Origin of the sequence: Vibrio sp. 779(2023) (genome assembly GCF_033344285.1) — a bacterium.
GTDB lineage: Bacteria > Pseudomonadota > Gammaproteobacteria > Enterobacterales > Vibrionaceae > Vibrio > Vibrio alginolyticus.
In genome coordinates this window covers 115,344-346,029 of record NZ_JAWPOM010000002.1, presented here as the reverse complement: position 1 = coordinate 346,029, position 230,686 = coordinate 115,344, and the positions used below count along the sequence as shown (strand labels likewise).

At 44.7% G+C, this 230,686-nt stretch carries 223 protein-coding genes, 1 tRNA gene, 1 other RNA gene and 1 riboswitch (2 of these 226 only partly in view); of the genes, 143 read left to right on the top strand and 82 right to left on the bottom strand.

Annotated features, from left to right (window positions below; genetic code table 11):
- The 8 genes in view from R8O70_RS04235 to R8O70_RS04200 are tightly spaced (at most 39 nt apart) and all read left to right on the top strand, a layout consistent with a single transcriptional unit that may run on beyond the window.
- Positions 1-471 carry the 3' end of an amino acid adenylation domain-containing protein gene (locus R8O70_RS04235; RefSeq protein ID WP_258625026.1) on the top strand. 1,065 nt of this gene lie to the left of the window's left edge, so 471 of the gene's 1,536 nt are visible here — the last part of the coding sequence; its start codon lies off the left edge, out of view; the stop codon is at positions 469-471.
- 37 nt (positions 472-508) lie between these two features.
- Positions 509-703 (top strand): phosphopantetheine-binding protein, encoded by a 195-nt coding sequence (locus R8O70_RS04230; protein ID WP_258625024.1) that lies wholly within the window; start codon positions 509-511, stop codon positions 701-703.
- Positions 704-706: 3 nt separating this feature from the next.
- The gene (locus R8O70_RS04225; RefSeq protein WP_021452986.1) at positions 707-1,774 is read left to right on the top strand and encodes a ketoacyl-ACP synthase III; all 1,068 of its coding nucleotides are present in this window, start codon (positions 707-709) and stop codon (positions 1,772-1,774) included.
- Positions 1,775-1,990, top strand: coding sequence for a phosphopantetheine-binding protein (locus tag R8O70_RS04220; protein ID WP_021453150.1), 216 nt, complete (start codon positions 1,775-1,777; stop codon positions 1,988-1,990).
- A gap of 5 nt (positions 1,991-1,995) precedes the next feature.
- Positions 1,996-2,736, top strand: a complete 741-nt coding sequence (locus R8O70_RS04215) for an SDR family NAD(P)-dependent oxidoreductase (protein ID WP_151514491.1) — start codon at positions 1,996-1,998, stop codon at positions 2,734-2,736.
- Positions 2,729-3,604, top strand: coding sequence for a formyltransferase family protein (locus tag R8O70_RS04210; protein ID WP_225467971.1), 876 nt, complete (start codon positions 2,729-2,731; stop codon positions 3,602-3,604). Before R8O70_RS04215 ends, R8O70_RS04210 begins: the two co-directional genes overlap by 8 nt.
- Positions 3,605-3,607: 3 nt before the next feature.
- Complete coding sequence (locus tag R8O70_RS04205; RefSeq protein WP_258625020.1) at positions 3,608-4,237, top strand: NeuD/PglB/VioB family sugar acetyltransferase; 630 nt, start codon at positions 3,608-3,610, stop codon at positions 4,235-4,237.
- 39 nt (positions 4,238-4,276) lie between these two features.
- Entirely contained in the window at positions 4,277-5,137 is an 861-nt protein-coding gene (locus R8O70_RS04200; protein WP_104979958.1) for a glycosyltransferase family 2 protein, read from the top strand.
- A gap of 28 nt (positions 5,138-5,165) precedes the next feature.
- On the opposite strand, the gene waaA is transcribed toward R8O70_RS04200, so the two are convergent.
- The 9 genes from waaA to R8O70_RS04155 all read right to left on the bottom strand — a co-directional run bounded on the left by waaA (position 5,166) and on the right by R8O70_RS04155 (position 14,320).
- Positions 5,166-6,434 carry a lipid IV(A) 3-deoxy-D-manno-octulosonic acid transferase gene (waaA, locus tag R8O70_RS04195; RefSeq protein WP_258625018.1) on the bottom strand — a complete coding sequence of 423 codons (1,269 nt, stop codon included), beginning with the start codon at positions 6,432-6,434 and terminating at the stop codon, positions 5,166-5,168.
- Positions 6,428-7,483, bottom strand: coding sequence for a lipopolysaccharide heptosyltransferase II (gene waaF, locus R8O70_RS04190; RefSeq protein ID WP_025768326.1), 1,056 nt, complete (start codon positions 7,481-7,483; stop codon positions 6,428-6,430). The genes waaA and waaF overlap by 7 nt, the downstream gene beginning before the upstream one ends.
- Entirely contained in the window at positions 7,480-8,202 is a 723-nt protein-coding gene (locus tag R8O70_RS04185) for a glycosyltransferase family 25 protein (protein WP_053807624.1), read from the bottom strand. The genes waaF and R8O70_RS04185 overlap by 4 nt, the downstream gene beginning before the upstream one ends.
- Complete coding sequence (gene lpxM, locus R8O70_RS04180; RefSeq protein WP_213964585.1) at positions 8,199-9,185, bottom strand: lauroyl-Kdo(2)-lipid IV(A) myristoyltransferase; 987 nt, start codon at positions 9,183-9,185, stop codon at positions 8,199-8,201. The genes R8O70_RS04185 and lpxM overlap by 4 nt, the downstream gene beginning before the upstream one ends.
- 126 nt (positions 9,186-9,311) lie before the next feature.
- Entirely contained in the window at positions 9,312-10,253 is a 942-nt protein-coding gene (gene rfaD / locus R8O70_RS04175; RefSeq protein ID WP_017634969.1) for an ADP-glyceromanno-heptose 6-epimerase, read from the bottom strand.
- 141 nt (positions 10,254-10,394) lie between these two features.
- Positions 10,395-12,593: a YjbH domain-containing protein gene (locus R8O70_RS04170; RefSeq protein WP_258625014.1), complete on the bottom strand. Its 2,199-nt coding sequence runs from the start codon at positions 12,591-12,593 to the stop codon at positions 10,395-10,397.
- Between the two features lie 2 nt (positions 12,594-12,595).
- Positions 12,596-13,357 (bottom strand): capsule biosynthesis GfcC family protein, encoded by a 762-nt coding sequence (locus R8O70_RS04165; RefSeq protein WP_213964583.1) that lies wholly within the window; start codon positions 13,355-13,357, stop codon positions 12,596-12,598.
- Positions 13,354-14,028, bottom strand: coding sequence for a YjbF family lipoprotein (locus tag R8O70_RS04160; protein WP_033905975.1), 675 nt, complete (start codon positions 14,026-14,028; stop codon positions 13,354-13,356). Before R8O70_RS04160 ends, R8O70_RS04165 begins: the two co-directional genes overlap by 4 nt.
- A gap of 73 nt (positions 14,029-14,101) precedes the next feature.
- The gene (locus R8O70_RS04155; RefSeq protein ID WP_213964582.1) at positions 14,102-14,320 is read right to left on the bottom strand and encodes a hypothetical protein; all 219 of its coding nucleotides are present in this window, start codon (positions 14,318-14,320) and stop codon (positions 14,102-14,104) included.
- A 648-nt stretch (positions 14,321-14,968) separates the two neighbouring features.
- On the opposite strand from R8O70_RS04155, the gene R8O70_RS04150 reads away from it, so the two are divergent.
- The 18 genes from R8O70_RS04150 (at position 14,969) to R8O70_RS04065 (ending at position 34,795) form a co-directional block, all read left to right on the top strand.
- Positions 14,969-15,484: a porin family protein gene (locus tag R8O70_RS04150; protein ID WP_017634964.1), complete on the top strand. Its 516-nt coding sequence runs from the start codon at positions 14,969-14,971 to the stop codon at positions 15,482-15,484.
- A 66-nt stretch (positions 15,485-15,550) separates the two neighbouring features.
- Positions 15,551-18,244, top strand: coding sequence for an SLBB domain-containing protein (locus R8O70_RS04145; RefSeq protein WP_258625010.1), 2,694 nt, complete (start codon positions 15,551-15,553; stop codon positions 18,242-18,244).
- 302 nt (positions 18,245-18,546) lie between these two features.
- Entirely contained in the window at positions 18,547-19,512 is a 966-nt protein-coding gene (locus tag R8O70_RS04140) for a Wzz/FepE/Etk N-terminal domain-containing protein (RefSeq protein WP_213964580.1), read from the top strand.
- A gap of 114 nt (positions 19,513-19,626) precedes the next feature.
- Positions 19,627-20,667 (top strand): Gfo/Idh/MocA family protein, encoded by a 1,041-nt coding sequence (locus R8O70_RS04135; RefSeq protein ID WP_105068311.1) that lies wholly within the window; start codon positions 19,627-19,629, stop codon positions 20,665-20,667.
- Between the two features lie 15 nt (positions 20,668-20,682).
- Positions 20,683-21,957, top strand: a complete 1,275-nt coding sequence (tviB, locus tag R8O70_RS04130; RefSeq protein ID WP_105068312.1) for a Vi polysaccharide biosynthesis UDP-N-acetylglucosamine C-6 dehydrogenase TviB — start codon at positions 20,683-20,685, stop codon at positions 21,955-21,957.
- 46 nt (positions 21,958-22,003) lie between these two features.
- Positions 22,004-22,585: an acyltransferase gene (locus R8O70_RS04125; protein ID WP_105068313.1), complete on the top strand. Its 582-nt coding sequence runs from the start codon at positions 22,004-22,006 to the stop codon at positions 22,583-22,585.
- An 8-nt stretch (positions 22,586-22,593) separates the two neighbouring features.
- A complete protein-coding gene (locus R8O70_RS04120; RefSeq protein WP_105068314.1) occupies positions 22,594-23,676 on the top strand; it encodes a DegT/DnrJ/EryC1/StrS family aminotransferase in 1,083 nt (360 codons plus the stop codon).
- A complete protein-coding gene (locus tag R8O70_RS04115; RefSeq protein ID WP_258625006.1) occupies positions 23,669-24,913 on the top strand; it encodes a lipopolysaccharide biosynthesis protein in 1,245 nt (414 codons plus the stop codon). The genes R8O70_RS04120 and R8O70_RS04115 overlap by 8 nt, the downstream gene beginning before the upstream one ends.
- 21 nt (positions 24,914-24,934) lie before the next feature.
- A complete protein-coding gene (locus R8O70_RS04110; RefSeq protein WP_213964577.1) occupies positions 24,935-26,101 on the top strand; it encodes a hypothetical protein in 1,167 nt (388 codons plus the stop codon).
- Positions 26,086-26,580 (top strand): DapH/DapD/GlmU-related protein, encoded by a 495-nt coding sequence (locus tag R8O70_RS04105; protein ID WP_213964576.1) that lies wholly within the window; start codon positions 26,086-26,088, stop codon positions 26,578-26,580. Before R8O70_RS04110 ends, R8O70_RS04105 begins: the two co-directional genes overlap by 16 nt.
- The gene (locus R8O70_RS04100) at positions 26,577-27,920 is read left to right on the top strand and encodes a polysaccharide deacetylase family protein (RefSeq protein WP_213964575.1); all 1,344 of its coding nucleotides are present in this window, start codon (positions 26,577-26,579) and stop codon (positions 27,918-27,920) included. Before R8O70_RS04105 ends, R8O70_RS04100 begins: the two co-directional genes overlap by 4 nt.
- Positions 27,921-29,003: a hypothetical protein gene (locus R8O70_RS04095; protein WP_213964574.1), complete on the top strand. Its 1,083-nt coding sequence runs from the start codon at positions 27,921-27,923 to the stop codon at positions 29,001-29,003.
- A complete protein-coding gene (locus R8O70_RS04090) occupies positions 29,000-30,340 on the top strand; it encodes a hypothetical protein (protein ID WP_213964573.1) in 1,341 nt (446 codons plus the stop codon). The genes R8O70_RS04095 and R8O70_RS04090 overlap by 4 nt, the downstream gene beginning before the upstream one ends.
- Before the next feature lie 4 nt (positions 30,341-30,344).
- On the top strand, positions 30,345-31,415 hold the full coding sequence (rfbB, locus tag R8O70_RS04085; RefSeq protein WP_213964572.1) for a dTDP-glucose 4,6-dehydratase: 1,071 nt from the start codon (positions 30,345-30,347) through the stop codon (positions 31,413-31,415).
- A gap of 5 nt (positions 31,416-31,420) precedes the next feature.
- A complete protein-coding gene (rfbA, locus tag R8O70_RS04080; protein WP_213964571.1) occupies positions 31,421-32,293 on the top strand; it encodes a glucose-1-phosphate thymidylyltransferase RfbA in 873 nt (290 codons plus the stop codon).
- A gap of 18 nt (positions 32,294-32,311) precedes the next feature.
- Positions 32,312-33,199, top strand: coding sequence for a dTDP-4-dehydrorhamnose reductase (gene rfbD, locus R8O70_RS04075; RefSeq protein ID WP_374041083.1), 888 nt, complete (start codon positions 32,312-32,314; stop codon positions 33,197-33,199).
- Positions 33,186-33,734, top strand: a complete 549-nt coding sequence (gene rfbC / locus R8O70_RS04070; protein WP_213964569.1) for a dTDP-4-dehydrorhamnose 3,5-epimerase — start codon at positions 33,186-33,188, stop codon at positions 33,732-33,734. The genes rfbD and rfbC overlap by 14 nt, the downstream gene beginning before the upstream one ends.
- Positions 33,731-34,795 carry a DUF1972 domain-containing protein gene (locus R8O70_RS04065; protein ID WP_258624996.1) on the top strand — a complete coding sequence of 355 codons (1,065 nt, stop codon included), beginning with the start codon at positions 33,731-33,733 and terminating at the stop codon, positions 34,793-34,795. The genes rfbC and R8O70_RS04065 overlap by 4 nt, the downstream gene beginning before the upstream one ends.
- A gap of 99 nt (positions 34,796-34,894) precedes the next feature.
- Here the strand turns inward: R8O70_RS04065 and wecA are convergent, their stop codons facing one another.
- Positions 34,895-35,983, bottom strand: coding sequence for a UDP-N-acetylglucosamine--undecaprenyl-phosphate N-acetylglucosaminephosphotransferase (gene wecA / locus R8O70_RS04060; protein ID WP_213964567.1), 1,089 nt, complete (start codon positions 35,981-35,983; stop codon positions 34,895-34,897).
- Positions 35,984-36,156: 173 nt separating this feature from the next.
- On the opposite strand from wecA, the gene R8O70_RS04055 reads away from it, so the two are divergent.
- A complete protein-coding gene (locus R8O70_RS04055) occupies positions 36,157-37,323 on the top strand; it encodes a nucleotide sugar dehydrogenase (protein WP_258624994.1) in 1,167 nt (388 codons plus the stop codon).
- A 70-nt stretch (positions 37,324-37,393) separates the two neighbouring features.
- Here R8O70_RS04055 and R8O70_RS04050 read toward each other — a convergent pair whose 3' ends face one another.
- Together R8O70_RS04050 and tpiA are read right to left on the bottom strand one after the other, a co-directional pair.
- The gene (locus tag R8O70_RS04050) at positions 37,394-38,743 is read right to left on the bottom strand and encodes an MBL fold metallo-hydrolase RNA specificity domain-containing protein (protein ID WP_258624990.1); all 1,350 of its coding nucleotides are present in this window, start codon (positions 38,741-38,743) and stop codon (positions 37,394-37,396) included.
- A gap of 390 nt (positions 38,744-39,133) precedes the next feature.
- Positions 39,134-39,904 carry a triose-phosphate isomerase gene (gene tpiA, locus R8O70_RS04045; RefSeq protein WP_033905991.1) on the bottom strand — a complete coding sequence of 257 codons (771 nt, stop codon included), beginning with the start codon at positions 39,902-39,904 and terminating at the stop codon, positions 39,134-39,136.
- Between the two features lie 269 nt (positions 39,905-40,173).
- Here tpiA and R8O70_RS04040 point away from each other — a divergent pair, with 269 nt between their 5' ends.
- From R8O70_RS04040 to R8O70_RS04030, 3 genes are all read left to right on the top strand, one after another.
- Positions 40,174-40,521: a 5-carboxymethyl-2-hydroxymuconate Delta-isomerase gene (locus tag R8O70_RS04040; RefSeq protein ID WP_017820736.1), complete on the top strand. Its 348-nt coding sequence runs from the start codon at positions 40,174-40,176 to the stop codon at positions 40,519-40,521.
- Positions 40,522-40,683: 162 nt separating this feature from the next.
- Positions 40,684-41,106, top strand: a complete 423-nt coding sequence (locus R8O70_RS04035; RefSeq protein ID WP_053303353.1) for a DUF805 domain-containing protein — start codon at positions 40,684-40,686, stop codon at positions 41,104-41,106.
- Positions 41,107-41,665: 559 nt separating this feature from the next.
- Positions 41,666-41,959, top strand: coding sequence for a GIY-YIG nuclease family protein (locus R8O70_RS04030; protein ID WP_025768346.1), 294 nt, complete (start codon positions 41,666-41,668; stop codon positions 41,957-41,959).
- Here R8O70_RS04030 and R8O70_RS04025 read toward each other — a convergent pair.
- From R8O70_RS04025 to glpX, 3 genes are all read right to left on the bottom strand, one after another.
- Positions 41,953-42,303 carry a DUF3135 domain-containing protein gene (locus R8O70_RS04025; RefSeq protein WP_213877138.1) on the bottom strand — a complete coding sequence of 117 codons (351 nt, stop codon included), beginning with the start codon at positions 42,301-42,303 and terminating at the stop codon, positions 41,953-41,955. The two genes, R8O70_RS04030 and R8O70_RS04025, sit on opposite strands and share 7 nt — an antisense overlap.
- 160 nt (positions 42,304-42,463) lie before the next feature.
- Positions 42,464-43,084, bottom strand: a complete 621-nt coding sequence (locus tag R8O70_RS04020) for a helix-turn-helix transcriptional regulator (protein WP_005379532.1) — start codon at positions 43,082-43,084, stop codon at positions 42,464-42,466.
- 385 nt (positions 43,085-43,469) lie between these two features.
- Complete coding sequence (gene glpX, locus R8O70_RS04015) at positions 43,470-44,477, bottom strand: class II fructose-bisphosphatase (RefSeq protein ID WP_047101877.1); 1,008 nt, start codon at positions 44,475-44,477, stop codon at positions 43,470-43,472.
- A 348-nt stretch (positions 44,478-44,825) separates the two neighbouring features.
- On the opposite strand from glpX, the gene zapB reads away from it, so the two are divergent.
- Positions 44,826-45,068 (top strand): cell division protein ZapB, encoded by a 243-nt coding sequence (gene zapB / locus R8O70_RS04010; protein WP_005379536.1) that lies wholly within the window; start codon positions 44,826-44,828, stop codon positions 45,066-45,068.
- A gap of 135 nt (positions 45,069-45,203) precedes the next feature.
- On the opposite strand, the gene rraA is transcribed toward zapB, so the two are convergent.
- The 7 genes from rraA to priA form a co-directional block, all read right to left on the bottom strand.
- Entirely contained in the window at positions 45,204-45,710 is a 507-nt protein-coding gene (gene rraA / locus R8O70_RS04005; RefSeq protein ID WP_005379537.1) for a ribonuclease E activity regulator RraA, read from the bottom strand.
- Between the two features lie 76 nt (positions 45,711-45,786).
- Positions 45,787-46,704 carry a 1,4-dihydroxy-2-naphthoate polyprenyltransferase gene (locus R8O70_RS04000; RefSeq protein ID WP_169644247.1) on the bottom strand — a complete coding sequence of 306 codons (918 nt, stop codon included), beginning with the start codon at positions 46,702-46,704 and terminating at the stop codon, positions 45,787-45,789.
- Positions 46,705-48,135: 1,431 nt separating this feature from the next.
- On the bottom strand, positions 48,136-49,467 hold the full coding sequence (gene hslU / locus R8O70_RS03995) for an HslU--HslV peptidase ATPase subunit (protein WP_238970169.1): 1,332 nt from the start codon (positions 49,465-49,467) through the stop codon (positions 48,136-48,138).
- Positions 49,468-49,490: 23 nt separating this feature from the next.
- A complete protein-coding gene (hslV, locus tag R8O70_RS03990; protein WP_005379541.1) occupies positions 49,491-50,042 on the bottom strand; it encodes an ATP-dependent protease subunit HslV in 552 nt (183 codons plus the stop codon).
- 115 nt (positions 50,043-50,157) lie between these two features.
- A complete protein-coding gene (ftsN, locus tag R8O70_RS03985) occupies positions 50,158-50,706 on the bottom strand; it encodes a cell division protein FtsN (RefSeq protein ID WP_017820300.1) in 549 nt (182 codons plus the stop codon).
- A 225-nt stretch (positions 50,707-50,931) separates the two neighbouring features.
- On the bottom strand, positions 50,932-51,939 hold the full coding sequence (cytR, locus tag R8O70_RS03980; RefSeq protein ID WP_005379543.1) for a DNA-binding transcriptional regulator CytR: 1,008 nt from the start codon (positions 51,937-51,939) through the stop codon (positions 50,932-50,934).
- A 323-nt stretch (positions 51,940-52,262) separates the two neighbouring features.
- The gene (gene priA, locus R8O70_RS03975; protein ID WP_104978730.1) at positions 52,263-54,467 is read right to left on the bottom strand and encodes a primosomal protein N'; all 2,205 of its coding nucleotides are present in this window, start codon (positions 54,465-54,467) and stop codon (positions 52,263-52,265) included.
- A gap of 296 nt (positions 54,468-54,763) precedes the next feature.
- Here priA and rpmE point away from each other — a divergent pair, with 296 nt between their 5' ends.
- The 29 genes from rpmE to rplQ all read left to right on the top strand — a co-directional run bounded on the left by rpmE (position 54,764) and on the right by rplQ (position 69,101).
- Positions 54,764-54,985, top strand: coding sequence for a 50S ribosomal protein L31 (rpmE, locus tag R8O70_RS03970; RefSeq protein ID WP_005379546.1), 222 nt, complete (start codon positions 54,764-54,766; stop codon positions 54,983-54,985).
- Positions 54,986-55,441: 456 nt separating this feature from the next.
- Positions 55,442-55,753 carry a 30S ribosomal protein S10 gene (gene rpsJ, locus R8O70_RS03965; RefSeq protein WP_004410492.1) on the top strand — a complete coding sequence of 104 codons (312 nt, stop codon included), beginning with the start codon at positions 55,442-55,444 and terminating at the stop codon, positions 55,751-55,753.
- Between the two features lie 14 nt (positions 55,754-55,767).
- On the top strand, positions 55,768-56,397 hold the full coding sequence (rplC, locus tag R8O70_RS03960) for a 50S ribosomal protein L3 (RefSeq protein ID WP_005379555.1): 630 nt from the start codon (positions 55,768-55,770) through the stop codon (positions 56,395-56,397).
- Positions 56,398-56,414: 17 nt separating this feature from the next.
- The gene (gene rplD, locus R8O70_RS03955) at positions 56,415-57,017 is read left to right on the top strand and encodes a 50S ribosomal protein L4 (RefSeq protein WP_005379556.1); all 603 of its coding nucleotides are present in this window, start codon (positions 56,415-56,417) and stop codon (positions 57,015-57,017) included.
- Complete coding sequence (gene rplW, locus R8O70_RS03950) at positions 57,014-57,316, top strand: 50S ribosomal protein L23 (RefSeq protein ID WP_004398471.1); 303 nt, start codon at positions 57,014-57,016, stop codon at positions 57,314-57,316. The genes rplD and rplW overlap by 4 nt, the downstream gene beginning before the upstream one ends.
- Positions 57,317-57,331: 15 nt before the next feature.
- Positions 57,332-58,156 (top strand): 50S ribosomal protein L2, encoded by an 825-nt coding sequence (gene rplB / locus R8O70_RS03945; RefSeq protein ID WP_005383168.1) that lies wholly within the window; start codon positions 57,332-57,334, stop codon positions 58,154-58,156.
- A gap of 21 nt (positions 58,157-58,177) precedes the next feature.
- Positions 58,178-58,456, top strand: a complete 279-nt coding sequence (rpsS, locus tag R8O70_RS03940; protein WP_004394525.1) for a 30S ribosomal protein S19 — start codon at positions 58,178-58,180, stop codon at positions 58,454-58,456.
- A gap of 10 nt (positions 58,457-58,466) precedes the next feature.
- A complete protein-coding gene (gene rplV / locus R8O70_RS03935; protein WP_005383164.1) occupies positions 58,467-58,799 on the top strand; it encodes a 50S ribosomal protein L22 in 333 nt (110 codons plus the stop codon).
- 18 nt (positions 58,800-58,817) lie between these two features.
- Positions 58,818-59,516, top strand: a complete 699-nt coding sequence (gene rpsC, locus R8O70_RS03930; protein ID WP_005383161.1) for a 30S ribosomal protein S3 — start codon at positions 58,818-58,820, stop codon at positions 59,514-59,516.
- Positions 59,517-59,527: 11 nt separating this feature from the next.
- The gene (gene rplP / locus R8O70_RS03925) at positions 59,528-59,938 is read left to right on the top strand and encodes a 50S ribosomal protein L16 (RefSeq protein ID WP_005379577.1); all 411 of its coding nucleotides are present in this window, start codon (positions 59,528-59,530) and stop codon (positions 59,936-59,938) included.
- Complete coding sequence (gene rpmC / locus R8O70_RS03920) at positions 59,938-60,129, top strand: 50S ribosomal protein L29 (RefSeq protein ID WP_005379576.1); 192 nt, start codon at positions 59,938-59,940, stop codon at positions 60,127-60,129. The genes rplP and rpmC overlap by 1 nt, the downstream gene beginning before the upstream one ends.
- Positions 60,129-60,383 (top strand): 30S ribosomal protein S17, encoded by a 255-nt coding sequence (gene rpsQ, locus R8O70_RS03915; protein WP_005379575.1) that lies wholly within the window; start codon positions 60,129-60,131, stop codon positions 60,381-60,383. Before rpmC ends, rpsQ begins: the two co-directional genes overlap by 1 nt.
- Before the next feature lie 162 nt (positions 60,384-60,545).
- Positions 60,546-60,917, top strand: a complete 372-nt coding sequence (rplN, locus tag R8O70_RS03910; RefSeq protein WP_004410450.1) for a 50S ribosomal protein L14 — start codon at positions 60,546-60,548, stop codon at positions 60,915-60,917.
- A 13-nt stretch (positions 60,918-60,930) separates the two neighbouring features.
- Positions 60,931-61,248, top strand: a complete 318-nt coding sequence (rplX, locus tag R8O70_RS03905; RefSeq protein WP_005379574.1) for a 50S ribosomal protein L24 — start codon at positions 60,931-60,933, stop codon at positions 61,246-61,248.
- Positions 61,249-61,271: 23 nt separating this feature from the next.
- Positions 61,272-61,811, top strand: coding sequence for a 50S ribosomal protein L5 (gene rplE / locus R8O70_RS03900; protein WP_005379573.1), 540 nt, complete (start codon positions 61,272-61,274; stop codon positions 61,809-61,811).
- A gap of 17 nt (positions 61,812-61,828) precedes the next feature.
- Positions 61,829-62,134 (top strand): 30S ribosomal protein S14, encoded by a 306-nt coding sequence (rpsN, locus tag R8O70_RS03895; protein WP_004410442.1) that lies wholly within the window; start codon positions 61,829-61,831, stop codon positions 62,132-62,134.
- Positions 62,135-62,163: 29 nt separating this feature from the next.
- On the top strand, positions 62,164-62,556 hold the full coding sequence (gene rpsH / locus R8O70_RS03890) for a 30S ribosomal protein S8 (protein ID WP_005379572.1): 393 nt from the start codon (positions 62,164-62,166) through the stop codon (positions 62,554-62,556).
- A 13-nt stretch (positions 62,557-62,569) separates the two neighbouring features.
- On the top strand, positions 62,570-63,103 hold the full coding sequence (rplF, locus tag R8O70_RS03885; RefSeq protein WP_005379570.1) for a 50S ribosomal protein L6: 534 nt from the start codon (positions 62,570-62,572) through the stop codon (positions 63,101-63,103).
- Between the two features lie 9 nt (positions 63,104-63,112).
- Positions 63,113-63,466 (top strand): 50S ribosomal protein L18, encoded by a 354-nt coding sequence (gene rplR / locus R8O70_RS03880; RefSeq protein WP_005379568.1) that lies wholly within the window; start codon positions 63,113-63,115, stop codon positions 63,464-63,466.
- Between the two features lie 14 nt (positions 63,467-63,480).
- Positions 63,481-63,984: a 30S ribosomal protein S5 gene (rpsE, locus tag R8O70_RS03875; protein WP_004745894.1), complete on the top strand. Its 504-nt coding sequence runs from the start codon at positions 63,481-63,483 to the stop codon at positions 63,982-63,984.
- Positions 63,985-63,991: 7 nt separating this feature from the next.
- Complete coding sequence (gene rpmD / locus R8O70_RS03870; protein ID WP_005379565.1) at positions 63,992-64,168, top strand: 50S ribosomal protein L30; 177 nt, start codon at positions 63,992-63,994, stop codon at positions 64,166-64,168.
- Positions 64,169-64,173: 5 nt separating this feature from the next.
- Positions 64,174-64,608: a 50S ribosomal protein L15 gene (rplO, locus tag R8O70_RS03865; protein WP_005383155.1), complete on the top strand. Its 435-nt coding sequence runs from the start codon at positions 64,174-64,176 to the stop codon at positions 64,606-64,608.
- A gap of 20 nt (positions 64,609-64,628) precedes the next feature.
- Positions 64,629-65,963, top strand: coding sequence for a preprotein translocase subunit SecY (gene secY / locus R8O70_RS03860; RefSeq protein ID WP_005379562.1), 1,335 nt, complete (start codon positions 64,629-64,631; stop codon positions 65,961-65,963).
- A 38-nt stretch (positions 65,964-66,001) separates the two neighbouring features.
- Complete coding sequence (gene rpmJ / locus R8O70_RS03855) at positions 66,002-66,115, top strand: 50S ribosomal protein L36 (protein ID WP_000868186.1); 114 nt, start codon at positions 66,002-66,004, stop codon at positions 66,113-66,115.
- A 149-nt stretch (positions 66,116-66,264) separates the two neighbouring features.
- Positions 66,265-66,621, top strand: coding sequence for a 30S ribosomal protein S13 (rpsM, locus tag R8O70_RS03850; RefSeq protein ID WP_005383154.1), 357 nt, complete (start codon positions 66,265-66,267; stop codon positions 66,619-66,621).
- An 18-nt stretch (positions 66,622-66,639) separates the two neighbouring features.
- Complete coding sequence (gene rpsK, locus R8O70_RS03845; protein ID WP_001118870.1) at positions 66,640-67,029, top strand: 30S ribosomal protein S11; 390 nt, start codon at positions 66,640-66,642, stop codon at positions 67,027-67,029.
- A gap of 27 nt (positions 67,030-67,056) precedes the next feature.
- A complete protein-coding gene (gene rpsD / locus R8O70_RS03840) occupies positions 67,057-67,677 on the top strand; it encodes a 30S ribosomal protein S4 (protein ID WP_005383146.1) in 621 nt (206 codons plus the stop codon).
- A gap of 24 nt (positions 67,678-67,701) precedes the next feature.
- A complete protein-coding gene (locus R8O70_RS03835; RefSeq protein ID WP_005383143.1) occupies positions 67,702-68,694 on the top strand; it encodes a DNA-directed RNA polymerase subunit alpha in 993 nt (330 codons plus the stop codon).
- A 26-nt stretch (positions 68,695-68,720) separates the two neighbouring features.
- A complete protein-coding gene (rplQ, locus tag R8O70_RS03830; protein ID WP_005383141.1) occupies positions 68,721-69,101 on the top strand; it encodes a 50S ribosomal protein L17 in 381 nt (126 codons plus the stop codon).
- 135 nt (positions 69,102-69,236) lie between these two features.
- Here the strand turns inward: rplQ and R8O70_RS03825 are convergent, their stop codons facing one another.
- Positions 69,237-69,716, bottom strand: coding sequence for a DUF2780 domain-containing protein (locus R8O70_RS03825; RefSeq protein WP_017820297.1), 480 nt, complete (start codon positions 69,714-69,716; stop codon positions 69,237-69,239).
- 153 nt (positions 69,717-69,869) lie between these two features.
- Entirely contained in the window at positions 69,870-70,490 is a 621-nt protein-coding gene (locus tag R8O70_RS03820; RefSeq protein ID WP_005383137.1) for an FKBP-type peptidyl-prolyl cis-trans isomerase, read from the bottom strand.
- Between the two features lie 232 nt (positions 70,491-70,722).
- Here R8O70_RS03820 and R8O70_RS03815 point away from each other — a divergent pair, with 232 nt between their 5' ends.
- Positions 70,723-71,319, top strand: a complete 597-nt coding sequence (locus tag R8O70_RS03815) for a LysM-like peptidoglycan-binding domain-containing protein (protein ID WP_017820296.1) — start codon at positions 70,723-70,725, stop codon at positions 71,317-71,319.
- A 91-nt stretch (positions 71,320-71,410) separates the two neighbouring features.
- Here R8O70_RS03815 and R8O70_RS03810 read toward each other — a convergent pair whose 3' ends face one another.
- Positions 71,411-71,872, bottom strand: a complete 462-nt coding sequence (locus R8O70_RS03810; protein WP_062730763.1) for a GNAT family N-acetyltransferase — start codon at positions 71,870-71,872, stop codon at positions 71,411-71,413.
- 142 nt (positions 71,873-72,014) lie between these two features.
- On the opposite strand from R8O70_RS03810, the gene dbpA reads away from it, so the two are divergent.
- The gene (gene dbpA, locus R8O70_RS03805) at positions 72,015-73,394 is read left to right on the top strand and encodes an ATP-dependent RNA helicase DbpA (RefSeq protein WP_062730762.1); all 1,380 of its coding nucleotides are present in this window, start codon (positions 72,015-72,017) and stop codon (positions 73,392-73,394) included.
- A gap of 51 nt (positions 73,395-73,445) precedes the next feature.
- Here dbpA and R8O70_RS03800 read toward each other — a convergent pair whose 3' ends face one another.
- Positions 73,446-74,024 (bottom strand): Crp/Fnr family transcriptional regulator, encoded by a 579-nt coding sequence (locus R8O70_RS03800; protein WP_005379584.1) that lies wholly within the window; start codon positions 74,022-74,024, stop codon positions 73,446-73,448.
- A 97-nt stretch (positions 74,025-74,121) separates the two neighbouring features.
- Positions 74,122-76,083, bottom strand: a complete 1,962-nt coding sequence (cpdB, locus tag R8O70_RS03795; RefSeq protein ID WP_258624984.1) for a 2',3'-cyclic-nucleotide 2'-phosphodiesterase — start codon at positions 76,081-76,083, stop codon at positions 74,122-74,124.
- A 275-nt stretch (positions 76,084-76,358) separates the two neighbouring features.
- Between cpdB and cobA the strand changes: the two genes are divergently transcribed.
- The 5 genes from cobA to cysC all read left to right on the top strand — a co-directional run bounded on the left by cobA (position 76,359) and on the right by cysC (position 82,269).
- Entirely contained in the window at positions 76,359-77,234 is an 876-nt protein-coding gene (gene cobA, locus R8O70_RS03790) for a uroporphyrinogen-III C-methyltransferase (RefSeq protein WP_318184056.1), read from the top strand.
- A 59-nt stretch (positions 77,235-77,293) separates the two neighbouring features.
- Entirely contained in the window at positions 77,294-78,202 is a 909-nt protein-coding gene (gene cysD, locus R8O70_RS03785) for a sulfate adenylyltransferase subunit CysD (protein ID WP_005379592.1), read from the top strand.
- A gap of 18 nt (positions 78,203-78,220) precedes the next feature.
- A complete protein-coding gene (cysN, locus tag R8O70_RS03780) occupies positions 78,221-79,651 on the top strand; it encodes a sulfate adenylyltransferase subunit CysN (protein WP_258624982.1) in 1,431 nt (476 codons plus the stop codon).
- 251 nt (positions 79,652-79,902) lie between these two features.
- Complete coding sequence (locus tag R8O70_RS03775; RefSeq protein ID WP_005379596.1) at positions 79,903-81,627, top strand: SLC13 family permease; 1,725 nt, start codon at positions 79,903-79,905, stop codon at positions 81,625-81,627.
- Between the two features lie 24 nt (positions 81,628-81,651).
- Entirely contained in the window at positions 81,652-82,269 is a 618-nt protein-coding gene (gene cysC, locus R8O70_RS03770; RefSeq protein WP_005379598.1) for an adenylyl-sulfate kinase, read from the top strand.
- 43 nt (positions 82,270-82,312) lie between these two features.
- On the opposite strand, the gene R8O70_RS03765 is transcribed toward cysC, so the two are convergent.
- The 7 genes from R8O70_RS03765 to R8O70_RS03735 form a co-directional block, all read right to left on the bottom strand.
- Positions 82,313-83,218, bottom strand: coding sequence for a TIGR03899 family protein (locus R8O70_RS03765; protein ID WP_005379599.1), 906 nt, complete (start codon positions 83,216-83,218; stop codon positions 82,313-82,315).
- A 322-nt stretch (positions 83,219-83,540) separates the two neighbouring features.
- Positions 83,541-84,035, bottom strand: coding sequence for a DUF3299 domain-containing protein (locus tag R8O70_RS03760; RefSeq protein ID WP_005379600.1), 495 nt, complete (start codon positions 84,033-84,035; stop codon positions 83,541-83,543).
- A gap of 4 nt (positions 84,036-84,039) precedes the next feature.
- Positions 84,040-85,299, bottom strand: a complete 1,260-nt coding sequence (locus R8O70_RS03755; protein ID WP_005379602.1) for an ABC transporter permease — start codon at positions 85,297-85,299, stop codon at positions 84,040-84,042.
- The gene (locus R8O70_RS03750; protein ID WP_005379603.1) at positions 85,296-86,024 is read right to left on the bottom strand and encodes an ABC transporter ATP-binding protein; all 729 of its coding nucleotides are present in this window, start codon (positions 86,022-86,024) and stop codon (positions 85,296-85,298) included. The genes R8O70_RS03755 and R8O70_RS03750 overlap by 4 nt, the downstream gene beginning before the upstream one ends.
- 52 nt (positions 86,025-86,076) lie before the next feature.
- The gene (zrgA, locus tag R8O70_RS03745; RefSeq protein WP_017633449.1) at positions 86,077-86,730 is read right to left on the bottom strand and encodes a zinc uptake protein ZrgA; all 654 of its coding nucleotides are present in this window, start codon (positions 86,728-86,730) and stop codon (positions 86,077-86,079) included.
- A 134-nt stretch (positions 86,731-86,864) separates the two neighbouring features.
- Entirely contained in the window at positions 86,865-87,164 is a 300-nt protein-coding gene (locus tag R8O70_RS03740) for a DUF2607 family protein (RefSeq protein ID WP_005379608.1), read from the bottom strand.
- A 227-nt stretch (positions 87,165-87,391) separates the two neighbouring features.
- Positions 87,392-87,943, bottom strand: a complete 552-nt coding sequence (locus tag R8O70_RS03735) for a YtfJ family protein (protein ID WP_258624980.1) — start codon at positions 87,941-87,943, stop codon at positions 87,392-87,394.
- A gap of 215 nt (positions 87,944-88,158) precedes the next feature.
- Here R8O70_RS03735 and R8O70_RS03730 point away from each other — a divergent pair, with 215 nt between their 5' ends.
- The gene (locus R8O70_RS03730) at positions 88,159-88,359 is read left to right on the top strand and encodes a DUF1107 domain-containing protein (RefSeq protein WP_005379612.1); all 201 of its coding nucleotides are present in this window, start codon (positions 88,159-88,161) and stop codon (positions 88,357-88,359) included.
- A 70-nt stretch (positions 88,360-88,429) separates the two neighbouring features.
- Here the strand turns inward: R8O70_RS03730 and msrA are convergent, their stop codons facing one another.
- The gene (msrA, locus tag R8O70_RS03725; protein ID WP_017633451.1) at positions 88,430-89,068 is read right to left on the bottom strand and encodes a peptide-methionine (S)-S-oxide reductase MsrA; all 639 of its coding nucleotides are present in this window, start codon (positions 89,066-89,068) and stop codon (positions 88,430-88,432) included.
- Positions 89,069-89,235: 167 nt separating this feature from the next.
- Between msrA and R8O70_RS03720 the strand changes: the two genes are divergently transcribed.
- From R8O70_RS03720 to R8O70_RS03705, 4 genes are read left to right on the top strand one after another with little or no spacing between them, the layout of a single operon-like run.
- The gene (locus R8O70_RS03720) at positions 89,236-90,948 is read left to right on the top strand and encodes an autotransporter assembly complex protein TamA (protein ID WP_005379622.1); all 1,713 of its coding nucleotides are present in this window, start codon (positions 89,236-89,238) and stop codon (positions 90,946-90,948) included.
- Entirely contained in the window at positions 90,945-94,709 is a 3,765-nt protein-coding gene (locus R8O70_RS03715) for a translocation/assembly module TamB domain-containing protein (protein ID WP_104978740.1), read from the top strand. The genes R8O70_RS03720 and R8O70_RS03715 overlap by 4 nt, the downstream gene beginning before the upstream one ends.
- Positions 94,710-94,753: 44 nt before the next feature.
- Positions 94,754-95,101, top strand: a complete 348-nt coding sequence (locus tag R8O70_RS03710) for a gamma-glutamylcyclotransferase (RefSeq protein ID WP_005379626.1) — start codon at positions 94,754-94,756, stop codon at positions 95,099-95,101.
- A gap of 49 nt (positions 95,102-95,150) precedes the next feature.
- A complete protein-coding gene (locus R8O70_RS03705) occupies positions 95,151-95,513 on the top strand; it encodes a DUF2799 domain-containing protein (protein ID WP_017633454.1) in 363 nt (120 codons plus the stop codon).
- A gap of 73 nt (positions 95,514-95,586) precedes the next feature.
- On the opposite strand, the gene ppa is transcribed toward R8O70_RS03705, so the two are convergent.
- Both ppa and fbp read right to left on the bottom strand, forming a co-directional pair.
- The gene (gene ppa, locus R8O70_RS03700; protein ID WP_005379635.1) at positions 95,587-96,117 is read right to left on the bottom strand and encodes an inorganic diphosphatase; all 531 of its coding nucleotides are present in this window, start codon (positions 96,115-96,117) and stop codon (positions 95,587-95,589) included.
- Positions 96,118-96,244: 127 nt separating this feature from the next.
- Positions 96,245-97,261, bottom strand: coding sequence for a class 1 fructose-bisphosphatase (gene fbp / locus R8O70_RS03695; protein WP_005383114.1), 1,017 nt, complete (start codon positions 97,259-97,261; stop codon positions 96,245-96,247).
- Positions 97,262-97,573: 312 nt separating this feature from the next.
- Here fbp and mpl point away from each other — a divergent pair, with 312 nt between their 5' ends.
- The 5 genes from mpl to thiQ all read left to right on the top strand — a co-directional run bounded on the left by mpl (position 97,574) and on the right by thiQ (position 103,147).
- The gene (gene mpl, locus R8O70_RS03690) at positions 97,574-98,932 is read left to right on the top strand and encodes a UDP-N-acetylmuramate:L-alanyl-gamma-D-glutamyl-meso-diaminopimelate ligase (RefSeq protein WP_213879963.1); all 1,359 of its coding nucleotides are present in this window, start codon (positions 97,574-97,576) and stop codon (positions 98,930-98,932) included.
- A 5-nt stretch (positions 98,933-98,937) separates the two neighbouring features.
- Positions 98,938-99,576, top strand: coding sequence for a flavin prenyltransferase UbiX (locus R8O70_RS03685; protein ID WP_005379640.1), 639 nt, complete (start codon positions 98,938-98,940; stop codon positions 99,574-99,576).
- A gap of 37 nt (positions 99,577-99,613) precedes the next feature.
- Positions 99,614-99,750: riboswitch (TPP riboswitch) on the top strand.
- 72 nt (positions 99,751-99,822) lie between these two features.
- Positions 99,823-100,815: a thiamine ABC transporter substrate binding subunit gene (thiB, locus tag R8O70_RS03680; RefSeq protein ID WP_130544794.1), complete on the top strand. Its 993-nt coding sequence runs from the start codon at positions 99,823-99,825 to the stop codon at positions 100,813-100,815.
- Positions 100,816-100,856: 41 nt separating this feature from the next.
- Positions 100,857-102,443 carry a thiamine/thiamine pyrophosphate ABC transporter permease ThiP gene (gene thiP / locus R8O70_RS03675; protein ID WP_258624978.1) on the top strand — a complete coding sequence of 529 codons (1,587 nt, stop codon included), beginning with the start codon at positions 100,857-100,859 and terminating at the stop codon, positions 102,441-102,443.
- Complete coding sequence (gene thiQ / locus R8O70_RS03670) at positions 102,443-103,147, top strand: thiamine ABC transporter ATP-binding protein (protein WP_258624976.1); 705 nt, start codon at positions 102,443-102,445, stop codon at positions 103,145-103,147. The genes thiP and thiQ overlap by 1 nt, the downstream gene beginning before the upstream one ends.
- A gap of 18 nt (positions 103,148-103,165) precedes the next feature.
- Here the strand turns inward: thiQ and R8O70_RS03665 are convergent, their stop codons facing one another.
- Positions 103,166-104,113 carry a LysR family transcriptional regulator gene (locus R8O70_RS03665; protein WP_005379650.1) on the bottom strand — a complete coding sequence of 316 codons (948 nt, stop codon included), beginning with the start codon at positions 104,111-104,113 and terminating at the stop codon, positions 103,166-103,168.
- A 92-nt stretch (positions 104,114-104,205) separates the two neighbouring features.
- Between R8O70_RS03665 and R8O70_RS03660 the strand changes: the two genes are divergently transcribed.
- Positions 104,206-105,282 carry an alkene reductase gene (locus R8O70_RS03660; RefSeq protein WP_025768366.1) on the top strand — a complete coding sequence of 359 codons (1,077 nt, stop codon included), beginning with the start codon at positions 104,206-104,208 and terminating at the stop codon, positions 105,280-105,282.
- Positions 105,283-105,345: 63 nt separating this feature from the next.
- On the opposite strand, the gene R8O70_RS03655 is transcribed toward R8O70_RS03660, so the two are convergent.
- The 4 genes from R8O70_RS03655 to argR all read right to left on the bottom strand — a co-directional run bounded on the left by R8O70_RS03655 (position 105,346) and on the right by argR (position 110,545).
- Positions 105,346-105,783, bottom strand: a complete 438-nt coding sequence (locus tag R8O70_RS03655) for a universal stress protein (RefSeq protein ID WP_005379654.1) — start codon at positions 105,781-105,783, stop codon at positions 105,346-105,348.
- A 45-nt stretch (positions 105,784-105,828) separates the two neighbouring features.
- Positions 105,829-108,408 (bottom strand): TRAP transporter permease, encoded by a 2,580-nt coding sequence (locus R8O70_RS03650; RefSeq protein ID WP_017820274.1) that lies wholly within the window; start codon positions 108,406-108,408, stop codon positions 105,829-105,831.
- Positions 108,409-108,699: 291 nt separating this feature from the next.
- Positions 108,700-109,668 carry a TAXI family TRAP transporter solute-binding subunit gene (locus R8O70_RS03645; RefSeq protein WP_005379657.1) on the bottom strand — a complete coding sequence of 323 codons (969 nt, stop codon included), beginning with the start codon at positions 109,666-109,668 and terminating at the stop codon, positions 108,700-108,702.
- Between the two features lie 406 nt (positions 109,669-110,074).
- Entirely contained in the window at positions 110,075-110,545 is a 471-nt protein-coding gene (gene argR / locus R8O70_RS03640; RefSeq protein WP_005379659.1) for a transcriptional regulator ArgR, read from the bottom strand.
- Positions 110,546-110,904: 359 nt separating this feature from the next.
- Between argR and mdh the strand changes: the two genes are divergently transcribed.
- Positions 110,905-111,840, top strand: a complete 936-nt coding sequence (gene mdh, locus R8O70_RS03635; RefSeq protein ID WP_005379660.1) for a malate dehydrogenase — start codon at positions 110,905-110,907, stop codon at positions 111,838-111,840.
- Positions 111,841-111,953: 113 nt separating this feature from the next.
- Positions 111,954-112,145, top strand: a complete 192-nt coding sequence (locus R8O70_RS03630; protein ID WP_005379661.1) for a hypothetical protein — start codon at positions 111,954-111,956, stop codon at positions 112,143-112,145.
- A gap of 93 nt (positions 112,146-112,238) precedes the next feature.
- Here R8O70_RS03630 and ispB read toward each other — a convergent pair whose 3' ends face one another.
- Entirely contained in the window at positions 112,239-113,210 is a 972-nt protein-coding gene (gene ispB / locus R8O70_RS03625) for an octaprenyl diphosphate synthase (RefSeq protein ID WP_025768368.1), read from the bottom strand.
- Between the two features lie 256 nt (positions 113,211-113,466).
- On the opposite strand from ispB, the gene rplU reads away from it, so the two are divergent.
- The 6 genes from rplU (at position 113,467) to folA (ending at position 117,402) form a co-directional block, all read left to right on the top strand.
- Complete coding sequence (gene rplU / locus R8O70_RS03620; protein WP_005383096.1) at positions 113,467-113,778, top strand: 50S ribosomal protein L21; 312 nt, start codon at positions 113,467-113,469, stop codon at positions 113,776-113,778.
- A gap of 20 nt (positions 113,779-113,798) precedes the next feature.
- On the top strand, positions 113,799-114,056 hold the full coding sequence (gene rpmA, locus R8O70_RS03615) for a 50S ribosomal protein L27 (protein ID WP_005383095.1): 258 nt from the start codon (positions 113,799-113,801) through the stop codon (positions 114,054-114,056).
- A gap of 212 nt (positions 114,057-114,268) precedes the next feature.
- Positions 114,269-115,444, top strand: a complete 1,176-nt coding sequence (gene cgtA / locus R8O70_RS03610) for an Obg family GTPase CgtA (protein WP_005383091.1) — start codon at positions 114,269-114,271, stop codon at positions 115,442-115,444.
- A gap of 195 nt (positions 115,445-115,639) precedes the next feature.
- The gene (locus R8O70_RS03605; protein ID WP_005383089.1) at positions 115,640-116,440 is read left to right on the top strand and encodes a threonine/serine exporter family protein; all 801 of its coding nucleotides are present in this window, start codon (positions 115,640-115,642) and stop codon (positions 116,438-116,440) included.
- Positions 116,440-116,913 carry a threonine/serine exporter family protein gene (locus R8O70_RS03600; RefSeq protein ID WP_005379665.1) on the top strand — a complete coding sequence of 158 codons (474 nt, stop codon included), beginning with the start codon at positions 116,440-116,442 and terminating at the stop codon, positions 116,911-116,913. Before R8O70_RS03605 ends, R8O70_RS03600 begins: the two co-directional genes overlap by 1 nt.
- 9 nt (positions 116,914-116,922) lie before the next feature.
- Complete coding sequence (gene folA / locus R8O70_RS03595; RefSeq protein WP_017820272.1) at positions 116,923-117,402, top strand: type 3 dihydrofolate reductase; 480 nt, start codon at positions 116,923-116,925, stop codon at positions 117,400-117,402.
- Between the two features lie 269 nt (positions 117,403-117,671).
- Here folA and apaH read toward each other — a convergent pair whose 3' ends face one another.
- The 6 genes from apaH to lptD form a co-directional block, all read right to left on the bottom strand.
- Positions 117,672-118,478: a bis(5'-nucleosyl)-tetraphosphatase (symmetrical) ApaH gene (gene apaH / locus R8O70_RS03590; protein ID WP_042522430.1), complete on the bottom strand. Its 807-nt coding sequence runs from the start codon at positions 118,476-118,478 to the stop codon at positions 117,672-117,674.
- A gap of 15 nt (positions 118,479-118,493) precedes the next feature.
- Positions 118,494-118,874 carry a Co2+/Mg2+ efflux protein ApaG gene (gene apaG, locus R8O70_RS03585; RefSeq protein WP_005379668.1) on the bottom strand — a complete coding sequence of 127 codons (381 nt, stop codon included), beginning with the start codon at positions 118,872-118,874 and terminating at the stop codon, positions 118,494-118,496.
- 75 nt (positions 118,875-118,949) lie between these two features.
- Positions 118,950-119,759 (bottom strand): 16S rRNA (adenine(1518)-N(6)/adenine(1519)-N(6))-dimethyltransferase RsmA, encoded by an 810-nt coding sequence (gene rsmA, locus R8O70_RS03580; protein WP_005379669.1) that lies wholly within the window; start codon positions 119,757-119,759, stop codon positions 118,950-118,952.
- On the bottom strand, positions 119,756-120,754 hold the full coding sequence (pdxA, locus tag R8O70_RS03575) for a 4-hydroxythreonine-4-phosphate dehydrogenase PdxA (RefSeq protein WP_005383085.1): 999 nt from the start codon (positions 120,752-120,754) through the stop codon (positions 119,756-119,758). The genes rsmA and pdxA overlap by 4 nt, the downstream gene beginning before the upstream one ends.
- Positions 120,744-122,027 carry a peptidylprolyl isomerase SurA gene (surA, locus tag R8O70_RS03570; protein WP_258624973.1) on the bottom strand — a complete coding sequence of 428 codons (1,284 nt, stop codon included), beginning with the start codon at positions 122,025-122,027 and terminating at the stop codon, positions 120,744-120,746. Before surA ends, pdxA begins: the two co-directional genes overlap by 11 nt.
- A 59-nt stretch (positions 122,028-122,086) precedes the next feature.
- Positions 122,087-124,432: an LPS assembly protein LptD gene (gene lptD / locus R8O70_RS03565; RefSeq protein WP_033906028.1), complete on the bottom strand. Its 2,346-nt coding sequence runs from the start codon at positions 124,430-124,432 to the stop codon at positions 122,087-122,089.
- Positions 124,433-124,698: 266 nt separating this feature from the next.
- Between lptD and djlA the strand changes: the two genes are divergently transcribed.
- Complete coding sequence (gene djlA, locus R8O70_RS03560; RefSeq protein WP_033906031.1) at positions 124,699-125,553, top strand: co-chaperone DjlA; 855 nt, start codon at positions 124,699-124,701, stop codon at positions 125,551-125,553.
- A gap of 142 nt (positions 125,554-125,695) precedes the next feature.
- Here the strand turns inward: djlA and R8O70_RS03555 are convergent, their stop codons facing one another.
- From R8O70_RS03555 to leuA, 5 genes are all read right to left on the bottom strand, one after another.
- Complete coding sequence (locus R8O70_RS03555; protein ID WP_033906032.1) at positions 125,696-126,478, bottom strand: DUF547 domain-containing protein; 783 nt, start codon at positions 126,476-126,478, stop codon at positions 125,696-125,698.
- 335 nt (positions 126,479-126,813) lie between these two features.
- On the bottom strand, positions 126,814-127,416 hold the full coding sequence (leuD, locus tag R8O70_RS03550) for a 3-isopropylmalate dehydratase small subunit (protein WP_005383071.1): 603 nt from the start codon (positions 127,414-127,416) through the stop codon (positions 126,814-126,816).
- A gap of 11 nt (positions 127,417-127,427) precedes the next feature.
- The gene (leuC, locus tag R8O70_RS03545) at positions 127,428-128,828 is read right to left on the bottom strand and encodes a 3-isopropylmalate dehydratase large subunit (RefSeq protein ID WP_005379681.1); all 1,401 of its coding nucleotides are present in this window, start codon (positions 128,826-128,828) and stop codon (positions 127,428-127,430) included.
- Positions 128,829-129,013: 185 nt separating this feature from the next.
- A complete protein-coding gene (gene leuB, locus R8O70_RS03540; protein ID WP_005383068.1) occupies positions 129,014-130,105 on the bottom strand; it encodes a 3-isopropylmalate dehydrogenase in 1,092 nt (363 codons plus the stop codon).
- Positions 130,106-130,187: 82 nt separating this feature from the next.
- The gene (gene leuA, locus R8O70_RS03535) at positions 130,188-131,735 is read right to left on the bottom strand and encodes a 2-isopropylmalate synthase (protein WP_005379685.1); all 1,548 of its coding nucleotides are present in this window, start codon (positions 131,733-131,735) and stop codon (positions 130,188-130,190) included.
- Positions 131,736-132,254: 519 nt separating this feature from the next.
- Here leuA and R8O70_RS03530 point away from each other — a divergent pair.
- From R8O70_RS03530 to R8O70_RS03495, 8 genes are all read left to right on the top strand, one after another.
- The gene (locus R8O70_RS03530) at positions 132,255-133,052 is read left to right on the top strand and encodes an SH3 domain-containing protein (RefSeq protein ID WP_025768373.1); all 798 of its coding nucleotides are present in this window, start codon (positions 132,255-132,257) and stop codon (positions 133,050-133,052) included.
- A 152-nt stretch (positions 133,053-133,204) separates the two neighbouring features.
- Positions 133,205-133,753, top strand: coding sequence for a phosphatase PAP2 family protein (locus R8O70_RS03525; protein WP_262628071.1), 549 nt, complete (start codon positions 133,205-133,207; stop codon positions 133,751-133,753).
- Positions 133,754-133,756: 3 nt separating this feature from the next.
- A complete protein-coding gene (locus R8O70_RS03520) occupies positions 133,757-134,803 on the top strand; it encodes an MJ1255/VC2487 family glycosyltransferase (protein ID WP_005379691.1) in 1,047 nt (348 codons plus the stop codon).
- A gap of 555 nt (positions 134,804-135,358) precedes the next feature.
- Positions 135,359-136,318 carry a LysR family transcriptional regulator CalR gene (gene calR / locus R8O70_RS03515; RefSeq protein ID WP_005379693.1) on the top strand — a complete coding sequence of 320 codons (960 nt, stop codon included), beginning with the start codon at positions 135,359-135,361 and terminating at the stop codon, positions 136,316-136,318.
- A 293-nt stretch (positions 136,319-136,611) separates the two neighbouring features.
- Entirely contained in the window at positions 136,612-138,420 is a 1,809-nt protein-coding gene (locus R8O70_RS03510) for an AMP-dependent synthetase/ligase (RefSeq protein WP_033906039.1), read from the top strand.
- Between the two features lie 449 nt (positions 138,421-138,869).
- The gene (locus tag R8O70_RS03505; protein ID WP_005379695.1) at positions 138,870-140,594 is read left to right on the top strand and encodes an acetolactate synthase 3 large subunit; all 1,725 of its coding nucleotides are present in this window, start codon (positions 138,870-138,872) and stop codon (positions 140,592-140,594) included.
- A gap of 1 nt (position 140,595) precedes the next feature.
- Entirely contained in the window at positions 140,596-141,090 is a 495-nt protein-coding gene (ilvN, locus tag R8O70_RS03500) for an acetolactate synthase small subunit (protein WP_005379697.1), read from the top strand.
- 110 nt (positions 141,091-141,200) lie between these two features.
- Positions 141,201-143,081 carry a GGDEF domain-containing protein gene (locus R8O70_RS03495; protein WP_005379698.1) on the top strand — a complete coding sequence of 627 codons (1,881 nt, stop codon included), beginning with the start codon at positions 141,201-141,203 and terminating at the stop codon, positions 143,079-143,081.
- A gap of 54 nt (positions 143,082-143,135) precedes the next feature.
- Here the strand turns inward: R8O70_RS03495 and R8O70_RS03490 are convergent, their stop codons facing one another.
- Together R8O70_RS03490 and pykF are read right to left on the bottom strand one after the other, a co-directional pair.
- Positions 143,136-143,822, bottom strand: a complete 687-nt coding sequence (locus R8O70_RS03490) for a GntR family transcriptional regulator (RefSeq protein WP_138938981.1) — start codon at positions 143,820-143,822, stop codon at positions 143,136-143,138.
- Between the two features lie 157 nt (positions 143,823-143,979).
- Positions 143,980-145,392 (bottom strand): pyruvate kinase PykF, encoded by a 1,413-nt coding sequence (pykF, locus tag R8O70_RS03485; protein ID WP_258624968.1) that lies wholly within the window; start codon positions 145,390-145,392, stop codon positions 143,980-143,982.
- A gap of 433 nt (positions 145,393-145,825) precedes the next feature.
- On the opposite strand from pykF, the gene R8O70_RS03480 reads away from it, so the two are divergent.
- Positions 145,826-146,587, top strand: a complete 762-nt coding sequence (locus R8O70_RS03480) for a DeoR/GlpR family DNA-binding transcription regulator (protein ID WP_005379701.1) — start codon at positions 145,826-145,828, stop codon at positions 146,585-146,587.
- 110 nt (positions 146,588-146,697) lie between these two features.
- On the top strand, positions 146,698-148,530 hold the full coding sequence (gene glmS / locus R8O70_RS03475) for a glutamine--fructose-6-phosphate transaminase (isomerizing) (RefSeq protein ID WP_005379702.1): 1,833 nt from the start codon (positions 146,698-146,700) through the stop codon (positions 148,528-148,530).
- Between the two features lie 86 nt (positions 148,531-148,616).
- On the opposite strand, the gene R8O70_RS03470 is transcribed toward glmS, so the two are convergent.
- Complete coding sequence (locus tag R8O70_RS03470) at positions 148,617-149,699, bottom strand: glycerol dehydrogenase (RefSeq protein ID WP_005379703.1); 1,083 nt, start codon at positions 149,697-149,699, stop codon at positions 148,617-148,619.
- A gap of 353 nt (positions 149,700-150,052) precedes the next feature.
- Here R8O70_RS03470 and dhaK point away from each other — a divergent pair, with 353 nt between their 5' ends.
- The 3 genes from dhaK to ptsP are packed head-to-tail and all read left to right on the top strand — an operon-like array spanning position 150,053 to position 154,163.
- The gene (dhaK, locus tag R8O70_RS03465) at positions 150,053-151,111 is read left to right on the top strand and encodes a dihydroxyacetone kinase subunit DhaK (protein WP_005379704.1); all 1,059 of its coding nucleotides are present in this window, start codon (positions 150,053-150,055) and stop codon (positions 151,109-151,111) included.
- A gap of 15 nt (positions 151,112-151,126) precedes the next feature.
- Complete coding sequence (gene dhaL, locus R8O70_RS03460; protein WP_258488302.1) at positions 151,127-151,762, top strand: dihydroxyacetone kinase subunit DhaL; 636 nt, start codon at positions 151,127-151,129, stop codon at positions 151,760-151,762.
- Position 151,763: 1 nt separating this feature from the next.
- Positions 151,764-154,163 (top strand): phosphoenolpyruvate--protein phosphotransferase, encoded by a 2,400-nt coding sequence (ptsP, locus tag R8O70_RS03455; RefSeq protein WP_258624965.1) that lies wholly within the window; start codon positions 151,764-151,766, stop codon positions 154,161-154,163.
- Positions 154,164-154,243: 80 nt separating this feature from the next.
- On the opposite strand, the gene dhaR is transcribed toward ptsP, so the two are convergent.
- The 5 genes from dhaR to R8O70_RS03430 all read right to left on the bottom strand — a co-directional run bounded on the left by dhaR (position 154,244) and on the right by R8O70_RS03430 (position 162,503).
- Complete coding sequence (dhaR, locus tag R8O70_RS03450; RefSeq protein ID WP_158159547.1) at positions 154,244-156,169, bottom strand: dihydroxyacetone kinase operon transcriptional regulator DhaR; 1,926 nt, start codon at positions 156,167-156,169, stop codon at positions 154,244-154,246.
- A gap of 145 nt (positions 156,170-156,314) precedes the next feature.
- Positions 156,315-156,845, bottom strand: a complete 531-nt coding sequence (locus tag R8O70_RS03445) for an MltR family transcriptional regulator (protein WP_005379708.1) — start codon at positions 156,843-156,845, stop codon at positions 156,315-156,317.
- Positions 156,846-156,931: 86 nt separating this feature from the next.
- Entirely contained in the window at positions 156,932-158,080 is a 1,149-nt protein-coding gene (locus R8O70_RS03440) for a mannitol-1-phosphate 5-dehydrogenase (protein ID WP_149192008.1), read from the bottom strand.
- A 111-nt stretch (positions 158,081-158,191) separates the two neighbouring features.
- Positions 158,192-160,144: a PTS mannitol transporter subunit IICBA gene (locus tag R8O70_RS03435; protein ID WP_005379710.1), complete on the bottom strand. Its 1,953-nt coding sequence runs from the start codon at positions 160,142-160,144 to the stop codon at positions 158,192-158,194.
- Between the two features lie 595 nt (positions 160,145-160,739).
- Complete coding sequence (locus R8O70_RS03430; protein WP_213971582.1) at positions 160,740-162,503, bottom strand: lysophospholipid acyltransferase family protein; 1,764 nt, start codon at positions 162,501-162,503, stop codon at positions 160,740-160,742.
- Between the two features lie 233 nt (positions 162,504-162,736).
- Between R8O70_RS03430 and R8O70_RS03425 the strand changes: the two genes are divergently transcribed.
- The gene (locus R8O70_RS03425; protein WP_005379714.1) at positions 162,737-163,456 is read left to right on the top strand and encodes an SIMPL domain-containing protein; all 720 of its coding nucleotides are present in this window, start codon (positions 162,737-162,739) and stop codon (positions 163,454-163,456) included.
- 223 nt (positions 163,457-163,679) lie between these two features.
- The gene (locus tag R8O70_RS03420; protein WP_005379716.1) at positions 163,680-163,955 is read left to right on the top strand and encodes a hypothetical protein; all 276 of its coding nucleotides are present in this window, start codon (positions 163,680-163,682) and stop codon (positions 163,953-163,955) included.
- A gap of 95 nt (positions 163,956-164,050) precedes the next feature.
- On the opposite strand, the gene R8O70_RS03415 is transcribed toward R8O70_RS03420, so the two are convergent.
- The 6 genes from R8O70_RS03415 to rpsU form a co-directional block, all read right to left on the bottom strand.
- Positions 164,051-164,854 (bottom strand): MetQ/NlpA family ABC transporter substrate-binding protein, encoded by an 804-nt coding sequence (locus tag R8O70_RS03415; protein ID WP_017633488.1) that lies wholly within the window; start codon positions 164,852-164,854, stop codon positions 164,051-164,053.
- Positions 164,855-165,109: 255 nt separating this feature from the next.
- A tRNA-Ile gene (locus R8O70_RS03410) sits at positions 165,110-165,185 on the bottom strand.
- Between the two features lie 155 nt (positions 165,186-165,340).
- On the bottom strand, positions 165,341-167,203 hold the full coding sequence (gene rpoD, locus R8O70_RS03405; RefSeq protein ID WP_005395986.1) for an RNA polymerase sigma factor RpoD: 1,863 nt from the start codon (positions 167,201-167,203) through the stop codon (positions 165,341-165,343).
- Between the two features lie 99 nt (positions 167,204-167,302).
- Positions 167,303-169,069, bottom strand: coding sequence for a DNA primase (gene dnaG / locus R8O70_RS03400; RefSeq protein WP_258625278.1), 1,767 nt, complete (start codon positions 169,067-169,069; stop codon positions 167,303-167,305).
- Positions 169,070-169,217: 148 nt separating this feature from the next.
- Positions 169,218-169,661, bottom strand: a complete 444-nt coding sequence (locus tag R8O70_RS03395; RefSeq protein ID WP_005379720.1) for a GatB/YqeY domain-containing protein — start codon at positions 169,659-169,661, stop codon at positions 169,218-169,220.
- Between the two features lie 27 nt (positions 169,662-169,688).
- Positions 169,689-169,904, bottom strand: a complete 216-nt coding sequence (rpsU, locus tag R8O70_RS03390; RefSeq protein ID WP_001145625.1) for a 30S ribosomal protein S21 — start codon at positions 169,902-169,904, stop codon at positions 169,689-169,691.
- 230 nt (positions 169,905-170,134) lie between these two features.
- Here rpsU and tsaD point away from each other — a divergent pair, with 230 nt between their 5' ends.
- Positions 170,135-171,151: a tRNA (adenosine(37)-N6)-threonylcarbamoyltransferase complex transferase subunit TsaD gene (gene tsaD / locus R8O70_RS03385; RefSeq protein ID WP_005379854.1), complete on the top strand. Its 1,017-nt coding sequence runs from the start codon at positions 170,135-170,137 to the stop codon at positions 171,149-171,151.
- Between the two features lie 176 nt (positions 171,152-171,327).
- On the top strand, positions 171,328-172,143 hold the full coding sequence (locus R8O70_RS03380; protein WP_005379855.1) for an alpha/beta fold hydrolase: 816 nt from the start codon (positions 171,328-171,330) through the stop codon (positions 172,141-172,143).
- Positions 172,144-172,177: 34 nt separating this feature from the next.
- Here R8O70_RS03380 and plsY read toward each other — a convergent pair whose 3' ends face one another.
- A complete protein-coding gene (plsY, locus tag R8O70_RS03375) occupies positions 172,178-172,789 on the bottom strand; it encodes a glycerol-3-phosphate 1-O-acyltransferase PlsY (protein WP_005379857.1) in 612 nt (203 codons plus the stop codon).
- A gap of 250 nt (positions 172,790-173,039) precedes the next feature.
- Between plsY and folB the strand changes: the two genes are divergently transcribed.
- Genes folB through R8O70_RS03360 form a run of 3 tightly spaced genes read left to right on the top strand, consistent with a single transcriptional unit; the run spans position 173,040 to position 174,696 of the window.
- Positions 173,040-173,399 carry a bifunctional dihydroneopterin aldolase/7,8-dihydroneopterin epimerase gene (gene folB, locus R8O70_RS03370; RefSeq protein WP_005379859.1) on the top strand — a complete coding sequence of 120 codons (360 nt, stop codon included), beginning with the start codon at positions 173,040-173,042 and terminating at the stop codon, positions 173,397-173,399.
- Positions 173,396-173,878 carry a 2-amino-4-hydroxy-6-hydroxymethyldihydropteridine diphosphokinase gene (folK, locus tag R8O70_RS03365; RefSeq protein WP_005387457.1) on the top strand — a complete coding sequence of 161 codons (483 nt, stop codon included), beginning with the start codon at positions 173,396-173,398 and terminating at the stop codon, positions 173,876-173,878. The genes folB and folK overlap by 4 nt, the downstream gene beginning before the upstream one ends.
- Before the next feature lie 14 nt (positions 173,879-173,892).
- Positions 173,893-174,696 (top strand): undecaprenyl-diphosphate phosphatase, encoded by an 804-nt coding sequence (locus R8O70_RS03360; RefSeq protein ID WP_017820255.1) that lies wholly within the window; start codon positions 173,893-173,895, stop codon positions 174,694-174,696.
- Between the two features lie 52 nt (positions 174,697-174,748).
- Here the strand turns inward: R8O70_RS03360 and R8O70_RS03355 are convergent, their stop codons facing one another.
- Positions 174,749-175,969 (bottom strand): multifunctional CCA addition/repair protein, encoded by a 1,221-nt coding sequence (locus R8O70_RS03355; protein WP_005379907.1) that lies wholly within the window; start codon positions 175,967-175,969, stop codon positions 174,749-174,751.
- A gap of 137 nt (positions 175,970-176,106) precedes the next feature.
- Between R8O70_RS03355 and R8O70_RS03350 the strand changes: the two genes are divergently transcribed.
- From R8O70_RS03350 to ggt, 3 genes are all read left to right on the top strand, one after another.
- A complete protein-coding gene (locus R8O70_RS03350) occupies positions 176,107-177,723 on the top strand; it encodes an ExeA family protein (protein ID WP_017820254.1) in 1,617 nt (538 codons plus the stop codon).
- On the top strand, positions 177,723-178,409 hold the full coding sequence (locus tag R8O70_RS03345) for a general secretion pathway protein GspB (RefSeq protein ID WP_017820253.1): 687 nt from the start codon (positions 177,723-177,725) through the stop codon (positions 178,407-178,409). Before R8O70_RS03350 ends, R8O70_RS03345 begins: the two co-directional genes overlap by 1 nt.
- A 273-nt stretch (positions 178,410-178,682) precedes the next feature.
- Positions 178,683-180,413 (top strand): gamma-glutamyltransferase, encoded by a 1,731-nt coding sequence (gene ggt, locus R8O70_RS03340; RefSeq protein ID WP_086046520.1) that lies wholly within the window; start codon positions 178,683-178,685, stop codon positions 180,411-180,413.
- 88 nt (positions 180,414-180,501) lie between these two features.
- On the opposite strand, the gene R8O70_RS03335 is transcribed toward ggt, so the two are convergent.
- From R8O70_RS03335 to R8O70_RS03325, 3 genes are all read right to left on the bottom strand, one after another.
- Positions 180,502-181,113, bottom strand: coding sequence for a TIGR04211 family SH3 domain-containing protein (locus tag R8O70_RS03335; protein WP_005379900.1), 612 nt, complete (start codon positions 181,111-181,113; stop codon positions 180,502-180,504).
- A 178-nt stretch (positions 181,114-181,291) separates the two neighbouring features.
- The gene (locus R8O70_RS03330) at positions 181,292-182,551 is read right to left on the bottom strand and encodes an inorganic phosphate transporter (protein WP_005379898.1); all 1,260 of its coding nucleotides are present in this window, start codon (positions 182,549-182,551) and stop codon (positions 181,292-181,294) included.
- Between the two features lie 131 nt (positions 182,552-182,682).
- A complete protein-coding gene (locus R8O70_RS03325) occupies positions 182,683-183,363 on the bottom strand; it encodes a TIGR00153 family protein (RefSeq protein ID WP_005379896.1) in 681 nt (226 codons plus the stop codon).
- Positions 183,364-183,575: 212 nt separating this feature from the next.
- Between R8O70_RS03325 and R8O70_RS03320 the strand changes: the two genes are divergently transcribed.
- A complete protein-coding gene (locus R8O70_RS03320) occupies positions 183,576-185,108 on the top strand; it encodes an inorganic triphosphatase (protein ID WP_005379894.1) in 1,533 nt (510 codons plus the stop codon).
- Between the two features lie 41 nt (positions 185,109-185,149).
- Here R8O70_RS03320 and R8O70_RS03315 read toward each other — a convergent pair whose 3' ends face one another.
- Positions 185,150-185,923: a potassium channel family protein gene (locus tag R8O70_RS03315; protein WP_005387432.1), complete on the bottom strand. Its 774-nt coding sequence runs from the start codon at positions 185,921-185,923 to the stop codon at positions 185,150-185,152.
- A gap of 105 nt (positions 185,924-186,028) precedes the next feature.
- On the opposite strand from R8O70_RS03315, the gene R8O70_RS03310 reads away from it, so the two are divergent.
- The 3 genes from R8O70_RS03310 to hldE all read left to right on the top strand — a co-directional run bounded on the left by R8O70_RS03310 (position 186,029) and on the right by hldE (position 191,740).
- The gene (locus R8O70_RS03310; protein WP_005379890.1) at positions 186,029-187,285 is read left to right on the top strand and encodes a methyl-accepting chemotaxis protein; all 1,257 of its coding nucleotides are present in this window, start codon (positions 186,029-186,031) and stop codon (positions 187,283-187,285) included.
- Between the two features lie 113 nt (positions 187,286-187,398).
- Entirely contained in the window at positions 187,399-190,242 is a 2,844-nt protein-coding gene (glnE, locus tag R8O70_RS03305) for a bifunctional [glutamate--ammonia ligase]-adenylyl-L-tyrosine phosphorylase/[glutamate--ammonia-ligase] adenylyltransferase (protein ID WP_258625268.1), read from the top strand.
- Positions 190,243-190,309: 67 nt separating this feature from the next.
- Positions 190,310-191,740 carry a bifunctional D-glycero-beta-D-manno-heptose-7-phosphate kinase/D-glycero-beta-D-manno-heptose 1-phosphate adenylyltransferase HldE gene (hldE, locus tag R8O70_RS03300; protein WP_017633601.1) on the top strand — a complete coding sequence of 477 codons (1,431 nt, stop codon included), beginning with the start codon at positions 190,310-190,312 and terminating at the stop codon, positions 191,738-191,740.
- Between the two features lie 178 nt (positions 191,741-191,918).
- Here the strand turns inward: hldE and tolC are convergent, their stop codons facing one another.
- Positions 191,919-193,247 (bottom strand): outer membrane channel protein TolC, encoded by a 1,329-nt coding sequence (gene tolC, locus R8O70_RS03295; RefSeq protein ID WP_005379884.1) that lies wholly within the window; start codon positions 193,245-193,247, stop codon positions 191,919-191,921.
- Between the two features lie 229 nt (positions 193,248-193,476).
- Here tolC and nudF point away from each other — a divergent pair, with 229 nt between their 5' ends.
- From nudF to parC, 6 genes are all read left to right on the top strand, one after another.
- Complete coding sequence (nudF, locus tag R8O70_RS03290) at positions 193,477-194,127, top strand: ADP-ribose diphosphatase (protein WP_258625265.1); 651 nt, start codon at positions 193,477-193,479, stop codon at positions 194,125-194,127.
- Complete coding sequence (locus R8O70_RS03285) at positions 194,127-194,570, top strand: DUF1249 family protein (protein ID WP_258625263.1); 444 nt, start codon at positions 194,127-194,129, stop codon at positions 194,568-194,570. Before nudF ends, R8O70_RS03285 begins: the two co-directional genes overlap by 1 nt.
- Positions 194,571-194,631: 61 nt before the next feature.
- Complete coding sequence (cpdA, locus tag R8O70_RS03280; protein ID WP_005387419.1) at positions 194,632-195,438, top strand: 3',5'-cyclic-AMP phosphodiesterase; 807 nt, start codon at positions 194,632-194,634, stop codon at positions 195,436-195,438.
- A 47-nt stretch (positions 195,439-195,485) separates the two neighbouring features.
- Positions 195,486-196,070, top strand: coding sequence for an esterase YqiA (yqiA, locus tag R8O70_RS03275; protein WP_005379875.1), 585 nt, complete (start codon positions 195,486-195,488; stop codon positions 196,068-196,070).
- A 249-nt stretch (positions 196,071-196,319) separates the two neighbouring features.
- Entirely contained in the window at positions 196,320-198,200 is a 1,881-nt protein-coding gene (parE, locus tag R8O70_RS03270) for a DNA topoisomerase IV subunit B (RefSeq protein WP_005387417.1), read from the top strand.
- Positions 198,201-198,203: 3 nt separating this feature from the next.
- A complete protein-coding gene (gene parC / locus R8O70_RS03265; RefSeq protein ID WP_206959305.1) occupies positions 198,204-200,489 on the top strand; it encodes a DNA topoisomerase IV subunit A in 2,286 nt (761 codons plus the stop codon).
- Between the two features lie 37 nt (positions 200,490-200,526).
- Here the strand turns inward: parC and degS are convergent, their stop codons facing one another.
- The 3 genes from degS to zapG form a co-directional block, all read right to left on the bottom strand.
- Complete coding sequence (gene degS, locus R8O70_RS03260) at positions 200,527-201,591, bottom strand: outer membrane-stress sensor serine endopeptidase DegS (protein ID WP_017633606.1); 1,065 nt, start codon at positions 201,589-201,591, stop codon at positions 200,527-200,529.
- 190 nt (positions 201,592-201,781) lie between these two features.
- Positions 201,782-203,149 carry a Do family serine endopeptidase gene (locus R8O70_RS03255; protein ID WP_025768400.1) on the bottom strand — a complete coding sequence of 456 codons (1,368 nt, stop codon included), beginning with the start codon at positions 203,147-203,149 and terminating at the stop codon, positions 201,782-201,784.
- Between the two features lie 200 nt (positions 203,150-203,349).
- The gene (gene zapG / locus R8O70_RS03250) at positions 203,350-203,793 is read right to left on the bottom strand and encodes a Z-ring associated protein ZapG (RefSeq protein WP_005379861.1); all 444 of its coding nucleotides are present in this window, start codon (positions 203,791-203,793) and stop codon (positions 203,350-203,352) included.
- A gap of 203 nt (positions 203,794-203,996) precedes the next feature.
- On the opposite strand from zapG, the gene zapE reads away from it, so the two are divergent.
- The 8 genes from zapE (at position 203,997) to sspB (ending at position 210,686) form a co-directional block, all read left to right on the top strand.
- Entirely contained in the window at positions 203,997-205,100 is a 1,104-nt protein-coding gene (gene zapE / locus R8O70_RS03245; RefSeq protein WP_005387411.1) for a cell division protein ZapE, read from the top strand.
- 251 nt (positions 205,101-205,351) lie between these two features.
- The gene (gene rplM / locus R8O70_RS03240) at positions 205,352-205,780 is read left to right on the top strand and encodes a 50S ribosomal protein L13 (protein ID WP_005372872.1); all 429 of its coding nucleotides are present in this window, start codon (positions 205,352-205,354) and stop codon (positions 205,778-205,780) included.
- A gap of 15 nt (positions 205,781-205,795) precedes the next feature.
- Positions 205,796-206,188 (top strand): 30S ribosomal protein S9, encoded by a 393-nt coding sequence (gene rpsI, locus R8O70_RS03235; RefSeq protein WP_005372876.1) that lies wholly within the window; start codon positions 205,796-205,798, stop codon positions 206,186-206,188.
- A gap of 673 nt (positions 206,189-206,861) precedes the next feature.
- Positions 206,862-207,452: a ubiquinol-cytochrome c reductase iron-sulfur subunit gene (petA, locus tag R8O70_RS03230; protein WP_005372877.1), complete on the top strand. Its 591-nt coding sequence runs from the start codon at positions 206,862-206,864 to the stop codon at positions 207,450-207,452.
- Positions 207,452-208,717: a cytochrome b gene (locus R8O70_RS03225; RefSeq protein ID WP_005372880.1), complete on the top strand. Its 1,266-nt coding sequence runs from the start codon at positions 207,452-207,454 to the stop codon at positions 208,715-208,717. Before petA ends, R8O70_RS03225 begins: the two co-directional genes overlap by 1 nt.
- Positions 208,714-209,451 (top strand): cytochrome c1, encoded by a 738-nt coding sequence (locus tag R8O70_RS03220; protein ID WP_005372881.1) that lies wholly within the window; start codon positions 208,714-208,716, stop codon positions 209,449-209,451. The genes R8O70_RS03225 and R8O70_RS03220 overlap by 4 nt, the downstream gene beginning before the upstream one ends.
- A 96-nt stretch (positions 209,452-209,547) precedes the next feature.
- Positions 209,548-210,183, top strand: a complete 636-nt coding sequence (gene sspA / locus R8O70_RS03215) for a stringent starvation protein SspA (RefSeq protein ID WP_005372897.1) — start codon at positions 209,548-209,550, stop codon at positions 210,181-210,183.
- 17 nt (positions 210,184-210,200) lie between these two features.
- Complete coding sequence (sspB, locus tag R8O70_RS03210; RefSeq protein WP_005387408.1) at positions 210,201-210,686, top strand: ClpXP protease specificity-enhancing factor; 486 nt, start codon at positions 210,201-210,203, stop codon at positions 210,684-210,686.
- Between the two features lie 71 nt (positions 210,687-210,757).
- Here sspB and R8O70_RS03205 read toward each other — a convergent pair whose 3' ends face one another.
- The 4 genes from R8O70_RS03205 to R8O70_RS03190 are packed head-to-tail and all read right to left on the bottom strand — an operon-like array spanning position 210,758 to position 214,208.
- Positions 210,758-211,426: a BON domain-containing protein gene (locus tag R8O70_RS03205; protein ID WP_053304335.1), complete on the bottom strand. Its 669-nt coding sequence runs from the start codon at positions 211,424-211,426 to the stop codon at positions 210,758-210,760.
- A gap of 21 nt (positions 211,427-211,447) precedes the next feature.
- A complete protein-coding gene (locus tag R8O70_RS03200) occupies positions 211,448-212,038 on the bottom strand; it encodes a phosphoheptose isomerase (RefSeq protein ID WP_005372901.1) in 591 nt (196 codons plus the stop codon).
- A 3-nt stretch (positions 212,039-212,041) separates the two neighbouring features.
- Positions 212,042-212,410 (bottom strand): YraN family protein, encoded by a 369-nt coding sequence (locus tag R8O70_RS03195; protein ID WP_206949599.1) that lies wholly within the window; start codon positions 212,408-212,410, stop codon positions 212,042-212,044.
- The gene (locus R8O70_RS03190; protein ID WP_005372905.1) at positions 212,397-214,208 is read right to left on the bottom strand and encodes a penicillin-binding protein activator; all 1,812 of its coding nucleotides are present in this window, start codon (positions 214,206-214,208) and stop codon (positions 212,397-212,399) included. The genes R8O70_RS03195 and R8O70_RS03190 overlap by 14 nt, the downstream gene beginning before the upstream one ends.
- Before the next feature lie 68 nt (positions 214,209-214,276).
- Between R8O70_RS03190 and rsmI the strand changes: the two genes are divergently transcribed.
- The 15 genes from rsmI to ftsZ form a co-directional block, all read left to right on the top strand.
- Entirely contained in the window at positions 214,277-215,140 is an 864-nt protein-coding gene (gene rsmI / locus R8O70_RS03185; RefSeq protein WP_005372907.1) for a 16S rRNA (cytidine(1402)-2'-O)-methyltransferase, read from the top strand.
- Between the two features lie 167 nt (positions 215,141-215,307).
- Positions 215,308-215,738, top strand: an RNA gene (gene rnpB, locus R8O70_RS03180) — RNase P RNA component class A.
- A 176-nt stretch (positions 215,739-215,914) separates the two neighbouring features.
- Positions 215,915-216,865 carry a 16S rRNA (cytosine(1402)-N(4))-methyltransferase RsmH gene (gene rsmH, locus R8O70_RS03175; protein ID WP_005372918.1) on the top strand — a complete coding sequence of 317 codons (951 nt, stop codon included), beginning with the start codon at positions 215,915-215,917 and terminating at the stop codon, positions 216,863-216,865.
- A 5-nt stretch (positions 216,866-216,870) separates the two neighbouring features.
- Positions 216,871-217,188 carry a cell division protein FtsL gene (gene ftsL / locus R8O70_RS03170; protein WP_005372920.1) on the top strand — a complete coding sequence of 106 codons (318 nt, stop codon included), beginning with the start codon at positions 216,871-216,873 and terminating at the stop codon, positions 217,186-217,188.
- A complete protein-coding gene (locus tag R8O70_RS03165; RefSeq protein ID WP_086046525.1) occupies positions 217,185-218,978 on the top strand; it encodes a penicillin-binding transpeptidase domain-containing protein in 1,794 nt (597 codons plus the stop codon). The genes ftsL and R8O70_RS03165 overlap by 4 nt, the downstream gene beginning before the upstream one ends.
- A 62-nt stretch (positions 218,979-219,040) precedes the next feature.
- Positions 219,041-220,522 carry a UDP-N-acetylmuramoyl-L-alanyl-D-glutamate--2,6-diaminopimelate ligase gene (gene murE, locus R8O70_RS03160; RefSeq protein WP_318184052.1) on the top strand — a complete coding sequence of 494 codons (1,482 nt, stop codon included), beginning with the start codon at positions 219,041-219,043 and terminating at the stop codon, positions 220,520-220,522.
- Positions 220,519-221,883, top strand: a complete 1,365-nt coding sequence (locus tag R8O70_RS03155) for a UDP-N-acetylmuramoyl-tripeptide--D-alanyl-D-alanine ligase (protein ID WP_005387401.1) — start codon at positions 220,519-220,521, stop codon at positions 221,881-221,883. Before murE ends, R8O70_RS03155 begins: the two co-directional genes overlap by 4 nt.
- A complete protein-coding gene (gene mraY / locus R8O70_RS03150; RefSeq protein WP_005372931.1) occupies positions 221,883-222,965 on the top strand; it encodes a phospho-N-acetylmuramoyl-pentapeptide-transferase in 1,083 nt (360 codons plus the stop codon). The genes R8O70_RS03155 and mraY overlap by 1 nt, the downstream gene beginning before the upstream one ends.
- A 39-nt stretch (positions 222,966-223,004) precedes the next feature.
- Entirely contained in the window at positions 223,005-224,318 is a 1,314-nt protein-coding gene (gene murD, locus R8O70_RS03145; protein WP_213917035.1) for a UDP-N-acetylmuramoyl-L-alanine--D-glutamate ligase, read from the top strand.
- A gap of 18 nt (positions 224,319-224,336) precedes the next feature.
- The gene (gene ftsW / locus R8O70_RS03140) at positions 224,337-225,545 is read left to right on the top strand and encodes a cell division protein FtsW (RefSeq protein WP_193837548.1); all 1,209 of its coding nucleotides are present in this window, start codon (positions 224,337-224,339) and stop codon (positions 225,543-225,545) included.
- Positions 225,532-226,599, top strand: coding sequence for an undecaprenyldiphospho-muramoylpentapeptide beta-N-acetylglucosaminyltransferase (gene murG, locus R8O70_RS03135; RefSeq protein WP_318184051.1), 1,068 nt, complete (start codon positions 225,532-225,534; stop codon positions 226,597-226,599). The genes ftsW and murG overlap by 14 nt, the downstream gene beginning before the upstream one ends.
- A gap of 23 nt (positions 226,600-226,622) precedes the next feature.
- A complete protein-coding gene (gene murC, locus R8O70_RS03130; protein ID WP_064353623.1) occupies positions 226,623-228,080 on the top strand; it encodes a UDP-N-acetylmuramate--L-alanine ligase in 1,458 nt (485 codons plus the stop codon).
- 192 nt (positions 228,081-228,272) lie between these two features.
- Positions 228,273-229,055 carry a cell division protein FtsQ/DivIB gene (locus R8O70_RS03125; RefSeq protein WP_005387393.1) on the top strand — a complete coding sequence of 261 codons (783 nt, stop codon included), beginning with the start codon at positions 228,273-228,275 and terminating at the stop codon, positions 229,053-229,055.
- Positions 229,048-230,310 (top strand): cell division protein FtsA, encoded by a 1,263-nt coding sequence (ftsA, locus tag R8O70_RS03120; protein WP_005372946.1) that lies wholly within the window; start codon positions 229,048-229,050, stop codon positions 230,308-230,310. The genes R8O70_RS03125 and ftsA overlap by 8 nt, the downstream gene beginning before the upstream one ends.
- Positions 230,311-230,340: 30 nt before the next feature.
- Positions 230,341-230,686 carry the 5' portion of a cell division protein FtsZ gene (gene ftsZ, locus R8O70_RS03115; protein WP_017633617.1) on the top strand. Its footprint extends 893 nt past the window's final position, so the window shows 346 of its 1,239 coding nt (coding positions 1-346); it begins with the start codon at positions 230,341-230,343; its stop codon lies off the right edge, out of view.

The window sequence follows — 230,686 nt, the reverse complement described above, 5'->3', positions numbered from 1 at the left end:
CGAGGCTCTAGCTTAGCGCTTGGGTATTGGGCTAACTCAGAAAAAACAGAAGAGGTATTTTGTCAAAACCCACTTCAAGATAAATACATTGATATGATCTATCGTACCGGAGACTTGGTTAGACTTGTTGATGGTTTAATTTATTATATTGGTAGAAAAGACTTCCAGATTAAGCACAATGGCTATCGTATAGAACTTGGTGAAATTGAGTCTCAGATCATGGAGCTAGATGCTGTCGAACAGTGTATTGTTGGTTATTTATCAGAAGATAAAGTGCTTTATTCTTTTGTTCAATGCAGTAGTTCGATGAGTGAAGTTGAGCTTAAAGTTGCACTGACGAAACGTTTACCAAAGTACATGATTCCAAGCAAGATTGGCTTTGTACAGGAAATGCTTTTTACGCCAAATGGTAAGTTAAATAGAAAAGCTTTTTCAGAGAAAGCGCTACAAGAATTTGTAAAGGTTAAATAGTAGTATGTGTGAAAAAATTATAGCAATCTTAACCACAATGAAACCAGAACATGAGTTTGCTAAAGATACTGAACTTTTTGAATCAGGTCTGTTGGACTCTTTTGATTTGTTAGTCCTAGTAAGTGAGATCGAAGCTCAGCTAGCTATTTCAATTCCTGGTGAAGGTTTGGTTCCTGAGAATTTTGTTTCGCCGTATGTTATTGGTGAGTATCTTAAAACGATTCAAGGTTAATTTATGAAAAGTGATATTGGCAATATCTCGCTGAAAGGGATAGTCGCAGCCGTTCCAAAGCATATTTCTTACTTTGATGATGAGATAAAAAACTACTCACACACAGAGCAGAGTTCTAAAAAGCTGAAGAAGCTAATGGGATACAATCAACATCATGTTGTTTCAAAAGAAACGGCGCTCACTGATATGATTTTTCCTTTGCTTGAGGACCTGTCAACCACTCTTGGGTGCGACTATCAGGATGTGGATGGAATTTTGGTGGTAACTCAAACTCCTGATTACCCAATTCCGTCAACGGCTTCGATAGTACATGGCGCTTTTGACTTTAAAACCGATTGTTATTGCATGGACATCAACGATGGTTGCAATGGCTATATTCGAGGTTTGTTTGAAGCTTCGAGCCTAGTTCGTAATAGTGATGCGCAAAAAGTGTTGCTAATTGCTGGTGATGTTTTAAGCCGTAAGGTTTCTTTAAAAGATCGTAACTCATACCCTCTTATTGGGGATGCAGTTACTATCACTTTAATAGAAAGAAGAGCGGAAAATGTGAAGGCCCCTCTTGAGATCAAACATGATGGTAAAGGAGCAAAAGCTTTAATGATCCCATCAGGTGGTATGGTAAACCCTTGTACCTCTGATACTGCCACTCTTGCTGAGGACGAAGAAGGGAATTGGCGTTGTTCTGAGCATTTGGTCATGCAAGGTAGAGACGTTTTTACGTTTACTCAAACAACGGTAATCAATTTTATTAAAGAGTTTATTGAAACGAACACAAAACCAGAAGAGATTGACTACTTTTTCTTTCATCAAGCAAATAAGTTTATCTTGGATCGTTTCCGTTCAGCACTGAAGGTAACGGAAGAGCAGTTACCTTCAGAGGTAGTGACTATTTATGGTAACTCTTCGTCCGCAACTGTTCCAATGTCGATTTTATCATCTTGGATGAAGAATTCGGGCTTTGAGGGTAAAAAAGCACTATTATCAGGCTTTGGTGTAGGTCTGAGTTGGGGGGCGACCTTGGTTGATGTCAATGAACTTACACTATGTAAACTAATTAAGTTGGATGTATAAATGACTGTTTTTTTGGAAGAACTAGCTGAGATCCTAGAGTTGGAAGTAGAAGAGTTAACTCCTGATTTTGAATATCAAGAAACGGAAGAGTGGGACTCTTTAGCCCAATTATCTCTTATCACTTTATTCGCAGATGAATATCAAGTAGAAATTGGGCACGGTGATTTAATCGAACGAAAAACTGTGGGTCAATTGCTCGAGCTACTTCCTCAGTAATTTCGATGAAAAGAAAAGTTCTTATCACAGGAGCGACTTCAGACATTGGCTTGAGTATTGCTCACAAACATGTTCAAGAGGGAAACTTTGTGATCCTTCTTGGACGTAATGAAGAGAGCCTTAAAATCGCTGAGGAATCTTTAGGAAAAGATTCCTCAGCCGCTTATGTTTGGGATTTGAAGTCTCCTTCATCATTAAAACCGCTGCTGAAAAAGATCGTTACTGAGCAAGGTAAAGTTACAGATCTTATCTGTGCTGCGGGCTACCATAAAATCTTGCCGTTGAAGTTAGTATCGGATGAAGAGCTTCTTTTGACTATGCAAACGAACGTGAATAGTCACTTGATCCTTTGCCAGCTTTTTTCGAACGCTTTATATTCAGATAAGTCTCAGGATAGAAGTATTACACTGATTTCTAGCATTGCCCATTTCGTTGGTGAGCCAGGATTAGTTGCTTATTCTGCAGCAAAAGGGGCTTTGATTTCTGCAAGTAAATCAATGGCTAGAGAATTAGCTCCGCGTAAAATCAGAGTAAATACCGTTTCGCCTGGATGGGTTGAGACCAAGCACACAAAAGATGTAGCGGTTGATTTGGGCGAAGCAGCACTTGAAAAGTTACATAACCTATATCCTTTAGGTTTAGGCAAACCTGAAGATGTTGCAGAGGCCTGTTATTTTTTGAGTAGCAGAGCGTCTCGCTGGGTGACTGGTTTAGATCTTGTGATTGATGGAGGGCGCAGTGTCTAAATTAAAGTTTGAAACCGTAATCGTGATCGGTTTTGGTAAGATAGCTCAAGACGTTGCTTCCAAGCTTCTTCAATATGATGTGACGCTGAAATTGTTACAGACAGAGATGCAACCTTTTTCTACTCTTGAGTCATTTGCTCAAAAACACGACGTCGCATATCAATTTAAGCATACGAAAGAAGATATCGAGTCTTCGTTACTCAGGTGGCTGTCTGGTAATACATTAATCATCAGTGCGAATAATAACTACCTTTTTAAAGGGAAGTTACTGACTTTAAAGAATGTAACTATTATCAATTTTCATAATGCACTTTTACCAAATTTACGAGGAAGAAACGCACCTAGTTGGGCTATTTTTCATCAATTAGAAAAAACCGGTGTCACTTGGCATTATGTTGATGAAGGTGTAGACACTGGTGAGGCTATTGCTTTTTCCGACGTATTAGTTGATAAGCATGATAAAGCATATCAGGTCGCTCATAAATGTATGCATGCCGGATTAGAAGCCTTTTCAAACGTAATTGATGAATTGTTGCAAACAGGCAGTACTCCTTGCTTGACTAAACAGCCATTGAGATACGACTATCTGTACCTGTCCAAAGATATTCCCGGAAATGGCTGGCTAGATATAAAACAATCAACGCTTGAGAACTATCGCATATTGAGAGCATTAGATTATGGACCATTTAAAGTTTTTCCTAAGGCTCTAATTGATAATGATGGTGATAGATACTCTGTACGTGCTTATCAGTTTATTGATGAACCAAGCGATAAATCTGTAAATTGTAGCGAAAATAGCATCGTGATAAATGATGAGTTTGGCTTGTTAAAAATACACGTTGAAAAAACCGAGATTGAGCAGGGGTAAATAATGTCTAATCCAATTATTATATTTGGAGCTAGTGGTCTAGCTGCGGAAGTGTACAGCTGGATACAAGATGTAAATGATATTCGTGAACGTTTCTTGTGTTTTTGTGTGACTGACGAATATTTTGTATCAGGAGCAACATTTTATGGCCACGAAGTAAAATCAATCTCCATGCTAGATGATCTTGAACAGTTTGATTTTATTTTGGCATTTGGAGGGGAAGGTTATGCTCGGGCTAGTATTGCCGAAATGCTAAAAGATAAAGGCGGTAATGCTATCTCATTTATTCACCCTAGTGTTGTGTTGAGCCCATTCTCTTTAATAGGTGAAGGTGTAATTATTAACCCAAACTGCAGCATCTCTCCTGGTGCAGCTATTGGTGACTTTTCGCTCATCAACTGTAATTGTGCTATTGGACATGATGTCAAAATTGGTCGCTATACCTCTTTACTAGGAAGCAATACTATCAATGGTCATGTAGAAATTGGTGAGAGAGTATTGATTGGCTCCGGAGCAACTATCCACCCTAAAGTTAAAGTAGCAGATGATGCGACAGTTGGCATGGGAGCTGTCGTATTTACCAAAGTGAGGTCAAATACCACCGTTCTAGGTAATCCTGCTAAAAAGATATAACTCTTCTTAATTAAATAAAATAGAAGACAGAGGAATAAAATGTCCACCAAAGTCTCGGTTATTTGTACTTGCTATAATCACGAAAAATATATTGAGCAGACACTTTTATCTATACTTAATCAGACAGTAGACTTTGAATACGAGTTGCTTATACATGATGATTGTTCTCCTGACAATAGTCGAAAAATTATCGATAGAGTTTTTAATGAGTATTCTGGGAAATGCCAAATAAAGAGAATTTATCCAGAGGAGAATATATACTCTAAAGGGTCATCAGCTGTACTTTTTAACATGTTGCCTCATGTTGATGGGGAGTTCATCGCTTTTTGTGAAGGTGATGACTATTGGGTTGATGACAACAAGCTTCAAAAACAGCTTGAAGCTTTGGCAAACCATAAGGATATTAATGCTTGTTTTCATCCTTCTTTGACTTTGCTAAAAGACCAGTTGGTTGACAAGAAATACGGATACCAAGGCGATTTAGAAAAGAAAATACCTTATCAGTATGTCATTAAGAAGGGCGGAGACACTATGCCTATGGCATCTATGTTTATTAGAAAAGAGCCGTTTTTTGACCTAATTTACCAACATGAAGACTTTTTCAAGCTTTATGGCGAGCACTCTGTGTTGCAGATTATCAATAGTATCGAGCAAGGCGCCTGGTACCTCCCTGAAAAAATGTCGGTTTATCGTAGCATGCATGAGGGCTCTTGGAGTCTCCAGCAAGCAAAAGACCCAACGGCAGAAGACCGAGAGTTTGAGCAATATAAAATCCGTATTCTTGGTTTGAACAAGATCTATCGCTATAAGTATTGGATATGCTTTTTAGGTACATATCTGAAAAAATCGAAAAAACATTACCTAAAGAAAATAAAGCGTTGGTTTAAAACTAAAGCTTAAAATAAAGCCGAGTTAATACTCGGCTTTTTTAGATAGGAGAGGTGGCTGTGGTGGTACGTTGTAAGGAGCCTGAGTTTGCTAACATAAAATGAGCAAGCTCTGACGTGATGCGCTCATGAGCTGCGACGTCTTTAATTAGAGCCACGATAGCTCTTGCCAGTTCATCCTCATTTTTCACAATTTTGATGAGGCTGTTCTGCTTCATTTCATGTACGATTTCTTTGAAGTTAAAGAAGCTTGGACCATTGATAATAGGGACGCCCAAAGCAGCAGGCTCCAATACATTGTGCCCACCAACCTTATCTCCAATTAGGCTTCCACCCATAAAGCAGATGTCCGCTGCACCCATCAAAGTTAGCATCTCACCCATTGTATCGCCGAGATAGACTTGAGCATTCGTCTCTACTGCATGCGTTGAAGTACGACGCACAGTGCTAAAGCCTTGCTGTTGGCAAAGCGTGAACACATCATCAAATCGTTCCGGATGGCGAGGAACCAAAATAAGTAATGCATTTGGATGAGATTTTAAAACTTGTCTATGTGCATCTAATACCTGTTCGTCCTCGCCTTTGTGGGTGCTAGCTGCAATCCAAATCGGACGATCGTTTCCAAGTTGGGCTCGAAGCTGCTGTCCTTGCTGTTTCACTTGCTCTGATATTTGAATATCGAACTTAATCGAGCCAGTAACGGATAGTTTCTTTTTCTCAACGCCTAAGCGTTCGAAGCGCTCTGCATCTGAATCCGTTTGGCAGAGTACTTGAGTCAGGCATGGATGAAGCTGGTTAAAAAGCCGCTGTATTTTGGCGTAGTTCTGACACGATTTTTCAGATAGGCGCGCATTCACGACAGTTATAGGGATACCCGCTTTGTGAACATTGTGAAGCGTGTTTGGCCACAGCTCAGTCTCAATGATCAACATCTGTTTTGGCTGCACTGCTTTAAGAAAACCTTTGATAGCGAACCCAAAGTCAATTGGCATATAGCGGTGTTCAATTAAATCACCCAACTTAGCAATCTGTTCAGCTCCCGTACTTGTTGTTGTTGTAACTAGAATAGATTGTTCGGGGTTTTGTTCCTTAAGGGCTTTGATTAAAGGTGTTGCTGCTATGCTTTCACCAACAGATACGGCATGTATCCAAATAGGTTTGTCGTTGCTTTTTAACTTGGGGGTTATGCCAAAGTGCTCTTTCCAGCGAGAGCCGAACTTAGGCTTATTTGGTTTGCTCTTGTACAAACCAAATAAAAGCAGCGGTGACGCTAGGGCGAGTAGTAAGGTATAAATAATGCGAACTAACATGAGCTTATCGTAATGGCGTCAAGTTTTTGGATACTATCTAGCACTTGCTTAGGCGAAAGTTCTGTCAAGCACTTAAGGTGTTTGTACTGACATTCACGCTGGAAACAAGGGCGACAATCAATATCGGTATGAACAATCTCCACTTTTTCTGCGAGTGGGGGAGTGTACTTCGGTGAAGTTGAGCCATACACTGCAACAACATTACAACCAACCGCAGCTGCCACATGCATTAAGCCTGAGTCATTCGCGACAACAGTCTTACATGCAGCAAGTAGGTCGACCGCTTCAATTAAGCTGGTTTGGCCTGCCAGAACATGAATGTGCTCATGGAATTGCGTCGGAACAAGTGCGCGAATATTGTTACAAGTCTCTAAGTCTTTTTGAGAACCAAACAACCAGATTTGATGTCCAGAACGAGCCATTTGCGTCGCAACTTCAGCGTAGTGTGTTTCGGGCCATTTTTTGGCAGGACCAAACTCTGCTCCTGGGCACAGTCCGATAATTGGTTGGTCTTGGGCTAAGTTGAACTTTTTGATCGTGGCTTGTTGCTCTGCCGCGTTGATTGCAAGGCGAGGGCGAGGTAAGGTTTCAAGCCCGCCAAGAGAGTTAGAGTCCACCATTTCTGCTTTTGGATAAGCTAACGCTACATAGCGCTCTACCATGTACTGAAAAGACTTCATGTTAGGGCGTAAATCATTCAATAAACCATAGCGCATTTCTCCTTTCCAGCCAGTACGAAGAGGAATGTTGGCAAACCATGGGATCAGTGCCGATTTCGCTGATTTAGGCAAGATATAGGCGTGGTCATATTGCTTTTCACGTAATGATTTGCCAATTTCCCTGCGGCCTAATAAGTTAAACTCACCATGACCGATAGGCATTTCAATCGCTTGATGGATTTCTGGCATACGCTCAAGAATCGGTTTACACCATCCTGGAGCGATAACGTCAATTTGGCTATCTGGATGGCGTTGCTTTAATACGATATATAACGATTGCGACATTACCATATCGCCGACCCATGCAGGGCCAATGACTAAAATCTTCATGCTTTGTTTTTCCAGTATAGGAATTTCAAAATTGACTCATAAGTTCTAAAAAGTTCAGCGTATATTTTATTCGCAAGAGTCATTTTGGATTTATCTTTTCTTTTACCACCAATCGTCGAAGCAATCTCTGCTCTAGTAAAGAGATCTGGAGACACGCTGTAGACTTGAACACCATGTCTCCATGGTTTTTCCATGTAGTCATCGACTGGTTCAATAAACTCTTGAGCATGCATAACAAACTTTGAGGCTGCTTTAGGTGTGACGATATAAGCGGTGGTACCACAAGTGCCTGCTGAGTATCCCCCTAGCATATGATTATCATCAATAGGTACGATTGGGGTGAATACACGCTTCTGAGTGGCAGACAATTTGATGTAGTCATAATTAGAAGTCAATGGAAGGGTATGTTCGAGTACTTGCTTCAGCCCTTCTACGGGGTCGACGTTGTCTTCTAAGATGACGATCGGTTCATCAAGCTCAACACATCGAACCCACAACTCGTAATGGCTTGCAAAACAGGCGACTTCACTGGTTTTTAATTGATACCCTTTGCGGCGTAGAGTAATGGTTGGACGACTTTTTTCTGAATGAAGAAAACGGTCAACAGAGCCATCTACTGCATCAAAAAATTCAAACGTAATGCCTTGTTGTTTTAACTTTTCTTCAATACGTTCTCGGCGATCTAGTGATCGAGCCAAGCTTACGACAAATACTTTCACTGCACTTTCCAGTCGCTGTTATATCTTGGTTTAAACAAATTGTAATAGTTATTGCCGTCTTCTTGAGAGTGCAGCAACTGTAGTACCCACATATATTGTTCGGGTTTATCACCGACAAAATATTCAATGGCTTCATTACAGGTACGAGCGTCTTGCTCTTCGCCTTTATCCAGCTCAAACGCTGGTAAAATCTCAATATCAAACGTACCATCTTCAGTGTTCATCGACGCAAATAGAGGCAGTACTTTTGAGCGTGATAGTTTCGCAATTTTGCCTAAACCAGGTAGCGTTGCTTTACGTGTTGCAAAAAAATCCACAAACACACTATGCTCTGGGCCGTGATCTTGATCAGGTAGATAATACCCTACATAGCCATCTCGAATGGATTTCAGAAAAGGCTTAATGCCACCTGAGCGTTCATAAACACGACCACCGTATTGGACCCTTTGCTTGTGCATCAGCCAGTCAGCAACATCATTCTTTTGTTTCTTCGCCATTGCAGAAACCGGCATTCCCATTGAAGCGAGCAAGATAGCAGGCACATCAATAGCCCAAGAGTGGGGAACCATTAAAATTACATTTTCGTTGCTATCAATGTGCTGTCGTAAAATGTCTAGGCCGCGAATTTGGCAACGGTTCTGAAGCCATTTTGGTGAGCGTAAACTTAGTAACCCGAAGCGAAAAAAGAACATGGCCGCTGTGTAGAGTGTTTTTTCTATCAAAGCTTCACGTTCTTGGAACGACTTTTCCGGAAAACACAGCTCAAAGTTAACCCTCGCTCGATGAGCTGGACCTTTGTGGGATTTAGACAGTTTTTTGGCTATGGTTTTCGCCAACCACTTTTGTAAACCCAGTGGTATTAATGATAACGGTAAAAATAAGATAACACCTAACCACGTGCCCCAGTACTTAGGCGACAGAAAGTGGCGCTTAAACTCAGGGTTATATGCTTTAGGGTCGAAGTCATCACGTTTTATGGTCATGGAGTGTCTAGTTACCTATTCGTGTACGGGCGAAGTGGTTTAAATGAGAAAAAGATAGTTAGGAATGATACAGGCTATTGCACTTGAGTAAAGGTGGCAGGTTATGGTTCTACCACCTTGTGGTGCTTAACTGTTTTGGATAGTCAAGTATTCGGCAACGCCTTCTGCAACCGTCTTGAATTCAACATCACAGCCTGCAGTGCGCAGTTTGGTCAGATCCGCTTGTGTGAATTCTTGGTAAGCGCCTTTTAGGTGCTCAGGGAATGGGATGGTTTCAATTTGGCCTTTGCCATGATGCTTGATAACTGCTTTTGCTACCTCTTCAAAAGATTCAGCACGGCCAGTACCACAGTTAAAAATGCCTGATACGCCGTTTTCTAAGAACCACAGGTTTACTTTACATACATCACCAACGTAAACGAAGTCGCGTTTGAATGATTCGCTACCCGCGAACAATTTAGGATTTTCACCTGCGTTAAGTTGGTTATTTAGGTGGAATGCAACTGATGCCATGCTACCTTTGTGGTCTTCACGTGGGCCATATACGTTGAAGTAGCGGAAGCCGGTGATTTGAGAAAGGGTCTCACCATGTTCTTCAGCGTCTTGCCATAGGCGACGAACGTAGTTATCAAACTGCTGTTTCGAGTAACCGTATACATTCAGTGCGCCTTCGTATTCGCGTTCTTCAACGAAAGTATCTGTATCGCCGTAAGTGGCTGCTGAAGAAGCGTATAGGAATGGAATCTCGCGATCTAAACAGTAATGAAGCAGCTCTTTAGAGTACTCGTAGTTGTTTAGCATCATGTACTTACCATCCCACTCAGTCGTTGCAGAGCAAGCACCTTCGTGGAAAATTGCCTCAATCGGACCAAAATCATCGCCCGCCATAATTTGGGTCAGAAAGTCGTCACGATCCATGTAATCTGTGATGTCCAGATCAACTAAGTTCTTAAATTTTTTTCCATTTTTTAGGTTGTCGACAACCAGGATATCGTTAATACCAGCTTCGTTTAGTGCTTTAACAATGTTGCTGCCGATCATGCCAGCGCCACCAGTTACGATGATCATAGAACTTCCACCATAGATTAAAATTTTCTCAGGAATTCTAGCAAGAAACAGAAATTAGCGCTATTGGAAGGAAAAGGAAAGGTATAGAGCACTTGGGGGAGGAATAAACAAAAGGGAGCCGAAGCTCCCTCAAGTAGGCTGTTATTTAGCGTTTGACGTATTTGGGCGTTGATACCAAGGATTACGCTCATCCGTCAGCTCAATCAAGCTGTACTTACGACCTAGCTTCTGACCGCCATCGCGAGTCAATGGTTGCCAGCTAAAGAACGCACGGTTGTTGCTTGGCTTAACGGTCATGATGTCGAATGGAATCGAAATGTAGAAGCCTTTAGTAAAGCTACCTTCACCAAATTCGTCCGCAGACAAGTCTGTAAATGAGGCAAAGGCGCCAGCAATTACGCCACTCTTGAACTGCTTAGAAACATTGATTTGTGTACCAACATCGCCAGCTAGGAACTGACCAACATCGACTTGGATCATCAAATCTTGCAGGAATTCCCATTGAGGGTAGTAGTAACCAGATACAAAACCAGTGAATCCTTTATCAATAACTTGGAACGGACGTCCATATTCTGGCACATTTTGCCATTTCTCATCGTAAACACCGAAGTAACTTTGTGGATCACGTTGAGAAATTAAGTTGACGTCAGCGCCAATCGCCCAGTTAGCTCCTTGTGGTCGGTAAAGAAACTCGGTACCGACTCCGGCAAACATGCTCTCCAGATAGCCCGCGTAGAATTGCTGGTCCATGGTATCTGAATACTCTTGGAACCAAGTTAACTGCAGGTTGGACATGGTTACCGCGTGTTCATTTTGATAAGCACGGAACATGGTACGTACACGAGGAATCGAAGTGCCATCCGGTGGGGTGACGTAGTTAAACTTGTCGTAGTTGTTGTACCAATCCCAGTATAGCGAGCCCCCAATTTCTAGGTTATCTGTCAGCCAGTAAGAGGCGTTGCCACTTAGACCAACACTGAACAGATAGAACTCTTCTGGGTTGCCCAAGGTCTGAGCCAGTTTTGGTGAGAAGCCCCAATCAAAGCGCTCAAAACCATCGTAAGCAGGTTTACCTTGCGGTTTATCGCTCGAGGTTGATGTTGCATCTTCGATATTTGGATTGATGTAGTTAACTTCTGCAAAGTCACGGTATTTCTCTTTGGAGATAACCGTTTGATCGCCGAGCAGACCACGACTGCGTTCATTGATAGTAAAGGTATCAATGTTGTCTGGCATTTCGTTATAAAGGACTGCCGCCGCTTTTTCATGAGCTTCATTGCGATCACGATACTTTTTCTGCTCGCCAACAACAGAAACGGTATTGTCTTCAACATAGAGTTGGGTATTTTGGTAGCCAGCAATTTTATCCAGCTCCTCGGTAACACGTTCCCAATCTACATCAGACAGTTGTTCTGGTTGCTTGTCTTCAACTTCTGGTGTTGGTGTATCACGCCAGAAAGACGGCATATCATTGAAGTTTGTGTAAAGGCTTACGCCTGCAACTAACGTATCGCCTCGCTCGTAGCTCAAGCGCAAATCTGCCATATGTCCTAAGCGATACAGAACACCAACGTTCCAAGGCGTACGAGGTGTCATGTCTACACCACCACGTACCACAGGGAAATCTTCGCTGTAATCGTTGCTGTCATATTCAAGCTTAAATCGCAGTGGTGCGTGTAAAGTTTGATACTCGACACCACCAAAGAGTGCAGCAGAACCTTTGAACCAACGTTCAAAATCCACACTACCACCATTACCTTTGTAATCAGAAGGGCGTTCACAGAAACTATCGGACAGCTTACAAGCTGGGTTGCTGATGTTGTCGCGCGTACCTAAGTAGCCCCAGCCCATACCTAAAGTGAAATCAAAGGTACCAAGGTTTGGGTTAGAGTAACGTTTTGTTGCAGCAACAAACTCACCATCAAAAAGACCGGTACCTGCAAAATCACGCACACCAACAGAAAGCTCTGGCAGGTACTCGGATTCTTCTAACAAGCGAACTTTAAAGTCGATTCCCTTGTCGGTGTACTTGGTATCACCCGAAAAGCTCGGATCGTTACTGTAGAAAAGATCGTTCACCATGGTGTAACGAATGGTCGTTTCTAGCCATGGCATCACTTGCAAAGTCACATTGTAAAATAGGTACTCGTCGCTACCGGTAACAGCAAAGTTAAACTCGCCTTCAGGTGCCATACGACCTGTAGGCATCTGCATTAAGCCGACACCACCAAAGTCCATTTGTGATGGTTGCAATGGCGGTGCTTCGAAAGGCATGTCTTGAGCCCACACCAACGCTGGACCCATTAAAGAAAGGGATAAACTGGTTCTGATCAGGTTCATGTTTAGTTCTTCGATGAGGTTGGTTTACGTTGTGCAAGCAGAGCGACAATGTCTTTATCCATTTGTGATGTTTCGAACTCATCAAATGGGATGTACACCAAAGTAAGTGGTGGCAAGTAATATTGAGTGGTTAACCAACTGCCATGGTGAGGATGAATAACCTTGCCATCCGGATAAATTAGGATTGGCGGATAGGAAAGCTCATCAGTATCACTTGAACGTAGGTTATCGATCTGTTCATGCAGAGCGACACCCGTTTGGTTTTCTACCGCGTAGACTTTTTCCAAGTTACCCACATACAACACTTTTTCTTCACGTTTTGGTGCACTTAACGCAAGTTGACCTTGTAAAAGAGGGTTATCAAATTTATCTAGACGGATGCGATCAACATCAATGGCCGATAGCACGCGAGGTGCAAACTGGCTTCGTTGGATAAACTTGTAAAATGGGTGCGCAACTAAATTATGTTGAATCATTTGGTTTAACACCGAATTCTTTAAGGCAGTACTTTCTTGCACTGCGGTTTCGGCGTTATCAAATAGAGTCACAGCTAAAGGGTATTGCAGGGCGACTTGTTGTTTTTGCGCATGCTTAAGTACGCTCTCTAAACGTGCCGCGTGTTGGAATTGCAATGCTTTGCCCGTTCCGACAAGTTCTATATTGAGCGGTGGTGAGGTGTGATTTTGAGCTTGAACGATAGTAGGTGTCGCCAGAATCGTTGCCGTTAAACTTAGGCTTAATAAAGATAGCAGTCGCTTATTCATGATTTGCTGTACCCTTTCAAAATCGTCAATTCAACAGGCACCATGTTTGGACCTAAGTGTTGACGTGTTTTCACTACTTCTCCTTTACCGTTTACCCAGTATTGGTTCTCTACACTTTTTTCTAAGCTGGTAAACGTTACAACCTCGGTATAAACATCAGTAGAGGTAGATGAAATAGGGGTTATGACGGTTTCTTTACCTTGACGAGAACGTTGGACTTTAGCCGGGAACCCATAACGGTATTTGTCAGCCCAATCGTAAGAAAGAGAATATTGCACAGAGGGCGCTGAGTAGGCAGGAACGTTGCCATAAATACCTGCTAAATTGGTGGTTTGCAAACCAATAGTTTTAACGATATGACCGTTCTCTGTTACCACCATTGCCTTGTCTGCGCTTACCCACTTTAATTGGGTATTACCAGTTAATGGGTTTTGCTCAGCAAAGGCCAACACTACGAAGACCTGTTTTTGGTCACCAATTTTTAAGTAAGCACTGGCATAAGGTACCGCTTCAATCTCTTCTGGCGTTAGTTCGACATCGATGTAGTTACCATAAGCTTCTTGGACTGTCGCCGAGACATCATTAAACTTTTGTGTACAGCCAAAGATTGAGCTCAGTAATGGTAGGGCAATAAGTAAGCGCATCCATTTTCGCGATAGAAAGGTGTTCATCATTCCCTCATTACAAATAAAATCGCCCTGAATAGATCAGGGCGATTGTTTCAATATCTACAAAACTAAAAAATTATTTAGTTACTGAAGTAGAAGTAGAAGTAGAAGTAGAAGTAGAATCGCTGTCTGACGCTGCAACTGCTACTACAGTTACAGCTGCTGCTGCGCCTACACCTACAGCTGTAGTGCCAGTTGCTGATGCAGAAGCGGTGCCCGTTGAGCCTGCTTCTTCTGCTGCAAATGCAGTTGATGCGCTTAGAGCCATAAGAATAGCTAGAGCTGTATTCTTCATTATTAATCCTTGTATTTCAGATTTTAAAACATCGATGTTTGGTCTGTTTAGAACATACCACTAGTCATTTTAGTTAAAAAACAATCAGCATGTAAATAGTTTCCTATGTGAATTTACCTAACGTTAAAGAAGAATTGTTGCAAAATTGAGAATTGAGAAGAGAGAGCTGCTTAGGTTTGATATTTGTACTGAATCAAAATGCGTCTTCGACTGCGTTATTTCCGGTCACCTCTGAATTTACGCAAACGTTTACATTTTTTACTCAATGCATCCGTAATGGTGTTCTGTTTTAAGAGGCTGGCAGCCAGTGTTTTTCTCATTTGTGAGAATTTACGAACCATAAACGGAAATCTGAGACGTTTTTGCCCCCTTGCCGTTTTGCGCTAATACATGCATAATTTGCCAGCTTTTGTGTTGCGTTTATAAAAGATTGTTTTTTTGAACGGTTAGTCGCAAAAGTGAGGCTTAAAAAGAATATTTATATCAATAAACCGAATGAATCGGGAATCAGCGAACAGTGGCTAACGCGTAATGCCGCCGGGCGGTAGCGTGTAAACGCACAAGCGAAATTGACAAAAGTTAACAGACATTCACTGCGCGCGTCGTTCATAATGTGCAGCGGTCAGTCGACACCCAAGGAACACTTACGTGATTAATAAACGACCATGGCTAGGGGCGTTGAGTGCAATCAGCTTAGGCTTGTGCTCATTTTCTGCCTCAGCAGATTTTTATGCTGGTGCGTTAGTAAGTTACTCTAACGCTGAATTTCATCATTCCTCTTCTCCAGTAACCGAGGGAAACCCTTTCCTTCTTCAAGCGCAAGCTGGTTACTTCTTCAATGATTACCTCGCTTTTGAAGCACGTTACGGAACTTCTGTACAACGAGATAGCGGACTTGCACTAGATAGTCTTGCGAGTGGTTTTATTAAGTTGAATATGCCTGTCTCCGAGCGTGTAGCACTTTATGGACTTGCCGGTTATTCTAGTGTCCAGATCGACCAACAAAATGTAGGCTCTAATAAAGATCAAGGTTTTAGCTTTGGCTTGGGTATGCATTATGCTTTGGACAAGCAGAATGCAGTTGTCTTTGAGTTTGTTGATAGCACATCTGAGGACCAGGCACGCTTGAACGCACTTACTCTTGGCTTTCAACACCGATTTTAATTAAAGACCTAGCGCCTAGTTTTGTGGCTAGGATTTTTAACTCCTGACTTTAAATAGCGAATTATCATGCTCAAAGGATATTTCTCGATAGGTGCTTGCATTCTAGCAAGCCTATTTGCGCCGCTTACTATTGCGCAGACTCCAACCCCAGAACAAATTCAGATGTTTCAGAACTTACCAGTTGATCAGCAACAAGCACTGGCGAGTAAGTATGGCATCTCTATTCCATCCGGCGCATCTTCTCAGCCAAGTAATTACCAAAATCCTCAAGTGATTGAGCAACGTCCGGTTGCTAGCAGCGCGACTGAAGCAAAAGTAAACGACTCAGAAAAAGACCAACAAGGTTTAAAGCGTTTTGGTATAGATTTATTTGCTGGTTCACCGACGACGTTTGCACCAATCAGTGATGTACCTGTGCCTGCTGACTACACGGTAGGAGCTGGTGATGAAATCGTTATCCAACTTTTTGGTAAAGAAAACACAACGCATCGTCTTCGTGTTAACCGTGCTGGTATCATCAATTTCCCTTCCCTTGGTCCTGTTCAGGTGGCCGGCATGACATTCTCTGATGTGCGTGATTCTCTAAACCAGCGTGTAAAAGAGCAAATGATCGGGGTTCGCAGTGACATTTCGCTAGGTGAAATGCGCACCATGCAAGTTTTTGTTATGGGGGATGCCTTCAAGCCAGGAGCTTACACTGTTAGTGCACTAACAACGATCTCTCAAGCCATTTATTACAGTGGTGGTTTTGGTGAGAGTGGCGCATTGCGTAACGTGCAGCTAAAGCGCAATGGTCAGGTGATTCGTAAGCTTGATATGTATGACCTATTGTTGAAAGGCGATGCACGTAACGACATCCGCTTGTTACCAGGTGATGTGGTCTTCATCGGCGCATTGGGTAACACGATTTCGATTGATGGTGAAGTAAACCGCCCCGCAATCTATGAAATCAAGCCAGGTGAAACCTATAAGCAAGCGATTCAAATGGCTGGCGGTTTTACCGCTAACGCTCATAGCGATCAAATTGAAGTCAAACGTTATGCAGCGAAAGGTGCTCGCGATGCATTAACCCTGAACTTCAGCCAGTCATATGATCAACAGATTAAAGTCAAAGATGGCGACGCCGTTAATGTACTGAAGAAGAGTGAAGAACTAACTCGTTACGTGCAAATTGAAGGTGATGTTCGCCATCCCGGCTTTATTGAGTGGAAGAACGGTCTGCGAATCGCAGACTTATTCCAATCTGTTGATACCTCATTTAATTCTACTGCAGATGTAAACTATGCCGTTGTTGTTCGTGAGGTTAACCCACAACGTGACATCGAGGTTTATCAAGTAAATCTTGCGAACGCGATTCTTTCGCCGAACAGCAAAGATAACCTAAAGCTAAGCTCACGTGACCGAGTGTTGGTATTTAACCGTTTCAATAATGAAGATTTAGATACCCTTGCAGATCAAGATACGGTTACGAAAGCGAAAACGCTTGAGCAAGCACAATTTAAAGCCGAGCTGGATCAACAAAAAGAGCAAGAAGTTATGAGCTCTTCTGTTGCAATATCTTCAGCGACAGACAATATGTCGAAGGGGCAATCTTCAACTGAAGAATCAGAACAGCCGAAAATCATATTCCGTGGCAAAGAAATTACCAAAGAAGACTTTGAAGCATTAAAACAAAATACGCGCCGCACGTTACTTGCTCCTGTTTTGCTACAGCTTCAACAGCAATCGCGTTTGGGTTTGGCTCCGCAGATTGCAGAAGTCTTCGGTGAGGTAAAACACCCAGGGCGTTACCCAATTACCCCACGTATGACGGTTTCTACCTTGATTGAAGCTGCTGGTGGTCTAACTTATAACGCATTCACCATTAACGCCGAGTTAGCTCGTACAGTAATAAACAGTAGAGATGAGCGCGCTTCTATTGATGTTGAGCGTATTGATTTACGCCAAGCTATCAAGGGTAGTTCCGCTGACGATGTCGTTATTGCTGGTCGTGATCGCCTAAACATTCTTGAGAAGCCAAATGTCAAACTGCAAAGCACAGTAACGTTGCAAGGCGAAGTTCGTTTCCCTGGTACTTATACTGTCCGTCAAGGAGAGACCTTAGGCGAGTTACTTGAACGTGCTGGTGGTCTAACCGAATTTGCACATCCGCAAGGGGCTATCTTTACTCGTGAGGCTTTACGCCTTAAAGAGCAAAAGCTATTAAACCAATATGCCGCAGATATGCGAGCAGAAACCGCGAAGAAAACCTTCCGTGCTGATAGTAACATGGGCTCAGTGATCTCTGACCCAGATAAAACATTGAAATTCGTCGAAGAAGCAAGCCGTAGCAAAGCACTTGGTCGAATGGTGGTACAGCTCAATCGCATCCTTAAAGATGAGCGCTCTGCGGACTTTATGTTAGAAGATGGTGACTTCCTATTTGTGCCAACCTTCCGAAACACGGTTTCGATCATGGGTGAAGTTCAAGTTCCAATTACATATCTACTTGATAACAAACTAGATGTGGATGATTACTTGAACAAAGCCGGTGGCGCGAAAAAACAAGCGGACGAAGACCGTATCTTCGTTGTACGCGCAGATGGCTCGGTTTACAAACCTACATCAGGCTACTGGTTCGGTAACAACCATGAAGAGCTAAAAGCGGGTGACACAATTGTTGTGCCAATTGATACCGACTACCGCGATGCATTAAGTACTTGGACCGCTGCAACGCAGATCCTTTACCAAACAGGTGTAGCGATCAACGCGCTGAAGTAAGGTATTAATAAGTAACTTTCAGCCGTTGAACAAGGTTTAAAACTCATTAATAGTGAGAGCTTATGTGAATGTTTAAATCGCATAAGCTCCGCTAGTTAGTACGACTAATCTAATGCAATAAATATTGTTGAAAGTACCTTAACGGTATTAGTCACCTTAATAACCTGTCATTCCAGCGAGCCGAAGCGAGACTAGGAATCTAGTCACAGCGCGGTTGTGTTTTGAAAGTCGGAGAATAATCTTTCAAATTTCACCAATCTCTGAGTCTTAAAATGAATTTCAGAGCTTAGGATCAAAGAATCATGGAACCACAAAAAGAACCCAATTCACACTACCTCCCTTACCCACCACAATCCACTGAAGATGAAATTGACCTCCGCGAGTTGTTTGGCGCATTGTGGAAAGGTAAATGGATTATTATAGCGACGACATTTGTATTTGCCGTTGGCTCTGTTTTATATGCATTAAGCTTATCAGATCGATATAAAGCTGATGCTTTATTGGCACCGGCAGAAACCTCAAACGGCGGTGGGTTGTCAGGTATGGCTGGGCAACTGGGAGGCTTAGCTGCTTTAGCTGGGGTAAACATCGGAAGTGCCGAATCATCTCAAACGGATCTAGCTGTTCAAGTTATGAAGTCACGTCAGTTTATCGAGGGTTTTATAAGGGATCATGACTTGCTTATTCCAATAATGGCAGCTAAAGGTTGGGATTTGGACACGGATCAACTAGTACTTGATGACAGTGTTTATGATATAAAAAACGATAAATGGTTAAGAAGCGCTCAAGGTTTAAGAAGTTCTGAGCCTTCAGGACAAGAAGCATACAAAGTATTTGTCGAGGATATTTTTAGTATCAGAAAAAATAGTGAAGGAGGGCTTTACAATATATCTATTACATACTATTCCCCTTACTTGGCTAAGCAATGGGTTGAGCTACTAATATCTGATATTAATAAGGTTATGCGAGAGCGAACTATAAATGAAACATCGAAAAATCTTGTATATCTTAATCAGCAATTAGAAAAAACTGCTATTGCTGATATGCAGAGCACATTTTATAAACTGATAGAAGAGCAAACTAAAAGCTTAATGCTTGCGGAAGCACAGGAAGAGTTTATTTTCAAAACTGTAGACCCAGCTGTTATTCCCGAAGTGAGCACTGAGCCCCGTAGAGCATTGATCTGTATATTTGGTGTTTTGCTTGGCGGTTTACTGGGTGTTTTTTATGTATTAACACACTTCTTATTAATCAAAAGAAAGAACTAGTTTAAAGAGGTAGAGAGTCAACTTGATGGAATACGACTTGACTCATAATTTGTAACGTTGGTTTTGAACATCTAAACCGATAGCTTAAATAAACTCGAATAGTAAGAAATTATTATGAAACATGATAACAAAATACGTATAGCAGTAGTTGGATGTGGAAGGATATCGAAAAACCACTTTGATTCTATTGAGCAATTAAGCTCTGAGTTTGAACTTGTAGCCGTTTGTGACAACAACTCCAAAGTTTTAGCAGAGCATCGCGATAAATATGATGTTCCAGGGTATCTTTCCCTGGATGATTTGCTAGCCGCTGAGAAATTAGACTTGGTAACTCTATGCACCCCTAGCGGACTTCATGCATCTCAAGCTATTAAAGCTGCACAAGCTAAAGTTAATGTTATCACTGAGAAACCAATGGCTACAAAATGGGCTGACGGCCTTGCGATGGTTAAAGCATGTGATGAAGAAGGTGTTAGATTATTTGTCGTTAAACAGAATCGCCGTAATTCGACGTTACAGTTGTTAAAGCGTGCCATCTCAGATCAACGTTTTGGCAAAATTCATATGGTTCATCTGAATGTGTTTTGGACAAGGCCGCAAGAGTACTATGACCGAGCTGCATGGTCTGGTACTTGGGATATGGATGGCGGTGCCTTTATGAATCAAGCTACACACTATGTGGATTTAATGCATTGGTTGATTGGTCCGGTAGAGAAAGTTCATGCCATGACGTCTACTCACCGTGATATTGATGTTGAAGATACAGGAGTGGTGAATATTAAGTGGCGCAATGGTGCTCTTGGCTCAATGGCGGTGACTATGTGTACTTACCCAAAAAATCTTGAGGGTTCGATAACTATTCTTGGCGAAAAAGGCACCGTGAGAATTGGTGGTGTTGCGGTGAATGATATTCAAGAGTGGTTGTTTGAAGATGAGCGTGACTACGACAAAGATATTCATAGCGCGAACTACCAGACCACATCTGTATATGGTTTTGGTCACCCACCTTATTTTCAAAATGTGGCTGACGTTTTACGAGGTAAAGCTGAGCCAGAAACCGATGGCCGTGAAGGCTTGAAATCACTAGAGCTGCTTATTAGCACTTATCGCTCCGCTCGTGACGGTAAAGAAATCGGTTTGCCTCTGAATTTATAATACTTTGGATAACAAATGAAATTAGATAATTTGAATATCGGCATCGTCGGTCTAGGTTACGTAGGCTTACCGCTTGCGGTTGAGTTTGGTAAGAAATACCCAACGTTGGGCTTTGATATCAATGTAGCTCGTGTTCAAGAGCTTGAGAGTGGTCAAGATTCTACTCTAGAGTGTTCGCCAGAAGAATTGGCAAGCGCACCTCTTTTGCAATACACCCATCAATTGAAAGATTTGCAAGCATGTAATTTCTATGTGGTGACGGTGCCAACGCCAATCACAGAAGAAAACACGCCCGACTTGACTCCATTAAAGAAAGCTTCTGAAGCACTGGCTAAAGTTATTCAGAAAGGTGATATTGTTGTTTTCGAATCAACAGTGTACCCAGGGGCGACAGAAGAAGTATGCCTTCCTATCATTGAAAAAATGTCAGGATTGGTTTTTAACCAAGACTTTTTTGCTGGTTACAGCCCTGAGCGTATCAACCCAGGCGATAAAGTGAATCGACTCACGACTATCACTAAAATTACGTCGGGTTCGACAGACGCTGTTGCTGATTTTGTTGATGCAGTTTACGCGTCAATTGTGACTGCTGGTACGCACAAAGCTTCGTCCATTAAAGTTGCTGAAGCGGCTAAGGTTATTGAAAACACTCAGCGTGATTTGAACATTGCCATCATTAATGAGTTCGCGAAGATTTTTAACCGCTTAGACATTGATACTGAAGAAGTATTGAAAGCGGCAGGTACCAAATGGAACTTCCTACCATTTAAGCCAGGTTTGGTCGGTGGGCACTGCATTAGTGTTGACCCATACTATCTAACTCATAAAGCTCAAGAGGTGGGGTACCGTCCAGAAGTTATTTTGGCAGGGCGTCGTATCAATGATGGTATGGGCGAATATGTCGCGACACAATTAGTGAAAAAGCTGGCGAGTAAAAAAATCCATATTGATGAAGCAAAAGTACTGATATTAGGTTTTACCTTTAAAGGTGATTGTCCTGATGTTCGTAACACAAAAATCATCAACATCATCAAAGAGCTGCAAGACTTTAATATGTCGGTTGATGTATACGATAGTTGGGCTTCAAAAGAAGAAGTTCGCCATGAATATGGTATTGAGCTCATTGATGAGCTGAAAGAAGGTCATTATGACGGTATCGTACTGGCGGTGGACCATAGTGAGACTAAAGCGATGGGCGTAGAGGCTTTGCGCCGTTTAGGAAAAGACAGCCACGTTTTATACGATGTGAAACATGTCTTAAGTGTCGGCGAAGCTGACATCCGTCTTTAATCCATAATAAGGGGGCGAATGCTCCCTTTAATCATTTGGAGTAGCTATGAGCTTCTTTCAGCATGAAACTGCCATTGTAGATGATGGTGCTAACATCGGCGAAGGTTCCCGAGTATGGCACTGGGCGCATGTGTGTTCCGGTGCTCAAATTGGTCGTGGCGTCTCTCTGGGGCAAAATGTCTTTGTTGGTAATAAGGTGACCATTGGTGACCAGTGTAAAATTCAAAACAACGTCTCTGTTTACGATAACGTTCATTTAGAAGAGGGCGTTTTTTGTGGACCAAGCATGGTTTTTACGAATGTTTACAACCCTCGCTCTCTTATTGAACGTAAAGATCAATATCGAGACACTATCGTGAAAAAGGGGGCGACTTTAGGAGCAAACTGTACCGTTGTATGTGGTATTACTATTGGTGAGTACGCGTTCATTGGTGCTGGTACAGTTGTGAATAAATGTGTAAAACCTTTTGCTTTAATGGTTGGCGTTCCTGCTAAGCAAATTGGCTGGATGAGCCAATATGGCGAGCAACTTGATTTGCCACTAGAAGGTAACAAAACTATAACCTGCCCTCATACAGAAACAGTATATCGACTTGAAGGCACCACATTAACCATTGTTGAAGAGTAATAATAACAATGCAATTTATCGACTTAGCAGCACAATACAAACACTTAAAAACAAAAATTGATGCTCGAATTCATAAAGTACTTGACCATGGCCATTACATTATGGGACCAGAAGTATTTGAGCTTGAAGAGAGACTTGCTGAGTATGTAGGTGTAAAACACGCTATTACTTGTGCAAATGGCACTGATGCGTTAACACTCGCGATGATGGCGCTAGATATTAAAGAAGGGGATGCGGTTTTCTGCCCTACATTTACTTTCTTTGCAACAGCAGAGACTATCGCCTTCGCAAACGCGACTCCTGTATTCGTTGATTCCGAAGAAAGTACCTTCAATATTTGTCCCGTCGACTTAGAAAAACGTATTCAACGCGTAATTACAGAAGGAAAATTGGTTCCCAAAGCGATTGTATCTGTAGACTTGTTTGGTCTTCCTGCCAATTACGTTGAAATTGAAGCAATTGCCAAGAAGTATGACTTAAAGTTAATTGAAGATGCCGCTCAAGGTTTCGGTGGGACATTGAATGGCAAGATGGCGGGTGCATTTGGTGATATTGCAACTACTAGTTTTTTCCCTGCCAAACCATTAGGTTGCTATGGTGATGGGGGTGCTATATTTACTAACAACGATGATTACGCAGCGCTACTGCGCTCGTTGAGAATTCATGGTAAAGGCTCTGATAAGTATGATAACGTCCGCATTGGTGTAAACAGCCGCCTTGATACCATTCAAGCTGCTATTTTGCTAGAGAAGTTGGCAGAGTTTTCAGTGGAGCTAGGGGCAAGAGAAAGGTTAGCGGAAGCATATGCTAAGCAGTACGCTGAGCAATTTATCGTTCCTAAATTACCTCAAGGCTACACAAGTTCATGGGCACAATACACTCTTCGTAGTGATAGTCGTGAGGCGTCAATAAAAGAGTTCGAAAACCTAGGTATTCCAACGATGGTTTATTACAGAACTTGTATGCATCAACAAACTGCCTTTGTTCATCTAGGTTATAATGATGGTGACTTTCCTATTGCGGAAAAACTTTCAAAGCAGGTGTTTAGCTTACCTATGCATGGTTATGCAAGTTGTTTGGGATATGAATAGTAAGTTTAATCGACATTTAATAACCTTATTATCAGGGACGATAATAGGGCAAGCCATTCCTGTAGCAATAACCCCTATTCTTACACGCCTTTATACACCAGAAGACTTTGGTTTGTTGGCTATTTTTGTAGGTATAACACTAACTATTGGCTCTATTGCAAACGCAAGGTATGAATTAGCAATAATGCTTCCAAAGAAAGATGAGGACGCATATAACGTAGCAGGATTATGCTTAATCATTGCTATTACCATATCTTTAACTACTCTCCTGATAGTATGGTTGTTTAATGAAAAGATAGAATTACTATTAGGAAATAAAAGTATTGGATTATGGCTTTACCTAATTCCTTTAGTTATTTTCTCTACAGGAATATATAATACGCTAAACTACTTAAATACAAGGAAATCTCTTTACAAACCTATCGCCAGGTCAAAAATTACTCAATCCACATCTATGTGTGCTACACAGCTTTCGCTTTCCTATTATGCATCTAGTTTTAATGGGTTAATTGTAGGTCAAGTTGTAGGAAGTCTGCTTAGTAATATTTCATTATTTAAAAGTGTAAGAAGAGATTATTCTTGTTATAAGCTTAACCTGTTGAAAGTTAGGGCCTTAGGCAAACGATATAAAAAGTTTCCTCAATTTTCAATGTGGGCAATTTTAGCTAATAACTTGGCAATTCACTTGAATAACATGCTAATTTCGATTTTCTATTCCGTTGGTACTTTGGGTTTCTATGCATTAGCCCAAAGAATTTTGGGGTTACCATCGACTATAGTAGGTAATTCGATAGGTCAGGTATATTTTCAGCAAGCAACAGAAGAGAAGAAGTGTACTGGATGTGCATGGATTACTTACAAAGCAGCTTTGATGAAGCTACTTATAATGACATTTGTTTTTTTTACGCCTCTATTCTTTCTAGTGGAGGAAGTTTTCAAATTAGTATTTGGAAATGAATGGATGGTCGCTGGTTCATATGCAAAAATATTAATCCCATTTTTCGCTGTGAGGTTTATTGCTTCGTCTCTTAGTTGTACAAATAGTATCTTTGAAAAACAACATATATCATTGATTTGGCAAGTTATTCTCTTACTTTTAAATATCTTAGTAATGTATTGTTCTGATTATTTTGAATTATCATTTTTAAGTTTTTTATATATATTATCAGCAACCAATTTTGTCTTATATTTAGTGTTGATTTTCATCACGATGAAATATGCAAGGTTAGGGCGCTAAACAATTTAAATAAGGTAGTCTATGCATAATAAAGTTTGTGGTTTAATATTAGGCGGACATGTTAATGGATATTCTATTGTATCCGAACTTTATGAAAATGGTATAAGAGATCTGGTCTTATTTGATTATGGACGTTCTATTGCAAGATACAGCAACAAACTTGTATCAGTTTCATCTCTGTCACCTTGCTTATCAGATCTTAAAGATAAAATTATTGGATTGAAAGATGATTATGATTACATAGTTATATTTCCAACAGATGATAAGCAATTGGAAATGTTAGCTGATATTTATAACGAGATTTCTTCCTTTTGTTATATCCCTATCAATGAAAAAAGTCTAAAGAAAGCCCTAGATAAGAGCTATCAATATCAAGTATGTGAACACATCGGTGTACCTTACCCGAGAAGTAAAAATATAGAAGATTCGATATCCGTTAGTGATTTAGAAAATTTAACATTCCCAATTATTATTAAACCTATTACTCGGCAAGATCTTTCTGTTCCCGTATTCAGAAACCTGTATTTAGAAGACTTAGAAGCTCTTAGTCAAAATCTAAGCCTGATTAATTCTCATTTGAAAAACGGGGTAGGTTTTTTAGCATCTGAGTTTGTGCCAGGAAATGACACAAATATATATGCATATACCTGTTTCAAAGATAAAAACGGTGATATTAAAAGTGAATGGGCAGGAAAAAAGCTTACACAATATCCGGACAATTATGGCGTAGTGTGCAGTGCGTCAAATGAATTTGCCGAAGAAGTGTTAGAGCAAGGTAGAAGACTTGTTTCAGAATTGGATGTCTGTGGTGTTATAGAGCCTGAATTTAAGTATGATAACAGAGATAATAGTTTCAAATTAATGGAAGTCAATTTACGCTCCATGATGTGGAATAAAGTAGGTTCTTCAAGTGGTGTAAACCTGCATGTGTCACTTTTCAAGTCTGCTATTAAGGAGGATGTTATTAGGTATGAACAAGAAACAAAAGATAGCATCCATACAGTCTTGATGCTTCATGAAATCCCTAACCTTCTTACTAGAAAAGGTTACTTAAAACATTTCAAACACAATGTTTTCGGTAGTAAAAGAAGAGTATGGATGATCTTTGACAAGGGAGATATAAAGCCATTTCTATACAGCTTGTTAGTTTTATTTAAGATGATAGGACGCTTATGCTTAAAGAAATAATTAGAAATATCAGAACAAGAATCAGATATAGAATAATAAAAAACAAACTCGATGTTTCGATTGCTTCTAGTTCTGTTATTTACAATGTAAAATTTTCTGGCGGTGGTAAGATTGAAGACAATACGAGAGTGATTGGTGATAAGCTAATTACAATTGGTAATAATATATATATAAATGCCGGGTGTCACTTCTTGGGTAACATTAATATAGGCAATGATGTTATGATCGGGCCAAAGGTAATAATCTGGTCTAGAGATCACGGAATAAATGCAAATAAATTAATGAGATTACAACCGCATCATGATAGTCCTGTCAATATTGGGAATGATGTTTGGATTGGTGCTGGTTCTATTATCTTAAAAGGTGTATCAGTAGAGAACGGTGCGGTGGTAGGAGCAGGAAGTGTCGTCACTAAGGATGTTTCTGAAGGAACTATCGTTGCGGGCAACCCTGCTAGAGTTATTGGTGTTAGACGATGATTACTGTTTCTGTTCCTTTTATTTCGAACAAGTTAGCTTATGCGATAAATTATGTTTTTCAAGAAAGATTGGGGGTCGAATACGATATAAAAGTTAGGAACGACTTAAACAACGAATTATCTGTTATAATTGAAAATAATGGAGAGAACGTTCGTTTTCCACTTTTTCTTTGGGATTCCGAGTTTGGTGATTTGAAAGTTGATAAAATACTTAGCTTAGATAAGGTAGATATTTTATCGAAAGGAAAGGAAATTCCTGTTATTGATTTTTCTAATGGAAAGGTTGATAAAATTACGGATGTGGATGTTTTTGGTTTTATTTTCTTTATGCTATCGAGAATAGAAGAGTTAAATGAAAATAAACAACTTGATGATCATCAAAGATTTTCTGCTAAGGACTCTTTTGCTTTTAAACATAATTTCTTAGACTTTCCTGTTGTTGATTGGTATATCGAATTGGTGATAGAGGAACTTGAACTAATAGATATTAACCGAAAAAAAGAGGATAACTTCACAACACTTGTTTCTTGCGATGTTGATTATCCAACAGAATACTATCTTCATTCTTATAAATATTTTTGTAGAAAGTTCATTACTTCTTTATTAAAGGAAAGAAAGTTTTTCCGATCTGTGAGACTGGCAAAAAGGTTCCTTTTTTCGAGTATGAATATATATCAGAACGATATTTTTACTGAAAATGTGCGTTATATTATGGATGTCAATGAAAGGAATGGTCGAAAGGTCATTTTTTATTTTATTCCTTACAATACATCAACGTTTGATTCTAATTTGAGCCTTGAATCTCATGTGGTTACAACGCTCCTCGAGGAGATAAAAGATAGAGGGCATATAATAGGTATCCACCCGTCATATGACTCTACCACTGATAAAGCCATTTTTGAGCTCAACGTTAATAAATTCAAAAACTCAGCAGCTTTTTTTGAAGGTGAAGAGTTGCATAGTCGTACTCACTTCTTAAAATGGGACGCATTTAATACACCTGAATGGTTGGAATCAGGCAATATCAACGTAGATTCAAGCATTGGTTATGCTGATCTTTCAGGGTTTAGGTGTGGAACATGTCATCCATTCAAGTTATATGATTTGAAAAATGACAAATCTACTAGTGTTAGCGAGTTTCCTTTAGTTTGTATGGATGCTTCAATACTTTCAACCAAGTATGAAGGATTAAACAGTTTTAACAGAGCTATGGAAAGAGTTTCTTTTCTTAAAGAACAATGTAAACAGGTAAACGGTGTTTTTACTCTACTCTGGCATAACAGTAGTTTTGAAGATAAGTTTGAGAAAAAACTCTATGAAAAAGTAACGGAGGTTGAGTGAGTGATATCTGCTAGCAATGTGTTGATAGTAAATTATTACGGAGAGAATGGTAATAATCCAGGTGGTAAAAGGACTTTATTATGGAAAGAGTTTTTTAAGGGGCACAACGTTGATATTTCATTCCCTAACTCTGATAAAAATAAAGGACTCTTTCAAAAGGTTTTTCATAGATTAATAAATTTTTCCCTAGGCCATTACCCTGAACTACCCCAAGATTGGGTTGTAGAAGTTAATGAAGCGATTAACTCTGGTATATATGATGTCGTAGTATTATGCTGCCCTGAATACTCTGTATGTGAATTTGTTTCTAAAAACAGCAGAAGTAAGATTATTCTCGATATCAGGGATGGAATTTATTTTGAGTCACTTTGGAGTCGAATGGAAAGGTGGCGATATAAAAGTAAGTTATTGTCTTTGGAAGATAAAATAAAAGAAGCAGATCTTTTGTCGACCAATATTCCTGGTCTTAAAAGACACTACGAAAATAAATATAAATTGCCGATGTATTTATTACTCAATATATCTGTATTTAACAATCAAAATTATTCTATTAAACGCAATGTAAATAACAAGAGTGAATTTCGATTATTATATACTGGAGGGTTGCTGAAAAGTTCCATTGGCCAGAATCTGATCTGCTTGTGCCGCTCTATCAAAATGCTCAACGATAAAGGGGAAAGAATAACCCTTACAATGCTAGGTAGATTTAATGCCATTGAACGATTTTTTTATACTAAGTTATTTAATTTTATTGAAATTAGAGAGGAAGTTCCTTCAGAAGAACTGTCAAAAATATCTGAAGATTTCGACTGTTTTGTGATATCTAACACAACTAACCGAGATCTGTTACCTTCGAAATTTTGGTTTTACATCAAATCAAACTTTCCAATTCTTTCTATATCTCCTTCATATTCGTTAGATTTTGTATCACAGTCAATTGAGGGCTTGATATCTACTAGTCGTGACAGTGAGGACATTGCCGAAAAAATAAAACAAATTTTAGCTCTTGAAGATTTTGACCGATTTAAATTAAACATTAATGATGATAAAGAAGAATTAATGTCTAAATTGGGACTCGTATGATATATGTAATTTTACAAGTTTTACTCTTTTTGCTAACTTCTTATATATTATACCGGCAAGTATTGAATCCTAAAGCATATTCCATTGTTTCGTCTTATGAATTTCGATTTTTTATTTTATTTAATATCGTTGTTCTGTTGGGGTTTGGGTCTATTCTCGCTTATAACTTGCCAGACACTAATTCTGTTTTAAAACGAGTGATGCCTGGTGGGTATGAATGGGGATTGGTAGGTGTTTTAATTTTTCTTGTTTGTTGGTTGTTAGTTTCGGCGTTATTTAATGCAAAAGAGCGTTCTTATGATTATGTGAAAATTGATAGAAAGGAAGACTCTTTTTGCAGTGTTAATATATTAATATTATTAACGTCATTAATGGTGGCTTCAACATTACTTATCTTAGTGGTTTATGGTATCCCTCAAAAAGCGATGTTTTCAGGCATGTCTGCACAAGATCTTGCTGTAATGCGGACTTCGGGATTGCATAACTCAACAGCCGTACCAACATTAGTGCGACGTCTTTTTGCTAAAGAGCTTTCTATTGTACTCAGTTTTATATTTTTAGCCCGAGTTGTTTTGTCCAAAAACAGAAAATCAATATTAAAAAGTAAAGCGAAATTGTTATTGTTGATTAGCTTTTTTTGTGCTGTCTACCATGTAAGTTTTGAATTGTCTAAATCAAAGCTTGTTGCTTATCTTTTAATATATTATTTGCTTTATTGTTCTTGTAAGTTGAGATCATATAAGCGGAAAACAAACCTATCCTCATTGTTTTTAACATTTGTTTTTCTTTTTGGTGTCTTGGTTTTAATATTTTCTTTGACCTATCCAGACTATGATTTTCAACAATTAATATTATATTTGATATCTCGCCTATTTGTTAGTCAAATATCGCCTTATTACTATTCTGTTGGACTCTGGGTTAACGATGTAAACATTGCGGAGCCTTTTGATATAATTTTCTACCTTGGTGAAGTTTTCAAGCTCGCTGATTTTCAAGCTCCAGCTCAGCGTTTGACTGAAATGCTATTCTATGATGCCTATATTAGTGGCAGAATGAACTACTTGAGTAGTTTTTTAATGGGAGACGCGGTATCTATGTTTGGATTTTATTCAGTGCCTTTCTTCTCTCTATATATCGCTTTTTTATTAAGAGGTTTCTTTTTTATAAGATGCTTTGGTTTTCCAAAGGACCTATTTTTTGGTCTAGGAGCAGCAGTACTATATGGTAGTAATTTTATGTCTTCTCTATTTCCATTCATCTTAAGCTCAAGTGTTATCTTTATCGTTATTTTATCAATGCTAGCAAGTAAGCGTACTTTCCTTTATTTACCTAAGTGACTTTATGAAAACAAAAAAAATTTTAGTAACCGGTGGGGCCGGATTTATAGGCTCAGCGGTAGTTCGTCATATATTGTTTGATACCCCTGACACAGTAATTAATGTCGACGCACTCACTTATGCGGGCAATACTGAATCCATACCAAACATCGAAGATGGGAGTCGTTATATTTTTGAAAATATAGACATTTGTGACTCGAACGAACTTAAGAGAGTTTTTTACCAGCATAAGCCTGATGCGATAATGCACTTAGCTGCAGAGTCCCACGTTGATCGTTCTATTGATGGTCCTTCTGCATTTATTCAAACAAACATAGTCGGTACGTTCAACATGTTGGAAGCGGCTCGCTCTTATTGGCTAGGTTTAGATAGCGAAGCTAAGGACAGATTCCGTTTTCATCATATTTCAACAGATGAAGTGTATGGCGATTTAGAAGGTACGACAGAGCTGTTTACTGAAGAAACATCGTACGAACCTAGTAGCCCTTACTCCGCTAGCAAAGCGAGCTCTGATCATCTAGTAAGAGCCTGGGGGAGAACATATGGTTTGCCTATACTTGTGACGAATTGTTCAAATAATTACGGTCCCTATCACTTTCCCGAAAAGTTAATACCTCATATCATCCTAAATGCTATCCATGGAAAACCACTGCCAGTTTATGGGGATGGGTGTCAAGTTCGTGATTGGTTGTTTGTTGAGGATCATGCAAGGGCTCTATACAAGGTGTTAACGGAAGGAAACGTTGGTGAAACTTATAACATTGGTGGTCATAACGAAAAGAAAAATATAGAGGTTGTTGAAACTATTTGTGATTTGCTTGAAGAGTTGAGACCTACTAAACCAGGTGGTATTTCTAGTTACAAAGATCTTATTTGCTTTGTTAAAGATCGACCAGGTCATGATATCCGCTATGCGATTGATGCGACTAAAATAGAGTGTGAATTAGGCTGGAGACCGGAAGAAAGCTTTGAAAGTGGAATTAAAAAGACGGTTGAATGGTATTTAAATAATGAAGGTTGGTGGTCACGAGTATTGTCTGGTGAATATCAACTGAATCGACTTGGAGAAGCTTGAAGCTTATGAAAGGTATAATTCTAGCCGGAGGTTCTGGTACACGTCTATACCCCCTGACCAGAGGTACTTCCAAGCAAATGCTTCCTATTTATGATAAACCAATGATTTACTATCCACTCTCAACGCTGATGTTAGCTGGAATTAGAGATATCCTAATCATAACAACTCCTGAAGACCAACCTGGGTTTAAAAGGTTATTGGGAGATGGTTCTGATTACGGGATCAATTTGCAGTATGCAATTCAACCTAGTCCTGACGGACTTGCGCAGGCATTTATCATAGGTGAAGACTTCATCGGCTCAGACTCGGTATGTTTAGTCCTTGGTGACAATATTTTCTATGGGCAGTCATTTTCTAAAACGTTGCAAAACGCTGCTCGTCGTAAAAGTGGGGCGACTGTGTTTGGATATCAGGTGAAAGATCCTGAACGTTTCGGAGTCGTTGAATTTGATGAATCACGTCGCGCGATTTCAATTGAAGAAAAACCAATGGTGCCTAAATCGGATTATGCCGTTACAGGTTTGTATTTCTATGACAACCGCGTAGTTGAGTGGGCGAAGAAAGTTGAGCCATCAGAAAGGGGTGAATTAGAGATTACCTCATTGAATCAAATGTACTTAGAAGATGGTTCTTTAAATGTAGAACTCTTAGGGCGTGGGTTCGCTTGGTTGGACACAGGGACGCATGAAAGTTTGCACGAAGCTTCATCATTTGTTCAAACGATAGAGCATGTCCAAGGTTTAAAAGTTGCGTGCCTTGAAGAGATTGCTTGGAGAAACGATTGGTTGACCAATGAGGAGTTATTAGATATTGCCAAACCAATGATGAAAAATGAATACGGTCAATATCTATGCCGTTTAGCTAATGATTATAAATAAGGGGAGGTGGGAGTAATTATGAAAGTTCTTATTACCGGAGCCAAAGGACAAGTTGGCTCATGTGTAGTTCAGTTATTAAGCGGAAGGCCAGATGTAGAGGTTATAGCTTATGACCGAGACGAACTAGACATTACTTGTGCTAGAAGTGTTACAGAAGCTGTATCGAATATTTCCCCTGAAGTAATCATCAATGCAGCGGCTTATACTGCGGTCGATAAAGCGGAGGACGAGGTTGAACTAAGTTATCTCTTGAATCGTGATGGCCCAAAGCATTTGGCTTTAGCTGCTGAGGCTAACTCATGTACTCTACTCCATATTTCTACCGACTACGTATTCGATGGTACTAAGCCATCTCCCTATAGAGAGTCAGATCCAACAAACCCTAAAACTGTTTATGGCCGAAGTAAGCTAGAGGGTGAGAGAGTTGTTACTGACAATTGTTCTAAACACGTTATCCTACGTACCGCTTGGGTTTTTGGTGAGAGTGGTAATAATTTTGTAAAAACGATGCTTAAACTAGCAAAAAATCGGCCCGAGTTAGCAGTGATTGGGGACCAATTTGGCGGTCCTACATATGCTGGTGATATTGCTTCTGCTCTGATTTCTATTATGGATCAACTCAGTGCGGGTAACGGAGTGTACGGTATTTATCATTTTTCTGGTGAGCCACACGTTAGTTGGCATGAATTTGCGTGTGAAATTTTCGTAAAAGCAAAAGAAAGAGATATCTTAGACGTTCTTCCTGAGGTTAGGAAAATCAAGTCAGAAGATTACCCGACACTTGCAGAACGACCTAAGAACTCTCGTTTAGACTGTTCGAAAATCCACAATATTTTTGGTATCACTACTAGTTCTTGGATGACTGCACTTAATAATATACGAGATTATGACCATGAGAGTAATTAACACGGAAATCCCTGATGTTAAGATTATTGAACCTGAGGTGTTTGGAGATCAGCGGGGGTTCTTTATGGAAACTTGGCAGCAGAAAAAATTCGAAGATTTAGTGACAGGTCGTCCAACTCAGTTTGTGCAAGATAATCACTCAAAATCTAAAAAAGGAATCTTAAGAGGTTTACATTACCAAACTGAAAACACGCAAGGAAAGCTTGTCAGAGTCGTAAAAGGTGAGGTCTTTGATGTTGCTGTAGATATCAGGGTGGGCTCTCCTACTTTTGGCAAATGGGTTGGTGTTTTTCTTTCTGAGACCAATAAGCATCAATTATGGATACCAGAAGGTTTTGCTCATGGTTTTTATGTCACAAGTGATGAAGCTGAATTTGTTTATAAGTGTACAGATTACTACAATCCTAGTGCTGAACATTCCATAATATGGAATGACAAGAATATTGGAATTAAGTGGCCATTGAGCCAACCTCCAGTATTGTCTAATAAAGATGCGAGTGCCCCACTATTATATGAATTGGAACAGTTACTATGAAGAAGGTCGCAATTATAGGTACTGTCGGAATTCCTGCTTGTTATGGTGGCTTTGAGTCACTTGTCGAAAATCTAACAAAGAATAGCAGTAAGCAGATAAGGTATTCGGTATTCTGTTCTTCTCATCATTACCAAGAGAAAATGGAAGAGTATAATAATGCAGAGTTGCTATATTTACCGCTAAAAGCAAACGGTATGCAAAGTATACCTTATGATATTTTTTCTTTGATCAAATGTTTTAAGCTAAAACCAGATGTGGTTTTAATTCTCGGCGTATCGGGATGTATTTTTTTACCAATTTTCAAGCTAATATCTAGAGCTAAAGTTGTGACTAATATTGATGGGCTAGAATGGAAGCGTGATAAATGGGGATGGGCTATCAAGAAGTTTCTAAAAATTTCTGAAAAAATAGCTGTTAAGTTTTCAGACGTTGTTGTCACCGACAATAAAGCAATTGGTGATTACGTCTATAGTGAATATGGTAAATATAATGTAACAATCGCCTATGGTGGTGACCATGCAATTAGAAACTCACTCGATGAAGGGATATTAAAAAGTGAGTTTAGTGATTATGCGTTAGGTTTATGCCGTATTGAACCTGAAAATAACGTAGAAATGATTTTAGACGCTTTTTCTAAAATATCTAAAAAAATAAAGTTCGTTGGAAACTGGGAATCCAGTACTTTTGGTAAGGAACTCAGAAATAAATATGGAAGTTTCGAAAATATTGAGTTACTAGATCCTATTTATGATTTAGACAGGTTGTATCGACTTAGAAAGTGTTGTTCGTTATATCTGCATGGACATTCAGCTGGCGGAACAAATCCATCTTTAGTCGAAATGATGCACTTTGGTATCCCAGTTTTGGCATTTGATTGTTCATTTAATCGTTATAGTACGGATGATAAGGCATTGTACTTCAAAGATGAAAAACAATTGAGGGAGATTATTGATAGTACTTCTGAAGAAGACTTAGCGAAGAATGCATGCTATATGGAACAGATCGCATCAAAGCGTTATACGTGGAGCGAAATATCAAGGTTGTATGAACTGACGTATTGATGTGTTCGTTTTGGTTATAATAACCGCCTACAGAGTAGGCGGTTATTATATGAAATGCAAAGTCGATAGAATTGTCGGTTAATTGCAGCTTATACCATTCTAGCTAGCTTTTTGCTTCAGAGTTTTTGGTTTGTCACTTGGTGTGAATTTATTTTTAACTAAACTTGTGATGCGCCATATGTAAGCAAGTATAATTGAGTAAATGATAAAGCAAGTAATAAACACATAGAACATGATGGCTTCAGGAATCTTTGTTATCTCGCCATAAAGGCCAAACGAAGCGTATAGAGTTGCAATGCTACAGATGGCACAGAGTGTTTGTTTCGAGCTTAATCCAAGGCGTTGGAAAATATGATGTAAGTGTTCACGGTCAGGTTTAAATGGAGAATCTCCACGACGAACTCGTCTAATCATAATAGCAGCCATATCCATTAATGGGACCGCTATCAGCCAAAGAGCAGTGACCGGTCTCATTAGTGGCTCTGAACTTCCAGTTTGGCTAACTCCTAATAAAAGCCAAATAACGGTAAAGCCGATCATCATACTTCCTGCATCCCCCATGAATACCTTTCTTTCCCTTCCAAGAATTCCCAGATTCATAAAGATATACGGCAGCATAGCTATAATGATTACGACGCACAGATAAGCAAGGCCATGTTGGCTATCGACTTGGAGCAAGAATGCCAAAGCACCAAATGTCACAATGGAGAGGCCACCTAGCAGACCATCAATACCATCTACCATATTGAACGCATTTATTGCACCGATTACCGCCAGGACTGTGATAAAACCTCCAAACCAACCTAAAGATATTTCACCAAAACCGAACATGTTTCCCAGGCTATGTAGCTCAATACCCGCGATTTTCATCATGGCAATAGAAAGCGCAGCTTGAATCCCCATACGAATTTTGAAGCTCAGATCGATCTTGTCATCAACAGCTCCGATAGTAGTCAAGGTGCATATGCAAGTCAGATATAGCCAGCTGTATTCTATAGTCTCTGGGTTGAATGTAAGGAACTGTGCTAGAACTAGACAAATAGATATTCCACCAACCAAAGGGATTGTTCCGTTGTGCAGTTTTCGAGCGTTGGGCTTGTCAACTAAGCCTACTTTTTTTGCTACTTTTCGCATTAAAAAGAGAGTAGCAAAAGAAGAGAAAAAGATAAAACTGAGTTCGAGTACCATACATTAGCCAACTGTATTATGAAATTTAATCTGTGCGATTCTAACGCAAATTTAAGGCATGAAAAAGTTAGTGAAAGGATATTTATAGTTTGCAGTGTTCACAGAAGTGTTGCTAGAGTTGATGTCACCAGCGAGGAGGAGTATTCTAACGTCACATTTTTAAGGGGATTTTCATGAAGATTGCTGTTGTCGGCACTGGCTACGTAGGGCTATCCAACGCGATGTTGTTAGCTCAAAACCATGAAGTGGTTGCTCTAGATATCGTTTCCGAAAAGGTTGAATTGCTAAACAAAAAACAGTCACCAATTGTTGATACTGAGATTGAGGATTTCCTTAAGAATAAAGAACTAAACTTTAACGCAACGACGGATAAGCAGGAAGCTTATCTGGGTGCAGAGTATGTGGTAATCGCAACGCCAACGGATTATGACTCTGTAACGCATTATTTTAATACTTCTTCAGTTGAAGCTGTGATTAAAGATGTGATGGCAATTAACCCTGATGCGGTGATGGTGATTAAGTCTACCGTACCAGTGGGATACACGGCTCGCATTAAAGTAGAGCTTGGTTGTGAGAATGTAATCTTTTCGCCAGAGTTTCTTCGTGAAGGTAAAGCGCTTTACGATAACCTTCACCCTTCTCGTATTATTGTTGGTGAGCGAAGTGAACGTGCGGAAGTGTTTGCAGGTCTGCTTGTTGAAGGTGCAGTAAAAGAAGATATTCAAGTTCTATTTACTGACTCTACAGAAGCTGAAGCTGTAAAACTATTTTCAAACACTTACCTTGCTATGCGTGTTGCATACTTCAATGAACTGGATTCTTATGCAGAAGCTCATGGCTTGGATGCTCGTCAGATCATTGAAGGTGTTGGCTTAGATCCTCGTATCGGTAATCATTACAACAACCCATCATTTGGTTACGGTGGTTACTGCTTACCAAAAGATACTAAACAGCTTTTAGCCAATTACCAAGATGTACCAAACAACATCATTGGTGCGATTGTTGATGCTAACCGTACTCGTAAAGATTTTGTGGCTGAAGCTATTCTTAAGCGCGAACCAAAAGTTGTCGGTATTTATCGTTTAATCATGAAGGCGGGATCGGATAACTTCCGTGCTTCTTCTATTCAAGGCATCATGAAGCGTATCAAGGCGAAAGGTGTTGAGGTCGTAGTTTACGAACCAGTGCTCAAAGAAGAAGATTTCTTTAACTCTCGAGTGATTAAAGAGCTGAATGAGTTCAAACAAAGTGCGGATGTGATTGTTTCTAACCGCATGGTGGAAGAGTTAGCCGATGTAGCGGATAAAGTTTACACGCGTGACTTGTTTGGTAGCGACTAATCAATCTCCGGTAAGGTCCTAGTTTGCTAGGACCTTCTTTGCTTTTACTAAAGTATTCACTTCGCTCTAATCAATAAACCACCTCAATTCCCTCTGCTTCCAATTTCTCTCCTAACTCTTTTTTCGCTTCTTTCTCTCCATGTATCAAATGCACGGCTTTTGGTTGTGCTGGAATACCAGTAACAAACTTCAATAAATCGCTTTGGTCTGCATGTGCAGAATATCCAGAGATGGTATGGATCTGTGCGTTGGCTTCGATTGGTTGGTTATCGATATCCACCGTGTGGCTGCCTGATTGGATTTCTCGACCTAAGGTTCCTTGCGCTTGATAGCCCGCAAACAGCACATCATTTCTTGCGTCTGGTAAGAGTGCTTTTAAGTAATTGACGATTCTTCCTCCTTCGCACATACCGGATGCCGCGACGACAATCGCAGGCTCATCGGTGGAGGCTAGTCGGTTCACTAATGCTTGATGTTCTCGATGGCTTTCCACAGTAATGCATTGTTCAAAAGCGAGGGGATGACGATGATTGTTGAGCTTTTTCTTTGCTTCTTTTCCCCATAGTTTTTTGAAACGGCGGTAGGTCTTCGTGACTCTTTTCGCAAGCGGTGAGTCTAGGATAATTGGCAAAGAAGACGACAAGTCGCGTTGATGAATCAGTTGTTCAATATCGAATAACAGTTCCTGCGTACGCCCTACGCTGAAAGCTGGGATCAGAATTACACCACCGTCTTGCAGTGCGTGATCGATAATGGCGTTCAAGCGCTCAGTTCGAGTGACAATATATTCATGCTCTTTGTTGCCGTATGTGGACTCGATGAACAAATAGTCGGCACGCTTTGGCGGCTTCGGATCGGGTAAGAGTGGGGTATTGGACGGACCTAGATCGCCGGAAAACACGATGATTTCATGATTGGGGAGTTTGAATTCCACGTAAGCGGAACCAAGAATGTGCCCCGCAGGCTGAAAGCGTAGGTAACATTGTTTGCCAAGTGGCAGCCATTGTTGGTAGTCATGGGGTCTTAGCTGTTTTTTAATAACATTGAGGACTTGTTGACGCTGGTGGAAGTTCAAAACCAGTTGCAGCTTTAATCCATCTTCTAGCATGAGCGGTACCAGTTCGGCTGTTGCTTTAGTGCAGTAAATGGGACCTTTAAATCCAGCAGCCAGTAACCAAGGTAGGCGTCCAATATGGTCGATATGAGAATGAGTCAGGACTAATGCTTTGATGTGTTTAACCGGAAATTCAATATCCAGTGATGCCTTGCGGTTGCCAAAATGGATGTCTTTGCCTTGAAAGAGTCCGCAATCGATCAAGATGCTGCCGTGTGGCAGTTTCAATTCATGACAAGAGCCAGTGACGGTATGTTTCCCACCATGGTGAATCACACTGGCGATGTCTGATATTGGTGTTGTCATGTCGATTGCTCCTCCTTGAACAAGCATAGGTCAATACTAAATCTTGAGGGTAGGGTAAGTGAATAGAGTTCGTTAGTTGGATGGAATTGAGTGGGAATAATCGGAAGTGCGATTAGGCTCTTTGTTTTGATGTAAGGCGTTTTTCGTTACTTAACTTTGGGTTTGACACATACGGTTAGTAGATTCCTGATGTCGCTTAGGCTCCTCGGAATGACGGGACTCTTATAGATTATTTCTGTTGTTTTGCTGGTTTGATTTGGGTGTGTGCGGAGAGTAGATTCCTGATGTCGCTTAGACTCCTTGGAATGACAAAACTCATTAGATCGTAAGCAAACAAAAAGGGATGCATGATGCATCCCTTTGTTATTTCTACTCTCAGTAAAAACGAGATTAAGCTTTTGCTTTAGCCGCTGCTTTAGCGATTGCTGCGAAGCTTTTCGCGTCTAGAGAAGCACCGCCAACTAGAGCGCCGTCGATGTCTGGTTGTGAGAAGTAAGCCTCAGCGTTTTCTGGCTTAACAGAGCCGCCGTATTGGATGATTACTTGTGCTGCAACTGCTTCGTCTTTCGCTGCGATTAGTGCGCGGATAGAAGCGTGGATGCGTTGTGCATCTTCAGCGGTTGCTGCTTTACCAGTACCGATAGCCCAGATTGGTTCGTAAGCGATGATTGCGCCGTTTAGAGCTTCAACACCGTAAGTGTCGATAACTGCGTTGATTTGACGTGCACATACTGCTTCAGTTTCGCCAGCTTCGTTTTGCGCTTCAGATTCACCGATACAGAAAACTGGAGTTAGACCGTTTTCTTTTAGGAAGTTGAATTTCTTAGCGATGAACTCGTCAGATTCGTTGTGGTATTCACGACGCTCTGAGTGACCGATGATGATGTGAGTAGCACCGAAATCTTTCAGCATTTCTGGAGACATATCGCCAGTGAACGCACCGCTGTTGTTTAGGTCAGTGTTTTGAGCACCTAGGATAACTTTGTTACCGCCTTCAGCGATTACGCGCTCTGCTAGGTCGATGTAAAGTGCTGGTGGAGCGACTGCTACGTCAACACCTTCAACGCCTTCAAGTTCAGCGTTAAGACCAGTTAGCAGCTCAGTTACCATTGCTTTGCTGCCGTTTAGTTTCCAGTTACCCATCACTACAGGACGACGCATAGGAATATCTCCCTTATCTTTAATGTAAATAGTCAATTAATGTAAAAAATCTACGTAGGAATATAACAGAATAATGTGAACAGATCATGATTGGCGTCATGTCTTGTCCGGCTTTCTTTGTTGATTCGACCAAGCATCGATCCTGTTATTTTTGTCAAAAGCAACCGATTGGTGATCGCGTAGACAGAATGATAGTTCATTCCTCGGAAGTTGCTGCTGAGATTGGTATTACTACGCGCTGGAATTAATTGTTGTAGAAAGGAATCAAAATGCCAAATCTCGTTTTAGAGTATTCAAACTCGGTGGAAGAACGCGTCAATGTTCAGGGGTTGCTGGAGGATTTACATAAAACGGCGTTAGAAAGTGGCCTTTTTGAACTCGCGTCAGTGAAATCTAGAACGCTCCGGTGCCACAATTGGTTAATAGGAGAGGAGGGTGATAGCCTCGACTTTATCCATATCAACTTTGATTTGTTATCTGGTCGCTCCCAAGAACAAAAGCGAGAACTGTCACGAGCCTTGATGGCGACACTTCAAGAGCAAGCTAGTCACGTGCACAGTTTAACGGTCAATATCAGAGACATGGATATAGATAGCTTCCAAAAGGTCGTGAACTAGGTTGCGCTGAATTGCCCGAGAATAGCGAGGGGTTATTGTTACGAATTCTCAGCCCGGCTCTGCTTGTTGTAAGGTCGTTGTGGGCACCCAAGCTATCGGTGTCCTTTCCAAACTATATCGACTCGGCTAATCTATAACCTTTCTACTTTGGGGTAAAATTTGATGTCGACTAAAGAGTTACTGTTTTCTTTTCAAGGACGTATAAACCGTAAAACCTACTGGATTTGGAACGTCATTTACTATGTGTCCATTCTAGGCTTTGGTGCCGGTATCAGCCAACTGCTTCCTACTCTCTCCTATGTGCTTCTTCCTATTTTCTTGGTGGTTCTGTTGCTCCCTGATTTGGCGATAACTACCAAGCGTTGGCACGACCGCAACAAATCGATCTATTGGCTAGCACTGAATATTCCGTTGATTATCGGACGAATTGCCACGCCAATGACCAGCCCAGCCGCGCAAGAGCCGTCGACCCCACAGATGTTCGTCGCTTCCATTTCTCTGATTTGTGGTTTATGGATTCTAATTGAATGTGGTCTCTTAAAGGGGACATCAGGACCAAACCAATATGGCCCTGAGCCGGAGTAATTGCCTCAAGTATCGTGCGTGCTGAAAGTAGATTCTTAGTCTCGCTAAGGCTCGCTAGAATGACGATCCTTTTTGGTTTGGAGGCTGTTAAAGTCATCATCATTCTGAACAGCGAGGGACGAGTGTGATTCAGAATCTATCGTCCGCTTGAGCCCTGGTTAAGCTGTGTGTGAAAGAGTAGGAGTTTGCTGTTACCAGATCCTTAGTCTCGCTAAGGCTCGCTAGAATGACGAACTCTTTTGATGTTGAGGCTGTTAAAGCCACCGTCATTCTGAACAGCGAGGGACGAGTGTGATTAAGAATCTATCATCCGATTGTGCGGTGGTTTAGGTGAGCGCGAAAGAATAGGTGCTTGTTGTTATCAAATTCTTAGTCTCGCTAAGGCTCGCTAGAATGACGAATTCTTTTGATTTAGAGACTGTGAAAGCCATCGTCATTCTGAACAGCGAGGAACGAGTGTGATTCAGAATCTACGCACAGAGCGCTCCGAGTTTGAAATAAACTGCCTGAGCTTGCGAATTACAACGGAAAAGTAACAGCGAATAATGAAGGAGAATGAATCATCGATAAGACACCTTGCGTTTATATCCTAACGTCAAATAACAACGCCGTTCTCTACATAGGTGTTACCAGTCAGCTGCCCCAAAGAATATGGCAACATAAAAATGGAGTAGTGGAAGGATTTACTAAGAAATACAACGTTCATAAGCTCGTTTACTTTGAGTTATTCGACGATATGGCTAATGCTATAAACCGAGAAAAGCAGCTCAAGCAGTGGAAGCGTGAGTGGAAGTTAGCCTTGGTAAGAGAAACGAACCCTAACTTTCTCGATCTATCTACTGAGTATCAGTAAAAATCATCCCTATCTTTAAACGCATTTAAGCTAACCACATCCGCTTTTTGTGTTGGTGCGGCTTCCCCTTGTAGCGCTGCTTTGAACTTCACGACCTGTTTTTGCAACTCGTTCATCAATACCACATTGGTGTGATGAGGGTTTTTACACGTGCTGATGACTCTATCAATGTGGCTTTGTTGAGCCCACAATCTTTCTTTCATATTTTCTGATGCGCTCTCGATCATCTCTTTCGCCATCTCATGACGAAATTGCTCAAAAGCTTCTGGGTCTCGCTCTGCCATTCGAACCATTTCATCGAATGGAGGAAGCGTTTGGGATGGGATATGACGTAGATTAGACATCGATGCTCTCCAAATCCATATGGAAGTTGCCTTTAGTTACTAAAAGCCTATACCACTAGAAAGAGGAGAGAGGATGAATTCTTCAGCCGTCTCACTTATAAGAGAAGCTTTCAAGCTTGAGATTGAATAAGTGCGGCATGTCGATGTTTGGTTGTGGTGGTTACTGCAGTTGTTGGATGCGGTAAACGCAGCGTCTTTGGCCACTAATGATGTGTTCGGTACGCTCTACTTTGGTGTCACGTCCAAGTAAAGACTGAAAGACACTTAATTCTGATTGGCACAAGCTTGGGCAGCGAGTTGCGGCTTTACAAATCGGACAGTGATTTTCGATCAAGATGAATCCGTTCTCATCTTTCTCGAGCTCGGCCATATAGCCTTCTTGCTCTCTTAATGTGACAAGTGTTTCTAGTTTGCTTTGCAGAGAGTCGCATTGCTCAAGATGCTGACGATAACTTTGTAACGTGAGTTTTTCCCTTTCTGATGTGACTTTTTCCAGTCCATCTTTGCCAAAGATATGTTCGACAGCTTCTATAAACTGAATGGTCAACTCACCGTGACGGTCAGCAAATTGCTCATGACCTTTTTGAGTGAGAGACCAATGACGAGCAGGGCGACCAACTTTCACTTTTACGTCATGGATAGAAAGAATGCCATCATCTTCTAAACTTTGTAGGTGCTGACGAGCCCCCATGGTTGTCATACCTAGCTCAGAAGAGAGTTGTTTTGCAGTGACGGAGCCATCACGCTTAACGATTTGCAATATCCTATCTACGGTCTTCATATACCCACCATTTATACGTCAGTACATATTATGCGCGATAGGGTTAGTAAAGAAAAGTGTTGACTTAATTTGAGTGTGGATTTGTAGGGGCTATGTTCATATGAGCCAATATATGTCGTCATTCTGAACAGCGAGGAACGAGGTGATTCAGAATCCATCTTCTGGTTGAGCAGTGGTTAAGGTGACCAGGAAAGAATAGGAGCTTGTTACTACTAGATTTTTAGTCTCGCTGGGGCTCGCTAGAATGACGAATTCTTTTGATTTAGGGCTAATTAAAGCCACCGTCATTCTGAACAACGAGGAACGAGTGTGATTCAGAATCTATTGTCCGGTTGTGCGAAAAGAAAGGCTCACACTCAGATTGAGCGAGAGCCTCGAGAAATGCTTAAAGAATAATATCACGCACTTCTGGATCTTTACGATCTAGGTAGTGAGTCGACTTAATGCGACGAATAGTACGGCATCGACCGCGCACGAGCAGCGTTTCTGTGGTCGCTATATTGCCTTGACGAGAGATACCTTCCAGCAAGTCACCTTTAGTGATGCCTGTAGCTGAAAATACCACATTGTCGCTACGAGCCATGTCTTCCATTTTGAGGACAACATTCGCTTTTACGCCCATTTCATCGCAGCGTTTTAGTTCATCTGCACCGTAAATGCGGTTTTCTTCAGTATCGCCTTTTACCTCATGACGAGGAAGCAGGCGACCGTGCATGTCACCGTCTAGCGCTCGAATTACCGCTGCTGATACAACCCCTTCTGGCGCACCGCCAATACAGTACATCATGTCCACTTCACTGTCTGGCATACAAGTTAGAATAGAGGCAGCCACGTCACCATCAGGCACCGCAAAGACACGCACGCCCATTGCTTGCATTTCTGCAATAACGTTATCGTGGCGAGGTTTCGCAAGGGTAATAACGACTAGGGTATCAAGTGGCTTGTTCAGGGCTTTTGCTACGTTCTCTAGGTTTTCTTTTAACGGCTTTTCTAAGTCAATTACGCCTTTTGCACCAGGGCCAACAACCAGTTTTTCCATGTACATATCTGGCGCTTTAAGAAAGCTGCCTTTCTCACCTGCGGCAAGTACGGCTAGTGCGTTCGATTGTCCCATTGCCGTCATACGCGTTCCTTCAATCGGGTCGACTGCAATATCTACTTCATCACCACCAATACCCACTTGCTCACCAATGTACAGCATTGGCGCATCATCGATTTCACCCTCACCAATGACAATTTCACCACTGATATCTGTTTTGTTCAGTAGCGTGCGCATAACTTCAACAGCTGCGCCATCGGCTGCGTTTTTATCGCCACGGCCAAGCCATTTGTAACCAGCCAGAGCTGCACCTTCAGTCACACGGGAAAATGCCATTGCTAAATCGCGTTTCATGATGTCTCCAAGTAAGCAAGAGGGAAGAAGAATTTGCGCGGCGATTCTATCACAAGGTCGAGTAAACGTTTGCCTTTTTGCGAGGCTTTTACTTTATCTAACTTGAATTTGATCAATACTTAGGGCGATTTTCAGAGTAGCGGGACGCAAAATCCTTGCTCAAAAATGCTTCGGCGACAAGAAAAGTCAGCGTTTAGTGAGATTGCGCTGATTTTTTGACCGAATGATGCAAAATATCGAATATAGTGAGTGTTTCTCATCGCGACGCTGAGTAGAATGAACCTTATATAGGTTAGGTGTGCATCAATCTCGCACATCGTCCCAACGGAATAACATAGGTAGGCCAAGATGTCTTTTGAAGTACTAGAACAACTAGAATCTAAAATTCAAACTGCAGTTGACACAATCACTCTTCTTCAGATGGAAGTCGAAGAGCTGAAAGAAGATAAAGCTAAACTTGCGGAAGAAGCTAACGAGCTTCGCTCTCAACGTGAAGAGCTAGAGCAAAAAGCACAACAAGCACAGCAAGAGCACGCACAATGGCAAGAGCGCATTCGTGCACTACTTGGCAAAATGGACGAAGTGGAATAATTCGGCTTCTTCATTCCAAATTAAAAACACCCGCGTTAAGCGGGTGTTTGTATTTTAGGGAAGTAGAAAATGTTAAGACAAGGCTAGGCGCTGATAGCTAAGAGAAGACCCTATAACTTAGACACCTAAGACTCGCTATGCTTCTTCATCCAACTCTAAATCAATATTCAATGGTTCAGGCGACAGGATAATTCCGGTGCTATCAGCATAAATGTAATCTTCTGGAAGGAAGCTAACGCCGCCAAAGTTGACTGGTACATCCAATTCGCCAATACCCTGACTTGTCGCTCCAACAGGAATAGAAGCGAGGGCTTGAATGCCTAAGTTCATATCTTCAAGTTCATCTACTTCACGAACACAGCCGTAAACGACAATGCCTTCCCACTCGTTTTCTTCCGCAATGGTTGCGATTTCTGCATCGATAAGGGCTTTACGTAGGGAACCGCCACCGTCAATTAACAAAACGCGACCAAGTCCATCTTGCTCTAATGTCTCGCGGATCAACGAATTATCTTCAAAACACTTGATGGTGGTGATTTGCCCGGCAAATGAAGCGCGACCGCCAAAGTTACTGAACATTGGTTCAACCACATCTACCTGATCGAGGTAGATATCACAGAGTGCTGAGGTATTGTATTCCATAGCGTACCTTTCTAAACAGAAATTGGTTGTCTTTGAGTATATCTAGGCATTAAGTCAATGCAATGACAATCCTTTTTTAACTTACTAGAGTTTGAGCTACCACAATTGTTGCAAACAAAACGTTGGTGACTAGAGAGCATTTCACGATGACTGGCATCATTGGTGCTATTTGAGCAGGCTTTTGTGTATGCCAAACCGCTTTACCATGATCGGCCACGAAATAAATACTAAGTAAGAATGGCAAGCTAATCCAAACGGGTTTGTCTTGAATTAACAAGTAAGCCGCAAAGGCAAGGATAGCTCCGCCAAGTAAAATAAAGTGGTACTGTTTGGCTTTACGTTGACCTAAGCGTACCGCCACCGTGCGTTTACCACACTCTCGGTCGTTCTCTATATCACGCATATTGTTGATATTGAGTACTGCAACGGCGAGTAAACCGCAGCCTAAAGCAGGTAAGAATAGCGTGGTGTCTACGTGACCGGTATGCAAGAAGTAGGTACCGGATACGCCGAGTAAACCAAAAAACAAGAACACTGATATATCGCCAAGCCCCACGTAACCGTATGGTTTGCTACCCATGGTATAAGCAATGGCTGCGAGAATGGCCAAAATTCCCAGCCCGATAAAAGTGACAATGCTTTCCAGTGAACTTAGTGAATAGAAAACTAAAACCAAGCCTGAGATTGCGGTCAGAACGATGTTAAAGATAATCGCGTGTTTCATCTGTTTCGCACTTACCGCGCCAGACTGCATCGCTCGTAATGGACCGAGGCGTTTGTCGTTATCTGTACCTTGAACGGCATCGCCATAGTCGTTTGCCAGGTTGGACAGAATTTGCAGCAATGTCGCGGTTACGAAAGCCATGATGGCAATCGTCAGTGAGAAATGACCCGCCGAGTACGCGAGCACGCTACCTGTTAAGATAGAGACCAATGCCAGAGGTAATGTTTTTGGACGAGCGGCTTCAAGCCAGATCTGTAGAGATTGTTTCATGGAAATTTCGTGCTAGTAACCAATGTGCCCAGTATAAGCACAAAGAGGCAGATACGCTATTGACCTAAAACAACTCAACTAGAAGTCAAAGGGTTATTCAGAATCTATCATCCGGTTGTGCAGTGGTGAAGGTGAGTGGGAAAGAAAGGCGTTTGCTGTTAGCAGATTCTTAGTCTCGCTTGAGCTCGCTAGAATGACGAGATCTTTTTTGATTTAGGTATTGTCAAAGTCACCGTCATTCTGAACAACGAGTGTGATTCAGAATCGATCATCCGATTGTGCGGTGGTTAAGGTGAGTGGGGAAGAATAGGCGTCTGCTGTTAGCAGATTCTTAGTCTCGCTTGAGCTCGCTAAAATGACGAGGTCTTTTGATTTAGATGTTGTCAAAGTCACCGTCATTCTGAACAACGAGTGTGATTCAGAATCGATCATCCGATTGTGCGGTGGTGAAGGTGAGTGGGAAAGAATAGGCGTCTGCTGTTAGCAGATTCTTAGTCTCGCTTGAGCTCGCTAAAATGACGAGGTCTTTTGATTTAGATGTTGTCAAAGTCACCGTCATTCTGAACAACGAGTGTGATTCAGAATCGATCATCCGATTGTGCGGTGGTGAAGGTGAGTGGGAAAGAATAGGCGTCTGCTGTTACCAGATTCTTAGTCTCGCTTGAGCTCGCTAGAATGACGAGATCTTTTTTGATTTAGGTATTGTCAAAGTCACCGTCATTCTGAACAACGAGTGTGATTCAGAATCGATCATCCGATTGTGCGGTGGTTAAGGTGAGTGGGGAAGAATAGGCGTCTGCTGTTGCCAGATTCTTAGTCTCGCTTGAGCTCGCTAGAATGACGAGATCTTTTGGATTTAGATGTTGTCAAAGTCACCGTCATTCTGAACAGCGAGGAGCGAGTGTGATTCAGAATCTATCGTCCCAATAGTGCCGTGGTTAAGGTGAGTGGGAAAGAATAGGAGCTTGCTGTTAGCAGATTCATAGTCTCGCTTGAGCTCGCTAGAATGACGAGAGTTTTTGGTCTAGATGTTGTCTAAGTCACCGTCATTCTGAACAGCGAGGAACGAGTGTGATTCAGAATCTATCATCTGATTGTGCGGTGGTTACGGTGAGAGAGAAAGAGTAGGTGTTTGCTGTTAGCAGATTCTTAGTCTCGCTTGAGTTCGCTAGAATGACGAGGTCTTTTGATTTAGATGTTGTCAAAGTCACCGTCATTCTGAACAACGAGTGTGATTCAGAATCGATCATCCGATTGTGCGGTGGTGAAGGTGAGTGGGAAAGAATAGGCGTCTGCTGTTACCAGATTCTTAGTCTCGCTTGAGCTCGCTAGAATGACGAGAGCTTTTGATTTAGATGTTGTCTAAGTCACCGCCATTCTAAACAAAAAGCCCAGAAACAAGGTTCTGGGCTTTGGTGGGATAGATTGCGGTTAAAGAATAAAGCGGCTTAGATCTTCATCTTCAATCGTGTCGCCTAGACGCTCTTTCACATAAGCGGAATTAATAACGAATTTAGCGCCAGATTGCTCCGCAGCGTCGTAAGAGATTTCATCCATCAAGCGTTCCATTACGGTGTGTAAGCGACGAGCACCGATGTTTTCTGTGCTTTCGTTGACTGTCCATGCCGCTTCCGCGATTTGCGTGATGCCGTCTTCTGTGAATTCGATGTCCACATCTTCCGTTTTCATCAACGCAACGTACTGCTCTGTTAGAGAGGCTTTTGGTTCTGTCAGAATGCGTTTGAAGTCGTTGCTGCTTAGTGCTTCTAGCTCAACACGAATTGGTAGACGGCCTTGCAATTCTGGGATCAAGTCAGATGGTTTTGCCACTTGGAATGCACCAGATGCAACAAACAGAATGTGGTCTGTTTTTACCATGCCGTGCTTGGTTGATACCGTGCTGCCTTCAATCAATGGAAGTAGGTCGCGCTGAACACCTTCGCGTGAAACGTCTGGGCCTGAGCTCTCGCCGCGTTTACAGATCTTGTCGATCTCATCGATAAATACGATGCCGTTGTTTTCAACGTTGAAAATCGCTGCTTCTTTTAGCTCTTCTTGGTTTACCAGTTTCGCCGCTTCTTCTTCCGCTAACGCTTTCATTGCGTCTTTGATTTTCAGCTTACGTTTTTTCTTAGTGTCGCCTGCCAGGTTTTGGAACATGCCTTGCAGCTGGTTAGTCATCTCTTCCATACCAGGAGGCGCCATGATCTCTACGCCCATCTGCGGTGCGGCTACGTCGATTTCAATTTCTTTATCGTCTAGTTGGCCTTCACGCAGTTTCTTACGGAAGATCTGGCGAGTGTGAGAAGACTCTTCCGTTTGCTCTGATTGACCCCAACTATCACGTGCTGGTGGCAGTAGCGCATCAAGAATGCGTTCTTCCGCTTGTTCTTCTGCGCGGAATTTCACTTTTTCCATCGCTTGTTGATGCGTCATTTTCACAGCGACATCTGTTAGGTCACGGATGATGGTTTCAACTTCTTTACCAACGTAACCCACTTCGGTGAATTTTGTCGCTTCAACTTTGATGAAAGGGGCATTTGCCAGTTTTGCGAGGCGTCGTGCGATTTCAGTCTTACCAACACCAGTAGGACCAATCATCAAGATGTTTTTTGGCGTCACTTCGGCACGCAAGCTTTCTTCAAGCTGCATGCGGCGCCAGCGGTTACGAAGTGCAATCGCAACCGAACGCTTGGCTTTTTCTTGACCGATAATGTGGCGGTTCAATTCATGAACGATTTCGCGAGGCGTCATTTCAGACATATTCTTTCCTTACTTCGTTACGATTACGCGGTTGGTTTTTCAGGCTCTGCTGTTGAGTCTAGCTCTTCTACCGTGTGGTGATGGTTAGTGAAGACACAAATGTCACCCGCGATATTGAGAGCTTTTTCCGCGATCTCACGAGCATCTAGATCTGTGTTTTCTAGTAGGGCGGTTGCGGCAGCTTGTGCGTAAGCACCACCAGAGCCAATCGCAATCAGGTCGTGTTCTGGCTGTACGACATCACCATTACCGGTAATGATTAACGATGCGGTTTCGTCGGCAACCGCAAGTAAGGCTTCGAGCTTGCGCAAAGCACGATCGCTACGCCAGTCTTTGGCTAGCTCAACTGCCGCTTTGGTTAGGTGACCTTGGTGCATTTGCAGTTTGCTTTCGAAGCGCTCAAAAAGGGTGAAGGCATCCGCAGTACCGCCGGCAAAGCCCGCTAGTACTTGGTTGTTGTATAGGCGGCGAACTTTGCGCGCATTACCTTTCATTACGGTATTGCCTAGAGATACTTGGCCATCACCCGCGATGACGACTTTATTATTTCGACGTACAGATACAATGGTAGTCACAGTCGACCTCTTGATTATTTCTCTTTGGATTTAATTCAGTATATGGGGGAGGAGAAATGGGGATTCAAGGGGGCAAAAAGAAAGGCCCTAGGATCTTAGCTCCTAGGGCCTGAGTTTAAAGATTTTCTTTCCAAATCGCACACGGCTCGATTTTCGCGCGTTGCAGTTTATGACGGTCACGTTCTGCATCACGTTTGAACTTATACGGACCTAGCACCACGCGATACCATGAACTGCCTTCTTTCTTACGAATCTTGCTCGACATCCCTTGGAACGCGATTGCAAGCTTGCGCTCTTCCGCTTGTGCCTGGGTTTTGTACGCGCCACACTGCATGATGTAAGGAATTTTAGAAACTTCAATTTCTTTGGCCACAACTTCAACTTCACGTTTCGGTAGTGACTCAACATATTCCCATTTTTCTTCTGGTGGTGGCGGCAAGTCTTTTTTCGGCTTTGGTTTGCTTACAGTGGTTGTTGGCTGCTTCACGACGGGTTGTTTAGGTTCTGGGTCGCTACTCAAAAGGTAAAGACCATAGCCAAAACCGCCCACGAGCAAGATAGCGAGCAGGCCACTGCGCCAAGGTTTTTTTCTTCTCGGCGGCTGTTTTTTTGTCGACTTTTTTGGGGCGCCTCGCCCCCGTCTTACATAATCTCTATTTGCCACGGTTATTTCTGGTCATCAAGGATTCTTGCAAATATGTTAATCCAGAACGAGTTGAGAAAACACCCTATTGATAGAATCTTGATAGCTAAAGCGCGACAACGCCCGAGTGTAGGAGTGTGTTTCCGTTCTCACTTACATTTATTCAGGGATACACAAAAAGCAGGAGGGGTAAATAAAAAAGCGGCGCCTTAGCACCGCTTTGGGGATGAATACCTAACCTTCAGGTTAAGGGCGCTGTGGTGGCGCTGCACTTCCACGAATGACGAGATTAGTTTCAAGCAGACGCGAGCCTGAATGCACGTCGTGGCCTTTTAACATCTCGAGCATCATTAGCATCGCTTGTCGACCAATCTCATAGCGAGGTTGAGAGATGGTGGTCAACGGTGGATCGCAGTACTGAGCGAAGTTAATGTCATCAAAGCCCACAACAGAGAGATCTTGCGGTACTCGTAAGCCAAGCTTTTTCGCTTCTTGAATTGCGCCGATGGCCATTGTGTCACAGTGACAGAAAATAGCCGTTGGTGGTTCTGGCAATTCGAGCAGTTTACGAACGGCTTTTGCTCCGCCATCAAAAGAAAACTCAGTAATGACACTATATTGTGGATCTTTATTGATGCCGGCACGGCGCAGGGCTTGTTGGTAGCCTTGCTGGCGGAACTGACACAATATTGCTGTATCTGGTCCAGAGATTTGAGCAATGCGTTTATGACCTAATTGGGTCAGGTAATTCACCGCTTCAAATGCAGAGGTCAGGTTATCAATATGTACTGTCGGAAGCTCGAGTTCAGGCGCAAATTCACACGCCATTACCATCGGAGGTAAGTTCTTTTGCTCTGGCTTACTGACATCGAATGGTAGATCTGTACCAAGCAGTAGCATTCCATCTGCCTGCTTAGTAAATACGAGGTTAACGAAAGAGCTTTCGCGTTTCTTCTGTTGTCCGCTATCGCCCAGCAGGACTAGATAACCATGTTCCATGGCTGCATCTTCAATACCGCGAATAATTTCAGAAAAATAAGGATCACAGATGTCGGGAACGATAGTAACAATGGTTTTTGATTCGTTTCTACGTAAGTTACGCGCTAATGAGTTTGGAGAATAACCCGCTTCAAGTACGGCATCTTCTACTCTCTTTCTTGTAGAAGAAGAGACTTTCTCTGGATTCATTAAGGCTCGAGATACCGTAGCCGTAGACACTCCCGCAAGCTGGGCAACATCCTTCATTGTCGCCATAGTTTTAACCTCTCATTTATTTTTTGCCAAGATGACGTTATTCCGGTTTGAAATCAGAGTAATCAAACCGAGTTAGAGCTGTGTTTGCTCTTCGCTCAGTTCGTGTTAACGAGTGGGAAAATGGATTCTTCACCGCGATATCAATTTGTGGGAATAGTCATTGTTTTAATCTAAGCCTGTGCAAACAAGTCACTTTAGACTTTTCTAATTTGGATAGTCTATTCATTTCTAAAGTGAAAGTTACGGTCTGTTTAACAAAAATTGTAATCTTGGTGTGATTCTGGTCACATTAAATGGTAATTCATTACATAGTTAAACGTTTGCTAGCTGAGATCTTGTGGTTCTATGTCTAAATTCCAGCGTACTTTCTTAGCATTTGGCAACAACTCAATAGCAGGTTTGGCACTGGTTAATAACTTTTGCATCAATGAACGATGCTGAGTTTGCAGTAATAGTTGCCAACGGTATTTACCAGCCCGCTTGGCCAAAGGTGAAGGAGTAGGGCCTAACACCATGCAGGAATCATCGAACAGAGGGTGTGACTCTAACGTAAAGCGAACCTGACGCAGGAAGTCTTCAACTACCTCACTTTGGTTCGCCTCTGCTTTAAACAGAGTCAAGAAACTATAAGGCGGAAGCTGAGCCAGTTTGCGTTCTTCCAGAGCAGTCATAGCAAAGTGGCGATAGTCTTTTTGAAGCAGGGCTTGCAGCAAGCTGTGCTCAGGATGGTGGGTTTGTAGGATAACCTCGCCAGGTTTACTTGCGCGGCCGGCACGACCTGCGACCTGAATAAACAACTGCGCTAGTCGCTCGGAAGCGCGGAAGTCACTACTATAGAGAGAGCCATCAACATCCAAAAGAGCAACGAGCGTTACATTTGGAAAATGGTGCCCCTTAGCCAGCATTTGGGTGCCAATCAGAATTTGATGTTCACCTTTGCGAATCGATTCAAGGGCATCTTCCAAACTACCTTTGCGACGTGTGCTGTCTCTGTCGATGCGAATGGCGTTGTATTCTGGAAATAACTGAGCCAATTGTTGTTCGAGTTGTTCCGTTCCTACGCCGACGGTAACCAATTGGGTTGAACCACACCCCTGACATTGATGAATCACCGGTTGTTGTGAGCCGCAGTGATGGCAGCGTATTTCGTTGCTGTAATGGTGGAACGTATAGTACGCATCACAGCGTTTACATTCTGCAATCCAACCGCATTCATGGCACATCAAAGCGGGCGAAAAGCCTCGGCGGTTAAGAAACAACATTACTTGATTGCCAGCTTTTAAATGCTTGCGCATCTCGGCAATCAGTTGGGCAGATAAGCCACTTTCTAAATACTGACCTTTTACATCTAACACTTTATTGGTGGTTGGCACGGCAGAGCCAGCTCGTTGGGTTAGTGTTAAATGGTGATACTTGCCTGACAAGGCATTGTGCAATGTCTCCAGTGCAGGTGTGGCTGAGCCCAGAACAATCGGAACTTGTTCTTTATGAGCGCGCATTACAGCAACATCGCGTGCATGATAACGCAAGCTATCTTGCTGTTTGTAAGAGGTGTCATGTTCCTCGTCCACAATGATAATCCCGAGATCAGCAAAAGGCGCGAGTAGGGCAGAGCGTGTGCCGATAATGATTCCGGCCGCTTTGTCGCGTGCAGAAAGCCACGCATTCAGACGCTCCGTCTCGTTTAACCCGGAGTGGATGACGTCAACTGGCACATTAAAACGGCGTTTAAAGCGGTTGATGGTTTGTGGTGTTAAGCCAATCTCTGGTACTAAAACCAAGGCTTGTTTACCTTTCTCTAAGACCGGCTTGATTAGGTTGAGGTACACTTCTGTCTTACCTGAGCCCGTGACGCCTTCTAATAAATAGGAGGCAAAACCTGTTTGGCTATTTACACTCGCAATAGCCAGCGCTTGTTCGTGGTTGAGCTTTGGCTTCTCGACGTCGCATTCAACGTGCTGTCCCCACTGGGTGATTACAGGCTTCTTCTCGATACGTTCAATCCAGCCTTTCTCTTCTAAAGACTTTAGTACTGTTGAGGCTATCTCTCGGTCGACAAATTCCTGGTGAGGCAAAGCGCCGTTAACCAACATTTGCAAGACCTTCTGTTGTTTGACCGCTCGACGATCAAGCCCTTGCATCAGCTTGTCTTTACCGGATTCGGTAATTTGCCACTCTTGTAGCGTCGCAAAATCTGCAGGCTTTCCTTTACGTAGAGCTGCTGGCATCGCATTGTGTAGCGTATCTCCAAGTGGGTATTGGTAGAACTGGCTGCACCAAGTCAGCAACGAATAAAGCTTTTCAGACCATATCGGCTGAGAATCAAGAACTGCTTTGATTGGCTTGAGTTGATCTTTGGGAAAGTCCGAGTGATTAACCATTGCGGTGACGATGCCGACTAAGGTTTGGCGTCCAAAAGGCACGGAAACGCGTCCACCAATGATCGGAAACAGATGCCCCGGAATGGCGTAATCAAATTGTTTGTCGAGCGGAACGGGTAATGCCACTCTAGCAATGGTTGGACGCATAAATTCTTAGCTATTAAAAAAGAGGGAAAGGAAATGAGAGTCTATTAAAATCGGTATGGAAATTCGAGTAAAGCAATGCGATTCAGCGTGAATCGTGCCTCTATGATTAGTCTGGCTAAAAAAGTGGCGAAAAAGTTGCCAAATGTGTTGATCCGAGCAATGTGATTCTTTACTATATCGCGCCTTGAGATATGGCTTCGGCAATTAGTTGATGCGGTATCCCATTTTATTATTAATTGCGTGTGGTGTGCGGCTTAGATTCGTATAGCGACACGGCCTACTATTGAGGTTATCCCATGAAAGCTGGTATCCACCCAGAATACAAAGCAGTAAAAGCGACTTGTTCTTGCGGCAACTCTTTTGAGTTCAACTCTACTCTAGGTAAAGAGTCTATCCACCTAGACGTATGTGACAAGTGTCACCCATTCTACACTGGTAAGCAACGTATCGTTGATACAGGCGGCCGTGTTGATCGCTTCAACAAGCGTTTCGGTGCACTATCAAGCGGTAAGAAATAATAGCAGCCGCTATTACGATTACAGTTTAGAAAAGGACGCTTCGGCGTCCTTTTTGTTTTAATGGCTACCAAGCGAAGAGGAATGTATGGGGTTTGGAATATTCCCGATTATTTTTCACTCAGCGCTTGCAACCTAAAGTGTGATCTGTATAATGCAGCGCACTGGTTAAGCCAGTTGTGAACCAATGAGCAGTGAGGAGCGAGCAAATCTAAGGATTTGTGAGGTAATGTATACTCAGCTTATGTTCGCGGTTAATACAATTAGCTATCTTTTCTTCGGAAAAACTATCCTCAAAGGTGACTTTGGCATATAGGGATAGTTAATCGAAAATTAACTGACAATGCGTCCTAATCTTGGATGCTACGGTTTCACATAAATCAATCGGCATTCTCTCGTCTCGACGAGTTTGAGTGGCGATATTGTTTGTGTAATTTATTAAATTTGGAGCTCTGTCTCATGCAGAACCAACGTATCCGTATCCGCCTAAAAGCTTTCGATTACAAACTAATCGATGCTTCTACAGCGGAAATCGTTGAAACAGCTAAGCGCACTGGCGCACAGGTTCGTGGTCCAATCCCACTGCCAACTCGTAAAGAGCGTTTCACAGTTCTTATCTCTCCACACGTTAACAAGAAAGCACGTGACCAGTACGAAATCCGTACTCACAAGCGTCTAATCGACATCGTTGAGCCAACAGACAAGACTGTTGATGCTCTAATGCGTCTAGACCTTGCTGCGGGCGTTGACGTTCAAATTAGCCTAGGTTAAGGGAGATTAGAAGTATGATTGGTCTAATCGGTCGTAAAGTGGGCATGACCCGCGTATTTACTGAAGAAGGCGTTTCTATCCCAGTAACAGTTGTTGAGGTTGAAGCTAACCGTGTTTCTCAAGTGAAAACTCTTGAAACTGACGGCTACGCAGCAATCCAGGTTACAGCTGGTTCTAAGAAAGCTAACCGTGTAAACAAAGCTGAAGCAGGTCACTTTGCTAAAGCTGGCGTTGAAGCTGGTCGCGGTCTTTGGGAATTCCGTTTAGAAAACGGCGAAGAGTTCGAAGTTGGTTCAGAACTAACTGTTGAACTATTCAACGAAACTAAGAAAGTAGACGTTACTGGTACATCTAAGGGTAAAGGTTTCCAAGGCGCTGTTAAGCGTTGGAACTTCCGTACTCAAGATATGACTCACGGTAACTCATTGTCTCACCGTGCTCCTGGTTCTATCGGTCAATGTCAGACTCCAGGTCGCGTATTTAAAGGCAAGAAAATGGCAGGTCACATGGGTGCTGAGCGTGTAACGACTCAAAACCTAGAGATCGTACGTGTTGACGCTGAGCGCAACCTGCTTCTTATTAAAGGTGCAGTCCCAGGCGCAACTGGCGGCAACGTGATCGTTAAACCAGCTGTTAAAGCATAACGTCTCAGGAGTAAGTAATGGAACTAATGGTTAAAGGTGCCGATGCACTAACTGTTTCCGAAACTACTTTCGGACGTGAGTTTAACGAAGCTCTTGTACACCAAGTAGTTGTTGCGTACGCAGCAGGTGCTCGTCAAGGTACTCGTGCTCAAAAAACACGTTCAGAAGTTTCTGGCGGTGGCGCTAAGCCATGGCGTCAAAAAGGTACTGGCCGTGCGCGTGCTGGTACAATCCGTAGCCCAATCTGGCGTACAGGTGGTGTTACTTTTGCTGCGAAACCACAAGATCACAGCCAAAAAGTAAACAAAAAAATGTACCGTGGTGCTATGAAGAGCATTCTTTCTGAGCTTGTTCGTCAAGAGCGTCTAATCGTTGTTGATAACTTCTCAGTTGAAGCACCAAAGACTAAAGAGCTAGTTGCTAAGCTTAAAGAGCTTGAGCTAACTGACGCTCTAATCGTGACTAGCGAAGTAGATGAGAATCTATTCCTAGCTGCTCGTAACCTATACAAAGTTGACGCACGTGATGTTGCTGGTATCGATCCAGTATCTCTAATCGCGTTTGACAAAGTTGTAATGACTGCAGAAGCAGTTAAGCAAGTAGAGGAAATGCTAGCATGATCACTGAAGAGCGTATCCTAAAAGTTCTACGTGCACCGCACATCTCTGAAAAAGCAACTATGGCAGCTGAGAAAGCGAACACTATCGTTTTCAAAGTAGCTAAAGATGCGACTAAAAAAGAGATCAAAGCAGCTGTAGAAAAGCTATTTGAAGTTGAAGTTAAGTCTGTAAATACTCTTATCACTAAGGGTAAGACCAAACGTCAAGGTCTACGCCAAGGTCGCCGCAGCGACGTTAAGAAAGCGTACGTTACTTTGAAAGAAGGTCAAGATCTTGACTTCGTTGGCGGCGCGGAATAACAGGAGTAGTTAAAAATGGCTATTGTTAAATGTAAGCCGACTTCCCCTGGTCGTCGTCACGTTGTTAAAGTTGTTAACGCTGACCTACACAAGGGCAAGCCATACGCACCTCTTCTAGAGAAAAACTCTAAGAACGGTGGTCGTAACAACAAGGGTCGTATCACAGTACGTCACATCGGCGGTGGTCACAAGCATCACTACCGTGTAGTTGACTTCAAACGTACTAAAGATGGTATTCCAGCGACAGTTGAGCGTCTTGAATACGATCCAAACCGTAGCGCAAACATTGCTCTAGTTCTTTACAAAGACGGTGAGCGTCGCTACATCCTAGCACCTAAAGGTGTTGTAGCTGGTGATGTTATTCAGTCTGGTGTTGATGCACCAATCAAAGCTGGTAACACTCTACCAATGCGTAATATCCCAGTAGGTTCAACAGTACATAACGTTGAACTTAAGCCTGGTAAAGGTGGTCAGCTAGCTCGTTCGGCTGGTGCTTACGCTCAAATCGTTGCTCGCGACGGTGCGTACGTAACTATCCGTCTACGTTCTGGCGAGATGCGCAAAGTTCTTTCTGAAGGCCGTGCAACAATCGGTGAAGTTGGTAACTCTGAGCACATGCTACGTGAACTTGGTAAAGCAGGTGCATCACGTCATCGCGGTATCCGTCCAACGGTTCGTGGTGTTGTAATGAACCCGATTGACCACCCACATGGTGGTGGTGAAGGTCGTACTTCTGGTGGTCGTCACCCAGTATCTCCTTGGGGTATGCCTACTAAAGGCTTCAAGACTCGTAAGAACAAACGCACTGACAAGTACATCGTACGTCGTCGTAACAAGTAATCTATATAAAGAGGAATCGCCATGCCACGTTCTCTCAAGAAAGGTCCTTTTATTGACCTACACTTGCTGAAGAAGGTAGAGAAAGCGGTGGAAAGCGGAGACAAAAAGCCTATTAAGACTTGGTCCCGTCGTTCAATGATCATCCCTACGATGATCGGTTTGACCATCGCTGTCCATAATGGTCGTCAGCACGTACCAGTATTTGTAACTGATGAAATGATCGGTCACAAACTGGGTGAATTCGCACCAACACGTACTTACCGCGGTCACGCTGCGGATAAGAAAGCTAAGAAGCGCTAAGGAGTAGATAATGGAAGCAATTGCTAAACATAACTTTGCTCGCATTTCGCCTCAGAAAGCTCGCTTAGTTGCGGATCTAATCCGTGGTAAATCTGTTGACCAAGCTCTAGAAATCCTAACGTTCAGCAACAAAAAAGCTGCTGCACTAGTTAAGAAAGTTCTAGAGTCTGCTATCGCTAACGCGGAGCACAACGAAGGTGCAGATATTGACGATCTGAATGTCGCAAAAATCTTTGTAGATGAAGGCCCAACCATGAAGCGTATTATGCCTCGTGCTAAAGGTCGTGCGGATCGTATCTTGAAGCGTTCAAGCCACATCACTGTTGTTGTAGCAGATCGCTAGAGACTAGGAGAGTAAGCAATGGGTCAAAAAGTACATCCAAATGGTATTCGTCTAGGCATCGTTAAGCCTTGGAATGCTACATGGTTTGCTAACACCAAAGATTTCGCTGACAACCTAGACGGCGACTTCAAGGTACGTCAGTTCCTTACAAGTGAACTGAAAAAAGCGTCTCTATCACGTATCGTTATCGAGCGTCCTGCTAAGAGCATCCGTGTGACTATTCACACTGCTCGTCCAGGCGTTGTTATCGGTAAGAAAGGTGAAGACGTTGAGAAGCTACGCGCAGCTGTAGCTAAAATTGCAGGTGTACCAGCGCAAATTAACATCGCTGAAGTACGTAAGCCTGAACTAGATGCGCAACTTGTTGGTGACAGCATCGCGTCTCAGCTAGAGCGTCGTGTTATGTTCCGTCGTGCTATGAAGCGCGCAGTACAAAACGCAATGCGCCTAGGCGCTAAAGGTATCAAAGTGGAAGTAAGCGGTCGTCTAGGCGGCGCTGAAATCGCACGTTCAGAGTGGTACCGTGAAGGCCGTGTGCCTCTACACACTCTACGTGCTGACATTGATTACGCAACTTCTTCGGCTCACACTCAATACGGTGTGATCGGCATTAAAACTTGGATCTTCAAAGGTGAAATCCTAGGTGGTATGCCAGCAGCTAACGCTGTAGAGCCTAAAGGCGACAAGCCTAAGAAGCAGCGTAAAGGCCGTAAGTAAGGAGTCGACAGATGCTACAACCTAAACGTACTAAGTTCCGTAAGGTTCAGACTGGTCGTAACCGTGGTCTAGCTAAAGGTACTGATGTAAGCTTCGGCGAATTCGGTCTTAAAGCTGTTGGCCGTGGTCGTCTAACTGCTCGTCAAATCGAAGCGGCACGTCGTGCAATGACACGTCACGTTAAGCGTCAAGGTAAAATCTGGATCCGTGTGTTCCCAGACAAACCAATCACAGAAAAACCACTTGAAGTTCGTCAAGGTAAGGGTAAAGGTAACGTTGAGTACTGGGTAGCCCAAATCCAACCTGGTAAGGTTATGTACGAAATGGGTGGTGTACCTGAAGAATTGGCACGTGAAGCGTTCCGTCTTGCGGCACGTAAACTGCCTTTCAAAACTACATTTGTAACTAAGCAGGTGATGTGATGAAAGCACAAGATCTACGCGAGAAAAGCGTTGAAGAGCTTAACGCTGAGCTAATGAATTTGCTACGCGAACAGTTCAACTTGCGCATGCAAGCTGCGACTGGTCAACTACAGCAAACTCATACTCTGAAAGCTGTACGCCGTGATATCGCACGTGTGAAAACTGTTTTGACTGAGAAGGCAGGCGCATAATGAGCGAAGTAAAACGTACTCAACAAGGTCGTGTTGTTAGCGACAAGATGGACAAGTCTATCACTGTTGCTATCGAACGTTTCGTAAAACACCCAATCTACGGTAAATACGTAAAACGTACGACTAAAGTACACGCACATGACGAGAACAACGAGTGTGGCCTAGGCGACACAGTTGAAATCGCAGAGTGTCGTCCACTGTCTAAGACTAAGTCTTGGACTTTGGTAAAAGTTCTAGAAAAGGCGAAGATTTAATCTCGTTAATTCTATGAAACTAAAGCGGCTCCAAAATATTTTTGGAGCCGTTTATTTTTTGACTACCCAATCACAAAAAAGGGTGGTACAATTCGCGTCCCTTTTAAAGAGGCAGCCCGACCCGTGATGGGTCTAGTTATTAATATTTAGCGGAGCACTAACATGATCCAAATGCAAAGTATGCTGGACGCAGCTGATAACTCAGGCGCACGCAGCGTAATGTGTATTAAGGTTCTGGGTGGCTCTCACCGCCGTTATGCACATATCGGTGACGTCATCAAAGTTACTGTGAAGGAAGCAATCCCTCGCGGTAAAGTTAAAAAAGGTGATGTTCTGAAGGCGGTGGTAGTGCGCACCCGTAAAGGCGTACGTCGTCCTGACGGTTCTGTCATTCGCTTCGACCGAAATGCTTGCGTATTGCTAAACGACAATACTGAGCAACCAATCGGTACACGTATCTTTGGTCCTGTGACACGCGAACTTCGTGGCGATAAGTTCATGAAGATCGTTTCACTGGCTCCAGAAGTTCTGTAAGGAGCACGTAGAAATGGCAGCTAAAATCCGTCGTAATGACGAAGTAATCGTTCTTGCTGGTAAAGACAAAGGCAAGAAAGGTAAAGTAACTAAGGTTCTAGCAACTGGTAAAGTTATCGTTGAAGGTATCAACCTAGTTAAGAAACATCAGAAACCTGTTCCAGCTATGGGTATCCAAGGCGGTATCGTAGAGCAAGAAGCAGCTATCGACGTTTCTAACGTGGCTATCTTTAACGCAGCTACTGGTAAAGCTGACCGTATCGGTTTCCGTTTTGAAGACGGCAAAAAAGTTCGTTTCTTCAAGTCTAACGGCGAAACCGTTTCTAACTAATAGAAGTAATTTGGAGTTCTACTATGGCGAAACTGCATGATTACTACAAGTCGTCTGTAGTCGCTGAACTGACCAAACAGTTCGGTTACACAAGCGTCATGCAAGTCCCTAGAATCGAGAAAATCACCCTAAACATGGGTGTTGGTGAAGCAATCAACGATAAGAAACTGCTAGAAAATGCAGCGTCTGATATGGCAACGATCTCTGGTCAAAAGCCACTTATCACAAAAGCGCGCAAATCTGTTGCAGGTTTCAAAATCCGTGAAGGCTACCCTATCGGTTGTAAAGTAACCTTGCGTGGCGAACGTATGTGGGATTTTCTTGAGCGTTTAATTAACATCGCTCTTCCACGTGTACGTGACTTCCGTGGTGTTAGCGCTAAGTCTTTTGACGGTCGCGGTAACTACAGCATGGGCGTTCGCGAGCAAATCATCTTCCCGGAAATCGACTTTGATAAAGTTGATCGAGTACGCGGTCTAGACATCACTATTACGACGTCTGCTGGTACTGATGAGGAAGGCCGTGCTCTGCTGGCTGCCTTTAACTTCCCATTCCGTAAGTAAGGTGAAGGGTTACTGTTATGGCTAAAAATTCAATGAAAGCACGTGAAGCAAAACGTGCGAAGCTAGTAGCTAAGTTCGCTGAAAAGCGTGCAGCGCTAAAAGCTATCATCAGCGATGTAAACGCATCTGAAGAAGATCGTTGGAACGCGGTTCTTACACTGCAATCTCTTCCACGTGATTCAAGTGCATCACGTCAGCGCAACCGTTGCAACCAAACTGGTCGTCCACACGGTTACCTACGTAAGTTCGGTCTAAGCCGTATTAAGGTTCGTGAAGCTTGCATGAAAGGCGAGATTCCGGGTCTTCGTAAGGCTAGCTGGTAATTGCCACTTAATCATTTGGAGTAAATCATATGAGCATGCAAGATCCGATTTCGGATATGCTGACCCGTGTTCGTAACGGTCAGGCAGCAAACAAAGTTGCTGTAAAAATGCCTTCTTCAAAGCTTAAAGTTGCAATTGCTGCACTACTAAAAGCTGAAGGTTACATCGTTGACTTCGCTGTTGAAGGCGAAGCAAAACCTGAGCTAGAAGTTACACTTAAGTACTTCCAAGCTAAACCAGTAATCGAGCAACTTAAACGTGTTTCTCGTCCAGGTCTACGTGTTTACAAGAAGAAAGATGAACTTCCTTCTGTAATGGGTGGTCTTGGTATTGCTATCGTTTCTACTTCCAAGGGTCTTATGTCAGACCGCGCTGCACGTAAAGCAGGTCTTGGTGGTGAAATCATCGCTTACGTAGCTTAATAAGGAGTAGACTATGTCTCGTGTTGCAAAAGCACCTGTCGCTATTCCAGCTGGCGTAGAGGTGAAACTAAACGGCCAAGAAATCACTGTAAAAGGTGCGAAAGGCGAACTAACTCGCGTTCTTAACAACGCAGTTGTAATCGCTCAGGAAGAAAATAACCTGACTTTCGGTCCTAAAGAAGGTGTTGCTAACGCATGGGCTCAAGCAGGTACTGCTCGCGCTCTAGTTAACAACATGGTTGTTGGTGTTACTGAAGGCTTTACTAAGAAGCTAACTCTTAAAGGTGTAGGTTACCGTGCTGCTATCAAAGGCAACGCTGTAGGTCTAACACTAGGCTTCTCACACCCAGTTGAGCACGAGTTGCCAGCGGGTATTAAAGCTGAATGTCCAAGCCAAACTGAAATCGTGATCACTGGTGCTGACAAGCAACTAGTTGGTCAAGTTGCGGCTGACATTCGTTCTTACCGTGAGCCTGAGCCATACAAAGGCAAAGGTGTTCGTTACGCAGATGAAAATGTGCGTACTAAAGAAGCTAAGAAGAAGTAAGGTAACACTATGGATAAGAAAGCATCTCGCATCCGTCGTGCTACACGTGCACGTCGTAAGATTGCAGAACTGGGTGCGACTCGCCTAGTTGTACACCGTACTCCTCGTCACGTGTACGCACAGGTTATCGCGGCTAACGGCTCTGAGGTTATCGCAGCAGCTTCTACTGTAGAAAAAGCGATCCGTGAGCAAGTGAAATACACTGGTAACGTTGATGCAGCTAAAGCAGTGGGTAAAGCTATTGCTGAGCGCGCTCTAGAGAAGGGCGTAACTGCAGTTGCATTTGATCGTTCTGGTTTCCAATACCACGGTCGAGTAGCGGCGCTAGCAGAATCTGCTCGCGAAGCTGGTCTGAAATTCTAAGGTAGGGTTGGAAGATGGCTAAAGAACAACAAGTTCAAGCGAATGATTTGCAAGAAAAGCTAATCGCAGTTAACCGTGTTTCTAAAACGGTTAAAGGTGGTCGAATCATGAGCTTCACTGCACTAACAGTAGTTGGTGACGGTAACGGTCGTGTAGGTTTCGGTTACGGCAAAGCTCGTGAAGTACCTGCAGCGATTCAAAAAGCAATGGAAAAAGCGCGTCGTAACATGACTACGATCGCTCTAAACGAAGGCACTCTTCACCACCCAGTGAAAGGTCGCCATTCGGGCTCTAAAGTTTACATGCAGCCTGCTGCAGAAGGTACTGGTGTTATCGCAGGTGGTGCGATGCGTGCAGTACTAGAAGTTGCTGGTGTACACAACGTACTATCTAAAGCGTACGGTTCTACGAACCCTATCAACATCGTTCGTGCAACGATCGATGCACTAGGTAGCATGAAGTCACCAGAAATGGTTGCTGCTAAACGTGGTCTAACTGTTGAATCTATTTCGGAGTAAGAACACCATGGCAACTATTAAAGTAACTCAAACTAAAAGCTCAATTGGTCGTCTGCCAAAGCACAAAGCTACTTTGCGCGGTCTAGGTCTTCGTAAAATCAACCACACAGTAGAACTTGAAGATACTCCGTGTATTCGCGGTATGATCAACAAGGTTTACTACATGGTTAAAGTTGAGGAGTAATCAGAATGCGTTTGAATACTCTAGCACCGGCTGCTGGCGCGAAAACTTCTGCGAAGCGAGTAGGTCGTGGTATCGGTTCAGGCCTAGGTAAAACTGGTGGCCGTGGTCACAAAGGTCAAAAATCACGTTCTGGCGGCAGTGTTCGTCCAGGTTTCGAAGGCGGTCAGATGCCTCTGAAACAACGTCTACCAAAATTCGGTTTCACTTCTCGTAAGAGCCTAGTGTCTGCTGAAGTTCGTCTAGCTGAGCTAGCGAAAGTTTCTGGTGACGTAGTTGATCTAAACAGTCTTAAAGCTGCTAACATCATCACTAAGAACATCGAATTTGTAAAAGTTGTTCTTTCTGGTGAAATCAATAAAGCAGTGACTGTTAAAGGTCTACGTGTGACTAAAGGCGCTAAAGCTGCAATCGAAGCTGCAGGCGGTAAAATCGAGGAATAATCTCGAGGAACGAGGTACAGATGGCTAAGAAACCAGGACAAGATTTTCGTAGTGCTCAGAGCGGCTTAAGTGAACTAAAGTCGCGCTTGTTATTCGTAATTGGTGCACTTTTAGTATTCCGAGCCGGCTCTTTTGTGCCGATTCCTGGTATTGACGCTGCTGTACTTGCCGATTTGTTCGAACAGCAAAAAGGTACCATCGTTGAAATGTTTAACATGTTCTCCGGTGGTGCTCTTGAGCGTGCATCTATATTAGCATTGGGCATCATGCCGTATATTTCGGCATCTATTGTTGTCCAATTGCTAACTGTAGTTCATCCAGCGTTAGCTGAACTCAAAAAAGAGGGTGAAGCAGGCCGTCGTAAGATAAGCCAATACACACGCTACGGCACGCTTGTACTTGCAACCTTCCAAGCTATAGGTATTGCAACTGGCCTACCAAACATGGTCGACAATCTGGTTGTTATCAACCAAACCATGTTTACGCTAATTGCTACCGTAAGTTTAGTAACCGGTACCATGTTCTTGATGTGGTTAGGTGAACAAATTACAGAGCGCGGAATTGGTAACGGTATTTCGATACTGATTTTTGCAGGTATTGTTGCTGGATTGCCTTCTGCAATCGGTCAAACAATCGAGCAAGCGCGTCAAGGTGAATTGCATGTACTTCTTCTGTTGCTAATCGCGGTATTAGCTTTTGCAGTAATTTACTTCGTTGTTTTCATGGAACGTGGTCAACGCCGAATCGTCGTTAACTATGCGAAACGTCAACAAGGTCGTAAAGTATTTGCTGCGCAAAGCTCGCACTTGCCTCTTAAAATTAACATGGCAGGTGTAATTCCAGCGATTTTTGCATCAAGTATTATCTTGTTCCCAGGAACATTGGCTCAGTGGTTTGGTCAAAACGGTGAGAGCAGCGCGTTCGGTTGGTTAACTGACGTGTCTTTGGCTCTTAGCCCAGGTCAACCGTTGTATGTAATGCTTTATGCAGCAGCAATTATCTTCTTCTGTTTCTTCTACACGGCGTTGGTTTTCAACCCGCGTGAAACAGCAGATAACTTGAAGAAGTCTGGTGCATTCGTACCCGGTATCCGCCCAGGTGAGCAGACAGCGAAATACATTGATAAAGTAATGACACGTTTAACCCTTGCTGGTGCACTGTACATTACCTTTATCTGTCTGATTCCCGAGTTCATGATGGTCGCGTGGAACGTACGTTTCTACTTCGGCGGTACATCGCTACTAATCGTAGTTGTTGTAATTATGGACTTTATGGCACAGGTACAGACTCATCTGATGTCTCAACAGTATGATTCTGTGTTGAAGAAAGCGAATCTGAAAGGCTACGGCCGTTAATCCGGCGGTAGACTCAGTTTCATTTACGGAGTTTAGCAATGAAAGTTCGTGCTTCCGTTAAAAAAATCTGCCGTAACTGTAAAGTAATCAAGCGTAACGGTGTCGTTCGCGTGATTTGCAGTGAGCCAAAGCACAAACAGCGCCAAGGCTAATTAGCAGAAATTTTTACTTGAAAATGAAGGTTGGGTCGAGTATATTCCTCGGCCTACCTTTTGCGTGCAAAAGAAGTAGTATTCCGCAGCGTATCCATAACGGGCTTTGCTGCGGCTAATTCTTTTATAGAAACACTTAGGAGTGAATAATGGCCCGTATAGCAGGCATTAACATTCCTGATCAGAAACATGCAGTAATCGCTCTAACAGCGATCTACGGCATCGGTAAAACTCGCTCTCAAGCTATCCTAGCTGAAGTGGGTATTGCTGAAAATGTTAAGATCAGTGAACTAACTGAAGAGCAGATCGATCAACTGCGTGATGGTGTAGCTAAGTACACTGTAGAAGGTGATCTACGTCGTGAAGTATCTATGAACATCAAGCGTCTTATGGACCTTGGCTGTTACCGTGGTCTTCGTCATCGTCGCAGTCTACCACTACGTGGACAGCGTACTAAAACCAACGCTCGCACCCGTAAGGGTCCGCGTAAGCCGATCAAGAAATAATCGGGAAGGTAGAGTACAATGGCTAAACAACCAACTCGCGCTCGTAAGCGCGTACGCAAGCAAGTTGCAGATGGCGTTGCGCACATCCATGCTTCTTTCAATAACACAATCGTAACCATTACTGACCGTCAAGGTAACGCTCTTGCATGGGCTACTGCAGGTGGTTCTGGTTTCCGTGGTTCTCGTAAGTCTACTCCGTTCGCTGCACAGGTTGCTGCTGAGCGTTGTGCTGAAATGGCTAAAGAATACGGCCTAAAGAACTTGGAAGTTATGGTTAAGGGTCCTGGTCCAGGTCGCGAATCTACTGTTCGTGCACTAAACGCCGCTGGTTTCCGCATCACAAACATCGTTGATGCTACACCAATCCCTCATAACGGTTGTCGTCCACCTAAGAAACGTCGCGTATAACGTTTCTAGGACAATTGGAGAAGAATCATGGCAAGATATTTGGGTCCTAAGCTGAAGCTTAGCCGTCGTGAAGGCACTGACTTATTCCTTAAGTCTGGTGTTCGCGCGATCGATACCAAGTGTAAAATTGATAACGCACCAGGTGTACACGGCGCTCGTCGCGGTCGTCTATCTGAGTATGGCGTTCAGCTTCGTGAGAAGCAAAAAGTACGTCGTATGTACGGCGTTCTAGAAAAACAATTCCGTAACTACTACAAAGAAGCTGCTCGCCTAAAAGGCAACACTGGTGAAAACCTACTTCAGCTTCTTGAAGGTCGTCTTGATAACGTAGTTTACCGCATGGGCTTTGGCGCAACTCGCGCAGAAGCACGTCAGCTAGTTAGCCACAAAGCTATCCTAGTAAACGGTAAAGTTGTAAACGTTCCTTCTTTCAAAGTAGCGGCTAATGACGTTGTTTCTATTCGCGAGAAAGCTAAACAGCAAGCTCGTATCAAAGCTGCTCTAGAAGTTGCTGAACAACGTGAAAAACCAACTTGGATTGAAGTAGATGGTGGCAAGATGGAAGGTACATTCAAGCGTATGCCTGAGCGTTCTGATCTATCAGCTGACATCAACGAACAATTGATCGTCGAGCTTTACTCTAAGTAAGGTTTAAACTAAAGAGAGGACACAATGCAGGGTTCTGTAACAGAATTTCTTAAGCCACGTCTAGTTGACATCGAACAAATCAGCTCGACTCACGCAAAAGTAACTCTTGAGCCATTAGAGCGTGGCTTTGGTCATACTCTGGGTAATGCACTTCGCCGCATCCTTCTATCTTCTATGCCAGGTTGTGCTGTAACAGAAGTAGAAATTGAAGGCGTACTTCATGAGTACAGCACGAAAGAAGGCGTTCAAGAAGATATTCTTGAAATTCTTCTAAACCTTAAAGGTTTGGCTGTGCGCGTTGCCGAAGGCAAAGATGAAGTGTTCATTACTTTGAACAAATCAGGCTCGGGCCCTGTGGTTGCAGGTGACATCACCCATGATGGTGATGTAGAGATCGCTAACCCTGAACACGTAATTTGTCACCTAACGGATGACAACGCTGAGATCGCAATGCGTATCAAAGTTGAACGTGGTCGTGGTTATGTTCCAGCTTCTGCGCGTATCCATAACGAAGAAGACGAGCGTCCTATCGGTCGCCTACTAGTAGATGCTACTTACAGCCCAGTAGACAAAATTGCCTACGCTGTAGAAGCAGCTCGTGTAGAACAGCGTACTGATCTAGACAAGCTTGTTATCGATATGGAAACAAACGGTACTCTAGAACCTGAGGAAGCAATCCGTCGTGCAGCTACAATCCTAGCTGAACAATTGGATGCATTCGTAGATCTTCGTGATGTACGAGTTCCTGAGGAGAAGGAAGAGAAGCCAGAATTCGATCCGATCCTACTGCGTCCTGTAGACGATCTTGAACTAACAGTTCGCTCTGCTAACTGTCTGAAAGCAGAAGCGATTCACTACATCGGTGATCTAGTACAACGTACTGAGGTTGAGCTACTTAAAACGCCTAACCTTGGTAAAAAATCTCTTACTGAGATTAAAGACGTACTTGCGTCACGTGGTCTGTCTCTGGGTATGCGCCTAGAAAACTGGCCACCTGCATCAATCGCTGAAGATTAATCGATACTAGTTAGAAGGATTAGGTCATGCGCCATCGTAAGAGTGGTCGTCAACTCAACCGCAACAGCTCACATCGCAAAGCGATGTTCAGCAACATGGCTAGCTCTCTAGTACGTCATGAAGTTATCAAGACTACTTTGCCAAAAGCAAAAGAGCTACGTCGCGTAGTTGAGCCTTTGATTACACTAGCTAAGACTGACAGTGTTGCTAACCGTCGTCTAGCATTTGCACGTACTCGTGACAACGAAGTAGTTGCAAAACTATTTAACGAACTAGGTCCACGTTTTGCTGCTCGTCAGGGCGGTTACACTCGTATCCTAAAAGCTGGCTTCCGTGCTGGTGATAAAGCTCCAATGGCTTACATTGAGCTTGTAGATCGCCCAGCTGCTGAAGAAGCTGCTGAGTAATCAGTTCGTAAGAACGAGAAAGCCGAGCATTAGCTCGGCTTTTTTGTATCTGTAATTCAGTAAACCTTTATATCCAGCCTGCATTTATTTCAACCCATGCAGACTGGCAATTTAAAAAGTGATTATCACTTACGCTTATTTACTAGTATTCCACAACCCGCCCAACGAACTTAGAAGCCCTTCGCTAGCGCCTTGCTTGTTCAAGTAATCCAAGATGACTGGAGCAAACTGACTGATCATAGATGGGTCTAAACCTAACGTATCGAATGCACTTTTGACTGCACTGATATTCTCAATATTTCCTAGTAAGCTTTGTGCTCCTTGCAAGTTTGAAAGTCCAGGAATCAAAGACTGTAATTCACTACTATTTTCTTGCGAAAGCTGGCTTTGAGCCAAAGCGAGTAGCGCACCACTGCCTCCGGCTGCTTGCTCAGTGGATACTGGTAATTGGCTAGTTAGCATGTCTGTTAATGGAGATGACTCGGTGTTCAAGCTGCTGCCGACCATGTCCATCAGGCCACTTTCTTTACTTTTTTGAGTGACTGAATCTAAGAATGCGTGCGCACTACCAATGTTGATTGATAGGAGTGCTAGAGTTAGGAGTGTTTTACGCATAGTACCTCCAAAGGTTGAGCGTTTTTTAAAAGTGATTTTATTTTTAAAGGCTATCAGAGTGAAAGGTTCAGAGGTGAGAAAGTCTATTCAGTTTAGACAAAAAAACGGCGCTAGTGCGCCGTTTTATTTAATCATAATTGAAAATGGTTTCAATTAGATAATATCTAATAGTTCTACTTCGAAAACTAAAGCTGCAAATGGAGGGATAGCCGCACCAGCGCCACGCTCACCGTACGCAAGATCTTGTGGTACGTATAGCTTCCACTTAGAGCCAACAGGCATTAGTTGTAGTGCCTCTACCCAACCTTTGATTACACCTGTAACAGGGAATTCAGCAGGTTGACCGCGAGATACAGAGCTATCGAATACAGTACCGTCAGTTAGCTCACCGTGGTAGTGAACGCGAACTGAGCTTTCTGCTGTAGGAACTGCACCAGTACCTTCAGAAATGATTTCGTACTGAAGACCAGAGTCTAGAACGTTAACTTCAGGTCGTAGAGCGTTGTCTTTTAGGAACGCTTCGCCTTCTGCTGCCGCAATTTTTGCTGCTTCTTGGCGAGCTGTTTCTGCACGAGTGTGAAGTTCTTGTAGTGCTTTGTTGATTTCATCAATTTCGATTGATGGCATGTCACCAGTTAGTGCGGTTGCAATACCTGCTGCGATAGCATCAACGCTAAGACCTTCAAGACCAGAGCCTGCAAGTTGCTGACCCATTTGCAGACCAATGCCGTAGCTTGCTTTTTGTTCTGCAGTTTCAAATTTAATTTCAGACATGAATGTCGCTCTTATTAGGAGTGATAAAGGTAACAGGATATCAGTTTCGAGCTTAGGTTTAAATGATTGCGACCGAATGCTTAATTGAGGCGGCCAGGTTGTGACTTATCTCTTACTCCAAGTGAAATTTCTGCTAATTTAATCCCAATTCCATTTTAGTTTGGTGAAAAACATATACTCTCCGCGTCGGTATTTTTATACTGGCCGTAGAAGTATTAAGGGACTCATTACAATGAATCGTCGCAGAAAGAAAAAGCAGCAAGTCGACTATGTCGAATTGGTTAAACAAAAATTCGCTGCTATCGACTGGAAGCAGCCGTTCAACAAAGAGCAATGGTTGGAGCGTATACAGCCTGTTAAGCAGTTTTGGTTGCGTCTGCCTAAATTTCATCAGCGTGCTTTGATGGTCTTAGTGCCATTGATTCTGGTACTCCTTGTTATTCCTTTGCCTAATAAAACAGACCAGCCAGTTGAGCAGACTGAGGTCGATCATCAACGCGTAGCGATTGAGCTGAACGCGCAGAGTTTAAGCCAGCAGAGAACCTCTCAGAACTCTGGACCGAAATCTGAAGACTGGAAAGAGTACACGGTTAAAAATGGTGATACATTAGCGCAGGTTTTCAGAAGTAATCAGCTCTCTATGGCGGATCTTAGCGCTCTGGTCAAAATAGAAGGCAGTGATAAGCCGCTAAGCCAAATAAAGCAGGGACAGTTGATTCGCTTTAAGCTTAGTGACGAAGGTGAGTTAGATATGCTACAGCTGGAAAAAAGCGGGCGGTCCGTTATGTTTTTCCGTTTATCGGATGGGACCTTTGGACGTAACAAGTAAACGCTTCAAATGAAAAGACGCGAAGATATCGCGTCTTTTTAGTCAGTTTTTCATAGCGATTAGTTTTCATAGTAACCAATCGAGTTGAAGCTTATAGCGCTACGGACTCTTTCCGCATATCCACATGAGGGATACCATCTTCAAGATAGCACTCTGAGATAACCTTGAATCCATGACTAGCATAAAACTGGATGAGGTGTTCTTGAGCACCTATATCTATTGTCTGTCCTGGCCATAATGTTTCGCATTGTACCAAGGCCTTGTCCAATAACTTATGACCTAAGCCACCGCCTCGCGCGGTCTGCTTTGTCACCACTCGACCAATACTCACATTGTCATACGTCGTGCCTGCGGGCAGTAATCTTGCGCAAGCAACCAGTTCATCACCGTGATAGCCTATTAGATGATAAACGCCTTCCAGCGTGTCCTTACCATCAAGTTCAGGGTAAGGGCAGGTTTGTTCAACAACGAATACATCCACACGCAATTTCATCATTTCATACAGCTGTGTGGTTGTTAGCTGAGCAAAGGGCAAAGTAATCCAAGTGAGCATGTTGTTATCCGTAATGAGAATAGAGTGACTGACTTTACTTTGTTTTGAGCTCATACTCATTAACAAAGGTTAATTAGCACTGGTTTTCCCACCAAATCTGGTGATAATGTGCCCTCTTTCCATCTCACCTGAGGATATCCCCGTGAGCAAACAAGCATTCGATCAAGTTGGGCTGAACCCAGCGTTACTCGCCACACTTGATTCCCTGAACTATACCCACATGACGCCAATTCAAGCTTTGAGCTTGCCTGCAATCCTAAAACATCGTGATGTCATCGGGCAGGGTAAAACGGGCTCAGGTAAAACCGCTGCATTTGGTTTAGGGGTTTTATCGAACCTCAACGTCAAACGCTTTCGTGTCCAGTCATTAGTATTGTGTCCAACACGTGAGCTTGCAGACCAAGTAGCGAAGGAAATTCGTACTTTAGGTCGCGGCATTCATAATATTAAAGTGCTTACTCTCTGCGGTGGGATGCCAATGGGGCCACAAATTGGTTCGCTGGAGCATGGTGCGCATATCCTAGTTGGTACACCTGGTCGTATTTTGGATCACCTTGAGAAAGGCCGAATTGATCTTAGCGAACTGAATACCTTGGTGCTAGATGAAGCTGATCGCATGTTGGACATGGGTTTCCAAGACGCATTAGATGCAATCATCGATGCAGCGCCAAAGCAGCGCCAAACTCTACTTTTCAGTGCTACTTTTCCAGAGAAAATTGAGCAAATTGCGCAGCGTATAATGCAGACACCGGAAGTGATTAAGGTGGAATCGACGCATGATACCTCAAGCATTGCGCAGTACTTCTATAAAGTTGAAGGCTCGGAAGCACGTGATGAAGCGTTGGCGAATTTGCTGCTGACTCACCAGCCAGAGTCCGCGGTGGTTTTTTGTAATACCAAAAAAGAAGTGCAAAGTGTCGCAGATGAGTTGCATCACAAAGGATTCAGCGTTATCGATATCCATGGGGACTTAGAGCAGCGTGAACGCGACCAAGCATTGGTGCAGTTTGCTAACAAGAGTGTGTCTATCCTTGTTGCAACAGACGTTGCGGCGCGTGGCTTAGACGTTGATAATCTTGATGCTGTCTTTAACTTTGAGCTATCACGCGATCCTGAGGTTCATGTGCACCGTATTGGTCGTACAGGTCGTGCGGGTAGTAAAGGTTTAGCGTTTAGCTTTTTTGGTGAGAAAGACGGTTTACGTGTAGCTCGTATTGAAGAATACCTAGAGATGGACGTGGTACCAGCAACATTGCCTGCCAAATCAAATCAGCAGCCATACCAAGCGAAAATGGTGACGATTAACATTGATGGCGGTAAGAAACAGAAAGTACGACCGGGTGATATTTTAGGTTGTTTGACAGGAAAAAATGGTATTCCAGGCTCTCAAGTCGGAAAGATTCACCTATTCCCTGTGCGCGCTTATGTTGCCGTCGAAAAGTCTGTGGCTAAAAAGGCTCTACAAACCATTAGTAACGGCAAGATGAAAGGGCGCCAGTTCCGGGCGCGAATTCTTAAATAGCTCAAAAAAGAAAAAAGCTCTTCGTTTGAAGAGCTTTTTTCTTTTTTGAGTTTATTTGAGAGTGTGATCTTTGGTTAAGCGTGCTTTGATTCGACTCAAACTGATTGGCGTAATGCCCAGGTAGGCCGCAATTTGACTATCGGTAATACGTTGCTTTAAATCTGGGTAATGAGCGCAAAATAATTGATATCGTTCCTCTGGAGAGTAGAGCAACATAAAGCGTTCTTTATTCTCTTTATTAACCAGTTGGTTTTCGAGTAGCTTTAAGTAAATGGCGTGCTTTTCTGCTCGCCAGTGATGCAACGTTTCAATTGGCAAGCAAAATAGCTGACAAGCGCTCAGCGTTTCCAATAAGTAAGGCGAAGGTTGGTCCTTTATTATGCTCTCAAACCCGATAACCCAGTCCTTCTCCCAATAAAATTCTTTACTGAATTCTTTGCCGTGCTCCGTGAGATAGCTTGCGTGGCATAACCCCTCAATGATGAAGTAAAGGTGTGAGCTCAACTCCCCTTGGTGATTAAGAATGTGGCGTGTAGGCAGTTCGAGCAACTCACCATTTTCAATAAGTTGGTTTGCTTCTGTCTCTAAAAAGCCATGATTGACTAAGTCTGAAAAAAGATCGATGTGCATGTGATAACTCGGAAACGGTTTTCTTTATTTTAACGGGTTTTATTGATAACAAAAAAGCGGCTCATGAGAGCCGCTTAGTGTTGCTGTCAAATCAACCTTATTTATTCAGATCGATTTGATAAATTGCGAAACCAATGTCGTCTGTTGACACGCGTTTCATTGGGTATTGTCCTTTCTCTTTGATGAACTGCGCCGCTTTATCGCTAGGGGAGGTTTCGAAACGAATATCTAGCTTGTTATCGGACTTAATCGGTGCGAAAGACCAGTTGTTGTCAGCGCTTGGTGTCACTTCTCCTTTTTCTTCACTCACGCGAGAAATATAAGTGGCGACGACAGAGCGGTTTTCATCTGGTGCGTCAAATGCAATGAAATCTGGGCCTGTACCAGGGAAAGTATTGCTATAAGCACGGTAGTTATTGGTTGCGATGATGAAATCTTGCTTCGGATTGACAGGCTTACCATTGAACGTCAGATTCACAATGCGCTGAGAATCTGGATTAATCACTTTACAATCCGCATCGTACTTCGGCGGTTGGGTAACGTCGATTTGGTAGTTAACCCCATCAATAACATCGAAGTTGTACGTACGGAAATTATCCCAATCAATCAAAGATTGCGGTTTAGGATTGTTGATGTCGATGTGGTTGAATTGACCCGCACTGCACTCTAGCCATTCGCGAACTTCTTTACCTTTCACTTTCATCGCAACCAAGGTGTTTGGATATAAGTAAAGATCGGCCGCATTACGGAAGGTGAGCTGACCGGATTCTACTTCTGTAAAGTTATTCGGATCGTTCTTACGACCGCCGACTTTAAATGGTGCTGCCGCACTCAGTACTGGAATGTCAGAAAGGTCTGGGTCGCCTTGAATAAAGCGTTCTACGTAGTCTTTCTGAGCAAGGTTAACGATTTGAATGGTGGGGTCGTCCTGCACTAATGCCAAGAAGCTGTACATGACATCATTTGCTTTGCCGATTGGTTGGTTTACAAATTCACGAGTGCCTTTGTGATCTTCTTCTAACGCTTTCACAATATCTGCATCGGCTTTAGCTAATGACTTCTTATTTACTTTATCGAAGATAGGGCGTGCTTCTGCTTGGCCTTCGACGACTTGCCATCTGCCGTCTTTCTCTTTCAGCATCAAATCCATCACACCTACGTGACTTCCCCAGCGGCCCGGCATCACGGACGTTACACCATTGATGGTCCCTTTATCTATATCAACACCAGGTAGGTTTGCGAAGTCTTTCCCTGGGAAGACGGCGTGAGAGTGGCCAAAAGCAATCGCATCAATACCTTCAACTTCTGTGAGGTAGTAAACAGAGTTTTCAGCGCCTAGTTTGTATGGATCAGTAGAAATGCCTGAGTGTGGAATCGCCACAATAACGTCTGCGCCTTCTTTCTTCATCTGAGGAACCAGCTTTTTCGCTGTCTCAGTGATGTCTTCAGCGAAGACTTTTCCTTCTAGATTCTTCTTATCCCATACCATGATTTGTGGCGGGACGAAGCCGATGTAACCCACTTTGATTTCGTGGCTTTGACCATCAGTGTCTTTGAACGTGTGCGTTTTAATTAGATAAGGTTTGAAGTAGTGCTCGCCTGTCTTCTTGTCGAAAACGTTAGCACTAACATAAGGGAAGTTCGCACCGTCGATAGAGTTTTTCAGGAACTCAAGGCCGTAGTTGAATTCGTGGTTACCAATGTTACCCACATCGTAATCCAACTGGTTCATCGCTTTGTATACCGGGTGGATTTCGCCAGCGTTAATCCCTTTCGCCGCCATGTAATCGCCCATTGGGCTGCCCTGAATTAAATCACCGTTATCTATTAGTACCGCGTTTTCTGTCTCGGACTTAGCTTGTTTCACTATTGTCGCTGCGCGACTTAAACCGATTTGCTGTGATGGTTGGTCTTTGTAGTAATCGTAATCCATCACGTTGGTGTGAATGTCGGTGGTTTCGATAATACGAAGCTTGATGGTATCGGCCATTGCTGGGCCAGCAAGCGTTAGCATGCCACTTAATACTGCGAGGGAAATAGGATGAACTGCCACTTTCATTTGGTGCTCCAATTCAATGATAAGGGGAAATCGTACTGCGTAATGTATCAAACACAGATGCAACTCGATGATAAAGATACAGAAAACTGTGAACATTAATCAGTTTACTGAACCTTATTCATATTAACCGCCGACTTTTTCACGCTTTTGAATGAGACCAAACAAAAACTTCTTAGCAGATTTTTGAATAAAAAATGAAATTTTAGAATTTCAGGTAATATAAACGCCCCGCCATAATGCTTGCATAACGATATCAATGGACGATGAGCAAGCACATGGCAACGAACGATTCAGTCACTTCTTTTCCTAAACCAAAGCCCCGGTTAGTTTCTGACAACCCAGTCGCTGGTGTTACTCGTTTTGCAAAGCAATCGCTACAGCCTGGTGAAGTCGCCTTAGTAGGTGCAGGACCAGGCGATCCTGAACTTCTGACGGTGAAAGCACTGAACTGCTTGCAGCAAGCTGACGTGGTTTTGTATGACTATTTGGTGTCTGAAGAAATCATGGCATTGATTCCAAGCGATACGATTTTGGTGTGCGTTGGGAAGCGAGCTGGGCATCACAGTGTGCCGCAGGAGAAGACGAATCAGCTTTTGGTGGATTTTGCCAAGCAGGGCTACAAAGTAGTGCGCATTAAAGGTGGGGATCCGTTTGTATTCGGTCGTGGTGGTGAAGAGTTAGAAGTGCTTGCTGATGCCGGCGTTCGTTTTCAAGTTGTCCCTGGCATTACCGCAGCTGCTGGCGCAACCGCTTATGCTGGTATTCCACTGACTCATCGTGATTATGCGCAATCGGCCATCTTTGTGACTGGCCACTTGAAAGAAGAAAGTGATGAGATGGATTGGTCCACGTTGGCACGTGGGAATCAGACTTTAGTGATCTACATGGGGCTGATGAAATCACACTATATTCAGAATCAACTCATTAAGCATGGTCGTTCAGCGTCGACTCCGATTGCCATTATTGAGCGTGGCACGCAGATTCAACAAAAAGTATTTACGGGAGAACTCTCCCAACTCTCTGATTTATCGAAGGAAGTACAGTCGCCATCTTTGATTGTTGTCGGAGAGGTAGTGCGGCTGTCTCAAAAGTTAGACTGGTTTTTGTCTAGTACTGAATTCAACAAAAGTGCTATTGCCAACTCCATATAATTTCAGACCAAAGATTAGAGACGTAATGCGCCTTCAAGCTTAAAAAGGAAATACAAAACATGGACCAACAACGTTTAACTCACCTTAAACAACTCGAAGCGGAGAGTATCCATATTATCCGCGAAGTTGCGGCTGAGTTTGATAACCCAGTCATGATGTATTCGATTGGTAAAGACTCATCAGTGATGCTGCACCTAGCGCGTAAAGCTTTTTACCCAGGTAAGATTCCATTTCCATTGCTGCATGTCGACACCGATTGGAAGTTCCGCGAGATGATTGAATTTCGTGATCGCACCGCGGCCAAATACGGTTTTGAGCTTTTGGTACATAAGAATCCAGAAGGTCTAGCCATGGGCTGTAGTCCGTTTGTTCATGGTTCTTCTAAGCACACTGACATCATGAAGACCCAAGGCTTAAAACAAGCGCTGAACAAGTACGGTTTTGATGCGGCCTTTGGTGGCGCGCGCCGCGACGAAGAGAAATCACGGGCGAAAGAGCGCGTGTATTCATTCCGCGATAAGAACCATACATGGGACCCTAAAAACCAACGTCCTGAGCTATGGAAGACCTACAACGGTCAGGTCAATAAGGGTGAGAGCATTCGTGTATTCCCACTGTCTAACTGGACTGAGCTTGATATCTGGCAATACATCTATTTAGAAAACATCGAGATCGTGCCGCTTTACCTCGCGGACAAACGCCCAGTTGTTGAACGCGATGGCATGCTGATCATGGTTGATGATGATCGTATGGAGCTTCAACCGGGTGAAGTGATTGAAGAGAAGAGTGTGCGCTTCCGTACCCTTGGTTGTTATCCATTGACTGGTGCCATCGAGTCTGAAGCAAACACTTTAACTGGCATTATTGAAGAGATGCTGGTGGCAACGTCGAGTGAGCGCCAAGGCCGAGCGATCGACCACGATCAGTCAGGATCGATGGAGCTTAAGAAACGTCAAGGTTACTTCTAAAGGATCTAAGGAAAGATAATGAACAGTGCAGTTGAAGCTCAATTAGCCGAGCTTGGTATCGAAGGCTATTTAACACAACACCAGTACAAGTCGTTACTTAGATTCTTGACTTGTGGCTCGGTGGATGACGGTAAAAGTACATTAATTGGTCGCTTACTCCATGACTCAAAACAAATTTATGAAGATCAGCTAGCGGCAGTGCATTCAGACAGCCAACGTGTGGGCACCACGGGTGAAAAGCCTGACCTTGCGTTGTTGGTCGATGGCTTACAAGCTGAGCGCGAGCAGGGGATCACGATTGATGTGGCTTACCGCTATTTCTCGACGCAGAAACGTAAATTCATCATTGCAGATACTCCTGGACACGAGCAGTACACACGTAACATGGCTACAGGTGCATCGACTTGTGACTTAGCTGTGATTCTGGTTGATGCACGTAAGGGCATTCTCGATCAAACTCGTCGTCACTCTTTCATTTCCAACCTGTTGGGTTTGAAGCACTTTGTTGTGGCGATCAACAAGATGGACTTAGTGGATTACTCCCAAGAGCGCTTTGAAGAGATCCGCGATGAGTATCTGAAGTTCTCTGAGAATCTGACTGGGGATATTGATATTCAAATCATCCCGATCTCAGCGCTTGAAGGGGACAATGTGGTGGATAAAGGCCAAAACCTGACTTGGTTTAAAGGCCCATCATTGCTTGAGCTTCTTGAAACGGTCGATGTGGATCAAGAAAAAGGCGCGGGTGAATTCCGCTTCCCTGTGCAATACGTTAATCGTCCTAACCTCGATTTCCGTGGTTTTGCGGGGACCATTTCTTCTGGTTCGATCAAAGTCGGTGATGCCATTAAAGCATTGCCATCGGGTAAAACGTCAACTGTGGCACGTATTGTGACCTTTGATGGTGATATCGAAGAAGCTCGTGCTGGATTAGCTGTCACTCTGACGCTAAGCGATGAGATCGATATTAGCCGTGGCGACTTAATTGTTCTAGATAATGCTCAAGTGGAAACCACAAACCATTTGCTTGCCGATGTGGTGTGGATGACTGAGCAACCCCTGCAACCGGGTTGTGACTATGACATCAAAATCGCAGGTAAGAAAACCGTAGGTCATGTTGAAGCGATTCGTCATCAATATGACATTAATAATCTCTCGACTCATAGCTCGGCAGAGCTGCCATTGAATGGTATTGGTTTGTGTGAATGGTCTCTTAATGAGTCAGTCGCGCTGGACAATTATCAAGACTGTGCAGATACCGGTGGCTTTATCATTATCGATCGTCTGACAAACGTGACGGTTGGTGCTGGCATGGTTAAAGAGAGCCTCGCCGTGGTTGAGCGCGATTTGACGGACATCTCTGCGTTTGAAGTTGAGCTTAATGCGCTTGTCCGTAAACACTTCCCACACTGGGAAGCAAAAGACGTCAGCCAGTTTCTGAAAAAGTAACTGGCTTACCCAAGTACGATAATTTCAGGCTCTGTCTGCTGTTGTACTTGGGGCGTCGCTACCTAACTGAATTGCGAAATGTCGTTAGGTATTCTCCTAATACCAGAGTGCTTCGGTGGAGCCCAAGAAAACCGAGCATTCTGATGTTCTTTTCGCTTGCGCTGATTTTTGTCTGTTTACTCGTTTGTCGGTGTCTCATGGATAAATGAGTCGTTGTTGTGCTCTTTAGGGCTATTTGGTAAGGAAAGGCTATGTGGGAACAAGGGTTTGTGTTAGCGATTTTGCTTGGCATTATCACTTGCTTGCTTGTCACGAAAATTAAGCCTAGTTATGTCTTTGCGGGTGCCGCTTTTATTGCATTCATGGCTGGGATGATGGATTCAGCCACTATCGCATCCAATTTTACCAACTCTTCATTGTTAACCCTGGTTCTATTGATTCTTGCATCCTGTGCTCTAGAAAAAACACTGCTGATCAGTTGGGTGAGCCGAAGTATCTCTGAGGGCCAGTTAGGCAGCGTGATTGCTAAGCTCGGTGTGTCGACCGCCTTGCTTTCTTCATTTACGAATAATACCGCTGTGGTTGTCTCATTGATTGGGGCGATTAAGCGTAATCAGCAGCATGCACCTTCGAAATTACTTATTCCCTTGTCTTACGCCGCCATTTTTGGTGGCACGTTAACTTTGATTGGTACGTCGACTAACTTAATCATCAACAGCTTTGTCGAAGACGCAGGCTTACCGAGCCTGAGCTTTTTTACACCCACGATGATAGGTTTGGCTGTGCTGGTGGGAGGGATGCTGATTCTTATCCCGCTCAGCTACTTGCTACCGAATTATGATGATCAAAACCAAGAAGATTTACCTTACTTTCTTGAGTCTCGCGTTGAGCCAGGCTCACCGTTAGTTGGGCGTACGATCAGCGAGAATAATTTACGTGCGCTGCGCAAACTGTTTCTTGCAGAAGTGGTGCGCGATGGTGTTACTGTTTCTTCTGTGGGACCGGATTTTGTGCTCAATGCAAAAGACCGCCTGTTATTTTGTGGCGATGTTGAGAGCGTCGCGACCCTGCAAGAAATTCCGGGCCTCAAGTTGTTTGGTCAGCAGCACTTAAATGGGCAAAACTTTATCGAAGTTGTGGTGAGCTCGTCGGCGACGTTTTGCTACAAAACCCTCAAAGAGAGCCGATTCCGCGACCGATTCGATGCCGTTGTTGTGGCGATTCGCCGAGGCCACGAACGCCTAGAAGGTGGCTTGGGTAGCATTACCTTAGCGCCAGGGGACACGTTAGTTCTGGTTCCAGGCAAGCGTTTTGAGTCTGAACGCCGAGCTCATCGTAAAGAGTTTGTTTTAGTGCATGACTTGGACTCTAGCGCTCGGCTTGATACTAATAAGTCTTCCATTGTATTACTGGGCTTTGCAGCCGTAATTGGATGCGCTCTATTAGAGTTAGTACCGATTATTAAAGGTCTAGCTGCGTACCTTATCGCGCTTATTGCGTTTGGTATTGTGCAGATTTCAGAACTGCGCCGCCGTTTTCCGATTGATATCGTCGTGATTGTCGGTTCCGCTTTGTCTATTGCTCAACTGATGATCTCTTCTGGATTGTCAGAAAGAATGGGAGTGATGTTTATTGAAGCGTTTAATGGCTGGGGAGTATTTGGTGCCTTGGTGGCGACTTATATCATGACATTGGTACTCACTGAATTGGTGACAAACAATGCCGCGGCTGCGCTTTCTTTTCCTATCGGCTATAGCATGGCGGTGGGTTATGGCGTGGATCCGATGCCATTCATCATGGCGGTTTTGTTCGGCGCGAGTGCGAGCTTTATCTCTCCCTACGGTTACCAAACTAACCTGCTGGTGTACAGCGTAGGAAATTACAAATTGACCGACTACGTGAGAATTGGAGTGCCAATTTCGATTGTGTACTCTGTATTAGTACTTACTTTGATCCCGGTCTTTTTCCCGTTTTAATTCCGATATTTACAAGGATACGTTATGACTGCCGAAACGACGGTAAAAGATGAAAACATTGTTTGGCACCAGCATTCGGTTGATAAACAGTTTCGTGCTGAATTAAAGAAGCAAAAACCTGCCGTATTGTGGTTCACTGGTTTATCTGGAGCGGGTAAATCAACCGTAGCTGGGGCGTTGGAAAATCGCCTTGCAGCATTGGGTTACCACACCTATTTATTGGATGGTGACAATGTACGACATGGTTTGTGTAGCGATTTAGGTTTTTCTGAACAGGACCGTCGCGAGAACATTCGTCGCATTGGTGAACTGGCGAAGTTGATGGCAGATGCGGGTTTAATTGTTCTGTCGGCGTTTATTTCACCGCATCGTGCAGAGCGGAAGTTAGTGCGCGATTTATTGCCAGAAGGCGAGTTTATCGAAGTGTATGTCAATGCATCTCTAGAGGTTTGCGAAGGTCGAGATCCTAAGGGTTTATACCGTAAAGCCCGTGCGGGAGAGATTCCTAATTTCACTGGTATTGATTCGGAATATCAAGCGCCAGAGAACCCTGAAATCGATTTGCCCGCGGGAGAAAAGAGTGTCGATGAGCTGGTGGATTTGTGCTTAATCGATCTTAAACAACGCGGTGTGATTCGATAAAAAAGCATTTAGATCATAGGTGAACAAATGCTTCTCAAGCTGGCTAGACGGTATGATGAACCGTACTTTTAGCTTCACTATGGACACTAAACCTATGATTTAACAGTGCAAGCATTTGATCGTAGTATTCGGCATGTGGTTTGTTTCCGAGTAAGGTACAGAGCTCATTACCTGTCGGTGTGAAGCGGTAATATAAAAGGCGGACACCTTTGCTGTTTACGTTCAGTGATAAGTTTTTACCTTGGTAGGTGAGGACCAACGGTGTCTCGATACTAATTTCGCCAGATTCAAGTTCGGCACTGTGCAGCAGCCCTAATTCAATTAAGAGCAACAAGCTTGAATACGGCAGTTGAAAACTTCCCATATTTAGGCTGTTAGCGACGTCTCGCTTGCCGAAGCTAAATATGCCTCCTTGCGCTTTGTAACCAATCAGCAGTTTTCTGCTGTGATCCCCTCCAAAACTGCACGCTAAAGAGGCGGCTCTTTGCAGAGTTTGTGCTTCCTTTGGTGACATATCCTTGAGGGTTTTCAACGCTTTCATGGACGTTGAACCCGGATTGGTCACTTCACGCTTCATCACTTGAGCCCATAGCTTTTGCATCGCGCTGTTATGGATGTCTTGAGCCATCTCAAAAAATCGATGCAACCAATCTTGGTCTGGCTCTCCCGCTGTCTCATCTCGGCATGAACTGTGCGCTAATTTTAAAATCTGTTCTAAGTTTTTTTGTCGCTGTTCTTGGCGTCTTTGCTCTCGCAATTGGGCTCTTTCAAACGCAGATTTGGCTGGCGGTTCGGTTTGCAGTAAGGCGTCAAGACCGTGTATTTGGGCTATGGTTTTTACCTTACTAGCACTGTCTTTTATGTAGCCTTGTTTCTTTTCTTGTTGCGTATTTTTTTTTGTGTCTGACTGATGTTCGATGACAACAGGTTGCTTTGTCGGGTCTGCCATTCGTTTTCCTACCAAGAACTGCGCGGTTCGCACGTTTAAATTTACACCTTATCTGACCAAGCGACCAGACAGGAGTTCTCAGTTTTTGAACGAATAGGGCTATTCAAAATGATAATGAGTTGTTAAAATTGTTATCGTTATTTTGGAGGGGCTATGAAGTTCTCAGAAGCAGGTAAACTCAAAAAGCACCTGTCGATAGCGTTTCTTTTGGTTATTTATGTGGGCGTATTAGCGTATTTATCTCGTTATATCGTGTAGCACAAAGCTAAAAAAGGCGCCAGTGTGACGCCTTAGGTGTAGCGAGGCTTATCGACGACTTAAATTACATATCGTCGTAGGCTTCTATTTCTGATCCCTCAATAACGTAAGCCGTTTCTGCCAGTTCGTGGTTTATCGTCTCGGTTTTCAACGTTCCAACCACATATATAACATCCCACAACTCTTGAACAGGCGCGCCTTTCGGAAACTTCACGTAAATGATCTGGTTTGGAGGCGGTGGTGGCACGTGAATACAAGCTCCAAAATATGGCACCAATAAAAATTCGGTGACGGTATCGGCATCACCTTCAAGTGGGATAACAAACCCTGGAATTTTAACTTGGCTTCCGTTCAGTTCTGGTCGAACGTTACCAATCTTGGACTGCTGGGCTGCGCCACCACTGTGATCAGATGCAGGCATGCCTATACTGTCGAACAATTTACGCTCTTTTTCTGGAACAAGGTCAATCCAGTCAAGCTTTAATGGTTCTTCGCTGGCCATAACAGGCGCTGTGAATGCGACGACCAGCAAGCAACTTGCGAGTATTTTTTTCCACATTTTATTAAATCCTTATTGTCATTCCGTCACTCAGTGACTGTCGGTAGGCGCGGAGTGCGGGAATGAAACCAATCACAATACCAGCGCATTGTACGAAACCTAATAGCATCCACTCATAAGTAGATAAGATGCTTAAGGTGAGATGTATTCCATAGTGCTGTTGGATGATCGGCTGCGCGATAGCCAGAATGGCATACAGCCCAGTAACGCCAGTAATAATACCAGCAGCAGTGAGCAAGCTAGCTTCACTAATTAATAGTGAGAAAACATGACGAGGCCTTGCTCCCATGGCTCGCAAAATCGCCATTTCACGGCGGCGTTCCTGTAGGCTAGTTAATAGACTGCTTAACATACCTAACAACCCTGCGATCACGACAAAACCAGATACTGCCATTAGGGCTTGCTCTGCAACCGACATCATTCCCCATAACTCATGCAACGCAACGCCGGGCATAATGGCGCTGAGCGGCTCTTTGGGGTAGGTGTTAATTTGTCTTTGCAGGGCGAAAGTTTGAATACGAGATTTCAAACCAACGAGCATAGCGGTAATTTGTTTGGGCTGAAAGTCTCTGTTTTTGAGATCTTGTGCCTTGGGTGTCGGGCCCAAACGCGCACCACTTTCCCATCCGACGTGAATGGCTTCGATGGCTTCCAATGATACATGGACAGTTTTGTCGACTGGTGTTCCTGTAGGTGCAAGGATACCGACAACTTTAAATGGCAGATTGTCATGACGGCTAAAGCCAACGTCGCTAATGCCGTGGGCAATGATGATTTCGCTACCGATATCATAACCAAGTTGTTTAGCGACATCAGAACCTAGCACGGTTTCAAATAAACCATTGAATTCTCTACCCTTGCTAAATGTTAGTGGTTGCTTACTTCCAAACTTGTAATGCTCAAAGTAACTGTGATTGGTTCCCATAACTCGGAAGCCTTTATGCGAGTCGCCAAGCGAGATTGGAATAGCCCAATCGACTGAACGATGGTTGGCAAACTCTTGGTAGCTTTTCCAATCGATGTTGTTGGTCGCATTACCAATACGAAACACAGAATAGAGCAATAGGTTCACTTGCCCAGAGCGTCCACCAATAATGAGGTCAGTGCCTGAAATTGTATTGGCGAAGCTATCCTTGGCTTGAGTTCGGATACGCTCGACGCCCAAGAGGAGTACCACTGAAATCGCAACGGTCATGATGGTTAGAATTGCCGTCGCTTTGCGGTTCATCAAGCTTTTCCAGGCGAGCTTTACTACAGCACTCATGATATGGCTCCTAGGCTAGATACTTGATTAATGTCGGGTAGATTGAGCGTGCGATCGAATAAGGGTTCGAGTGTTGGGTCGTGGCTAACGAATACCAGTGTGGCATTGGCTTGATTCGCTTGCTCCATAAGGAGCTCAATAAATGCTTTACGATTGTCATAGTCTAAAGCTGAGGTTGGTTCGTCAGCGATCACTAACTCTGGATGTCCTATCAGAGCTCGAGCCGCAGCCACACGTTGTTGTTGACCAATACTCAATTCAGAGACAGGGCGTGTATGAAGCTCGTTTGGCAAGTGCAGTCGTTCTAGTAGGGCCTGAGCCTGTTCATTTAACGTTTGAGATGAGGCACCTAAATGGGCACGGTCACGTCGTATTTTACTGAACTGACATGGCAATAATACGTTTTCAAGTACGTTAAGGTACGGCAATAAATTGAACTGTTGAAAGATGTAGCCAATATGATTGGCGCGAAAGCGGTCTCTCTGACTGGCACTTAAACTAGCAAGGTCAGTATCGAGAACAGATAGAGAGCCTGAAGTTAATGTGTTAATCCCCGTCAACAAAGCGAGCAAGGTCGATTTACCGCAGCCACTTGGACCTTTGATAAACACATGCTCGCCTTGTGTAATGTGTAATTTGGGGATGTGGATGGTTGGGTTGGTTGAACCGGGCCAGAAAAATTGGGCATCCTCTAGCTCGACAACATTTGGTGTGGTTTCAGTCATATTAAATCACCAAAGCTGTGGCGTGTAAGTGGGTACTTACACGCCACTCGTGTTATTTGATTACGATTTGGGTGTTATCTTTGCTTAATTTAATTGCTGATTGCATGGTATCAGTGAATATATTGACGCTGATGGACTCTGTAGTTGGGAATTGGTTAAACCAATCGGTTTGGATTTGGCTAAGCTGATTAACTTGTTCGCAATTGAAGCGATATTGCACCGAAAATTCACCGTGACCGCCATGATCGTGCGCCTCATCATGAGCGTCATGGTGGTCATGTTTATCATGATGTTCATTATGATCATGGTGTTCGTGCCCTTCATGATCGTGATGTGCATGGTCATCATGGTCGTGCTCACTATGATCATGTTCCTCATGAGTTTCGCTTAGGTTGTGGCTCACGTAAGCTTCTTCAATATTACAATCAGCTTGTGAGTTAATAGCGAACAATGCGTTGCTGTCTTCGAGTGTAGCGACGGCTTGTTTAAGCGCTTGCTCTTGTTGCGCGTTTTCTGGAGCATGTTCGAAACCCACAACATCAGCTCCAGGAGCTGTGATCTCTACTAACAGATCTTTGCCATCTTGGGCGATATTAAACTCGACGTGACCATGCACATGAGCACCATGCTGGCGGTATTCGTTTGCATTCGCTGCTGTCGATAAAGTGAGGCCAATAGCAAGGGCTAAAACGTGTTTTGATGACATTGTATTTTTCCTAATTTTACTGGCATTAACCAAAGGCGGTATTGCTCAGATTCGAGTTTCACTAAGTTATTGTTCCCTGACACACTAGGTGCGGAAATGAACTCAATAATTTTGAGTGTGGAATAGTTTGGAAATTAAGCAAAATAAGGAGGGGCACGAGCAGCGCCAAGAACTTCTTCGCCGTACACGAGATGCAAAAAAACATGATGATGCTGGGCGCGCGTAAAAGTCGGTGTAGAGAGGGTAGGTTGTACCTTTGCTATACCGTGCTGAACACCAGAAAATAATTGGCAATGATGATGGGTATGATGGTCGGGCGTCAGATCGACTTGATGAAGTACAACCGCAAAGTTCCAAGCGATCAGCAACGCAACACTGAAAAATAAAGCAGTGCGATACCAATATCTTAGTGTTTTTTGCTGGTGGTGGTACATCTGAGCTCCTCTTACCGACTGTTATAATATAACACCCATAATGAATAAAAGTTCACTCTTTTGTTGGCTAGCAGAAAAATTTAACTCCACACATACGTGCCGAAAAATATTGGTAATACTCTCTGATGGAAGTGTCGCACTTATAAAGAGCAGAGTTATCACTGCCCATGCTTCTAATCAAATTCATATAGCTCCTTACAACAAGAGCAAGGAGCCATTCAATGAAGCTAGATGTTCTGTTTAATAAGCTCAATGACTTTTGTTATCTCATCTTGCTCAAGTGCGCCCTCTTTGACGAACAGAATTTTGCCCGTTTTGTCTTGAACAATAATGGCCGAACTTTCTTCTTTCAGGTCCCAAGTATTAGCAACTACGCCATTTTCATCAAGAACCATGGATGACCAAGGAAACTCTTTTTTACTGTCTTGAGCTGAAGACTTCACGAAAGAGCCTGTCCCCCAAATTGCATCATCTTGGTTGATGATAGTCGTCGTCTGGTAGCTTTCTTGTGGAAAATTTGCCGCTGTTATTGCTGACATTAAAGGGGCATTCATCTCTTTTGAACTGCTACGGCCTGCAATGGCTTGAATGACACGAACTTTGCCTTGCATATGTTGAGTTGCCCAGGGGTGGTATGCAACGCCTTCGCCTTGTAAAACAATCTCGCCGTAAGCGGCAACATTGACAGGAGGAACGCTTTTTCCCACTGACAAGTTGTGTGCAAAGGTCAAGCTTGGCGTTAAGGCCAGTAATAGAGGTAGGAGAGTCTTAGTTTTCATATTGTTATATTCCGTACGAGGTTTGGAAGCTTCCAGTATATATCCAGATCCTAGAAATTTGTAGGACCGTTGATAACATTTATTTAACGTATGGAGTGGTGTAATCTTGCGTTATATTTAGAATTTGCTAAAATGAGTTCCGTCGCAAATTGCGCATTAAGATTGCAGAGGAAAAATAAGCAATCCGTGTTTTCTCAAAGGAATTGAGGTGAGTTATGCTACGTGAGTTTGCTGTATACCGACCATTACAAGTGGCCCGTTTTGTTAAAACGTTGTTCAAAGGTCAATTTTTTATTGTTGGGGTTGGCTGTTTTCAGTTCGACAATGGCAAAGTGTTACTACCTGACGTCAACGATCATAAAAGGCTCACCATCTTTAAAGAAGTCAACCAAGTGATAGCATCATTATCGGCTTAGTTAGCTTGGTACCCACTTAGATTTAGAAAAGAGCGACCATATCGGTCGCTCTTTTTGTTGCTGGTTAGGTTTATCCTTGGAGGCTTGGTGGGAAGCAAACTCCCGTTCCTCCGATGCCACAGTAACCATCAGGGTTTTTCGCCAAATATTGCTGGTGGTAGGTTTCCGCAAAGTAATACGGACCTGCTGGTTGTATTTCGGTGGTGATGTTCGCGCGCTGCTCTTCTTGCAGTGCTTGCTGATACAAGAGTTTCGATTTCTCTGCGCTCTCGAGTTGCTCCGTCGAATAAGTGTAAATTGCAGAACGATATTGAGTACCTAAGTCGTTACCTTGACGCATTCCCTGAGTTGGGTCGTGTTTTTCCCAAAAAACAGCCAGTAGCTTTTCTAATGAGATGACGCGTTCATCGAAAACGACTCGTACGACTTCTGTATGACCCGTTTTACCCGTACAGACTTCTTCATACGTGGGATTGGGTGTGTAACCCCCAGCGTAACCGACTGAAGTAGATACAACGCCGTCGAGTTGCCAAAATACGCGCTCAGCGCCCCAAAAACAGCCCATTCCGAGCAAGATCTGCTGTTGGTGTGACGTCAGAGGCGCCTTTAGGTTAGATTTATTTACAAAATGATGATCGTCAATCTGCATTGGTTGATCTCTACCTGGCAAGGCATCTTCTATACTGATCAATGTTTGTTTGTTGAGCATGGTATTTGTCCTTCAATACGTGTCTTAAATTTGCGAACTTTTTCATTTCGTCTGTATCTGATGCTGTGATGACATAGACCGCGTTAAACCTATTAATATTACAGACTTAGAATCTAATTGGCGTTATCATTATTTACGTTTACTTAACCTCATTCAGCCATAAAAGCATGATAAAAAAAGCTCTCCCCACCATTGTTGGCCTGTTTGCCTTTTCTCATGGTGCCTATGCCGATGTTTCTTTGACTTTGAAAGGCATTGATGGCGCTTTAGAAGAGAATGTCAGTGCGTATCTATCATCTATTCCAGAGAAGGATTACTCCACTTCTCTGCGTTTTCAAGCGAGATTAGATCAAAGTATCACTGAAGCGCTTAACGCGCTTGGGTATTATCATGCAAAAATTTCATACTCTATTCCTGAAGCGAATGATGAGTTAATTGTGCTCATCAAGCCGGGCTTGCCAGTGAAAGTGAAAGTCATGGATGTGGTCATCACTGGAGAGGCTAAGGACGATGAAGAGTTTGCAAAACTTATTGAGCGCTCTCCGCTAAAAGTTGGTCAAGTTTTGAATCAAGGCCAATACGACACCCTTAAGTCAGGCATTCGTAACTTGGCGCTTCAGCGTGGTTACTTCAATGGTGAGTTTACGCTAAGTCGATTAGAGGTTATCCCTGATCTGAACGAAGCTAATGTCCGTTTGCACTACAGCAGTGGAATACGTTTCAATTTTGGCGACGTTTCTTTTATTGGCAACCACATCTGGGAAGACCGTGTCGCATCACTACAACCTTTTAAAGAGGGGGACCCATACAACGTTTCGAAGCTGGGCGAGTTTAACCAGAAGCTATCAAATACGGAGTGGTTTTCCTCAGTTTTTGTTGAGCCTGAATTGGATAGGCTTGATGATGGCCGAGACTTGCCAATTAAAGTGTCTTTATCTCCTGCTTCGAAGAATCAGATCGAGACGGGTATTGGTTACTCAACGGATGTCGGCGTTCGAGGAACGTTGAAGTGGAAGAAACCTTGGGTGAGCTCCCGAGGACACAGTTTCAACACCGCTTTATCCCTATCTAAGCCAGAGCAAACCGTGACTGCTTCTTACAAAATTCCTTTAGAAGATGTCGCTAACGATTATTATCAAGTTCAATATGGGCTTAAAAACCTAGACAACCGTGACACGCAGAGTATCGAGTCTAACCTTGCAGTGGAGCGTCATTGGTTAGCAGACGGTGGTTGGCATAATACCGTTTATGTTCGTCATTTGTACGAGAGCTTTACGCAAGGTTTACAAGATGATGAATTCAACTTCGTACTTCCAGGTGCGACATTTTCTCGGACTAGGGTTCGAGGGGGCAATATGCCAATGTGGGGAGACAAGCAAAGCATCACTATTGAGTATGGTGATACCGCTATGCTTTCTGAAACTAGAGTGCTCCGCTTAATTGGCTCGACTTCTTGGATTCGTGGTATTGGAGAGAATCATCGTGGTTTGTTCCGCTTAGAAGGTGGTGCGAATATTACCGATGAACTTGAAAAACTATCACCGTCGCTGCGTTTCTTCGCTGGTGGTGACAATAATATTCGTGGTTACGGCTATGAATCTATTTCACCTGTGGATGAGAGTGGCGCCCTGACGGGGGGTAAATACATTGTTAGCAGTACATTAGAATACCAATATCGTGTTTATGGAAACTGGTGGGCTGCAACGTTTTACGATATTGGTGATGCGTTTAATGAAACACCAGATTGGAAATCAGGTGCTGGTGTTGGTATCCGCTGGGCGTCTCCGGTGGGCCCTGTTAGTTTTGATTTTGCATGGGGGTTGGATGCAAAACCAGAACGAGAGTTTCGTATCCACTTCTCATTGGGGCCTGAGCTATGATCAAAATGATGTTTAAGTGGACCAAATGGCTGTCGCTCAGTTTGATTGGTCTATTGTTGTTGCTCATCATTATTGTCGCGACAGTTTTATTTACCCACCCAGGCCTCAAATTTGCCTTGTGGGGAGCCGAAAAAGCACTACCACAATTGCAGATTGAAAAAGTGCAGGGTTCATTGTTTCCTCGCTTCGAACTGCATAACGTCAGTTTTGTCGATGAGTCTTTGAATATCGACGCCAAAGTCGAGCGTTTAGCATTGGCAGTGAACTTCCGCTGTTTCTTTGACCCTAAGGTCTGTGTCGATGAGTTAAGACTGCAGGGGCTTGACTTTAAGATGCCAGAGCTACCGCCAGCAAGCGAGGAGCAAGAGGAAACACCACCACTGCGTTCTATCAGTACGCCAGTGCCAATTTTTGTTAATAAAGTCAGCTTTAATGACATCAATGTCAATGTGCTGGGCAATCAAATTGATTGGCAAACATTCTCGACCGCTTTGTCGATGCAGGGTGATCGTTTGGTGATCGCACCTACCGCGTTGAAAGACATTAATGTGGCTTTAGCACCAAGTGAGGCTGAACCTGAAGCGGCTGCCGAGGAGCCGAAAGAAACTGACGTTACGCCGCAAGATATTGTGTTACCCGAAGTATGGATTCCACTGACGGTTGAAGCGCGTCGTCTTGATATTCACAATTTCAAACTGGCGGGTGAAACGCCAGTGATCGTCAATCATCTTGGTTTGGTTGCAAGAGCAGGCGGTGAACGTGTTGATGTCAAAACGTTAGAGCTCGACATGCCAGAAGTGGAAGGCAAGTTGAGCACACAAGTGACGCTTTCTTCTGATTACCCTATCAAAGCGCAATTGGACGCGTTAGTGAAGCAAGCGGATGCGAAGGGACAAAAACTGTCGCTTTCGGTCTCGGGTTCGGTTGGTGATTTGTCACTAAATGCTACGCTTTCTGAGCTTGTACAAGCGGAGATCAAAGGTGATATTCAACCGCTTAAAACGCAGTTACCGTTTGATGTCGCGATTAAAAATGTACAGGCGCAATGGCCGCTATTTGGACAAAGCGATTACCAGGTTTCTGTACCAAGCTTGGCGGCAAAAGGCTCACTTGATGGCTACGAAGTCGCATTAGAAACCAAAGCTTCGGGCAAAGATATTCCCGCCGTTGATGTCGCACTAAACGGCAAAGGTACGTTAGAGCAAATTGACCTCGAAAGCCTTGTAGTGAAAACCTTAGGGGGCGAACTCTCTGGGAAAGTCATGGCCAATTGGGCCGCGCCAATCAACTGGCAAGCTGACTTAAACCTGAAGAACATTCAACCAGGATTGCAGTGGAAAGAAGCCGAAGGGGATATCAGCGGTAATCTTTCGACTTCGGGGTCGTTAACAGAACAAGGCGGTTGGCAAGTCAGTTTGCCTAAGTTAGACATTGACGGCATTTTGCGAGGGTATCCGCTGAATGTTGAAGGGCAACTTGAAGCGTCTGATAAGAACGGCAAAGGCGAAGACATCCAACTTACCACTCAGGGTTTAGCGCTTTCTCATGGCCCGAACCAACTGAGTGCAAAGGGTAAGATCGATAAGCAAATTCTGATGGATGTTGAGGTTAACTTCCCTGATTTTGCAAAAAGTGTTCCGGACCTTGCAGGTAAAATGCAAGGTAAAGTCGCACTACGTGGTAGCTTGAAAGAACCAGACATCAATCTTGATCTCGCTTTAAATCAGATAAACTGGCAGCAACAGGCGAACGTAGAAACGATCACCTTAAAGGGTGATGTGAAGCCTCTGCCAGCACCAAAAGCGAACATAAGCCTTATTGCGAACAACATTACCTATGACGACATAAAAGTTGATAGTGCTGACCTTGAAGTCTCTGGGGATGAAAAACTGCATCAACTGACGCTCGATGTAGTGTCTGACCTGGTGTCGACCAGTTTAGAAATTGAAGGGACATTCCAGCAGAAACCAGAAATGATTTGGGATGGGGCGCTGCGCCGCTTGACGCTGAGCTCGCAACAAGGCCCGTGGGCGTTGCAAAAATCGACCGCGGTGAAGGTCAATATCGACAAACAGATCGCGAACGTTCAAGCGCATTGTTGGTTGCAAGCGGAGTCGAGCGTATGTCTAACCGAAGACATTAGTGTTGGTAAGAGTGGCCAGGCGAAGCTAGCCATCAATGATTTTGATTTTGACCAAATCAAGCAATTCCTGCCGCCAGAAACCAAGCTGCAAGGCTCGGTTAATGCACAGGTTTTTGCTAAATGGGCACCAGAGAAAAAGCCCGAAGTAACCTTAAGTGTCAATATGCCAAAAGGCCAAGTTGAACAAGCACTTGAGCAGCCAATTAAAGTCGGTTGGGAAAGCTTCAACTTTAAAGCGGCATTAGCGAAAGACAAGCTTGATGCCGAGTGGCTATTTGATGTGAAAGATAACGGTGACTTGTCTGGTAAGGTTTCTTTACTGAATGTCTCGTCTGAAAAGCCCACTATTGATGGTAAGGTTTCACTCTCTACGTTCCACTTGGACTTCTTGGCACCGTTGATTGGTGAGTACAGCTTGTTTAAAGCAAACATGAATACTGACCTAGCGATATCAGGTGACGTTATGCATCCGAAGGTGAACGGTCAGTTCTTGATTGACCAAATGAAGCTACAGGGTGAAGTCACACCGATAGATATAAACTCAGGACAGGTCGTCATCAACTTTAAAGGTCATCAAGCGGACTTGGATGCTGGAATTTTAACCCCGGATGGTGAGTTGAACGTTACCGGTGATGCCGACTGGCAGGACTTACAGAACTGGCGCACTAAAGCGCGTGTATTTGCTAAAGAGCTCAATGTTGATTTGCCCCCAATGGTAAAAATCAAAGTTGAGCCTGACATGACAATAGATGTGACTCCTCAGCTTGCGAAAATTGAGGGTGATATTAATTTGCCATGGGGCAGAATTGTCGTCGAAGAGCTTCCACCAAGTGCGGTAGGCGTATCGAGTGATACCGTTATTCTCGATAAAAACTTGCAGCCAGTGGACGATGTGGCTGCGATGCCGTTTGATGTGGAAACGAACATCAACATTAAAATTGGTGATGACTTCCAACTTGCCGCTTTTGGTTTAAAAGGTGGGTTGAAAGGGAACCTAAACGTGACACAAAAAGACAAAGGTCCTTTCATCGTTGGTGAAGTGAATGTTGTCGACGGTTCTTATCGTTCGTTTGGTCAGGACTTATTGATTAAAGAAGGTAAGATTCTGATGAATGGTCCACCAGATCAACCTTACTTGTCTATCAAAGCGATTCGTAATCCAGACAATACCCAAGATGATGTCATTGCGGGGGTACAAGTGTCAGGCCCAGCATCTGATCCGAGTATAGAAATTTTCTCAGAGCCCGCGATGAACCAAGCCAATGCACTTTCTTATCTACTTCGTGGTCAAGATATTGATGGTGAAGCCGGTGGTAATGCAATGACGACTACCTTAATTGGTTTAAGCTTGGCGAAGAGTGGTCGTGTGGTTGGTGAAATCGGTGAAGCCTTTGGCGTACAGGATTTACAGCTGGACACTGCTGGGTCGGGCGATGATTCGCAAGTGACGGTGAGTGGTTATATTCTGCCAGGTTTGCAGGTGAAATATGGTGTCGGCATCTTTAACTCCCTAGGTGAGTTCACTGTGCGTTACCGATTGATGCAAGACTTGTATTTAGAAGCGGTATCTGGTGTAGATAGCGCCGTTGACCTACTCTATCAGTTTGAGTTCGATTAAAGTGCTTTAACCTAAGCATACACAGTCATGACTAAGGAGTGGTTATGCAGCATTTGATTTTTGTCTACGGCACGTTACGCAAGGGAGAGTACAACCATCAGTATTTGCGCTCGGCGCAGTTTCTTGGTTTACATGAAACGGATGCTCAATTTGCAATGTATGACTTAGGCCCTTATCCAGCGTTGTCTGATGGGCAACGCTCGATTCAAGGTGAAGTGTACCTGATTGACAGTGAAACCTTATCTGAGCTAGATAGGTTAGAAGATGTGCCAGTGGAATATCGCCGAGAGAGCATCGTTACGCCTTTTGGCCAAGCTTGGATCTACTTATATCAAGATACTGAGCAGCTAACCGAAGAAATCGCTTCCGGAGATTGGTGTCAAAAGGTGTGAGCTATACTGACATTATCAATAGCAACGAGCTAAACACTAAGGAGTCACGATGAAAGCATTCGTAATTGGAGTAATGGCGTTGCTTCTTGCTGCATGCGCACAAACAACACTACCGACTTCGAATAATGTGACCGATTGGCAAGTGTTTGGTAAGCAGTCAGCTTTAGATGGATTACGGGAGTTATCTGAGGAGCGAATTGCGAAGCTGGATGATGTTAACCATGCGACGCCAGAACTGATAATGGCTTATCAAGCGGGTTACCAGCAAGGCAAACAAGAGTATTGTGAGCAAAGTGCTTATATGCTCGGTGTTATCGGGCGGCCGTATTTTGGCATTTGTGATGATGTTGACCCCTTCTTTCAACATGACTACGACGCTGGACGAATGTCTTCAGCAGGCGCACCTATCTAGTTGACACAGGTAAGATGAAAGCAAAAGAGCTGCCCTAGAGCAGCTCTTTTTAATTTTGTATCAGCAGTGATGCTTATTTTTTCTGAGCTCGTTCGTAAGATTCTAGGATTTCAGCTTTGGCGGCAGCAACATCTGCCCAACCATCCACTTTCACCCATTTGCCTGCTTCAAGCTCTTTGTAACGCTCAAAGAATTGCGTGATCTGCGCTTTCAGTAGTTCTGGGATATCGTCCACATCTTGGATGTGCTCGTACTCTTTCGAGATTTTTGAGTGGGGAACCGCAAACACTTTTGCATCTTCACCCGATTCATCTGTCATCTTCAAAACGCCAACAGGACGGCAGCGAATGACTGAACCTGGCATGAGTGGGTATGGTGTTGGTACCAATACGTCGACTGGGTCGCCATCAAGAGACAGGGTATTGTTCACGTAGCCATAGTTGCATGGGTAGAACATTGGTGCAGACATGAAACGGTCGACAAATACAGCACCAGAGTCTTTATCTACTTCGTACTTGATTGGATCTGCATTTGCAGGAATTTCGATAACGACATAGATATCTTCAGGCAGCGACTTGCCTGCTGGTACATGGTTTAAGCTCATTAGAATATTCCTTTTCATTAACGATGAGTCACACAAAAGCGGCTTCATCTGATGATAAATTCGCGTTTCACTTTAGCGACAAAAACGCGACAGGTAAACACCTGCCGCGTTGGACAAAGGTCTGAAATTATTCTTCGTCGCGGTGCAGTTCAAGGAACTCTTCAACTTTGCGAACCATGTTCTTCGAACCCACAAAGAAAGGTACACGCTGGTGCAACTCAGTAGGCTTGATGTCCATAATGCGATTCACGCCGTCCGATGCAATGCCCCCAGCTTGCTCAATGAGGAATGCCATAGGGTTACATTCGTAAAGCAGGCGTAGCTTGCCTTGTGGGTGGCTTTGTGTGCTTGGGTAAAGGTAGATACCACCTTTCAGTAGGTTGCGGTGGAAATCAGCAACCAGCGAGCCAATGTAGCGAGAAGTGTATGGGCGACCGTCTTCTGGCACGTTTTCTTGGCAGTACTTGATGTACTTCTTCACCCCTTGAGGGAAACGAATGTAATTACCTTCGTTGATGGAGTAGATCTTACCATCATCAGGAATCATCATGTTTTCATGAGAAAGACAGAAGCTGCCGATAGATGGGTCGTAAGTAAAGCCGTTTACGCCGTTACCAGTTGTGTATACCAACATGGTGGAGGAGCCGTAAATCACGTAGCCCGCAGCCACTTGCTTGTGACCAGGTTGTAGGAAGTCTTCTTCAGTTGGTGGAGTACCGATTGGAGAAACACGACGGTAAATCGAGAAGATAGTACCAACAGAGACGTTCACATCGATGTTAGAAGAACCATCAAGTGGGTCCATCAGTACTACATATTTGGCGTTTTGGTTGAGTTCTTTATTGAACGCAACTGCTTCGTCTTCTTCTTCACTGGCAACGCCACACACTTGATCACGAGCTTCAAGCGCGGCTTTGAACTTATCGTTCGCGTAAACATCGAGCTTTTGCTGATCTTCACCTTGGACATTTTCCGTGCCTACAGCACCAGTGATATCACCGAGACCCGCTGCGTTGATTTCGCGGTTAACGATTTTTGCAGCTAAACGAATGGAGGCTAAAAGGGATGATAGATCACCGCTAGCGTGGGGGAAATCCGCTTGTTTTTCGACAATGAACTCGCCTAGGGTGCGCAGTCCTGACATGGTTAATCCTTACATTTTCATTTCATTGGGGGTAGTGCGCAAGTGAGCATCTCTTTATGGATGTTAAACGATTGCGCTGGATGTAAGTTTAAGTCGCAGATCTTTTTAATGGTAATGAAGTAACTGTTTGAGATCTCAATTTATTTGTAGACTTGTTTGAGGGATTCATCAGTAAGCAAGAGGTTGTACAGTCTGTGTTCAACCTTGTCATATTTGTGAAAGGGACTGCAAGAAGAAGGCTAAAGTCACTCGCTTTTCAGGCGGTAATCGCGATAATGAAAGCATTAAAAAACGCATTACAAGGTTTAGTTTATGCACATTCATATCTTGGGTATCTGTGGCACATTTATGGGCGGCGCAGCGATTCTAGCGCGCCAATTAGGACATAAAGTCACTGGTTCTGATGCCAACGTTTATCCGCCAATGAGCACACTGCTTGAGTCTCAAGGTATTGAAATTATTGAAGGCTTTGACCCGTCTCAACTCGACCCTCAACCAGATCTTGTGGTGATTGGTAATGCGATGAGCCGTGGCAACCCTTGTGTCGAGCATGTGCTCAACACTAACATGCGTTACACCTCTGGCCCGCAGTGGCTCAACGAGTTTTTGCTGCATGATCGTTGGGTATTGGCGGTATCGGGTACACATGGGAAAACGACCACGTCGAGCATGCTTGCTTGGATACTTGAAGATTGTGGTTATCAACCGGGTTTCTTAGTCGGTGGGGTACTCGGTAACTTCGGAGTGTCTGCTCGTTTGGGTGAAAGTATGTTTTTTGTCGTTGAAGCGGACGAATATGACAGTGCTTTTTTCGATAAGCGTTCTAAGTTTGTGCATTACCATCCTCGCACTTTAATCATGAACAATCTTGAGTTTGATCATGCCGACATCTTCGATGATCTAGAAGCGATCAAACGCCAATTCCATCATTTAGTGCGAACTGTACCGGGCAATGGATTGATCTTAGCGCCGAGGCAGGATCAAGCGTTAGCGGATGTATTAGAGCGTGGTTGCTGGACAGAAAAGCAGTTTTCAGGTGTTGATGGCGACTGGCAAGCGCACAAATTAGTGCTTGATGGCTCAAAATTTGACGTTGCGTTGCAAGGTGAGAAGGTTGGTACCGTCGAATGGAATTTGGTGGGTGACCACAATGTGGATAATGCGCTGATGGCAATCGCTGCTGCACGACATGTTGGAGTCACTCCGGATCTTGCTTGCCAGGCATTAGGGCGTTTCATCAATACCAAGCGCCGTTTAGAGCTGAAAGGTGAAGAACAAGGTGTGACGGTTTACGATGATTTTGCGCATCACCCAACGGCAATTGAACTTACTGTCGGTGGTTTGCGTAACAAGGTAGGTGAAAAACGCATCCTTGCTGTGTTAGAGCCGCGTTCTGCCACCATGAAGCGTGGTGTACACAAAAATACACTTGCAGAGTCACTACACAGTGCAGATGAAGTCTTCTTGTTCCAGCCAGATAATATCGAGTGGTCTGTGCAAGACATTGCTGATCAATGCAAGCAGCCAGCGTTTGTCGATGCCGATATAGATAACTTTGTGGCTAAAATTGTCGAACGTGCTCAGCCTGGAGACCAAATTCTGGTAATGAGTAACGGTGGCTTTGGTGGTATTCACGGAAAACTTCTTGAGCAGTTAAAACAAAAAGCCTGATTGATATGCAAAACAAAACACAACCCTCTCATAAAAAAGCCATCACGTTGGCATTAACGGGCGCTTCTGGTGCTCCCTACGGCCTTCGTCTTTTAGAATGCTTGGTTGCGGCGGATTATCATGTCTACGTTCTGATTTCTTCGGCAGCTCGTGTTGTGATGGCAACCGAGCATAATCTTAAGCTGCCAAGTGGTCCAGAAGCAGCGCAGCAAGCATTGGTAGAGCACCTGAACTGCAATCGAAATAACATCACCGTTTGCGGTAAAGACGATTGGTTCTCGCCGGTTGCCTCTGGTTCTGCTGCACCCAAGCAAATGGTGGTTTGCCCATGCTCTGCGGGAAGCGTTGCAGCCATAGCACATGGTATGTCGGACAACTTGATCGAACGGGCCGCTGATGTAGTAATGAAAGAGCGCGGGCAGTTGTTGCTCGTGGTTCGCGAAACACCATTTTCAACGCTACATCTGGAGAACATGCACAAACTGTCGCAAATGGGCGTCACCATCATGCCAGCAGCTCCAGGCTTCTATCATCAGCCAAAGAGTATTGAAGACTTAGTGGATTTTATGGTGGCGAGAATTCTTGACCACTTAGGTATTGAGCAAGGTTTGGTGCCTCGTTGGGGTTATGACCAGCGCTCGTGAGCTGATTGTGTAACCACTCAAATACCTTTACAATCCATCCAACTCATCGGGGAGCAAACCCATTTAGCATTGAGTCAATCAATGCATTGGGGCGCTGAGACCTAAGTGTTTAACTAGGGACCCGTATTACCTGAACCAGATAATGCTGGCGTAGGAATTGAGTCTGGATATTGGAAGTCCTTAATAGCCGCCTCAAACCCTGTGCCGCTCAACTTATTTCTCTGAAATACTCATGGAGAGCGAGCAGTGAAACCTACTCTAAATCTGATTGCCCTAGCTGCAATCACCTCTACTTCAGCGTTTGCCGCTGAAAACACATTAACCATCTATACCTACGACTCTTTTGCCGCAGATTGGGGGCCGGGTCCTAAAATCGAGCAAGCTTTTGAAGCAAAATGTGGCTGTGACGTTAACTTCGTAGCGTTGGACGATGGTGTGTCGATTCTGAATCGTCTTCGTCTTGAAGGCGGTAATAGCAAAGCGGACATCGTATTAGGTTTGGATAACAATCTGATGGCAGAAGCGAAGAAAACCGGTCTGCTTGCCGAGCACAATGTGGATACGGCTAACACAGTGTTACCAAACGGTTGGAGTGACACGACGTTTGTACCGTACGATTACGGCTACTTCGCGTTTGTGTACAACAAAGAGAAACTGGCTAATCCGCCGAAAAGCATGAAAGAGCTGGTGGAAACGCGCGACGATCTGAAAGTGATTTACCAAGATCCGCGGACTTCAACGCCGGGCCAAGGCTTAATGCTATGGATGAAATCTATTTATGGCGACGATGTGACGCAAGCGTGGCAGAAGCTAGCGAGCAAAACCGTAACGGTCACGAAAGGTTGGTCTGAGGCGTATTCTATGTTCCTCAATGGTGAGTCCGATTTAGTGCTTTCTTACACCACTTCACCTGCGTACCACTTAATTGCGGAAAACGATTCGAAGTTTGCTACGGCGAATTTTGCTGAAGGCCACTACATGCAAGTTGAAGTAGCCGCCAAAGTGAAAGGGGCAAAAAATTCAGAACTTGCTGATCAATTTATGAGTTTCATTTTAAGTGATGAGTTCCAATCGGCGATGCCAACGGGTAACTGGATGTACCCAGTCACTGACGTTGAGTTACCTAAAGGTTTTGAAACTTTGAGTGTTCCAAGCAAGTCGTTGAGCTTTAGTGCTGATGAAGTGGCAAAAATGCGTAAGTCTTGGATTCGCGAATGGCAAAGCGCATTGACGTTTTAGCTGACGTTTCCATCCTCATCTGAATGAGATAGGTTTTACCTTTGAATTCTGTTCCAAAAATAGGTTTAGGGGTCGCGATGATCATCGCGACCTTTGTTATTTCTGCCCTAGGTGCTTTGATTGTTCAAGCCCCTTCACTTGATGTGTCTGTGGTATGGGGCGACCCGTACTATCAACATGTCACCAAGTTCAGTTTCTACCAAGCGTTTCTTTCCACATTGCTCAGTGTTGGCTTTGCCATTCCAGTAGCGCACGCACTTTCGCGTCGCCAATTTATTGGTAAATCATTACTGCTTAAGCTATTTGCATCGACACTGGTTTTGCCGGTTTTGGTTGGTGTTTTTGGGCTGTTAGCGATTTATGGCAACAGTGGTTTGTTGGAGCAGTGGTTGCAAAGTTTCGACACTAAACTGCCATTCTCTATTTACGGTTTGAACGGCATTTTACTCGCCCATGTGTTCTTTAATTTACCTTACGCGGCACGATTGCTTCTGCAAGCCTTGGAGTCTATTCCTGCCGAGCAGCATAAGCTTTGCGCGCATCTTGGGATGAGCCATTGGGATAAGTTTCGCTGGGTAGAATGGCCGCGTTTAAGGCAGCAGCTTCCCCACGTTTGTGGGTTGGTGTTTATGTTGTGCTTTACCAGTTTTGCCACTGTAATGGCGTTGGGGGGCGGGCCAAAATCCACCACCATTGAATTGGCCATTTACCAAGCGATTAAGTTTGATTTTGATTTACAAGCTGGGGCGTTATTGGCGCTGTGGCAGATGCTGTTATGTGGACTGCTTGCTATTGGAGTGCAGAAGTTAACAAGGCCTGTTTCTATCAGTGCTGGAAGCACATCGGTACAGCAATATTTAACGAAGGATCATGGGTGGTCAAAAGCTTGGGATAGCTTTTGGATCATAGGTGCCTTTTTACTGGTAATACCGCCGTTATTGATGGTGTTACTGAGTGGCATCAACCAACAAGTTTGGACAGTATTAACCGATGAGCGTTTTTGGTCTGCGCTATTGAACTCCCTCAAAGTCGCCTGTGTCGCTAGCGCGCTTGCGGTCGCTGCAGGGGTGTCCGTTCTATTGACCAGTCGCCGTTGGCGGTTGCAGTACAAAAACACGCGAGCCGATCAGATAGAGTTAATCGGCACCATTATTTTGGTGACTCCAGGTCTGGTGATTAGCACCGGTTTATTCTTACTACTGCGCGCATTTACCGATGTTTTTAGCTTGGCATTTTTTGTCGTGATTTTGGTGAACGGTTTGATGGCTTTGCCTTACGTGATCAAAACGCTAGCGCAACCGATGCTGCACATTGAGCAACAGTATCAGTATGTATGTGCCAGCTTAGGCATGCGTGGCTGGCAACGATTTAAAGTGGTGGAGTGGCAGGCGCTACGCAAGCCGTTTGCACATGCCTTTGCGATCAGCTTTATGTTTGCAATAGGGGATTTAAGTGCCATCGCACTGTTTGGTGGACAAGAGTTTCGTACCTTACCTCTGTATTTGTTCCAGTTGCTTGGCAGTTATCAGATGGACGCAGCTGCGGTGGTATCGGTGACCCTATTGTTGTTGAGTGTGGGCTGTTTTGCCTTGATTGAGAAAGTATTGAAAACGAAGGAGAGAGCGTAATGTTAGTGTTGGATGATGTGCAGTACACCTACCAACGTGAGCTGTTTCGTTTTGACTTAACGATTGAGCAAGGACAGATTGTATCGCTGATGGGACCAAGTGGAGCTGGAAAATCGACGTTGCTGGCGTTGGTGGCAGGATTCATCCATCCTGACCGTGGTGATATTCGTGTTGATGGTGAGTCCATTGTGCGTAAAGAGCCTTATCTGCGTCCGTTCTCCATGTTGTTCCAAGAGCACAATTTGTTTGCTCACTTATCGGTGCGTGACAACATCGGTTTGGGCTTACACCCAGGGCTAAAGCTTACGGTGGACCAAAATCGTCAGATTGAACAAGCCGCGCAGCAAGTTGGTGTTGCAGAGTACCTCGACCGTTTGCCAGAGCATCTTTCTGGTGGCCAGCGTCAACGTGTTGCCTTAGCGCGTTGTTTTGTTCAGCCTCATCCCATGTGGCTATTGGATGAGCCGTTCTCGGCGCTTGATCCGATGTTGCGTGAAGAGATGCTGAGCTTGGTAAAAAAACTCGCAGCAGAGCGGGGAATAACCGTATTGATGGTCACGCACCATTTAAGCGATGCCAAAGCGATTGCCAGCCACTTTGTGTTTGTGGCAGATGGTAAAGTGGAAGCCGCGGGTGATATGTCTGCATTGAGTGAACAGCATGCTAGTGAGAAGCTTGCGGCATTTATCCGAGCAGCATGCTAGTGCCTGATAGTTGCTAGGTTATGCTTCTCCGCAACACAAACCATGCCGAGGGCCAAATTCAAATTGAGATCTTAAGCTCATGATATGGTCAATCATTGCTTGTACACGCCGTGGGCGGTTTGCTCCAGGACGATAGACTAAATAAATAGGCATTGGTACCGTGTGCCATTGCGGTAACACTCTGACTAAGGTGCCACTTTCTAGCTCTTGCGTCATGTTCTGCACAGGTAAGTTAGCGATGCCTAGTCCTTTAAGTGCGCCTTTCAATATTGCTTCTACAGTTGTACTTGAGAAGTTACTGGTTATTGAAACATTGACGGTATTATCGTGTGAGATCAGTGTCCAAGGCCCTATTTCTGAAACATATTGATACCTCAAACAGTTGTGTTTTGTCAGATCTTCTGGCGTTTCAGGTACGCCGAACTCAGCTAAATACTCAGGGCTAGCAGCCAGGACTCGAGTGGTATAGCCTAATTTTTTTGCGATCAATCGATCATCAACTATCTGACCGACTCGAATTGCCATATCAAAGCCGTGTGAAAACAGATCAACAAAATCGTTCGATGCTTCTAACGCAATTTGTACTTTTGGCCATTGTTTTAAAAATGGCAAAAAGATGTGTTCCGCCATATACGCATCCAACGCTGGTGGCGCGGAAATACGCAGCCGGCCTTGGATCTGTTGTTCCATCTCCTGTACGTCATGGCCAATTGAGTGGAATTCCTCAACTAAGCTTGCAGCACGCTCTAAAACCATTTGGCCAGCTTCGGTGATCACTAACTTTCGGGTTGTGCGCTCTAGCAGTTTGGCTTCAAAGTGTTGTTCGAGTTTGGTTATGGCTTTACTAACAGTAGATTTTGGTAGGTTTAACTCCAGCGCGCACTTGGTTAAGCTCAGTAGTCGACAGCTTGTGACAAAGATAGAAAGCGTTCTAAAGTCAATTGTTTCTAAATTGCGAACAATCACTTTCAATTATCCATATTGTTTCAATATTAATCTGATTATAGTCTGGCACCTCATCCTTAGCCATCAAGTTATTGTCATTTGAGGTAAACACCATGTCCAACTCTGTAGACTTATTTTCTCCTATCGAACTCGGTCAATTAGCATTAGATAACCGTGCCATTATGGCGCCTTTAACGCGAGCTCGTGCTGGCGCAGACCATATTCCTAATGACCTTATGGTTGAATACTACGCTCAACGTGCGAGTGCCGGACTTATCATTGCTGAATGCACCATGGTGATGGAAGGTACGTCTGCTTTCATGGCAGAGCCGGGTATTTACAACGAAGAGCAAATCGCAGCTTGGAAAAAGGTAACGGATGCGGTTCATGAGAGAGGCGGTAAGATTGTACTGCAAATTTGGCATGCGGGACGAGCTTGTCATCCTGATCTGAATGAAGGAAAAACACCTGTAGCGGCGAGCGCATTGGCCATTCGTGATGAATTAGTCCATACCCCTTCGGGTAAGCAAGCATATACGGTACCACGAGCACTCGAAGTGGATGAGATAGCTTCCATTGTTGCGGCGTTTAAACAAGGTGCAGAAAACGCCAAGAAAGCAGGCTTTGATGGGGTCGAGATACATGGCGCCAATGGTTATCTTATTGATAACTTCCTTCGTGACGGTTCAAATTTACGTACCGATGAATACGGTGGTTCGGTTGAAAATCGTGCTCGATTTTTACTTGAGATAGTGAAAGAAGTCGTTGAGGTGTGGGGACCTGGAAGAGTCGGTCTACGTACATCTCCGCTAAATGGATTTAATGACATGAAAGACAGTGATCCAGTTGGCTTGGTGCGTTACTTAGCAGAGCAACTTAATTCTTTCGATCTTGCTTATTGGCACGTGATGCGTGCGGATCTGAAAGGCGTACAAAAAGCAGATGTTCTCAAGCCAGCACGCGAAAACTATCAAGGTCACTTAATGGCGAACGTGGGCTACAGTGCACAAGAAGCGGCAACAGCAATTGCAGAAAACAAAGTTGATGTGGTCGCATTTGGCGTTCCCTTTATCGCAAACCCAGATTTAGTCGAGCGATTTAAGAAAAATGCACCTCTTAATGAGGCGAAACCAGAACACTTTTATTTGGGTGGAGCAGAAGGTTATACCGATTACCCAGTGATGGCATAACCCTTACTTGTTTAATATAAAAAGGACGCTAATGTTAGCGTCCTTTTTCGTTTTTGTATTTACTTAGCCTTGCGGTTTTACGACCATCACATTGATTGGAGAATATTCCACAACCTTACTCGCGACGGAGCCAAGCATTACTTTATTGATTTTAGAGCGCTTGTGACTTGGCATAATGATGAGATCAGCGCCTAAGCGTTCTGCATAATCAAGAATGGTCGCGTAGGCCTTGCCTTCAGCAACATGCACTTGGTAAACCACATCTTCAGCAATATGCTCATTAGCGAAAGTTTTTAGTTGCTGCTTCACGTCTTGCTTCATTTTGGCCGCAGCATCTTTCGGAAAGTATGTGGCAACCATCGACATGTGAATACCAGGTAGTACCGTCAGAAGATGGATTTGAGCATTTGCTTGCTTTGCCTGCCAAACCGCTAGTTCAACCGCTCGGTCTGAAAAGCCTTGGTCATTTAGATCAACCGGAACAAGAATTTGTTTGTACATTCAATGTCTCTCATTAAGGCCCCTTTATCCTCGGGGCCAAATCGGTTATGCGCTCAATTGTTCCTTACGAGCACGACGTTTTTGGTTCATTGCAAGCACCAGCAAAATCATTAAGCATGGTACAAACACCCACTCTTTCATCGGACGGTCTGCATCCTGGATAACCCACTTGATTTCCCAATCAAAGTCGATACCTGCGGACTCTGCTGGACTACCAAATTCAACCATATCGACAATCATTTTGTTGTCACTTTCGGTCAGCATCAGACCCATAGATGAAATACGTGCGTCTGCTGTTGTCGCACTGTCTTCGAATGGAAGACGAACCGTTTTCTCAATGTAGTCGCCCTCAAGGTTTTCACCGGCAACACGTAACTCCAATGATTCTCCTACATTTAGTGTTTCCGTGATTTGAGCTACCTCAACGCCAGGAGAAAGAACTTTCGCTGGGTACAGCATGTCCCACCAAAAACCTGGACGGAAAAACGAAAACGTCAGTACTAATAATAGGACTGTTTCCCACCACTTGTTACGCGTGAACCACCACCCTTGAGTTGCCGCAGAGAAAATCAGCATTGCAATGATCGATGAGATGACCGTGAGTGCCAAATGCCACCAAGAGTCGATCCCCATTAACAATAGCTGGGTATTGAACACAAACATGAACGGCAAAATAGCGGTTCGAATATCGTAAGTAAAACCTTGGATACCAGTACGAATTGGATCTGATTTCGCAATTGCTGCTGCTGCAAAAGCCGCAAGGCCTACAGGTGGGGTATCGTCGGCCAAAATACCAAAGTAGAAAACGAACAAGTGCACCGCTATCAACGGAATAATTAAGCCATGTGCTGCGCCGAGCGTAACAATAACCGGCGCCATTAGCGTAGAGACCACGATGTAGTTCGCCGTTGTTGGCAGACCCATCCCCAGAACCAAGCTAATGATGGCGGTAAAGAGCAGCATAAGAATGATGCTGCCACCAGAGATAAACTCGACGAAGTCGGTCATCACTAGGCCGATACCCGTTAGTGTAACAACACCAACAACGGTGCCCGCTGCCGCGGTTGCAACGCCGATACCAATCATATTACGCGCACCAGAAACTAAGCTCTCGGCAAGATCGACAAAGCCATCTTTGGTTTGCTGAAGCATGTCACCTTGCTTTGACAGCAGTGCAATCAACGGACGTTGAGTAAGCAAAATGAAAATCATGAACACCGTTGCCCAGAATGCCGAAAGGCCAGGTGAGAAACGTTCGACAGTCAAACACCAAACCAATACGACGATAGGGAGTAGGTAGTGCAAGCCTGACTTAACGGTTGGGCCAGGATCAGGTACTTCTGTTAATTCTGCATCAATCTCAATTGCGCCATCTTGCACGTGATTTGCTGAGACTTTCACCAACCCAACGTACGCGATTAATAGTGCGACGGTAACAATTGGTGTCGCGGCATCACCAAAGACGTCCTTTGTCCAACCCACTCCGTAGTAAACCAATGCGCTGATCACACACAATCCTAAGATTGTGCCAGTAAAGGACAGCAGACTTTGTACTAGTGTTGGGTTGTGGCGACGAGGAAGGCCTGTCATGCCTGCTTTACATGCTTCAAGGTGAACAATGTAAATTAAAGCAATATAAGAGATTAGCGCTGGAAGTAGGGCAGCTTTAATCACCTCAACGTAGGAGATACCGACGTATTCCACCATCAAAAATGCTGCTGCACCCATGATTGGCGGTGTTAACTGACCATTGGTTGAAGCCGCTACCTCTACCGCACCCGCTTTTGTGCCGGGAAAGCCAACACGCTTCATCAGTGGAATGGTAAAGGTGCCAGTTGTTACTACGTTTGCGATTGAAGAACCAGAAACCAGACCAGATAAACCTGATGCAACAACGGCCGCTTTAGCTGGACCACCTTTCATATGGCCAAGTAACGAGAAGGCAACTTTAATGAAGTAAGCACCAGCACCAGCGCGTTCCAGCATTGCTCCAAACAATACAAACAAGAAGACAAAAGAGGTAGAAACACCTAGCGCAACCCCAAATACGCCTTCTGTTGTTAGCCACAAGTGAGACATGGCCTTGTTCAAGCTTGCCCCTTTGTGCGCGATAACGTCAGGCATGTAAGGGCCTGCAAAGGTGTAAGTAAGGAAAACAGCAGCCACGACCATTAATGGTGGACCAAGTGCTCGGCGTGTTGCTTCTAAAAGGAGGAGCATACCGATAACAGCAACAACGATATCAACCGTTGTCGGTGCGCCTGAGCGTCCTGCTAGCTCGGTATAAAAAAGGTATATATAGGCTGCTGAAAAGCTGCCAGCCAACGCGAGTATCCAATCAACAAGAGGGATATGATCGCGAGGAGAATTCTTCATCGCTGGATAAGCAGTGAAAGCCAAAAAGATCGCGAAAGTAAGGTGGATAGATCGCGCTTCCGTGTCGTTTAGTACGCCAAAATTGAAAATAAATGGTAACGGGGATGCGTACCATAATTGAAATAGTGACCAACACAGAGGAACAAACCAAAGGATTCGTCCTTGCATTCCCGAAGGGCTACGTGCACCTGTGTCTGCCTGAGCCACCATTTCTTGCACATCTTGTGACGGAGCTTGATTCGTCGCCATGTACTTTTTCCTTATTATTGATGGTCCTGTCTGATTTTTATCGAGAACCACACTTCGCCTCTATCAGTGTAGTGAATGGAGCGAAGTTTGCTTTCGAGTATTTTGCTGCCTGAACTCAAAGTGTTGATTGTTGGATACTCTGTTAGGCGGCGTTTAAGTTTTCTTGGGTATGAGCTCGCAGTTTTCAGAAGAAAACTGGCGAATGAAGCATACAGTTAGAACGTGCTACAACCTGTATGCTCAAACAGGCAGAAAATATTCTTTCCTGCCTGTATGTAGAGTCTGAGGAAATTACTTAATTAGACCCATTTCTTTGTAGTATTTTTCTGCACCTGGGTGAAGAGGAATAGAAAGACCAGCTTTCACCATATCTTCTTTCTTCAAGTTTGCGAATGCAGGGTGTAGACGCTTGAAGGTATCAAAGTTTTCAAACACAGCTTTTGCCACGTTGTAAGCGACATCGTCTGAAACATCAGAGGTCGTTACCATTGTTGCTGCAACACCAAAGCTGTTTACGTCTTTGTCTGTACCGCGGTACATACCAGCCGGTACTGAGCTAAAGGCGTAGTATGGGTTGTCGGCAACAATTTTATCGATTTTAGGGCCTGTTGCTGAAACTAGCTTCGCATCACATGATGTGGTTGCTTCTTTGATTGAACCGTTCGGGTGGCCGACCATGTAAATGAAGGCGTCAATTTTGTTATCACAAAGTGCCTGAGAGCGTTCAGAGCCTTTTAGCTCAGACGCCAATTTGAAGCTGTCGTTTGTCCAACCCATTGCTTCCATGACAACGCCCATCGTAGCACGGTCACCAGAGCCTGGGTTACCGATGTTTACGCGCTTACCTTTCAGGTCTTCAACGTTTTCAATACCTGAATCTGCACGCGCAATGATGTTGAAAGGTTCTGTATGAAGAGAGAACATTGCGCGTAGCTTCTTGTACGGGCCTTGTTCTTCAAACTTGCTCGTACCGTTGTAGCCGTGGTACTGCCAATCCGATTGCACGATACCAAAATCTAATTCGCCTGCACGGATAGTGTTAACGTTGTAAATTGAGCCACCAGTCGATTCTACTGAACAACGGATGTTGTGGTCTTTACGACCTTTATTTACCAACTTACAGATAGCACCACCAGTTGGGTAGTAAACACCAGTCACAGAGCCAGTACCGATGGTAATAAACTCTTGAGCGTTAACTGCGCCTGCGCCCATTACGGCTGCAGCGATAGCGCCTACTTTGAGAAGTTTGTTAAATGCCATGAATTTCCCTTCCTTATATTCATTATTTACCCGGAAATAACCATAAATCACTTCTGGAGTTTCCTATTTGGAAACGGCACCTTTTTCAATCCAATCGTTTGAAAAAGCGAGCGAATCATAACAAAAAAATTGGCAGAAAATTATCCAATTGTTAAATGTTATAGTTGATAAGTCTGAATTTTGTATCAGGAGATAGGATTCAATTTGTGATTTAATTCTTTTTATAACAAATACTTAATTAACGTTTAGTGACTGAAATGAAAAAGATCAATTGCGTGATGTTGATCGCAAAATGGGTGGTTAAAGAATGAGCGGAGTAAGCAAAAAATTTACATAAATTATGGGCTACAAAATGAGACTTCTTTTATAACCCACAATGAGTTAGCTGATTGAAGCTTTATAGAACTTAACCAGTATATTCGAACAGCTCGCACACTGATTTGAAGAGTTGCTCAGTCGTAATTGCCATGGTTGGCGTAATGAAAATGGTATCGTCACCTGCGACAACACCAAGAATACCTTCGGATTTACCGAGTGAATCAAGCAAGCGAGCAATCAACTGTGCTGCACCTGGGCCGGTGTGAATTACCACTAACGCTGCGTTACGATCAATGTCTAGTACCAGTTCACGCAGAGAGCTGCTGACTGTTGGGACACCTAGCTCAGCAGGAAGACAATAAACCATTTCCATTTTTGCATTGCGCGTACGGACGGCGCCAAATTTAGTCAGCATACGTGAGACTTTAGATTGGTTGATACTCTCAAACCCTTGCTGTTTGAGTGCGTCAACAATCTCGCCCTGTGAGCCAAAGCTTTCTTCTTTTAACAGGGCTTTAAAGGCGCGAACTAAGTTGTCTTGTTTTTCTGAATTGCGCATAGTCATTACAAATCTCTTATTACGGGTCAGCAATTTTGCATATTCTCGCATATATATTCAGGCGGTGCCAAAGAGTCCCAGGATTATGTTAGATGCGTCACTGTAAACTATATACCACATAGAATTCTTTAGCGCGCTGAAGTAGGGCTGTATCTGTTTTCTTGAATTCCTTGTCATTTCAACAGAATAAAAGAATAATCCAAGCCCCATTTGTAGCACGGTAACAGCGAGTTGCGCGAGGTCGCAAAGCTAGCGTTAATTGATTGTAATCAAGTTGTGATTCCGATAGCTTTATTTAAGTTGGTTACAAACTACCCTACGAATACGTTTATAAGAGAAATACTCTCAAGGAGAACTACATGAAAGTAGCCGTTATTGGTGCCGCTGGTGGCATCGGTCAAGCCCTGGCCCTTCTACTTAAGAACCGTCTTCCTGCTGGTTCTGATCTAGCCCTATATGATATTGCTCCAGTAACTCCTGGTGTGGCCGCTGATCTTAGCCACATCCCTACGCCAGTTTCTATCAAAGGTTACGCTGGTGAAGATCCTACTCCAGCACTAGAAGGCGCGGATGTTGTGCTAATTTCTGCTGGTGTTGCGCGTAAGCCAGGTATGGATCGTGCGGATCTATTTAATGTAAACGCTGGTATCGTTAAATCGCTAGCGGAGAAGATTGCGGTTGTTTGTCCGAAAGCTTGTGTTGGTATCATCACAAACCCTGTAAATACAACAGTGCCAATTGCTGCTGAAGTTCTTAAAAAAGCGGGTGTTTATGATAAGCGTCGTCTATTTGGTGTAACAACGTTGGATGTTATCCGTTCAGAAACGTTTGTTGCTGAGCTAAAAGACAAAGATCCAGGTGACGTTCGCGTGCCAGTTATTGGTGGTCACTCTGGCGTAACGATCTTACCTCTACTGTCTCAAGTAGAAGGTGTTGAGTTTACAGCTGAAGAAGTAGAAGCATTAACGAAACGTATTCAAAATGCAGGTACTGAAGTTGTAGAAGCGAAAGCGGGTGGTGGTAGTGCAACACTATCAATGGGCCAAGCTGCATGTCGCTTTGGTCTGTCTCTGGTTCGTGCTCTTCAAGGTGAAGAAGGCGTAGTTGAGTGCGCTTACGTTGAAGGCGACGGCGAACACGCGACGTACTTCGCGCAACCTGTGAAACTGGGTAAAGAAGGCGTTGAAGAAGTACTAAGCTACGGCAAACTCAGCGATTACGAAAAGTCTGCATTAGACGGTATGCTAGAAACACTAAATGGCGACATCAACATTGGTGTTGAATTCGCAAAGTAATCTAGAAAGCCTATATAAGAAGAAAGCCGATCATTTTGATCGGCTTTTTTGATCCTTGATTTCTCAACTTCGTAAAAATGGTCGAATAAAACCACGTAGTGAAGGAGAAGATGATGGAAGCGAGTCGAATCCGTAAAGGCATGGTTGTTGAGTGCCAACAAGGCGTCGGTACGATATTAGTGGTCGACCATGAAGCAGAGACGGTATTGTTGTCCAAACAAGGGACTGAACAGCAGCTCGCCGTTAGCTTTGATGAAATAGAAGATGATCCACAACTGCATGGCGGTAGTGACAGATATTACTAGCGCCTCGGGCGTCGTCATTAGGTATCAAACGTAAAAAAGGAAGAGCATGCTCTTCCTTTTAGCTATAAGCCTTGCGTTATGGGTAGCTATTGATTACTTCGTGCGTTGTACAGCGACATGAGCCAGAGTAACAAGCGCTTGTTTGTATTCAGACTCTGGCAACACTGATAGTTCTGCGATTGCTTTGTCTGCTTCTTCTAGAGCTTTTTGCGTTGTGTATTCCAGAGAGCCTGCTTCTTTCATGACCGCAAGAATTTCTTCTAAGCGATCCATGCCATTCGCTTTCTCAATCGCTTCACGAATCATGATTGAGTTTTCTGGTGTGGTATTACGCATAGCATGGAGTAGAGGTAAAGTTGGCTTGCCTTCGGCCAAGTCATCACCCACATTTTTACCCATGTCTTCGCCATCAGAAGTGTAATCCATGACGTCATCAATGAGCTGAAACGCAGTGCCTAGATACTTACCGTAATTTTGCATTGCGATTTCCACATGCTCAGGAGCATCATTTAAGATTGCACCGATTTGAGTTGCGGATTCAAATAAGCGCGCAGTCTTAGAGTAGATGACTTGCATGTAGCTTTCTTCTGTCGTGTCAGGGTCGTTACAGTTCATCAACTGCTGTACTTCACCTTCGGCGATCACGTTTACGGCATTGCTCATTAGTTTAAGGATCTTCATGGATCCTAGTTCCGTCATCATCTGAAATGAGCGTGTATAGATAAAGTCCCCAACTAATACGCTAGCCGCATTGCCAAATGCTGCATTCGCAGTGGCTTTACCACGGCGCATGTCTGATTCATCTACCACGTCATCATGCAGCAAAGTCGCTGTATGGATGAACTCAATAAACGCAGCTGCCATTGTATGACCATTGCCTTGGTAACCAAGTGCACGGGCTGACAGTATCGCTAAAAGCGGTCTTAGACGTTTGCCTCCACCACTCACGATATAAAAACCGAGCTGGTTGATTAAAGAGACATCAGAATTAAGTTGGGCTTGAATTGTTTCATTCACTTTTGCCATGTCATCGGCAGTAAGCGCTTGGATAGTTTTAAAATCCATCGTATATCCGGCTGAAGTTAGACCCTGCAAGGCTTATTCGATTTATATAATTGTCGAATAATACACTAAAAAACGTTGATTAATACATTACTAAAGGGCATGATTGCCGCACTTTTCTTTGGCGATTAGCTTTTCGCCAATTTTTTCAAAATATGGCTTGTCATAGGAGCATCTATTCTGTAGAATCTGCGCCCTATTGATGATTAGTTTAGCGCACACCCTCAAGAAAGGCTGTGCGGAAAAAGCGGAGTAAAATATGTACGCTGTTTTCCAATCTGGTGGTAAACAACACCGTGTAAGCGAAGGTCAAACTCTTCGTTTAGAGAAATTAGACGTTGAAACTGGTGCAACTGTAGAATTTGATAAAGTTCTTCTTGTTGCTAACGGCGAAGACATCAAAGTTGGTGCTCCTCTTGTAGAGGGCGGCAAAATTGTTGCTGAAGTTGTACAACACGGTCGTGGCGATAAAGTTAAAATCGTTAAGTTCCGTCGTCGTAAGCACTCTCGTAAGCAACAGGGTCACCGTCAGTGGTTCACTGAAGTGAAGATCACTGGTATCAACGCTTAATCTATTAGGAGAGTTTAACAATGGCACACAAAAAAGCTGGTGGTTCTACTCGTAACGGCCGCGATTCAGAAAGCAAACGTCTAGGTGTTAAGCGTTTCGGTGGTGAATCTGTACTTGCAGGTAACATCATCGTTCGTCAACGTGGTACTAAGTTCCACGCTGGTAACAACGTAGGTATCGGTAAAGACCACACTCTATTCGCTCTTACTGAAGGTAAAGTGAAGTTCGAAGTGAAAGGTCCTAAGAACCGTAAGTTTGTAAGCATCGAAGCTGAGTAATTAGGTTTTTAACCAAATTACTTAATAGCTTTAAGCTGAATTCAAAAGCCCTGCCGAATCGGCGGGGTTTTTTATTTGTGGCAGTCGACATATCGAAGTTTCTCGCTAAGATCCTAAGCGATTTGAATCTGGGAGCTTAGATCTGTCATCTGCTAAAATTGTCGGATGACATAGTAAGATTTAATCCACGCACGAAGTAGTCGGAGTAAAAGATGAAGTTCGTAGATGAAGCGGTAGTAAAAGTTCAGGCTGGTGATGGCGGTAGTGGCGTTGTCAGTTTCTGGCGTGAAAAATTCATCACTAAAGGTGGCCCTGATGGCGGTGATGGCGGTGACGGTGGTGATGTTTATATCCAAGCCGATGAAAACCTAAATACCCTGATTGATTACCGTTTCCAGCGCTTCTACGAAGCTGAGCGTGGTGAAAACGGTCGCGGTGGTAACTGTACAGGTAAGCGTGGTAAAGACATCGTTCTTCGTGTACCTGTGGGTACGCGCGCTGTGGATATCCACACAAATGAAATCGTGGCGGAAGTTGCTGAACACGGTAAGAAAGTGATGATCGCAAAAGGCGGTTGGCACGGTCTAGGTAACACGCGTTTCAAATCTTCAGTAAACCGCGCGCCTCGTCAGAGAACATTGGGTACAAAAGGTGAAGTACGCGAAATTCGCCTTGAGCTATTGCTTCTTGCTGATGTGGGTATGCTTGGTCTACCTAATGCCGGTAAATCAACCTTTATCCGCGCAGTATCAGCAGCAAAACCGAAAGTCGCTGATTACCCATTCACGACTTTGATCCCAAGCTTGGGTGTCGTAAGTGTCGTACCAGAGAAAAGTTTTGTTGTTGCAGACATCCCTGGTTTGATCGAGGGTGCAGCAGATGGCGCTGGCCTTGGTATTCGATTCTTGAAGCACTTAGAGCGTTGTCGAGTGTTGCTGCACATGATCGATATTATGCCAATTGATCAGTCCGATCCGGTGCAAAATGCATTGACGATCATTGATGAACTAGAACAATACAGCGAGAAACTGGCAAGTAAGCCGCGCTGGTTAGTGTTCAACAAAGTTGATCTAATGCCTGAAGAAGAAGCGAATGAGAAGATCCAAGAAATCTTAGACGCACTAGGTTGGGAAGACGAGTACTTTAAGATCTCGGCGATCAATCGTAACGGTACTAAAGAGCTTTGTTACAAACTGGCTGACTTTATGGATAACCTACCTCGCGAAGAGGAAGAAGTGGCTGAAGAAGATAAAGTTAACTTCATGTGGGATGATTACCATAAAGATGCGATGGCGGGTAAAGACGTTATCACTGAAGATGACGACGACGATTGGGATGACTGGGACGATGAAGAAGATGACGGTCACGTTGTCTACGTTCGTGACTAATCAGAACGGTCAAACAATGCCTGTTTGCCTATAATTCATTAAGCCGCAATTATTTATTGCGGCTTTTTTTGTATCTAAATCATATTTAGGTGATGTGATTTACGGCACAATAACCGATACGTCGTGTTTTTTGAGGGTTAGTTTGGCCCTCGCGCGTATGAATGAGTAACACCCTAAAAGGAATTAGACTTATTTATGACTCTAGAAACCATACCGCCTAGAGAGTTGGCGGTATCTACTCAACGATCGATTTCTCGTCTTGTCGCCCAAGCCGGACAAATGCTACTTGCTCATGGTGCTGAAAGTACTCTTGTGAGCGATATTATGCGTCGTATTGGCCTTGCTTGTGGGGTGAATGAAGTTGCGGTAGCACTATCAGCTAATGCATTGGTTGTGACGACGGTAATGGATGGGCATTGCATCACCACCACCCGAAGCTGCGCTGATCGTGGCATCAATATGCGCGTTATTACGCAAATTCAACGAATCTGTATCATGATGGAACGTGGTTTGCTCGATGCAACCATGGCGCAGAAAAAGCTGAACGCTATCAGTCCAGAGCGTTATAACCGCTGGTTGGTGGTGTTTATGATTGGCTTGTCTTGTGCGGCATTCAGTCATCTAGCTGGTGGTGATTGGGGAGTCTTCATCATGACCTTTTTAGCTTCAGCTGGTGGCATGATCGTTCGCCAAGAAATTGGTCATCGTCATTTCAACCCTCTATTGAACTTTGCTGCGACCGCTTTTGTGACTACCTTAATTTCAGCACAGGCGGAAATTTACCAAATCGGTAATCTACCTACCGTAGCAATGGCATCGTCAGTATTAATGCTTGTACCTGGTTTCCCACTCATTAACTCTGTCGCAGATATGTTGAAAGGCCACATTAATATGGGGATTGCTCGATTTGTGATGGCTAGTTTACTAACGTTGGCGACATGTTTGGGGATCGTTGCTGCGATGAGTGTAACTGGAATTTGGGGGTGGGCTATCTAATGAGTTTATTTGATTTGATGTTTGGCCTGTTGAATGACATGTTTTTTGCGGCGATTCCCGCCGTAGGATTTGCATTGGTTTTTAACGTGCCACAAAGAGCTTTAGTGTATTGCGCTGTTGGTGGTGCGATTGGTCATGGTAGCCGCTACTTGATGATGCAGTTTGGCATTCCTATTGAGTGGGCAACCTTTTTTGCCGCGACGTTAGTTGGGATGATTGGTGTGTACTGGTCTCACCGTTTTCTCGCGCATCCAAAAGTGTTTACTGTGGCTGCTTTGATCCCGATGGTGCCGGGTGTGTTTGCGTACAAAGCAATGATCGCTATGGTAGAGATCAATCATGTTGGCTACTCACCCGAGCTTGTCGCAACCTGTATGGAAAACTTTCTTAAGGCCATGTTTATTATTGCAGGTTTAGCTGTTGGTCTTGCGGTTCCAGGGCTGTTATTCTATCGCCGCAGACCAATTGTATAAGGACCTAACATGATCATTAGTATGATTGCCGCGATGGCCGACAATCGCATCATTGGCAAAGACAATCAAATGCCTTGGCATCTTCCCGCCGATTTCGCTTGGTTTAAGCGTTGTACCATGGGAAAACCGGTTTTGATGGGACGCAAAACCTATGAGTCTATTGGTCGCCCTTTACCTGGTCGCTTGAATATTGTTATCAGCCGTGATGAGACACTAAAGATCGAAGGCGTCACTACCGTAACATCGATTGAGCAAGCTTTGGACGTGGCTGGTGACGTGGAAGAAGTGATGATCATTGGTGGTGGTGCGATTTACGCATCTTGTCTGCCGATGGCCAATAAACTGTATGTAACACACATTGAAGCCGCGATTGATGGTGATACTCAGTTCCCAGACTGGGGAGATCAATTTAAGGAAACTTACTCAGAAATGTATCAAGCCGATGAGAAGAACGCCTACAACATGCGCTTTACTGTGTTAGAAAAGTAATTCGAGATTAACACCGCGTAGTTAATACGGTAATGCCGTTCGTATAACAGCGAGCGGACATTCCAACCTACCGTCATCCTGAAAAGCGACGAAAGAGCGAGATTCAGGAGCCTCTATACGAGTACTTTGTTGTCAAAGGTATTTCTATCTATTCGCAGCGCGAGGATATTAGATTCCTAGTCTCGTTAAGGCTCGTTGGAATGACCCTACAGGAGGTGTTAAGTGACAAGTATTCTTCCTACTATGGATTATCGACTGTTATTCAGTGTTTAACTTAACGCATCCTGAGTAAAAATTTTCTTATCTTCCCAACGGATCATGGTTAGGCTTCCGCCCCAAACGCAGCCAGTATCTAGCCCGATGACTTCGTTGTTCATATAGCCTTGTAGTGCAGCCCAGTGCCCAAAGAGCACCGCTTTGTTTAAGTGGATACGTTTAGGCACATCAAACCATGGAATAAGTTCGTTACCGGAAACTTGTTGCGGTGGCAATTTACAATCCATATCCAAACGACCATCAGGGAAACAAAAGCGCATCCGCGTAAAAGCATTGATAATATAACGGTATCGGTCCAAACCCTGTAGAGAGTCATCCCAGGAATCAGGTTGATTGCTGTACATGTTTTTTAATAGCCAAGGCAGCTCTTCACTTTGGATGATGCGCTCAACTTCACGGGCACACTTTCTCGCTGTTTTTAGATTCCACTGCGGTGATATGCCAGCGTGACACATCACGAACTCGTCATGCTCGGCCATTAGAGGTTGCTGAGCTAGCCATGTCAGTAGTTCCTCTTTGTCAGGGGCCGTGAAAATAGGTGCGGTTCTATCTTTGTCTTTGACCTTTTTTATCCCGTGAGCCACTGCGAGAAGGTGAAGGTCGTGATTACCAAGCACCACGATTGCGCTTGCGCCAAGTGACTTCACAAAGCGTAACGTTTCTAGTGATTTAGGCCCTCTGGCGACCAAATCACCAGCAAGCCAAAGTTGGTCTTTTTTCGCAGAGAAAGATACTTTTTCTAGTAATCGCTGCAATTCATCAAAACAGCCTTGGATGTCACCAACAATATAGGTAGCCACTGAATCTCCAATTTACTAATTTAAAACATTTGGAACAGCCAAGCGAAATGGTTCGATTTCGGTGATGAACTCTTGCCCTTTCTCATCCAGCATTTTGTAGTGTCCTTGCATAACGCCGACAGGGGTTTCTAACGCGGTTCCGCTACTGTACGTGTATTCATCATTGCTTGGAATAAAGGGCTGCTGGCCTACCACTCCGTCACCTTCAACCGTCATTTGCTTGCCATTCGAGTCTGTGATTAGCCAGCGGCGGCTCACTAACTGTACGGTTTGTTGGCTAAGGTTTTTGATGGTGATGATATAAGCGAAAACGTAGCGTTGTAGCTCTGGGTTGGACTGTTCTTCGATGTATTTGGTGTGAACTTGAATTTTGATGCAAGGTTGAATGACGTCCATGTGCACTCCTCAGAAACGTAATATCCCAATAATAATAAGCCAAACCTACAAGGGTTTGGCTCATTGTTTGAGTTCTTAGTGCTGCGGGTTATCCGCAAGCCAGTTCGCCATTGCGACGAATTGTTCTAGCGTCAGGTTCTCTGGACGCATGCTTGGATTAACACCTAGCTCTTCTAGTACTTCTGTGCTTAACAACGATTTGTAGCAGTTACGAACGGTTTTACGACGTTGGTTAAAGCCTTCACGACAAACGCGATCGAGCAAACGCAGATCTTTCGCCGGGCATGGCAGCTCTTCGTAAGGCACTAAACGAACAACGGCAGAGTCCACTTTCGGTGGTGGAACGAATGCCGTTGGCGGTACTTCCAGTACTGGTACCACTTTACAGTAGTACTGAGCCATTACCGTTAAGCGGCCGTAAGCTTTGCTGCCAGGGCCGGCGGCTAAGCGGTTTACCACTTCTTTTTGCAGCATAAAGTGCATGTCTTGAATGTCTTTATGGAACTCAAAAAGGTGGAACATCAATGGTGTAGAGATGTTGTATGGCAAGTTACCAAAAATGCGCAGCTTGTTGTTTGGCTTCACTAGTTGAGTGAAGTCAAAACGCATAGCGTCACCCTCATGGATGGTCAACTTATCTGCCAGTTCAGGGTGAGTACGTAGGCGTTCCGCCAGATCGCGGTCTAATTCGATAACTGTGAACTTATCTACTTCACGACCTACTGGCTCAGTGATTGCACCAAGACCAGGACCGATTTCAACCAGGTTTTGACCTGGTTTTGGGTTAATCGCTGATACGATTCCATCAATAATGTATGGATCGTTCAGGAAGTTTTGACCAAAACGTTTACGCGCTTTGTGTCCTAAATGGACATCATTTCTCATTGTTTCTTCTCTACCAAATCTATCGCATGCGTGAGCGCTGTTCGGAAACTCCCTGTATCCGCTTGACCTGTCCCTGCCAGATCTAATGCAGTACCGTGGTCCACCGATGTTCTAATAAAAGGTAGACCAAGAGTAATATTTACTGAACGACCAAAGCCTTTGTATTTTAATACTGGCAATACTTGATCATGGTACATGCCTAAAACAGCATCAGCATCATTTAAATATTTTTCATTGAAAATGGTATCAGCCGGCAGAGGGCCGATCAGGTTGATACCTTTTTCTTGTCGAATTTTTTCCAGTGTCGGAGTGATGGTCTCGATCTCTTCACGACCTAAGCAGCCATCTTCGCCAGCATGAGGGTTAAGCCCGCAAACGTAGATGTTTGGTTGTGCGATAGCAAACTTTTCTACAAGGTCTTTATGAAGAATATCGATGATTTTTTCTAATCGCTCTTCGGTGACAGCTTTGGACACATAAGCTAAAGGAATATGTGTTGTAACCAGCGCCACGCGTAGTCCTTCCGTTGCTAGCATCATTACGACTAGCGGCGTTTGTGACTTCTCGGCGAAAAATTCAGTATGACCACTGAATGCAACACCTGCGCGATTAATCACCCCCTTATGAACAGGGCCGGTGACAATAGCATCAAATTCATCATTCATACAGCCTAAAGCCGCTCTTTCTAGCGTTTTTAGTACATAGTGGCCATTCGCTTCATTGAGCTCGCCTGCGACCGCAGGTTCCGATATTTGGATATGGTCAACGATAAGCGTGCCCGCTTTTTGTGCTTTAGGTGCTTCTTCTGGATTGTAATCAGACAGTTGGACTTCGATGCCAAGCTGCTTGGCTCGCTCCGTCAGCATATTCTTATCGGCACAGACGACAATTTGGTGCGCCCAATCTTCTTTCGATAGGGCAAGCACTAAGTCTGGGCCGATACCCGCAGGTTCCCCTGCGGTTACGACAATTCTACGAATTGTATTAGTTGTCATTGTTGTCATCCACGATTTCAACAAACGCACTTGCGCGTAGCTCTTGCATCCATGCGCCCGCTTCTTCATTAAATTTACGGTTAAATAGAATACGGTAAGCTTTGTTCTTCATCGCTGAGTCAGTACGGTCAACTTGGCGACGATCCAACACTTCAACGATATGCCAGCCGTGAACGGTTTTGAACGGTTCGCTCATTGAGCCAACTGGCAGAGTTTCTACTTGGTGCTTGAATTCTGGCACGTAAAGATCTGGTGTTTGATAACCTAGTTCACCGTCTTGTGCTGCCGAGCCAGGATCTTGACTGTATTGTGTTGCCAATTGAGCGAACGTTGCTTCACCGGCTTTGATGCGGCGTACAAATTCATTCAGTTGCTTCTTCGCCCCTTCGTCGCTCAGAATCACGGTTGGTTTAATCAAAATATGACGCGCATTTACTTCCGTTACCGCAACCGTTTCTAGGCCTTTGACATCCTCTATTTTTAGGATGTGGAAACCAACGCCACTACGGAAAGGACCAATAATGCTGCCTTTGTTTTGCATCTTGATCTGATCAGCAAAGATGGTCGGCATCTCTTCTTTACGCATCCAGCCCCAGTCACCACCTTGTAAAGCTTTAGGACCTTTTGAGTAGGTGTAGGCCATCTCCGTAAAGTCTGCACCTTCGTTTAGCTTTTTCGCGAGCGCTTTAGCTTCTGCTTCTACAGCAGATTTTTCTTTATCGTCAGAGAAGCGCAGTTGAATGTGTCCAATTTTGTATTGAACAGTCGCATTGGTTTCTTGTGATAGTTGTTCCGCAAGGCTATCGACCTCTGCTGGAAGGATATTAATACGGCGACGAACCAGTGCATTGCGGGCTTCTGATGCGGCGATTTCCTTACGAATTTGTTCGCGGAATTCTGGGTAACTTAAACCTTCACTTTCTACAGAAGCAGCGAGTTGTTCTACCGATTGCTCATTATTACGTGCGATCTCTGCAATCGCTTGGTTTAAACGGTTGTCGTCAATACGCACACCAATACGGTCTGCTTCTTGGCCTTGCAACGTATCAATGATAAGTTTTTCAACGACTTGTTCTTTTAACACGCTGGTAGAAGGTAAGCTCTTTCCACTTTGACGTGCGTTGGCTTGCAGCGTTTTCATCGCTGTTTCGATGTCGCTTTGTAGAACTACACCGTCGTTCACGATGACCGCAACCTTATCGATCTCTACTGGTGCTGCAACCGCTCCGCAAGAGAGTAGGGTCGTGAATAAGATTGATTTCCAAATTTTCATTTAAAATTCCGTCAGTATTTTTGAATAGGCGTCTTATTCATTTAAGACGCCTATTTTGATTAATTGTTCAGATAGAATGGGCGGCCGTACTTAATCGCGTTGTCAGAACCATCCAGTTCTTTGACTGCAGTGTCTTCACGCTGATTGGTCGCAAAGCCTTGAATACCGAAGTTAACGCTAAAGTTATTTTCGTATTCAGGTGATGCCCCAGTGCTGCCGATAGTTTGGTTTTTCCAACCAAGCAATTGGTTGGCGTAAGTCACACCAATGTACCAACAGTCAGACTGGTAACGCAGGCTCGCTAGCCATTCTAGGTCCGCATTTTCATTGAGGTCGTAGTAGTATTGACCACTTGCAGACCAGTTCGGGTTGAACTCGTAGGCCGCTACAATACCTGCTTGTGAAATGCCTTTACGAGTAATTGTGTCTAGGTTTTCGAGAATGATCGTATCTTCGATGTATTCACGCGTGACGTAACGATAGTTACCCTGAATAAAGCCACCGTTAAATTGGTACTCTAAGGTACTGTTCGCCAACTGCATGGAGCTCAAATCGATATCGTATTGAATTCCACCGTGATAGAACAAGTAATCGTTGTAGTTGAAATCGGCTTCAATCGCCCATGATGAATAGTTGGTGGTCTCATCCGGAAGATTTGGGCTGTTGCTCAGTTTGGTCTTTTTATCGAAGTAGTAAATCTGACCAAATGAAACGTTAAGACGCTCTTTATAGTCATCATCAAAGAAGCGAGTACTCGCACCGTAGCTTAACTGGTTCGCAGAGGCGATTTTATCAATGCCACTGTACTTACGACTGCGGAATAGCCCGTAGTAGTCGGTTTGTAGCAAGGTGGTATCGTAATTGTAGATGTTGGTTTGATCTTCTTCAGGTACGTACAAGTACTGCAGCTGAGGCTCCAGTGTTTGGGTGTAGCCCTTGATCCAGCTTGTATCTCGTTCTAAGTAAAGTTGCGCATGCGTACGGAACTCAGGAATAACACGAGAAACTTCATCATCCAACTGGTTTTGCAAGTTTACATCTGTCAAACCCGTTAAGTCTTGAGAGTAATACGTAGAGAGCACGCGCGCTTCTGTTGTCCACGTTGCCCATGAGTTTGAGAGCGGTAATGTAAGCCCTGGTTCAATGTGAACACGGGTCGCATTTGGTCGCGCAGCATCGCTCGTATCGAAGCGGCTGACTTGGCTCTTCACGTCAAAGTTAAGGTAATCTCCCCACAACGGCGTGTAGTAGTTCAAGTCTAACTGAGGAAGCAGGCGATAAGGGCGGTTCTCTTCTTTCAATAAGATTTGGAAGTCACGAACGGTTAACGAGGCATCCCAGAAGTCAGAACGATATTGTACTTGTCCTTCTTGAACCAGTTGACCATCTTCACGGTTACCAATGTTGGAGTCGAGATCGAGGAAGTAATCAATATCACTCACTTTTGAGTAATCGACTTTGACTATCCACTGTTTATTGATGATACCGTCGTGTTTAACTTGGTAGCCCCAACGAGACTCGTCCTGATATTTGCGATCACTATTGAGGTATTCGCCTTTGATTTCTCCATTTCCCCAACCATCTGTTAGGTAGCGGAAGTCAGTATCGAGTTTTGTACCACGTTGCTGCATATAGAGCGTGGTGAGTGTCATGTCATATTGAGGCGCGATGTTCCAATAGAATGGCACCTCGACTTCCATACCATCACTAGAACCGTACGATAAAGAAGGGAAGAGGAAACCCGTTTTGCGCGTATCTCCAATTGGCATGGTTAGATACGGCACATAGAAAACAGGCACATCTAACACTTCAAATCGAGGATGGTGCAGCGTCGCTGTCTCTTCATCTTGGTCAACATCGATGCCTGACGCAACCAATCGCCATGAATTATCGCCTTGAGGGCACGATGTGATAGAGCCGTCTTCGAGTTCATAAACCGACTGACCTGTGCGGGCGATATAGGCTGCAGTGCCTCGGCCTTGTTGGCAAAGGAACTGATAATCGGTGTTCTCAAGTGAAAACGTATCTTGATTAATGTCGTTAGTAACACGATCAGATCGAGCTTTGACTTGGCCGTCATTGAAAGTCACGTTGCCTTCGGCAACCACGACGTTGTCTTGTTGGTGCAGCGTTACGCTATCTGCGGTAATTTTCTTCTGGCCTTGGGTGACTTGTACATTACCTGAGTACTGAGCTTTGTCACCATTGATGGCTTGCAGGGTGTCAGCCTCTACCACTACTGGGGTATTAAGAGCGTCCTCCTCGCCACTTGTATCGACCAAACATTGATCTGTGGCGGGCATTTCCTGCACACTATCATGGATATTCGCTTCAGCTTGAGTGGTGGGTACAAACAAGGCGGTGCTGATAGAGGCCGCTAAAAATGTGCGGGAGAAATGTTGCATTGAATTGAACTTTCCTGTGTCACTACTACTCGATGGCTATAGGGCTTGTTGTACCCTAGCGTAATAGCCAAATGAATCAACTATAGTCGCATTTATCCCAGCGTATTGATTCACTGTGGCATAATGACGACAAAATAGCTGCAAAGATAAGCAGGCGAAATGGCCTAGCCGAAATAAAACTAATTCCATTATCATAAAGGAAATCGTTGCATCCGGCACTATAAGACCGCCGTCGTCGATAAAAATTCATTGATAGAGAACACATAATGCATATTTTTGGCAAAATTCTGGGTGCCTTTTTTGGCTTGTTACTTGGCGGGCCGCTAGGTTTACTCTTTGGCTTATTTATTGGCCATCAATTCGATAAAGCACGTCGCTTGAGTCAAGCCGGGTTCTCTACTGGCGGCTTTGGAAAAGGGCCAAGTCAAGCTCAGCGCCAAGAAGAGTTTTTTAAAGCGGCGTTTGCGGTAATGGGACATGTGGCAAAAGCGAAAGGCCAAGTCACCAAAGAGGAAATCCAACTGGCTTCAGCCATGATGGACCGCATGAATTTGCATGGCGAACAGCGTCGCGCAGCGCAAGACGCGTTTCGTGAAGGTAAAGACAGCGACTTTCCGTTAGAAGATGTTCTTGTTCGTGTGAAAATTTCGACAGCTGGTCGCTTTGACTTGTTGCAATTTTTCTTAGAGCTGCAAATCTCGGCGGCCTTTGCAGATGGCTCGATCCACCCGAGTGAACGAAATGTACTACACAAGATTGCACGTGGTTTGGGTTTCTCTTCTGAGCAATTAGAGCGTCGTTTGCAAATGCAAGAAGCCGCATTTCGTTTCCAAAGCCAGGGCGGTTTTCATGGTCAGCATCAACGCCAATCTTCAGGTGGTAGCTGGCAACAAGCTTCACAAGCGGATCAGTTGGCCGACGCGTACAAAATTCTGGATGTGTCTTCAGATGCAGACAGTAAAACCGTTAAGCGTGCTTATCGTAAACTGATGAACGAGCATCACCCGGACAAATTGATGGCTAAAGGTTTACCACCAGAGATGATGAACGTCGCGAAAGAGAAATCTCAAGAGATTCAAAACGCTTACGATCTTATTAAGAAGGTTAAAGGCTTTAAGTAGTCGGACGTTTTCTATCAAACATTTGGATGTAAAAAAGGGCACTCAGTGCCCTTTTTTTCATGTCTTAGTCTTTGAGTTGCCGGTGTCTTTAGCTTTTGGCCTATTATGTCCCTAATGCTAATTGACCTCACATCCCCCCAGTTTAGTTGGCTTGATTCAAGTCCCAATCGTATTCGTATTTCACTTTGCCAGAGAAGTTTTTGTATTGCGGAGCATACGTTGCGATGTGGTTGAAAACTTGTTTCTCTCCACCAAAGTCCGCTGCAAACCAATCATAAATAGAAGACAGCTGCGCCGTGTTACCTTGGATAGATACGCCTTTGCTGCTGTTGATAAATGTTTTGGCGGCACTATCCAGTAGAGCTTGCGTGTTGTCAGCAGTGAATGCTTGAGATTGCAGATTAGGGCATCCTAGGCTGGCACAGTTAACCGCGTAATGCGTTCTTGGGTCATTCCAAATTGGACGCAAAATTCGATGTTCAATATCGTTTAAAGTTAGATCCTTCCCATTGACCACGACCACATCGTCTCCCCAAGGACCAAAGCTAAATAAACCACCTAGCTTGGTGATTGATTCGACTGGATAGTTATCCAAAATAAGATCTACCGTGATGGCGTTGTAAAGGTTTACCCAATAGGCATATTGCTCTGCTTGGTTGTATTGTAGAGGGTCTAGTTTTGCCAAACGCTGGATGTATTGTTTCAGCTTAGTTTTATCGACAGAGGAGACTTGGCTATAACGAAACAAGGTATTCTCACCTTGTTCAACCAAATAAGCATCGAGCAATTGCTGCCAATCTTGATGAGAGATTTGACTTTGATTAGCCTGATTCGATTGTTTCCAATACGGCCATAAGTCGGATTTAGGTGCGGCAAATGTTGATAAAGAAACCAGAGCACACAACAGCAATAACAGACGCTTCATAGAGATACCTTTGAATGAGATATTGTTGATAGTGTAGACCAGTTTAGTGCTTGTTTTCTTTCAGTAATCAGTGGCCTTTATTCGCCGTCATTCCGAGGAGCATAAGCGATATCAGGAATCTAATACCCACAAACTCTTGAGTAAAGACAGTATGAATCTGCACAGTGCGCTCTGGCAGTCGATCCTGAATCACACTCCTTCGTCGCTGTTCAGGATGACGAATTTCAACAGAGGCGTTCGGTATTCCGTAAGCAAAGCGATATAAAATCAGTTGTCTAAATAATTAAAAGGGCCGACAATTGCCAGCCCTTGATTTGTGTATGTACTAACGCGTCTTAACGCAAGAAGCTCGGGATATTTGCCTCGTACTCGGCAATCTTATCTTCGTGCTGAAGGGTTAGGCCAATGTTGTCCAAACCGTTTAGTAAGCAGTGACGACGGAACGAATCGATTTCAAAACCATATTCTTTGCCGTTGGCACGAACGACATTCGCTTCTAGGTCGACCTCGACTTCTGCACCTTCATTTGCCTCAACAAACTGGAAGATTTCATCCACTTCTTGTTCAGTCAAACGAACTGGCACCATTTGGTTGTTGATCGAGTTGCCGTAAAAGATATCGGCAAAGCTTGGTGCGATCATCGCTTTGATGCCGTAATCCGCTAGCGCCCACGGTGCGTGCTCACGAGATGAGCCACAGCCGAAGTTCTCACGAGCCAGCAAGATAGACGCGCCTTGGTAGCGAGGTGCGTTCATCACGAACTCTGGGTTCGGTTGTTCGCCAGCATCGTCTAGGAAGCGCCAGTCATGGAATAGGTGCTTACCGAAGCCTAGGCGAGAGACCTTTTGTAGGAACTGCTTTGGAATGATGGCATCAGTATCAACGTTCGCTGCATCTAGAGGAACAACTAAGCCTGTGTGTTGTTTAAAGCCTGACATTGGTTTGCTCCTTAGTCTAGTTCACGAATATCTACAAAGTGACCAGCAATTGCTGCTGCCGCTGCCATCGCAGGGCTCACTAGGTGGGTACGGCCATCACGACCTTGGCGGCCTTCAAAGTTACGGTTTGAAGTAGACGCACAACGTTCATGTGGACCCAAACGGTCATTGTTCATTGCTAGACACATCGAGCAACCTGGCAGGCGCCACTCAAAGCCCGCTTCTTTAAAGATAACGTCCAAGCCTTCCGCTTCTGCTTGCGCTTTTACTTGCTCAGAGCCAGGAACGATCAGCGCTTGAACGTGAGGCGCGACTTTGCGACCTTTCGCTACTTCAGCGGCTGCGCGCATGTCTTCGATACGTGAGTTAGTACAAGAACCAACGAAGACTTTATCGACGTTGTAATCAGACAATGACTTGCCTGCCTCTAGGCCCATGTAAGCCAATGCTTTTTCTGCCGATGCCTTTTCTACTGGGTCGGCAAAGCTTTCTGGTGCTGGGATAGGTTGATCTACCGCGATCACTTGGCCTGGGTTAGTACCCCAAGTGACTTGTGGTTTAATGTCTGCTGCGTTTAGTGTCACGACTGCATCAAACTGAGCATCATCGTCAGTTTTTAATGTCTTCCAGTACTCTACTGCTGCATCAAAATCCGCACCTTGAGGTGAGAATTTACGGCCTTTGATGTATTCGAACGTGGTTTCATCTGGTGCAATCAAACCGGCTTTCGCTCCTAGCTCAATCGCCATGTTACATACGGTCATGCGGCCTTCCATTGAAAGGTCTGTGATCGCTTCACCGCAGAATTCAACTACGTAACCTGTACCGCCAGCAGCTGTGGTTTCACCGATGATGGCTAGCACGATATCTTTAGCCGTGATACCCGGAGCCACTTTGCCTTTTACTTCGATCTTCATCGTTTTAGCGCGCGCTTGTTTTAGCGTTTGAGTTGCTAATACGTGCTCAACTTCAGATGTACCAATACCAAAAGCGAGAGAACCGAACGCACCGTGTGTAGCCGTGTGCGAGTCACCACAAACAATGGTCATTCCCGGTAGGGTAATACCAAGCTCTGGGCCCATAACGTGCACAATACCTTGGTATTTGTGGTTAATGTCGTAAAGCGTAACACCAAACTCTTCACAGTTTTTCGATAGCGTTTCCATCTGGATACGTGCCATCTCACCGGATGCGTTGATGTCTTTGGTGGTTGTTGAAACGTTGTGGTCCATGGTGGCAAAAGTTTTGCTGACCTGACGCACTTTACGACCTTTTTCACGCAAGCCGTCAAATGCTTGCGGAGACGTCACTTCATGTACCAAGTGACGGTCGATGTACAAGATTGGGTTTTCCCCTTCTGCTGCGACGGCAACGTGTGCGTCGTAGACTTTTTCGTATAATGTTTTGCCCATTGTTTGCTTCCTTTCCTCGTCGCCTTTGCCGCAATAACTGCGTTAGCGACACCCATTTATCCAGTTATTTAGCGAACTAAACGCCTTAATATAAATAGACTTGCTGCCTTGCTATTGCACCAATGACTTAGAGGAAAGCCATTGGTTGACCGAGGATTTAGTATTTATTATGAATCTGTTTTGTATTAAGAGTTTAAGATGTACTCAGCGATCTTATCGCCCATCTCAGACGTCGAAAGTGCTGGGTTGTCACCAGCAAGGTCACCCGTTAGTTCCCCCGCTGATAGCGCTTTTGAAACTGCCGTTTCGATGTCTTGTGCCGCCGTTTCCTCACCTAGGCTATAACGTAGCATCAGTGCCGCAGACAGGATTTGTGCCACAGGGTTAGCGATGTTCTTACCTGCGATATCTGGTGCACTGCCACCTGCTGGCTCGTACAGACCGAATTTGCTTTCGTTTAGACTTGCTGATGGCAACATACCCATAGAGCCTGTGATCATCGCACATTCATCAGAAATGATGTCGCCGAAGATGTTTGAACATAGCATTACGTCGAACTGAGCAGGGTCTTTGATAAGCTGCATAGTCGCGTTATCAATGTACATGTGTGACAACTCGACATCTGGGTAGTCTTTTGCGATTTCTTCGACTACTTCACGCCATAAGATAGAGCTTTGTAGAACGTTCGCTTTGTCGATAGAGCACACTTTCTTGCGACGTAGACGAGCAGACTCAAAAGCGATTTTTGCAATACGTTCGATCTCAAAGCGGTGGTACACCTCAGTATCAAATGCTTTTTCTGTTGCGCCTTCACCTTCACGACCTTTCGGTTGGCCGAAGTAGATACCACCCGTCAGTTCACGGACTACCACGATGTCAAAGCCGCGACCCGAGATGTCTGCACGTAGCGGTGAGAAAGCTTCAAGACCTGAGTGAATTTGCGCTGGACGTAAGTTACAGAACAGTTGGAAGTGTTTACGTAGCGGCAGTAGGGCACCGCGTTCAGGTTGGTCGTTTGGTGGTAAGTGCTCCCACTTAGGGCCGCCAACCGAGCCGAATAGGACTGCATCAGACTCTTCACATGCTTTTATTGTGCTCTCTGGAAGTGGGCAACCGTGATTGTCGATCGCGATACCACCGACATCATGCTCGTCACGCTCAAACGCAATACCATGTTTCTTTTCGATTGCATCCAATACTTTATGTGCCTGCGCCATTACTTCCGGGCCAATGCCGTCACCGGGTAGGACGGCAATTTTGTACGATTTGTCTGTCATGTTAATCCTTTAAGTTTTCTAATTTTGAGCTTAATTATTTCAACGAGCGTGTTCTTTCCTGAGCCGTGTAGCCCGGTTGTTATTACACAGTCGCAATCTTTTTCTGCTTCATTTCTTCGATTTTATCTGCACGATGAATGCTGTTAATAACGTGCAATAATGCTTGGCCGGAAGCCTCAACGATGTCGGTGGAAACACCCGTACCGTGGTATTTGCGACCTTTGTAGTTGGCAATGATGTCTGCTTGACCCAAACCATCTTCACCTTCACCTTTCGCGGTTAGGTCGAATTTATCCAGAACGATGTCGTAGCCTGTCACGCGGTAGATACATTGGTATAGCGCATCAACTGGGCCATTACCGACCGCTGCTTCACACATTTCTTCATCACCGCATTGCATTTTGATGCTGGTGGTAGCCATTACGCTGCCAGACTGCACGCTTAGGTAGCTCAATTTGTAGAAGTCATCTTCTTCACGCAAGTTCGAGAAGTGCATTAGGGCTTCTAGGTCGTAATCGAACACTTGGCCTTTGCGATCAGCAAGTTTCAAGAAATCCGCATACAGCGCGTCTAGGTTGTACTCGTCTTCGTTGTAACCCATGGTATCCATATGGCTCTTCACGGCAGCGCGACCGCTGCGGCTGGTTAGGTTCAGAGCTTGGTTTTTTAGGCCAATAGACTCAGGGGTCATGATTTCGTAGGTATTCTTATTCTTCAACATGCCATCTTGGTGGATGCCTGAAGAGTGGCTAAACGCATTTGCACCCACAATTGCTTTGTTGCTTTGAATAGGCATATTGCATAGCTGGCTAACCAACTTACTGGTGCGGTGAATTTCATCATGCTTAATGCCAGTGTGAACGCCCAAAAACTCTTGACGAGTCTTGATGATCATTGCGATCTCTTCAAGTGAACAGTTACCCGCTCGCTCTCCAATGCCATTGATCGTGCCTTCTATCTGACGTGCGCCAGCTTGAACGGCGGCAATAGAGTTGGCAACTGACATCCCCAAATCGTCGTGACAGTGAACGGAGATGATCGCTTTATCAATGTTCGGAACGCGGTTAAATAGAGTTTCAATAATCCCACCAAACTCACTTGGTACGGTGTAGCCAACGGTATCTGGAATGTTGATTGTACTCGCACCTGCATTGATGGCGGCTTCTACCATGCGACATAGGTTGTCGATTGGAGTACGACCAGCATCTTCACAAGAAAACTCGACATCATCAGTGTAGTTACGTGCATGTTTAACGGCGTTGACTGCCATTTCTAGTACATCGTCGTAGCTGCGGCGTAGTTTGTCTTCTACGTGAATGGTGGAAGTGGCTAAAAACGTGTGGATACGGAATTGGTCAGCCACTTTTAATGCTTCAGCGGCAGCATCAATGTCTTTCGCAACGGCACGCGAAAGGGCACAAACTCGACTGTTTTTTATGTTTTTTGCGATGGTTTGTACAGACTCGAAATCACCTGGTGAAGAGATTGGGAAGCCAGCTTCGATAACATCAACGCCGAGTCTTTCCAGCGCATAGGCAATCTGCAGTTTTTCTTTAACCGTCAAGCTTGCTGACAACGCTTGCTCGCCATCACGCAATGTGGTGTCGAATATAATGACCTGATCGTTCATGTTTGCTTCCTTCCTGATTTCTGCACTTTCGCGCAAGTGAATCGTTTACTTCCAGTATTTAGATATAAAAAAACCCGCATTCTCATGCGGGTTCTTAGAAATTGGTGTGGTTATTTTTCTTCCACAGCCTACCCGCGCGAACTGGTCACGATCAGGAGGAGGCTAAGCAGGATAGAAAAATGAGCTGACATAGTTGTTAAGCTTTCCACATAATTAAGTTAACAAATTAGTACCGCACTCCATGAAGCGCGTCAACCCTAAAGTCGATTTTTTATTCATATCGGATGAGTCTTTTCGTTTGCTTGAAAAAAATGATGCACTAAGTGAAACAACATGATGCGATAGAAACGTGCTAGAAGAAGTAAGTTCTCATCAAGTTTGCGACGTTTCATTACCAAAACAAGCATCGGGATTGCGACTTGTCACACAAAGGTCCGAATTGTTTGGCAAAAGTTTTGAATGACCATTTATAGTAGTGCAGTTGCACTAGGTAAAAGAAATATAAGGGTTAGGGAAAGAATGAGGTTAACAAAACAATTTGGACGTTCAGCCATAGTACTTACTCTGGTCAGCTTGTCGGGTTGTCAGCTGTTTCAATCGCAGACCTATGTGGAAGTGGCTTCCCCCGTTGTTATGAATGATCACTCACAGAGCGTCATGGTCATCAATGATCAAATGGATCGATTTTTGAGTTATGAAGGACGCGAATCGTTCTTGAATCAGATGCTTGTTGCCCTTGAGTCTGACAGCCGAAATAAGTTTAAAGGTAAAGATCCGGAAACGTATTCTTGGTGGAAGATCCGTGTCCAGCCTAGTGAGAAACAGCAAGCGGAAGTTTTCCGACCAACCACTGAAGGTGTCGATACCTCAAACCCAGTAGAGTTTATGGATGTCTCTTACCGCTCTAAGACCACATTAAACCTACGCTCCAAACCGAGTCTTGAAGGGGCAAAGCTTGGCGTATTATCGAAAGGGGAAGTCTTTAATGTGCTAGCAAAAGTGGTTGATCAACCTTGGTTTCTCGTTGAACAGAAAGGAGTGATAAAAGGTTATGTCCATAAGGATTATGCGCGCAGCAATGTGATAAATCGTGACATTTTATCTACTCAGCCTAACCCTCTACTAGAGCCTAACTCGAGTAAAACGGAGAAAACGAGTATAGAGCATGAACTGTCGGGAAACTATACTTGCCGCTCACTGAGCTATGAGCTAACAAAAGATGGTGACATGACGACAGGCTCTTTGCGCGCCTGCCGCAAGAAGAGAAAAGTCTGGTATATAGACACCCCTCAACCGCAACCATCAAACCCTTCTTAATGTTCTATTTTTATGGTTATGCCCAATAGATAAATCGTTGGGCACACCTTAATTTGGCCTTTGTCATTAATTGTCCAAACTCCCGTCATGCTGTTGTCACCTAAACCTCCTACTTTTCACAAAAAGGCGTTGTCAAAGTAAGGAAAGGTCACATGAGAACCATAGAGACAATTACACAGCCAATTGCAACCATTGCTAAGTTTGATTTAGCGCTCTCTAGTGTTTGTCTTAAGCACCGTTTTAATCAACAAGTCGCCAATATCAGTAAAGGAGTTTCCCACAGTGGTGACGGGCATCTTTACTTGGTGTTGGGGTTATTAGCTTGGTATTTAGATAAGGAGCAAGGAGTCTGGTTTTTACTGGCGGGTTTACTTGCTTTTGCTATCGAGCTACCAATTTATTGGACGCTGAAAAATAGTTTTAAGCGTCGTCGCCCTGAAGAGCTTAGTGCACTCCTTCCTGCTTTTATTACCCCCTCTGATCGCTATAGTCTTCCTTCAGGACACACTGCCGCTGCGTTTGTCATAGCGACGCTGATTGATCATTTCTATCCGAGCCTAGGCGTTGCTGCATTCTTTTGGGCAAGTTTAATCGGAACCGCGCGAATCTTATTGGGTGTGCACTTTTTTACCGATGTCATCATTGGTGCACTGCTTGGCAGTCTTTGTGGTGGATTAGCGATTGCGATGTTAGGAGGCTAATTGATGAAAATCTTGTACGGTGTTCAAGGGACAGGAAACGGACATATTGCACGCGCAAGGGCGATGAGTCATGCGTTTAAAGAGCACGATGTTGAGGTCGACTTTTTGTTTTCTGGGCGAGCGCCGGAAAAATACTTTTCAATGGAAGCATTTGGCGATTACCAGACTCGCCGAGGCTTCACCTTTATTACCGAAAAAGGCTCTGTAAACTACGCGAAAACAGCATTGAATAACAATTTGGTGCAGTTTTTCAAAGAAGTTAAGCAACTCGATCTATCGTCCTACGATCTTATCATTAATGATTTCGAACCTGTGACTGCGTGGGCAGCGAGACAACAAAATAAGCCTTCTATTGGTATCAGCCACCAAAATGCTTTCCGTTATCCGGTGCCACTAAAGGGAGCAAGTTGGTTAGATAAATCCGTCATTGAATACTTTGCGCCTTCTCAACACCACCTTGGTTTGCATTGGCATCATTTTGATCAACCTTTGTTACCACCGATAGTGCATACCGTCGATAGCCAAGCAGAAAACGACGACTTCGTGTTGGTGTATCTACCGTTCGAATCGATTGAAGATATCTCGGACTTATTGTTCCACTTTAATCAACAAGCGTTTATCTGTTATCACCCGGATGTGATCGAATGTGAGCAGGTAGAAAACATAGAACTGCGCCCTTTATGCCACAGCAACTTCCAGCATCATTTGCATCGCTGTAGTGGTGTCATTGCTAATGGTGGGTTTGAGCTTCCTTCAGAAGCCTTGTCTTTGGGGAAAAAATTGTTACTAAAGCCACTCGCGGGTCAATTCGAGCAGCAGAGCAATGTTGCGACCTTAGAAGATTTAGGGCTTGCGATGTCGATGGAGAGCTTAGACATTTCCGCAGTACGCCAGTGGCTAAAGGAGCAACAAGCCGAAAGTGTGAAATACCCAGATGTTGCTCAGGCTATTGTTCATTGGGTACTGCAAGGTGCATGGGATTCAAAAGCAGAGTTATCCAGACAGCTGTGGGAGCAGGTTGATTTTCCAAGTTACGTGTCGAACATTTAAGTACGTTGTTCTAAGTACATTGTTCCTTCCATTTTTGACACGATTTTGTTGCAGCCTTTCTGTTTGGAAGGCTGCATTTTTATTCTTCCTCTCTCATTTCTATTCAGTGTGTATTTGCTGATAATTTGACTGATAAGTGCAAAATTCAATCAAAGATATAGCTGTCATCTGTTGTTCTTATTCCAACTAATAACTGAGCTAAATGCATGCTTGTGTTGACCGCCTGTCCTATCAATTTGCTAAATACGTCCTCAAAGAATGCATTTTTACGTGTTTTATAGTTTTTTATGTTTTTATCAAGTCTTTGTTATTTAATAAATAAATACCTAATTGGCTAAAATTTACTGATTAAATATCAATCTAGTTGCGAAACCGCAATCGATTAGTTGATAGTACAGTTCGAGCCGGAAGTATCCGGACGATAAATATAATAAAAAGTTAGGTTATCTATTCGTAAAATGATTCGAATCCAGCCGCCGTCTTTTGTGCGAGATGGGATTCTATTCGTTATGAATTTAATGAACAAAGTTGACGATTACAAAAGAGGCGCACTCAATGTTAGAGAAGAAAGACGCGATGAGCGCAATTGCTAGCTACCGTATGGAAAGCACTTTGCGTGGTGTAGATTTAAACCTACTGACTGTATTTGATGCTGTAATGCAAGAGCAAAATATTACTCGTGCAGCACATAACCTAGGCATGTCTCAACCGGCGGTAAGTAACGCCGTGGCACGCTTAAAAGTGATGTTTAACGACGAGCTATTCATGCGCCAAGGCCGTGGTATTCAGCCTACGCAACGAGCACGTCAACTGTTTGGTCCTATTCGCCAAGCACTACAGCTGATTCGCAATGAACTTCCTAGCTCTGTATTCCAACCAGAATCTTCGACTCGCTTGTTCAAGCTTGCGATTTGCAGCCCTTGTGACATGCGTTTTGCTCCGAAGATCATGGCAAAAGTGAATCAACAAGCACCAAACGTTCAGCTTCACCTAGATGCAGAATTTGACCGTTTGTTGTCTGAGCGTATGCGCTACCAAGAAATTGATTTCGTGATCGACTACGCTCGTTTTGATGAGCAAGGTTTCTCAAGTACTGAAATCTTCAAAGATGAATTAGTGGTTATCGCATCAAAAACCCACCCACGCATTCAAGGTGGTGTGACGGCTGAGCAACTGCTTAACGAAAAGCATGCGAAGTTATCGAAAGTGCATGGCCAACGTAGTTTCTCAGAGCAAGCGTACCGTGAACTGGATTGCCAAGCGGCGTATGAAGGTTCTAGTTTAAGCAACCTACTATACGTGGTGGGTCAATCTGAGCTTGTGACTATTGCACCACGTTGGATGGCGGAAAATGCGGTAAACAGCGATCAACTGCAAATTCTTGATTTCCCATTTGCGAACAAAGAAATCAGCGGATTCTTAAGCTGGCATGAATCAAGTGAAAAAGATAAAGGCCACATTTGGCTGCGCGATCAACTGATGATCACTTGTGGTGAAGTCGTTGCCGCAAAATAAGATGACGTTTGGTCTTCTCGATTAGACCATATTGGTAATCATCAATTTTTACAATTCATTGGTCCCCGAGCGATTTTTGTCTCTCGGGGCTTTTTGTTTTCTTAATAAACAATCTAAACAGTAAGTTAAATAGAGTAATCATTCAGCAATTTGAGGTACGTTCGCGACGTATAAGTGATAGTTGTCTCTTATTAGTGATAAGTTTGATACTGGTCAGTTGCGTTTTAGCAAGCCGTGAGTACACTTGTTCGCTCAATTAGCTTACGCCTGTAAGCCAAAAGGTAAGTAAAAGAATGGCCAAGTTAGATTTTCATATCGTTAAACGTATTCGTGAACAAATTGCGAACGGTGGTACACGCGTTGCACTCAAGCATAAAGTGGGTGAGGAGTGGCAAGGTATTACGTGGACGCAATTTGGTCAGCAAGTTGATGCTTTATCACTTGCACTTTTGGCTCAGGGATTAGGAGTCCAAGATAAGATCGGCATTTTCTCGAACAACATGCCGCAATGGACGATCGCTGATATCGCAGCACTGCAATTACGCAGCGTGACAGTACCTATTTACCCAACCAATACTGCCGCCCAGTCGGCGTACATCATTAACAATGCAGACGTCAAAGTTCTGTTTGTTGGTGAACAGCCTCAATTTGATGCAGCAGTGAGCATTTTCGACCAGTGCGAACAGTTAGAGCTCATTGTTGCGATGTCTGATGATATAGAACTTGGCGATCATGATTTCGTTATCTCTTGGCAAGCATTTGTTGCCAAAGGCGACACTACATATCAAGTTGAATTGGACGCGCGTTTAGATCAGGCAAAAGAAGATGATCTACTCACGCTCATCTACACCTCGGGTACAACAGGACAGCCAAAAGGCGTTATGTTGGACTACGCAAACATTGCGGCGCAATTGGAAGGGCACGATCAGCGCTTGAGCCTTTCTCAAAGTGACGTGTCATTATGTTTCCTTCCGTTGTCACACGTATTTGAGCGCGCTTGGACCTTTTATGTATTGTACAAAGGGGCGACCAACTGCTATTTGCAAGACACCATGCAAGTACGTGATGCACTGAGCCAGGTGCGACCTACCGTGATGTGTGCCGTACCGCGTTTCTATGAGAAGATCTTCTCTGCGATTCACGAGAAAGTGTCTCGCGCGCCGATTCACCGTAAGATCATGTTTACTTGGGCAGTCAACATGGGCGCAAAAATGGCCGCTTGTCATCAAGAAAAACGTCAGCCATCGCTCTTGCTGCGTAAGTCATACGCTTTGGCGGATAAGTTGGTTCTGAGCAAACTGCGTGCGCTACTTGGCGGGCAAATCAACTTTATGCCTTGTGGCGGTGCAAAGTTGGATGAAACCATCGGTCGATTCTTCCATGCGATTGGTATCAACGTTAAGTTGGGCTACGGTATGACTGAAACCACGGCGACAGTATCGTGTTGGGATGATAAATGTTTTAACCCCGACTCTATTGGTATGTCGATGCCTGGCGCACAGGTTAAGATCGGCGAAAACAACGAGATTCTGGTTCGTGGTCCAATGGTGATGCGTGGCTATTACAAAATGCCAGAAGAGACGGAAAAGACCTTTGATGAGCACGGTTTCCTAAAAACGGGCGACGCTGGTTACATTGATGAAAATGGCAACTTGTTCATCACCGATCGTATCAAAGAGTTGATGAAAACTTCAGGTGGTAAATACATCGCTCCACAAATGATTGAAGGTGCGATTGGTAAAGACCACTTCATCGAGCAAATCGCAGTCATTGCGGATACTCGTAAGTTTGTTTCTGCGCTTATCGTGCCTTGTTATGACTCGCTAGAAGAGTACGCGAAAGAGCTGAATATCAAATATCACGATCGCGTTGAGTTGATTAAGCACCACCAGGTGGTCGAAATGCTTGAGAAGCGGGTGAACGATCTTCAAAAAGAGTTGGCAAAGTTTGAACAAGTGAAGAAGTTTAAACTGTTACCAAGAGCTTTCTCTATGGATGATGGTGAGTTAACGCCAACTCAAAAACTTCGTCGTAAAGTCATCAATGACAAATACCAAGATGAAATTGAAGAAATGTATAAGGAAAAGTCGGATAAAAAGTAACTTAAGCTGACTTAGATTTTATATTGATGAAAAAATCCCCAGTGATGTGATCGCGCATTGCTGGGGATTTTTGTTTGTATTGATTTTTTCTGTTCTGCTCGTCAAATAACGCTATTTCGCCCTCTGTAGCTAAAATCTTATGAAATAATGTTCTTTTTTTGAGCGTTAATTTTTTAGGTTGTACTGTGAAATAGGAGATGTGTGGCTGCTATTCCTACTAACATTCTAATTACTAGTATCTTGTTTAAAAAGTAGACCAATCTCTCATTAGACCCTTTGATAATAAAACGTTACATTTGTTGGGTAACCTTGCGGGATGTTATGACGAACGCAAGACATAGCCGAAAACGTGGAAGTATTTCGATTAGGCTACGAATAAGACCTAGACTATGTAAAACCAGACCAATCCGTTGACCTTACGGTGAGGAAACTGGCTAAGGAGAGCAATTATGACAGCAATGTTGTCAGGCGCAGAGATGGTGGTTCAATCTCTGATAGAAGAGCACGTAGAGCAGATCTTTGGCTACCCAGGTGGCTCTGTTTTGGATATCTACGATGCACTGCATGCCAAAACCGATCAAATCAAACACGTACTTGTAAGGCATGAGCAAGCCGCCACTCATATGGCAGATGGTTACGCTCGAGCTACCGGTAAACCGGGTGTCGTACTTGTGTGCTCGGGGCCGGGCGCGACCAATACCATTACTGGTATTGCCACGGCTTATATGGACTCTATCCCAATGATCGTTATCTCGGGTAACGTACCGAATAGCCTAATTGGTAATGATGCTTTCCAAGAGTGTGACATCGTCGGTGTCTCCCGCCCAGTGGTCAAACACAGCTTTTTAGTAAAAAAAGCGGAAGATATTCCTGAAACAATCAAAAAAGCGTTTTATATCGCGACTACGGGTCGACCTGGTCCAGTTGTGATTGATTTGCCAAAAGATGTGATGAACCCGCAAATCAAACTGCCTTATCAATATCCAGAAACGCTTTCAATGCGTTCTTACAAGCCGACAACTTCGGGCCATAAAGGCCAGATTAAAAAAGCGCTTAAGTCGCTATTAGAAGCGAAAAAACCAGTGCTTTATATCGGTGGTGGTGCGGTGATTTCTGGCGCTCATGAACATATTTTAGAGCTTTCCGACAAACTGAACCTACCCGTTGTGAGTACTTTGATGGGCTTGGGGGCATTCCCGGGTACACATAAAAACTCACTGGGCATGTTGGGTATGCACGGCACTTACGAAGCTAATATGGCAATGCATGAAGCGGATCTTATTTTTGGTATCGGTGTGCGTTTTGATGACCGTACAACCAACAACCTTGAAAAGTACTGCCCAAACGCAAAAGTGATGCATATTGATATCGATCCGTCATCGATCTCGAAAAACGTGAAAGTGGATTTGCCGATCGTAGGTTCTGCGGAAAAAGTGCTGACAACCATGCTCGGGCTGCTTGCAGAGCAAGGTAGTGGAAATGATCAAGATGCTATCACTGCTTGGTGGGATGACATTCAAGTATGGCGTGACCGCAACTGCTTGTCTTATGAAACCTCTCCAGAACGAATCAAGCCACAGCAAGTAATTGAAACGCTGCACAAGCTAACTAATGGTGACGCATATGTGGCGTCTGATGTGGGCCAGCATCAGATGTTTGCGGCGCTGTACTACCCATTCAATAAGCCGCGCCGTTGGATAAACTCTGGTGGTCTTGGCACCATGGGATTTGGTCTTCCGGCTGGCATGGGCGTGAAGTTTGCCATGCCACAAGAAGAGGTCGTGGTTGTGACTGGTGACGGCAGTATTCAGATGAATATTCAAGAATTGTCGACAGCCATGCAATACGACATTCCAGTGAAGATCATCAACCTGAACAACCGATTCTTAGGCATGGTAAAACAGTGGCAAGACATTATTTATCAAGGCCGTCACTCTAATTCTTACATGAGTTCTGTTCCTGACTTTGCAGCGATTGCAGAAGCTTATGGTCACGTCGGTATTCGTATCGAAACGCCTGATCAGCTCGAAGAAGGGCTACAAAAAGCGTTGGATATGAAAGATCGTCTGGTGTTTGTGGACATCAACGTAGACGAAACCGAACACGTATACCCGATGCAAATCAAAGGTGAGGGTATGGATAAAATGTGGCTAAGCAAAACGGAGAGAACTTAATATGAGACACATTATTTCATTGCTATTGGAAAACCAACCAGGTGCGTTGTCTCGTGTTGTTGGTTTGTTCTCTCAACGTGGTTACAACATTGAATCTTTGACGGTGTCACCGACTGATGATGAAACCCTGTCGCGAATGAACATTACCACGACATCTGATGAGATGCAGTTGGAACAAATTCAGAAGCAGTTACACAAATTGATCGATGTGCTGAAAGTGCAAGAAGTCACCGAGTATGAGCACATTGAGCGTGAACTGATGATGGTGAAAGTGAAAGCCAGTGGTTTTGCGCGAGCAGAAGTGAAGCGGACGGCAGACATCTTTCGTGGCCAGATCGTGGATGTCACGGCTTCCCAATACACCGTACAACTTGCGGGTACGAGTGAAAAGCTAGATGCCTTCATTCAAGCGATATCCGAAGTGACCGAAGTTGTCGAAGTTGCTCGTAGTGGTGTCGTTGGCATTGCGCGAGGAGAGCGAGCCCTCAAACCTTAACTCTCTGATTGCATATAGAAAAGCCACTTAATCTAAGTGGCTTTTTTGTTTAGAAAATAACAATTAATGATATAATTGTCGTTTTAGTAAGCATGATAGGCATTAGACGTGTGAAAGTACCTAAGCGAGTCGGCACCTTATTGGCGACAGCACTATTTTTTAGTGCACTCACTGCCGCTTACTACTATCAGAAATATCTGACGTTGTTAGAAAACAATGTTGAGAACACCGCTCAAGAAGCGTTACATCAATTGGCCTATACTGGCCGTGAATACAGCAATATTCAGGATCAAATCGAAACGATCAGTGACCTACTTGGTCACAGCCAAAGTCTGTATGAATATCTGCGCCAACCTAACCGGGTGAACCGTTCCATCTTAGAAGACATGTGGATCTCGGTCGCAATCAATCAAAAGTTGTATAAGCAAATTCGCTTTCTTGATGTTTCTGGTCGAGAAAAAGTGAGGATTAATTATGAGATTGAAACAGGCGCTGCGTTGCCCGCGATCAAATTGCAAAATAAGTCAGAGCGAGATTACTTTCAATTCGCTAAGAACTTAGACGATGGCGAAATCGCTTCGTGGGGGATAGGTTTAGAACGAGAGTATGGCGAGTTAGTCTATCCCTATAGCCCGTCACTGCGCATTTTGATGCCTATTTCGCTTAACGGAAAGCGCGAAGGGTATCTCGTCCTTAATGTTGATATTGACTATTTATCTTCTCGACTCAACTATTCGTCAGTGCTTGATTTCCATATTGAGCTGATTAAGAGTGACGGATTTTACATTGATAGCCCTAAATCAGCTCGTTTGTATGGCCATATAATTCCCGCTCGCTCTCAATTTAATTTTGGCCGGATGTACCCAAACATTTGGCGTAGTTTAAATTCAAAAGATTCGGGCTATGCTTACAATGGTTCGAATTTGGTCGCGTATCGCACCATCCAGTTTGTTTCTAGCGAACCTCTTCATCTGGTTATTGATCTTACCAATGAGCAGTTATTATCCCGAGCTCAGAGGGATATTGATGACTTAATCCAAGAAGCGTTTTTTGTTCTAAGTTTGGTGCTCGGCTTCACTTTGCCGACGGCAGCCCTTGCTCTGCATTATCGGCGTCATAGTATGGAATCGAAGTTGGCTCGAGCTGCTCTTGATGGTATGACTGCGGTGATGATCTCGGATGCTTCACATAGAATCATCATGGTTAATCAAGAGTTTGAAAACATGATGGGTTACTCAACCAAGCATGCCCAAGGTTGGAGTGCACATCATTTAATTCTCTTACCTGAAGATCTCGAAGCAAACCTGAGTATCTGGAAAACACTGAAGAGTGAACACGTATGGGAAGGGGAGATTCGTTGTCGAACTAAGTTTAATCAAGTCTTTACTGCAATAATGCGTATTCAGGCGAATTTAACCAAATCAGGTAAAGTGAGTTATTACATTACGTCGCTGGTGGATATCTCTGGGCAAAAAGAGTTAGAAGAAAAATTACGAAACCTAAGCGAAAAAGATGGCTTGACGGGGTTGTGGAACCGCCGAAAATTTGAAGAGCAATTGGCGCAATATGCGGGGATTATTGAACGCTATCCTGATAGCCCTCCTGCTTGTTTGGCGTTGTTTGATATTGACCACTTTAAACGTATTAATGACGAGCTTGGCCACGACGAAGGAGACAAGGTGATTTGTAGTGTCGCAGAGACCCTCCTAGAAGAAGTCCGCAGCACAGACTTTGTATCTCGTGTCGGTGGTGAGGAATTTGCAGTGATTATGCCGCATACAACACTAGAAGAGGCTGAAATTGTATTGAACAGGCTACGTGTCGCGGTTCAAATGCGTAGTGATAGAGGCATTACTGTCAGTGCTGGGTATAGTGATTTAACCTCTGATCGTACAAGAACGTATAAATGTGCTGATATTGCTTTGTATGAGTCAAAAAGTGCAGGGCGTAACTGCGTATCGCTATGTCATAGTTATGATGATATTGCTTAGTGCTTTTACAAAAACGAAAAAACGGGGATAGACCCCCGCTTTTTAGTCTCAGCGTTATTCTCTAGCCAGTATGCGACATTGGTTGTCGATGGCGGCTTCGATACACTGTATTGACTGTCTCAAATAACGCTCTAGATAACCTAAAGCATCCTGACTCTTTTTGTCTAGCGATGCCTTCATCAGCATTTCTTGCTCATCGAGATTACAGTGCCCAGGGTTCCCTGTGCCTAAAATCTGCATCGCGAAGTATTGGTAGCGTTTAATTTGCGTGAGTAGATCGCGGAAAAAACCAAACATATTGACAGAGCCAGCACCTTCAAACAGCGCAGTAAGAAACTGATTTTGGCGCTCTTCCCATTCCCTCCAACAAAAGCTTTCGCCAGGTTTTACTCGGGATAACTTGTGATAAGCAGTTAGTACATCCAGTTCCCATTTTTCATCGCCAATCATAATTGCCTTACTGAGTAAGCATGCGGAGACCATTTGCAGGCTTTCGTACAAGTCATGTAACTCATCTTTACATACAGGTGCAACCCAGCAGCCTTTTTGCGGCTCGAGTTTGACGTATTTGCTCCAAGATAATTGCACCAATGCTTCTCGAATGGGTGACGCTCCTACGTTGTACTTCTCTTTGAGTTCGGCAACCACGAGTTTTTGACCTGGTTTAAGCTCGCCATCGAGAATATCCTGACGGATCATTCTTAATACTTTGTCGGTAAGAGTGGGACTAGACACATACACCTCATAGAAACTTTAATCGTGACGATAAAATTAAACAGTACGAAATTCTGATAGAGGTAAATAATACAATTAGCCTATTATGAGAGCAAGAAAGCCATATAAAAAAGGAGGGCATAAGCCCTCCTTCTCAAGAAACTGAAGTGTTAAAAGTTCAGTCTTATAGTACGTGTACAGAAGCTGTGTTCGTAGTACCTGAAGCAACTAGAGCGCCAGAAACCATAACAACGATATCGCCTTTGTTACCTAGACCTGATTCTAGAGCAAGTTCTTTACCCGCTACGTAGAATGCGTCAGTGCTTTCGATTGAATCAACAACTACTGGAGTAACACCTTTAGTTAGAACTAGCTGTGCAGCAGTTTTCTTGTTAGTTGTTAGCGCTAGGATGTTTGCAGTTGGGAAGTACTTACGTACTGAACGTGCAGACTTACCACCTTCAGTTGCAACAACGATAAGTGGAGCAGCTAGTTTCTCAGCTGTGTCTACTGCACCTTTACATACTGCTTCAGTGATACGTAGGCGTGGGCTGTCTAGACGAGAACCTAGTTCAGCTTTTAGCGCTGAGTCAGTACGGTTCGCGATTTGAGCCATGATAGTTACCGCTTCAACAGGGTATTTACCTTTCGCCGTTTCACCAGAAAGCATTACTGCGTCAGTACCGTCCATTACCGCGTTAGCAACGTCGCCTGCTTCCGCACGAGTAGGACGTGGGTTGTTGATCATAGAATCAAGCATTTGAGTTGCTGTGATAACCATCTTACGTGCACGGTTACATTTCTCGATCATCATTTTCTGAGCGAAGATTACTTCTTCAGCTGGGATTTCAACACCTAGGTCACCACGTGCAACCATGATGCCGTCAGAAAGCTCTAGGATCTCGTCGAAGTTATCAACACCTTCTTGGTTTTCGATCTTAGAGATGATGTGGATGTTCTCGCCGCCGTTTGCAGCAAGTACTTCACGGATTTCTTGAACGTCAGACGCTTTGCGGATGAAAGAAGCTGCTACGAAGTCAACGCCTTGCTCACAACCAAATTTAAGGTCGTTCTTATCTTTTTCAGATAGTGCAGGTAGGTTTACAGAAACGCCAGGAAGGTTAACACCTTTGTTTTCGCCTAGTGCACCGTTGTTAAGAACTTTACATTTAACTTCAGTTTCAGTCTTAGAGATAACTTCCATCTCGATTAGACCGTCGTCTACTAGGATAGTGTTACCTACGTTTAGGTCTGCTGCGAAACCAGCGTAAGTTACTGCAACTTTATCTTTGTTACCTAAAACTGAAGTGTCAGTTGTGAAAGTGAATTCTTGACCTGCTACTAGATCAACATCGTTACCGCCTTCTAGCTTGATAGTGCGGATTTCTGGACCTTTAGTATCTAGAAGAATTGCTAGTGGTTTGCCAGTAGCTTCCATTACTTTACGGAAGTTCGCGATACGAGTGCCGTGTTCTTCGTAGTCACCGTGAGAGAAGTTAAGGCGCATTACGTTCATGCCTGCGTTAACTAGTTCAGTTAGCTTCTCTACAGATTCTGTTTTAGGGCCAATCGTACATACGATTTTGGTCTTTTTCATGGAAGATACTCTCCGGTAAGTATAGTTACAATTTGAAAGTCGGTTATTTACTCTGAAGTCAGGACGTTTTTGATGACATTTAGTACCTGTCACCCACCGATTTTTCGTCTCATTATTAGAACTTCAGATTCTGAAAGTCTTTCACCAAGTTTAGTCATTTTATGACTAAAAGATCGGCGATTTTGGTTACCTTTTTGTGACTAATCCCACTTTATATGCAGAAAGTTGCAAAAAAATAGCCTTCAATTCTGTAATTTTTTTTCTTTTCGGTGGCGAATTCTACCACTGAATGAATCCAATATCACTGTTTAAGAATTGTCTTAGGACAAGGTTTTATCGAGAAATATTAATTTTTTGGATCGAAATAAATGGACTTAAAAGTTTCGGTTTGACTATAATAAGTTTCACATCGAAACTTAAAATCAAAACTTAAATGTCGAAACGAAATACTCAATTAAGAAGACACGCCATTTCTAACTTGGTTTCTGAACTAGGAGAAGTCAGCGTTGATGAACTTGCTCAGAAATTCGAAACCTCAGAGGTCACGATTAGAAAGGATTTAGCTTCTTTAGAGAAAAACGGCCAACTTCTACGCCGCTATGGCGGTGCGATTGCTATCCCAAAGGAAGTCATTCACGAAGAATTGGGCGCTAATGTTTCGACTCGAAAGTTAAGCTTAGCAAAAGCAGCTGCATCATTGATTCGCGATCATAATCGCATCGTGATCGACAGTGGCAGCACGACTGCCGCGCTGATTCAACAGTTGAATGACAAACGTGGCTTAGTGGTCATGACCAACTCGTTGCATGTTGCTAACGCCCTAAATGAATTAGAGAGCGAACCGACACTGCTGATGACTGGCGGTACTTGGGATACGCACTCAGAGTCCTTTCAAGGCAAAGTGGCCGAATCTGTATTACGAGCTTACGACTTTGACCAACTATTCATCGGTGCGGATGGCATTGATCTCGAGCGTGGAACCACGACATTTAATGAGTTGGTTGGCTTAAGTAAGGTAATGGCAGAAGCGTCACGTGAAGTGATCGTAATGATCGAGTCCGAAAAAATCGGCCGTAAGATCCCAAACTTAGAGCTCGCTTGGCATCAAGTTGATGTGTTGGTGACCGATGCAGATATCCAAGCAGAGCATAAAGTACAGATTGAACAACATGGCGTGAAAGTCATTTGCGCCTAATAATGTAATCAGTTTCATATTTTACTTCCCTCTGGATAAAGGCCTTTGCTTGCTGCCTCTATTTGAAATCATGGCTAGGGAAGAACAAAACTACAAACGGAGATAAACACATGTGTGGAATCGTAGGTGCAGTAGCACAACGAGATGTTGCAGAAATTTTGGTTGAAGGTCTACGCCGCTTAGAGTACCGCGGTTACGACTCTGCTGGCGTTGCGGTTGTTGATGGCGAATCAAACCTAACGCGCGTTCGTCGCTTGGGTAAAGTACAAGAATTGGCTGATGCAGTAGAAGAAGCAAAAGTGATCGGCGGAACTGGTATTGCGCACACTCGTTGGGCGACGCACGGTGAACCTTCTGAAATCAATGCTCACCCACACATGTCTGGTGATATCGCAGTGGTCCATAACGGCATCATCGAAAACCATGAAGAGCTGCGTGAGCTGCTTCAATCTCGTGGCTACGTGTTTGAATCGCAAACGGACACAGAAGTTATCGCACACATGGTTGAGTGGGAACTTCGTACTTCAGAAACGCTATTAGAAGCGGTACAAAAAACAGCAAAACAACTTGAAGGCGCATACGGCACGGTAGCGTTGGATCGCAAAGACCCATCTCGCATCGTAGTAGCACGTTCAGGCAGCCCGATCGTGATCGGTTTTGGTGTAGGTGAAAACTTCCTAGCGTCTGACCAACTTGCATTACTTAACGTTACGCGCCGTTTCATGTACCTAGAAGAAGGGGACGTAGCAGAAATTACTCGCCGTGAAGTCACTGTGTTTGATGCAACGGGTGAGCCAGTTGAGCGTGAAATTGTTGAATCTAATGCAGAGCATGATGCAGGTGATAAAGGCCAATACCGTCACTTCATGCAAAAAGAAATCTATGAGCAACCTAAAGCGTTGATCAACACAATGGAAGGTCGTATCACGTCAGATTCTGTTGTGACAGACGCGATCGGTGTGCACGCGGCAGACATTCTAAGCAAAGTAGAACACGTACAAATCGTGGCGTGTGGTACGTCTTACAACGCAGGTATGACGGCACGTTACTGGTTTGAAGACATTGCAGGTGTTAGCTGTGATGTAGAAATTGCGTCTGAATTCCGTTACCGCAAGTTTGTGACTCGCCCAAACAGCCTATTGATCACGTTGTCTCAGTCTGGTGAAACCGCTGATACGCTAGCAGCACTTCGCCTAGCAAAAGAGAAAGGTTACATGGCAGCGATGACCATTTGTAACGTAGCTGGCTCTTCTCTGGTTCGTGAATCAGATTTTGCGTTCATGACTCGCGCTGGTGTTGAAATCGGTGTGGCTTCAACCAAAGCGTTCACGACTCAACTTTCTGCACTACTTATGCTGGTAACGGCACTGGGTAAAGAGCAAGGCCGCATCAGCAAAGAGAAAGAAAAAGAGATTGTTGAAGCGCTGCATGCACTTCCTAAGCAAATAAACGCGGCACTTTCTTTCGAGAAAGAAATTGAAGCACTAGCAACGGATTTTGCAGACAAGCACCACACATTGTTCCTAGGCCGTGGCGAGTTCTACCCAATCGCGATGGAAGCGTCTCTAAAACTGAAAGAGATCTCTTACATCCACGCAGAAGCGTACGCGGCGGGTGAACTAAAACACGGTCCTCTGGCTCTAATTGATGCTGACATGCCAGTTGTTGTGGTTGCACCAAGCAACGACCTACTTGAAAAGCTAAAATCAAACGTTGAAGAAGTGCGTGCGCGTGGCGGCCTTCTATACGTATTCGCAGATGCAGATGCAGGCTTCGAAGGCGATGAGACAATGAAGATCATCACGATGCCTCACGTTAGTGAAATCACGGCGGCGATCTACTACACCATCCCTATGCAGTTGCTGTCTTACTACGTAGCACTGATCAAAGGTACGGACGTAGACCAACCACGTAACCTAGCGAAAGCGGTGACGGTTGAGTAATTACGCTTAACAGCAAAAATCCTGAGCGGCACATGCGAGAGTATGTGCCGCTTTTTTATTTAAGCCCACTTTAAGGGGGGGGGGAGTTATTGACCCAACTGGTGAGCGGTTAGAATTGCAGAGTAGACATTTTCTGCCGTCACTGGGAATGGCATATTGTGGATGGTTTCTCCCTCGGCCGTTGAGGCTTCGGCGACCTCGCGCAACTTAGCGTGGTTAAGCTCTTTAACGCCCATATCAAATAAGTTGGTTGGTAGACCTACAGAGCGGCAGAATGCAAGAACCGTATTAATCTCTTCCATCGCTGCGTTTTCTAGTACCAGCTGAACTAGTGTGCCGAACGCGACTTTCTCACCATGATAGAGATGATGACACTCTTCAAGCTTAGTTAGGCCGTTATGAATAGCGTGAGCACCCGCTAGACCACTGCTTTCAAAACCGATACCGCTAAGGTATGTATTGGCTTCAATAATGTTTTCTACCGCTTTGGTGCTCACACCATTTTCTACTGCAGCTTTTGCTTTTACACCATCTTCAAGCAAGGTTTCATAGCAAAGTTTCGCAAGCGCTTGTGCTGAACGCGTCGCTAACCCACCAGCCATTGTTGCCTTACCAGAAGTCATGTTGGCACGAGCTTCAAAGTAGGTGGAAAGCGCGTCGCCCATCCCCGATACAAGTAAGCGAACAGGGGCTTTGGCGATGACTGACGTATCCATGATGACCATGTCTGGGTTTTTAGGGATCATCAAATATTCTGCAAATTCACCTTCAGGTGTGTATATCACCGCAAGCGCTGAGGTTGGCGCATCAGTCGAGGCAATCGTAGGAACCACCACGACAGGAATTTTTGTGTAAAACGCAACAGCCTTTGCTGTATCTAACGTTTTACCACCACCAATACCGACAATGACATCGTGTTTCTGAGTGGCACAAATGTCCGTGATGCGTTCAATCTCAACGCGTGAACATTCGCCACCAAAAATGTTCATAGTGAGTGGAAGCTTTTCGTCAGCAAAACTTTGTTTGACGTCATCACCAACCAGGTTAGTCACGAACTCATCGGCAATTACTAACGGACGTTCACCCAATGTTTTCACATAGTGAGCGATAGATGTAAGTACTTGTTCACCTTGGACGTATTTGCTTGGGCTGATAATAATTTTGTCCATAATTCAAACCTTTAACCTTTTTTATGTGTGTTTTGGACTGCAATGAATATCCATTGTAGGGATAAGGTTTATATTAGGTTTGGTGTGGTAAGTGGTGAAGGATATCTCTGGTTTTGTTCCATGCTTTTATGACCTCTGTGTCAAACCGACTGCCAGAAGTAATAAGAATCAGCATGCTTTATGGCGACGATCACTATTCAGGAAAATTTGTCGTTTTTCGTTTCATATTGAAACAATAATGCCGAAGTTTTTGTTTCAATATGAAACGGATTGATTTTTGTTGAGCACGCATTTTCTCTGTTTAAGATGAATTCATACCCTACATAAAAATATAAATGGAATGAGATAGAACGATGAAAAAGTTAATTAACCAAGTTGATGATGTTGTATTGCAGCAAATGGAAGGTCTGGCTTTATCTCGCCCAGAGCTAAAAGCGAACTACGAACCTCGTTACATGTGGCACGAGGAAACACCGGGGCAAGTGGCACTGGTTTCTGGTGGTGGCTGTGGTCATGAACCTTTGCACGCAGGTTTTATTGGTAAAGGCATGCTGACAGGCGCCTGCCCTGGAGAGGTATTTACTTCACCAACGCCAGATCAAATGTACGAATGTGGCAACCAAGTGAATACTGGTGAAGGCGTGCTATTTATCATTAAAAACTACACCGGAGACGTGTTGAACTTTGAAACGGCTGTGGAGCTGCTTCATACCGATGGCATCAAAGTTGGATCGGTGTTGGTGGATGACGATGTTGCAGTCAAAGACAGCCTGTATACCGCTGGTCGCCGTGGCGTAGCTGGAACGGTATTGGTTGAAAAGTTAGTTGGGGCTGCCGCGAGCAAAGGTTATTCGTTGGAGCAATGTGAAGCACTGGCTCGTCGCGTTAATAATCACTGTCGTTCATTTGGCGTGGCGCTTAATGCTTGTGTTGTACCCGCAGCAGGTAAACCATCTTTTGTTCTGGAAGATGATGAAGTGGAGTTTGGTGTTGGTATCCATGGTGAACCAGGTATCAAGCGAGTGAAATACACCGATGTCGATACGTTAGTGGATGAAATGTTTGCTGAAGTTGCTGAAAACACACCTTATCAGCGCACATTGCGTATTTGGAATCGTGACGAAGGTGAATGGGATGAAGTGGAATCCAGCATTGAGCCTTTCGCCGCTGAACACGACTACATCGTGATGGTGAATGGTATGGGTGGTACGCCAACTTCAGAGCTTTACGGAGTGTACCGCCGTCTGGCTCATAACTGCGAGCAAGCAGGGTTCCGTATCGTGCGTAATATGGTTGGTAACTTCTGTACGTCACTCGATATGGAAGGCGTTTCGATTACGTTGCTGAAGGCAGATAAAGAGATGTTGGAGCTGTTCGATGCTCCTGTCGATACGGCCGCGATCAAGTGGTAAGAGGGGGGAGCAAACATGCAAATTGACAAACAACATATCGTTCACTGGCTAGAGTTATGTGCAAAAACGTATCAAGAGAATCAAGATTTTCTGACCGACCTTGATCGTGATATTGGTGACGCAGACCATGGTCTCAATATGAACCGTGGCTTTAAAAAAGTTGCTGAAAAACTGCCGCAATTTGCGGACCAAAATATCGGCAGCATTCTCAAGAATACGGGCATGACCTTACTTTCTAGTGTTGGTGGGGCAAGTGGCCCGCTGTATGGCACGCTGTTTATTCGCACGGCTGCCGCTGTCGGAACCCGAGAGCAACTAACGTTTGAAGAGTTGGTCGATGCACTAAAAAGCGGTGTGGATGGCGTGGTGTCTCGTGGTAAAGCAGAGCTGGGTGATAAAACCATGTGTGATGTTTGGTTACCCGTTTTAGTTAGCGTGAAGGCGTCGTTAGAAAATGGCATGAGCGCCGATCACTTACTTAATGAAATGGTTGAGCTAGCAGAAACGAACGCGGTTGCCACGATTGAAATGTTGGCGAAAAAAGGGCGAGCAAGCTATTTAGGTGAACGCAGTATTGGTCACCAAGATCCCGGTGCAACCTCTTCTTTGTTAATGATTAAAGCACTACAGCAGGCAATAGCAGGTAATTAAGATGGTGGGAATTGTAGTTGTATCTCATAGTCGTCGACTTGCCGAAGGGGTGGCAGAACTTGCCACCCAAATGACGCAAGGCAAAGCCAAGCTTGCGATTGCTGCTGGGATTGATGATCCAGAGAACCCGATCGGAACCGATGCCATTGCCGTGATGGAAGCGATTGAGCAGGTACAAGATCAACAAGGGGTTGTTGTGTTGATGGATCTTGGCAGCGCGTTGCTTAGCACGGAAATGGCTCTGGACCTGATTGATGATCATGTGAGGGAAAATGTCACCCTTATCTCGGCACCTATTGTTGAAGGAACCATGGCGGCGTCGGTGGCTGCCGCCGCCGGACTGCCTTTATCGACGGTAGTCGAAGAGGCACAGAATGCGTTAAGCGTAAAACAAGAGCACCTTGGTGATCAGCCACTAACATCCGCTGAGATAGCGCCAGTATCAGAGAACTTTGAGCAAGAATGGACATTTGATTGGGTAGTGCAAAATCCGCATGGATTACATGCTCGTCCCGCTGCGGCCATTGTTGGTGCACTCGCGCCTTTTGACTGCCAATTATGGTTGAAAAAAGGCGAGCGCCGTGTGAACGCGAAAAGCTTAAACAGCATTGCGAAACTTGGCGTTCGTAGTCAAGAGACGATCACGCTGTGCGCACTCGGCTCTCAATCCAGTGAAGCAATCAAGGCATTTGAAGCCTTAGCTTATGAGCACTTCGGAGAAAAAGAGGCGGTTGAGCAAGGCATTGTCGAACCTGAAGAAAGCTCGGATACTCTGCTCGATGGCATGGCCTCAAGTCAGATTGAAGGTGCTGTTGTTGGTATTCGAGTCAATGACGGTATCGCTACTGCTCCTGCTGTCCTTTTTACTCATGAAATGCCAGCTGTGCCTGAACGTGATTTCCAAAGTGAACAAGATGAAATTGAACGGGTTAAGCGTGCGATAGGCGTGGTTTTTCAACATTTGCAGGAGCAAGCGAAGCAGCCGAAAGGGGAAATATTTTCCGCTCATAGCATGATGCTCAGTGACCCAGAATTATGGGCATCGGTCGAGTCGCGAATTCAAACGGGCATGATAGCCGAGCAAGCTTGGGTAGAATCACTGCAAAGGTTGGCCGAAGAGTTTCGCCAGGCAGAAAGTCAGTACATGCGGGAACGCGAAGCAGATGTGTATGATATAGCACGCCAAGTTATGGTCGAAATGACAGGCGTAACGCCTAATGCCATCGACATTCAGGAACCGAGTATTTTGTTGGCCCGCGACCTGATGCCTTCTGATGTGGCCGGGCTTGATAAATCGAAAGTGCTTGGTATCTGTTTGAGTGAGGGAGGGAAAACCTCTCACAGTGCGATTCTTGCCCGTGCGATGGGGATTCCTGCCATCGTTAAAGCTCAGGGCTGCCTTGATGCTGTGCGTGCTGGTCAAGTGGTGACTATTGATGGCTTTCGAGGGCATTTATGGTTCTCTCCTTCAGATGCCATACAGCAGGAATTAGAAGCGCAACAAATTGAGTGGCAAAGCACCCGACAAAGTGCACTAGCGAGTGCTCAGCAAGCCGCAGTCACCTGTGATGGTGTCCATATTCCAGTATTCGCCAATATTGGTGGACCGAAAGATATTGATGATGCACTAACATCAGGAGCTGAGGGCGTTGGTCTATTTCGGACTGAGTTTCTATTTCAAAACAGTGATGAGTTGCCAACTGAGGAAGCGCAATACCAAGTGTATCGTGATATTGCCGCCGCACTTGGTGATAAGCCACTTACGATTCGTAGTCTAGATGTTGGCGGTGATAAGCCTTTAGCCGCTTATCCTATGCCAGCGGAAGATAATCCATTTTTAGGTTTGAGAGGGGTGCGGTTGTGCCTTCAACATGAGTCATTGTTTACCGCTCAACTTCGAGCCATTCTGAGAGCCTTTCACGAGCAACCGAATATTCAATTGATGATACCGATGGTGGCTCAGGTTGAAGAAGTGAGAAAAGTAAAAGTGCTGTTGGCGCATCAAGCAAACCAACTCGGCTTGGATGCGACTCATTTGCCCGTTGGTATTATGATTGAGGTACCAGCCGCGGTGTTAAATGCTGATGCGTTAGCCCAAGAAGTCGACTTTTTCTCTATCGGCACCAATGATTTGACTCAATATGTTATGGCTGCCGATCGAGGTAACGCCGCTGTTGCTGAATTGGTGAACTACTTTGAACCATCGGTACTAAAAGCCATTGAGCTCACGTGTGCAGCAGGCGATCGCGCGGGCATACCGGTTAGTATGTGTGGTGAGATGGCTGGCGATCCAAATGCCACAGAAACATTGCTTCGCGTGGGGTTGCGAAAATTCAGCGCCAGTTCGAGTATGCTCCCGGGACTAAAAGAGCAGATTCGTCAGCTGTCTGTCGATGTTTAATCGAAACCGTATCGTTAGTTCATCTATACCGGCGTGCTTACGCCGGTTTTACTTTTGTTATAGGAACGCCAATTCACGACTTAATACAGCTTCATTTGCTCCTGCAGCCCAAACTTATTAATTTTTCTCCATAAGGTCGTGCGGCCAATTTGCAATGCTTTCGCCATATCATGCATTTTGCCATCACACTGATTCCAAGCCTGAACAATCGCTCTTCTCTCGGCTTCTTCTAACGTGATTACTGGCGTATTTTCTGCGGTATGGCGAGAATTCAGTTTAATGTCTTCAGGAATATCGTTCAGCTTGATTAAGTTGGAACTGCGGTTCAGCAAAATTCGCTCAGTTCGGTTTCTTAATTCAGAGTTGTTGCCTGACCAACGAAAATTCATCAACGCTTCCAGTGCGACTGGCTCTATCGAGATCGTCACATTGTGGCGGCGTTCATAATGGCTGATAAGCTGCTGTACGAGAAATTCAATGTCTTCTTTACGCTTTCGTAGTGGCGGAATATGCAGCTCGTTCGAGGAGATTTCATAATAAAGTTGCCGACCAAATGAGCGCTGAGTGACATACTCGCTGATCTCTGAAGCGGTGCTGGTAATAAGTTGAAAGTCTACGGGGATCAATCGCAAACTGTCGCTGCGGCTGACGAGCCCAGTTTTTAACAACTTAAGTAGCACGGCTTGTAAATCGGGCGACAGATATTCCACCTTTTCTAAAAAGAGCGTACCGCCATGGGCGAGTTCAAACTTAGAAGGCATGCCTTGCCCTTCGTCGTAGCCTAGGGTTTCTTTGACCAGTTGCTCTGTATTGATGGAGCGGCAGTTGAGCGTAATGAACGGCCCTTCTTTGTAAGTGCTTTCGTTATGGATCGCCATGGCGAGAGTGGCTTTTCCTACGCCTTCTTCACCTGTAATTAGAATCGGTGATTTTGACTTTATGGCCCGTTTTGCCACGGTAATGACATGCTTCATTTTTCGTGAAATGACGGGCAAAGTGCTGAACGTATAGCGCGCACTGCCACCTATTTGTTGTTGAGCAAGTTCGCGAATTTTATCGATAGGGTGCAAGAACAATAAGTGTGTGCCGTCGTTGAGTGGACGCAAGGTGATGATCGCTTCAACAAACTCGCCACGAACCTCTACCGTTGTGAGTTTACGGTTTATGCTCGCACCTGACTCAATACTAGTAAGGACATTCGGTGGGAAGCGTAAAACAGAAAAGACTTCTTTATCCAAGACCTGACTGGCTTCAATGTTTAACAAACGCTCGGACTGGTGATTTACCATGGTGATGCGATTTTCTTCATCCCACGCTAGAAGGCCGTCATCCATGCACTCTAACGTTGCGTTATGCGCACAAGTGAGGCGGTTCATGTTCTCTTGTTCCGACTGAATGTGGATTTGCAAGCTGACTTCTTTCGCGCTCGACGCGATGATGACTAAGTCTTCTTTCTTATAGCTTTCCGCTTTTCTGAAAAGGCATGTTGTACCGCGTAATTTGCCAAATTGGTCAAAAACAGGCGCCGCTACAGAGGCATAAGAGTGCAAGTGGCGATTGAAATGTTCGGCGGCAAAAACTTCACACGGGATATGAGTGTTGATACAGAGATTGACTGCATTTGTGCCTATCTTTCCTTCGGAGAGAAAACAGCCTTGTTTTATGCCGAGCGTTTGCATCTCTTGTCGCATAGAGTCGTGCCCGACGGTGGAGAGAATACAGCCGTTGCCATCGGTTACCATCAATACCAGGTCTTCGTCCCCTAGCATGTCGTAAGTGTCTTCAAGTACGGTCGTGGCGCATTCGATGAGATGTTCGTTGCGCTTCATTAGAGATGAGAAGGTAAATCCAGAGGCAATATGTGGTTTTGACCAGGTGTAAGGGCTGCATTGCTTTATGCAACGCTCCCACGACTCGAGGACGGGAGTGCGGGAAAATTCTGGAGATACCCAGTGGTGTTTCTGGAAAAACTCCCACTTAGTTTTAGTGTCTTCGATTGAAAGCATGCGATACCGTTTCAATACTAGCGATAGATTGGTCTGATGTTACAGAGACATCGGAATATGGACTGTGATGGCTTTCACGCACGTTGTATAGAAGAATGTGCAAAAAGAGGGGCGAGTTGAGGAGGCTTCCGTGCCAGTTTTTCGATTAAAAAGGGCTGTCTTTGCCGAGCTCATTGCAAATCTCGACAATGGCAAGTGAGAGCCCTGACTTAATGATTTGTTGTTGACGTTGCAGTTGTAGCTGATAAAACTCAAGGTCGATGTCGTCATCTGGTTCGCTGACTTCCAGTTGTACCATGCCCATTTTCTTCACCAAGTGCAGTTTCTTAATTGGTTCTAGAATATTCGGGTCAGTGAATTCGTAATCTGAAGCGTCACTATTGAGTTGGTTTTTGAGTTTGATGATGTCTTCGATGTCGTGGTAAATGTCATCGGGGAGCACTCCCAAGCCAAACAATAACTTCAAACGAACAGACAGATCGCCCAGCGGTCCAGAGTCTTGTAGCAGCGGACCGACAACCGATTGAACAGCGAAGTTATCTTTACGAAAGATTCTTTGCACTAACCCGTCGATCGAATCGTTAAAAACGTCGACTGCTGCAATGAAAAAGCCTCGTACCGATGGTGCGCTGTTTAATCGCTCAATGATCTCGGTTTCGTTGATGTTATCTGCCATATACTGAATACATTTCTAATTATTAGCTATCCCAACTCTTCAAGCAGAGAAGGACATAGAAGGGGAGCCGAGCTCCCCTAGGTAAATCAAAGTTGGTTGTAAAGTGTCTCGATTTGAGCCACTTCATCGCTGTCTTCTGCAAGACCTGTGTATGTCGCTAGCGTCTTCTTCACTCCCACTTCTTTTAATGAGTTTTGTAGCTCTACGGCTTGTGGGTCAGTGTCGTTAGTGTACTTCAACGCAGCGGCAATGCCTTTCAAAAGTGTTTGATTTTCAGTGCCATACTCAATTGTACCGAGTAAAGGCTTCACTAATCTATCGTTTGCACCCAATTTTCGAATTGGTTGACGACCTACGCGATCCACCTCATCCACTAAGTATGGGTTGGCAAAGCGTCCTAAAATCTTCTCGATGTAGGCGTTGTGCATGTCACGGTCGAAGCCGTAACGTTTGATCAGCACTTCACCACTCTCTTGCATCGCCTGTTTTACTTCAGCGTGAATGCTTGGGTCTTCAATTGCTTCACGAATGGTGTGATGGCCTTTCAAGCAACCTAGGTAAGCGGTAATGCAGTGGCCTGTATTGAGAGTGAATAGCTTGCGTTCTACGAATGCCATTAGGTTGTTGGTTCTTTCCATGCCAGCTATGTCAGGGATTTCGCCCTTGAATTGCTGCTCATCCACAATCCATTCGCTAAAACTCTCTACAGTGACTTCTAGTGGGTCATCGTTCGCCGCTTCTGCTGGTGGTACGATGCGGTCCACTGCGGAGTCGACGAAGCCAACTAGCTCGTCTGCTTTCGCGTGCAATGATTCATCCAAATGTTTGTACACTTCACCTTTTAGGTGAGTCGTGCCACGAACCATGTTTTCGCACGCGATGATGTTCAATGGTTTATCGTTACCTGCTGCAAAGCGTTTAGCAATGCCGGTAGCGATGGTTTTTGCAATGATGTCCAGTACGTTAGGGCCAACCGCTGTTGTTACCAAGTCGGTTTTTACAATGCGGTCGATGACATCTTCACTGGCTGAGTTTACCGCGGTGACGTGAGTTACTGTGTCGATTTGGCACTCAGTACCGACCACTTTTACTTTGTATTCTTGCTTGTGACTCAGTTGGTCGACGAGTGGAGCGTCAACGTCTGCAAATGTGACCTCGACTTCTGCATCTGCTAAGAGTTTTCCGATGAAGCCACGACCAATGTTACCTGCGCCAAAATGAACTGCGTTTTTCATAATTCTTACCTACCAATGTCTAAAATGTTGACTTACGAAACTAGGGGGAGGCCAACCGCATAGGGGGTGACAGCTGACCTCATTTGCCTCAGGAGCAAATTAAAGGGGTAATTAAGCCGCTTGTTGACCGCCAAGGATGTTTAGAATCTCTTCCACATCGTTGGTGCTGGTTAGCTTCTCAATTGCCTCCGGCTCATCGAGCGCGTTCGTAATGGTGGTAATCACCTGGATGTGCTCATCGTTCTTAGCGGCAATGCCGATAACCAGTTTCGCAACATCATCGTCGTCTTCAGTAAATTGGATACCCGATGGGTATTGGCAGATTACAATGCCGGTTTTCTTCACGCGGTCTTTCGCTTCTACCGTGCCGTGAGGCACTGCGATAGATTCGCCTAGGTAAGTTGGAACCAATGCTTCACGCTCAAACATCGCGTCTACGTATTCTGGTTCTGCGTAGCCAAGTTCGACCAACTTGTTGCCCGCGAAGCGAATCGCTTCTTCTTTGTTGGCAGCTTTCAAACCTAGGTGAATGTTTTCACGCTGGATTTGGAACACCGACGTTTGCTGTGGCTCGAAGTTGTCGTCGTTTGCTGCCACGAGCGACACTTTTACCATTTGGTCGTCATTGGCTGCGGATTGGTTTTGTGCTGCTAGTAGTTTGGTGACTAGCTGGTTGTACATCTCGCTGTCTAGGAAGTTAGTCAATGAAATGTGGTGTGCGTTTGGAGCATGCTTACGTGCACGATCCGTTAAGTCTTTATGAGTAATCACGATATCTGCACTCTCTGGTAAGCTGTTAATGGCAAGGTTGGTTACGTGGATGTTCAGACCTGCGTCTTGAACCTTTTTGCGTAGCATGCTCGCGCCCATTGCACTTGAGCCCATGCCCGCATCACAAGCGACAATGATGCTTTGTACTGTCGCTAGGTCTACGTCACCTTTGCTTTGGCTGTTTACCACCGCATCGTTTTTAGATGCAGATTTCATGTCTTTCATTTGTGATGTTGCTTTTTCTAGTGCTGCTTCATCACCGTCTTCTTCTGTGGACGTTTGTGTCTTCATTAGTAGTGCTGCTACCGCGAATGACACACCTGTTGCCGCTGCGATAGACGCTAGAACACCAACGATTGAGCCTTTCTGAGTCATCAACAAGATTGCAAAGATTGAACCTGGTGATGCTGGAGAAACAATACCTGCGTTAAAGATAGTTAGAACGAATACGCCAGTCATACCACCTGCGATAGCCGCAAGGATTAGGCGAGGGTTCATTAGGATGTATGGGAAGTAAATCTCGTGGATACCGCCGAAGAAGTGGATGATTGATGCACCACCTGCCGTTTGACGAGCCGTACCTTTACCAAACACCATGTAAGCTAGCAGGATACCTAGACCAGGACCTGGGTTTGCTTCGATTAGGAAGAAGATCGACTGACCTGTTTCAGACGCTTGTTGGATACCCAGTGGAGAGAAAATACCGTGGTTGATCGCATTGTTTAGGAACAGGATCTTCGCAGGTTCAACGAAGATTGAAGTCAGTGGTAGTAGGTGAGCAGAAACTAGGAAGTTAACGCCAGCCGCCAAGCCACCAGAAAGAATTTTTACGAATGGACCGATAAAGATGAAAGCAAGGATCGCACATAGCATGCCGATGATGCCCGCAGAGAAGTTGTTAACCAACATCTCGAAGCCACTTTTTACTTTACCATCGATGTAGTTATCGAATTTCTTGATAGCCCAGCCGCCCATTGGGCCGACCATCATTGCACCCATAAACATTGGGATGTCTGTGCCGACAATCACACCCATTGTTGTGATTGCACCGACTACCGCACCACGATCGCCACCAACTAATTTACCACCGGTGTAACCGATAAGTAGTGGCAGCAAGTAGGTAATCATTGGGCCAACCATAGAGGCTAACGTTTCGTTTGGTAGCCATCCAGTTGGGATAAATAGAGCAGTGATAAAGCCCCACGCGATAAACGCGCCGATGTTTGGCATTACCATGTTTGACAGAAAACGACCAAAATTTTGTATCTTGATCTTGGCATCTGGTGATATCATAACAATTCCCCGTTCGATGTTCTGATGAATCTTGTTGTAGTAAACGGTTCGCCAAAACCGTTTGTTTGATTGCTTAGTACCCAATCAATTTACCACACATTTTCCAATTGGAACTGACAACGGGTTTTTCGTGATCTACGCCCGCATTTCTTAGGCTGAGAAACGGTTTTTAAGTGACCAAGTTCAACTTATTAACTTGTAACTTAATAACAAAAAGCCACTTTCAAATCTGTCAATAAAAATCTTAGTGATCAATCCGATCTTCTGACAAATTTAAAATTAAAATACTTTGTGACTTTGATCACTTTTGATTTTTTTTGAAATTCGAATTAAATACTTGTAATGATCAATGTCACGTTTTGTGTTGAGTTGTGGTGGATTTAAAGTGTGATCTGGATCTGTTTTTGTTTTTTGTGAAAGTTTGTGACGGAATTGGTGAGATAAATGCTATCTAGATCTTTCGATAGATTGTATCTATGAGAGTCTTTTCGGCGCACTTCACGGAGCACGCCTAATTAGTTGATGAAAGGGTAAATAAAGAGAGTCGCCACACGGTTCTTCTTGTGATTCCCAACTCTCTACTTAATCACTGTTCTTAATCATCGTTGCTATTAGTATGATAGACGAGGTAGTCATGAGCTTGCTCGCGTCCCATATACCTTGCCAACGTCTTTTCTTGAACATCGCGCAAATCCACCATAATCAATCCATCTAGAGCGTTATTGAATGCAGGGTCGACGTTGAAGCATACCAGCTTGCCATTGAGGCTTAAGTACTGACGCAGCAAAACGGGCACTCCTTTCCCTTCATCGATTCTGGCAATGACACGTGACAATAGCTGTAAATCACCCAGAGCAGTGAGCATGCTGGTGTTCCAGTCACGGTGGTGCTCAGGAAGTGGGTTAGAAGGTGTGACGTACTCTGCGCAATTGTTGTCGTAGTGGTGCAGTGTCATTGATTGAGCCAGTAATTGACGTGCAGTATCGCTATAATCGTTGCTAATGCTTACCGGACCAAATAGGTGAGTGTAATCTGGGTTTTGATGAACGAACGTTGCGATGCCTTTCCACAGTAGCAGTAGCGCGCTCATGCTCTTTTGATATTGCTGTGCAATCACAGAGCGCCCCATCTCAATGGATTTACCCATTTGGTCGATAAAGCGTTGGTCATAGTTAAACAACGTTCGTGAATACAGACCTGCTACGCCGCGCTTTTCAATCAGTTGATCAACTAGACCTAAACGATACGCGCCCACCAAGCATTGGTTTTCTCTGTCCCACACAAACAGATGCAGGTAATCATGATCGAAATGGTCAATGTCTATTGCTAGTCCTGTCCCTTCGCCAACCTGTCGAAAATTGAGCTCACGTAGGCGACCAATTTCATGCAGTAGGGAAGGGATATTCTGCGACTCCGTGCAGTAGACATCGAACTCACCACTTGTTAGCAGCTTGGACTCTTTTGGTAAGTTGTTCAGTTCTTCAAGCAATTCGCCTACGGGTAACCCTGCCGCTATTGGTGAGAGCCGTTCTGATGAGGAAGAGGGCTTCACCGATTGGATTTCACGATTGAGTAAGTAAGTGTTGAGCCGCAAATAGTTCACCACTTGATCATCGCTAAGTGTGTTCAGCTCTTTAAATTTTATCGCTTGGCCAAAGGATAAGTTGATGGTTTGCGCCTGTTTGTTCAGCAGTTCTCGCCCAAGCAGTAGGGTGCGCAAAAGTGGATGGATTTTCCCTGCCATATAGAAGCGTTTCGAGTTCTGACCACTGATGAATACTGGAACTGTCGTTGCTTTGTTTTTGCGGATTAGGCTACTTACGCTTCGACTCCACGCTTTATCTTCCAAGCGTTGCTGTTTGGCATCGACTAACTGGGAAACCTCACCGGCAGGAAAGACAAGCAATAAGCCGCCACTTGCTAGGTGTTTATTGGCCGCTCTCAGGGCCTTCATATTCGATTTGACGGCGTCTTTGCCTTCAAACACATCGACACCAATGAAGAGCTGATCTAACTCTGGTACGGTTTTCAGGTATTGATTGGCTAGAATTTGGATATCGTCTCGTACCATCAACAAGAGTTCGGCCAAGATGACGCCTTCCACACAACCAAGCGGATGGTTCGCCACAATGACGGTAGCACCTTGCTTAGGTACTGAGTCGAGTGAACCATGAGCAATGCGATAATCGATACCTAAGATATCCAGCGTGAAGCGGAGAAAAGTTTTGGTATCGGCATTAACGGGGCGTTGGGCGTAGAACTTATCAAGTTGGTTTAAACCGGTTGCCCATTCAGCAACGTTTTCACCAATGCCAAACGGCGTTTTACGAGGGAGACGAAAAGGGGTTGAACTATCCATATTTACCTCAGCGTACAAGTTGCTGATTGGATAGTAGAAATTACAGATGACAGTTAAGAGGCAAAAGCATGAGCCTTTGGTGACAAACCAATGAAGCTTTATTGACTAAAGAAAACGGTATATCACTGTGCTATGAATCAAAACTCGCGTTATGTCTCCCTCTTAAAACAATAGATAGGCTATCTTATCTAGAACAAAGATTAAGCTAAGTTGATATTTATCAGGGGGAAATAATGGAACGAGTTTCCAATAAAGCAGCACTTTGGATTGGGCTAAGTTTGATACTTGGTCTTGGCATCCTTGGCTATTTTATGCAGCAGACGGCGGTGAAATACCGAGCCTATGAAAGAGTCGTGACAGTAAAAGGTTTGTCGGAGCGTGAGTATCCTGCTGATACGGTGATTTGGCCGATTCAATTTACTCTAGCGAGTAATGATATGGGAGCCATGTTTGATGAAATTGACCAGCAAACCCGTTTGATTTTGGACTTTCTAAGTGCCAAAGGGCTTCCTGAAACCAGCGTTTCCCTTTCTTCCCCAGCGGTCATTGACAGAAAAGCACAGCAATATGGGAGCGAGCAAGACATTGAGTATCGTTATTTGGCCTCGCGAACCGTTACGGTTTATAGCCAGAGTGTTGATGTTGTTCGAGCGGCAATCAATGAAATAGGTGAGCTAGGAAAGCAAGGCGTTTTGCTTAACCAAGATCCTTATGCAAATCGTGTTGAGTACAGCTTTACTAAGCTGAATGATGTGAAGCCAGACATGATCGAAGAAGCGACTAAGAATGCGCGTGAAGTGGCTGAGAAATTTGCGAAAGACTCACAGAGTTCACTGGGTAAGATCAAACGTGCAACTCAAGGGCAGTTCTCGATTTATGACCGAGACAGCAACACGCCTTACATTAAGAAAGTACGAGTGGTATCGACGGTTCAATATTACTTATCTGATTAAAGTTGCGCTCATATAGTCAATAGTTGGTCGTTCCATCACCTTCTATTTGTAGAGGTATCTATGCTCTGTGATAGGGAAATCAGTCTTCGCTGACGCTATATACAAGTACTTTTTTATAAAACTAAGTTCTTAACAGTGATGAGGTGAGTTTGATAATAATCAAGCTCACTTGTTTCTTATGAGCGTAAGTTAGTATGACTTATTGCTAGAAGGAATTAGTATCATGGCATACAAGCACTTTGTTAGAGAACTACTGGGTTTAGCGATTGTTGTCTCTGTCGTCTTTGGCGTATTAGGCGTGATGTTAGAGCTCTTCGCACTGACGGCACTTTGGGAGCATCAGCAAACGATAGCCGATGTTTTTTTCCATGAATCTCTCTACTTCATCGTATTTTTAATCCCACCATACTTCCTCTGGAAGTTGATTAACCGCCCTGAATTGGTTTCTGCTGATCAAGCTTATTTGGCAATGAAGTTAGAGGCTGAAAGTCGACAATGAGTCGATTTAGTGAGTAATGAAAAGAAGAGGCTATGAGAAAACATTAGCCTCTTTTCTATCTGATTCGTGGGGCAAAGTAGTCGCTGCTTTATTGATTAAAAAGCTGCTTCGATTGTGCCTTTGAAAGTGCGATCGAGATAATCACGAATCGCTTGAGATTGATAAATAGAAACGAACTTTTTATACGCTTCATTATTTTTGTCTGCGTCACGAGTGGCGATGACCATGACTGCTAATGGGGCGTCTTTTGCTTCAAGATAGATACTTTGTTTCTTCGGATCTAAACCAGAAGACATTACGTAGTTCATTGTAATCGCAGCCGCGTCCACATCATCTAATGTTCTTGGTAGCTGAGCGGCATCTACCTCGACAAATTCAAATGATTTTGCGTTTTTTGTGATATCAGTTAGGGCGGCTTTATGGCCAACACCCTGTTTCAGCTCAATTAAACCTGCATCGGCGAGTAGCAACAGACCACGACCACCGTTGGTAGGGTCATTTGGAAGCGCTATACGTGCATTGTTTGGAAGCTCTTGCAGTGAGCGATACTTATTGGAATAAAGCCCCATACGCATAAGAATGGACTGACCAATTGATACTAATTGGGCGTTATGGCTACTGTTGAAGTTGTCTAAAAATGGCTGGTGCTGATAGCTATTAATATCGATGCTACCATCGCTAAGAGCGGCATTAGGTGTCACGTAGTCAGAAAACTCAATGACTTCGACATTCAAACCTTGCTTCGCTGCCTCCTTCGCTACCGCCTCGACTACTTGTGCATGTGGTCCAACTGTCGCGCCCACTTTAATGACAGAGTCATCTTTTTCTCCACAAGCGCTTAAGCCGACTACTGCCGTGAGAATCAAAGCTAGTTTCTTTAAGTGACCAATACTTTTCATTGTAGCTCCATTTTTTATTTAGACGTCCATACGTTTATATGTCCATCCTATCAGAAGCTGTCTGAGGGTCAATGGTTTAAATCACGAGCGGACATTTTGTTTCTATTGCTCGTATAGAAAGCCAGATAATAGTTAAAGAAAAGGGGAAGAGGAAAAGCTATTACGAGGTTAGTGACGAGTTACCGCAACTGTACCCAAAGATATAAGATACAAAAAAGGCGTAGTAGGTATTAACCTGCTACGCCTTTCGGAATATGGTGGCCCCTCGCAGACTTGAACTGCGGACCAATCGATTATGAGTCGACTGCTCTAACCACTGAGCTAAGGGGCCTTAATAGGACAACGATTATAGGGGAAGCGTTGCAAGGTGTCTAGATACCAACTAGGGCAATTGCGCTTAGTTTTTATCCACTTAGAACAGTAGATAATAAAAAAGGTGACCTAAAGTCACCTTTTTTGATTTCTAAAAGCTTGTATGCGCTGCGATTATTCGTCTAGGAAGCTGCGCAGAGTCTCTGAGCGGCTTGGGTGACGAAGTTTACGTAGTGCTTTTGCTTCGATCTGACGGATACGCTCACGAGTAACGTCGAACTGCTTACCAACTTCTTCTAGAGTATGGTCAGTGTTCATGTCGATACCAAAGCGCATACGAAGTACTTTCGCTTCACGTGGCGTTAGACCTGCAAGCACGTCTTTTGTTGCCACTTTAAGGCTAGTTGCTGTTGCAGAATCTAGCGGAAGTTCTAGCGTTGTATCTTCGATAAAATCACCTAGATGCGAATCTTCGTCGTCACCGATTGGTGTCTCCATTGAGATAGGCTCTTTAGCGATTTTTAGAACTTTACGAATCTTGTCTTCTGGCATTTGCATGCGCTCTGCCAGTTCTTCCGGTAGTGGCTCGCGACCCATCTCTTGCAACATTTGACGAGAAATACGGTTTAGCTTGTTGATCGTTTCGATCATGTGTACCGGGATACGAATCGTACGTGCTTGGTCCGCGATTGAACGAGTGATTGCCTGACGGATCCACCACGTTGCGTAAGTCGAGAACTTGTAACCACGACGATATTCGAACTTATCTACCGCTTTCATCAGACCGATGTTACCTTCCTGGATCAGATCCAAGAACTGTAGGCCACGGTTGGTGTATTTCTTCGCGATAGAAATTACAAGACGCAAGTTCGCTTCAACCATCTCTTTCTTCGCACGGCGAGCTTTTGCTTCACCGATAGACATACGACGGCTGATGTCTTTAATGTTCTGTACGTTTAGAGAAGTCTCTTCTTCAATCATTTTTAGCTTAGCGATTGAACGACGGATTTCTTCTTCGTTACGTTTGATCTTTTCAGCGTATGGCTTGTCTGAAGCAAGAACTTCATCCAGCCAAGCTTCACTTGATTCATTACCAGTGAACAGCGCGATGAATGATTTCTTCGGCATTTTGCCGTATTCAACCACTGACTTCATGATCAGACGCTCTTGAGTACGAACGCGATCCATAGCAGTACGCAGTTCATTCACTAGGTGATCAAACTGTTTAGGTGTTAGACGAAACTCGCGGAATACGTCTAGCATCATTTCATTAGCAACGGTTGCTTTCGGGCTGTTATAGCCGTACTCGTTGATTGCTAATTGAAGATTTTGATAGGTGCTGCGTAGTTGGTTGAATTTCTCTAGCGCTAATTCAGGATCGATACCTACATCTTCTTCAGAATCATCTGAATCGTCATCGCTATCTTCGTCGTCATCAACGTCTTCATCGTCTTCTTCTTCTAACTGAGATTCAGTCAGTTCAGAACCGATGTGTGTTGCCGTTGGTGCAGCGGTGTCGTCAGCATCTGGATCTACAAAACCTGAAATTAGGTCTGTAAGACGTAGTTCTTCAGCTTGAACTTTGTCAAATTGCTCAAGAATGTACGGAATTGTGCCTGGGTATTCAGCAACAGACGATTGAACTTGGTTAATACCTTCTTCAATACGTTTTGCGATGTCGATTTCGCCTTCGCGAGTTAGAAGTTCGACAGTACCCATCTCACGCATGTACATACGTACTGGGTCTGTTGTACGACCAATCTCACTCTCTACGCTAGAAAGTGCAGCGGCTGCAGCTTCGGCTGCATCTTCATCGGTAATATTTGTGTCATCGTTCAGTGCTAAATCATCAGCATCAGGAGCAGTTTCTACTACCTTAATGCCCATGTCGTTGATCATCTGAATGATGTCTTCTACCTGTTCTGAATCTACGATTTCAGCAGGTAGGTGGTCATTTACTTCGGCGTAGGTCAGATAGCCTTGTTCCTTGCCTTTAATAACAAGTGACTTTAGCTGTGACTGCGGATTGTGATCCATAGACGGTATCCAACTTCGTAATCTGGTGAAGGAATCAGTATGCGAAATGCAAACCACTTACTATAACAAATTAAATCGTTGCTGACTAATTAAACAGGGTTACGCTTTTAAATCTAGCATAAGTGCTAGCAGCTCCCTTTTCTCTTCGGCTGATAAACCGACACTTCTTGCTTTGGCCTGCAGGTTTTCAATTTGTTTTTCTACGCACTGGGCAATAATTTTATCCAGTGAGTCTAAAAAGATTTCTTCTTGGTTGTCCTCATCGAGTGGAATGTCCCAACTCGCGAGACGAGACAGAAGGGTCTCATTTTGGCTGTTTCGCCAGTGCTCTAATAATTGGCCTGTGTTGATATGGGGATGCGCTTGGCATTTATCAAGTACATCAACAAATAAACTTAGACCAGGAATGGGCAAATCTCTAACGCTAGTTAGATCTGGCACCATACTTACGTATTGTGGGTTTTGAATCAGTAACGCGATCACTTCTCGCATCGGCGTTCGCTTGATTTCTTTATGAGGTTGAGGCCTTTTATCCTCTTTACCTTGTTTTGAAATTAGCTGCTGTAGTTGGCGTTCATCAACCAAACCCAAACGGCGGCCAAGCAATTCTCTCAAGTATAGTCTTAAAGTGCCGCCAGGGACTTTATCAATGAGAGGAACCGCAAGAGTACTCAGTTTTGCCATGCCTTCTTTCGTGCTCATATCGACCTGCTGAGTCAATGAGCTGAACATGAATTCAGACAAGGGCATCGCATTAGACACTTGCTGCTCAAATGCTTGTTTTCCGTTTTGTCGGATATAAGAGTCGGGATCTTCTCCATCCGGCAAAAACATGAATTTTAACTGGCGACCATCCGTTAGGTAAGGCAATGCATTTTCCATGGCACGCCACGCGGCTTCACGGCCTGCGCGGTCACCGTCATAACAACACACGACGGTGCTTGTTTGCCTGAATAACACTTGCAAGTGATCGCCCGTTGTCGAGGTTCCCAATGAGGCAACGGAATAATCTACGCCATATTGAGCAAGCGCGACAACATCCATATAGCCTTCAACCACTAAAATTTGTGGTGGCTCACGGTACGCTTGTAGTACTTCATAAAGGCCATACAACTCTTTACCTTTATGAAATATCGGGGTTTCGGGTGAGTTGAGATATTTTGGTGTCCCATCACCTAATACTCGACCACCAAAGCCTATTACTCGACCGCGTCTGTCTCGAATAGGAAACATCACTCGACCACGGAATCGGTCGTAGCGGTTGCCTTTATCGTTTTCAATCAACATGCCGCCTGTGACGAGCATGTCTTGGTTTTCTTTATTCTGGCCAAAGTTCTTACGAACTAAATCCCATTCATCAGCCACATAGCCGATGCCAAACTTCTGGACGATTTCACCAGACAGGCCACGATCTTTTAGATACTCAATCGCCACCTTACTTGCTGGCTGTTTGAGTTGGTTACGATAAAATTGAGCAATGCTGCCCATTAAGTCGTATAGGTTACGTTTTTCACTGCTGCTTGCTTGTGGGCCTGACTGAAACGAACCATTACCGCTGCTACGTTGTTCTCGAGGAACATCTAAACCCAAGTATGAAGCGAGTTCTTCAATGGCTTCGACGAATTCTAGTCGGTCGAATTCCATCAAAAAATCGATGGCATTTCCGTGCGCGCCACAACCAAAACAATGGTAGAACTGCTTTTCTTGACTGACACTGAATGAGGGTGTCTTTTCGTTGTGGAAAGGGCAGCATGCGCCGTAGTTTTTGCCTTTTTTCTTAAGTTTCACACGTGCGTCGATGATATCGACAATATCAAGTCGAGCTAGAAGGTCATCGATAAAACTGCGAGGGATGTGTCCAGCCATAAAACCTAACAAAAAAGAAGATGATGAGTGGAGTGAATGCCTTAAAAGAATGAGCGTATTGCCCATTGATTTCATTCCATCCATCCAGATACAAACAAGCCGTGCGCTCCAAAGGATAGCACGGCTTGCTGCAATTGGGTGGGGTACCTTAAGCCAATTTAGCGCGAACTAAACCGCTTACTTTACCCATATCTGCACGCCCTTGAATTTGCGGTTTCAGAACGCCCATTACTTTGCCCATGTCTTGCATGCCAGCTGCGCCAGATTCAGCAATCGCGTTCTCGATGAGAGCCGCTACTTCTTCGTCTGTCAGTGGTTGAGGCATAAAGTCCTCAAGAACGGTAATTTCTGCTTGTTCCGCATCAGCAAGATCTTGACGACCCGCTGCTTCAAACTGCGCTACAGAATCGCGACGTTGTTTAACCATCTTGGTCAATACTGCAAGAATGTCGTCATCGTTCAGAGTAATCTGTTCGTCAACTTCACGTTGCTTGATTGCTGATAGGGCTAAACGAATAGTACCAAGGCGCAATTTGTCCTTGGCTTTCATCGCTAATTTTTGCTCTTCTTTGAGTTGATCAATCAGAGCCATAACTAAATTCCTTTTGGAGCTCAGTTATTAGTACAGGCGAACGCGACGAGCGTTTTCGCGAGCTAGCTTCTTAGCGTGACGCTTTTGAGCTGCTGCTTTAGCGCGTTTGCGAACTGTAGTTGGTTTTTCGTAGTGCTCACGACGACGCACTTCAGAAAGGATACCTGCTTTTTCGCAAGAGCGCTTAAAACGACGTAGAGCAACGTCGAACGGTTCGTTTTCACGTACTTTAACTACTGGCATATGCCTTTCACCTCAGGGGTTATTCGTTAACGCTGGTATTCAACAGACCAAATCACAATTGTTAGGTCTCTTACCAGCTTGATCAAAAATGGTGCGGAATTTTAATCCGATCACAACTACTTTGTAAAGCCTTTTGTCGATTATTGTCTGTACAAAATTTGTTTGCAGCACCAAGGCGAGGTAATATGACGCCCAAATTTCCTCTATACAGAAAGCATACTGAGAAAACCATGCGCATTATTGGTATTGAAACCTCTTGTGACGAGACTGGCATCGCAATTTATGACGATGAAAACGGTCTCTTGTCACACAAGCTATACAGCCAAGTAAAACTGCACGCAGATTACGGCGGTGTGGTGCCTGAGTTGGCTTCACGTGACCACGTAAAGAAAACCATTCCTCTTATTAAAGAGGCACTAAAAGAAGCGAACTTAACTTCAAAAGACATCGATGGTGTCGCGTATACCGCGGGGCCTGGTCTTGTTGGGGCGCTATTAGTGGGTGCGACTATCGGTCGCAGTATTGCTTATGCTTGGGGAGTGCCAGCGGTACCTGTTCATCATATGGAAGGTCACCTATTGGCCCCAATGTTGGAAGATAACCCTCCACCGTTCCCGTTTGTGGCGGTATTAGTATCGGGCGGTCACTCTATGATGGTGGAAGTGAGAGGCATCGGTGAGTACAAAATTCTAGGTGAGTCGATTGATGATGCGGCGGGCGAAGCGTTTGATAAAACAGCGAAGCTAATGGGTTTGGATTACCCAGGCGGTCCACTATTATCTAAACTGGCGGAAAAAGGTACACCGGGCCGCTTTAAGTTCCCGCGCCCAATGACGAATGTGCCAGGTTTGGACATGAGTTTCTCTGGTCTAAAAACCTTTACGGCTAACACGATTGCTGCAAACGGTGATGACGAGCAAACCCGCGCGGACATCGCATTGGCATTTGAAGAGGCTGTGTGTGCTACGTTGGCTATTAAATGTAAGCGCGCGCTTGAGCAAACAGGCATGAAACGCATTGTTATTGCTGGTGGTGTGAGTGCTAACCGTCGTTTGCGAGCTGAGTTAGAGAAGTTAGCGAAGAAAGTTGGCGGCGAAGTTTACTACCCACGTACTGAGTTCTGTACAGATAACGGTGCGATGATCGCTTACGCAGGCATGCAGCGCTTGAAGAATGGCGAAGTGGCTGATATGTCAGTAGAGGCTCGTCCACGTTGGCCAATTGATCAACTAACACCTGTCGCTTAGTCAAATTTATGCGGTAGGTTTGAAACCGGTTCTTTGTAATAAAGGTCTCTGCTCCTCAGAGGCCTTTATTTTTAATTATTCAATGAACCGCCTCGTTTTACATTCTGACTGATGCGATCAGTTCGCGATTGTTTCAGTGCTAGGATGACGTGGAAGAATAAGAAATGGATATAACAATGAATAAGTTTGAAATTGAAGGTCAGCAACTTGCTTATCTAGATAAAGGTGAGGGCCCTGTGCTTCTATTTGGTCATAGTTACCTTTGGGATAGCCAAATGTGGGCGCCACAAGTTGAGGTTTTAAGCCAGTCATTCCGTTGTATTGTGCCAGATCTTTGGGCACATGGTGAATCGGACGCTGCACCTGCATCGACACAGTCATTGGCCGACTATGCACAACATATGTTGGCATTGATGGATCATTTAGATATCGAAGAATTCTCGATAGTGGGCTTATCTGTTGGCGGCATGTGGGGAGCTGAGCTAACGGCTCAAGCGCCGCAACGTGTTAAGTCACTGGTATTGATGGATACCTTCATTGGCTGGGAGCCAGAAGTTACGTATAAAAAGTATTTTGCAATGCTTGATACCATCAGCCAAGTCCAAGCAGTGCCTGCGCCAATTATTGAAGCCGTTGTGCCGCTGTTCTTTGCCAACAACGTCAATCAGGATAACCCTAAACTTGTCGCTTCATTCAAACGCAGTTTAGAAGAGCTGAACGGTGAGCGTGCGGTGGAAGTAGCTCGCATGGGGCGCATGGTGTTTGGTCGCCGTGATGTGATTGAAGATTCGGAAAAATTCGCTCTGCCGACGTTAATTGCGGTGGGCTGTGAAGATAAGCCTCGCCCGGTTTTCGAATCGTATTTAATGAAAGACTGTATCACGGGCAGTGAGTTGGTAGAAATTCCGCAAGCGGGACACATCAGTTGTTTAGAACAGCCGGAGTTCGTCAACCAAATGTTGTTGAACTTCCTGAATCGAGTTCATGCGTAACCAATGCACCCCTCTTTAAACGAAAAACTCGGCATTAAGCCGAGTTTTTTTGTGTCAGTTTCTTCTCGCCGATTTTTGGCTCGTCGCCAGACAAAAGCCGACGAATATTTTGATGATGCTTAAATACGATTAAGCAACACAGCATAGCAACAGGTAACGTGTATTGCGGTTTAAACATCCAAGTATAAAACGGAGTGACCAAAACCGTGACGAGAGCCGCTAAGGATGAATAGCGGAATAGCGCGGCTACTGACAGCCAAGTTAACATCACCAATCCTGTTAAGTCCAAACCAATCGGAGCGATAGCGCCAAGCGCGGTTGCGACACCTTTTCCGCCTTTAAAGTGGAAAAAGATGGGGTACATGTGGCCAAGACAGGCAGCAATGGCGATGACGCCAAGAATGATAGGGTCGATACCAAGAAAGTATCCGCCCCACACGGGGATAGTGCCTTTGAGCATATCGCACAACAAGACTGAAACAGCGGCTCCTCGTCCGCCAATACGCAATACGTTCGTTGCTCCAGGATTGTTAGATCCCACACTGCGTGGGTCTGGCAGTTTTAAGAGTCGACAGATCAAAACCGCACTGGAAACCGAACCTAATAAATAGGCGGCCATTGTCATTATCAGTGCCAGTGCGTCCATAGAAGTCCTTGATGGATTGGAATTTAATGCTCGGTTCCCGCGTAGTTGCTATCATACCCCGAATTTACATAATGCAGAAATCCTCACTGTGATAGAGCTTGCATTATGTGATTTCTTGTATATAAAGATGCTTTCGCAGTTTATACCTAAGTAACATTGTGATGACCAAAGTAAATGTTACTTAGGTATAGAATACTACGATCAAATTACCCCTCACGGGTATCCGACCTCTGTAATAGAAGGACATAAGATGGCTCTGGATAAAGTTTTTATTGAACAGTTAGAAGTAATCACCACAATTGGCGTGTACGACTGGGAGCAACAAATCAAACAAAAGTTGGTTCTAGATATTGAAATGGCACACGATAATAAACCTGCGGGCAAAAGTGATGATGTGCAAGATGCACTGGATTATTCGCAGGTGAGTGAGGCGGTACTTAACCACATTGAAAATGGTCGTTTCTTACTGGTCGAGCGCGTGGCTGAAGAAGTAGCAGAGCTTATCATGCTGCGTTTCTCAGTGCCTTGGGTGAAAATCCGCCTAGCGAAGCCTGGCGCCGTGCCGCAAGCACGTGCTGTTGGTGTGGTGATTGAGCGAGGCCGAGCATGATCACCACCTATATCGGTGTTGGGACGAACGTAGAAAGAGAGCAACATGTGCTTGCTGCGTATCAGGAGCTGCAACGGCTTGGAGAAAATCTCCTCGTATCACCGATATATGAATGCGAACCTATTGGTTTTAGCAGCAAGAATTTCTACAACTTTGTCGTTGCAATGCGTACCGAGTTGTCATTAGAAGAGTTGAGCCATCAACTACGCGAGATTGAATTTAAGTGGGGACGCGAAGAAAACGCGCAAAAGTATCAGGATCGAACACTGGATCTCGATATAGTGTTGTTCGGTGAGCGCGTCTCCAAGAAAAAACCTGAGCTACCTCGCAGTGATATCTACAAATATCCTTTTGTCACAAAGCCGCTGTATGATCTCGAACCGCAATTAGTGATCCCAGGCGATGGACGCACAGTCGCAGACATTTGGCATGCTATGCAGCCAGTCGATTCGCTCAAACCCGTTTCCTTTCATTTTTAATTTGAGTTGTTTACATGAGTTATTTTGAAGCCTTTATTTTGGCTCTGATTCAGGGGCTGACAGAGTTTTTGCCTATTTCAAGCTCTGCCCATTTGATCCTGCCTTCCGCTATTTTAGGATGGGAAGACCAAGGTCTAGCCTTTGATGTTGCTGTTCACGTCGGTACATTAATGGCTGTCGTGATCTATTTTCGTCATGAAGTAATCACTTTGTTTCAAGCGTTATTTGCTTCGATCTTTAAAGGAGATCGCAGTAAAGAAGCTAAATTGGCTTGGATGATCGTGATTGCGACGATTCCAGCTTGTGTGTTCGGCTTATTGATGAAAGACATCATTGAAGTGTATCTACGTAGCGCTTACGTCATCGCGACTACTACGATCGTATTTGGCCTGTTGCTATGGTGGGTAGACAAAAACGCTAAACTCGTTGCCGATGAATACCAAACGGGTTGGAAGAAAGCTGTATTTATCGGTATTGCTCAAGCCTTAGCGATGATTCCTGGAACTTCACGTTCAGGGGCGACCATCACAGCAGCGCTTTACCTTGGCTTTACTCGAGAAGCGGCTGCCCGATTTTCGTTTTTAATGTCGATCCCAATCATTACATTAGCTGGTAGCTACTTAGGCATGAAGTTAGTGACCAGTGGTGAACCTGTCCATGTTGGTTTCTTAATGACTGGCATTATCACATCGTTTATCAGTGCGTACATCTGTATCCACTTCTTCTTGAAGATGATTTCACGAATGGGCATGACACCGTTTGTGATTTACCGTCTCATTTTGGGCGTCGGTTTGTTCGCTTTTCTATTAAGTGCATAATTGATGTTAACGAAAAACGCCCGCGAAATCCGCGGGCGTTTTTGTTTGTTCGTTACTTCTTAAGTGCTGCTTTCACTGCTTCAATACGTCGTTTTTCTTGCTCGTCACGAATCGCAGGGCCTTTAAAGCCCTCTTTGATAATGGCTTGAACGTCAACTGCCGCTGCTGCTTGGTAGGCTTGCCTAAAAATATCCGCCTGTGGATATGGTTGCGTTTCCAGTCCTTTACGACCAGCGTGATCCGCTTGGCAGCAAAGCAAGATATCTTGCAGACGTTCGGACTTACGCCACACATCAAGTTTATTGAGTATTTTAATTATGGTTTGTGGTTTAAGTTCAGCCGCGCGATGAATATTGGAGTGCTGTTCGCACACCATCAAGGCTAAATCACGAAACTCATTTGGTACCCGGACACGTTCGCACAGCTTTTTGATCAGTTTTAATCCTGTATGGCAATGCATTTTGTGGCTTGGCCATTCGCTCTCTGGCGTCACGCCCTTACCCAAGTCATGCACTTGGGCGGCAAACCTGACGGGGAGTGAGTTACTCAATTTTGCGGCTTGCTCTGCCACCATCAAAGTATGGATGCCAGTATCGATTTCTGGATGCCACTTCTCAGGTTGAGGTACGCCAAATAGTGCATCAATTTCAGGTAACACCACGGTTAATGCACCACAGTCTCGTAGAACCGATAAGAAAATATCAGGGCGAGGAGTAGAGAGAGATTTATGCCATTCTTGCCAAACACGCTCGGGAGTCAGTGTGCTCAGCTCTCCGGACTCTGCCATGTGACGCATTAACCGCATGGTTTCGTCGGCAACCGTAAAGTTTAGATCAGCAAGCTTCGCTGCGAAGCGAGCGACACGTAAAACGCGTAGAGGGTCTTCAATAAAGGCGTCTGATACATGGCGTAGCAGTTTATCGTTGAGATCTTGCTGGCCACCATATGGGTCATGGATCGTGCCATCACTCTCCATTGCCATCGCGTTAATGGTTAAATCACGACGTATCAAATCTTCTTCTAAGGTGACGTTTTGATCGAAGAAACATTCAAAACCAGTGTAACCAGAACCTGACTTTCTCTCTGTTCGTGCAAGGGCATATTCTTCTTTACTTTTGGGATGCAGAAATACAGGAAAGTCTTTACCAACGGCGGTGTATCCTTGGGACAGCATCATCTCGGGCGTCGCGCCTACGACCACCCAGTCGTTGTCATAACTATCAATTCCGAGCAATTTATCTCGAACTGCGCCACCTACTAAATAAACTTGCACGAATTACCTCTTAATTTATGGATATGCCGTTGGACATTGTAGCAAGCAATGGTACTTTTCTTTACTCCTAAGAATAGAAGAAGAGCGTTTATACCATGTCTGACTATTCCCAGGTGGTTTTTTAGCTGGAGAGCCTAATGTATAAGGACTTTTTTGGGTTTGTCGAACAACCATTTTCGATTGTTCCAAACTCACGTTATTTGTATTTAAGCCAACGTCACAAAGAGGCAATCACACATCTCCAAGCTGGGCTAGGCGATGGCGGTGGCTTTGCTATGCTTACTGGCGAAGTAGGTACAGGCAAAACGACCGTCGCAAAAGCGATGCTGGCGAATTTGGGTGATAACACCAAAGCGGGTCTTATTCTCAATCCCACGTTTTCGAGTAGAGACTTGCTCGAAGCCATTTGCGATGAGTTCAAAATCACCTATCCGCCAGATGCAAACCTCAAACAGCTAAACCAGGTTATCCATCAATATTTGCTGCGTAATTATCGTTCAGGCTGGCAGACATTGCTGGTCATTGATGAGGCTCAACACCTTGCTGCCGACGTTCTAGAGCAGTTGCGCTTGTTGACCAACTTGGAAACCGATACCAGAAAATTGCTCAAAGTGTTGTTGGTCGGGCAGCCTGAATTGCAGCGGTTATTACAAACAACACAACTACGCCAACTTGCCCAGCGTATTACCGGGCGTTATCACCTGTTGCCGTTGGATGAAAAAGAGACAGAAGATTACATCGCATTTCGACTACATACAGCAGGTGGCGACCAGCAACTGTTTAATCGTGCTTCTTGTAAACTTATAGCCAAATACAGTCACGGTATACCGCGGCTCATCAACCTTATCTGTGACAAATCCCTCAACATTAGTTATCACCAGGGTAATGTGGTGGTGGATAAGCAAACCGTTCAGCAGGCCTGTGAAGAGGTGATGCAGTTTCAGGCAGATATTTATCAGCAAGATAAAAAAGAGCGCCGGACTTTCCGTTGGCCTGCTTGGGGCTCTGTCACGGTAGGCCTTATTGCTGCATTAAGTACGGGGTGGGCGGTCGTGAATTATATGCCAGCTCAAGCGACGTCAGTGTTGACACAAGTGACGGAGCCAAGAGTAGAGCCAACACCAACCGTCGTCAGCCAACAGTTAACGGATGAGCAGCGTGCTTTATTGTTAACACAAAAACAGTCGAACCTCGCTGTAAATGATTTGTATCGTTTGTGGGGGTATCAAGCATCGGTTCGCGATAACCTTTGTTTGTCAGAACCGCAGTCGACTATGCGTTGTGAGCGTAAAATGGCGACTTGGCCGCTGTTGATGCAACAAAATCGCCCTGTGATCTTGGAGTTGAATTATCAAGGTGATGTTGGGTATGTCATTCTATATGCCGTCGGTAATGACCAAGCTGAAGTGCTCAATGGTAAGCAGCGTCTCCGTCTGCCAATTTCATGGTTAAAGCCGTTGTGGCAGGGCAATATTATCGAACTGTGGCATGCTCCGCTGAATGAAACATTACGTTTAGACATGGAAGGCCCTGCGATTGAAGTATTAGACCGATTATTAGCAGAAGCGGTGAGTGAGCCACTGCTTGAAACGTCTATTTTTGATGGTGCGATGAAAGAGCGAGTCGAGTTATTTCAACGCTGGCAAGGAATTGGTGTCGATGGTATTGCAGGTAAGCGAACGCTAGACCGACTTCAGCAAAATGTTCAGCCAGATGCGCCTCAACTGGCGAGAATAGAGAAGGAGGACGCATAATGTCAGCTGTGAAACATATAGGTCTGTTCTTGCTGCCAATCACTGCTTCTGCTATTGGAGTCGCTTGGTACTTAGATCTCTTTGCACCGAGTGTTGAAGTAGATACAACGTCCCCGATAGAAAAGGTCGAAGTGGTATCACCTTTCAAAGTATTAGACTATCCAGAGAACACCCAGTTGGCCCAATTGCCAAGAGAGTGGCCAAGTGCAGAGCTATCGCGTGATTTTGGTACATTTACCACCCCCGATGAATACACGAGCCATACACCAAGCAGAGATGAAACACGCAACTCAGCATCAACCCAAACGACTTCTCCTGCTGAAGAGGACCTCGGGTTGTCTTTGGATGATCTGGATTTATCCTCATTATCTCCTGATTTAGCTAGGAAGGTCGAAAATGCCTTATCCCGAGATGATGACAACTCTTCATCACAAACGGCACGCGTGAACGATTTAGAGCGCAACGCTCACCAGTGGCAAGGGCGTCTACCTGCGCTTAATTTGCAAACCCATATGTACGCTAGTGATGAAAATCGCCGTTGGGTGAAAATTAACAATGTTGAGTATCATCAAGGGGATGTCGTTGATGATCAGGTCACTCTAAGAGAAATACAACCGCAAGCTGTGATTGTTGAGTTCCAAGGTGAGCAAATTCGTATACCAGCGTTGTATGAGTGGAAAGGCTAACTCTTGTAGAAACACATCAAGCCAGCGAAATCATATCGCTGGCTTTTTATTTTTCAGAGCATCTTTTGCATCTATTCTGGTGATGATTTTTAGATACTCAAACAAGCAAAATATAGCTTTTCTCAGTCGTTTAAATAGCACCAATATCATTCATCTATTGATAGCGCGATTCCAGTCAGCGTTGTGTAAAAAGACACCATCTTCACGAACTTCGGAGTAATGACTTGGTCCACGTTAGACCCCATCACATAATAGGAGTCTAAACAGAGACACATGCGTATTCTGATTTTTTCTTTAAGTATTGTTGCATCGACAAGCTATGCAGCAAAGCCAGACCCATTCCCAGTTACACCAGATAGTCGCGGGCAAGATTTCATGGTCAGTGCGACGAATCCTTACGTGAGCAGTACCGGTTACTCAATATTGAAAGAAGGCGGTAACGCTGTTGATGCTATGGTCGCGATGCAGATGGTGATGTCTGTCGTTGAGCCAGATATGACCGGAATTGGCGGCGGGACTTTCGCGCTGTTTTATCAACATGACGAGAGAAAATTTCTGGCCCTTGATGGTCGAGATGAAGCGCCCTCTAGCGCGAACCCTGAAATGTTTGTTGAGAATGGGGAAGTACTCAGTCGCAACGAAATATTAGGCCCTCGTTCTGTTGCGGTTCCGGGCACATTGCGGTTGCTTTACACCACTCATGAACAATACGGCAAGTTGCCATGGGCAGAGCTGATTAAGCCGGCGATTACATTGGCGAGCAATGGGTACGCGATGAACAGCTACACCTACGACATCGTAGTAAGAGAGCAAAGCCGACTTGAGCAAGATCCGGAAGTGAAAGCCTTGTATTGGCAAGGGGACGATATTAAGCCGACGGGAACCTTGATGAAGAACCCTAAGATGGCTGAGACGCTGAGGAAGATCGCGCAACAAGGCGATCGTTACCTTTATGGTGGTGAGCTTGGTCAGCACATCGTAGAGACGGTTAATAGTCGTATTGACGACCAACACGAGAAGTTGTCTTTAGAAGATTTTAAACATTACCAAGTGAAGCAGCGTGACATCATTGAGAGCGACTACCGTGGGAATAAAATCGTCTCTTTTGGTTACCCAGCTTCGGGCGGTGTGATGGTCGCTCAGAGTCTTGAACTGCTCGCACCCTATGACATTGCCCATATGGCGAAAACGGATGTGGAACCTTGGCGTCTCATGACTGAAGCGATGCGAATAGCAAAAGCCGATCGTATTGCGTATGCTGGAGATCCGGATTATGTGGAAGCGCCAGTTGAACAGTTATTGTCTAAAGCCTATCTAGATCAGAGACGTGATTTAATCCCTGATAATGGCACTTTAAAAGAGGATCCAAAAGCAGGACAGATAACGCAAACTCAGTATGCGCAATATCAAGGCTTCGAGAGCAAAGATACAGGGCATATTTCTATCGTCGATAGAGATGGAAATGCAATTGCGATGACCAGCACGGTAGGAACGGGTATGGGCTCGGGTGTGATGGTCGATGGCGTTATCTTGAATGCGCAGATGGCTAACTTCTCACCTCTGCCAACGGTTAACGGCAAACCTACACAAAACTCAATTGAAGCGGGCAAGCGTCCACGTTCGGCTATTACGCCATTAATGGTGATGGACAGTGATGATAATTTGCGTTTGGTGGTTGGGTCACCAGGTAGTTCACAAATCCCGGGGTATGTACTCAAAACCGTGGTTGGGGTGCTGGATTGGAACTTATCAGCGCAAGAGGCTATTGACTTACCAAACATTCAGTACGGCACCAAAATAGACCGCACTAAGCCTTATGACCCGACTGGCTTGCTGGTGGAAAAGAAAACGTTCGCAGAAATGCTGGTGCCTGAGTTTATGGAGCTTGGCTACCCAGTGCACGTTATTCCAGTGGTAAGCGGTTTGAATGCAATTGAGCTAAAAGATGGCAAGCTTTATGGCGCAACGGATCGTCGTCGAGCCTCTAGTTCAATGGGGGAGTAGTACTCACTTCTATCAAACGAAGCAAACTAAAAAGCCAGTCAATATCGACTGGCTTTTGCGTTCTTTTTAAAGATAAAAGCGTAAGGGTTTATGCCCAACCCGCAGGAGAGCGCTTTCTACGAGGCATGACATGCGGAAGAATCAAACCAAATAGTAAACCTAAACCTGCAACACCGCCGCCATAAGTGAAGTACTTAAGCAGCATGTCATCTTTTTGTGTATCCAGTTTTGCGCGTAGCTCGCGGTTTTCTGTTTCAACAGAAGTAAGCTGATCACTGATCTCAGAGTATTTATTTTCTAGATCTGAAATTTGTTGGTTACGTGTTTCGAGAGAGGTAACAAGACCGGCTTTCTCTGCATCAGAAGTTTGACGAGCATTAGCAAGCTGCTCTTTGACTTCGGCTAGCTCTTTCTCAATGCGAGGAAGGCGAATTGCCATACTCTCTTGGTTTGTCACAAACTTGCTTTGTACCCAACCAGTGCGACCACGGTCATCACGAACTTGCGTGTAGCCAGTATCTCGGTTGGTTTTAATCAGTTGTACTTTAGAACCGGCGTTAACACTACCAATAATACGGTAGGTGTTATTTGGACCTGAGTGCATAAAAGTGAAGAGGTCATCAGAAATATAACGGTCTGCTGCTAGGGCCGCTGGCGCTGCTAGCAAAGTAAACAAAACCGTGATGATTAGTTTTTTCACAGTAAATCCCTTAACGATTTTTCTTGGAGACAGCGTTGGCACCGAATGATTGGAGCCGGAAATAGACGAATAGTATGCAGTTTCAAACCTCGGTGCAACAAAGAAGGGAGGCAAAGCCTCCCTTTCTGTGCGTTTGAGTCAATAATGACAAAGCGCTTACATTCTATTGACGAGTGTCTTAAGCGAACATCGCTTGAAGTCCGTAGAAGAATACTACGGCCAATAACGCACCCGCTGGTAGTGTAACGATCCATGATGCCACGATGTTACGAACTACTCCTAGGTTCAGTGCTGCGATACCACGAGCAAAGCCAACACCGAGAACCGCACCAACCAATGTTTGAGTGGTTGAAATTGGCAGGCCTGTACCAGACGCTAGAACTACCGTACATGCTGTTGCTAGCTGTGCTGCAAAACCGCGGCTAGGCGTTAGCTCAGTGATGCCTGTACCAACGGTTGCCATTACTTTGTGACCCAGTGTTGCAAGACCGACCACGATACCAATACCACCAAGAGGTAGAATCCACCAAGCGATGGTGCTTTTCGTGCTGATTTCGCCCATGTGTTCAACAGTCGATACGACAGCAGACAGTGGACCAATGGCGTTTGCAACGTCGTTTGAACCGTGTGCAAATGCCATCGCACAAGCGGTGATAACCATCAGAACGCTGAAGATACCTTCCACGCCAGAAAAGCTGCGGTCTTCTTCGCGATTAGCGAATTTTTTCTGGATGTATACGTAGCCGCCAATCATCACAAGTGCTGAAACTGCTGCTGCCCACATCCAAGCTTCACCATTGGTCAGGTGAAGACCAACGTGTTTTAGACCTTTTTTGATGGTTACAAGAGCAATCACCATTGTTGTGATGAACATGTAAACAGGTACAAAACGTTTCGCGTTAAACAGAGGGTTCTCTGTATCAAAAATCAGGCGCTGTGCGCTGACAAAGATAACGTAAGCAAAGAAACCTGAAATCACTGGCGTAATAATCCAGCTACCAACAATGCCTTGAACGCTGCCCCAGTCAACCGCTTCAGTACCTACTGATACGCATGCAAAACCAATGATTGCACCGATGATTGAGTGAGTCGTTGATACTGGCCAGCCCATGTAAGAAGCAAGAAGCAGCCATGTACCTGCTGCTAAAAGCGCAGACATCATGCCGTAGACAAGAACATCTGGTTGACTAGCAAATAAAGAAGTTTCGATTACACCTTTACGGATAGTGTCGGTTACTTCACCGCCTGCAAGGTAAGCACCTGCAAATTCGAAGATCATCGCAATGATGATAGCTTGTTTTACAGTTAGCGCTTTTGAACCTACAGATGTACCCATCGCATTAGCAACGTCGTTCGCGCCAATACCAATCGCCATCATGAAACCAAAAATCGCTGCAACAATAATCAGGACAGTGCCGTAGTTCGCAAGGATATCCATCGTAATACCTAGTTGTTTTATAACAAGCGGAACAAAATTTTACGCGCGCCAAACCATAAGACGATGAAAATAGTCATCGTCCCTATGACACGTGTTAATTATGCTCTTCGTTATGTCGTTAACTTTATGTTTTAAGATCGAGATAGCATGACTTCCAAACGAGCACCTACGCGCTGCGCTTGGTCGGCAATACCACCTACCCATTCAAGAATCTTGTATAGGAACATGACATCGATAGGGTTCATGTCAGCTTCAATCACCATCAACTGTTGGCGAAGTTCAATCTGCATGGCATCGGTATCATCTTCGATAACGTCTAATTGATGAATCATTTCAGCGACGAGCGTCACTTCACGGCCTTTGAAGCCGGTTTCTAGCAATTCATCAAGTTCATTGATTACCTTTTGCGCCTGATCGGCAGCATCAAGACAACGTTGAACGTAAGCGAGGAAGTTTGGTTGGAGAGCCTCAGGGATGACAAGTTGACGACCATATACACGGCCAGCAATGTCTTTTGCCAGGTTTGCAAGTTTGTCCTGTTGAGTCAAAAGCTCAAGCATGTCAGTACGGTCGACTGGCATGAACAAACCGCGAGGCAGTTTTAGACGGATTTCACGTTTCAGCACATCCGCTTCTTTCTCTAGGTGAGAAATTTGTGCACGGATTTCTGCTGCTTTTTCCCAATCACCCTTTGAAGATACTTCAAAGAATTTCACCAAGTGTGAACAACATTCGTTGACACACACAACGTGGCGTTGCAAAGGCTTAATTGGGGACTTTGCAAATAACCCCATAATTGTATTTACTGGCATGGTCATTCAACCTAATAACTATAACCTTAAAAAAACATACACCATTTCTGAGTGCTTGGCGAAATGTTGAACGATGGCTATAAAGGCGCGCATGGTAACGCATTAAATCGCTCATTAAAACTGTTTTAGATCATCATTCCGGCGATATTTCTCTCTTGCCGTGTGAGAAATTACGCAATATCCTGTTTCTATCTGCTTTGAAAGGTATAGCTATGGAAACCGAAATAGAACTGAAGTTTTTTGTTTCTCCTGAATTTTCAGAAACTTTAAAAGAAAAAATTTCTGAGACAAAAGTACTTCAGCATAGTTGTCGTGACTTGGGTAACACCTATTTTGATACTGCCGATAAATGGCTTCGAAAGCACGACATTGGTTTAAGAATTCGCCGTTTTGATGATGTATTCGTCCAAACCGTAAAGACAGCAGGACGCGTCGTCGCAGGCTTACATCAAAGACCAGAATACAATGCTGAGCACACTAGCGACGAGCCTAATCTGTCGCTTCATCCTCTAGATATTTGGCCTCCAGGTAAAGATGCAGAAACGCTGCAATCCGAGCTTATGCCATTATTCTCGACCAACTTCACACGTGAACAATGGCTGATTGGCATGCCCGATGGCAGTCAGATTGAAGTTGCTTTTGACCAAGGCTTAGTTGTAGCCAAAGGTGAAGACGAAGAAGAGAAGCAAGAGCCAATTTGCGAAGTTGAACTGGAACTTAAGTCTGGCCAAACCGAAGCTTTATTCACACTGGCACGCAGCTTTTGCGAGCAAGGTGGTATGCGCTTGGGTAACTTGAGCAAAGCGGCGAAAGGTTATCGACTTGCAAGCGGTTATGCGGGTGATGAAGTAAAATCATTGGCACTTGTGGACAGTAGTCCGACGGATACCGTTGAATTTTGCTTGATCAACTCTTTAGAGCACGCTTTGTCTCATTGGCATTATCACGAGCAAATTTATGCTGAGCGTGACAGCGTGGAAGCACTGCGTGAAATCAGTAATGCCATTCGTTTCATTCGTCAAACATTGACCATTTTTGGCGGGATTGTCCCTCGTCGCGCGAGCGCGATTCTGCGCCAAGAGCTTAAATGGTTGGAAGAAGAACTGAGTTGGTTGGATGAGCATGCACACCTTGAAGAGCTTTTAGATGACAAAGGCAATGTGCTGCGCAAGTTGGATGCGCGTAAGTTCTTAGTATCTGAGTTGACTCAGCAGTTACAAGAGTTGCCAAGCCGTGAAGAAGTGCTAGGGTTGCTCAATTCCGCGCGTTACACAGGGTTACTGCTGGATCTAAGCCGCTGGATCTTAGCGCGCGGTTGGCAGCCATTTCTTGATGAAAAAGCACGTGAAAAAATGGCAAGTAACATCATGCCGTTTTCAGTTACTCAGCTCGATCGCACTTGGGCTGAGCTAATGGAAGCTTTCCCAGCAGAGCGCGATTTGACGGCGCAAGAGTACGTTGATCAGCGTTATCGCTTATTGCGTAACCTCTATACTGGTATTGGTTTCGCGAGTTTGTATAACTCGGATGAGCGTAACAGCTTCCGTTTACCATGGGCGGATCTAGTGCATGGTATCGATGATCTGCTAATGCTGAACCACTTACTCCCGTTGGTTGATATGCTGGAAGACGCAGAAAAAGAGCAGTTAGAACGCTGGTTGCACCGTCAAGAGCGCTCAATTTTGCATGCAATGGATCAAACCCGAGCGATCAGTGTGGAAGTTCAGCCTTATTGGCGTGAATGATCGTTCTGGTGATAAGAACAAAAAAATAGGACCGCATGGTCCTATTTTTTTGTCTCTGTTTTACGTTGTTGTAGCTCTTTTTCCATGAAATCGAGTCGTTCTAGTATTTGCGCTTGTTGGCTTAGGAGCTGCTCGAGCATACGTTCTTTATTGATTGAACTGTGCGTCTGTTGTTTCGTTGGGGCAGTAAGGATAGAGGTGATAAGACCCGAGATCATACCAAAGATACCCACCCCGCAAACAATGATGATGACAGCCAAAAACTTTCCTATGGAGGTCACTGGATAATGATCGCCGTAACCAACCGTTGAGATTGTTACAAATACCCACCACAAAGCATCGGCGCCAGTACGAATATTCGCTTCTGGGTTTTTCGCTTCGATAAACAGCATTGCACTAGAACCGAGTGTTATGAGGATAACCATCAATAGCAGTATAGAGGCGACCGTGGTTTCGCGGCGGTTTTCTTTGAGCTGATGCAAAATGAACTTTGACGAACGCAGTACTAATACCACTCGCATAATATGAAAAATACGAGCAAAGCGCAGGGGCTCTATCAATGGGATGCTCGCCACGAAATCTATCCAATGACGTTTAAGGAATAACCAGCGATCTGTGGACCGGATCAAATCAATGGTGAGCTGTAGTAGAAAAATACTACAGATTATGAAATCCAGACCGATAAGAACTTGACGGGTTTCGTGATCGATCGGGAAAAACAACAAGCCAGAGATCACAAATAGTGCCATAAAAGACAATATTAGTGACAACAGGCCCATCGGTCGTGTGCTGTCTTTGATATCATTGTTTTTCATACGAAGCTCAAAATAAATCGCGTAACCACGCAAAGCGCGAACATAACTATAAGTAATATAAAGATTATAGATAAAGACTATATAAGACTCGGTGGAGAACTGACAATGGAAAAGCTGGCATTTAAGCCATGGGAAAGGGTCATATCCGACATTCGACTGGTGCCTAAAATGGTCATGTTGATGGTCTTCAGCACTGTCCTGATCGTGGCAAAACAACTGTGGGACGCAAACACTTTTTACGACTCACTTTTAGCGGCGACACAAAACGCGCAAGTTGCCCAACAGCATTATGAAGCATACTTAACGCAAGTTGCTTGGCAAACCGCCTTATTGATAGTGGTTTTTGTCGTGCTCTTATTAGCGGCGGCTAGAGTAATGTTGCGTCAAACACAGTATCTGAGCGACGCGATCAAACTGATGGCGAGCAAGAACCTCTCTGTTCCATTTGGTATGGATTGTAAAGATGAATACGGAGACGTGGCACGTGAATTAGAAAAGACACGTCGACAATTGCACGATGTGATTCAAATGCAAATTAATGCGTCTGATGAATTATCAACGCTCACCGAAGTCATGACACTGAGCATGTCGGAAACGAAGGAATCGGCGCAAGAAGAGTTTAACGAAATTGATCAACTTGCTACGGCGATGAGTGAAATGTCGTCGACGGTCCAAACGGTTGCGGAACATGCCCAGACGGCATCTTCTCTAACAGAGCAAGCTTCCGCGCAAGCAATTTCTGGTCAGCAGTTCTTGCAAAGTACAATGGCGAAAATGAGTGAACTTTCATCGGATATCGCTTCATCGGCACAAGCGGTTAACCAAGTTGAAGAACGTGTTGAAGCCATTGGTAGCGTTGTGGGGACGATTCAAGGCATTTCTGAACAAACCAACCTGCTTGCACTGAATGCGGCGATTGAAGCGGCGCGAGCTGGCGAGGCTGGGCGGGGTTTTGCTGTGGTTGCAGATGAAGTTCGTAACCTTGCCCAACGCACACAACAAGCGACGGTAGAAATTCAAGAGATGATCGCACAGCTGCAAACCAGTGCTGAATCTGCGGTAGAACTCATGGAAAAAAGCGTTGTAGAAGCGGCAGATGGAAACGAGCTGGTTTCTAATGCTGGATCTGAGCTCGATGGTATTGTTGGGCAAGTGACGCAAATCAATGACATGAACTTCCAGATCGCGACGGCGTCTGGTCAGCAAAGCAGTGTTGCAGAAGAGATGAGCCAAAACCTCACCAATGTACGTGAGTTGGTGGAAGCCTCAGTTGTTGTTGTTACCGAGCTGCTAGAAACCTCTGAAATGATGCAAAATAATGCAGGTGAGCTAGACAAGAAGATCAAATCTTTCCAAGTTTAATATTCGATCCCGAACTTTTGATAAAACGCCCACAAACCTTTTGTGAGCGTTTTTATTTGCTTTCAGTCTGGTATAAAGAATGAGTTACCGTGCTTTTCAAACAAGGAAGAAAAATGCAGCTGCCTTCGCCACTGATTTCTATCGCTGAATCTGCCGTACAAAACGCCCAAGACGCAGGTTATTTTCCCCTTTGGCCCGATGAGGTTGCGCAGCAATTTCGTTATGTGGCGGGCTTAAGCCAATTTATAACCGAAGCCATTCATCGCGATGAAGTCCTAGGCCGTGAGTTGCCAAGTATGTTAGCGCAGCCAAGTCGTCAGGAGTCTTACCGCTCACGTCTTGCTGAACTGTTGGAACAATGTCCTGATGAGATGTCTGGTCATCGCGTGTTGCGTCAGTTTCGCAACCGAGAAATGGTGTACATTGCGTGGAAGGATTTCACGCATGCATGGTCTCTAGAGACGTCTTTAAGCCACTTATCTGAGTTGGCAGAAGCGATGATTTTTGAAACCTATCAATGGCAATATCAAGTGTGTTGTCAGGAGTGGGGCACGCCAACAAGTGAGGACGGTGAAGTGCAGCCGATGTTAATTATCGGCATGGGGAAACTGGGTGGTGGCGAGCTAAACTTTTCTTCCGATATTGATCTAATTTTCACGTACCCAGAGAATGGTGAAACCCAGGGCGCACGCCGAAGCATTGCCAATGCCCAGTTCTTTACTCGTCTTGGTCAACGCATCATCAAAGCGCTCGACCAACAAACCTTCGATGGTTTTTGCTACCGCGTCGACATGCGACTTCGCCCATTTGGAGAAAGTGGCCCCTTGGTAATGAGCTATGCCGCACTTGAAGATTATTACCAAGAACAGGGGCGAGATTGGGAACGTTACGCGATGATCAAAGCTCGGGTGATGGGATGTGAGATGTACCCGCAGTATCAAGAGCTACGCCAAATGCTGCGCCCTTTTGTTTTTCGTCGTTATATTGATTTCAGTGCGATTCAATCTTTGCGTCGAATGAAGTCGATGATCAGTAGCGAGGTTCGCCGCCGAGGGTTGAATAACAACATTAAGCTAGGTGCGGGTGGCATCCGAGAAATTGAATTTATCGCTCAAGTTTTTCAATTGATTCGAGGTGGTCGAGAACCTTCTTTGCGTAATCGAGGGCTATTGGAAACACTGCAAGGCATTGAAGAACTGGCATTGCTTACTCCACAAGAAGTCAGCGATCTAGAATCTGCATACAAGTACTTGCGTCAATTAGAAAACTTGTTGCAAGCAATGGCGGATAAGCAAACCCAGACGCTGCCTGATTGCGAAACCGAACGCTTAAAGCTCGCCACCGCGATGAAAATAAGCTGTTGGGAGCAATTGATTGAGCAAACCCAGCAGCATATGGCAAATGTTCACCAAGTTTTTGAATCACTAATTGGTGATGATGAAGAAGACGAGGGGACTACTGTTGCTCGTCATTTTCATGAGCTATGGGATATGGCCGACAAACAAGACGTTCTTGAGCATATCTTGCAGCAGGATATTCAGATTGAAGACTTTGCTTCATGCGCGAAAACCATCATCAACTTTAAAACCGATCTGGCCAAAAAAACGTTAGGCCCACGTGGACGCGAAGTGCTCAACCGTTTGATGCCGAAAGTGTTTGATGCGGTCTTTGCCCATCCTGATGCACAGTTTGGTTTATCTCGTGTACTTCACTTGCTACACAACATCTGCACTCGCACGACTTACTTGGAATTATTGGATGAGCATCCAGCGGCTCTGGTGCAGCTCGTACGTTTGTGTACCGCAAGCCCAATGATTTCAGAGCAGCTGTCTCGTTATCCTATCTTGCTTGATGAGTTGATCGACCCTGCGCAGCTGTACAATCCCATTCCATTAGACAGTTACCGTACAGAGCTACGTGATTATTTGGCGCGTATTCCTGAAGATGATATGGAACAGCAAATGGAAGCGTTGCGTCAGTTTAAGCAAATTTGTATTTTGCGTATTGCAGCGGCAGATATTGCTGGCGCATTGCCAGTGATGAAAGTGAGTGACCATTTAACTTATTTAGCGGAAGCTATCGTTGATGCGGTGATCAGTCAGGCTTGGTTGCAAGTGTCTGAAAAGTACGGCGAGCCAACGCATGTGAAAGATCGTGAAGGTAAAGGCTTTGCTGTAATTGGTTATGGTAAAGTCGGAGGGTGGGAGCTCGGCTATAACTCCGATTTGGATATTGTCTTCATGCATGACTGCCCAGTCAATGTCTACACTGACGGCAAGAAAGAGATTGATGGTCGTCAGTTCTACCTTCGTTTAGCACAGCGTATCATTCATATTTTCTCCACTCGCACCGCTTCCGGTATTTTATACGAGGTCGATACCCGATTGCGTCCGTCCGGTGCATCGGGTTTGTTGGTTAGCCCAACGGACGCGTTCGACGACTATCAACATCAAGACGCGTGGACATGGGAGCATCAAGCACTTGTCCGCGCGCGCATGATTTATGGTGATGAACCACTGGCAATTGCATTTCACAATACGCGGCATGATGTGCTGTGCAAAGCACGCGATCAAGCTGAACTGAAAAAAGACGTTGTCGAAATGAGAGAAAAAATGCGCGGTCATCTTGGGGGGAAAAAGCCAGGCCGCTTTATGCTCAAGCAAGATGTAGGTGGGATTACCGATATCGAATTTCTCGCTCAGTACCTAGTGCTCAACTATAGTCACGATAAGCCGAAATTGACGCGTTGGTGTGATAATGTGCGCATCTTTGAAACGCTCATTGCGCAAGATGTTATGGACGAAGACCAAGCAATGCAGTTGATACGTGCTTACACGACAATGCGCAACGAAATACACCGCCGAAATCTACTCAATTTAGACGCTGATGTGGTGGAAGATAAGTTTGTTGCCGAAAGGGAGTGGGTAAAACAGGCTTGGAATCAGTGGTTCAGTTAAGACCATATATTTAGCCTCGATAAGGGCTGTGATAAACTCACTTCGATTTAATTTTTGGAGACCAACAATGAAACCAATTCTACCTGATTACAACAGCGCTGGTGTGCTCATCATCGGTGATGTCATGCTAGATCGTTACTGGTATGGCCCAACCGGGCGCATTTCTCCTGAAGCGCCGGTTCCTGTTGTAAAAGTAGAAAACAATGAAGAGCGTCCTGGTGGTGCTGCGAACGTTGCGATGAACATCGCATCATTAGGTGGCCATGCTCACATTGTTGGTCTAACTGGGGAAGATGAGCCTGCAAAAGTGCTGACGGAGACGCTGAGCTCGCTCAATGTGAAGTGCGATTTCGTTGCGCTGCCTGATTACCCAACGATTACGAAGCTTCGTGTAATGAGCCGTGGACAACAGCTTATTCGTCTCGACTTCGAAGACAAGTTTGAAAACACAGATTCTGCGCCAGTGTTATCTCGAATGGATGCCGCACTGCCAAACGTTAAAGCCGTGATTATGTCTGACTACGCAAAAGGTTCGTTAGAGCATGTTCAGGCATACATTCAAAAAGCGCGCGCAGCAAATATTCCGGTTTTCATTGACCCGAAAGGTGCTGATTTTGAACGCTACCGTGGCGCAACACTTCTTACGCCAAACATGAAAGAGTTCGAAGACGTTGTAGGTAAAGTGAAATCTGACCAAGAGCTAGTAGAGAAAGCACTGGCTTTGGTTGAAGAGTTTGAATTTGAAGCGCTTTTAGTGACACGCAGCGAAAACGGAATGACCTTGATTCGTCGTGGCCAGGAACCGTTCCACCTTCCAACTCAAGCGAAAGAAGTGTACGACGTGACAGGTGCGGGCGACACGGTTATCTCTGTATTGGCAGCGTCTGTTGCCGCAGGCAAATCATTTGAAGAAGCGTGTGCACTAGCAAACGCAGCGGCAGGTGTTGTAGTTGGTAAACTAGGCACGTCAACGCTTTCTGAGATTGAATTAGCAGAAGCGGTACATGGCAGCCAAGACACGGATTACGGTGTGATTTCAGAAAAAGCACTGATCGAAGCGGTGAAAAAAGCACGAGCTCGTGGCGAGAAAGTCGTTATGACAAATGGCTGCTTTGATATTCTGCACGCTGGGCATGTGTCTTACTTAAACCATGCTGCTGAACTGGGCGATCGCCTAATCGTTGCGGTAAATACCGATGAGTCAGTAAAACGCCTTAAAGGCCCTGGTCGTCCGGTAAACCCAACCGATCGCCGCATGGCGGTGTTGGCAGGTTTGGGCGCTGTGGATTGGGTTGTACCATTTAGTGAAGATACGCCGCAGCGTTTGATCTCAGAAGTTCTACCAAGCTTGCTAGTAAAAGGCGGTGACTACAAACCAGAAGAGATTGCTGGTGGTAAAGAAGTCATTGCGGCGGGTGGTGAAGTTCGTGTATTGAACTTTGAAGATGGCTGCTCGACCAGTGAAATCATTAATGCAATCAAAGGCGGTAAGGGCTAAGCCTGCTGTTTGTTAGCATTGAAATGCTATTTGCTCATAAAGGTCGCTAAGTGCAGCCTTTTTGATACTTTTAGTTCAGAGGCACTTTTAAGCTCTGAACTACAAGTAATAAAAAACGCCAGCTGATAACTCAACTGGCGTTTTTTATTTATTAAGACCTGAAGTATTCAGTTCGCGGTTATTTTGCCGCTTTCAAACCTGCATCAACGTCCAAGATGTCTTGTTCGCTTAGCGTACCAACTGCTTGGCGTAGCTGAAGAACACTTAAAATGTAGTCGTAACGAGCGTTCGATAGGTTTTTGTTCGCATCGTATAGACGACGAGTCGCGTCCAGTACATCAACGATAGTACGAGTACCTACATCAAAGCCAGCTTCTGTTGCTTCTAGTGCAGAGCGTGCAGAAATAACCGCTTGCTCATACGCACGTAATGCGCCGATAGAGGCGTTAATGTTGTTGTTTTGTGCGCGAACATCTTTGACTACGCTACGGTACTGTGCTTCAAGATCTTCGCTTGCAGCTACGTACGCGTATTCAGCTTGTTTGGTTTGAGAGGTTACGTTACCACCTGTATATAGCGGTACAGCAAGGTTCACACCGATATTGAAGTTGTCTGTCGTGTTGTCACGAGAGCTATGAGAAGTATCACCGTAGTTGTAACCACCATCTAGAGAGAGCGTTGGTAGGTGGCCAGAGCTTGCTAGTGAAATATTGTCACGCGCAATGTCTTGAAGAATACGTGAAGATAGCAAGGTCAGGTTTTTGGTTTTTGCTTCATCAATGAGCGATTCAGCAGGTACGGTCGATGGGCTAGCAGTGAAGCGGCCAGTGTCCAAAATGTTGAGATCTTTGTGCTCTTGGCCTGTAATTTCACGCAGTGACTCGTAGCTATTAGTGAGCGCGTTTTCTGCCAACACTTCGTCCGCTAGCACTTGGTCGTACTGAGCTTGTGCGTCATGCACGTCAGTGATTGCAGACAAACCTACTTCAAAACGCTGTTTAGTTTGCTCAAGTTGACGGCCAACCGCGGCTTTTTCTGCACGTACGAAAACAAGATTATCTTGTGCGCGTAGAACTTCAAAATACGCTTGTGACACGCGAAGAATCAGTGCCTGTTGCGTCGCTGCGTAAGTTGCGTCTGCTTGGCGAGCACTTTTCTCAGCAGTATCTAGAGAGATCCAAGATGCGCGGTTGTAAAGTGCTTGTGAAAAGCTAACGCCAGCGGTTAGCGCGTTGCCATCGTTTGATACGTCACTAATTAGATTTGAATCGTATTCAGTATCACCACGAGTTAAATTGTAACCCGCAGTAAGGTTGATCTGTGGTAATAGAGCACTACGGCTTGAGGTGATTGCTTCGAAAGCTTGGTCACGTTGTGCTGCTACACTGAGCAATTGTGGATCATTTTGTTTTGCCAAGTCGTAGATTTCAGCCAAAGAGTCTGCGAACGCAGACGTACTCATGCTACCTAGCGCTGCACTGATAAATAGTGGAAGCAATTTTTTCATTTTCTATTCCCGCGGTCCATAGATTGGTTAATTCTCAGTAGTTTAACTCAATTTGCACGATATTTACTCTAAAGTTTGCACTTTTTTACACGTAATTATCCACTTGTGCAATAAGTTTTTAGCAAAGACTTAAATTAATTTGTAACTATTATACAAAAAGTTGAGCCAAGTCCTTTGAGCAAGCGAATAACAATGAGTAAACTACAGGATTCACTCAGAGAGGTGTTGAATGCAACAGCGTGACAAACAACAACAAGATTTTACTTCGCGAGATGTAAAAGTCATCTCGAAAGAAACCTTATTTGAAGGTTTTTTCAAAATGGTGAGATACCGCTTTCAGCATAGGCTATTTGCTGGTGGTTGGAGTGGAGTTGTCGAACGAGAAATGTTCGAGCGTGGTCACGCAGCAGCGATGCTTCCTTATGATCCCAATACGGACCAGGTCGTAATCATTGAACAGATTCGTATTGGCGCGTTGGAACATGAGCACCCTTGGCAGCTAGAAATTGTCGCAGGTATGATTGACCGCGATGAATCTGCTGAAGCCGTAATTCGTCGAGAGGCTGTCGAAGAAGCGGGGATTCAGGTGGGGCGCGTTATACCTGTCACTTCTTATTATCCTTCGGCTGGTGGTTGCTCGGAAAAGCTAGACGTCTTTGTTGGTGAAGTGGATGCGTCTAAAGCGCACGGCATTCATGGTTTAGACTATGAGAATGAAGACATCCGAGTTCATGTCATGAGTCGTGAAACGGCGTATCAATGGGTGAAGGACGGAAAATTTGAAAATGGTGCGTCGATTATTGCGTTGCAATGGCTGCAATTACACCATCAAGAGTTAAAGTCAGAATGGGGACAATCCCAAACGGTGGAGAGTGAGTAATGGCACTATTGGCTGAAAAACAACAATATCATGTTGATTTAGCTGGTCTTATGAGAACGTATGAGACCAACTACGCTAAGTTGAACGCCTTATTGCCTGCTTCTGCCGAAGTTGGGGATGTACGTTGCTACCAAGCGGCGAACATGGTTTACCAATTGACCGTGAATGAAATCACAAAATACACCACAGTTGTTGAGATATGTCAGAGTGATGAAACGCCAGTGTTTCCTTTACCGACGATGTCTGTCAGGCTTTATCATGATGCGAGAGTAGCCGAAGTATGCTCAAGCGGAGAGTTCTCTCGCATAAAAGCTAAGTATGATTATCCCAATGACCAACTGATGCAGAAAGATGAAAAGCATCAATTAAACACATTCCTCGGTGAATGGCTGACGTTTTGTTTACGAAGTGGTATCAGTAGAACACCACTTGCCTTCAATTGATCGTCACGTCACTAAAGGAAAATAACAAATAACGATATAGTGGACGAATCAGGTTTTCATTTTGCAATCATCTAGTGACAGCATCAAACTTTTACAAATTACGGATACTCATCTGTTTGCTGCCGATGAGGGAAGTTTGCTAAGCGTAAAAACAGTCGATAGCTTTAATGCTGTTGTTGCTGATGTTTTACGCCGCAACGTGGCGTTTGATTACATCTTGGCGACGGGCGATATTTCCCAAGACCATAGTGCAGAATCTTATCAGCGCTTTGCCAACGGCATTGAACCGCTAGAGAAAGACTGCTTTTGGCTACCTGGTAATCATGATTACAAGCCTAATATGGGCAGTGTTTTGCCTTCGCCACAAATCAAAGCCGCAGAGCATGTGTTGCTTGGCGAGCATTGGCAGTTAATTCTTTTAGACTCGCAAGTTGTTGGCGTTCCTCATGGGCGCTTGAGTGATCAGCAATTAACGCTACTCGAAGAAAAGCTAGCCGAACACCCAGAAAGACACACACTTGTTTTGTTGCATCATCACCCGTTACTGGTGGGAAGCGCGTGGCTTGATCAACATACTTTAAAAGATGCCGAAGCGTTTTGGCAGGTTGTCGAGCGTTTTGATAACGTGAAAGGCATTCTCTGTGGTCATGTTCATCAAGATATGAATGTGCTTCACAAGGGCATTCGAGTGATGGCAACACCCTCAACTTGTGTTCAGTTTAAGCCTAACTCGGATGATTTTGCCCTTGATACCACTTCGCCTGGTTGGCGGGAGCTGCAACTACACGCTTGTGGCGATATTACGACCCAAGTAGGTCGGCTTCCTGATGGCCAGTTCCAACCAGACTTCTCTTCTAACGGCTACTAACGCGCCCGAGCTCTCTGTTCGGGCTCGCTTTTTTGTGCGAGATATCTATGAGTAAACCTTCACTTCTTCTCTATATCCATGGCTTTAATAGCTCTCCACTCTCCATGAAAGCGAATGTGATGAGAGCCTACTGCGAGCAACATAGGTCTGATATCAAGGTGATTGTTCCCCAGTTACCTTGTTATCCTCAGCAAGCGGCGAAAATGTTGTTGGATATTATCGAGCAATATAAAGACGACTATAAAATTGGTCTAGTGGGCAGTTCATTAGGCGGTTTTATGTCAACGTGGCTAAATGACAAGTTTGGGTTTAAAGCGGTAGTGGTCAACCCCGCAGTCAAGCCTTATGAGTTGCTAGTAGATTATTTGGGTAAGCAAACTAACCCATATACGCATGAAACCTATACACTTGAAGCTTGTCATATTGACGAGTTAAAAGCTCTTGATGTACAAAGCATCGCGTCGCCACATTCTTTTTGGTTATTGCAACAAACAGAAGATGAGGTTTTAGACTATCGACAAGCGGTAGATAAGTTTGCAGACGCTAAGCAAACAGTAGAACAAGGCGGTGATCACAGTTTTGTAGGCTTTGAGCGTTATCCTGCACAGATTATCGAATTTCTAGAACTGTAATTCGAAAGCGATTGGAAAAGGCTCATAGTTTTTATTGATATATCCAACCGTTTCTTGACATGGGCGGTATGCTTTCCGACTATGTTTTGCCAAAAGATCTTAAGGGTCGAGGACCCTGGCTACTTTGTTATGCATCATGTTTACAAACTCTTAGTGATGTGAACAGGGTGGCTTTTTCGTTTCCTGAGTATGGGTACGCCCATTGGTGATACTCAGGCAACAAGTAAACTTTGAGAATAATTCCGTATTATGACTGAACAATATAATGCTGGTGCCATTGAAGTACTGAATGGCTTAGAGCCAGTACGTCGCCGACCAGGGATGTATACGGATACAGCGCGCCCAAACCATTTGGGCCAAGAAGTTATCGACAACAGTGTCGATGAAGCGCTAGCCGGACATGCCTCAAAAGTACAAGTCATCCTACATGCTGACCAATCACTCGAAGTGATCGATGATGGTCGAGGCATGCCTGTTGATATCCACCCAGAAGAGAAAGTATCAGGCGTAGAGCTAATTCTATGTAAGCTACATGCGGGTGGTAAGTTCTCTAACAAAAACTACCAATTCTCTGGTGGTTTGCACGGGGTAGGTATATCTGTAGTAAACGCGTTGTCAAAACGCGTTGAAGTAACAGTTCGTCGTGATGGTCAAGTGTATGAAATTGCATTTGAACACGGCGAGAAAGTGTCTGATCTGACCGTAACTGGCACATGTGGTCGTCGCAATCGCGGTACCAGCGTACATTTCTGGCCTGATGCGAAGTACTTCGATTCGGCTAACTTCTCTGTGACGCGCTTAGTCAACAACCTGCGCGCAAAAGCGGTTTTGTGTCCGGGCTTAGAAATCACATTAACCGACAAAGTTAATGGCAAAGACTATAAGTGGTACTACGAAGACGGTCTTAAAGACTATCTTGCGGAAGGTGTAAAAGGCTATCCAGTTATTCCTGAAGAACCATTTACTGGTGAGTTCTTGGCGGATACTGAAGCGGCAAACTGGGCGGTAATTTGGCAGCCAGAAGGCGGTGAAATGATCACCGAAAGCTACGTTAACCTAATCCCAACCGCTCAAGGTGGTACGCACGTTAATGGTTTACGCCAAGGCTTGTTGGAAGCGATGCGCGAATTCTGTGAGTTCCGTAATCTATTACCTCGTGGTGTGAAGCTAACGGGTGATGACGTTTTCGACCGCTGTTCTTACGTGCTGTCGGTTAAAATTCAAGATCCACAATTTGCAGGCCAGACCAAGGAACGTCTCTCTTCTCGTCAAACCGCGGCATTTGTCTCTGGCGTTGTAAAAGATGCGTTCAGTCTTTGGTTGAACGAAAAGCCTCAGCTCGCAGAGCAATTGGCAGAAGTCTGTATCGCTAACGCGCATCGTCGTATGCGAGCGGCGAAAAAAGTCGTACGTAAGAAAGTGGCTTCTGGCCCGGCACTGCCAGGTAAGTTGACCGACTGTTCTGCACAGGACTTAAGTCGCACGGAAATCTTCTTTGTGGAGGGTGACTCTGCGGGTGGCTCGGCAAAACAGGCACGTGACCGTGAATTCCAAGCTGTGATGCCACTGCGTGGTAAGATCTTGAACACGTGGGAAGTCTCTGCCGATCAAGTTCTTGCGTCTCAAGAAGTACACGATATCTCAGTTGCTTTGGGTATTGACCCAGATAGCGACAACCTCGAGAGTCTTCGTTACGGTAAGATCTGTATCCTTGCCGATGCGGACTCGGATGGTCTTCACATCGCAACGCTGCTTTGTGCTCTATTTACTCGTCACTTCCGCGCACTAGTGGAAGCGGGTCATATCTATGTGGCGATGCCGCCTCTGTATCGAATCGACTGCGGGAAAGAAGTGTTCTACGCCCTCGATGATGATGAAAAAGATGGCATTTTAGAGCGCTTGTCGAAGAAGAAAGCCAAAATCAACGTGCAACGATTCAAAGGTCTGGGTGAGATGAACCCACTTCAGTTGCGTGAAACCACCATGGATCCGAACACGCGTCGCTTAGTGCAGTTAACCATTGACGACTCTACGGCGACCATGGAAATGATGGACATGCTGCTAGGTAAAAAGCGTGCAGATGACCGTCGTTCTTGGCTACAAAACAACGGCGACTTGGCAGAGGTGTAACGGATGTCTACAGAAATTACCTACGATGGCGTCGAACAATTGCCAATGCGCAAGTTCACTGAAGACGCTTATCTGAACTACTCGATGTACGTAATCATGGACCGCGCCTTGCCATACATTGGTGATGGCTTAAAGCCGGTTCAACGACGCATCATTTATGCGATGTCAGAGCTTGGTCTCTCTGCATCAGCAAAATACAAAAAATCTGCACGTACCGTTGGTGACGTGCTAGGTAAATACCATCCGCACGGTGATTTAGCGTGTTACGAAGCGATGGTATTGATGGCTCAGCCATTCTCTTACCGCTATCCATTAGTGGATGGTCAAGGTAACTGGGGTGCGCCAGATGATCCGAAATCATTTGCGGCAATGCGTTATACCGAAGCAAAACTGTCTAAGTTTGCTGAAGTATTGCTTGGCGAACTTGGTCAGGGCACGGTTGAATGGCAACCTAACTTTGATGGCACAATGAAAGAGCCACAAATGTTGCCAGCACGTCTGCCTCATATCCTGCTTAACGGTGTAACCGGCATTGCCGTTGGTATGGCAACAGACATCCCACCGCACAACGTTCGTGAAATCGCAGATGCGACTATTCATTTGATCGACAACCCGAAAGCAGAACTGCCGGACGTGATGCAGTATGTCAAAGGTCCAGATTACCCAACAGAAGCAGAAATTATCTCGCCGCAAGCGGATATCGAGAAGATTTACCGCAACGGTCGTGGCAGCATCAAAATGCGCGCGGTTTGGCATAAAGAAGGTTCTGATATTGTTATCACTTCTTTGCCTCACCAAGTATCGGGTGCCAAACTGCTTGAGCAAATCGCTAACCAGATGCGTGCGAAGAAGCTGCCAATGGTTGACGATCTTCGTGACGAATCGGATCACGAGAACCCAACGCGTATCGTTGTGGTGCCTAAGTCAAACCGTGTCGATTGTGACTTGTTGATGAACCACTTGTTCGCATCAACGGATCTTGAGCGCAGTTACCGCGTTAACTTGAACATGATTGGTTTGGATAACCGTCCTCAAGTTAAAGGTCTGGTGCAAATTCTATCTGAGTGGATCGAGTTCCGTCGTACGACTGTGCGTCGTCGTCTACAACACCGCCTAGACAAAGTAATGGCTCGTCTACACATCTTGGAAGGTTTGTTGGTTGCTTACCTCAACCTAGATGAAGTGATTGAGATCATCCGTACTGAAGACGATCCAAAAGCTGTGCTGATGGAACGCTTTGGTATTACCGATATCCAAGCGGATGCAATTTTAGATACCAAACTTCGTCATCTAGCAAAACTAGAAGAGATGAAGATCCGTGGTGAGCAAGACGAGCTAGAGAAAGAGCGTGAGAAGCTAGAACAGCTACTCGGTTCTGAGCGTCGTCTGAACACACTACTGAAAAAAGAAATCAAAGCAGACGCAGAGAAATACGGTGATGACCGTCGCTCTCCAATGGTTGAGCGTGCAGAAGCAAAAGCGCTGACTGAACGTGACCTCGTACCAAGTGAGCCAATCACGGTTGTGCTTTCTGAGAAAGGTTGGATTCGTCACGCGAAAGGCCATGACGTGGATGCCGAAGGCTTAAACTATAAGTCGGGTGATAAGTATTTAGCGCATGCTCGAGGTAAGAGTAATCAGCCTGCGGTATTCCTAGGTAGTGACGGTCGAAGTTACTCTCTGGAATCGCACTCACTGCCTTCTGCTCGTAGTCAAGGTGAGCCGATTACCGGTCGCTTGAATATTACGGCTGGTAGCAGTATTCGCCAAGTCATCATGAGTGAAGAAGATCAGCTGTGGCTGGTGGGTTCAGATGCAGGTTACGGCTTTGTATGTAAAGGCGCGGACTTGCTGTCTAAAAACCGCAGTGGTAAAGCGCTCGTCACTTTACCTGCCAACTCTGAGATCATGACGCCAAAAGAGATTGAAGATTTAGACTCTGATGAAATCTTAGCAATCACTAACCAAGGTCGCATGCTGCTGTTCCCAATCAAAGACTTGCCACAACTGGCGAAAGGTAAAGGGAATAAGATCATCAACATTCCTGCTGCTAAAGCAAAAGAGCGAGAAGAAGTACTATCTCACTTAATGTCTTTACCAAAAGGTGCATCGTTAACGCTGTACGCGGGTAAGCGAAAGTTGGGTCTTAAACCGTCTGACCTTGATAACTTCCGTGGCGAACGTGGTCGCCGAGGTGGGTTATTACCGAGAGGTTTGCAGCGAGTCACTCGCATTGAAGTTGAGCTGGATGATTCCGATACGACGGAAACACCGAGCGATAGCGAGTAACGCACAAATAAAAATCCCAGCCAATGGCTGGGATTTTTTATGCTTCTTGCTTGTCTTCAGCAATGGTGACTTTCAAGGTCATCTCTTTTCCTTTGCGAATGATACCGACGTCCACGGTGGTGCCAGGACGTAAATCGGTGACGATATCCATAACGCTCTGACGCCCCTGAACCTTATTGCCATCAATACTGATAATGATATCTTGTTTTTGAAAGCCAGCCGCATTGGCTGGGCCATTTGGATCAATACCAAGTACGACAATACCACCTATGTGTTCATTTCCAAGTAGGCGAGCAGTGACCGCATTAATGTCTTGGCCGTCGATTCCAATATAACCACGAATCACGCGGCCATCAGCGATGATTTTCTGCATGATCTTACTGGCTAGCGGCGCAGGGATCGCAAAAGAAATACCGTAAGTTTCTAAGTCTGTCGCTTGCTGAAAAGAGGCGGTGTTAATGCCGACGAGCTCGCCTTGTGTGTTCACTAGGGCTCCACCAGAGTTACCTTCATTGATGGCGGCATCGGTTTGAATGAATGCTTGACGACCATCGCTAATAGATGAACGACCTGTGGCAGAAATAATGCCGAACGTTGTGGTTTGTCCAAGGTTGTATGGGTTACCGATGGCTAGTACTACATCGCCCACTTGTGGTTTGTAATTAGAGTTCAGAGGGATTACGGGCAAATTCGAACCTTCGACACGCAGCACGGCTATATCAGTACGTTTATCTGTCCCTACGAGCTGAGCCGCTGCGGCTCTGCCGTCTTGTAATGCCACAACAATTTGATCAGCTTGAGCAACCACATGATAGTTAGTAATGATGTAGCCTTTCTCACTAACAATGACACCTGACCCCAGACCTTGAGTCGAGAGTTTACTGCGATCATTCTCAACATACTTACGGCTGTAGATGTTTACCACTGCAGGCGCTGCTCTTCGGACCGCTTGATTAAACGTCAACTCGACTGATGCGATATTAACAGGTTGAGGATCAAGCGCGGCAGGAATTACGTTGTTGCGCAAAGATGGAACCGCCAGTAATACCACTGCGGCAGTAGCCAAGCCTAAAAAGACAGAACGTAATAAAAAGCTGAGCATATCCTCTCCATGCGTGAGCGCCAAAATGGCATCGAAGATGAAGAATAGCATTACATTGAAAAATAACAAAAGGGCAGCACGTCATCGCGCTGCCCTTTTCATTAGTTATTGAGCGATAAGGAAAAGTGATCGAGCCTTATCACTCAGTACTATGCATCGAAAACCTTATTTCCTATCACTTTGAAAGTGGTTAACGAATGACAAGATAAATAGTACGTTCACCACGTTGAATATTAAGAGCCAGTACACCTTTGTGTTTCTCTACGATTGTACGAAGCTCGGCAAGGTTTTTCACTCGTTGACGGTTCACACCGATAATAATGTCACCTTGTTGTAATTGATATTGAGCCGCTGGAGAGTTATCTGCAACGCTCGATACTTTAACACCTTGGATTACATCACTTGGTGTTGTATTGCTTAACTCCGCACCTTTGAGTCCCTCATGTAATGTCTCCGCTTTAGCTTTCATATTCGTAGATTCGCCAAGCGTTACATCAAAGGTTTTATTCTTACCATCTCGAACCACACCTAATGTGATTTCTTTACCTGCTCCCAGTGTTGCCACTTTTGCGCGGAGCTCTGAGAAAGTATTAATCGCTTTGCCGTTCACCGATACAATTACGTCACCGGCTTTTAACCCTGCTTTATCGGCTGCGCTGTCCGGTACGACTTGACCAATAAAGGCCCCTTTACTTGACTCGTAACCCAATGCATCAGCTAGCTCAGAGGTTACTTCGCCACCTTGCACACCCAACATGCCGCGTTTGACTTCACCAAACTCTAGAATTTGATCAGTGAGGTTTTTCATCATGTTTGATGGAATCGCAAAGCCAATACCCACATTACCGCCGTTAGGGCCTAAAATCGCAGTATTAATACCGATCAGCTCACCATTAAGGTTGACCAATGCACCACCAGAGTTACCGCTGTTAATTGCGGCATCGGTTTGGATGAAGTTTTCGAAGTTTTCAACGTTTAAGCCGCTACGACCAAGGGCTGAAACAATACCCGAAGTCACAGTTTGACCGAGTCCAAATGGGTTACCAATCGCAACCGTAAAGTCACCGACACGCAGTTTGTCGGAATCCGCGACCTTAATCTGCGTTAAGTTTTTCGCTTTCTCTAATTTAAGTAACGCAACATCGGCCATTTCATCACCGCCAACGAGCGTAGCGTCATACTCGCGCCCGTCAAAGAGGCGAACTCGAATCTCATCTGCCCCCTTAATCACATGGTAGTTAGTGACAATATGGCCTTTCTTCGCATCAATAATGACACCAGAACCTAAACCTCTGAACGGGCGCTCTCGCCTTTGTTCCATAGGAAAGTCTGGGCCAAAGAAAAATTGAAATTGCTCGGGAATGCGGCTGGTTTGTACTTGTTTACCTTCTACAGCAATACTCACAACAGCTGGGGTCACCTTCTCAAGCATTGGTGCCAAGCTAGGTAACTGTTGGCCATCCACATTCAAAGGTAATGCGGCAGTGGCTTGAACTGGGGCAATAATCGAACCCAAACTCAGAGATAGAACGGTGAGCGCAAGCAGTGGTTTTTTCATCCAATAACTCCTCTTGAAACATGTCTGCCAAAAAGAAATATCCGAACGGTTAGTTCACTTTGTTAATAACTAATATAGGGTCTAGTTCGGACAATCAAAAGGGGAGGCAGTGCACACCCAAGTTAGAGCGAAGGTGAGGGGAAAAAGTTCAAAAAAGGGCCGATACAAATGTATCGGCCCTAGATAGAAGTAAGAGAGGATTATGATGCTTTTGCGGTTACCGCTTCGGGAGCATTAATGATTTCTTTCTCTTGATCCTTCAAAAGACCGGTGGCGCCATTAGCGTAGTCTTTTGGTTGTTCGTTAAACTCTGGTTGATCTTCTGCAATGGTTTCAGACGACATTGCCGTTTTCTTATCAAACGGGTTGTCTTGTTCTGGTAAGTTTGGCAAAAGCTCAGAAGAGGTCTTGGCCATATGTTGGTATAGCTTGGTGTAATCTTTACCTAGGGTGTCCAACATTTCTGCGGTTTGTGCAAAGTGATCGACGAGCTCTTGACGTTGTTGCTCTAATTCAAACTTGGCCGCTTCAAGTTCTTTCTGCACAGACTTTTGTTTCTTGTATTCAGGGGTGGTTAGTCTACTAATGACTACGCCTACGATTGTACCGACCAGCAAACCCACAATGGCATAAATCCAAGGCATAACTGCTCCTTATAGTTGTTTTAACAAGTCTTTTACTACTTAGTTACACGCGGTGCTCGTCCATGTTACTATGGCTTGAACAGCCGATAAAGAAAAATAGCAGTATGTCTTCGGGGACTGATAACTACTTCTCTCTATTCTCAAAGTTGACCCCGAGGTAACCCTTTTCTCTATACCTCTATACCTCTATACGACTTAATACGATGACACCACTACAACAATATCAAAAAGACATAGCAGAACACGGGTTTCAGCGTGATGAAGCTCAGTATCAAGCGGTCGTTGCATTAGACAAGCTTTACCATGCTATCGTTGAATTTCAGTCAGCGCCTGTGCCTCAGCTTTCCAAATGGCAAAAGCTAATGGGGAAAAAAATCGACAAGCCTGAACCACCAAAAGGTCTTTACTTTTGGGGTGGGGTAGGTCGCGGTAAAACCTACCTTATGGATGCATTTTTTGATGCTTTACCGACCCAAAGAAAAATGCGCGTCCACTTCCATCGATTTATGTATCGAGTACATGATGAGTTGAAGCTGTTAGGTGATGTCGAAAATCCGCTATCAAAAGTGGCGGATAAATTTAAAGAAGAAGCCGATGTGGTTTGCTTTGATGAATTTTTTGTTTCCGACATTACTGATGCGATGATCCTTGCAACGCTACTTCAAGAAATGTTCAAGCGGCAGATGATCCTAGTCGCGACTTCAAACATTGAGCCGCAGAACTTATATCGTAACGGTTTGCAAAGAGCGCGCTTTTTGCCCGCGATCGATATGATTTTGGCACGTTGTGAAGTGTTGAATGTCGATAGTGGCGTTGATTATCGCTTAAGAACGTTAGAACAGGCTGAAATATACCATTACCCGCTTGATGAGCAGGCTAGCATAAACCTTAACAAATATTATCAGCAGCTGACTGGAGAGCGTCAGTTTGTTGCTCATCAAATCGAAGTTAACCACCGTCAACTAGCGGTGATTGAAGCAAGCGACGGGGTGCTGCATGCGTCGTTTGCTCAGTTGTGTCAAACTGCTCGCAGTCAAAATGACTACATTGAATTGTCTCGTATTTACCACACGGTATTACTGGCAGATGTTCAACAAATGAACCGAAAAATAGATGATGCGGCGAGACGCTTTATCGCGCTGGTCGATGAGTTTTACGAGCGCAATGTTAAGTTGATTATTTCTGCTGAAGTGCCAATGGCCGACTTATATACTGACGGGCAGTTAGAGTTCGAATTTAAGCGCTGTTTGTCTCGGCTTACTGAGATGCAAAGTCATGAGTATCTCGCGCGTGAACATTTGGCCTAGATCCAATGGGTTCTTAAAAAAGTGAAGAAAAAATTAGTGATTTGGCGCAAAAAAAGGTGATTTTTTCTTCGCTCTTCTCTATAATCCTGCGACCCACCGTTACTGCAGACCTGATTATCGAAGTTATTTCGAAATTGAAGGTCGAGAGTACCAACGACTCGAAGGGGTGATGACTGGGCTCTTAGACAGTGTGGGAGCACTATTGGGTGTTCCTTTAAAGTTTAAAATTTAATTAACGGGTTATTGTTAGCATGAAAACTTTCGTTGCTAAACCAGAAACTGTAAAACGCGACTGGTACGTTGTAGACGCTGAAGGTAAAACTCTTGGCCGTCTAGCAAGTGAAATTGCATCTCGCCTACGTGGCAAACATAAAGCTGAATACACTCCTCACGTTGACACTGGTGATTACATCATCGTTATCAACGCTGAGAAAGTTGCTGTAACTGGTAACAAAGCTAAGAACAAAGTGTACTACCGTCACTCTGAATTCCCAGGTGGTCTAAAATCTATCACTTTTGAAAAGTTGATCGATCGTAAACCTGAGATGGCTCTTGAGCTTGCAGTTAAAGGCATGCTTCCACGTGGTCCTCTAGGCCGTGCTATGTACCGTAAGCTAAAAGTTTACGCGGGCGCTGAGCACAACCATGTTGCTCAACAACCACAAGTACTAGACATCTAATTGGGGATTTCGAAAATGGCAGAGAATCAATACTACGGCACTGGCCGTCGCAAAAGCTCAGCTGCACGTGTTTTCATTAAACCAGGCAGCGGTAACATTGTAGTAAACAAGCGTAACCTTGACGAATACTTCGGTCGTCCAACAGCACGTATGGTTGTACAACAACCTCTAGAGCTAGTTGAACTAACTGAAAAGCTAGACCTTTACGTAACAGTTAAAGGCGGCGGTATTTCTGGTCAAGCTGGTGCTATCCGTCACGGTATCACTCGCGCGCTTATGGAATACGATGAGTCTCTACGTCCTGCTCTACGCGCAGCTGGCTACGTTACTCGTGACGCTCGTTGCGTTGAACGTAAGAAAGTTGGTCTACGTAAAGCACGTCGTCGTCCACAGTTCTCTAAGCGTTAATTTCCTCTTATCGGGAATTATGCTTTCAGAGTTACTCTGGAAACTGTGTACCAAAAGCTCGGCTCTATGCCGGGCTTTTTTGTATTTAAAGCAACGAACAGCCTTCACTTATCATCACACTCCGAGCAGGCCTTCTTATTCGTCCTCTTCGTCGAAAGGTTGCCAGTGCCGTTTTATATCTGTGCCTTATTTAATCACGACTCACCACGCTTTCTCTTGCGATGCAGCATAGATGTATTCATCAGCAAGAATGTCTTTGTATCTTATTCTTCCTGTAACATTTTTTAAAATGACTTACGCTCCTTTTTGAGCATTCTGCGTGCTACAAAATTGAAAATATAAACACAGTAAGCTGAACGCGTAATACGAAATATTTCTCTGTGTAATTAACTGAAAACTACCAAGATAAAAGGTTTTATCTGCTTTCAGCGGGGCTTCTATGTGGTGCTTTCTTGTTACAAATCACATCAATTTTTTATAATTCTGCCGCTTTTGTGACGACGCGAGCGATTTGCCTCACAAATGTTACAAAAAGGTAGCTTTATCTTGTCAAAAAGTAGGGTTTTCTTTATCATTTCCCTCCAATAAATAGAACTAAATTCATTATTTGTTAGCCATGCTCTTATAAGCGGAATAATAACGATCCAAAGGGAGCAAATGGGAGAATGTTTGGATGAGCAACGCGCCTTTAAATAACGGTCGCAGGCGTTTTCTAACCGCTACAACGGCAGTTGTTGGTGGGTTAGGGGCAGTCGCCGTCGCCGTGCCTTTTATCAAATCATGGAATCCGAGTGCTAAAGCCAAAGCGGCGGGCGCACCGGTGGAAGTGGATATAAGTAAAATTGAACCAGGTCAGCTGGTTCGTGTTGAGTGGCAGGGAAAACCTGTATGGATTGTTCGCCGCACTCAAAGCGTTCTGGATAACTTAAAATCGATCGGTGATAAGCTTCGCGATCCACAATCTGAAATGGAGCAGCAGCCTGAGTACGCTCAGAATGAGTTTCGTTCGATTAAGGAAGAGTTTTTCGTCGCAGTTGGTTTCTGTACCCACTTAGGTTGTTCACCAACCTATCTACCTGACTCTTTCTCAGAGCAGGTGCAGGGCGTAAGATCTGGCTTCTTCTGTCCTTGTCATGGTTCTAAGTTCGACATGGCTGGTCGAGTGTTCCAAGGAGTACCTGCTCCGTTGAACCTTGTCGTTCCTAAGCACATGTATTTGAGCGATACCAAGCTCATTGTGGGTGTTGATGAGGGAGATGCATAATGCAAGCAATGTTAGATTGGGTTGAAAAGCGTATTCCTGCAATGAATGCTTATAAAAAGCATTTGTCTGAATACCCAATGCCTAAGAACTTCAACTTTTGGTACCTTTTCGGTTCTCTGGCGATGCTGGTTCTTGTTAACCAAATCCTAACGGGTATTTGGCTAACGATGAACTATGTTCCTTCAGGTGACGGTGCATTTGCGTCTATCGAATACATTATGCGTGATGTAGAGTACGGTTGGCTTCTGCGTTACATGCATTCCACTGGCGCGTCAGCGTTTTTCGTTGTTGTGTATCTTCACATGTTCCGTGGTTTGATCTACGGTTCATACCAAAAACCTCGTGAACTATTGTGGATCTTCGGTATGTTGATCTTTCTTGTTCTCATGGCTGAAGCGTTCATGGGTTACCTACTTCCATGGGGTCAGATGTCATACTGGGGTGCACAGGTAATCATTTCCCTGTTTGGTGCTATTCCTGTTATCGGTGATGACCTAACGCTTTGGATTCGTGGTGACTACATCATCTCTGGTGCAACGCTAAACCGTTTCTTCGCACTACACGTTATTGCCCTGCCTATTGTTTTGCTTCTTCTTGTTGTTCTGCACGTATTGGCGCTGCACGAAGTAGGCTCAAACAACCCGGATGGTATCGAAACTAAGCTGCCAAAAGGCTCAATGGGCGACGATTACAAAACGCAATTCAAGTTCCACGATTACTATACGAAGAAATATGACATCATTGATTCGATTCCTTTCCATCCGTACGGCACGGTTAAGGACTTGGTCGGTGTCGCTGGTTTCTTGTTCTTCTTCTGTTACGTGCTGTTCTTTAACCCAGAAATGGGTGGGTACTTCCTTGAGCCGCCTAACTTTGAAGCTGCAAACCCACTGAAGACACCAGAGCATATTGCTCCGGTATGGTACTTCACGCCGTTCTACGCAATCTTACGTGCGGTTCCAGACAAACTATTAGGTGTTATCCTAATGGGCGCGTCAATTGCAGTGCTGTTTGTTCTACCTTGGTTGGATCGTTGTAAAGTTCGTTCATACCGTTACCGTAGCAAACTTCATCTATTGAATATTGTACAGTTCACTATCGCCTTTATCGCTCTGGGTATTTTAGGTGCGTTACCTGCGACACCAACGTACACACTACTATCTCAGATCTTTAGCTTGTGTTACTTCATGTTCTTTGTGTTGCTGTTCTTCTACAGCAAAAATGAAGCAACCAAACCATTACCAGAGAGGGTGACATTCAAATGAAGAAGTGGATTGTAATTCTATTTGCTATGTTGCCATCACTAGCGATGGCAGCTGGGGCCAATGTTCCGCTGGATAAAGCGAATGTTGACCTTACGGATAAAGCTTCGCTACAAAACGGCGCGAAGTTGTTCATGAACTACTGTTTTGCTTGTCACTCTACGCAATACCAGCGTTACGAGCGTGTAGCAACAGACTTGGAAATTCCAACAGACTTAATGAAAGAAAACCTGATTTTCAATCCTGAAGCGAAAATCGGTGATCTAATGGTCAATGCTATGCCACCGAAGCAAGCGGCAAACTGGTTTGGTGCTCCACCACCAGATCTTACGTTGGTTGCACGAGTTCGTGGTGCTGATTGGTTATACACTTACTTACGCTCTTTCTATGTTGATCCATCTCGTCCATTCGGCGTGAACAACATCGTCTTCCCGAGTGTTGGTATGCCGCATGTACTTGAAGAGCTACAGGGCATCCCGACGCCGATTTACGATACGAAAATCGTAGATGGCGAAGAAGTACAAGTTGTTGTTGGTACTGAAACCGATGGCACGGGTGAGCTGAGTGAAGGCGAATATGACAAAGCGGTTGGCGATCTCGTTAACTTCTTAGTTTATTCAGGTGACCCAGTGCAGCTTGAGCGTCATGCTTTAGGCTGGTGGGTAATGGGCTTCTTAGTGCTTCTAACCATCGTTGTTGTGATGCTCAAGAAAGAGTATTGGCGCGATGTGCATTAATTGTGCTAAAATACCGTGCTAATTCCCAATTTTAATTGATGTACAATGGAGGCTTAGCCTCCATTGTTTTTATTTGTAAGTGTACTGGAGGGCTCCATGGCTGTAGCTGCCAATAAACGTTCTGTGATGACTCTTTTCTCAAGTGCATCAGATTTGTATAGCCATCAGGTTCGCATTGTACTAGCTGAAAAAGGCGTAAGTGTTGAAGTTGAGCTTGTTGACGAAGCAAACCTTCCTGCTGAGCTTGTTGAGCTAAACCCATATAAATCAGTGCCAACTCTTGTTGACCGTGAGCTAGCTCTTTACGATTCAAAAATCATCATGGAGTACTTGGACGAGCGTTTCCCTCATCCACCTCTAATGCCGGTTTACCCTGTTGCTCGTGGCAACAGCCGCTTGATGATGTACCGTATCGAACGCAACTGGTATTCACTCGCTGAAAAAGTGATGAAAGGTAATGCGGAAGAATCAGAAAAAGCACGCACAAAGCTGCGTAATGATCTTCTGACGTTAGCGCCAATTTTTGCTGAATATGAGTACTTCATGAGCGAAGAATTCAGCTTGATCGATTGTTACCTAGCTCCACTATTGTGGCGTTTGCCTCAACTTGGTATCGATCTTGTTGGCCCTGGTTCAAAAGAAATCAAGGTATACATGAACCGCGTATTTGAACGTGATTCGTTCCTTGCTTCTTTGACTGAAGCTGAACGTGAAATGCGCCTAGTTCGCTAAGCGATTTAAAACACGTTATGGATATTGCAAAAATGACTGCTCGCCGCCCGTATATGCTTCGCGCATTTTACGACTGGTTAGTAGACAATGACTTGACTCCTCACTTGGTTGTGGATGCAACAATGCCAGGGGTGCGTGTCCCGGTTGAATTTATTCAAGATGGTCAAATTATTTTGAATATTGCGCCACGTGCAGTGGGTAATCTTGAGTTAGGTAATGATGCGATTACCTTCCATGCTCGCTTTAGCGGTCGTCCGCACTCAGTGATCGTGCCTGTGTATGCTGTTCAAGCTATTTATGCACGTGAGAATGGTGCTGGTACTATGTTTGAACCAGAAGAAGCGTACACTCACATCGAAGAAGAAGCGATGACCGAGGAAGAATCATCCCCATCGTTTACAACGGTTAGTGATGAGCCTTCTGAGTTAGTTTCTGATTCAGATGCCGAAGAGGACGATGCTCCTCGACCAAAAGGCAAACCAAGCTTAAGAGTGATTAAATAATAAAAAAGCAGCGTAACGCTGCTTTTTTCTTTTTAACTTGTTGAAGATGATTTCAAGCCAGACTTTGGAAATTACTCACTAATCGTAAAGACTTCGACGTTCTCTTCACTTTCTGTGCTTGCCTCACTTTCTATTGTTTGTACACCGTCACTCGGTAAGTCTACTTCAACAGGCTCCATTTCGCCGTATTGGAACCCTTTAATGACTTGTTTTACGCCTGAGATATTACGCGCGATTTCTGTCGCTCGATCGCTTTGCTCTGGCGTGACATAACCAAACAGAAAAACGTCGCCATCTTCGGTGATCACTTTAACCTTAACACCATTAAGCTCAGAATCAGTAAGCAAAGCTGACTTTACTTTGGTTGTGATCCAGCTGTCATTGCTAATCTGGGTAACAGTGAGTGGCTCTTTTTGTTTGATTTGATTGTGTATGACTTTTACACCACTAACTTCTCTAGCTCTTCGCTCTAAAGCAAGGATAAGGTCTTGTGTCGGAGCCTGTCCCATAAGGACTACAGTCCCATTATATGAACTGGCAACGACACGAACTTCACCTTTAAACGGTGCTTTATTGCCGATCGCCGCAACTTCGAACTCGATGTTATTGTCCTGCCAGATTTGTTTTGTCGTGCGTGTGTCCGTGACAATATTCGCTGTGGTTGCTGCACCTGCGATAAACAAACCTGCGCAACCACTTAAACTCAATGCTGTTAATAAGATAACAAGGCTACGTATCATAATTCTGACTCTCAGTCTTGGTTACTCTTCGTGAGCAGGGAAAAGCACCTGGTCAATAAGATCACAAAGACAATGGAGTGTTACCATATGTACTTCGTGAATACGTGCAGTGCGGTGTGATGGAATACGAATTTCGACGTCGTTCTCACCGAGCAGCCCTGCCATCTCTCCGCCATCTTTTCCTGTTAGCGCGATAATCGTCATGTCTCGAGTTACGGCTGCTTCCATCGCTTTGATAATATTTTTACTGTTACCGCTAGTCGACATGGCAAGCAAAATGTCGCCTGGTTGACCAAACGCTCGTACCTGTTTTGAGAAGATTTCCTGGTAGTGGTAATCGTTGGCCACTGCGGTTAGGGTGGTATTATCGGCGGTTAAGGCCATTGCTGGTAGGCTAGGGCGCTCAGTTTCAAAACGGTTTAAAAGACAAGAAACAAATTGTTGAGCGTTTGAAGCACTGCCGCCATTACCACAACATAAAATTTTATTGCCATTAAGCAGGCTCGACACCATCGCTTGAGCTGCATGAGTAATGGCATCAGGCAGCGCCTCTGCTGCTGCGATTTGAATTTGAATACTTTCTGTAAAGCTGTCTTTAATGCTGTCTAGCATCGCTTATCCTTCAGAGATTGCGTTTTCTATCCAGTTGATATCTCGCCCATTATCATGAATGGCGATGACATCAAATCGATAATCGATATTGTGTTTTAAGCGCTTTTGTTGGCTAAGCCAAACTTGTGCGGTTTTGACTAGCTTGCGCATTTTAGCGTGCGTCACCATTTCTGCTGCCGAGCCAAAGTGATTGTTCTTACGGTATTTGACTTCAACAAACACAATAGTTTCACCTTGTTGGAAGATTAAATCAATCTCACCGACCTTAGTCAGAAAATTTTGTTCAATTAAGTTTAAGCCCTGGCGTTGTAAATACTGCTTCGCCAGAGCTTCATATTGATTTCCGATTTGGCGCTTACTAAAGAGCCCCACGCTCAGCCCAGCTTAGCTCACGCTGTACAACACAATTATTGTCGATACTTAAAATACCGGTTTGGCCGCCAACTGAGTAGCCCGGAACGACCTTCATTTGTGGCAGCTCCCCAATCAATTTATACGCATCCATACCCAGTGCTTTCAAACGTTTTTCCATGTTAGATTGCTCTGACCACAGCTCGTTCATTTCAGCGGTCACGCTAGGGTCTGGGTCAATCAGTAATGGGATATCGCTGTAGATGATGCCTGTTAGATCTTCGTAAGTCGCGCCGCCACTGTTGCTACGCGAGCTAGAGAAAATTTGTGGTGCTTTGGCGTCTGGGTTAATCGCTACCTCAATAAACGGCTTGATCAAAGTCAGTTCCGTGCTTCTAGCAACAATATAAACCGCATCGACATCACGACGGCTACGTGGCTGTGTTTCAAGCTTGATACGCATTAGTGATTGCATCTGAGCAATACGTTGTTTGCTTTCTTGCAGACCAAATACTTCATTGATGTCTTTTTGAAGTTGGCGCTTGTCGCCAAAATAACTTGCTGCGACTTTATTAGAGCTGTACTTGCGCCATTCTTTGTTGAACGCTTCAGTTACACGCTCACCAAAGCTGCCCTTTGGTGCCAGAATCAGAGGGAAGTTATAGCCTTCGCTGAACAAGTGTTTCGCTGCCTGTGCGGCTTCTTGTTCTGGTGATAATGCCAAGTAGCAAATATTGCTATCTGGTTGCACATCTTCGGGAATATTTAGCGCAAGGGCTGGAATCGTAGGACCATTTTCTGAGCCATCCATGGTTGTGTGCAATAGCTCAACGTTTTCTTTTTCTAGGGGACCAACAACAAAGTCGATGTTTTCATTGATCAAACGTTGTTTAATTTGGTCGGCGTTATACGCATTAGTGTCTATTACCGTGAGGGTAGCGCTTGGATCACGGTTACGATCATTCATCATCGCAAACACAAAACCATCACGAATTAATTGCGCTTGTGGCGAGAATTTACCAGTAAGCGGCAGTAACAAAGCGGTGTTGTTTGGTTTAACTATGTCTAGAGAGAGAATGTTTTGAATCTCTTCTGGTGTGTAGATAGCGGCTGGGTGAGATGGGTTCTCGTTTAACCAGCGTTCTAGGGTATTTTTTAGTTGGGATAAGTTGCCCGACAGCGTTTTCGCATAAATAGCGAGTTGTAGCCAACCATCTAAAACATCTTCATTTGGCTCTGTTTCTAATGAGGTCAGTTCGTACTCGGAGTAGCTGCCAAAGTTCATCCAAATACGGCTAGAAATCTCTCTCTGCTCTGCGGACGATGCATATTGGCCAAATGCAACCAGTTGGCGGTTTGCCTCAAACGCTTGGTTAAGACCTTGATAAGCGTCGGCACGCATCAAGTAATAGTCTTTCCATTGCTCATTTGGCAACTTCCACCAAGGTTTAAAATTCAACAATTGCAGCAACTGAGAGTAATTACCCTGTTTTTGCTGTATGGTCGCACGCGCTAGTTGCCACTCTGCTTGCTGAACTTCGGTTAACTGTTGACGAGCCAGGCGCTTGATCAACATTTCTGCTTGATCAAACTGGTTTGCTTGAATCGCGGCTTTGGTTGCCATGATCAACCAGTCATTTTGTAAACTGCCTTCCGTGCTATCAGCTTGGATCATATAGTTCTGAACAGACTGAGTAGGCTCAAGTGTTACATCAACGCCATCAGGCTGTCTTGGACCTGAAGAACAGGCGGCGAGCGTAATTGCTAGTGCAACAGGAGTAAGTATGCGTGGTACACTGAGTCTCTTATGGTTAATCATTGCCGTGAGTTCTCTATAATTTTGTACAAAATTGTCTCTATATTAATCGTTGAAGTGATGGTAAACAAATGACAGATAAAAATAAGTTGCCGAATGAGGGGCCAACTCTCTATATCGTACCGACTCCAATCGGAAATTTAGCGGATATCACCCAACGTGCTATCGAAATTCTGTCGACTGTGGACATCATTGCCGCTGAGGATACTCGACATACGGGCAAATTACTGTCTCACTTCAATATTCAAACCAAAACTTTTGCTCTACATGACCACAATGAGCAGCAAAAAGCACAAGTTTTGGTAGAAAAGCTGCTTTCCGGTCAGTCTATCGCATTAGTTTCTGACGCTGGTACGCCACTTATCAGCGACCCAGGATACCATTTGGTGACAAAATGTCGTCAAGCGGGCGTTAGAGTTGTGCCTCTTCCAGGTGCCTGTGCGGTCATTACGGCGTTAAGTGCCTCTGGCTTGCCATCTGATCGCTTTAGCTTCGAAGGTTTTTTACCACCGAAAAGCAAAGGTCGTAAGGATAAATTCCTAGAGATTGCTTCGGTAGAGCGTACGTGTATTTTTTACGAGTCACCGCACCGTATTTTAGACTCTCTACAAGACATGTTAGACGTTCTTGGCCCAGATAGAGAAGTTGTGTTGGCAAGAGAGCTAACAAAAACCTTTGAAACCATTCAAGGCATGCCGTTAGGTGAGCTGATTGAATGGGTGAAAAGTGACGATAACCAACAGCGTGGTGAAATGGTATTGTTGGTACATGGCCATCGTGAAACAACAGACGACTCACTACCTGAAGATGCTTTACGCACGTTAGGGATTTTGACCAAAGAGCTGCCTTTGAAAAAAGCAGCTGCTTTGGTGGCAGAAATACATAACTTGAAGAAGAATGCGCTATATAAATGGGGCTTAGAAAACTTAGACTAAGTGCCGCTAGCGAGATAAATGGTCAATGAGGGCTGATGTTTAGGAATCGGCCTTTTTATTATCTATTTTTGGCGCACTGACTAAAAAGTCATCACTTAGTGCATTCATTTCATCATATCTGTGATCTAACTAGACTCTGAAGTGAGAACTCTATACAATCCGCCCTCGGAGCTGACTGGGTAGTCGCTGCTTTGTTGATGTCCTTCGGGAGACTGACGTCGAAGTCCCTTTGGGAGACTGACGTTGACGTCCTTCGGGAGACTGACAAAGGGGAGGAAAGTCCGGGCTTCATAGAGCAAGGTGCCAGGTAACGCCTGGGGGGCGCAAGCCTACGACAAGTGCAGCAGAGAGAAGACCGCCGATGGCCCGTAAGGGTACAGGTAAGGGTGAAAGGGTGCGGTAAGAGCGCACCGGACGACTAGCAATAGTTCGTAGCAGGGTAAACTCCACCTGAAGCAAGACCAAATAGGCCTCCACATTGCGTTGCTCGCGTAAGGAGGCGGGTAGGTTGCTCGAGCCAGTGAGTGATTGCTGGCCTAGACGAATGGCTACCGCCGCGCAAGCGGAACAGAACCCGGCTTATGTGTCGGCTCCACCTATTCGAGACCCATCATTACTTTTAGTAGTGATGGGTTTTTTGCATTTAATTGACGCAAACTATGTCATTACCAATAAACTTGGCGTAAATCACGTCTAACTTTAGACTTGTGGTGGCGATGATGTAGGAAATCAGTACACTAAAGAATCGCTTCAAGATCATTCAACGAGAAAGCTATGACCGAAACCTTCCAACATATTTCCGTGTTATTAAATGAATCCATTGATGGCTTAGCTATCAAACCAGACGGCGTCTATATTGATGGAACATTTGGCCGTGGCGGTCACAGCCGGACAATTCTATCTAAACTCGGTGAAAATGGCCGACTGTACAGTATCGACCGTGACCCTCAAGCGATCGCTGAGGCAGGAAAAATCAATGACCCTCGCTTCACCATTATTCATGGTCCATTTTCTGGTATTGCTGAGTATGCTGAAGAGTATGGGCTAGTTGGAAAAGTGGATGGTGTTCTGCTGGATTTAGGCGTTTCTTCTCCTCAGTTAGACGACGCAGAGCGTGGCTTTAGCTTTATGAAAGACGGTCCGCTAGATATGCGTATGGACCCGACATCAGGTGTTCCAGTATCTCAATGGTTGATGGAAGCAGACCTCGATGATATCACTTGGGTCATTCGCGAGTTTGGGGAAGATAAACATGCGCGCCGTATTGCAAAAGCGATTGTTGCCTACCGTGAAGATGAAGAAAATGAGCCAATGGTTCGCACAGGTCAGCTGGCAAAATTGATTTCAGATGCCGCACCGAAAAGTTTTAAAGAGAAAAAACACCCTGCGACTCGTGCTTTCCAGGCTTTTCGTATTTACATCAACAGTGAGTTAGAAGAAATTGATACGGCACTTAAAGGCGCGGCGAGCATTCTGGCTCCTGAAGGCCGTTTATCTGTGATTAGCTTCCACTCTCTGGAAGATCGTATGGTCAAACGTTTTATCCGTAAAGAGAGCAAAGGGCCTGAAGTGCCACACGGTATTCCAATGACGGAAGAGCAAATTCGTGCTCTTGGTAGTGCGAATATGAAAGCGGTGAGCAAAGCGATTAAGCCAAGCAAACAAGAAATTGAAATGAACCCTCGTTCGCGCAGCTCTGTGTTAAGAATTGCAGAAAAGCTTTAATTATTATGACGAAATCCACTCCTAATCTTGCTAAGTTGATTGCAACGGATCTCCTCACCGTTGGTCGCTGGCCATTACTGTTGTTGCTATTGATCGTGGCATCGGCAATGGGAGTGGTATTTGCTACCCACCATGCGCGTCAAGCGATCACTGAGAAAGATCACACGTTGGTTGAACGAGAACGGTTAGATAGCGAATGGCGTAACTTAATGTTGGAAGAAACTGCCCTCGCGGAACACAGTCGTGTTCAAGACCTTGCCAAAAAAGAACTTGAAATGAAACGACCTGATGGCGATAAAGAAGTGGTTGTCACGCTCAAATGATTAGAAAAAAATCCAACACGAAACAAGCCAATAAGCGTAAACCTGTAGCAAAAGAGAAAGCGGCTACGGGGGATAAGAAAACCGATAACAAAGCAGTGAAAGTGGCGGTCGAAGAATCTTTCTTGATTCGTTGGCGCTTCCATCTATTACTGTTTTTTGTTTTTTGTGCATTTGCCCTTTTGGTGGCACGCGTAGCCTACATCCAAATCATTGAGCCAGATAACCTGATTAAACAAGGTGACCTACGTTCGGTTCGTGTTAAATCCATTCCTTCTGCTCGCGGTATTATTTCGGATCGAAATGGTGAGCCGCTTGCTGTCAGTGTGCCGGTTGAGGCGGTTTGGGCAGATCCTGCCACTATATTTAAAGAAAACGCGCTAAGCCAGACCAAAAGTTGGCATGCATTAGCGGATGTTCTTGGTATTGACCGACAAGGGTTAATAGACAAAATTAAGCGCAATGAAAAACGTCGCTTTATCTACTTGCAGCGCCAGGTCAGTCCGGCCATGGCGAACTATATTCGTGAGCTAAAGCTGCCAGGTGTTGGCCTTAAGTCGGAATCTCGTCGTTATTATCCTGCAGGTGAGGTTAGTGCTCACTTAGTCGGTGTAACAGGCATTGACGGGCATGGCCTAGAAGGTGTGGAGCGTAGCTACGATGAGTGGCTCACTGGCGCGGCGGGTAAGAAAACTATTCGTAAAGATCGCTATGGTCGTGTTGTGGAAAACATTGCTTGGCAAGACAAGCAAGAAGGTAAATCACTTCAGTTAACCATCGATCAGCGCCTACAGGCGATTGCGTATCGTGCGATTAAGCAAGCCGTTGCGGACCACCGCGCCACTTCAGGTTCCGTTGTCATGTTGGATGTAAAAACGGGCGCCGTATTGGCCATGGTTAATGCTCCTTCTTACAACCCTAACAATCGTAGCGATTGGCAAAGCTATCAAATGCGTAACCGAGTGATCACGGACTCAATGGAGCCCGGTTCGACCATTAAGCCTTTCGTTATTTTAGCCGCCTTAGAAAATGGGATAGCCGATAAAGATACCATCGTAGATACCGGTAATGGTGTCCTACGTTTAGGTGGTAGTCGAGTCAGAGATGTCTCTCGCGTAGGTAAAGCGAGCTTGACCACGATCCTTAAAAAGTCGAGTAATATCGGTGTGACGAAGCTAGCAATGCAAATGCCGGTAGAGGCGCTTCTTGGGCTGTACAGTTCAGTGGGTTTTGGTGAGCTTTCTGGCCTAAACCTAGTTGGGGAAGTGACGGGTATTTTTCCTACACGAACTCGTTGGTCGCCAATTGAGCGCGCCACGATTGCGTTTGGTTATGGTCTATCAATTACACCAATCCAGCTAGCCCATGCTTATGCGACGCTTGGAAACCTTGGCAAATACGAGCCTATTCATATTATCGAAAGCAATGATCATGACATGTCACGCCAAGTGGTGAGTGCGAAGTATGCGCGTCAAGTATTAGACATGTTGGAAACCGTAACTCAAAAAGGGGGCTCGGCTCGCAGAGCGGCAGTTCCTGGTTATCGAGTGGGAGCGAAAACAGGTACATCACGTAAAGCTTCTGCCGGTGGGTACAGCGATGAGTACATCACCTACACGGCTGGGCTTGCTCCGGTTAGCGATCCGCGAATTGCTTTAGTAGTGATCGTAAACGAGCCTCAAGGCGATGACTACTATGGTGGTTCGGTAGCGTCTCCTGTCTTCTCTGAAATCATGAAAGGCGCGCTACAAATACTCAATGTTGCACCTGACGAAAACAAATTCCAACAGTAAGCCCTGTGGTTTACTGAGCAAACAAAATTAAGAAAACCTGAGCCAAAGCTCGGAGAACAAATATGACTAAAGCCATCAGTATGGACGTGCTGCTTTCCCCTTGGGTGGATTGCCCTAGCTTATCGTCCGTTCTTGTTTCTGAATTAGAGCTCGACAGCCGAAGAGTTCAACCTGGAACCACGTTTGTAGCAGTGATTGGCCATGTTGTGGATGGGCGTAAATTCATTGCCTCTGCAATTGAGCAAGGTGCAAATGCAGCCCTTGCGCAAGCCTGCGATGTCAAAACACATGGTACGGTGGAAATCATTGATGATGTTCCCGTCATTTACATTGATAGGTTGGACCAACGTTTATCCGCAATTGCTGGAAAGATCTATGCTTACCCTGATATGGATTTGATTGGTGTCACCGGCACCAACGGCAAAACCACCATTACCCAGTTAATAGCGCAATGGCTAGAACTGCTTGACCATAAAGCGGCGGTAATGGGAACAACAGGAAATGGCTTCCTCAATAACTTGCAACAAGCTGCGAATACAACGGGGAATGCCGTTGAAATTCAGAAAACGCTCTCCTCTCTCGCAAATCAACAAGCCACATACACCGCGCTAGAAGTATCTTCTCATGGCCTGACGCAAGGTCGTGTCAAAGCATTATCATTTGCGGCGGGCGTGTTTACTAACTTAAGTCGTGACCACTTAGATTATCATGGCACGATGGAAGAGTATGCCAATGCAAAGCTTGGGTTGTTCACGCAACACCAATGTGAACGTGCCATTATCAATGTTGATGATGAAGTAGGTCATCAATGGGCGTCGCAGTTAAGTAATGCGATCGCTGTTTCGCTCAAGGCGAACACTGAATTTGAAAGCGCAATTTGGGCGACGGAAGTCAGTTACGCGGAGTCAGGGATTACTATTAAGTTCGATGGTAAGTTTGGCTCAGGTAAATTGCACGCGCCATTGATTGGTGAGTTTAATGCAACCAACTTAATGCTCGCTTTTGCGACCTTATTAAGCTTAGGTAAAGAGAAACAAGCGTTACTCGAAACCGCAGGTCAACTGCAACCTGTACTCGGCCGAATGGAGTTATTCCAAACTGAGGATCGTGCCAAAGTCGTGGTCGATTATGCCCATACTCCTGATGCTTTAGAAAAAGCGCTGCAAGCTTTACGAGTTCATTGTGAAGGCCAGCTGTGGGCTATTTTTGGCTGTGGTGGCGATCGCGATGCAGGTAAGCGCCCAATGATGGCGGAAATTGCAGAGCGTCTAGGCGACAGAGTGGTGTTGACTGACGATAACCCACGCAGCGAAGACCCGGTTCAGATTGTGAAAGACATGTTAGCTGGGCTGTCAAAACCTGCTGAAGCGATTGTTCAGCATGACCGCTTCAAAGCACTGTCTTATGCCATTGAAAATGCTTCGTCAAACGACATTATCTTGTTAGCAGGGAAGGGCCATGAAGATTATCAGATTCGTAATGGCGAAACGATTCCTTACTCCGACCGCGAGTCCGCAATGCAACTTTTAGGATTGACCTCATGATCAAAGTAACGTTATCTCAAATTGCAGACATCACTCGTGGCGAGCGATTCGGCGACGATCTACTTATCGACGCGGTTTCTACTGATACACGAACGATTGATCGTGGGGCTCTATTTGTCGCGTTAGTAGGGGAGCGCTTTGACGCGCACAACTTTTGCCAACAAGCGGTAGATGCAGGTGCCGGTGCTTTACTCGTAGAAAAACGCTTAGATGTGAATGTGCCGCAAATTGTGGTGTCGGATACCAAACTTGCATTGGGCGAGTTTGCTTCTTGGGTGCATCAAGCATGCAAAACACCTACCGTTGCCATCACCGGAAGTTGCGGTAAAACGACCGTAAAAGAAATGGTTGCGAGTATCCTGCAATTGAAAGGCAAAGTGTTATTCACGGCGGGTAACTTCAATAATGATATTGGTGTTCCGTTGACATTATTGCGCTCACAGCAGGATGATGATTATGCCGTGATTGAGCTTGGTGCTAACCATATAGGTGAAATTGCTTACACGACTCAGTTAGTAAAACCAGATATCGCGTTAGTGAACAATGTAGCCGCCGCTCACCTTGAAGGCTTTGGTTCTATTGATGGCGTGAAACAAGCCAAAGGTGAAATCTACCAAGGCCTTTCAGCTGGTGGTATTGCGATTGTTAACCTAGACAGCAATGGTGAAGCCAAGTGGGATGAAGTGTTAGCAGATAAGAAAGTCATTACTTTTTCACAAAGTAATACTGATGCAGACTTCTTCGCTTCTAACATCGTATTGAACGCCGCAGGTGAAGCAAGCTTTGACTTACATATCGCAGCAAGCTCACAAGAAATTGAACTGTCTCTGGGTATTATAGGTCAACACAACGTTGCGAATGCGATCGCTGCTTCTATTATTGCGTTACAAATGGGCGCCACATTAGAAGAGGTTCGTGCTGGCCTTAAACATTTGAACAAAGTGAAAGGTCGCGTCGAGGTTGAAGCGCTGAGCGAAAAGATAAAATTGATTGACGACAGCTACAACGCGAGCGTGCCAGCCATGAAAGCGGCAGTTGATTTATTGGCCGCTTTCCCAGGTCAACGCTGGCTGATTTTAGGTAATATGGCGGAATTGGGCGAGGAAAGTCTTGCACTTCATCGTCAAGTCGGGGAACATGCTGCCCCACAAAAATTTGAACATGTTCTCACATATGGTGCAGACGCCAAGGTGATCAGTGATCTTTGCCAAGGCATTCATTTTGAGACGCACCAAGAGATGATTGAATACATCAAGCAGCATCTAGACCAAGCCGTTCCTGAAAACCATACGATATTGGTGAAAGGAGCGAACGGTGCACGTATGTTTGAAGTCGCTGCTGCTTTGAAGGAGTATTATTAATGATTATTTGGCTTGCCGAGCTGCTACAGCCATACCTGTCTTTTTTCCGATTGTTTGAATACTTGTCTTTTCGAGCAATCCTAAGCGTATTAACCGCTCTAGGTCTGTCATTATGGATGGGACCAATCATGATCAAGCGTTTGCAAATGCTGCAAATTGGTCAGGTAGTGCGTAACGAAGGTCCTGAATCTCACTTTAGTAAGCGTGGTACCCCAACAATGGGCGGTATCATGATCTTAGCGGCCATCTCAATCACGATTTTGCTATGGACAGACTTATCCAACCCTTACGTATGGGCGGTACTTACGGTCTTACTTGGCTACGGTGCGGTCGGATTTGTTGATGATTATCGTAAAGTGGTACGTAAAAATACCGATGGCTTGATTGCGCGTTGGAAGTACTTCTGGCAGTCGTTGATCGCGTTTGTCGTCGCTTTCGCATTGTATGCTTACGGTAAAGACACAGCAGCAACTCAGCTAGTGGTGCCATTCTTTAAAGACATCATGCCGCAGCTTGGTTTGATGTATATCATTCTGACTTACTTTGTCATTGTAGGTACAAGTAACGCGGTTAACCTGACTGATGGTCTAGACGGTTTGGCAATCATGCCAACGGTTCTTGTTGCAGCAGGCTTCGCGGTTATTGCATGGGCGACCGGTAACGTTAACTTCTCTGAATACCTTCATATACCATACTTACCACATGCTTCTGAGTTGGTTGTCGTATGTACAGCAATCGTCGGTGCAGGCCTTGGTTTCTTGTGGTTTAACACGTATCCAGCACAAGTGTTCATGGGTGATGTCGGCTCACTAGCGCTTGGCGGCGCGTTAGGCACTATTGCTGTTCTCGTTCGTCAAGAGTTGGTGTTGGTGATCATGGGCGGTGTGTTTGTGATGGAAACGCTGTCGGTAATTCTACAGGTGGGTTCATACAAACTGCGTGGTCAGCGCATTTTTCGTATGGCACCGATTCACCACCACTACGAATTGAAAGGTTGGCCAGAACCTCGCGTAATCGTGCGTTTCTGGATTATTTCTATGGTTCTTGTTCTGATTGGTCTTGCGACATTGAAAGTGCGTTAATCGCACTTTCCAAGAACAAGATTTACAGTGTGATCAAATATGGAACGTTGGCAAAACATACATAGTGTTGTCGTCGTAGGGCTCGGTATTACCGGGCTCTCTGTCGTTAAACACCTAAGAAAAAATCAGCCACAGCTTGTGGTCAAAGTCATTGATACTCGCGTAAACCCTCCGGGTGCAGAGCGCTTGCCGGAAGATGTTCAACTGCATAGTGGTGGTTGGAATACAGACTGGCTTTCTGACGCGGATCTTATCGTGACCAACCCTGGTATTGCGCTAGCGACACCAGAGATCCAAGCCGTATTAGCAAAAGGTACGGCAGTAGTAGGTGATATCGAGTTATTCGCTTGGGCGGTGCAGAAACCGGTGATTGCGATTACGGGCTCAAACGGTAAGAGCACAGTAACCGACCTCACAGGTGTGATGGCTGAGGCTGCAGGTTTGGATGTTGGCGTTGGTGGTAACATCGGTGTGCCTGCACTGGATTTGTTAGAACAAGACGCAGACCTATATGTACTCGAACTCTCGAGCTTCCAGTTAGAAACGACGTCAAGCTTAAAGCTCAAAGCCGCTGCGTTTCTGAATCTTTCTGAAGATCATATGGATCGTTATCAAGGCATGTCTGACTATCGACAAGCTAAGTTGCGTATTTTTAACCATGCTGCTCTTGCAGTCGTGAACCGTGATGATCAAGAAACCTTCCCAGACGCAGAGATGCCATTGGTGACATTTGGCAGCGACAATCAGGACTTTGGTCTCGAGGTGGATGGCAACCGTACTTGGCTGCTCGATCACGGTCAACGAGTTGTCGCAAGTGATGAGCTTAAGTTGGTTGGTAAGCACAACTTATCTAACGCTCTGGTTGCTTTAGCGCTATTAAAAGCTGCGGACGTAAACTATCACAAAGCATTGAATGCACTTAAAAATTACACGGGACTGACACACCGATGCCAGGTGGTTGCGGATAATCAAGGCGTCAAATGGGTGAATGACTCTAAAGCAACTAATATTGCCAGCACTATGGCTGCGCTATCTGGTTTGGAATCGACAGGCAAGCTCTACTTACTCGTTGGTGGTGTTGGCAAAGGTGCTGACTTCTCGCCATTAAAACCGATCTTCGCGACGCTTAACTTGCAACTGTGTTGCTTTGGCGCTGATGGCGATGAATTTATGCCACTGCATGAATCTGCAATACGTTTCGACACTATGGAAGATGTGATTCAACAAGTATCTTCGCAGTTAAAACCAGGTGATATGGTGATGCTGTCTCCTGCATGTGCTAGCTTTGATCAATTCGACAACTTTATGGCAAGAGGTGATGCTTTCGCTGCTCTTGCTCAGAAATATGCATAATTAAAGGTTACACACTTCGTGGGTTTAGGTAACGTTAAACGCAGTATTGGCAATTGGCTCAAGCATCCAGCCCCAGAGGCGATGTTTGATCGTCAGTTAGTGTGGATTGCACTGGGTTTGATGTTGACTGGTTTGGTCATGGTAACCTCTGCATCATTTCCAATCAGCTCTCGATTAACGGAACAGCCGTTCCACTTTATGTTTCGTCATGCGACGTTTCTCGTGCTGGCGTTAGGGACCTCCGCTGTTATTTTGCAAGTGCCTTTGCAGGAGTGGTTTAAGAAGAGCCATTACTTACTTTGGGCTTCTTTCGCACTGTTGATCATCGTGCTCTTGGCGGGTAAGTCGGTTAATGGTGCGTCTCGTTGGATTCCCCTTGGGCTGTTTAACCTTCAGCCAGCGGAAGTCGCGAAGCTATCGCTGTTTATCTTCATGTCTGGTTACTTAGTTCGAAAGCAAGACGAAGTACGACAAACGTTCTTTGGTGGCTTTATGAAGCCAATCATGGTGTTTGCCTTCTTCGCAGTATTACTACTTGGTCAGCCAGACTTGGGGACGGTCGTCGTGATGCTGGTCACGCTGTTTGGCATGCTTTTTATCGCAGGTGCAAAACTAACCCAGTTTCTCGCCTTGATGGTGGCAGGTATCGGCGCTGTGGTAGGTTTGATTCTCGTCGAGCCATACCGTATGCGACGAGTAACCTCCTTCCTTGACCCGTGGGAAGACCCATTTGGCAGTGGCTATCAGTTGACTCAGTCTTTGATGGCGTTTGGTCGTGGTGAATGGTTCGGTCAAGGTCTCGGTAACTCAATTCAAAAACTGGAATATCTACCAGAAGCGCATACCGACTTTGTGTTTGCCGTACTTGCTGAAGAGCTTGGTTTCGTAGGCGTAGTGCTGGTCTTAATGCTGATTTTTAGCTTGGTGCTAAAAGCGGTTTACATCGGCAAGCGTGCATTTGAAGAAGGCGAAATGTTCGGAGGTTATCTGGCTTTCGGAATTGGTATTTGGTTTGCGTTTCAAACCTTGGTTAATGTTGGAGCTGCCGCCGGTATTGTTCCAACTAAAGGTTTAACACTTCCACTCATCAGTTATGGTGGTTCTAGTCTAATAATTATGTCCGTCGCAGTGTCCATACTACTGCGTATCGATTACGAATGCCGCTTGAAACGCGAGCAACAACAATCAGAACAACAATCAGAACAACAAGCTAATGAAACAAAATAAACGTTTGATGGTGATGGCTGGTGGTACTGGCGGTCACGTATTCCCAGGTTTGGCGGTAGCAAAACAGCTTCAAGAGCAAGATTGGGAGATCCGTTGGTTAGGTACGGCGGATCGAATGGAAGCGGATTTGGTGCCAAAACATGGCATTGAAATCGACTTTATCAAAGTGAAAGGGTTACGAGGTCAAGGCGTTAAACGTCTTCTTGCAGCACCATTTCAAATTATCAATGCCATTATGCAGGCTCGTGCTCACATGAAACGCTGGCAGCCAGACGCAGTGCTTGGTATGGGCGGTTATGTTAGCGGCCCGGGCGGTATTGCCGCTTGGATGAGTGGCATTCCTGTTGTTCTGCATGAACAAAATGCAGTAGCAGGTTTAACGAACCAATGGTTATCGAAAATCGCTAAGAAGGTTTTTCAGGCTTTCCCAGGCGCTTTTCCAAATGCCGAAGTGGTTGGGAACCCTGTTCGTGAAGATGTGACTCAATTAGCAGCGCCAATTGAGCGCATGCAAGAGCGCCAAGGTCCAATTCGCATTTTGGTGATGGGTGGCAGCCAAGGCGCACGTATTCTTAACCAAACTCTGCCAGAAGTGATGTCGAAATTGGGCGAAGATTACTATGTTCGTCATCAAGCGGGCAAAGGTGCCGCCGAAGAAGTGAATGCAGCATACCAAGCTAATGGTGTGGTAAATGCAGAAGTAATGGAATTCATTGATGACGTTGCAGAAGCTTACGCATGGGCTGACCTTTTAGTTTGTCGCTCTGGAGCGTTAACCGTTTCTGAAGTCTCGGCGGCAGGTGTAGGCGCTATTTTTGTTCCATTCATGCACAAAGACCGCCAGCAAGCACTTAATGCAGACCACTTGGTGGATTGCGGCGCGGCGAAAATGATTGAACAACCAGATTTAACCGTTGAGTCTCTGACTCAGCAGATCCAACAATTGGATCGCCAAGCTTTACTTACAATGGCTGAGCAAGCGCGTGGCGCTGCAAAATTGAATGCTGACCGAGTTGTCGCACAAGCCATTGTCGCTTTGACCGAAAAGCGTTAACCGAATTATTGAGAATAGAATTGATGACAATCCAACATACACAAGACTTAGCTCAGATTCGCGCAATGGTGCCAGAGATGCGCCGCGTGAAATCCATCCACTTCATCGGTATTGGTGGTGCGGGCATGAGCGGCATTGCAGAAGTGCTGTTGAACGAAGGCTACCAAATCACAGGTTCTGATCTATCAGAGAACGCTGTGACAGAGCGTTTGGTATCAAAAGGTGCGACGGTATTTATTGGTCATCAAGCCAGTAATGTAGAAAAAGCAAGTGTGGTTGTTGTGTCAACGGCGATCAACGAAGAAAACCCAGAAGTGATGGCGGCACGTGAATTACGCATCCCTATTGTACGCCGCGCAGAGATGTTGGCTGAATTGATGCGATTCCGTCACGGTATTGCCGTTGCGGGTACACACGGTAAAACCACGACGACCGCTCTTGTCACTCAAATCTATTCTGAAGCCGGTCTTGATCCAACGTTTGTGAATGGCGGTTTGGTGAAAAGCGCAGGTACAAATGCGCGTCTAGGCTCGAGTCGTATTCTAATTGCAGAGGCAGATGAAAGTGACGCGTCATTCCTGCACTTGCAACCAATGGTGAGCATTGTTACCAATATCGAAGCCGATCATATGGATACCTATGGTGGTGACTTTGAAACCTTAAAGCAAACCTTCATCGATTTCCTTCATAATCTACCGTTTTACGGCCAAGCAATTGTTTGCATTGATGATCCTGTGGTTCGAGAGTTAATCCCACGTATTAGTCGTCAAGTGATAACTTACGGTTTTTCTGAAGATGCCGACGTACGTATTGAAGATTATCGTCAAGAGGGGCAGCAAGGCAAATTTACGGTAGTACGTAAAGGGCGAGCTAACTTAGATATCACGCTGAATATTCCAGGTCGTCACAATGCATTGAATGCGTCTGCTGCGATTGCGGTTGCTACTGAAGATGACATTGAAGACGATGCGATCCTAAAGGCAATGGCTGGTACGCAAGGTACGGGAAGACGTTTTGATCACCTTGGCGAGTTTGATACTGGCAACGGCCATGCAATGCTTGTTGATGATTACGGCCATCATCCAACAGAAGTGGATGTAACCATTAATGCAGCACGCAGTGGTTGGCAAGACAAGCGTTTGGTGATGATTTTCCAACCGCACCGTTATAGCCGTACTCGTGATTTATACGATGATTTCGCGAATGTGCTTGAACAGGTGGATGTATTGATCATGCTGGATGTTTACGCAGCGGGTGAAAAGCAGATTGCAGGTGCTGATGGACGCGCTTTATGTCGCACAATTCGCAGCCGAGGCAAGGTAGATCCGATTTTTGTTCCAGAAATCGAGCAATTACCTTCAGTTTTAGCTAACGTTATACAAGACGGCGACCTAATCTTAACGCAAGGTGCGGGTGATATTGGTAAAGTGGCGAAACAGCTGGCAGGTCTTAAATTGAATATAAACAAGATGCTTGGCTGACACATATTGTTGATGCGAAGGACAGATAAAGACTCAGATCTCGATTTTGCGTCAATATCATTGTGATTTATTGCTATCAGTGTTTGATAGTTTACAAGAGCTCAGTATAATCCCAAGGTTAAAGTCAAGACTTTTACCTCTGCGTAATTATATGGGTAAAAAGTACACGACAAAAGTCAGGAAACGAAGACGTTGTTGAATATTGCACTGAATGACGAGCGACCAAACACGGGTAACAACCGTGGTCGCCAAGAAAAAATCTTGGGTGCGTTATTTTTCGTTGTGGTTGTGACTTTAATTAGTTCTGTTTTGTACGCGGCGATCAGTTGGATGTGGGATGACCAAAGGTTACCTCTCTCCAAAATAGTACTTCAGGGGAAACTGGAGTATGTCCAAGCTGACGATGTGCAGGCTGCATTTAGTCGAATTGATCACATCGGTACATTTATGTCCCAGGATATTGATGTATTACAGCAAAGTGTCGAAGCTCTGCCATGGGTAGCGCATGCTGCAATCCGAAAGCAGTGGCCGGATACAGTAAAAGTTTTTTTGACGGAGCATCAACCAGAAGCCATTTGGAATGGCAACGAACTGTTAGATAAAAACGGGTTCGTTTTTGATGGAGATGTTGCTCTGTTGCAAGAAGAAAAAGTGAAGCTGTACGGACCCAAAGATAGCGGACCGGAAGTCTTACAGACTTACCGTGATTTGAGTCCTAAGTTTCAGCAATTGGGTTTAGCGATATCGTCTCTGGTATTAAACGAGCGACGAGCTTGGCAAATCATCCTTGATAACGGTATTCGATTAGAGCTCGGTAAAGAGTCTCTTCTTGAGCGTATAGAGCGCTTTTTTAAGCTCTATAACAAGCTTGGCAGTGACACGCAAAGAATCAGTTATATCGATCTTAGGTACGATACAGGAGCCGCAGTTGGTTGGTTTCCTGAACAAGAGTTAGAAGAGAGTACAGATGACTAAGGCCGCTGATGACAACATTATTGTTGGTCTTGATATAGGCACTGCAACCGTATCGGCTCTAGTGGGTGAGGTTTTACCAGACGGTCAAATTAATATTATTGGCGCAGGTAGTAGCCCCTCACGCGGCATGGATAAAGGTGGCGTGAATGATTTGGAGTCGGTTGTAAAATCAGTACAACGTGCAATTGATCAAGCTGAATTAATGGCAGAGTGCCAGATCAGCCGAGTCTTCATTTCGTTGTCTGGTAAGCATATCGCAAGCCGAATTGAAAAAGGTATGGGCACGATTTCTGATGAAGAGGTGTCTCAAGAAGACATGGATCGCGCTATCCATACCGCAAAATCGATTAAAATCGGTGATGAACAGCGAATTCTTCATGTGATCCCGCAAGAGTTCACCATTGATTACCAAGAAGGAATCAAAAATCCGCTTGGTTTATCTGGGGTAAGAATGGAAGTGAGTGTCCACCTTATCTCATGCCATAATGACATGGCACGCAACATTATTAAGGCGGTAGAACGCTGCGGCCTTAAAGTAGAACAACTCGTATTTTCTGGGCTTGCTGCTAGTAATGCAGTAATCACCGAGGATGAAAGAGAGCTTGGAGTTTGTGTGGTTGATATTGGCGCCGGCACGATGGATGTGGCCATCTGGACTGGCGGTGCGTTACGTCACACAGAAGTATTTTCGTACGCAGGAAATGCTGTAACCAGTGATATTGCTTTTGCTTTTGGCACGCCAGTGAGCGATGCTGAAGAAATAAAAGTCAAATATGGCTGTGCTTTGAGTGAACTGGTCAGTAAGGATGACACGGTTAATGTACCAAGCGTAGGTGGACGACCATCACGTAGCCTGCAACGTCAAACGTTGTCAGAAGTGATTGAGCCACGCTACTCTGAGCTTATGGGACTGGTTAACCAAACTATCGACTCTGTACAAGCAAAATTGCGCGAAGAGGGTATCAAGCACCATCTGGCTGCGGGAGTTGTACTCACCGGCGGTGCTGCGCAAATGGACGGAGTGGTAGAATGTGCGGAACGCGTATTCCGCAATCAAGTAAGGGTCGGCAAACCGCTCGAAGTCAGCGGATTAACTGACTATGTAAAAGAGCCGTACCATTCTACGGCAGTTGGATTACTTCATTACGCAAGAGACATGCAGTCTAGCGACGATAGCGATTATAATGAACCTAAACGCTCATCTGTAACTGGCTTTTTCGATAAATTGCGTAACTGGATACAAAAAGAGTTTTAACCTGAGTTGCAGGATAAACGGAGACAACACATGTTTGAACCGATGATGGAAATGTCTGACGATGCAGTAATCAAGGTCGTTGGGGTTGGTGGCGGCGGTGGTAACGCCGTTGAACACATGGTGCGTGAATCCATCGAAGGTGTGGAATTCATCAGCGTCAACACTGATGCGCAAGCACTTCGTAAGACAAGCGTTGGCAATGTTATTCAGATCGGTGGTGATATCACTAAAGGTCTGGGTGCAGGTGCTAATCCACAGGTTGGCCGTGACGCAGCTCTCGAAGACAGAGATCGAATTAAAGATTCCCTGACTGGCGCCGATATGGTGTTTATCGCAGCTGGTATGGGTGGCGGTACCGGTACTGGTGCAGCGCCTG

What these genes read in the sequence shown, in the direction of transcription:
- rfbC (WP_213964569.1), top strand. Translation starts at nt 33,186, where the DNA reads ATGAGAGTAATTAACACGGAAATCCCTGATGTTAAGATTATTGAACCT.
- leuD (WP_005383071.1), bottom strand. Translation starts at nt 127,416, where the DNA reads ATGTCAGGCTTTAAACAACACACAGGCTTAGTTGTTCCTCTAGATGCA.
- R8O70_RS03445 (WP_005379708.1), bottom strand. Translation starts at nt 156,845, where the DNA reads ATGGCAGATAACATCAACGAAACCGAGATCATTGAGCGATTAAACAGC.
- dhaL (WP_258488302.1), top strand. Translation starts at nt 151,127, where the DNA reads ATGCAAATTGACAAACAACATATCGTTCACTGGCTAGAGTTATGTGCA.
- cobA (WP_318184056.1), top strand. Translation starts at nt 76,359, where the DNA reads ATGGCAACGAACGATTCAGTCACTTCTTTTCCTAAACCAAAGCCCCGG.
- folB (WP_005379859.1), top strand. Translation starts at nt 173,040, where the DNA reads ATGGCTCTGGATAAAGTTTTTATTGAACAGTTAGAAGTAATCACCACA.
- zapE (WP_005387411.1), top strand. Translation starts at nt 203,997, where the DNA reads ATGACACCACTACAACAATATCAAAAAGACATAGCAGAACACGGGTTT.
- R8O70_RS03705 (WP_017633454.1), top strand. Translation starts at nt 95,151, where the DNA reads ATGAAAGCATTCGTAATTGGAGTAATGGCGTTGCTTCTTGCTGCATGC.
- R8O70_RS03645 (WP_005379657.1), bottom strand. Translation starts at nt 109,668, where the DNA reads ATGGCATTTAACAAACTTCTCAAAGTAGGCGCTATCGCTGCAGCCGTA.
- rpmE (WP_005379546.1), top strand. Translation starts at nt 54,764, where the DNA reads ATGAAAGCTGGTATCCACCCAGAATACAAAGCAGTAAAAGCGACTTGT.
- rplC (WP_005379555.1), top strand. Translation starts at nt 55,768, where the DNA reads ATGATTGGTCTAATCGGTCGTAAAGTGGGCATGACCCGCGTATTTACT.
- tpiA (WP_033905991.1), bottom strand. Translation starts at nt 39,904, where the DNA reads ATGCGTCGTCCTGTAGTGATGGGTAACTGGAAACTAAACGGCAGCAAA.
- R8O70_RS03765 (WP_005379599.1), bottom strand. Translation starts at nt 83,218, where the DNA reads ATGGCAGACCCGACAAAGCAACCTGTTGTCATCGAACATCAGTCAGAC.
- R8O70_RS03165 (WP_086046525.1), top strand. Translation starts at nt 217,185, where the DNA reads ATGATTAGAAAAAAATCCAACACGAAACAAGCCAATAAGCGTAAACCT.
- zrgA (WP_017633449.1), bottom strand. Translation starts at nt 86,730, where the DNA reads ATGTCATCAAAACACGTTTTAGCCCTTGCTATTGGCCTCACTTTATCG.
- secY (WP_005379562.1), top strand. Translation starts at nt 64,629, where the DNA reads ATGGCTAAGAAACCAGGACAAGATTTTCGTAGTGCTCAGAGCGGCTTA.
- R8O70_RS03605 (WP_005383089.1), top strand. Translation starts at nt 115,640, where the DNA reads ATGACTCTAGAAACCATACCGCCTAGAGAGTTGGCGGTATCTACTCAA.
- R8O70_RS04035 (WP_053303353.1), top strand. Translation starts at nt 40,684, where the DNA reads ATGTCGACTAAAGAGTTACTGTTTTCTTTTCAAGGACGTATAAACCGT.
- R8O70_RS03505 (WP_005379695.1), top strand. Translation starts at nt 138,870, where the DNA reads ATGACAGCAATGTTGTCAGGCGCAGAGATGGTGGTTCAATCTCTGATA.
- R8O70_RS04225 (WP_021452986.1), top strand. Translation starts at nt 707, where the DNA reads ATGAAAAGTGATATTGGCAATATCTCGCTGAAAGGGATAGTCGCAGCC.
- leuC (WP_005379681.1), bottom strand. Translation starts at nt 128,828, where the DNA reads ATGGGCAAAACATTATACGAAAAAGTCTACGACGCACACGTTGCCGTC.
- lptD (WP_033906028.1), bottom strand. Translation starts at nt 124,432, where the DNA reads ATGCAACATTTCTCCCGCACATTTTTAGCGGCCTCTATCAGCACCGCC.
- R8O70_RS03730 (WP_005379612.1), top strand. Translation starts at nt 88,159, where the DNA reads ATGCTACGTGAGTTTGCTGTATACCGACCATTACAAGTGGCCCGTTTT.
- rpsC (WP_005383161.1), top strand. Translation starts at nt 58,818, where the DNA reads ATGGGTCAAAAAGTACATCCAAATGGTATTCGTCTAGGCATCGTTAAG.
- R8O70_RS03710 (WP_005379626.1), top strand. Translation starts at nt 94,754, where the DNA reads ATGCAGCATTTGATTTTTGTCTACGGCACGTTACGCAAGGGAGAGTAC.
- rplF (WP_005379570.1), top strand. Translation starts at nt 62,570, where the DNA reads ATGTCTCGTGTTGCAAAAGCACCTGTCGCTATTCCAGCTGGCGTAGAG.
- pykF (WP_258624968.1), bottom strand. Translation starts at nt 145,392, where the DNA reads ATGAAAAAGACCAAAATCGTATGTACGATTGGCCCTAAAACAGAATCT.
- mpl (WP_213879963.1), top strand. Translation starts at nt 97,574, where the DNA reads ATGCACATTCATATCTTGGGTATCTGTGGCACATTTATGGGCGGCGCA.
- rsmA (WP_005379669.1), bottom strand. Translation starts at nt 119,759, where the DNA reads ATGAGAAATGATGTCCATTTAGGACACAAAGCGCGTAAACGTTTTGGT.
- rplE (WP_005379573.1), top strand. Translation starts at nt 61,272, where the DNA reads ATGGCGAAACTGCATGATTACTACAAGTCGTCTGTAGTCGCTGAACTG.
- R8O70_RS04110 (WP_213964577.1), top strand. Translation starts at nt 24,935, where the DNA reads ATGCATAATAAAGTTTGTGGTTTAATATTAGGCGGACATGTTAATGGA.
- rplN (WP_004410450.1), top strand. Translation starts at nt 60,546, where the DNA reads ATGATCCAAATGCAAAGTATGCTGGACGCAGCTGATAACTCAGGCGCA.
- R8O70_RS03835 (WP_005383143.1), top strand. Translation starts at nt 67,702, where the DNA reads ATGCAGGGTTCTGTAACAGAATTTCTTAAGCCACGTCTAGTTGACATC.
- rpsE (WP_004745894.1), top strand. Translation starts at nt 63,481, where the DNA reads ATGGCTAAAGAACAACAAGTTCAAGCGAATGATTTGCAAGAAAAGCTA.
- rpsJ (WP_004410492.1), top strand. Translation starts at nt 55,442, where the DNA reads ATGCAGAACCAACGTATCCGTATCCGCCTAAAAGCTTTCGATTACAAA.
- R8O70_RS04155 (WP_213964582.1), bottom strand. Translation starts at nt 14,320, where the DNA reads ATGAAGAATACAGCTCTAGCTATTCTTATGGCTCTAAGCGCATCAACT.
- rplB (WP_005383168.1), top strand. Translation starts at nt 57,332, where the DNA reads ATGGCTATTGTTAAATGTAAGCCGACTTCCCCTGGTCGTCGTCACGTT.
- R8O70_RS03350 (WP_017820254.1), top strand. Translation starts at nt 176,107, where the DNA reads ATGTATAAGGACTTTTTTGGGTTTGTCGAACAACCATTTTCGATTGTT.
- glnE (WP_258625268.1), top strand. Translation starts at nt 187,399, where the DNA reads ATGCAGCTGCCTTCGCCACTGATTTCTATCGCTGAATCTGCCGTACAA.
- R8O70_RS04000 (WP_169644247.1), bottom strand. Translation starts at nt 46,704, where the DNA reads ATGAAACAATCTCTACAGATCTGGCTTGAAGCCGCTCGTCCAAAAACA.
- R8O70_RS03520 (WP_005379691.1), top strand. Translation starts at nt 133,757, where the DNA reads ATGAAAATCTTGTACGGTGTTCAAGGGACAGGAAACGGACATATTGCA.
- R8O70_RS03435 (WP_005379710.1), bottom strand. Translation starts at nt 160,144, where the DNA reads ATGATATCACCAGATGCCAAGATCAAGATACAAAATTTTGGTCGTTTT.
- R8O70_RS04165 (WP_213964583.1), bottom strand. Translation starts at nt 13,357, where the DNA reads ATGAATAAGCGACTGCTATCTTTATTAAGCCTAAGTTTAACGGCAACG.
- R8O70_RS03650 (WP_017820274.1), bottom strand. Translation starts at nt 108,408, where the DNA reads ATGGCGACGAATCAAGCTCCGTCACAAGATGTGCAAGAAATGGTGGCT.
- R8O70_RS03420 (WP_005379716.1), top strand. Translation starts at nt 163,680, where the DNA reads ATGGCATACAAGCACTTTGTTAGAGAACTACTGGGTTTAGCGATTGTT.
- R8O70_RS03330 (WP_005379898.1), bottom strand. Translation starts at nt 182,551, where the DNA reads ATGGATATCCTTGCGAACTACGGCACTGTCCTGATTATTGTTGCAGCG.
- rplU (WP_005383096.1), top strand. Translation starts at nt 113,467, where the DNA reads ATGTACGCTGTTTTCCAATCTGGTGGTAAACAACACCGTGTAAGCGAA.
- R8O70_RS04020 (WP_005379532.1), bottom strand. Translation starts at nt 43,084, where the DNA reads ATGAAGACCGTAGATAGGATATTGCAAATCGTTAAGCGTGATGGCTCC.
- R8O70_RS03415 (WP_017633488.1), bottom strand. Translation starts at nt 164,854, where the DNA reads ATGAAAAGTATTGGTCACTTAAAGAAACTAGCTTTGATTCTCACGGCA.
- R8O70_RS03320 (WP_005379894.1), top strand. Translation starts at nt 183,576, where the DNA reads ATGGAAACCGAAATAGAACTGAAGTTTTTTGTTTCTCCTGAATTTTCA.
- dhaR (WP_158159547.1), bottom strand. Translation starts at nt 156,169, where the DNA reads ATGCTTTCAATCGAAGACACTAAAACTAAGTGGGAGTTTTTCCAGAAA.
- R8O70_RS04205 (WP_258625020.1), top strand. Translation starts at nt 3,608, where the DNA reads ATGTCTAATCCAATTATTATATTTGGAGCTAGTGGTCTAGCTGCGGAA.
- pdxA (WP_005383085.1), bottom strand. Translation starts at nt 120,754, where the DNA reads ATGACAACTAATACAATTCGTAGAATTGTCGTAACCGCAGGGGAACCT.
- msrA (WP_017633451.1), bottom strand. Translation starts at nt 89,068, where the DNA reads ATGCTCAACAAACAAACATTGATCAGTATAGAAGATGCCTTGCCAGGT.
- rpmD (WP_005379565.1), top strand. Translation starts at nt 63,992, where the DNA reads ATGGCAACTATTAAAGTAACTCAAACTAAAAGCTCAATTGGTCGTCTG.
- R8O70_RS03810 (WP_062730763.1), bottom strand. Translation starts at nt 71,872, where the DNA reads ATGCTCACTTGGATTACTTTGCCCTTTGCTCAGCTAACAACCACACAG.
- yqiA (WP_005379875.1), top strand. Translation starts at nt 195,486, where the DNA reads ATGAGTAAACCTTCACTTCTTCTCTATATCCATGGCTTTAATAGCTCT.
- rpsS (WP_004394525.1), top strand. Translation starts at nt 58,178, where the DNA reads ATGCCACGTTCTCTCAAGAAAGGTCCTTTTATTGACCTACACTTGCTG.
- R8O70_RS03740 (WP_005379608.1), bottom strand. Translation starts at nt 87,164, where the DNA reads ATGTACCACCACCAGCAAAAAACACTAAGATATTGGTATCGCACTGCT.
- R8O70_RS03820 (WP_005383137.1), bottom strand. Translation starts at nt 70,490, where the DNA reads ATGTCTGAAATTAAATTTGAAACTGCAGAACAAAAAGCAAGCTACGGC.
- fbp (WP_005383114.1), bottom strand. Translation starts at nt 97,261, where the DNA reads ATGTCAGGACTGCGCACCCTAGGCGAGTTCATTGTCGAAAAACAAGCG.
- rplQ (WP_005383141.1), top strand. Translation starts at nt 68,721, where the DNA reads ATGCGCCATCGTAAGAGTGGTCGTCAACTCAACCGCAACAGCTCACAT.
- rfbD (WP_374041083.1), top strand. Translation starts at nt 32,312, where the DNA reads ATGAAAGTTCTTATTACCGGAGCCAAAGGACAAGTTGGCTCATGTGTA.
- rpsH (WP_005379572.1), top strand. Translation starts at nt 62,164, where the DNA reads ATGAGCATGCAAGATCCGATTTCGGATATGCTGACCCGTGTTCGTAAC.
- R8O70_RS03755 (WP_005379602.1), bottom strand. Translation starts at nt 85,299, where the DNA reads ATGAGTGCTGTAGTAAAGCTCGCCTGGAAAAGCTTGATGAACCGCAAA.
- rplR (WP_005379568.1), top strand. Translation starts at nt 63,113, where the DNA reads ATGGATAAGAAAGCATCTCGCATCCGTCGTGCTACACGTGCACGTCGT.
- cpdB (WP_258624984.1), bottom strand. Translation starts at nt 76,083, where the DNA reads ATGAAAGTGGCAGTTCATCCTATTTCCCTCGCAGTATTAAGTGGCATG.
- R8O70_RS03530 (WP_025768373.1), top strand. Translation starts at nt 132,255, where the DNA reads ATGAGGTTAACAAAACAATTTGGACGTTCAGCCATAGTACTTACTCTG.
- ggt (WP_086046520.1), top strand. Translation starts at nt 178,683, where the DNA reads ATGCGTATTCTGATTTTTTCTTTAAGTATTGTTGCATCGACAAGCTAT.
- petA (WP_005372877.1), top strand. Translation starts at nt 206,862, where the DNA reads ATGAGCAACGCGCCTTTAAATAACGGTCGCAGGCGTTTTCTAACCGCT.
- mraY (WP_005372931.1), top strand. Translation starts at nt 221,883, where the DNA reads ATGATTATTTGGCTTGCCGAGCTGCTACAGCCATACCTGTCTTTTTTC.
- rpmC (WP_005379576.1), top strand. Translation starts at nt 59,938, where the DNA reads ATGAAAGCACAAGATCTACGCGAGAAAAGCGTTGAAGAGCTTAACGCT.
- tviB (WP_105068312.1), top strand. Translation starts at nt 20,683, where the DNA reads ATGAAATTAGATAATTTGAATATCGGCATCGTCGGTCTAGGTTACGTA.
- rraA (WP_005379537.1), bottom strand. Translation starts at nt 45,710, where the DNA reads ATGGAATACAATACCTCAGCACTCTGTGATATCTACCTCGATCAGGTA.
- R8O70_RS03660 (WP_025768366.1), top strand. Translation starts at nt 104,206, where the DNA reads ATGTCCAACTCTGTAGACTTATTTTCTCCTATCGAACTCGGTCAATTA.
- R8O70_RS04105 (WP_213964576.1), top strand. Translation starts at nt 26,086, where the DNA reads ATGCTTAAAGAAATAATTAGAAATATCAGAACAAGAATCAGATATAGA.
- ftsL (WP_005372920.1), top strand. Translation starts at nt 216,871, where the DNA reads ATGACGAAATCCACTCCTAATCTTGCTAAGTTGATTGCAACGGATCTC.
- rplP (WP_005379577.1), top strand. Translation starts at nt 59,528, where the DNA reads ATGCTACAACCTAAACGTACTAAGTTCCGTAAGGTTCAGACTGGTCGT.
- rplW (WP_004398471.1), top strand. Translation starts at nt 57,014, where the DNA reads ATGATCACTGAAGAGCGTATCCTAAAAGTTCTACGTGCACCGCACATC.
- rplV (WP_005383164.1), top strand. Translation starts at nt 58,467, where the DNA reads ATGGAAGCAATTGCTAAACATAACTTTGCTCGCATTTCGCCTCAGAAA.
- R8O70_RS03380 (WP_005379855.1), top strand. Translation starts at nt 171,328, where the DNA reads ATGAATAAGTTTGAAATTGAAGGTCAGCAACTTGCTTATCTAGATAAA.
- parE (WP_005387417.1), top strand. Translation starts at nt 196,320, where the DNA reads ATGACTGAACAATATAATGCTGGTGCCATTGAAGTACTGAATGGCTTA.
- R8O70_RS03225 (WP_005372880.1), top strand. Translation starts at nt 207,452, where the DNA reads ATGCAAGCAATGTTAGATTGGGTTGAAAAGCGTATTCCTGCAATGAAT.
- rplD (WP_005379556.1), top strand. Translation starts at nt 56,415, where the DNA reads ATGGAACTAATGGTTAAAGGTGCCGATGCACTAACTGTTTCCGAAACT.
- R8O70_RS03310 (WP_005379890.1), top strand. Translation starts at nt 186,029, where the DNA reads ATGGAAAAGCTGGCATTTAAGCCATGGGAAAGGGTCATATCCGACATT.
- R8O70_RS04025 (WP_213877138.1), bottom strand. Translation starts at nt 42,303, where the DNA reads ATGTCTAATCTACGTCATATCCCATCCCAAACGCTTCCTCCATTCGAT.
- R8O70_RS04055 (WP_258624994.1), top strand. Translation starts at nt 36,157, where the DNA reads ATGAAGATTGCTGTTGTCGGCACTGGCTACGTAGGGCTATCCAACGCG.
- R8O70_RS04120 (WP_105068314.1), top strand. Translation starts at nt 22,594, where the DNA reads ATGCAATTTATCGACTTAGCAGCACAATACAAACACTTAAAAACAAAA.
- rplM (WP_005372872.1), top strand. Translation starts at nt 205,352, where the DNA reads ATGAAAACTTTCGTTGCTAAACCAGAAACTGTAAAACGCGACTGGTAC.
- R8O70_RS03720 (WP_005379622.1), top strand. Translation starts at nt 89,236, where the DNA reads ATGATAAAAAAAGCTCTCCCCACCATTGTTGGCCTGTTTGCCTTTTCT.
- R8O70_RS04090 (WP_213964573.1), top strand. Translation starts at nt 29,000, where the DNA reads ATGATATATGTAATTTTACAAGTTTTACTCTTTTTGCTAACTTCTTAT.
- nudF (WP_258625265.1), top strand. Translation starts at nt 193,477, where the DNA reads ATGCAACAGCGTGACAAACAACAACAAGATTTTACTTCGCGAGATGTA.
- rpoD (WP_005395986.1), bottom strand. Translation starts at nt 167,203, where the DNA reads ATGGATCACAATCCGCAGTCACAGCTAAAGTCACTTGTTATTAAAGGC.
- R8O70_RS03220 (WP_005372881.1), top strand. Translation starts at nt 208,714, where the DNA reads ATGAAGAAGTGGATTGTAATTCTATTTGCTATGTTGCCATCACTAGCG.
- hldE (WP_017633601.1), top strand. Translation starts at nt 190,310, where the DNA reads ATGAAACCAATTCTACCTGATTACAACAGCGCTGGTGTGCTCATCATC.
- surA (WP_258624973.1), bottom strand. Translation starts at nt 122,027, where the DNA reads ATGAAAATTTGGAAATCAATCTTATTCACGACCCTACTCTCTTGCGGA.
- ftsA (WP_005372946.1), top strand. Translation starts at nt 229,048, where the DNA reads ATGACTAAGGCCGCTGATGACAACATTATTGTTGGTCTTGATATAGGC.
- R8O70_RS03345 (WP_017820253.1), top strand. Translation starts at nt 177,723, where the DNA reads ATGTCAGCTGTGAAACATATAGGTCTGTTCTTGCTGCCAATCACTGCT.
- murC (WP_064353623.1), top strand. Translation starts at nt 226,623, where the DNA reads ATGACAATCCAACATACACAAGACTTAGCTCAGATTCGCGCAATGGTG.
- rpmA (WP_005383095.1), top strand. Translation starts at nt 113,799, where the DNA reads ATGGCACACAAAAAAGCTGGTGGTTCTACTCGTAACGGCCGCGATTCA.
- R8O70_RS03750 (WP_005379603.1), bottom strand. Translation starts at nt 86,024, where the DNA reads ATGACTGAAACCACACCAAATGTTGTCGAGCTAGAGGATGCCCAATTT.
- rfaD (WP_017634969.1), bottom strand. Translation starts at nt 10,253, where the DNA reads ATGATCATCGTAACTGGTGGCGCTGGCATGATCGGCAGCAACATTGTT.
- R8O70_RS03555 (WP_033906032.1), bottom strand. Translation starts at nt 126,478, where the DNA reads ATGAAGCGTCTGTTATTGCTGTTGTGTGCTCTGGTTTCTTTATCAACA.
- sspA (WP_005372897.1), top strand. Translation starts at nt 209,548, where the DNA reads ATGGCTGTAGCTGCCAATAAACGTTCTGTGATGACTCTTTTCTCAAGT.
- R8O70_RS04170 (WP_258625014.1), bottom strand. Translation starts at nt 12,593, where the DNA reads ATGAACCTGATCAGAACCAGTTTATCCCTTTCTTTAATGGGTCCAGCG.
- R8O70_RS03775 (WP_005379596.1), top strand. Translation starts at nt 79,903, where the DNA reads ATGTGGGAACAAGGGTTTGTGTTAGCGATTTTGCTTGGCATTATCACT.
- ilvN (WP_005379697.1), top strand. Translation starts at nt 140,596, where the DNA reads ATGAGACACATTATTTCATTGCTATTGGAAAACCAACCAGGTGCGTTG.
- zapG (WP_005379861.1), bottom strand. Translation starts at nt 203,793, where the DNA reads ATGCCTTGGATTTATGCCATTGTGGGTTTGCTGGTCGGTACAATCGTA.
- R8O70_RS03425 (WP_005379714.1), top strand. Translation starts at nt 162,737, where the DNA reads ATGGAACGAGTTTCCAATAAAGCAGCACTTTGGATTGGGCTAAGTTTG.
- R8O70_RS03815 (WP_017820296.1), top strand. Translation starts at nt 70,723, where the DNA reads ATGAATCGTCGCAGAAAGAAAAAGCAGCAAGTCGACTATGTCGAATTG.
- rpsU (WP_001145625.1), bottom strand. Translation starts at nt 169,904, where the DNA reads ATGCCAGTAGTTAAAGTACGTGAAAACGAACCGTTCGACGTTGCTCTA.
- R8O70_RS03285 (WP_258625263.1), top strand. Translation starts at nt 194,127, where the DNA reads ATGGCACTATTGGCTGAAAAACAACAATATCATGTTGATTTAGCTGGT.
- R8O70_RS03360 (WP_017820255.1), top strand. Translation starts at nt 173,893, where the DNA reads ATGAGTTATTTTGAAGCCTTTATTTTGGCTCTGATTCAGGGGCTGACA.
- apaG (WP_005379668.1), bottom strand. Translation starts at nt 118,874, where the DNA reads ATGGACGTCATTCAACCTTGCATCAAAATTCAAGTTCACACCAAATAC.
- glmS (WP_005379702.1), top strand. Translation starts at nt 146,698, where the DNA reads ATGTGTGGAATCGTAGGTGCAGTAGCACAACGAGATGTTGCAGAAATT.
- folK (WP_005387457.1), top strand. Translation starts at nt 173,396, where the DNA reads ATGATCACCACCTATATCGGTGTTGGGACGAACGTAGAAAGAGAGCAA.
- rsmH (WP_005372918.1), top strand. Translation starts at nt 215,915, where the DNA reads ATGACCGAAACCTTCCAACATATTTCCGTGTTATTAAATGAATCCATT.
- glpX (WP_047101877.1), bottom strand. Translation starts at nt 44,477, where the DNA reads ATGAAACGCGATTTAGCAATGGCATTTTCCCGTGTGACTGAAGGTGCA.
- waaF (WP_025768326.1), bottom strand. Translation starts at nt 7,483, where the DNA reads ATGAAGATTTTAGTCATTGGCCCTGCATGGGTCGGCGATATGGTAATG.
- wecA (WP_213964567.1), bottom strand. Translation starts at nt 35,983, where the DNA reads ATGGTACTCGAACTCAGTTTTATCTTTTTCTCTTCTTTTGCTACTCTC.
- R8O70_RS03440 (WP_149192008.1), bottom strand. Translation starts at nt 158,080, where the DNA reads ATGAAAAACGCAGTTCATTTTGGCGCAGGTAACATTGGTCGTGGCTTC.
- tolC (WP_005379884.1), bottom strand. Translation starts at nt 193,247, where the DNA reads ATGAAAAAATTGCTTCCACTATTTATCAGTGCAGCGCTAGGTAGCATG.
- ppa (WP_005379635.1), bottom strand. Translation starts at nt 96,117, where the DNA reads ATGAGCTTAAACCATGTACCAGCAGGCAAGTCGCTGCCTGAAGATATC.
- R8O70_RS03800 (WP_005379584.1), bottom strand. Translation starts at nt 74,024, where the DNA reads ATGCACATCGATCTTTTTTCAGACTTAGTCAATCATGGCTTTTTAGAG.
- rplX (WP_005379574.1), top strand. Translation starts at nt 60,931, where the DNA reads ATGGCAGCTAAAATCCGTCGTAATGACGAAGTAATCGTTCTTGCTGGT.
- sspB (WP_005387408.1), top strand. Translation starts at nt 210,201, where the DNA reads ATGGATATTGCAAAAATGACTGCTCGCCGCCCGTATATGCTTCGCGCA.
- R8O70_RS03205 (WP_053304335.1), bottom strand. Translation starts at nt 211,426, where the DNA reads ATGATACGTAGCCTTGTTATCTTATTAACAGCATTGAGTTTAAGTGGT.
- R8O70_RS03315 (WP_005387432.1), bottom strand. Translation starts at nt 185,923, where the DNA reads ATGAAAAACAATGATATCAAAGACAGCACACGACCGATGGGCCTGTTG.
- djlA (WP_033906031.1), top strand. Translation starts at nt 124,699, where the DNA reads ATGCATATTTTTGGCAAAATTCTGGGTGCCTTTTTTGGCTTGTTACTT.
- R8O70_RS04135 (WP_105068311.1), top strand. Translation starts at nt 19,627, where the DNA reads ATGAAACATGATAACAAAATACGTATAGCAGTAGTTGGATGTGGAAGG.
- rpsQ (WP_005379575.1), top strand. Translation starts at nt 60,129, where the DNA reads ATGAGCGAAGTAAAACGTACTCAACAAGGTCGTGTTGTTAGCGACAAG.
- R8O70_RS04125 (WP_105068313.1), top strand. Translation starts at nt 22,004, where the DNA reads ATGAGCTTCTTTCAGCATGAAACTGCCATTGTAGATGATGGTGCTAAC.
- tsaD (WP_005379854.1), top strand. Translation starts at nt 170,135, where the DNA reads ATGCGCATTATTGGTATTGAAACCTCTTGTGACGAGACTGGCATCGCA.
- argR (WP_005379659.1), bottom strand. Translation starts at nt 110,545, where the DNA reads ATGCGCAATTCAGAAAAACAAGACAACTTAGTTCGCGCCTTTAAAGCC.
- murD (WP_213917035.1), top strand. Translation starts at nt 223,005, where the DNA reads ATGGAACGTTGGCAAAACATACATAGTGTTGTCGTCGTAGGGCTCGGT.
- R8O70_RS03395 (WP_005379720.1), bottom strand. Translation starts at nt 169,661, where the DNA reads ATGGCTCTGATTGATCAACTCAAAGAAGAGCAAAAATTAGCGATGAAA.
- R8O70_RS04215 (WP_151514491.1), top strand. Translation starts at nt 1,996, where the DNA reads ATGAAAAGAAAAGTTCTTATCACAGGAGCGACTTCAGACATTGGCTTG.
- cytR (WP_005379543.1), bottom strand. Translation starts at nt 51,939, where the DNA reads ATGGCGACAATGAAGGATGTTGCCCAGCTTGCGGGAGTGTCTACGGCT.
- R8O70_RS03255 (WP_025768400.1), bottom strand. Translation starts at nt 203,149, where the DNA reads ATGAAAAAACCACTGCTTGCGCTCACCGTTCTATCTCTGAGTTTGGGT.
- R8O70_RS04065 (WP_258624996.1), top strand. Translation starts at nt 33,731, where the DNA reads ATGAAGAAGGTCGCAATTATAGGTACTGTCGGAATTCCTGCTTGTTAT.
- rsmI (WP_005372907.1), top strand. Translation starts at nt 214,277, where the DNA reads ATGACAGATAAAAATAAGTTGCCGAATGAGGGGCCAACTCTCTATATC.
- R8O70_RS04115 (WP_258625006.1), top strand. Translation starts at nt 23,669, where the DNA reads ATGAATAGTAAGTTTAATCGACATTTAATAACCTTATTATCAGGGACG.
- R8O70_RS04050 (WP_258624990.1), bottom strand. Translation starts at nt 38,743, where the DNA reads ATGACAACACCAATATCAGACATCGCCAGTGTGATTCACCATGGTGGG.
- R8O70_RS03685 (WP_005379640.1), top strand. Translation starts at nt 98,938, where the DNA reads ATGCAAAACAAAACACAACCCTCTCATAAAAAAGCCATCACGTTGGCA.
- thiQ (WP_258624976.1), top strand. Translation starts at nt 102,443, where the DNA reads ATGTTAGTGTTGGATGATGTGCAGTACACCTACCAACGTGAGCTGTTT.
- rfbB (WP_213964572.1), top strand. Translation starts at nt 30,345, where the DNA reads ATGAAAACAAAAAAAATTTTAGTAACCGGTGGGGCCGGATTTATAGGC.
- hslU (WP_238970169.1), bottom strand. Translation starts at nt 49,467, where the DNA reads ATGTCTGAAATGACGCCTCGCGAAATCGTTCATGAATTGAACCGCCAC.
- R8O70_RS04140 (WP_213964580.1), top strand. Translation starts at nt 18,547, where the DNA reads ATGGAACCACAAAAAGAACCCAATTCACACTACCTCCCTTACCCACCA.
- rpsM (WP_005383154.1), top strand. Translation starts at nt 66,265, where the DNA reads ATGGCCCGTATAGCAGGCATTAACATTCCTGATCAGAAACATGCAGTA.
- R8O70_RS03525 (WP_262628071.1), top strand. Translation starts at nt 133,205, where the DNA reads ATGAGAACCATAGAGACAATTACACAGCCAATTGCAACCATTGCTAAG.
- cgtA (WP_005383091.1), top strand. Translation starts at nt 114,269, where the DNA reads ATGAAGTTCGTAGATGAAGCGGTAGTAAAAGTTCAGGCTGGTGATGGC.
- R8O70_RS04230 (WP_258625024.1), top strand. Translation starts at nt 509, where the DNA reads ATGAAACCAGAACATGAGTTTGCTAAAGATACTGAACTTTTTGAATCA.
- degS (WP_017633606.1), bottom strand. Translation starts at nt 201,591, where the DNA reads ATGCTCAGCTTTTTATTACGTTCTGTCTTTTTAGGCTTGGCTACTGCC.
- murG (WP_318184051.1), top strand. Translation starts at nt 225,532, where the DNA reads ATGAAACAAAATAAACGTTTGATGGTGATGGCTGGTGGTACTGGCGGT.
- ptsP (WP_258624965.1), top strand. Translation starts at nt 151,764, where the DNA reads ATGGTGGGAATTGTAGTTGTATCTCATAGTCGTCGACTTGCCGAAGGG.
- calR (WP_005379693.1), top strand. Translation starts at nt 135,359, where the DNA reads ATGTTAGAGAAGAAAGACGCGATGAGCGCAATTGCTAGCTACCGTATG.
- dnaG (WP_258625278.1), bottom strand. Translation starts at nt 169,069, where the DNA reads ATGGCTGGACACATCCCTCGCAGTTTTATCGATGACCTTCTAGCTCGA.
- R8O70_RS03200 (WP_005372901.1), bottom strand. Translation starts at nt 212,038, where the DNA reads ATGCTAGACAGCATTAAAGACAGCTTTACAGAAAGTATTCAAATTCAA.
- priA (WP_104978730.1), bottom strand. Translation starts at nt 54,467, where the DNA reads ATGCGTCCAACCATTGCTAGAGTGGCATTACCCGTTCCGCTCGACAAA.
- rpsN (WP_004410442.1), top strand. Translation starts at nt 61,829, where the DNA reads ATGGCTAAAAATTCAATGAAAGCACGTGAAGCAAAACGTGCGAAGCTA.
- ispB (WP_025768368.1), bottom strand. Translation starts at nt 113,210, where the DNA reads ATGGATTTTAAAACTATCCAAGCGCTTACTGCCGATGACATGGCAAAA.
- R8O70_RS03430 (WP_213971582.1), bottom strand. Translation starts at nt 162,503, where the DNA reads ATGGATAGTTCAACCCCTTTTCGTCTCCCTCGTAAAACGCCGTTTGGC.
- R8O70_RS03325 (WP_005379896.1), bottom strand. Translation starts at nt 183,363, where the DNA reads ATGCCAGTAAATACAATTATGGGGTTATTTGCAAAGTCCCCAATTAAG.
- R8O70_RS03760 (WP_005379600.1), bottom strand. Translation starts at nt 84,035, where the DNA reads ATGTGGAAAAAAATACTCGCAAGTTGCTTGCTGGTCGTCGCATTCACA.
- R8O70_RS03190 (WP_005372905.1), bottom strand. Translation starts at nt 214,208, where the DNA reads ATGATTAACCATAAGAGACTCAGTGTACCACGCATACTTACTCCTGTT.
- rfbA (WP_213964571.1), top strand. Translation starts at nt 31,421, where the DNA reads ATGAAAGGTATAATTCTAGCCGGAGGTTCTGGTACACGTCTATACCCC.
- R8O70_RS03715 (WP_104978740.1), top strand. Translation starts at nt 90,945, where the DNA reads ATGATCAAAATGATGTTTAAGTGGACCAAATGGCTGTCGCTCAGTTTG.
- R8O70_RS03825 (WP_017820297.1), bottom strand. Translation starts at nt 69,716, where the DNA reads ATGCGTAAAACACTCCTAACTCTAGCACTCCTATCAATCAACATTGGT.
- cysD (WP_005379592.1), top strand. Translation starts at nt 77,294, where the DNA reads ATGGACCAACAACGTTTAACTCACCTTAAACAACTCGAAGCGGAGAGT.
- plsY (WP_005379857.1), bottom strand. Translation starts at nt 172,789, where the DNA reads ATGGACGCACTGGCACTGATAATGACAATGGCCGCCTATTTATTAGGT.
- parC (WP_206959305.1), top strand. Translation starts at nt 198,204, where the DNA reads ATGTCTACAGAAATTACCTACGATGGCGTCGAACAATTGCCAATGCGC.
- R8O70_RS04145 (WP_258625010.1), top strand. Translation starts at nt 15,551, where the DNA reads ATGCTCAAAGGATATTTCTCGATAGGTGCTTGCATTCTAGCAAGCCTA.
- R8O70_RS03480 (WP_005379701.1), top strand. Translation starts at nt 145,826, where the DNA reads ATGTCGAAACGAAATACTCAATTAAGAAGACACGCCATTTCTAACTTG.
- dhaK (WP_005379704.1), top strand. Translation starts at nt 150,053, where the DNA reads ATGAAAAAGTTAATTAACCAAGTTGATGATGTTGTATTGCAGCAAATG.
- rplO (WP_005383155.1), top strand. Translation starts at nt 64,174, where the DNA reads ATGCGTTTGAATACTCTAGCACCGGCTGCTGGCGCGAAAACTTCTGCG.
- R8O70_RS03155 (WP_005387401.1), top strand. Translation starts at nt 220,519, where the DNA reads ATGATCAAAGTAACGTTATCTCAAATTGCAGACATCACTCGTGGCGAG.
- R8O70_RS04100 (WP_213964575.1), top strand. Translation starts at nt 26,577, where the DNA reads ATGATTACTGTTTCTGTTCCTTTTATTTCGAACAAGTTAGCTTATGCG.
- murE (WP_318184052.1), top strand. Translation starts at nt 219,041, where the DNA reads ATGACTAAAGCCATCAGTATGGACGTGCTGCTTTCCCCTTGGGTGGAT.
- R8O70_RS03630 (WP_005379661.1), top strand. Translation starts at nt 111,954, where the DNA reads ATGGAAGCGAGTCGAATCCGTAAAGGCATGGTTGTTGAGTGCCAACAA.
- R8O70_RS04160 (WP_033905975.1), bottom strand. Translation starts at nt 14,028, where the DNA reads ATGAACACCTTTCTATCGCGAAAATGGATGCGCTTACTTATTGCCCTA.
- rpsI (WP_005372876.1), top strand. Translation starts at nt 205,796, where the DNA reads ATGGCAGAGAATCAATACTACGGCACTGGCCGTCGCAAAAGCTCAGCT.
- folA (WP_017820272.1), top strand. Translation starts at nt 116,923, where the DNA reads ATGATCATTAGTATGATTGCCGCGATGGCCGACAATCGCATCATTGGC.
- R8O70_RS03735 (WP_258624980.1), bottom strand. Translation starts at nt 87,943, where the DNA reads ATGAAAACTAAGACTCTCCTACCTCTATTACTGGCCTTAACGCCAAGC.
- R8O70_RS04200 (WP_104979958.1), top strand. Translation starts at nt 4,277, where the DNA reads ATGTCCACCAAAGTCTCGGTTATTTGTACTTGCTATAATCACGAAAAA.
- R8O70_RS04040 (WP_017820736.1), top strand. Translation starts at nt 40,174, where the DNA reads ATGCCAAATCTCGTTTTAGAGTATTCAAACTCGGTGGAAGAACGCGTC.
- rpmJ (WP_000868186.1), top strand. Translation starts at nt 66,002, where the DNA reads ATGAAAGTTCGTGCTTCCGTTAAAAAAATCTGCCGTAACTGTAAAGTA.
- R8O70_RS03600 (WP_005379665.1), top strand. Translation starts at nt 116,440, where the DNA reads ATGAGTTTATTTGATTTGATGTTTGGCCTGTTGAATGACATGTTTTTT.
- R8O70_RS04220 (WP_021453150.1), top strand. Translation starts at nt 1,775, where the DNA reads ATGACTGTTTTTTTGGAAGAACTAGCTGAGATCCTAGAGTTGGAAGTA.
- mdh (WP_005379660.1), top strand. Translation starts at nt 110,905, where the DNA reads ATGAAAGTAGCCGTTATTGGTGCCGCTGGTGGCATCGGTCAAGCCCTG.
- cysN (WP_258624982.1), top strand. Translation starts at nt 78,221, where the DNA reads ATGAACAGTGCAGTTGAAGCTCAATTAGCCGAGCTTGGTATCGAAGGC.
- lpxM (WP_213964585.1), bottom strand. Translation starts at nt 9,185, where the DNA reads ATGACCATAAAACGTGATGACTTCGACCCTAAAGCATATAACCCTGAG.
- leuA (WP_005379685.1), bottom strand. Translation starts at nt 131,735, where the DNA reads ATGAACGATCAGGTCATTATATTCGACACCACATTGCGTGATGGCGAG.
- cysC (WP_005379598.1), top strand. Translation starts at nt 81,652, where the DNA reads ATGACTGCCGAAACGACGGTAAAAGATGAAAACATTGTTTGGCACCAG.
- R8O70_RS03470 (WP_005379703.1), bottom strand. Translation starts at nt 149,699, where the DNA reads ATGGACAAAATTATTATCAGCCCAAGCAAATACGTCCAAGGTGAACAA.
- zapB (WP_005379536.1), top strand. Translation starts at nt 44,826, where the DNA reads ATGTCTTTTGAAGTACTAGAACAACTAGAATCTAAAATTCAAACTGCA.
- leuB (WP_005383068.1), bottom strand. Translation starts at nt 130,105, where the DNA reads ATGACAGACAAATCGTACAAAATTGCCGTCCTACCCGGTGACGGCATT.
- R8O70_RS03655 (WP_005379654.1), bottom strand. Translation starts at nt 105,783, where the DNA reads ATGTACAAACAAATTCTTGTTCCGGTTGATCTAAATGACCAAGGCTTT.
- R8O70_RS03510 (WP_033906039.1), top strand. Translation starts at nt 136,612, where the DNA reads ATGGCCAAGTTAGATTTTCATATCGTTAAACGTATTCGTGAACAAATT.
- rpsK (WP_001118870.1), top strand. Translation starts at nt 66,640, where the DNA reads ATGGCTAAACAACCAACTCGCGCTCGTAAGCGCGTACGCAAGCAAGTT.
- rpsD (WP_005383146.1), top strand. Translation starts at nt 67,057, where the DNA reads ATGGCAAGATATTTGGGTCCTAAGCTGAAGCTTAGCCGTCGTGAAGGC.
- waaA (WP_258625018.1), bottom strand. Translation starts at nt 6,434, where the DNA reads ATGTTAGTTCGCATTATTTATACCTTACTACTCGCCCTAGCGTCACCG.